General features: G+C 37.1%; 210 protein-coding genes, 7 tRNA genes and 3 rRNA genes (1 of these 220 running past the window's edge). 119 read left to right on the forward strand and 101 right to left on the reverse strand.

Annotated features, from left to right (window positions below):
• From KO02_RS00230 to KO02_RS00285, 13 genes are all read left to right on the forward strand, one after another.
• A protein-coding gene (locus tag KO02_RS00230; protein WP_038694813.1) for a hypothetical protein crosses the window boundary here: on the forward strand, window positions 1-19 show its final stretch. The gene continues 875 nt to the left of window position 1, outside the view; the window shows 19 of its 894 coding nt (coding positions 876-894); its start codon lies beyond the left edge, outside the window; the stop codon is at window positions 17-19.
• Between the two features lie 203 nt (window positions 20-222).
• Window positions 223-516, forward strand: coding sequence for a hypothetical protein (locus KO02_RS00235; protein ID WP_038694815.1), 294 nt, complete (start codon window positions 223-225; stop codon window positions 514-516).
• 105 nt (window positions 517-621) lie between these two features.
• Complete coding sequence (locus KO02_RS00240; RefSeq protein WP_038694817.1) at window positions 622-1,347, forward strand: LytR/AlgR family response regulator transcription factor; 726 nt, start codon at window positions 622-624, stop codon at window positions 1,345-1,347.
• Window positions 1,348-1,456: 109 nt separating this feature from the next.
• A complete protein-coding gene (locus tag KO02_RS00245) occupies window positions 1,457-3,250 on the forward strand; it encodes a sensor histidine kinase (protein ID WP_158500252.1) in 1,794 nt (597 codons plus the stop codon).
• A gap of 240 nt (window positions 3,251-3,490) precedes the next feature.
• Window positions 3,491-4,057: a hypothetical protein gene (locus KO02_RS00250; RefSeq protein ID WP_038694821.1), complete on the forward strand. Its 567-nt coding sequence runs from the start codon at window positions 3,491-3,493 to the stop codon at window positions 4,055-4,057.
• A 7-nt stretch (window positions 4,058-4,064) separates the two neighbouring features.
• Window positions 4,065-4,349, forward strand: a complete 285-nt coding sequence (locus KO02_RS23490) for a hypothetical protein (protein ID WP_144243231.1) — start codon at window positions 4,065-4,067, stop codon at window positions 4,347-4,349.
• Window positions 4,350-4,442: 93 nt separating this feature from the next.
• Window positions 4,443-5,681: a serine hydrolase domain-containing protein gene (locus KO02_RS00255; protein ID WP_038694823.1), complete on the forward strand. Its 1,239-nt coding sequence runs from the start codon at window positions 4,443-4,445 to the stop codon at window positions 5,679-5,681.
• Between the two features lie 168 nt (window positions 5,682-5,849).
• On the forward strand, window positions 5,850-6,611 hold the full coding sequence (locus KO02_RS00260; RefSeq protein WP_038694825.1) for a hypothetical protein: 762 nt from the start codon (window positions 5,850-5,852) through the stop codon (window positions 6,609-6,611).
• 13 nt (window positions 6,612-6,624) lie between these two features.
• Window positions 6,625-7,224, forward strand: coding sequence for a hypothetical protein (locus KO02_RS00265; protein WP_038694827.1), 600 nt, complete (start codon window positions 6,625-6,627; stop codon window positions 7,222-7,224).
• A 10-nt stretch (window positions 7,225-7,234) separates the two neighbouring features.
• Window positions 7,235-7,465, forward strand: coding sequence for a hypothetical protein (locus KO02_RS00270; protein ID WP_144243232.1), 231 nt, complete (start codon window positions 7,235-7,237; stop codon window positions 7,463-7,465).
• On the forward strand, window positions 7,462-8,619 hold the full coding sequence (locus KO02_RS00275; protein WP_038694831.1) for a hypothetical protein: 1,158 nt from the start codon (window positions 7,462-7,464) through the stop codon (window positions 8,617-8,619). The genes KO02_RS00270 and KO02_RS00275 overlap by 4 nt, the downstream gene beginning before the upstream one ends.
• Window positions 8,612-9,001, forward strand: a complete 390-nt coding sequence (locus KO02_RS00280; protein WP_144243233.1) for a carboxypeptidase-like regulatory domain-containing protein — start codon at window positions 8,612-8,614, stop codon at window positions 8,999-9,001. The genes KO02_RS00275 and KO02_RS00280 overlap by 8 nt, the downstream gene beginning before the upstream one ends.
• 70 nt (window positions 9,002-9,071) lie before the next feature.
• Window positions 9,072-9,572 (forward strand): hypothetical protein, encoded by a 501-nt coding sequence (locus tag KO02_RS00285; protein WP_144243234.1) that lies wholly within the window; start codon window positions 9,072-9,074, stop codon window positions 9,570-9,572.
• A gap of 271 nt (window positions 9,573-9,843) precedes the next feature.
• Here KO02_RS00285 and KO02_RS00290 read toward each other — a convergent pair whose 3' ends face one another.
• A complete protein-coding gene (locus KO02_RS00290; protein WP_038694773.1) occupies window positions 9,844-11,019 on the reverse strand; it encodes an IS4 family transposase in 1,176 nt (391 codons plus the stop codon).
• Window positions 11,020-11,114: 95 nt separating this feature from the next.
• On the opposite strand from KO02_RS00290, the gene KO02_RS00295 reads away from it, so the two are divergent.
• Entirely contained in the window at window positions 11,115-11,408 is a 294-nt protein-coding gene (locus KO02_RS00295; protein WP_038694837.1) for a hypothetical protein, read from the forward strand.
• Between the two features lie 72 nt (window positions 11,409-11,480).
• On the opposite strand, the gene mobB is transcribed toward KO02_RS00295, so the two are convergent.
• Together mobB and mobA are read right to left on the reverse strand one after the other, a co-directional pair.
• Complete coding sequence (gene mobB, locus KO02_RS00300; protein WP_038694839.1) at window positions 11,481-12,764, reverse strand: conjugal transfer protein MobB; 1,284 nt, start codon at window positions 12,762-12,764, stop codon at window positions 11,481-11,483.
• On the reverse strand, window positions 12,761-13,207 hold the full coding sequence (mobA, locus tag KO02_RS00305; RefSeq protein WP_038694841.1) for a conjugal transfer protein MobA: 447 nt from the start codon (window positions 13,205-13,207) through the stop codon (window positions 12,761-12,763). Before mobA ends, mobB begins: the two co-directional genes overlap by 4 nt.
• Window positions 13,208-13,910: 703 nt before the next feature.
• Here mobA and KO02_RS00315 point away from each other — a divergent pair.
• The 17 genes from KO02_RS00315 (at window position 13,911) to KO02_RS00395 (ending at window position 26,216) form a co-directional block, all read left to right on the forward strand.
• Window positions 13,911-14,678 (forward strand): ParA family protein, encoded by a 768-nt coding sequence (locus tag KO02_RS00315; protein WP_038694845.1) that lies wholly within the window; start codon window positions 13,911-13,913, stop codon window positions 14,676-14,678.
• Between the two features lie 4 nt (window positions 14,679-14,682).
• The gene (locus KO02_RS00320) at window positions 14,683-15,108 is read left to right on the forward strand and encodes a DUF3408 domain-containing protein (protein ID WP_038694847.1); all 426 of its coding nucleotides are present in this window, start codon (window positions 14,683-14,685) and stop codon (window positions 15,106-15,108) included.
• Between the two features lie 13 nt (window positions 15,109-15,121).
• Window positions 15,122-15,394 carry a DUF3408 domain-containing protein gene (locus KO02_RS00325; protein ID WP_038694849.1) on the forward strand — a complete coding sequence of 91 codons (273 nt, stop codon included), beginning with the start codon at window positions 15,122-15,124 and terminating at the stop codon, window positions 15,392-15,394.
• Between the two features lie 3 nt (window positions 15,395-15,397).
• On the forward strand, window positions 15,398-16,030 hold the full coding sequence (locus KO02_RS00330) for a hypothetical protein (protein ID WP_038694851.1): 633 nt from the start codon (window positions 15,398-15,400) through the stop codon (window positions 16,028-16,030).
• 31 nt (window positions 16,031-16,061) lie between these two features.
• Window positions 16,062-16,592 (forward strand): hypothetical protein, encoded by a 531-nt coding sequence (locus KO02_RS00335; protein WP_051959700.1) that lies wholly within the window; start codon window positions 16,062-16,064, stop codon window positions 16,590-16,592.
• Between the two features lie 184 nt (window positions 16,593-16,776).
• Window positions 16,777-17,082, forward strand: coding sequence for a DUF4134 domain-containing protein (locus KO02_RS00340; protein ID WP_038694853.1), 306 nt, complete (start codon window positions 16,777-16,779; stop codon window positions 17,080-17,082).
• 11 nt (window positions 17,083-17,093) lie between these two features.
• Window positions 17,094-17,426 carry a DUF4133 domain-containing protein gene (locus KO02_RS00345; protein ID WP_038694855.1) on the forward strand — a complete coding sequence of 111 codons (333 nt, stop codon included), beginning with the start codon at window positions 17,094-17,096 and terminating at the stop codon, window positions 17,424-17,426.
• Window positions 17,423-19,927, forward strand: a complete 2,505-nt coding sequence (locus tag KO02_RS00350) for a TraG family conjugative transposon ATPase (protein ID WP_038694857.1) — start codon at window positions 17,423-17,425, stop codon at window positions 19,925-19,927. Before KO02_RS00345 ends, KO02_RS00350 begins: the two co-directional genes overlap by 4 nt.
• Window positions 19,928-19,947: 20 nt before the next feature.
• The gene (locus KO02_RS00355; RefSeq protein WP_038694859.1) at window positions 19,948-20,580 is read left to right on the forward strand and encodes a DUF4141 domain-containing protein; all 633 of its coding nucleotides are present in this window, start codon (window positions 19,948-19,950) and stop codon (window positions 20,578-20,580) included.
• Between the two features lie 2 nt (window positions 20,581-20,582).
• Window positions 20,583-21,578 (forward strand): conjugative transposon protein TraJ, encoded by a 996-nt coding sequence (gene traJ, locus KO02_RS00360; RefSeq protein ID WP_038694861.1) that lies wholly within the window; start codon window positions 20,583-20,585, stop codon window positions 21,576-21,578.
• Between the two features lie 23 nt (window positions 21,579-21,601).
• Window positions 21,602-22,225: a conjugative transposon protein TraK gene (gene traK, locus KO02_RS00365; protein WP_038694863.1), complete on the forward strand. Its 624-nt coding sequence runs from the start codon at window positions 21,602-21,604 to the stop codon at window positions 22,223-22,225.
• An 11-nt stretch (window positions 22,226-22,236) separates the two neighbouring features.
• A complete protein-coding gene (locus KO02_RS00370; RefSeq protein WP_038694865.1) occupies window positions 22,237-22,524 on the forward strand; it encodes a hypothetical protein in 288 nt (95 codons plus the stop codon).
• The gene (gene traM / locus KO02_RS00375; protein WP_038694867.1) at window positions 22,511-23,845 is read left to right on the forward strand and encodes a conjugative transposon protein TraM; all 1,335 of its coding nucleotides are present in this window, start codon (window positions 22,511-22,513) and stop codon (window positions 23,843-23,845) included. Before KO02_RS00370 ends, traM begins: the two co-directional genes overlap by 14 nt.
• Window positions 23,846-23,869: 24 nt before the next feature.
• The gene (traN, locus tag KO02_RS00380; protein WP_038694869.1) at window positions 23,870-24,763 is read left to right on the forward strand and encodes a conjugative transposon protein TraN; all 894 of its coding nucleotides are present in this window, start codon (window positions 23,870-23,872) and stop codon (window positions 24,761-24,763) included.
• 20 nt (window positions 24,764-24,783) lie between these two features.
• The gene (locus KO02_RS00385; RefSeq protein WP_038694871.1) at window positions 24,784-25,344 is read left to right on the forward strand and encodes a conjugal transfer protein TraO; all 561 of its coding nucleotides are present in this window, start codon (window positions 24,784-24,786) and stop codon (window positions 25,342-25,344) included.
• Between the two features lie 11 nt (window positions 25,345-25,355).
• Entirely contained in the window at window positions 25,356-25,805 is a 450-nt protein-coding gene (locus tag KO02_RS00390) for a DUF3872 domain-containing protein (RefSeq protein ID WP_038694878.1), read from the forward strand.
• 120 nt (window positions 25,806-25,925) lie between these two features.
• Window positions 25,926-26,216: a hypothetical protein gene (locus KO02_RS00395; protein ID WP_038694880.1), complete on the forward strand. Its 291-nt coding sequence runs from the start codon at window positions 25,926-25,928 to the stop codon at window positions 26,214-26,216.
• Between the two features lie 417 nt (window positions 26,217-26,633).
• On the opposite strand, the gene KO02_RS00400 is transcribed toward KO02_RS00395, so the two are convergent.
• From KO02_RS00400 to KO02_RS00505, 21 genes are all read right to left on the reverse strand, one after another.
• On the reverse strand, window positions 26,634-27,266 hold the full coding sequence (locus KO02_RS00400; protein WP_038694882.1) for a hypothetical protein: 633 nt from the start codon (window positions 27,264-27,266) through the stop codon (window positions 26,634-26,636).
• Between the two features lie 288 nt (window positions 27,267-27,554).
• Window positions 27,555-28,364, reverse strand: coding sequence for a PRTRC system ThiF family protein (locus tag KO02_RS00410; RefSeq protein ID WP_235212316.1), 810 nt, complete (start codon window positions 28,362-28,364; stop codon window positions 27,555-27,557).
• Window positions 28,361-29,083 (reverse strand): PRTRC system protein B, encoded by a 723-nt coding sequence (locus KO02_RS00415; RefSeq protein ID WP_038694888.1) that lies wholly within the window; start codon window positions 29,081-29,083, stop codon window positions 28,361-28,363. Before KO02_RS00415 ends, KO02_RS00410 begins: the two co-directional genes overlap by 4 nt.
• Window positions 29,080-30,252, reverse strand: coding sequence for a hypothetical protein (locus KO02_RS00420; RefSeq protein ID WP_038694890.1), 1,173 nt, complete (start codon window positions 30,250-30,252; stop codon window positions 29,080-29,082). The genes KO02_RS00415 and KO02_RS00420 overlap by 4 nt, the downstream gene beginning before the upstream one ends.
• Before the next feature lie 17 nt (window positions 30,253-30,269).
• Entirely contained in the window at window positions 30,270-30,488 is a 219-nt protein-coding gene (locus KO02_RS00425; RefSeq protein ID WP_038694892.1) for a PRTRC system protein C, read from the reverse strand.
• 18 nt (window positions 30,489-30,506) lie between these two features.
• Window positions 30,507-31,109: a PRTRC system protein E gene (locus KO02_RS00430; protein ID WP_038694894.1), complete on the reverse strand. Its 603-nt coding sequence runs from the start codon at window positions 31,107-31,109 to the stop codon at window positions 30,507-30,509.
• Between the two features lie 12 nt (window positions 31,110-31,121).
• Window positions 31,122-31,316: a hypothetical protein gene (locus KO02_RS00435; RefSeq protein WP_038694896.1), complete on the reverse strand. Its 195-nt coding sequence runs from the start codon at window positions 31,314-31,316 to the stop codon at window positions 31,122-31,124.
• A 52-nt stretch (window positions 31,317-31,368) separates the two neighbouring features.
• Complete coding sequence (locus KO02_RS00440) at window positions 31,369-32,442, reverse strand: DUF932 domain-containing protein (protein WP_038694898.1); 1,074 nt, start codon at window positions 32,440-32,442, stop codon at window positions 31,369-31,371.
• Between the two features lie 44 nt (window positions 32,443-32,486).
• Window positions 32,487-32,879: a single-stranded DNA-binding protein gene (locus tag KO02_RS00445; RefSeq protein ID WP_038694900.1), complete on the reverse strand. Its 393-nt coding sequence runs from the start codon at window positions 32,877-32,879 to the stop codon at window positions 32,487-32,489.
• A 729-nt stretch (window positions 32,880-33,608) separates the two neighbouring features.
• The gene (locus tag KO02_RS00450; RefSeq protein WP_051959701.1) at window positions 33,609-33,959 is read right to left on the reverse strand and encodes an IS3 family transposase; all 351 of its coding nucleotides are present in this window, start codon (window positions 33,957-33,959) and stop codon (window positions 33,609-33,611) included.
• Window positions 33,960-34,093: 134 nt separating this feature from the next.
• The gene (locus tag KO02_RS00455; protein ID WP_051959702.1) at window positions 34,094-34,306 is read right to left on the reverse strand and encodes a hypothetical protein; all 213 of its coding nucleotides are present in this window, start codon (window positions 34,304-34,306) and stop codon (window positions 34,094-34,096) included.
• A 251-nt stretch (window positions 34,307-34,557) separates the two neighbouring features.
• The gene (locus KO02_RS00460; RefSeq protein ID WP_038694902.1) at window positions 34,558-35,109 is read right to left on the reverse strand and encodes a DUF6705 family protein; all 552 of its coding nucleotides are present in this window, start codon (window positions 35,107-35,109) and stop codon (window positions 34,558-34,560) included.
• A gap of 11 nt (window positions 35,110-35,120) precedes the next feature.
• Complete coding sequence (locus KO02_RS00465; protein WP_144243236.1) at window positions 35,121-36,488, reverse strand: hypothetical protein; 1,368 nt, start codon at window positions 36,486-36,488, stop codon at window positions 35,121-35,123.
• Between the two features lie 367 nt (window positions 36,489-36,855).
• Window positions 36,856-37,131: a helix-turn-helix domain-containing protein gene (locus tag KO02_RS00470; protein ID WP_038694906.1), complete on the reverse strand. Its 276-nt coding sequence runs from the start codon at window positions 37,129-37,131 to the stop codon at window positions 36,856-36,858.
• A 225-nt stretch (window positions 37,132-37,356) separates the two neighbouring features.
• Window positions 37,357-38,592: a site-specific integrase gene (locus tag KO02_RS00475; RefSeq protein WP_038701910.1), complete on the reverse strand. Its 1,236-nt coding sequence runs from the start codon at window positions 38,590-38,592 to the stop codon at window positions 37,357-37,359.
• A 297-nt stretch (window positions 38,593-38,889) separates the two neighbouring features.
• Window positions 38,890-38,963: transfer RNA gene (locus KO02_RS00480), tRNA-Pro, on the reverse strand.
• A gap of 1,348 nt (window positions 38,964-40,311) precedes the next feature.
• Window positions 40,312-40,423 (reverse strand): 5S ribosomal RNA (gene rrf, locus KO02_RS00485).
• A 111-nt stretch (window positions 40,424-40,534) separates the two neighbouring features.
• Window positions 40,535-43,421, reverse strand: a 23S ribosomal RNA gene (locus KO02_RS00490).
• Window positions 43,422-43,646: 225 nt separating this feature from the next.
• Window positions 43,647-43,720 (reverse strand) — tRNA-Ala (locus tag KO02_RS00495).
• 11 nt (window positions 43,721-43,731) lie between these two features.
• Window positions 43,732-43,808 (reverse strand) — tRNA-Ile (locus tag KO02_RS00500).
• A gap of 121 nt (window positions 43,809-43,929) precedes the next feature.
• Window positions 43,930-45,459 (reverse strand): 16S ribosomal RNA (locus tag KO02_RS00505).
• The 16S, 23S and 5S rRNA genes sit together here with 2 tRNA genes alongside, the layout of an rRNA operon.
• A 1,702-nt stretch (window positions 45,460-47,161) precedes the next feature.
• Between KO02_RS00505 and KO02_RS00520 the strand changes: the two genes are divergently transcribed.
• A complete protein-coding gene (locus tag KO02_RS00520; RefSeq protein WP_038694912.1) occupies window positions 47,162-47,773 on the forward strand; it encodes a trimeric intracellular cation channel family protein in 612 nt (203 codons plus the stop codon).
• A gap of 23 nt (window positions 47,774-47,796) precedes the next feature.
• On the opposite strand, the gene def is transcribed toward KO02_RS00520, so the two are convergent.
• The gene (gene def / locus KO02_RS00525) at window positions 47,797-48,378 is read right to left on the reverse strand and encodes a peptide deformylase (RefSeq protein ID WP_038694914.1); all 582 of its coding nucleotides are present in this window, start codon (window positions 48,376-48,378) and stop codon (window positions 47,797-47,799) included.
• 91 nt (window positions 48,379-48,469) lie between these two features.
• Between def and KO02_RS00530 the strand changes: the two genes are divergently transcribed.
• Genes KO02_RS00530 through miaA form a run of 3 tightly spaced genes read left to right on the forward strand, consistent with a single transcriptional unit; the run spans window position 48,470 to window position 51,386 of the window.
• On the forward strand, window positions 48,470-49,258 hold the full coding sequence (locus tag KO02_RS00530; RefSeq protein ID WP_038694916.1) for a hypothetical protein: 789 nt from the start codon (window positions 48,470-48,472) through the stop codon (window positions 49,256-49,258).
• 56 nt (window positions 49,259-49,314) lie between these two features.
• Window positions 49,315-50,487, forward strand: coding sequence for a Gfo/Idh/MocA family protein (locus tag KO02_RS00535; RefSeq protein WP_038694918.1), 1,173 nt, complete (start codon window positions 49,315-49,317; stop codon window positions 50,485-50,487).
• Complete coding sequence (gene miaA / locus KO02_RS00540) at window positions 50,484-51,386, forward strand: tRNA (adenosine(37)-N6)-dimethylallyltransferase MiaA (protein ID WP_081918272.1); 903 nt, start codon at window positions 50,484-50,486, stop codon at window positions 51,384-51,386. The genes KO02_RS00535 and miaA overlap by 4 nt, the downstream gene beginning before the upstream one ends.
• A 66-nt stretch (window positions 51,387-51,452) precedes the next feature.
• Here miaA and KO02_RS00545 read toward each other — a convergent pair whose 3' ends face one another.
• From KO02_RS00545 to KO02_RS00575, 7 genes are all read right to left on the reverse strand, one after another.
• Complete coding sequence (locus KO02_RS00545; RefSeq protein WP_038694920.1) at window positions 51,453-53,006, reverse strand: ribonuclease E/G; 1,554 nt, start codon at window positions 53,004-53,006, stop codon at window positions 51,453-51,455.
• A gap of 318 nt (window positions 53,007-53,324) precedes the next feature.
• Complete coding sequence (locus tag KO02_RS00550; RefSeq protein WP_038694922.1) at window positions 53,325-54,155, reverse strand: tetratricopeptide repeat protein; 831 nt, start codon at window positions 54,153-54,155, stop codon at window positions 53,325-53,327.
• Window positions 54,156-54,173: 18 nt separating this feature from the next.
• Window positions 54,174-54,458 (reverse strand): HU family DNA-binding protein, encoded by a 285-nt coding sequence (locus KO02_RS00555; protein ID WP_021189241.1) that lies wholly within the window; start codon window positions 54,456-54,458, stop codon window positions 54,174-54,176.
• Window positions 54,459-54,721: 263 nt separating this feature from the next.
• A complete protein-coding gene (locus KO02_RS00560; protein ID WP_038694925.1) occupies window positions 54,722-55,780 on the reverse strand; it encodes an aminotransferase class I/II-fold pyridoxal phosphate-dependent enzyme in 1,059 nt (352 codons plus the stop codon).
• A 91-nt stretch (window positions 55,781-55,871) separates the two neighbouring features.
• The gene (locus tag KO02_RS00565; protein WP_038694926.1) at window positions 55,872-56,333 is read right to left on the reverse strand and encodes a hypothetical protein; all 462 of its coding nucleotides are present in this window, start codon (window positions 56,331-56,333) and stop codon (window positions 55,872-55,874) included.
• Between the two features lie 8 nt (window positions 56,334-56,341).
• Window positions 56,342-56,818, reverse strand: coding sequence for a hypothetical protein (locus tag KO02_RS00570; RefSeq protein ID WP_038694927.1), 477 nt, complete (start codon window positions 56,816-56,818; stop codon window positions 56,342-56,344).
• Between the two features lie 225 nt (window positions 56,819-57,043).
• Window positions 57,044-58,642: a DNA/RNA non-specific endonuclease gene (locus tag KO02_RS00575; RefSeq protein WP_051959703.1), complete on the reverse strand. Its 1,599-nt coding sequence runs from the start codon at window positions 58,640-58,642 to the stop codon at window positions 57,044-57,046.
• Between the two features lie 274 nt (window positions 58,643-58,916).
• Between KO02_RS00575 and KO02_RS00580 the strand changes: the two genes are divergently transcribed.
• Window positions 58,917-60,488, forward strand: a complete 1,572-nt coding sequence (locus KO02_RS00580) for a Na+/H+ antiporter (RefSeq protein ID WP_038694928.1) — start codon at window positions 58,917-58,919, stop codon at window positions 60,486-60,488.
• Between the two features lie 2 nt (window positions 60,489-60,490).
• Here KO02_RS00580 and KO02_RS00585 read toward each other — a convergent pair whose 3' ends face one another.
• A complete protein-coding gene (locus KO02_RS00585; RefSeq protein ID WP_038694929.1) occupies window positions 60,491-60,967 on the reverse strand; it encodes a helix-turn-helix transcriptional regulator in 477 nt (158 codons plus the stop codon).
• 2,168 nt (window positions 60,968-63,135) lie between these two features.
• Between KO02_RS00585 and KO02_RS00590 the strand changes: the two genes are divergently transcribed.
• From KO02_RS00590 to KO02_RS00620, 7 genes are all read left to right on the forward strand, one after another.
• A complete protein-coding gene (locus tag KO02_RS00590; RefSeq protein ID WP_038694930.1) occupies window positions 63,136-63,948 on the forward strand; it encodes a sigma factor-like helix-turn-helix DNA-binding protein in 813 nt (270 codons plus the stop codon).
• A gap of 11 nt (window positions 63,949-63,959) precedes the next feature.
• Entirely contained in the window at window positions 63,960-65,054 is a 1,095-nt protein-coding gene (locus KO02_RS00595; protein WP_038694931.1) for a hypothetical protein, read from the forward strand.
• 207 nt (window positions 65,055-65,261) lie between these two features.
• The gene (gene bioB / locus KO02_RS00600) at window positions 65,262-66,263 is read left to right on the forward strand and encodes a biotin synthase BioB (RefSeq protein ID WP_038694932.1); all 1,002 of its coding nucleotides are present in this window, start codon (window positions 65,262-65,264) and stop codon (window positions 66,261-66,263) included.
• 597 nt (window positions 66,264-66,860) lie between these two features.
• On the forward strand, window positions 66,861-67,241 hold the full coding sequence (locus KO02_RS00605) for a hypothetical protein (protein WP_038694934.1): 381 nt from the start codon (window positions 66,861-66,863) through the stop codon (window positions 67,239-67,241).
• A gap of 297 nt (window positions 67,242-67,538) precedes the next feature.
• The gene (locus KO02_RS00610; protein ID WP_038694936.1) at window positions 67,539-68,282 is read left to right on the forward strand and encodes a (Fe-S)-binding protein; all 744 of its coding nucleotides are present in this window, start codon (window positions 67,539-67,541) and stop codon (window positions 68,280-68,282) included.
• Between the two features lie 12 nt (window positions 68,283-68,294).
• Window positions 68,295-69,680 carry a lactate utilization protein B gene (locus KO02_RS00615; RefSeq protein ID WP_038694938.1) on the forward strand — a complete coding sequence of 462 codons (1,386 nt, stop codon included), beginning with the start codon at window positions 68,295-68,297 and terminating at the stop codon, window positions 69,678-69,680.
• Window positions 69,677-70,270, forward strand: a complete 594-nt coding sequence (locus tag KO02_RS00620) for a lactate utilization protein C (RefSeq protein WP_038694940.1) — start codon at window positions 69,677-69,679, stop codon at window positions 70,268-70,270. Before KO02_RS00615 ends, KO02_RS00620 begins: the two co-directional genes overlap by 4 nt.
• A 136-nt stretch (window positions 70,271-70,406) precedes the next feature.
• On the opposite strand, the gene KO02_RS00625 is transcribed toward KO02_RS00620, so the two are convergent.
• Window positions 70,407-73,592 (reverse strand): S41 family peptidase, encoded by a 3,186-nt coding sequence (locus KO02_RS00625; RefSeq protein ID WP_038694942.1) that lies wholly within the window; start codon window positions 73,590-73,592, stop codon window positions 70,407-70,409.
• 200 nt (window positions 73,593-73,792) lie between these two features.
• The gene (locus KO02_RS00630) at window positions 73,793-74,293 is read right to left on the reverse strand and encodes an SRPBCC domain-containing protein (protein ID WP_038694944.1); all 501 of its coding nucleotides are present in this window, start codon (window positions 74,291-74,293) and stop codon (window positions 73,793-73,795) included.
• Between the two features lie 246 nt (window positions 74,294-74,539).
• Between KO02_RS00630 and KO02_RS00635 the strand changes: the two genes are divergently transcribed.
• Window positions 74,540-75,715: an MFS transporter gene (locus KO02_RS00635; protein WP_051959704.1), complete on the forward strand. Its 1,176-nt coding sequence runs from the start codon at window positions 74,540-74,542 to the stop codon at window positions 75,713-75,715.
• 76 nt (window positions 75,716-75,791) lie between these two features.
• Here the strand turns inward: KO02_RS00635 and KO02_RS00640 are convergent.
• A tRNA-Arg gene (locus KO02_RS00640) sits at window positions 75,792-75,863 on the reverse strand.
• A gap of 91 nt (window positions 75,864-75,954) precedes the next feature.
• Window positions 75,955-76,035 (reverse strand) — tRNA-Tyr (locus KO02_RS00645).
• A 240-nt stretch (window positions 76,036-76,275) separates the two neighbouring features.
• Here KO02_RS00645 and KO02_RS00650 point away from each other — a divergent pair.
• The 6 genes from KO02_RS00650 to KO02_RS00675 all read left to right on the forward strand — a co-directional run bounded on the left by KO02_RS00650 (window position 76,276) and on the right by KO02_RS00675 (window position 82,323).
• Entirely contained in the window at window positions 76,276-76,908 is a 633-nt protein-coding gene (locus KO02_RS00650) for a peroxiredoxin (RefSeq protein WP_038694946.1), read from the forward strand.
• A gap of 95 nt (window positions 76,909-77,003) precedes the next feature.
• On the forward strand, window positions 77,004-77,318 hold the full coding sequence (locus KO02_RS00655; RefSeq protein WP_021189265.1) for a thioredoxin family protein: 315 nt from the start codon (window positions 77,004-77,006) through the stop codon (window positions 77,316-77,318).
• Complete coding sequence (locus tag KO02_RS00660; protein ID WP_038694948.1) at window positions 77,299-77,553, forward strand: DUF6952 family protein; 255 nt, start codon at window positions 77,299-77,301, stop codon at window positions 77,551-77,553. Before KO02_RS00655 ends, KO02_RS00660 begins: the two co-directional genes overlap by 20 nt.
• 293 nt (window positions 77,554-77,846) lie before the next feature.
• The gene (locus KO02_RS00665; RefSeq protein WP_038694950.1) at window positions 77,847-80,303 is read left to right on the forward strand and encodes a PIG-L family deacetylase; all 2,457 of its coding nucleotides are present in this window, start codon (window positions 77,847-77,849) and stop codon (window positions 80,301-80,303) included.
• A 13-nt stretch (window positions 80,304-80,316) separates the two neighbouring features.
• Window positions 80,317-80,517, forward strand: a complete 201-nt coding sequence (locus KO02_RS00670; protein WP_038694952.1) for a hypothetical protein — start codon at window positions 80,317-80,319, stop codon at window positions 80,515-80,517.
• Window positions 80,518-80,622: 105 nt separating this feature from the next.
• Window positions 80,623-82,323 (forward strand): sodium:solute symporter, encoded by a 1,701-nt coding sequence (locus KO02_RS00675; protein ID WP_038694954.1) that lies wholly within the window; start codon window positions 80,623-80,625, stop codon window positions 82,321-82,323.
• 1 nt (window position 82,324) lies between these two features.
• Here the strand turns inward: KO02_RS00675 and KO02_RS00680 are convergent, their stop codons facing one another.
• From KO02_RS00680 to KO02_RS00715, 8 genes are all read right to left on the reverse strand, one after another.
• Entirely contained in the window at window positions 82,325-83,200 is an 876-nt protein-coding gene (locus tag KO02_RS00680; protein ID WP_051959705.1) for an N-acetylmuramoyl-L-alanine amidase, read from the reverse strand.
• Window positions 83,200-84,228: a DUF3078 domain-containing protein gene (locus KO02_RS00685; RefSeq protein ID WP_038694956.1), complete on the reverse strand. Its 1,029-nt coding sequence runs from the start codon at window positions 84,226-84,228 to the stop codon at window positions 83,200-83,202. Before KO02_RS00685 ends, KO02_RS00680 begins: the two co-directional genes overlap by 1 nt.
• A gap of 29 nt (window positions 84,229-84,257) precedes the next feature.
• On the reverse strand, window positions 84,258-84,989 hold the full coding sequence (locus KO02_RS00690) for a hypothetical protein (protein WP_038694958.1): 732 nt from the start codon (window positions 84,987-84,989) through the stop codon (window positions 84,258-84,260).
• An 85-nt stretch (window positions 84,990-85,074) separates the two neighbouring features.
• Window positions 85,075-85,902, reverse strand: coding sequence for a glucosaminidase domain-containing protein (locus KO02_RS00695; protein ID WP_038694960.1), 828 nt, complete (start codon window positions 85,900-85,902; stop codon window positions 85,075-85,077).
• Window positions 85,903-85,915: 13 nt separating this feature from the next.
• Window positions 85,916-86,443 (reverse strand): glucosaminidase domain-containing protein, encoded by a 528-nt coding sequence (locus KO02_RS00700; protein WP_051959706.1) that lies wholly within the window; start codon window positions 86,441-86,443, stop codon window positions 85,916-85,918.
• 22 nt (window positions 86,444-86,465) lie between these two features.
• The gene (locus KO02_RS00705) at window positions 86,466-87,101 is read right to left on the reverse strand and encodes an O-methyltransferase (RefSeq protein ID WP_038701921.1); all 636 of its coding nucleotides are present in this window, start codon (window positions 87,099-87,101) and stop codon (window positions 86,466-86,468) included.
• Between the two features lie 233 nt (window positions 87,102-87,334).
• Window positions 87,335-87,964, reverse strand: coding sequence for a GTP cyclohydrolase I FolE (folE, locus tag KO02_RS00710; RefSeq protein WP_038694962.1), 630 nt, complete (start codon window positions 87,962-87,964; stop codon window positions 87,335-87,337).
• A 27-nt stretch (window positions 87,965-87,991) separates the two neighbouring features.
• Window positions 87,992-88,405 (reverse strand): 6-pyruvoyl trahydropterin synthase family protein, encoded by a 414-nt coding sequence (locus tag KO02_RS00715; protein ID WP_038694964.1) that lies wholly within the window; start codon window positions 88,403-88,405, stop codon window positions 87,992-87,994.
• Between the two features lie 106 nt (window positions 88,406-88,511).
• On the opposite strand from KO02_RS00715, the gene mqnB reads away from it, so the two are divergent.
• The 3 genes from mqnB to KO02_RS00730 all read left to right on the forward strand — a co-directional run bounded on the left by mqnB (window position 88,512) and on the right by KO02_RS00730 (window position 91,099).
• Window positions 88,512-89,141, forward strand: a complete 630-nt coding sequence (gene mqnB / locus KO02_RS00720; protein WP_038694965.1) for a futalosine hydrolase — start codon at window positions 88,512-88,514, stop codon at window positions 89,139-89,141.
• A 139-nt stretch (window positions 89,142-89,280) separates the two neighbouring features.
• On the forward strand, window positions 89,281-90,267 hold the full coding sequence (locus KO02_RS00725; RefSeq protein ID WP_038694968.1) for a pyruvate dehydrogenase complex E1 component subunit beta: 987 nt from the start codon (window positions 89,281-89,283) through the stop codon (window positions 90,265-90,267).
• Between the two features lie 88 nt (window positions 90,268-90,355).
• Window positions 90,356-91,099 (forward strand): DUF6263 family protein, encoded by a 744-nt coding sequence (locus KO02_RS00730; RefSeq protein WP_038694970.1) that lies wholly within the window; start codon window positions 90,356-90,358, stop codon window positions 91,097-91,099.
• Between the two features lie 62 nt (window positions 91,100-91,161).
• Here the strand turns inward: KO02_RS00730 and gcvH are convergent, their stop codons facing one another.
• A complete protein-coding gene (gene gcvH / locus KO02_RS00735) occupies window positions 91,162-91,542 on the reverse strand; it encodes a glycine cleavage system protein GcvH (protein ID WP_038694972.1) in 381 nt (126 codons plus the stop codon).
• Window positions 91,543-91,660: 118 nt separating this feature from the next.
• On the opposite strand from gcvH, the gene KO02_RS00740 reads away from it, so the two are divergent.
• Entirely contained in the window at window positions 91,661-92,845 is a 1,185-nt protein-coding gene (locus KO02_RS00740; RefSeq protein ID WP_316929680.1) for an anhydro-N-acetylmuramic acid kinase, read from the forward strand.
• Between the two features lie 7 nt (window positions 92,846-92,852).
• Here the strand turns inward: KO02_RS00740 and KO02_RS00745 are convergent, their stop codons facing one another.
• The 9 genes from KO02_RS00745 to KO02_RS00785 all read right to left on the reverse strand — a co-directional run bounded on the left by KO02_RS00745 (window position 92,853) and on the right by KO02_RS00785 (window position 102,811).
• Window positions 92,853-93,524: a DUF2461 domain-containing protein gene (locus KO02_RS00745; RefSeq protein ID WP_038694975.1), complete on the reverse strand. Its 672-nt coding sequence runs from the start codon at window positions 93,522-93,524 to the stop codon at window positions 92,853-92,855.
• Window positions 93,525-93,534: 10 nt separating this feature from the next.
• Window positions 93,535-94,335, reverse strand: coding sequence for a phosphatidate cytidylyltransferase (locus KO02_RS00750; RefSeq protein ID WP_038694977.1), 801 nt, complete (start codon window positions 94,333-94,335; stop codon window positions 93,535-93,537).
• Window position 94,336: 1 nt separating this feature from the next.
• On the reverse strand, window positions 94,337-94,552 hold the full coding sequence (locus KO02_RS00755) for a DUF2007 domain-containing protein (protein WP_038694979.1): 216 nt from the start codon (window positions 94,550-94,552) through the stop codon (window positions 94,337-94,339).
• Window positions 94,527-95,456 carry a CPBP family intramembrane glutamic endopeptidase gene (locus tag KO02_RS00760; protein WP_158500253.1) on the reverse strand — a complete coding sequence of 310 codons (930 nt, stop codon included), beginning with the start codon at window positions 95,454-95,456 and terminating at the stop codon, window positions 94,527-94,529. The genes KO02_RS00755 and KO02_RS00760 overlap by 26 nt, the downstream gene beginning before the upstream one ends.
• A 296-nt stretch (window positions 95,457-95,752) precedes the next feature.
• Entirely contained in the window at window positions 95,753-99,052 is a 3,300-nt protein-coding gene (locus KO02_RS00765) for a S41 family peptidase (protein ID WP_038694983.1), read from the reverse strand.
• Between the two features lie 154 nt (window positions 99,053-99,206).
• A complete protein-coding gene (locus tag KO02_RS00770; protein WP_038694985.1) occupies window positions 99,207-99,959 on the reverse strand; it encodes a zinc ribbon domain-containing protein in 753 nt (250 codons plus the stop codon).
• Window positions 99,959-101,059, reverse strand: coding sequence for a Nif3-like dinuclear metal center hexameric protein (locus tag KO02_RS00775; RefSeq protein WP_038694987.1), 1,101 nt, complete (start codon window positions 101,057-101,059; stop codon window positions 99,959-99,961). Before KO02_RS00775 ends, KO02_RS00770 begins: the two co-directional genes overlap by 1 nt.
• The gene (locus KO02_RS00780; RefSeq protein WP_051959707.1) at window positions 101,049-101,546 is read right to left on the reverse strand and encodes a hypothetical protein; all 498 of its coding nucleotides are present in this window, start codon (window positions 101,544-101,546) and stop codon (window positions 101,049-101,051) included. Before KO02_RS00780 ends, KO02_RS00775 begins: the two co-directional genes overlap by 11 nt.
• A gap of 557 nt (window positions 101,547-102,103) precedes the next feature.
• A complete protein-coding gene (locus tag KO02_RS00785; RefSeq protein ID WP_038694989.1) occupies window positions 102,104-102,811 on the reverse strand; it encodes an SAM-dependent methyltransferase in 708 nt (235 codons plus the stop codon).
• A gap of 125 nt (window positions 102,812-102,936) precedes the next feature.
• Here KO02_RS00785 and apaG point away from each other — a divergent pair, with 125 nt between their 5' ends.
• The 4 genes from apaG (at window position 102,937) to KO02_RS00805 (ending at window position 109,366) form a co-directional block, all read left to right on the forward strand.
• Window positions 102,937-103,323 (forward strand): Co2+/Mg2+ efflux protein ApaG, encoded by a 387-nt coding sequence (apaG, locus tag KO02_RS00790; protein ID WP_038694991.1) that lies wholly within the window; start codon window positions 102,937-102,939, stop codon window positions 103,321-103,323.
• Window positions 103,324-103,786: 463 nt separating this feature from the next.
• Window positions 103,787-105,649: an ABC-F family ATP-binding cassette domain-containing protein gene (locus tag KO02_RS00795; protein ID WP_038694993.1), complete on the forward strand. Its 1,863-nt coding sequence runs from the start codon at window positions 103,787-103,789 to the stop codon at window positions 105,647-105,649.
• A 96-nt stretch (window positions 105,650-105,745) separates the two neighbouring features.
• On the forward strand, window positions 105,746-107,605 hold the full coding sequence (gene mnmG / locus KO02_RS00800) for a tRNA uridine-5-carboxymethylaminomethyl(34) synthesis enzyme MnmG (protein ID WP_038694995.1): 1,860 nt from the start codon (window positions 105,746-105,748) through the stop codon (window positions 107,603-107,605).
• 168 nt (window positions 107,606-107,773) lie between these two features.
• Window positions 107,774-109,366 (forward strand): Ig-like domain-containing domain, encoded by a 1,593-nt coding sequence (locus tag KO02_RS00805; protein ID WP_235212317.1) that lies wholly within the window; start codon window positions 107,774-107,776, stop codon window positions 109,364-109,366.
• Here the strand turns inward: KO02_RS00805 and KO02_RS00810 are convergent.
• The gene (locus tag KO02_RS00810) at window positions 109,363-109,872 is read right to left on the reverse strand and encodes a gamma carbonic anhydrase family protein (RefSeq protein ID WP_038694999.1); all 510 of its coding nucleotides are present in this window, start codon (window positions 109,870-109,872) and stop codon (window positions 109,363-109,365) included. The two genes, KO02_RS00805 and KO02_RS00810, sit on opposite strands and share 4 nt — an antisense overlap.
• A 6-nt stretch (window positions 109,873-109,878) precedes the next feature.
• Entirely contained in the window at window positions 109,879-111,471 is a 1,593-nt protein-coding gene (gene nadB / locus KO02_RS00815) for an L-aspartate oxidase (protein ID WP_038695001.1), read from the reverse strand.
• Between the two features lie 2,262 nt (window positions 111,472-113,733).
• On the opposite strand from nadB, the gene nadA reads away from it, so the two are divergent.
• Both nadA and thiL read left to right on the forward strand, forming a co-directional pair.
• Window positions 113,734-114,729 carry a quinolinate synthase NadA gene (nadA, locus tag KO02_RS00820; RefSeq protein ID WP_038695003.1) on the forward strand — a complete coding sequence of 332 codons (996 nt, stop codon included), beginning with the start codon at window positions 113,734-113,736 and terminating at the stop codon, window positions 114,727-114,729.
• A gap of 20 nt (window positions 114,730-114,749) precedes the next feature.
• Window positions 114,750-115,796 (forward strand): thiamine-phosphate kinase, encoded by a 1,047-nt coding sequence (gene thiL, locus KO02_RS00825; protein WP_038695005.1) that lies wholly within the window; start codon window positions 114,750-114,752, stop codon window positions 115,794-115,796.
• Window positions 115,797-115,846: 50 nt separating this feature from the next.
• On the opposite strand, the gene KO02_RS00830 is transcribed toward thiL, so the two are convergent.
• The gene (locus tag KO02_RS00830) at window positions 115,847-116,641 is read right to left on the reverse strand and encodes a segregation and condensation protein A (RefSeq protein ID WP_038695007.1); all 795 of its coding nucleotides are present in this window, start codon (window positions 116,639-116,641) and stop codon (window positions 115,847-115,849) included.
• Window positions 116,642-116,807: 166 nt separating this feature from the next.
• On the opposite strand from KO02_RS00830, the gene dxs reads away from it, so the two are divergent.
• Together dxs and dnaA are read left to right on the forward strand one after the other, a co-directional pair.
• Complete coding sequence (dxs, locus tag KO02_RS00835) at window positions 116,808-118,736, forward strand: 1-deoxy-D-xylulose-5-phosphate synthase (RefSeq protein WP_038695009.1); 1,929 nt, start codon at window positions 116,808-116,810, stop codon at window positions 118,734-118,736.
• Window positions 118,737-119,161: 425 nt separating this feature from the next.
• Complete coding sequence (gene dnaA / locus KO02_RS00840; RefSeq protein ID WP_038695013.1) at window positions 119,162-120,586, forward strand: chromosomal replication initiator protein DnaA; 1,425 nt, start codon at window positions 119,162-119,164, stop codon at window positions 120,584-120,586.
• Window positions 120,587-120,679: 93 nt separating this feature from the next.
• Here dnaA and KO02_RS00845 read toward each other — a convergent pair whose 3' ends face one another.
• The 6 genes from KO02_RS00845 to KO02_RS00870 all read right to left on the reverse strand — a co-directional run bounded on the left by KO02_RS00845 (window position 120,680) and on the right by KO02_RS00870 (window position 125,898).
• Window positions 120,680-121,093, reverse strand: a complete 414-nt coding sequence (locus KO02_RS00845) for a hypothetical protein (protein WP_051959708.1) — start codon at window positions 121,091-121,093, stop codon at window positions 120,680-120,682.
• A gap of 207 nt (window positions 121,094-121,300) precedes the next feature.
• On the reverse strand, window positions 121,301-121,684 hold the full coding sequence (locus KO02_RS00850) for a hypothetical protein (RefSeq protein ID WP_038695014.1): 384 nt from the start codon (window positions 121,682-121,684) through the stop codon (window positions 121,301-121,303).
• 94 nt (window positions 121,685-121,778) lie between these two features.
• The gene (gene lpxK / locus KO02_RS00855; RefSeq protein ID WP_038695016.1) at window positions 121,779-122,834 is read right to left on the reverse strand and encodes a tetraacyldisaccharide 4'-kinase; all 1,056 of its coding nucleotides are present in this window, start codon (window positions 122,832-122,834) and stop codon (window positions 121,779-121,781) included.
• Between the two features lies 1 nt (window position 122,835).
• Entirely contained in the window at window positions 122,836-123,300 is a 465-nt protein-coding gene (locus KO02_RS00860) for a gliding motility lipoprotein GldH (RefSeq protein WP_038695018.1), read from the reverse strand.
• 63 nt (window positions 123,301-123,363) lie between these two features.
• The gene (locus KO02_RS00865; RefSeq protein WP_200878594.1) at window positions 123,364-124,749 is read right to left on the reverse strand and encodes a stage 0 sporulation family protein; all 1,386 of its coding nucleotides are present in this window, start codon (window positions 124,747-124,749) and stop codon (window positions 123,364-123,366) included.
• Between the two features lie 6 nt (window positions 124,750-124,755).
• Window positions 124,756-125,898: an ATP-binding protein gene (locus KO02_RS00870; RefSeq protein WP_038695020.1), complete on the reverse strand. Its 1,143-nt coding sequence runs from the start codon at window positions 125,896-125,898 to the stop codon at window positions 124,756-124,758.
• 224 nt (window positions 125,899-126,122) lie between these two features.
• Here KO02_RS00870 and dnaN point away from each other — a divergent pair, with 224 nt between their 5' ends.
• The 7 genes from dnaN to nadD all read left to right on the forward strand — a co-directional run bounded on the left by dnaN (window position 126,123) and on the right by nadD (window position 131,374).
• A complete protein-coding gene (gene dnaN, locus KO02_RS00875) occupies window positions 126,123-127,247 on the forward strand; it encodes a DNA polymerase III subunit beta (RefSeq protein WP_038695021.1) in 1,125 nt (374 codons plus the stop codon).
• 11 nt (window positions 127,248-127,258) lie between these two features.
• Window positions 127,259-127,918 carry a DedA family protein gene (locus tag KO02_RS00880; RefSeq protein WP_038695023.1) on the forward strand — a complete coding sequence of 220 codons (660 nt, stop codon included), beginning with the start codon at window positions 127,259-127,261 and terminating at the stop codon, window positions 127,916-127,918.
• A 109-nt stretch (window positions 127,919-128,027) separates the two neighbouring features.
• Window positions 128,028-128,675, forward strand: a complete 648-nt coding sequence (locus KO02_RS00885) for a DedA family protein (RefSeq protein ID WP_038695025.1) — start codon at window positions 128,028-128,030, stop codon at window positions 128,673-128,675.
• A gap of 45 nt (window positions 128,676-128,720) precedes the next feature.
• Entirely contained in the window at window positions 128,721-129,290 is a 570-nt protein-coding gene (locus tag KO02_RS00890) for a CAP domain-containing protein (protein ID WP_038695027.1), read from the forward strand.
• A gap of 58 nt (window positions 129,291-129,348) precedes the next feature.
• Window positions 129,349-130,224, forward strand: coding sequence for a YicC/YloC family endoribonuclease (locus KO02_RS00895; RefSeq protein ID WP_081918274.1), 876 nt, complete (start codon window positions 129,349-129,351; stop codon window positions 130,222-130,224).
• A gap of 2 nt (window positions 130,225-130,226) precedes the next feature.
• On the forward strand, window positions 130,227-130,796 hold the full coding sequence (gmk, locus tag KO02_RS00900) for a guanylate kinase (protein ID WP_038695031.1): 570 nt from the start codon (window positions 130,227-130,229) through the stop codon (window positions 130,794-130,796).
• Window positions 130,797-130,798: 2 nt separating this feature from the next.
• On the forward strand, window positions 130,799-131,374 hold the full coding sequence (gene nadD, locus KO02_RS00905) for a nicotinate (nicotinamide) nucleotide adenylyltransferase (RefSeq protein ID WP_038695033.1): 576 nt from the start codon (window positions 130,799-130,801) through the stop codon (window positions 131,372-131,374).
• A gap of 93 nt (window positions 131,375-131,467) precedes the next feature.
• Here the strand turns inward: nadD and KO02_RS00910 are convergent, their stop codons facing one another.
• From KO02_RS00910 to KO02_RS00925, 4 genes are all read right to left on the reverse strand, one after another.
• Window positions 131,468-132,238: an SDR family NAD(P)-dependent oxidoreductase gene (locus KO02_RS00910; protein WP_038695035.1), complete on the reverse strand. Its 771-nt coding sequence runs from the start codon at window positions 132,236-132,238 to the stop codon at window positions 131,468-131,470.
• Window positions 132,238-133,362, reverse strand: a complete 1,125-nt coding sequence (locus tag KO02_RS00915) for a DUF4861 family protein (RefSeq protein ID WP_038695037.1) — start codon at window positions 133,360-133,362, stop codon at window positions 132,238-132,240. Before KO02_RS00915 ends, KO02_RS00910 begins: the two co-directional genes overlap by 1 nt.
• Before the next feature lie 6 nt (window positions 133,363-133,368).
• A complete protein-coding gene (gene kduI / locus KO02_RS00920; RefSeq protein WP_038695039.1) occupies window positions 133,369-134,214 on the reverse strand; it encodes a 5-dehydro-4-deoxy-D-glucuronate isomerase in 846 nt (281 codons plus the stop codon).
• A gap of 86 nt (window positions 134,215-134,300) precedes the next feature.
• Window positions 134,301-135,170 carry an AEC family transporter gene (locus KO02_RS00925; protein ID WP_235212318.1) on the reverse strand — a complete coding sequence of 290 codons (870 nt, stop codon included), beginning with the start codon at window positions 135,168-135,170 and terminating at the stop codon, window positions 134,301-134,303.
• A gap of 456 nt (window positions 135,171-135,626) precedes the next feature.
• Here KO02_RS00925 and surE point away from each other — a divergent pair, with 456 nt between their 5' ends.
• From surE to KO02_RS00975, 10 genes are all read left to right on the forward strand, one after another.
• Complete coding sequence (gene surE, locus KO02_RS00930; protein ID WP_038695043.1) at window positions 135,627-136,400, forward strand: 5'/3'-nucleotidase SurE; 774 nt, start codon at window positions 135,627-135,629, stop codon at window positions 136,398-136,400.
• A gap of 1 nt (window position 136,401) precedes the next feature.
• Window positions 136,402-136,662, forward strand: a complete 261-nt coding sequence (locus KO02_RS00935) for a hypothetical protein (RefSeq protein ID WP_038701929.1) — start codon at window positions 136,402-136,404, stop codon at window positions 136,660-136,662.
• The gene (locus KO02_RS00940; protein ID WP_038695045.1) at window positions 136,659-137,531 is read left to right on the forward strand and encodes a menaquinone biosynthesis family protein; all 873 of its coding nucleotides are present in this window, start codon (window positions 136,659-136,661) and stop codon (window positions 137,529-137,531) included. The genes KO02_RS00935 and KO02_RS00940 overlap by 4 nt, the downstream gene beginning before the upstream one ends.
• Window positions 137,532-137,672: 141 nt before the next feature.
• Window positions 137,673-140,969, forward strand: coding sequence for a preprotein translocase subunit SecA (gene secA / locus KO02_RS00945; RefSeq protein ID WP_038695046.1), 3,297 nt, complete (start codon window positions 137,673-137,675; stop codon window positions 140,967-140,969).
• 25 nt (window positions 140,970-140,994) lie between these two features.
• On the forward strand, window positions 140,995-141,453 hold the full coding sequence (locus KO02_RS00950; protein ID WP_038695049.1) for an SPOR domain-containing protein: 459 nt from the start codon (window positions 140,995-140,997) through the stop codon (window positions 141,451-141,453).
• A gap of 10 nt (window positions 141,454-141,463) precedes the next feature.
• The gene (locus KO02_RS00955) at window positions 141,464-142,654 is read left to right on the forward strand and encodes a M20 family metallopeptidase (RefSeq protein ID WP_038695051.1); all 1,191 of its coding nucleotides are present in this window, start codon (window positions 141,464-141,466) and stop codon (window positions 142,652-142,654) included.
• Between the two features lie 4 nt (window positions 142,655-142,658).
• On the forward strand, window positions 142,659-143,228 hold the full coding sequence (locus tag KO02_RS00960) for a hypothetical protein (RefSeq protein ID WP_051959712.1): 570 nt from the start codon (window positions 142,659-142,661) through the stop codon (window positions 143,226-143,228).
• Complete coding sequence (locus tag KO02_RS00965) at window positions 143,225-143,722, forward strand: GNAT family N-acetyltransferase (RefSeq protein WP_038695053.1); 498 nt, start codon at window positions 143,225-143,227, stop codon at window positions 143,720-143,722. The genes KO02_RS00960 and KO02_RS00965 overlap by 4 nt, the downstream gene beginning before the upstream one ends.
• Window positions 143,723-143,889: 167 nt before the next feature.
• Window positions 143,890-144,204, forward strand: coding sequence for a rhodanese-like domain-containing protein (locus KO02_RS00970; RefSeq protein ID WP_038695055.1), 315 nt, complete (start codon window positions 143,890-143,892; stop codon window positions 144,202-144,204).
• A gap of 487 nt (window positions 144,205-144,691) precedes the next feature.
• Entirely contained in the window at window positions 144,692-144,910 is a 219-nt protein-coding gene (locus KO02_RS00975) for a DUF6358 family protein (RefSeq protein ID WP_038695057.1), read from the forward strand.
• 52 nt (window positions 144,911-144,962) lie between these two features.
• On the opposite strand, the gene gcvT is transcribed toward KO02_RS00975, so the two are convergent.
• The 6 genes from gcvT to KO02_RS01005 all read right to left on the reverse strand — a co-directional run bounded on the left by gcvT (window position 144,963) and on the right by KO02_RS01005 (window position 149,275).
• Window positions 144,963-146,042 carry a glycine cleavage system aminomethyltransferase GcvT gene (gcvT, locus tag KO02_RS00980; RefSeq protein WP_200878644.1) on the reverse strand — a complete coding sequence of 360 codons (1,080 nt, stop codon included), beginning with the start codon at window positions 146,040-146,042 and terminating at the stop codon, window positions 144,963-144,965.
• An 85-nt stretch (window positions 146,043-146,127) separates the two neighbouring features.
• Complete coding sequence (locus KO02_RS00985; RefSeq protein WP_038695062.1) at window positions 146,128-146,946, reverse strand: DUF6929 family protein; 819 nt, start codon at window positions 146,944-146,946, stop codon at window positions 146,128-146,130.
• Complete coding sequence (locus KO02_RS00990; protein WP_038695064.1) at window positions 146,943-147,632, reverse strand: pseudouridine synthase; 690 nt, start codon at window positions 147,630-147,632, stop codon at window positions 146,943-146,945. The genes KO02_RS00985 and KO02_RS00990 overlap by 4 nt, the downstream gene beginning before the upstream one ends.
• Before the next feature lie 7 nt (window positions 147,633-147,639).
• On the reverse strand, window positions 147,640-148,008 hold the full coding sequence (locus KO02_RS00995; RefSeq protein WP_038695066.1) for a DUF4359 domain-containing protein: 369 nt from the start codon (window positions 148,006-148,008) through the stop codon (window positions 147,640-147,642).
• Between the two features lie 77 nt (window positions 148,009-148,085).
• Window positions 148,086-148,571, reverse strand: a complete 486-nt coding sequence (locus KO02_RS01000; RefSeq protein ID WP_038695068.1) for a DUF4112 domain-containing protein — start codon at window positions 148,569-148,571, stop codon at window positions 148,086-148,088.
• The gene (locus tag KO02_RS01005; RefSeq protein ID WP_051959713.1) at window positions 148,571-149,275 is read right to left on the reverse strand and encodes an SIMPL domain-containing protein; all 705 of its coding nucleotides are present in this window, start codon (window positions 149,273-149,275) and stop codon (window positions 148,571-148,573) included. The genes KO02_RS01000 and KO02_RS01005 overlap by 1 nt, the downstream gene beginning before the upstream one ends.
• A gap of 160 nt (window positions 149,276-149,435) precedes the next feature.
• On the opposite strand from KO02_RS01005, the gene KO02_RS01010 reads away from it, so the two are divergent.
• The gene (locus tag KO02_RS01010; protein WP_038695072.1) at window positions 149,436-149,627 is read left to right on the forward strand and encodes a cold-shock protein; all 192 of its coding nucleotides are present in this window, start codon (window positions 149,436-149,438) and stop codon (window positions 149,625-149,627) included.
• 198 nt (window positions 149,628-149,825) lie between these two features.
• Here KO02_RS01010 and KO02_RS01015 read toward each other — a convergent pair whose 3' ends face one another.
• The 3 genes from KO02_RS01015 to KO02_RS01025 form a co-directional block, all read right to left on the reverse strand.
• Window positions 149,826-150,251: a DUF805 domain-containing protein gene (locus tag KO02_RS01015; protein WP_081918276.1), complete on the reverse strand. Its 426-nt coding sequence runs from the start codon at window positions 150,249-150,251 to the stop codon at window positions 149,826-149,828.
• A 73-nt stretch (window positions 150,252-150,324) separates the two neighbouring features.
• Window positions 150,325-151,047 (reverse strand): DNA repair protein RecO, encoded by a 723-nt coding sequence (gene recO, locus KO02_RS01020; protein ID WP_038695074.1) that lies wholly within the window; start codon window positions 151,045-151,047, stop codon window positions 150,325-150,327.
• 2 nt (window positions 151,048-151,049) lie between these two features.
• On the reverse strand, window positions 151,050-151,274 hold the full coding sequence (locus tag KO02_RS01025) for a hypothetical protein (RefSeq protein WP_038695077.1): 225 nt from the start codon (window positions 151,272-151,274) through the stop codon (window positions 151,050-151,052).
• A 216-nt stretch (window positions 151,275-151,490) separates the two neighbouring features.
• Between KO02_RS01025 and rpmB the strand changes: the two genes are divergently transcribed.
• The 9 genes from rpmB (at window position 151,491) to KO02_RS01065 (ending at window position 164,091) form a co-directional block, all read left to right on the forward strand.
• Window positions 151,491-151,724 (forward strand): 50S ribosomal protein L28, encoded by a 234-nt coding sequence (rpmB, locus tag KO02_RS01030; protein ID WP_038695079.1) that lies wholly within the window; start codon window positions 151,491-151,493, stop codon window positions 151,722-151,724.
• A gap of 81 nt (window positions 151,725-151,805) precedes the next feature.
• Complete coding sequence (gene rpmG / locus KO02_RS01035; protein ID WP_002998409.1) at window positions 151,806-151,988, forward strand: 50S ribosomal protein L33; 183 nt, start codon at window positions 151,806-151,808, stop codon at window positions 151,986-151,988.
• Between the two features lie 47 nt (window positions 151,989-152,035).
• Entirely contained in the window at window positions 152,036-152,197 is a 162-nt protein-coding gene (locus KO02_RS23135) for a DUF4295 domain-containing protein (protein WP_081918277.1), read from the forward strand.
• Window positions 152,198-152,369: 172 nt separating this feature from the next.
• The gene (gene ftsY / locus KO02_RS01040; protein WP_038695082.1) at window positions 152,370-153,332 is read left to right on the forward strand and encodes a signal recognition particle-docking protein FtsY; all 963 of its coding nucleotides are present in this window, start codon (window positions 152,370-152,372) and stop codon (window positions 153,330-153,332) included.
• A 14-nt stretch (window positions 153,333-153,346) separates the two neighbouring features.
• Window positions 153,347-154,681 (forward strand): 30S ribosomal protein S12 methylthiotransferase RimO, encoded by a 1,335-nt coding sequence (gene rimO, locus KO02_RS01045; RefSeq protein WP_038695084.1) that lies wholly within the window; start codon window positions 153,347-153,349, stop codon window positions 154,679-154,681.
• A gap of 119 nt (window positions 154,682-154,800) precedes the next feature.
• Window positions 154,801-156,390, forward strand: coding sequence for a bacillithiol biosynthesis cysteine-adding enzyme BshC (gene bshC / locus KO02_RS01050; RefSeq protein WP_038695086.1), 1,590 nt, complete (start codon window positions 154,801-154,803; stop codon window positions 156,388-156,390).
• Between the two features lie 110 nt (window positions 156,391-156,500).
• A complete protein-coding gene (locus KO02_RS01055) occupies window positions 156,501-159,683 on the forward strand; it encodes a TonB-dependent receptor (protein ID WP_038695088.1) in 3,183 nt (1,060 codons plus the stop codon).
• Window positions 159,684-160,103: 420 nt separating this feature from the next.
• Window positions 160,104-162,977: an aminomethyl-transferring glycine dehydrogenase gene (gcvP, locus tag KO02_RS01060; RefSeq protein ID WP_038695090.1), complete on the forward strand. Its 2,874-nt coding sequence runs from the start codon at window positions 160,104-160,106 to the stop codon at window positions 162,975-162,977.
• Window positions 162,978-163,260: 283 nt separating this feature from the next.
• Window positions 163,261-164,091, forward strand: coding sequence for an N-acetylmuramoyl-L-alanine amidase (locus KO02_RS01065; protein WP_038695092.1), 831 nt, complete (start codon window positions 163,261-163,263; stop codon window positions 164,089-164,091).
• Window positions 164,092-164,138: 47 nt separating this feature from the next.
• Here the strand turns inward: KO02_RS01065 and KO02_RS01070 are convergent, their stop codons facing one another.
• The 5 genes from KO02_RS01070 to KO02_RS01090 all read right to left on the reverse strand — a co-directional run bounded on the left by KO02_RS01070 (window position 164,139) and on the right by KO02_RS01090 (window position 169,512).
• On the reverse strand, window positions 164,139-165,452 hold the full coding sequence (locus KO02_RS01070; protein ID WP_038695094.1) for a hypothetical protein: 1,314 nt from the start codon (window positions 165,450-165,452) through the stop codon (window positions 164,139-164,141).
• A gap of 138 nt (window positions 165,453-165,590) precedes the next feature.
• Entirely contained in the window at window positions 165,591-166,139 is a 549-nt protein-coding gene (locus KO02_RS01075; RefSeq protein WP_038695096.1) for an NUDIX hydrolase, read from the reverse strand.
• A gap of 8 nt (window positions 166,140-166,147) precedes the next feature.
• Window positions 166,148-167,881 carry a phospho-sugar mutase gene (locus KO02_RS01080; protein ID WP_038695098.1) on the reverse strand — a complete coding sequence of 578 codons (1,734 nt, stop codon included), beginning with the start codon at window positions 167,879-167,881 and terminating at the stop codon, window positions 166,148-166,150.
• A gap of 78 nt (window positions 167,882-167,959) precedes the next feature.
• Window positions 167,960-168,655 carry a hypothetical protein gene (locus KO02_RS01085; RefSeq protein ID WP_144243237.1) on the reverse strand — a complete coding sequence of 232 codons (696 nt, stop codon included), beginning with the start codon at window positions 168,653-168,655 and terminating at the stop codon, window positions 167,960-167,962.
• A 92-nt stretch (window positions 168,656-168,747) separates the two neighbouring features.
• A complete protein-coding gene (locus KO02_RS01090) occupies window positions 168,748-169,512 on the reverse strand; it encodes an enoyl-CoA hydratase/isomerase family protein (protein ID WP_038695102.1) in 765 nt (254 codons plus the stop codon).
• Window positions 169,513-169,866: 354 nt separating this feature from the next.
• Between KO02_RS01090 and purD the strand changes: the two genes are divergently transcribed.
• From purD to KO02_RS01105, 3 genes are all read left to right on the forward strand, one after another.
• Entirely contained in the window at window positions 169,867-171,141 is a 1,275-nt protein-coding gene (gene purD, locus KO02_RS01095) for a phosphoribosylamine--glycine ligase (RefSeq protein WP_038695104.1), read from the forward strand.
• 91 nt (window positions 171,142-171,232) lie between these two features.
• Window positions 171,233-171,304, forward strand: a tRNA-Glu gene (locus KO02_RS01100).
• Window positions 171,305-171,661: 357 nt separating this feature from the next.
• Complete coding sequence (locus KO02_RS01105) at window positions 171,662-172,375, forward strand: pirin family protein (protein ID WP_038695106.1); 714 nt, start codon at window positions 171,662-171,664, stop codon at window positions 172,373-172,375.
• Between the two features lie 80 nt (window positions 172,376-172,455).
• Here KO02_RS01105 and KO02_RS01110 read toward each other — a convergent pair whose 3' ends face one another.
• The 7 genes from KO02_RS01110 to KO02_RS01140 all read right to left on the reverse strand — a co-directional run bounded on the left by KO02_RS01110 (window position 172,456) and on the right by KO02_RS01140 (window position 182,124).
• The gene (locus KO02_RS01110; RefSeq protein ID WP_038695108.1) at window positions 172,456-173,619 is read right to left on the reverse strand and encodes a sialidase family protein; all 1,164 of its coding nucleotides are present in this window, start codon (window positions 173,617-173,619) and stop codon (window positions 172,456-172,458) included.
• Between the two features lie 18 nt (window positions 173,620-173,637).
• On the reverse strand, window positions 173,638-175,491 hold the full coding sequence (locus KO02_RS01115; RefSeq protein WP_200878595.1) for a family 20 glycosylhydrolase: 1,854 nt from the start codon (window positions 175,489-175,491) through the stop codon (window positions 173,638-173,640).
• Between the two features lie 88 nt (window positions 175,492-175,579).
• A complete protein-coding gene (locus KO02_RS01120; protein ID WP_038695112.1) occupies window positions 175,580-176,773 on the reverse strand; it encodes an AGE family epimerase/isomerase in 1,194 nt (397 codons plus the stop codon).
• A 4-nt stretch (window positions 176,774-176,777) separates the two neighbouring features.
• A complete protein-coding gene (locus tag KO02_RS01125) occupies window positions 176,778-178,850 on the reverse strand; it encodes a GDSL-type esterase/lipase family protein (RefSeq protein WP_051959714.1) in 2,073 nt (690 codons plus the stop codon).
• Complete coding sequence (locus tag KO02_RS01130; RefSeq protein WP_235212319.1) at window positions 178,834-180,063, reverse strand: MFS transporter; 1,230 nt, start codon at window positions 180,061-180,063, stop codon at window positions 178,834-178,836. Before KO02_RS01130 ends, KO02_RS01125 begins: the two co-directional genes overlap by 17 nt.
• A gap of 20 nt (window positions 180,064-180,083) precedes the next feature.
• Window positions 180,084-181,196, reverse strand: coding sequence for a kelch repeat-containing protein (locus KO02_RS01135; RefSeq protein WP_081918278.1), 1,113 nt, complete (start codon window positions 181,194-181,196; stop codon window positions 180,084-180,086).
• Between the two features lie 4 nt (window positions 181,197-181,200).
• Entirely contained in the window at window positions 181,201-182,124 is a 924-nt protein-coding gene (locus KO02_RS01140; RefSeq protein ID WP_038695116.1) for a dihydrodipicolinate synthase family protein, read from the reverse strand.
• Between the two features lie 346 nt (window positions 182,125-182,470).
• On the opposite strand from KO02_RS01140, the gene KO02_RS01145 reads away from it, so the two are divergent.
• On the forward strand, window positions 182,471-183,157 hold the full coding sequence (locus KO02_RS01145) for a FadR/GntR family transcriptional regulator (RefSeq protein WP_038695119.1): 687 nt from the start codon (window positions 182,471-182,473) through the stop codon (window positions 183,155-183,157).
• Here KO02_RS01145 and xseB read toward each other — a convergent pair whose 3' ends face one another.
• Both xseB and xseA read right to left on the reverse strand, forming a co-directional pair.
• Window positions 183,158-183,373: an exodeoxyribonuclease VII small subunit gene (gene xseB / locus KO02_RS01150; RefSeq protein ID WP_038695121.1), complete on the reverse strand. Its 216-nt coding sequence runs from the start codon at window positions 183,371-183,373 to the stop codon at window positions 183,158-183,160.
• The gene (gene xseA, locus KO02_RS01155; RefSeq protein ID WP_038695123.1) at window positions 183,363-184,631 is read right to left on the reverse strand and encodes an exodeoxyribonuclease VII large subunit; all 1,269 of its coding nucleotides are present in this window, start codon (window positions 184,629-184,631) and stop codon (window positions 183,363-183,365) included. The genes xseB and xseA overlap by 11 nt, the downstream gene beginning before the upstream one ends.
• A gap of 252 nt (window positions 184,632-184,883) precedes the next feature.
• Here xseA and KO02_RS01160 point away from each other — a divergent pair, with 252 nt between their 5' ends.
• Complete coding sequence (locus KO02_RS01160; protein ID WP_038695125.1) at window positions 184,884-186,635, forward strand: serine hydrolase domain-containing protein; 1,752 nt, start codon at window positions 184,884-184,886, stop codon at window positions 186,633-186,635.
• A 17-nt stretch (window positions 186,636-186,652) separates the two neighbouring features.
• On the forward strand, window positions 186,653-187,810 hold the full coding sequence (locus KO02_RS01165) for a dipeptidase (protein ID WP_235212320.1): 1,158 nt from the start codon (window positions 186,653-186,655) through the stop codon (window positions 187,808-187,810).
• On the opposite strand, the gene KO02_RS24315 is transcribed toward KO02_RS01165, so the two are convergent.
• The 3 genes from KO02_RS24315 to KO02_RS01180 are packed head-to-tail and all read right to left on the reverse strand — an operon-like array spanning window position 187,807 to window position 189,240.
• Window positions 187,807-188,085, reverse strand: a complete 279-nt coding sequence (locus KO02_RS24315) for a DUF1294 domain-containing protein (RefSeq protein ID WP_038695126.1) — start codon at window positions 188,083-188,085, stop codon at window positions 187,807-187,809. The two genes, KO02_RS01165 and KO02_RS24315, sit on opposite strands and share 4 nt — an antisense overlap.
• A 34-nt stretch (window positions 188,086-188,119) precedes the next feature.
• On the reverse strand, window positions 188,120-188,740 hold the full coding sequence (locus KO02_RS01175; RefSeq protein WP_038695127.1) for a hypothetical protein: 621 nt from the start codon (window positions 188,738-188,740) through the stop codon (window positions 188,120-188,122).
• Window positions 188,740-189,240 (reverse strand): RNA polymerase sigma factor, encoded by a 501-nt coding sequence (locus tag KO02_RS01180; RefSeq protein WP_038695128.1) that lies wholly within the window; start codon window positions 189,238-189,240, stop codon window positions 188,740-188,742. Before KO02_RS01180 ends, KO02_RS01175 begins: the two co-directional genes overlap by 1 nt.
• Before the next feature lie 97 nt (window positions 189,241-189,337).
• On the opposite strand from KO02_RS01180, the gene radA reads away from it, so the two are divergent.
• Complete coding sequence (gene radA, locus KO02_RS01185) at window positions 189,338-190,723, forward strand: DNA repair protein RadA (RefSeq protein ID WP_038695129.1); 1,386 nt, start codon at window positions 189,338-189,340, stop codon at window positions 190,721-190,723.
• A 65-nt stretch (window positions 190,724-190,788) separates the two neighbouring features.
• Here the strand turns inward: radA and KO02_RS01190 are convergent, their stop codons facing one another.
• Window positions 190,789-191,469: a peroxiredoxin family protein gene (locus KO02_RS01190; protein WP_038695130.1), complete on the reverse strand. Its 681-nt coding sequence runs from the start codon at window positions 191,467-191,469 to the stop codon at window positions 190,789-190,791.
• Between the two features lie 434 nt (window positions 191,470-191,903).
• Here KO02_RS01190 and nagB point away from each other — a divergent pair, with 434 nt between their 5' ends.
• Entirely contained in the window at window positions 191,904-193,823 is a 1,920-nt protein-coding gene (gene nagB, locus KO02_RS01195) for a glucosamine-6-phosphate deaminase (RefSeq protein ID WP_038695131.1), read from the forward strand.
• Window positions 193,824-194,121: 298 nt separating this feature from the next.
• Here nagB and KO02_RS22675 read toward each other — a convergent pair whose 3' ends face one another.
• Entirely contained in the window at window positions 194,122-195,060 is a 939-nt protein-coding gene (locus KO02_RS22675; RefSeq protein WP_144243238.1) for a helix-turn-helix transcriptional regulator, read from the reverse strand.
• 101 nt (window positions 195,061-195,161) lie between these two features.
• Here KO02_RS22675 and KO02_RS01205 point away from each other — a divergent pair, with 101 nt between their 5' ends.
• The 3 genes from KO02_RS01205 (at window position 195,162) to KO02_RS01215 (ending at window position 200,475) form a co-directional block, all read left to right on the forward strand.
• Window positions 195,162-197,603 (forward strand): TonB-dependent receptor, encoded by a 2,442-nt coding sequence (locus KO02_RS01205; RefSeq protein ID WP_038695132.1) that lies wholly within the window; start codon window positions 195,162-195,164, stop codon window positions 197,601-197,603.
• 14 nt (window positions 197,604-197,617) lie between these two features.
• Entirely contained in the window at window positions 197,618-199,027 is a 1,410-nt protein-coding gene (locus tag KO02_RS01210) for a hypothetical protein (protein WP_038695133.1), read from the forward strand.
• Window positions 199,028-199,113: 86 nt separating this feature from the next.
• Window positions 199,114-200,475: a PepSY-associated TM helix domain-containing protein gene (locus KO02_RS01215; protein ID WP_038695134.1), complete on the forward strand. Its 1,362-nt coding sequence runs from the start codon at window positions 199,114-199,116 to the stop codon at window positions 200,473-200,475.
• Window positions 200,476-200,563: 88 nt separating this feature from the next.
• Here the strand turns inward: KO02_RS01215 and KO02_RS01220 are convergent, their stop codons facing one another.
• A complete protein-coding gene (locus KO02_RS01220; protein ID WP_038695135.1) occupies window positions 200,564-200,914 on the reverse strand; it encodes a phage holin family protein in 351 nt (116 codons plus the stop codon).
• Window positions 200,915-201,119: 205 nt separating this feature from the next.
• Between KO02_RS01220 and KO02_RS01225 the strand changes: the two genes are divergently transcribed.
• The 11 genes from KO02_RS01225 to KO02_RS01275 all read left to right on the forward strand — a co-directional run bounded on the left by KO02_RS01225 (window position 201,120) and on the right by KO02_RS01275 (window position 218,931).
• Window positions 201,120-201,548: a DUF2147 domain-containing protein gene (locus KO02_RS01225; protein ID WP_038695137.1), complete on the forward strand. Its 429-nt coding sequence runs from the start codon at window positions 201,120-201,122 to the stop codon at window positions 201,546-201,548.
• Between the two features lie 140 nt (window positions 201,549-201,688).
• Window positions 201,689-202,936 carry an ABC transporter permease gene (locus KO02_RS01230; RefSeq protein ID WP_038695139.1) on the forward strand — a complete coding sequence of 416 codons (1,248 nt, stop codon included), beginning with the start codon at window positions 201,689-201,691 and terminating at the stop codon, window positions 202,934-202,936.
• 114 nt (window positions 202,937-203,050) lie between these two features.
• Entirely contained in the window at window positions 203,051-204,241 is a 1,191-nt protein-coding gene (gene kbl, locus KO02_RS01235) for a glycine C-acetyltransferase (protein WP_038695140.1), read from the forward strand.
• Between the two features lie 78 nt (window positions 204,242-204,319).
• Window positions 204,320-206,119: a translational GTPase TypA gene (gene typA / locus KO02_RS01240; RefSeq protein WP_038695142.1), complete on the forward strand. Its 1,800-nt coding sequence runs from the start codon at window positions 204,320-204,322 to the stop codon at window positions 206,117-206,119.
• A 290-nt stretch (window positions 206,120-206,409) separates the two neighbouring features.
• Window positions 206,410-208,014 carry a M20/M25/M40 family metallo-hydrolase gene (locus KO02_RS01245; protein ID WP_038695144.1) on the forward strand — a complete coding sequence of 535 codons (1,605 nt, stop codon included), beginning with the start codon at window positions 206,410-206,412 and terminating at the stop codon, window positions 208,012-208,014.
• Between the two features lie 284 nt (window positions 208,015-208,298).
• Window positions 208,299-209,996 (forward strand): GMC oxidoreductase, encoded by a 1,698-nt coding sequence (locus KO02_RS01250; protein WP_038695146.1) that lies wholly within the window; start codon window positions 208,299-208,301, stop codon window positions 209,994-209,996.
• A gap of 126 nt (window positions 209,997-210,122) precedes the next feature.
• The gene (uvrA, locus tag KO02_RS01255) at window positions 210,123-212,924 is read left to right on the forward strand and encodes an excinuclease ABC subunit UvrA (RefSeq protein ID WP_038695148.1); all 2,802 of its coding nucleotides are present in this window, start codon (window positions 210,123-210,125) and stop codon (window positions 212,922-212,924) included.
• Window positions 212,925-212,958: 34 nt separating this feature from the next.
• Window positions 212,959-214,599 (forward strand): alkaline phosphatase PafA, encoded by a 1,641-nt coding sequence (pafA, locus tag KO02_RS01260; protein WP_051959717.1) that lies wholly within the window; start codon window positions 212,959-212,961, stop codon window positions 214,597-214,599.
• A gap of 165 nt (window positions 214,600-214,764) precedes the next feature.
• Window positions 214,765-215,214 carry an RrF2 family transcriptional regulator gene (locus KO02_RS01265; RefSeq protein ID WP_038695150.1) on the forward strand — a complete coding sequence of 150 codons (450 nt, stop codon included), beginning with the start codon at window positions 214,765-214,767 and terminating at the stop codon, window positions 215,212-215,214.
• A 143-nt stretch (window positions 215,215-215,357) separates the two neighbouring features.
• On the forward strand, window positions 215,358-218,138 hold the full coding sequence (locus KO02_RS01270; RefSeq protein WP_038695152.1) for a TonB-dependent receptor: 2,781 nt from the start codon (window positions 215,358-215,360) through the stop codon (window positions 218,136-218,138).
• 1 nt (window position 218,139) lies between these two features.
• Complete coding sequence (locus KO02_RS01275; RefSeq protein WP_051959718.1) at window positions 218,140-218,931, forward strand: GLPGLI family protein; 792 nt, start codon at window positions 218,140-218,142, stop codon at window positions 218,929-218,931.
• Between the two features lie 47 nt (window positions 218,932-218,978).
• Here KO02_RS01275 and metG read toward each other — a convergent pair whose 3' ends face one another.
• Window positions 218,979-221,048 carry a methionine--tRNA ligase gene (gene metG, locus KO02_RS01280; protein WP_038695154.1) on the reverse strand — a complete coding sequence of 690 codons (2,070 nt, stop codon included), beginning with the start codon at window positions 221,046-221,048 and terminating at the stop codon, window positions 218,979-218,981.
• A gap of 99 nt (window positions 221,049-221,147) precedes the next feature.
• On the opposite strand from metG, the gene KO02_RS01285 reads away from it, so the two are divergent.
• Window positions 221,148-222,053: an LD-carboxypeptidase gene (locus KO02_RS01285; RefSeq protein ID WP_038695156.1), complete on the forward strand. Its 906-nt coding sequence runs from the start codon at window positions 221,148-221,150 to the stop codon at window positions 222,051-222,053.
• A gap of 5 nt (window positions 222,054-222,058) precedes the next feature.
• Window positions 222,059-222,466 carry a DoxX family protein gene (locus KO02_RS01290; protein ID WP_038695158.1) on the forward strand — a complete coding sequence of 136 codons (408 nt, stop codon included), beginning with the start codon at window positions 222,059-222,061 and terminating at the stop codon, window positions 222,464-222,466.
• 71 nt (window positions 222,467-222,537) lie between these two features.
• Here KO02_RS01290 and KO02_RS01295 read toward each other — a convergent pair whose 3' ends face one another.
• Window positions 222,538-225,048: a family 20 glycosylhydrolase gene (locus KO02_RS01295; RefSeq protein WP_051959719.1), complete on the reverse strand. Its 2,511-nt coding sequence runs from the start codon at window positions 225,046-225,048 to the stop codon at window positions 222,538-222,540.
• A 126-nt stretch (window positions 225,049-225,174) separates the two neighbouring features.
• On the opposite strand from KO02_RS01295, the gene KO02_RS01300 reads away from it, so the two are divergent.
• A tRNA-Glu gene (locus KO02_RS01300) sits at window positions 225,175-225,246 on the forward strand.
• Window positions 225,247-225,655: 409 nt separating this feature from the next.
• Here the strand turns inward: KO02_RS01300 and KO02_RS01310 are convergent.
• Together KO02_RS01310 and KO02_RS22680 are read right to left on the reverse strand one after the other, a co-directional pair.
• The gene (locus KO02_RS01310; RefSeq protein ID WP_144243239.1) at window positions 225,656-226,630 is read right to left on the reverse strand and encodes an IS3 family transposase; all 975 of its coding nucleotides are present in this window, start codon (window positions 226,628-226,630) and stop codon (window positions 225,656-225,658) included.
• Between the two features lie 2 nt (window positions 226,631-226,632).
• Window positions 226,633-227,172: a hypothetical protein gene (locus tag KO02_RS22680; protein ID WP_051959720.1), complete on the reverse strand. Its 540-nt coding sequence runs from the start codon at window positions 227,170-227,172 to the stop codon at window positions 226,633-226,635.
• A gap of 322 nt (window positions 227,173-227,494) precedes the next feature.
• Here KO02_RS22680 and KO02_RS01320 point away from each other — a divergent pair, with 322 nt between their 5' ends.
• The 5 genes from KO02_RS01320 to KO02_RS01340 all read left to right on the forward strand — a co-directional run bounded on the left by KO02_RS01320 (window position 227,495) and on the right by KO02_RS01340 (window position 230,644).
• The gene (locus tag KO02_RS01320) at window positions 227,495-228,058 is read left to right on the forward strand and encodes a hypothetical protein (protein WP_038695162.1); all 564 of its coding nucleotides are present in this window, start codon (window positions 227,495-227,497) and stop codon (window positions 228,056-228,058) included.
• Window positions 228,059-228,304: 246 nt separating this feature from the next.
• Window positions 228,305-228,883 (forward strand): hypothetical protein, encoded by a 579-nt coding sequence (locus tag KO02_RS01325; protein WP_038695164.1) that lies wholly within the window; start codon window positions 228,305-228,307, stop codon window positions 228,881-228,883.
• Between the two features lie 230 nt (window positions 228,884-229,113).
• Complete coding sequence (locus KO02_RS01330; protein WP_038695166.1) at window positions 229,114-229,332, forward strand: helix-turn-helix domain-containing protein; 219 nt, start codon at window positions 229,114-229,116, stop codon at window positions 229,330-229,332.
• Entirely contained in the window at window positions 229,329-229,658 is a 330-nt protein-coding gene (locus KO02_RS01335; protein WP_038695168.1) for a HipA N-terminal domain-containing protein, read from the forward strand. Before KO02_RS01330 ends, KO02_RS01335 begins: the two co-directional genes overlap by 4 nt.
• Entirely contained in the window at window positions 229,655-230,644 is a 990-nt protein-coding gene (locus tag KO02_RS01340) for a HipA domain-containing protein (protein WP_038695170.1), read from the forward strand. The genes KO02_RS01335 and KO02_RS01340 overlap by 4 nt, the downstream gene beginning before the upstream one ends.
• The last annotated feature ends 42 nt before the right edge of the window (window positions 230,645-230,686 follow it).

A 230,686-nucleotide genomic window follows, 5' to 3' on the forward strand; every position in this document is an offset into this window, starting at 1 on the left:
AACTAACAAAATTCTGTAAATTACGATAGCAAGCAATTAAGTAAAATCCTGATAATTGCTCGTAGATGGGACTCAAAACGAATACAAAAAATGAGATTATTTCCTGATGCTATTAAACCTAGGATTGACTAGCTTTTTCTAAATATAGTGGATAAGCAACGAATAGTAGATTCTCTTTGGGTAATGTTATTATTACATAAAGCAGTATAAAAATGAGGTATTATGATTGATTATATTCTAGAATTAAAGGGCGATAAAACGGTGCACAGATGGCAAGATAAAGATGGGAATTCGTACGGATTACGTATTCTAGGTCGAGGCCAAAATTTATTTTTTCAAGAAAATAAAAACGTGCTCCTGTGTGAGATTGATGCTGAACACGCAGTTATATATGTAAAATCAATAAAAAATTGGGAAGGAAATAAAAAGATGAATGCAGAAGAAAGGATGCGAGTAATCACGCTAATTGAAAAATATTATAAAGAGATCTACAATCCCAGTGTTGAACTTCGCTAGTGAATTGCGTGTTTTTTTATATATTTACAAGAGCCGATCAAGAAATAGATTCCTAAATTTTTATACTGATCGTAACAAAATCAAAAGTTAAACATATTTAGTAAAATGGCTAGGATTTTTATAGTTGAGGATGAAGCGACAATACGTGAGGAGTTAATATTTCTTGTCGGGGCTCGTGCTGAAGATCAAATTGTAGGTGCTTGCGGTTCCATACGAGAAGCCATATTGTTACTCCCTTCGGCTATTCCAGATATTGTACTTATGGACATTGAATTGTCTGATGGACAAAGTTTCGAAATTATTAAAAAACTACCTGCCACACCATTTCAAGTGATTTTTATAACTGCTTATGAGCATTATGCAATACGAGCAATCAAAGCTGGAGCACTGGATTACTTATTGAAACCTGTAAAGCAAACACAAATTTATGAAGCTTTAGATAGAGCCAAGAAGATCCCTAATGTTTTGAACGCCATACAGAAGGAAATTCTATTGGATAAAAAATCGACGATGCTGGTATTGAGAACACTCAGTGAGACGTTTTTCGTTCGGCACTCAGATATTTTATATTGTAAGGGAGATGGTGGATATACCACCTTCTTTCTTGAAGATGGTAGAGAGATAACAACAAGTAATACACTTAAGGAATATGAGATGCTATTACCGGAAGCCTTATTCCTAAGAGTGCACAAATCTTACTTGATCCGGCTAAACCTCATCATTTCTTATCATCATGATGGTTTTGTTATATTAAAAGATGGTACGCGGATTCCAGTTTCCACTCGTAAGAAAGACTTGCTTATGCAGAAAATGACAATTAACCATGTTTGATAAGTACAATCGATATAGAAGGTTACTTTTTTTTAGTTTTATATTAATATCCTTTGTTAACTGCAGACAAAAACCATCAGATGTTAATGGGCAAATCAATATAGATAGCTTGTTCAACCGAGTAAAAATCAGTAAACAGCCGGGAGAAGAAGTATCGCACTTAAAACAACTTACCAAAATCCATCATCTCGATAGTACAATCCTTAGTCAAATTTATTTTTATTTAAGTTATGATTTGCATGCGGATAAGCAAGATTCGGCATCAATCGAAGCAATTAAAAAGTCTCTCGATGTATTACCTTTATCTCAGAAGAATGGGCTTCAGGCTGCTATCAGTTCTTATTGGATAGGGTATTTAGAAGAAAAAAAAGAACATTATTATGCCGCAACCTATTATTACACTCAGGCTGCACATCTCATTGACCAGGGGAACCTACGTCTTCATTTTCCCAAATCTTCTTCTCATATTTTGTTTTTTGCGGCAGAATTAAACAGGCATAATAACAGACCTGAACTAGCAGCGAGGTTTGCACGAAAATCGATTGAATTATTAAACGGAGATACATCTGCAGTTGCAAAAGACTTGTCTGTAGCTGCCAACTTGATTCTATCAATGGGGCACTCAGACAATAATGGTCTAACAAATGATTCTGTACGATTATATTTAAATAGAGCTTTCAGAATAAAAGAACAAACGAAACGGGCTAGTCTCGATTACAATTACAATTTAGCAAAAGCACAGATATTTTATGATAGTAAAAAATGGGATTCTGCACTTTATTACCAATTAGAAGCGCATAAATCAGATACAACCAACGCATTTGGGAATTACAATAACCTACTCGGGCTTTATATCAATATGAATCGCCTATCAGATGCACATAAAGCAGAACAGGAAGTTACTAAAAGACTCCATGAGGCTGATGCGGACGATTATCTTATTTATTTGGAAAATAAAATTGCTTTTGCTATTGCTCGCGGTGATTATAAAACAGCACAATCAGGATTTAAAGAATATATTCGAAAAAGAAAAGACCGGGAGGAGAATGAAAATCGAAAGGCCACGAACGAAATATCTTCTTTGTATAAAATGATTCAAAAGGATCAACAGATCGGAACATTAACTGAAAATATTGATAATGTAACAACTCAATTGAACTTTAATAAGCTTTGGCTCCTTATTATTGTACTTTTTTCACTTTTGTTGTTGATCGTATTATTGTTGTTGATATTGGATCTAAGAAGAAAAAAATTGCTAGCTGAAAACAGACGCGTATCAGATTTGAATAGTAAATTAGAACTGGAACAGCGATTACTGAGAAGTCAAATGGATCCTCATTTTATTTTCAATTGCCTTGCTGGTATCCGTGCTTTAGTTCGTAAAGAACAAATTCAAGACACATTGATTTATCTGGATTTATTCTCGGTCTTAATGCGCGAAAAACTTACTGCAGCCAATGAACGAGATATTGACCTCAAATCTGAAATTGGTTTTTTGGAAAATTACTTACAGTTGCAGCAAATCCGATTGCCCGGTAAATTCGACTACGTATTTGAGTTGGCTGACGATGTCACTGATATGATTGATGAAATCGAGATACCAGCAATGCTTATCCAGCCATTTTTGGAGAATGCAATCTTACATGGATTTAAAAGTGTTACTTACAAAGGTCATATCAGAATCACCATCACAGTTCATAATGAGCTCTTAACAGTGACCATCCTTGACAATGGATGTGGGATAGGTGCCAAAAATATTCAGACTCATACTTCTCGCGCTACTCAGATTGTGCGTGAGAGGATACAGTTTTTACAGACTGCAAGTTATAGCATGGCTAGTTTATCAATTGGTCCTATCGAAAATGCATCAGGAACAATTGTTATATTACAGATCCCAGTGTGACCTGAGAGTTACTATTTTAATATAGTATTTAGTCTGGCTTTCTTAAATATAGCGCTTATTGATTAAAATGGCACACTGCTTTATCGCCTTTGCTATATCAGATTTAATTTCTTTTATTTACTTAAAGCTGATTATGGAGAAAGAAATACTATGGATAAGAAAGTTGGAGTAAATAAATATAATCTGATGCACAAAGTAGTCTTTAGCATAGTAGCGATACTATTAATATCATAAATAATTATGAAACGCTTATTCAGAAAATTAGGGTTCATTATCAGTTTGCTGTTAGGTTTAGTTATACTTTTTGTTGCATTGATTTTTTGTATCTTCCTTTGGGGTAATTACACCATGAAGAAAGAGCTTGTTTATTACCAAAAAGAAGTTTGTGACAGCATTAAAATCATCAAGGAAGAAATTGATTTCCGTGTTGTGAATTTTAAGCCAAACGAAGTAAAGTTTATAGAATTTTATCTGATTCGGTATGGGAAATTACACAAAACATCCTCCAGATTTCTTGAAAAAGAATTACTAGATGATGAGCAGATCATCCTACCTTTTAATTTTCAACGTCTGGACACCATCGTCGTATTAGTTGGAAACCGTTACTATCTGCTCTCAGGGTTCGACTATGAAGCGAGATATCAGCATTACGGGATGACTGGCCCTATAGGCGATTGTGAGTGCCAATTTACAGGCATTAAAAAGATGAATAATAAAATTCCAAACTACCAACCTATTTATCTTTACAAAGAAGATGGAATTACTAACTATATACTGCCCGAGAATGAAAACATAGGTAATAAATAGAGAGGTAGTGGTACATTCTCTACGAAAAGAACTCATCTGCTTCCCCGAATTTTTTTCTTTCTCAAGATTGTCTGAATATGTAAAAATCGTATCCTCTAACGATGGACGAACCAAATTATACAGTTCGGAACTTCCTATTGATGGCAGTCGGCTAGGTAAGAAAATAATCAGCCGCATATTTCTCGCACTACTAAGATTGTGTGCAAAAGAATGGAATTCTTGTAAAAAGAATAGTGTAGAGAAGCTAGCTTCTCCATCGCATCCAGAGGTGATGACCAGGGGACAATCGTGAAATTGAAGATTCCGATATGAAAGCTTAGCTGAGATTGAAAATTTAAATATAACTAAATTAAAAAGCTACTATTTTAAAAAAAAAAAATAAACAATGAAAAATCTATTTTTAATATTTGTACTTCCAACATTACTATTTTCCGGTATAAAACAAACCGGAACCGATGAAACAAGCGAAAAAAATAGTACTGCAATAGCAATAAATGACACACTAACTAAAAACTTAAAAGGAGCTTACAAAAAAGGAGCGATAATTGGATTTTCAGTTTCGATGGTAAATGAAAAGGAATTGATTTACAATAAAGGATTTGGATTTACAGATTTTAAGCAAAATAATGCATACACCTCAAATACAATTCAAAACATCGCATCAATATCCAAAACACTCATAGGTATATCCTTATTTAAAGCACAGGAATTGGGTAAATTAAATATAAATGACCCTATCAATAAATATCTCACTTTCAGGATTGTCAATCCAAATCATCCTGAAGTTCCAATCCTGATCAAACATTTGGCTTATCATACCTCTTCAATTACTGACCTTGATGAAATTTATGCAAAATCATATGTTCTGACAAAAAACGAACACGAGGATAATGAAGGTGTTTACGACTATTTTAACAAAGCCGAAACTAATATTCCATTATCAGACTTCATCCAAAATAGTCTCACTGAAAATGGAAAATGGTATATAAAAAACTCGTTTTCAAATGCAAAACCAGGAGAAAAACGTGAATACTCCAATATAGCAGCTGCTCTTTGTGCTTTAGTAATAGAATCTGCAACTGGACAAGACTATCGTTCGTTTACTAAAGAAAATATCCTAAAACCATTAAAAATGAATTTCTCAGGCTGGTCCTCAAAAGATATTGACATTACAATGCGTTCCAGATTGTTCGCAAACAAGGAAAAGATGATTGCCGATTATTCGCTTATAACCTATGCTGATGGCGGATTTTTAACATCGAGTAGCGATTTAGGATTATTTTTATCAGAATTAATAAAAGGTTATGGTGGAAATGGACTACTATTAAACAAAGAGAGTTATAAGAAACTTTTTGAAAAATATAACCTTTCGGATGACGAAAAAAGTGGAGATTATGGGGTTTTTGTCGAATTTCGTAATGGTTTTTTAAATATTAAAAGTGATATAATAGGCCATAATGGTTCGGACCCGGGCGTATTTACAGCTATGTATTTTAATCCTAAAACCAAAATTGGCAAAATCGTACTAGTTAATACAGATACGGATTTTAGTGATGATGTTTGGCCCGAAATAGAAGAGATTTGGAAATCATTATCAGACTACGAAAATACATTGAATAAATAAAAGCAGGGATTCAATTTAGTATGCTAGTTTTATCCTATCAAGACGCTAATCAATGCATTTAATTAGTGAAGCGTTGTATTCATTAATCGAACATACGTATTGCTTTATTTGTATTCCTTAAACCAAATCTATTTACTTTATTTGTTATATCGTGTAGCATTATAGGAAATGAGAATATATTTATATTTAGTGTTGTTTGCTTTGGTTTGGAGTGCGATCTTCTCTACAGATGTATTGGCGCAGTGGAGGCCGACTAAAATAAGTGAAGCAAAATTGGTAACACAAATAATGAAATTAAATGAAGCAAAATCTGAAACTGAAATCGATTTTGCGGATTCGGTTTTTGTACATTCTCTACGAAAAGAATTGATCTGCTTCCCTGAAACTTTTTCTTTTTCATTTCCAAGATTGTCTGAATATGTGAAGATAGTATCCTCTAGCGATGGACAAATCAAATTTTACAGTTGGCAACTTCCTATTGATGGTAATCGACGCCGAATCCAGGTCATGGCTCAATTCAAAACTATGGAGGACGAGAAAGTTGTTCAACAGCTACAGTATTCAGAGAAAGTAGAACAAAATTCTTCATTCGAGAATGGAATTTATGCTGTCTATCCAATTGAATATGGTAATGCAACGGTTTACCTTACTTTTGGATGGGGAACTTACGGTGAAGGAATGCAACATAATGTAATCAGTTTATATCGCATTGAAAAGGACAGCTTGGTCAAGGCGCTGGAGATGCTGCCTCAAAAGCAGGAGATTATCATCCAATACCCCAGAACTGCAAAGTGTGAGCTGCAATATGATGTAATCTCTAAGGAAATATCCTATAGTTCGTATAGCCAACGCAAAGACATGGGGTATTATTACCCAGATGGAAATAGGATTAGACTTAGATTAATGGAAACGGGTTTTGTTAAACAATAAATATTAGTTAATAATGAATAAGTGGATATACCTTTGCTCTTTTTTCTTAGTTTTTTCAAGTTGTGAACTACTTCGAAATCGCAGTAATAAGACTAAACCAAAAGAAGCATATACATATTATGCTAAGGATTTTGTATTACCCGCAGAAAGTCCGTTAAGAACAGATGGAATCTATTATAGGGTAAGCAAGGAGAAATTTGTTTATAAAAGTAAAAATTACGATAAATACTACAAGCAACGTCCTCATCCTGTGATTGGTGACAATAGACCGAAGAATGATACTACAATCTACTTCAACCGATGGTATTATTATCAGTTTTCACGAAATGGCGATTGGATTAGCTCGGGTGGATATTACAGTAAAGAAGAAATGTTAGCGAAAGCTTCGCCCTTTAATGCCACTGGAGATTACCCTGTTTATAAAATTGAGAAAGCAGATACAAACGTTATGATTTTAGATTTGGAAACGTACAATTGGTATAGAAATGATTTCATCTATCTGAAAGGAAAAGCAGAAGCCGATAGCTTGTGGATATCCGGCCAGGCTAAAATGGATAAAAAGCCTGAATTTGATAGAAGACCTTATGTTTTTCATCCTTTTACAATTAAATAACAGTTCATTCATGAAATGGATTATTATTCTTATAAAAATTGGTATTGCGCTGCTGTCGGTTTATATGATTTACCTTTTGGCCATTACGCTACCTGATTTTATGACTGATCTTAGGGCGGGTCGCGAAGGAGACGAAGCAGGACTGAATAATATGGTAGTTACTTATTTGGTGCCAATATTATTAGTGCTGGGTTTAGGATTGATAGTATTACTGATCTGTTTAAAAAAAAACAATAAATGAAATTTACTCCGGGTAAAATAATTACGTTACTCCTGCTAATGCTTGCTTCTATCTGCATGTATGGACAACAGGGAAATAGTCCAACATTGAAGGGTATTTTAGAGAAACAACTTCGGGAAGGGACCTCCTGGAATCCTGCTTCAACGACTTATGATGAACAAGATTTAACGGTGACACTACCCATAATCAAAACATATTTAATTGAAGAAGGCTTTGAATTTCCAAATCGAGAAGAATTTGCAACCAGAATAAAACAGGTATTTGGGCGTACGATAGATTATGGTTCTGTGAATCAATATGTAAGGGTAGACTTGTTGGATCAATGTAATCGTTCCTTGTCTTTTTCGCTAGATGGCGAGTATGTGAAAGATTTATTCGCCATAAAAAAGGAAGCCTTTATTACACCTTTGGTAGCATTACCAGCACTTATTGACTATCAAAAGGAATATCCCCAATTGGCAAAAATTGAGGATAAGACCGTACATGGAGGTGATAAAGAAATTGAGGTATGGCGAAATTTAAATTTTCCAACATTGTTAGAGCAACGTCAATTTAATGTTGCAAGGATAATTGCCATCAATATGTATTTGTTTCAGGGTAGCAAACGACATAAACAGTGGCTTTTGGAGTATGACAAAGCTTTCGTTAATTCGTTGGTCATTACACATGGGTATACCAAAGATGATGATTTTAATCGGTTTGTATTACAAGGATATTTGGACCATACCCAAGCAAATCATATTGTCGCTCAAGGGAGCGTGGGAGATATTGTGGTCACTAGAAATTGTAAGGGAAAGTTAGAAATCAAAACCGAACTTCTTCGTATGATAGTAAAGATGACATCCAAAGAAGATAGTCGTCTTACCAGTGGCTTATTACAATTTATAATCAAGCAAGGGCATGGAGAAAAACTTACTTTATCTTCGAATGAACGCCGCGAAACCTATGCATACCTTTCCAACGAATACGACAACCTGTATATCCAAAATGAAAAACAAGGCTTAGGAATTGATTTTTATCCGAATACACTGATGGCAATGCTATTGGCACATGATAAAGGAGCTGAGGTTTATTTGAAATCTAAAAATTATTTTGGCTTATCTCATTTGAAGGAAATCGTTACCTATGCAAAAAATGAAACCATCTATGAATAGCTTCAAATTGATCATCCTGATGAGTCTGATGATCGGTTGTTCACCAAGGGTCTATACGGTACGACAATCTATTGTGGGCTATGTTTATGACCAACAACACCGCCCTTTGAAAGATGTGCAGATTAGTTTTGCAGGTAATCATCCTTTTTCACACCTGCCAATGAAAACCAATGAAAATGGACAGTTTATAATTCCCGCCCTTCAATTCAAAAGGTATAAAGATGTTATAGCAGTTCAAAATGGTATTTCCAGAGAAATTATTTTGTTTAAAGAAGGTTTTGTAATCGACACTGTTTCATTAGAAAGCACAGCTTACTACCGCAATGTGCGGATAGCGGATACCATACAACGGGAACTTGTGAAAATTAAAAATATAAATTAACATAATTAGTATGTACAAAAGATTCCTTTTTGAAAAAAACATATATGTGATTATATATATAGTGATCACAATGTTGTTACTGGCAGATTTTTTTGCTATTCAGAAATGGAAAGTAAGCCTTGCCGGCTATTGGAGTGATAGGGTGTTGTTTTGGGTATGGATTTGTTCTACACTAGGTTTTTTGATTTTTTTCTGGAAATCTCTAATTACAAAAATTTACTTCTTTGTTTTATTGCTTGGACTTCTTCTTAGTATTATAGCTATGATGATCCCTTTTTATGCTATTTTATTTTCGAGTACAGGTATAGAAAGAGTATCTTCTTATACCCCTGATGACGGAAAATATCGACTGCAGTTGATAGGAAGTGTCATGGCTCGTCCTCGTCTGCAAATTATAGAAAATCAATGGATTCTTGAGAAAGTTGTTGTAGATACAGATACTGAATTTTTAAAAAATGATCTTAGTATAGCAAATGAAAGAAGTTTTAGGATTGATATTTTAAAAGATACCCTCATACTAAAGGTTCAGAGCCATTCAGAGATAATAGTAAAACGTTTTATACTAAAATAAAGATATTTTAATAAAATATGAATAGGAAAACTAGCAATAGTTTTTCTAATATCAAATGTAAGTTTATGAAAAAACAGAAGATGAGAAAGTTAATAATATTGGGAATGTTATTTTGCTCATTATTTACATACTGTCAAATGAAACAGGAAAAATTGGCTCCCATAAGTCTAAAAAAAGCTTTAATAACACTTCCGTCCTAAATAAATTTTAGGCGCGTGTTTCCCTTGAAACAGTATCTATTTTTAGATAATTTCAATTTTGACCCTATTTTTTAGTCTGAGAATATCTGTAGCTGTCCATTTTTACCCTTAACTGGTGGCCTGATAAAAGGATCATCTATCCATTGCCATATATTTATTTTCACGAATATATTCATCCTGATAAACCCGACCAAGTTAGACAGATTCCAATCGTATTTAGCCTTCTTCTGAAGGTATTTGAGCAGTAATATTCCAATCAACGAAGTCCATATTTGGATCATGACCGCATTTTCAGAAGTACCCACAAAAGATGATATTTTTAAGCGTTGCTTCAGATGCTTGAAGAAAATCTCGATCTGCCATCGCTGTTTATAAATGTTAGCTACTAGTGATGCCTTCCATTGGATATTATTTGTCAGAAAGTGGTACTGGTTGTCTGTGCTGCTGTCCCAAAAGTGAATCAAGCGTAATGGTTTAGAGTTGTATCTATCTGCTGATGGACCAGAAAGCTCAATGATCTCATCTTTAATGATTCCCTTTTCAAGGAGTGCTTCACTCTGGTATGACTTGATAACGTTGTACTTCATGTTAGTTTTACTCCTGGTAACAAAATAACAACCTCTGCTGTCCAAATCCCCGAGCCAGTTGTAATCCACATAACCTCTATCCACCACTACAACGCTTCCTTTGGAAAAACTATAGCTACCCGCACGCTGGCTTTCATGAACTTTCCCGTCTGTAATCTGCATGAAAACAGGAAGACATCCATCATAATCCAGCACAGTGTGCAGTTTTACAGCACCTTTGGTGCTTCTAAATTTAGCCCAGTCAAATACAGATAAACATAAAGGGATGATACTGGCATCCATCAGATAAACCTTGCGCTTTAATTGCGTTAGATCTTTGCGCAAATGGGTATCCTTTTGCCATAGCTTATCTAATAGCGAAAAGTACAGATCTTTAAAGAGTTCATGGGTGCGGTGCTTGTTGATATAGGAAATATTGGACTTGCTGGGTGCTCTACCAACACCTAAATGGTTCAAATTACCAGTCGTACTACGTAAGCCATTACTGATATCACGAACTGAATCTGCAGAAGAAAAATGGCAAAACAACATGCTAGCAAGATGCGTCCAGCTGTTGATCCCTTTACAATGTTTGTCACTCTTGTGCTTAGCAACCAAAACCTTGAATAATTCGCGGTCGATAAGTGATAAAATCTGACTAAAAACGTTTAAATTTACCATGGCGGTGTGTTAAAATTTGACGATTTAAATATAGCAACTTTGCTATAGCAAAACACCGCCACTTTTTTCAACGTTTAGGACGCTACTGATATTTTATGGAAGAATTCGATGAAAATGATTTAGTTAATAAAGATTATGAAAATACAACCACTCAAGGTGATAATCCGAAGTATACAGCAATTCGTGATAGGGAACGTGTAAATAAAAAAGAACGTTACGAAGTTGTCTATTTTTGTAATGCTTTTGTAAAAGGATATCAAGTGCCGAAAACAAAAGCGAGTTTTCAGAAGGTTGAGAAGTTAATTAGACTTTCTCAAGCAAGTAATATAGTAATGCGTGATGAACTGAATAAGTTTGTTGCTCAAAATTGGAATAAAAGTTTAGTATAGATACTTTAAAAACCACAAAGAAACTAACCTAAAATCTTTTTTACTACTATAGTTAGTTTCTTTCTGGTTGAATTATTTGGATTGGCGTTTCCGTTTTTTCTTCATCTTATTAGCAAAATCTTGCTCCTCGTAATCTTCGCCCTGTGCATCGGGCAGTAAACCACCCAATGCTTCAATCAGTCCATCTTCGTGTTTTTCAGTATTTAAGAAATCGAATAATTGATGAGGTTTTTCTACGGGTAAATCCTCTTCATCGTCTGACTGTGATACTTTTTGTTGAGCTTGGTCAGGTTCTTTAAATTCGGGTTTAATATTATTATTCCAATAATCATTAAAGATATTGGCAGAAAGCTCCTTCCCCAAACGGGAACCATTCCAAACCGTTTTCGAATTTTGGTCAATAAAAGTTATTCCGTAAATACGTCCTGAGTCGTTCCGCCGAACCATAACATTAATACCCTGTTCGGCTAATTGCTTTTTAAAAGACTGTTCAACATTTGTAGCTTGCAGAGCTATTACAACAGCAGCTTTGATTATTGGTTTTGAGGTGTGATTTTTTAAGGTTTCTTTCGATTTTTCAAGATGTAATTCCAATGCCGAAATTCCAGTATCTTTTCCAAATAAGGAAGCTTTGAAAGGATGACTTACTTTTTCACCTTTATTGTTCAATGCGAAATATAATAGACCTTGTTGGAGTTTACCTTGTAGTTCGCCTGTCACTTTTTCCGTAGTAATATTGAACAGCGATAGCAAAGCATTGTATTCACCTAAAGTTTGAAATTGATAATATTTAGGTAGATGCCGAATAACCGAGGCGATTTGACTTTTTATATCGCCAGCTTTATAATCCACAGGATGAAAGATTTTGTCATTCTGCTGTCGCTCCTTATCTGTTGCTGGGGTTAAATGGTGTTTCCTTTCGAGTTCACGACACACATTCATAGACCTTCTTTTCTCAAATTTATCTGAAATCTTTTTGCCTTCTTCATCCACACAAACCGATACAATATGAATATGGGTACGATCTATATCAGTATGTTTAAAGACAATAAAAGGCTGTTCGCCGTAACCCATTTCACGCATATATTCCTCCGCCATTTCCCTAAACTTCTCATCACTCACCACATCTTTCGGGTCGGGATTGAGTGAAATATGTAACGTATGCTTTTCGGTATTTCGATTTGCGATGAGATAAGGTTCAAAAGATTGGGTTAATTGTGCTACAGAATACAGTCCACTGGGTGTTTCAATCATCTTATTGGCAAACAAAATCAGTCCGTTTTCATTCTCCACTTTGAGTTGATTGTATGCTAATGCACCGTATAAATTGCTACTTTTACCGATCTTTGCTATCATTTCTCAGGTTGTTTTTTCAAGTATTTTGCTTCAAATTCCTCCGTGATCTGAATGATTTTTTGACATAATACCGCCATTTCAACCGTTTGTTTTTCTAATTTGTAGAGATAAGCCGCTGCCTTTTTCTCCGAAAAATTCTTGTACAATAGCTTTACGACCTGGTTATAATTCACGCCAACGGAACGAAATTGACTGTGAAACGAAGTCAATCGCATATAGAAATCAACCGTTCCTTTGTCTATTTGTATCGTCTTTACCGTCTTTTCAAAGATACAGGATGTGATAAAATGTGCTTTTATCAGCATAGCTGATTGGTCAAATAAGGTAAGAAACTGTGCGTGTTCTTCCTCGTTAAAGGAAATTGAATATCGAATTTTCGCTGGATTCATCTTAGGAGGTCTTCCTCCTGATTTTTTTAACTGTCTTTTATTTTTCTCAATCATAATAATCCATTTTTAATCAAGCTTCAGCGAGCTCATCTTTAAATAATCCATACAAAAAAACATCGACTTCGGAGCATGTTTTCCAGCCCCTGCAAGGGCAAGTAGTTTTGAGCATCGGAAATCTTTTTGAGATGCTCAAAACACAACTTGCCGTGTTCTGGTGAACACAAAAATCCGCCCTTCGGGACGGATTAAATGTAGCAGGGAAAAACGGCTTGATGCCGTTCTGCTTCGTGTCCATTTTGTCAAGATGCTTTTGCATAAATCGGTTAATAAAAATCATTTTACAAAGTAAAGCTCTACCCGTAAGAGTATTACAATGAGATACCTAGACAAACTCTGCCTTTTAGTGCCAAACACTGCCACATTGCTAGAACCGTTTGTTTATCTCTTTTTATTTGTACCAACAAAAGGATGTAAGTGTGTAGATAGCTATAGAGGTAACAACATAGGCACTTAACTACCGAGGTGAGTAAATAAAGAAATAGCTATATCGGAAAGTATCTATTCAGATACCTGAACAAGTAGTTCTGTACACACAAATGCAGGTACATAATTAAATAGGTCTGCTTAGACAAAGCTACTTATCTACATACCGATATAGGTTTGTATTCAAGTGCATAGACAATCTAGTACCTAGCTATCTAACTACTGAAATAAGCACATAGGTGATTGAGTATATAACAATTAAAATAAATGAAAGATGAATGCAAAACACAAGACAGTATTTATCGCCTTTTCTTCCCAAAAAGGCGGTGTTGGTAAAAGTACATTTACAACGCTTGTTGCAAGTACGATGCACTATCGTTTAGGCTACAATGTAGCTGTATTCGATGCAGATTTTCCACAGTACAGCCTCATGAAAATGAAAACAAGAGATTTGGCAATGGTAATGGAAAATGAGCTTTTGAAAAAGCTGGCATACAAACAATTTACCACGATCAATAAAAAAGCCTATCCAATTATGCAACACAAAGCGGATAGCGTATTGGAAGCTGCTCACGAATTTTTAAACACGTCTTCCGTTCCTATTGATTTGGTATTTTTTGACTTGCCCGGAACAGTGAACACGCCTGGGATCCTAAAAGCCTTGGCAGGAATGCACCACATTTTTTCGCCCATTACAGCAGACCGTTTAGTAATGGAAAGTACGCTCATCTTCACTCAGCTTTTGCAGGATGTGATTATGAAAAAAGGGGAAACATCCATAGAAACCATTAACCTGTTTTGGAACCAAGTGGATGGAAGGGAAAGTACACCATTATATAGTGTCTATAACCAACTCATTGAACAATTAGGGTTAAGCCTGATGCAAAGTCAAATCAAGAACAGCACTCGTTTTCGCAAAGAAAGCGAAGTGGACAGCAAAGCCATTTTCCGTTCTACCATAATGCCTCCAGATGAACGTTTGATGAAAGCTTGTCATTTGGATCTCTTTATGAACGAATTTCTAAAAATCATTCAATTATAGTCTTATGGAAAAAGGAAATAAGAAAAAAATCACTCCTGATATTAACGAGGATCTGATGATGAACCTTATGGTTGATGGCGTTAAGAAAGAAGGGTTACAGCTTCCGCAGGAACCAACGCCCGAAACTCTGGAAAAGGAAGAAGATCCCTTACCTGAAAAACCTGTGGTTAGAGAAAAGAGCCGGACAAAGAGAACCACCGAAGCTGAATACGAAAGTACATTTTTCAAAAAGTCAGATACTAATGCCCGTGATGGGAAAACGGTTTACATCAGACCGGAATTTCATGAAAAGCTAACACGTATTATTCAGGTGATTGGCCAAGATAAGATTAGTATTTATGCTTATCTGGATAATTTGTTGGATTACCATTTTCAGGAATTTGGCGAACAGATTACCAAGAGTTATAATGACAAGTACAAACCCATTTAAATAATAAAAAGTTATGAGTAAAAAACAAAAAAAACTGAAACAGGTAGAAGAAAAGAAACAGTATTCCTATATGTTTCTGGTCAATCGGTTTCCTTCAGGTCGAAACGGTAAGGTCGTTTATATACGTCCCGAATACCACGAAAGGTTAATCCGCATTGTGCAATTAACAAGAGAAGAAAAGACGACACTCTATTCTTATATCGACAACATCCTTGAACATCATTTTAGGGAGTTTGGGGATGATATTACTGATTATTTCAACGAACGTTTTAAACCCATTTTATAAGTTATGGAAATAGTAATTGTGATTTGCCTGCTGATAATCATTGTCCTGCTCGTTCAGGACAAGATTATCAGCAAAAAGAGAGAAAAAAAGCCGACAGAGAAAAAAAGTAATCTGAACCTGCCCGATATTATGGGACAGCCCAGGCCTGTAAGAAGCCTTTTGGTGCCAAACACTGCCAACGAACGTCAAATACAGGAACCAGAGGTAAATCCCGATAATTTAGACATAGAATACGACGAAAATGAAAACGTAGGTATTCAAATTCCGCAGGAAGAACTGGATGAAGTTTTCAGAAATATGCCTGATTTTGAAGATGAGGAAGAAGAATGGAACAGGTACGGAATATCCAGTGGCGATAACGGTTTTGCCCAAGGGGTTACCTTTGAAGAACTAAGCTCCGTGGGGATGCTGCTCCAAAAAGAAAAATTGGAACCATCCCAAAAGGAAACAGCGATAGCTATTGTTCAGAAAATACAAGGAACCGAATTATTCAGCCTACTGGAAAATTCTATGGAAGGTGCTTCCCGAAAAATAGCCGAGCTATTAGACAGCACATTCTCATCTGAAACAGAAACCAGTTCTTCCACTTTGCGGAATAATGATTTGGAAGATTTTGATATTGGGGAGTTTGTGTAAGCTCCCCTTTGTCTTTTAAAATTAAAGAACTATGGAAAATGAAATTTATCAAGAAGCCTTTGATTTGCGTGTAAACAAAGGTATGTTGCCAACCATAGATATTGCAGGTCATACATTCTATGTGGATATTCGTATAGATATGCTCCGACCAAAAGATGATTTCCTTTCTAATGGTATTGTGTTTTCGGATATAGAAAACTACTATGATGAAAATAAAAAAACCTATACCATTCCATACAATCCGAAGACACACCAATTTCAGGAACCTGACTATCGGAGTATAAAAGAACTTCCCAAAGATATAATCGCTGTGAAATTTCCATCTGAAAAATTGCTTGACAGGATTGGCTGGAACAGAAAACACGGATTTGAACTTACACACGCATTGGCAAAGAATGGTTTAAAATTACAGTTTACTGCAAAGTATATTCCGTGGGAAAAAACCTTTCTTGTTGATTTGATTAAAAGCAACATTAAAATAGAAGAAAAGCTAAAAAAAGTTACCGAACAACAACAACCAAGCCAACCAAATAAAAGCAAGCTTAAAGGTCGAAAAATGTAAATCGAAACGCCAAACAGTAAAAAAGTTTGGCGTTTTTTTATGCTTAAATTTTAATTACAGCGCCATTCCCAGCCAAACAATTCCTTTGACTGCCACTTTGTTATAACGCCTTTCTTTCTGAAACACCTTTGTCACGAAGCCCGCAAGAAGCGGGAAGACAATAACAATTTAATGTGTTTCAATTATGAAAAGACAAAGAAAAAAAGTTTTGCTGATGGCAATGATCTTGCTGTCAGGAATTGGTGCATTCGCACAAGGAAATGGTACTGCTGGCATCACCGAAGCGACCCAAATGGTAACCTCTTATTTCGATCCCGCAACCAAATTAATTTACGCTATTGGAGCCGTAGTCGGACTCATTGGAGGTGTTAAGGTGTATAACAAATTTAGTTCGGGCGATCCCGATACAAGTAAAACTGCAGCGAGCTGGTTTGGTGCGTGTATCTTCCTAATCGTAGCTGCTACCATTCTACGTTCCTTCTTCCTGTAAACCTTTGTCTTATGAATAGTTATAATATTAACAAAGGCATCGGAAGAACGGTAGAATTTAAAGGATTGAAAGCACAATACCTGTTCATTTTTGCAGGTGGATTACTGGGCACATTCATTTTCGTGATGATATTGTATATGGCAGGCGTAAACTCTTACGTCTGCCTGCTACTCGGAGCAGGCGGGGCTTCGCTGATTGTATGGCAGACCTTTTCACTGAATAGAAAATACGGCGAACACGGACTAATGAAAGTGGGCGCAAGAAAAAGACACCCCCGTTACATCATCTGTCGCAAGCCCATACACCGCTATTTAAAATTCACTCCTAAATCGAATGCCGTATGAGAAATGTATCAAAGACGACCACATTGGAAAACAAATTTCCTTTACTGGCAGTAGAAAACAATTGCATTCTTTCCAAAGATGCAGATATTACCGCCTGTTTTGAAGTGCGTTTGCCCGAACTGTTCACGGTAGCTTCTGCGGAATATGAAGCCATCCATTCCGCTTGGCACAAAGCGATCAAGACGTTACCAGATTTTACGGTTGTTCATAAACAGGACTGGTATATCAAGGAAAATTATGCTCCAGATTTGGCAAAGGAAGACCAAAGTTTTTTGGCTAAATCCTACCAACGTCATTTCAACGAGCGACCCTTTCTGAACCATTACTGCTATCTATTCCTGACCAAAACGACCAAAGATCGGATGCGGATGCAAAGCAACTTTAGTTCGCTTTGCAAAGGTGCGCTTATCCCGAAAGAAATAAGGGACAAAGAAGCCATCCACCGATTTATGGAAGTCGTAACACAGTTTGAGCGTATCGTCAACGATAGCGGTTTTGTAAACCTAAAACGCCTTACCGAAGATGATATCATTGGTACGGATGAAAAACAGGGATTGTTGGAACAATATCTTACGCTTTCGAGGGAAACCGGAACACCGATGCAGGATATCGCACTCGGAGCTGAAGAAGTCCGTATCGGAAACAAAAGGTTGAGCCTGCATACCTTGTCCGATACAGATGACTTGCCTACAGCAGTCTCGGCAGATACCCGTTTTGAAAAACTATCGACCGACCGAAGCGATTGCCGTTTGTCTTTCGCTGCACCTGTGGGATTATTGTTAAGCTGTAATCACATTTACAATCAATATTTGTTTTTGGATAACAGCGAAGCTAATCTCCAAAAGTTTGAGAAGACTGCAAGGAATATGCACTCTTTGGCTCGGTACAGTCGTGCCAATCAAATCAATAAAGAGTGGATCGAAAAATACCTGAACGAAGCACATTCGTTCGGACTTTCTTCTATCAGAGCTCATTTTAATATCATGGCGTGGTCGGAAGATCCAGCAGAACTCAAACAATTGAAAAACGATTGCGGTAGCGCCTTGGCATTGATGGAATGCAAACCCCGTCATAACACGACTGATGTCGCTACACTGTATTGGGCAGGAATGCCTGGTAATGCCGGTGATTTCCCGAGTGAAGAAAGCTTTTATACGTTTATAGAACCTGCTTTATGTTTGTTTACTGAGGAAACCAATTACCACAATTCGCCCTCACCATTTGGGATCAAGATGGCGGATCGTTTGACTGGAAAACCCATCCATTTGGATATTTCGGATTTACCGATGAAACGTGGGATTATCACCAATCGGAACAAATTTATTTTGGGTCCCTCGGGTTCGGGAAAATCCTTTTTTACCAACCACATGGTACGTCAATATTACGAGCAAGGCGCTCACGTTTTGCTTGTTGATACAGGTAATTCTTATCAAGGATTATGTGAACTCATTAAAGGAAAAACCAAAGGAGAAGACGGTGTGTATTTCACTTATACCGAAGACAACCCAATTGCCTTTAATCCATTTTATACCGATGATGGCGTGTTCGACATCGAGAAAAGAGAAAGTATCAAAACTTTGGTATTGACCCTTTGGAAACGTGACGATGAACCACCAACTCGTTCAGAAGAAGTGGCGTTGTCCAATGCCGTAAGTGGTTATATCGACCGTATTAAACAGTACAGTGAATTCCCTTCTTTCAATGGTTTTTATGACTATGTAAAAGGAGATTACCGCAAGGTATTGGAAGAAAAACAAGTTCGTGAAAAAGACTTTGATATCGCCAATTTCCTCAACGTACTCGAACCTTATTACAAAGGTGGTGAATATGATTACCTACTGAATTCCGACAAACAACTGGATCTACTTTCTAAACGCTTCATTGTCTTTGAGATTGATGCGATAAAAGACCACAAAATTCTATTTCCCATCGTGACCATCATTATTATGGAGGTCTTCATCAACAAGATGAGAAGACTAAAGGGTATTCGTAAACTCATCCTGATTGAAGAAGCTTGGAAAGCCATTGCCAAAGAAGGAATGGCGGAATACATAAAGTACCTTTTTAAAACCGTTCGAAAGTTTTTCGGTGAAGCCATTGTGGTAACACAGGAAGTGGATGACATCATCCAATCGCCCATTGTGAAAGAAAGTATCATCAATAATTCCGATTGTAAAATCCTGCTTGACCAACGTAAGTACATGAACAAGTTCGATGATATACAGGCAATGTTGGGGCTAACCGACAAAGAGAAAGCACAGGTACTTTCCATCAATATGAACAATGATCCTTCACGGCTTTACAAAGAAGTTTGGATAGGCTTAGGTGGTACACACTCGGCAGTCTATGCTACCGAAGTTAGTATGGAGGAATATCTCGCATACACCACCGAAGAAACCGAAAAAATGGAAGTGATGCAATTAGCTTCCGAATTGGACGGCAATGTAGAACTCGCCATTAAGCATATCGCGATCGAGCGACGTGATAAATCAAATCAGTAACAATTTCAAATTTTAAAACAATGAAAAAAATCATGTATCTGGTGTGTACGGCACTTATGCTTGCCGTAGCACCATCAGCGAAAGCGCAATTTGTAGTCACCGATCCAGCAAATCTGGCATCGGGTATTCTTAACAGTGCCAATGAAATCATACAGACTTCATCCACCGTATCCAATGTCGTTAAAAACTTCAAAGAAGTGGAAAAGATGTACAATCAGGGTAAAGAATATTACGACAAACTACAGGCGGTAAACAATCTGGTAAAAGATGCTCGTAAGGTACAACAGACCGTACTCCTAGTGGGCAACGTGTCCGAAATGTACGTTCAGAATTTCGGTAAAATGATGAACGACCCGAACTTTTCTCCGCAGGAGTTGGCAGCTATCGCCAACGGCTATTCCGCATTGCTGAATGAAAGTACCGAGCTATTGAAAGAGCTCAAACAAATCGTATCGTCATCAAGCCTGTCGCTAAATGACAAAGAGCGTATGGATATTATTGATAAAGTGTATAAAGAAGTAAAAGAATATCACAGTCTGGTACGCTACTACACCAATAAAAATATCTCCGTAAGTTTTTTAAGAGCGAAAAAACAGAACAATACCAAAAGAGTATTGGAGCTGTACGGAACTTCAAATCAAAAATACTGGTAGTTATGGAATTCAATAATCTTCACGAAGTCCTACGTTCCTTGTATGATGAGATGATGCCATTATCCGCCGATATGGCGGCAGTAGCCAAAGGCGTAGCCGGCTTGGGAGCTTTGTTCTATGTTGCCATAAAAGTATGGCAGGCACTTAGCCGAGCAGAACCAATCGACATGTATCCGTTGTTACGCCCGTTTGCTTTGGGACTTTGCATTATGTTTTTTCCAACGATGGTTCTGGGAACCATTAATGCCGTGCTAAGCCCGGTCGTTACGGGAACCCATGCCATTCTTGAAAATCAGGTGCTTGACCTTAATGATTTACAGACTAAAAAAGACCTATTGGAACGGGAAGCGATGTTGCGAAATCCAGAAACCGCTTACCTCGTAAGCGATGAGGAGTTCGATAAAAAACTCGAAGAATTGGGTTGGTCGCCTTCCGATTTGGCTACGATGTCGGGAATGTACATCGAACGTGGTATGCACAGTATGGAACAAAGCGTAAAGGATTGGTTTCGTAACCTGCTCGAAGTGCTGTTTCAGGCGGCAGCATTGGTCATTGACACCATACGGACGTTTTTTCTGATCGTCCTGTCCATTCTCGGACCCATAGCATTTGCTATTTCCGTGTGGGATGGTTTTCAAAGTACGCTCACCCAGTGGCTCACCCGATATGTGAGTGTTTATCTCTGGCTTCCAGTAGCTGACTTGTTCAGCTCCATGCTTGCCAAAATACAATCACTTATTATCGAAAAAGATATCGCAATGCTTGCCGACCCGACGTACATACCTGACACGAGCAATACGGTATATATCATCTTTATGATCATTGGTATCGTAGGATACTTTACCATTCCAACGGTAACAGGTTGGGTTATCCAAGCTGGAGGCGCAGGAAACTATACCCGTAATGTAAACCAAGCGACGATGAAAGCCGGAAATATTGCTGGAGCTGGAGTGGGTTCAGCAACAGGAAATATCGGTGGTAAGTTAATGGGCAAATAAAAACAATTTAATCATTCAAGAAAATGGAATTTAAAACCTTAAGAAATATTGAAAACAGTTTTCGCCAAATCAGGCTGTACGCCATTGTATTTGCCGTACTCTGCATAAGTATTGTAGGATATGCCGTGTGGCAATCCTACCGCTTTGCGGAGCTGCAACGTCAAAAAGTATATGTCTTAGACAATGGCAAATCATTGATGTTGGCTTTAGCACAAGATGCAAGTATCAACCGCCCTGTGGAAGCAAGGGAACACGTCAAACGATTTCACGAATTGTTTTACACTTTGGCGCCTGATAAGAATGCCATCGAAAGTAACATGAGCCGAGCTTTTAATCTTGCCGACAAAAGTGCCTTTGATTATTACAAAGACTTGTCGGAGAAAGGTTATTACAGCCGTATTATATCGGGAAATGTGCAACAGAGTATTGAAGTGGATAGTGTGGTGTGCAATTTTGATACCTATCCGTACTCGGTGCGTACCTATGCCAAACAATTCATTATCCGTTCGAGCAATGTAACTAAACGCAATCTGATTACTTCCTGCTATCTGGTCAATTCTGTCCGTTCGGACAACAATCCACAAGGCTTTAATATCGAAAAATTTGCGGTGGTAGAAAACAAAGATATAGAAGTCATTGAACGCTAAAAATAAGAGATATGAAAAAAATCAGGAAAAATATGGGCCGGTATTTTGACAAGCTGGACGACCGTTGGCGGGCATTACCGCTACGAAAACAGCACCTATACATCTTATATTTCTTTGTGGGGTATTTATTGCTTACCGCAGGTGTCATTTTCAAAGTCTGGTACGATACGGCAAAGTCCGGTAACGATATGGTCATTGAGCATATTGAAAATCCTATCCTTAAAAAAAATGAAAGCCCTGCAAAATGGCAGGACACGATATCAACAATTCTAAAAAATAAGTTTTATGAAAGAAAATGAGAACAAAAAATCGGTTGTTCGGGTAACGGAAGGAAACCCAACAGCAACCGCTGATGTACCGCAAGTTGGTACACAGAACAAAATGGATAAGCTTAAAAAACCGCTCATCTTTGGTTTGATGAGTGTGGTTTTCGTGGGGTGTATGTACCTCATATTTAAGCCGTCTTCTGATAAAAAGGAAATTGAAAACATTGGATTGAACGATGCTGTCCCCCAAGCAACTGGAGCAGGAATGCCTACCGATAAAGGGAAGGCTTACGAAATGGAAATGTTGGAACGTAAAAAACAGGAAAAACGCAACACGTTAGCAACCCTTTCAGACTACTGGAACACAGACAGCTCACCCGATAATGAAGACGAAATATCCGAAGACGACGAAAGTTACGGTTCTGGTGGTGGCAAAAATTCGGGTAAACCAGGCAATCCTGCATTAAGTAGTTACCGTAATATGCAAAGTACCTTAGGTTCATTTTATCAGAATGAAAATTCCGAAACAATGGAGCTCCGCAAACAGTTGGACGAGATGAAAGAAAAGCTGGCTGAAAAAGATGTGCCAGCTGTTGCAACCGTAGATGACCAGCTTGCCCTAATGGAGAAATCCTATCAAATGGCAGCAAAGTATCTGCCAACGGGAGCAAATTCGACAGAAGCCACACCTACTAAAAGTACTGCTCCAGCAACAAGGGCTTCAACACAAAAGGAACAATTTGTATCCTTTACCTCATCAAGAAAGAACACCGTTTCTGCTTTGTATCGTGAGCCTACCGACAGCGCTTTTCTAGCCAATTGGAACGAAACCAGAAACCGTGGCTTTTATACTGCAGGTCTGTCGGAGCAAGCCGTACAACCAAAAAACAGTATCAAAGCCTGTGTACACGAAACACAAACCGTGATTGGCGAAACAGGAGTACGTTTGCGCTTGTTGGAATCTGCCCAAACACCTAATCATACGATTCCGAAGGGAACGATTGTTACTGCTAACACCAAGTTTCAGGGAGGTCGGTTAGAACTGAAAATTACTTCTATAGAATTGGAAGGCAACATCATTCCAGTAGAAATCACCATTTACGATTTGGATGGACAGCAAGGTTTGTATGTGCCGTATTCACCAGAAATGAATGCCCTTACCGAGATGGCTGGCAATATGAGCCAAACTTCGGGAACAAGCGTAATGCTTACGCAATCGGCAGGACAGCAGGCAGCGGCAGACCTTAGTCGTGGTGTGGTACAGGGAATTTCCGGTTATTTCGCCAAGAAAGTAAAAACACCAAAAGTTACCCTAAAAGCAGGGCATCAAGTATTTCTTGTTACTAAAAAATAATGTTGAATATAAATTAATTAAACAATGAAAAATCAATTAAAAACTTTTTGGGCAATGGTCCTGATGATCGGCTTTGCCGTACAAACTTATGCACAGGATAGTATCAAAACTCCGCTTGCATTGGGAAAGATAGAACCTTATAAAATGGAAGTTACCTACGACAAAACTTCTCATCTGATTTTCCCGACTGGCATCAGATACGTTGATTTGGGAAGTGAATATTTAATTGCAGGAAAGGCAGAAGATGCCGAAAACGTGTTGCGTGTAAAAGCTTCGGTAAGGGATTTTGAAACCGAAACCAATTTTTCGGTGATTACCAATGATGGTCGTTTTTACAGTTTCAATGTGTATTACAGTTCCTATCCCGATGTGTTGAGCTATGACCTTTTGACGATGCAAAAAGCAGTGGACAAAGCCAATGGAAATGATGTGCTTTTTGAAGAATTGGGTAACAACTCGCCATCTTTGGCAAGTTTACTTTTGGAAACAATTTACAAGAACGATAAACGCATTGTAAAACATATCGGAGCTAAGAGTTTCGGCATTCAGTTTATCTTGAAAGGCATTTACATACACAACGGTAAATACTATTTTCATACAGAACTCGGGAACCGTACCAATGTGCCTTTTCAGATTGATTTTATCAATTTCAAAGTAGTGGACAAAAAGATAGCCAAACGTACCGTGGTGCAGGAACGTCTGATGATACCGCTAAGAACTTATAAGCCATTGGACGGTATTAACGGAAAATCGACCGAACAAAACGTATTTCTTTTAGACCAGTTTACCATTGCCGATGACAAGATACTACTGATTGAAATCTTCGAGAAAAACGGTGGCAGACATCAAACACTTCAGATAGAAAATTCGGATTTAATAAAAGCTCGTTTGATTGACGATATGCACCTAAAATTTTAATAATCCTTTAAAGTAATTATATGAAAAAGTATATCTATACCGTGATGCTCGTTTTAATGGGCATCACCGCAAGCCAGGCGCAGCGAATGTTGCCCAAACAGAAAGGATTGGAAATTAATACAGGCGTATTATCCAATGATAAAATCGGTAATGATTATTACCTCAATATTGGAATGACCGTGAACGGTAAAAATGGCAATTACCAGCTTTGGGCATTGGAATATACGCACCAATACCACGATTATAAAGACCTCCGTATACCGCAGGAAACTTATACTGCCGAGGGTGGTTATAGCTTCTTCCTGTTGGGCGATACCCGTAAGAACATTGCGCTGAATGCCGGAATAACAGCTGTAGTCGGTTATGAAAACATCAACCGTAGCGAAGCGATGTTATATGACGGAGCGAAAATATTGAGTGAAGACAATTTCATCTATGGAGCTGGCGGACGATTGACTTTTGAAACGTACTTATCTGATCGATTTGTATTCGTCTTGCAAGGGCGTACCAAAGTATTTTGGGGGACGGATCTGCAACAGTTCCGACCGTCAGCAGGTGTAGGATTAAGGTTTAACTTTTAAAACGTAAAATAATGATAGCAATATTCAATAAATCCAGAATAGGATTAAGTTCAATATATGTACTCTTGGCAATCCTCTCAGCTTCAGTTACGTTAGTGTCTTGTAGCAAAGACGATGAACTGGAAATACAGAACGATTTTCCTTTTGAGGTAAATATGATGCCCGTTCCGAAAGAAATAACCAATGGGCAGACCGTAGAAATTAGGTTAACCATACAGCGAACGGGTAATTATAATAACACGCAATACTATCTTCGTTACTTTCAGTTTAACGGACAAGGTACACTTCGCTATTACGATGAAACTCCGTACCTGCCGAACGATTTGTACCCCTTGCCAGTGGAACAATTCAGGTTGTATTACACTTCAAATTCCACCGTATCACAATCTTTTGAGGTTTGGATTTCGGATAGTTTTGGAAACGAAAAGCAACTAAGCTTTGACTTTAACAGTAGTAATTAGAACATTATAAGATAAAAACAAAACCGACCTGTACGCAATTTTACAGGTCGGTTTTTGCTTTTCAACTCTCAGTGTATGAATGATTTTGTTTAAATTTACTTGAATCATAATTTTACAGGTATGGATACAGTTACTTCTCAATTGGTATTAGGGATTATTCCTCTTGTTGTTGGAATAGGGCTTGTCTATTGGATAAACCGCAGGAAATTTTACAGACGTAATGCTGTAGGTGCTGAAGGTTTTTCAAGCTTTGAGTCATCCGTATTTATACGTTTTATAGAGCGTATGGGCAAGTGGATTGCCTACGCTTTGATTATTATCGGTATTCTTTTCATTTGGTCGTATTCACAAATGAAGAAAAATAAGGAAAAACAACAGCAGAAAGTAAAAATAGAAAAAAGCATTTTATAACAATAACTGAAGATAGACGTTTGTAGTCAAATTTAATTACGGTTACTTGTTTCTTAGATATCCTAGAGAGTATTACTATACCATTACCGCTAACGGCATTTTTCATAGTAGCTCAATATTAGCAATATTTGTCGGATTGCCGCGTAATTGAATTTATTACGTTTTCAAAGGCTTTCCCAAAATATAATTCATCCCCATTTAGTTCAATTTAATCCAAATATGGTGTTTAAACTACGTTTGGTAATTTACGAAACTCAAAATTTTTGTTGTAGATTGGCTTATCCAATAATACCAACTATATATAACCAGTTTTTATTCAGATTGTATTTTCGTATCGGAACGACTTTAGTATCCCTGTTTTTGAAAATAGAAAACATTAAAAGTATTTGAGTGTGGGAGGCCTTATCCTCTTATGAGTTACTCCGCTAAATCCATCTCTATTTTACCTATAATAGTTTGATTAGTGTCTTCGAACAATGTACAAGTGAATCCAAACGATTCATAAAAAGGCACTAATCGATTGAAACCACCTTTATCCATATATGATAAATCTCCATATACTCGTTTAAATTTACTTCTCTTCGCTTTGTTAAAGGTAAAATTTAATAAGGTTTTCCCATATCCGAATCCAGGTCTATAAGAGGAAAAATCTACTATCTTTAAATCATTACCAAAAGTGTGTAAAGCGACTTGACAATCATAATATGGATGATTACTATTTTCACCAAAAATCTTTATATAATCAAACACATTGTTTCTATCATAAGTTATTACAACAATTTCGCCTTTTTCCGTAAGTGATATTTCACAAGTTTTGTCTTTATTTTGTGTAATGATATATTTGATTCTATCAAGCCTACGATTGAATTCTATCACATCCTCTTTAAGTTGTTCATTCTCTCCATGCAACCTACTCTTTAATTGGCGAGTTTGCTCTAATAATTCTTTGTCATATTTGATTTCATTTCTCAAAATAAATCTTGCCAAAGGTTTCAAAATAAAATAAGACAAAACGTAATATGGAAGCAAGAGAATATAAAGAACTATCATAGTAATTAGAAATTTATGTTCTGTAAATTTAATAATATTACTCAACCAAGCGACGTTCTTTTGCTTCTTTTCTTTGGTCGCAGATCTGGAAAGAAAAGAAGTCGGTCCAGAACTAAATATTGGGATACTGAATATCCCACGAAAAAATCTCGCAATCTGTTTGATAAAATGTAAGGGAAGGAAGTGTGGAGCGGATATTTTATCAAAATTGGTTGCACCTTGGTTAATCGCAAAAATGCGTTTCCGACTGAAGGAAGGAATTGCATTTTTGCCACCCGATTTTTCGGGTCAGGCGACTTTTATCGGGTGGGTAGTAAAATCTTTCAAATTGTGAAAAAAGCCTCTGTATGGGGTCATTCCCTTGCGGAATAAGCTCCATAATAACGAACATCCCATTTGAGTTAATGAGGAATTAATAAACAAATCTTGTTTTTCCAATGCTTCGGCAAGTGAGCAACTTGGTGTGTTGTCCTGTTGTTCGGATTGCTTCAACAAATCGCCAAATTCATCCGTAATCATTGGCAGGCTTGCCACGGTTTCGTACTTTTCAGAATTAGGTTGTTTTATATCTCCGATAGTGGATAATAGTACTTGTCCTGTATGTTGGCTGTTGCCAAAGTCCAACCAATATTTGGGTTCGTCCCGATGGTGTCTGCGGTTGCTTAATTCCTTTAGTATTTCAGCAACACCGAATCTCGCTTTTACGTTATCTACACAAGTAATGTAAATAGTTGCCTGTGCATATTCGGGTAATCTTGCTAAACTGTCTTTTTCAAATTTTAGGGTTTCCGCTTTCCAATTCGTCCCCGAAAAGCGGTTCACACGGTTTATGAGTGCAACGGACTTGTACAATCCTGTTTCACATTCTGCAAAACGCTGTCTGCCCAAATTAGCATTGGTTACAATATCATCGTCCCAAAGACGAATTTGCAAACCTGCGTGTCCTAATTCAATTAAACTATGGTTCATTTCCATTAAAGCAGTCAATACTTTTGAACCTGTGCCACCTGCACCAATAAGATTTACAGCAATCGGATTGGTGGGACTCATAAGATAATTATCCGTAAAATGTATTTTTGTTTTCTCGGTGTTCATCATAATAGATTTTTAAATATTTTGTTATTCTTTTTTAATACTTCTTTGGGAAATGGTTTGCCTGTTTGGATTAGGTCTCTCCAAAGGGTTACACAATTTCCATTAATTGGGCTGTTACTTCCCAATAAATGGCTGAAATAACTATTGAAAAAATAGTCTTCCCAAGCCTTGGTAAATTCCTCTACCGAAACAGAGTTTTTAATATTGATATTGACCGAACCCATACATACTTTGCCATCTTCATAGATATTAAAAAAAGGTGCATAATACAGTTTTGTGCTTTCGGTTGGTCTTCTATCGCTTGTTAGTGCAAATACCGAAAGACTGTTTTTGTTGGCATACCAAATCATAGGCGGTACATACACCATTCCGTTGGGGATGTCCAAACCGTTCACAAAATACAGTTGTCGCCTTTGTGCTTTGGTGTACCATAATACCGAACCTTTTTCAATCGGATTGATATGCAAAATGTTAGTCGGTAAAATCCCATTGGATTTTAAAAAAGCGTTGTCCTTGTCTTTTTCCATCTGTAAAGACTTTGCCAATACTTTTGCTTCCTTTACTGTTAAAGGGTGTGCATTAATCGGATTACCGTTCTTATCCATATCAAAATGCTCCACATACACATCGGTATTCCCTCCTTTGGTTTCGTAGAAAACTAAAGCGGATTTCGGGTGGTACAATGTTCCGAAACTTGCGGTTATGTCGTTCGTATAATTCATTTTCTTGTGGTTTCGTAGTTATACAATAGGTTACAGATATCGTTCAAAAGGGCAAACAATCTGTTCTCAAAATCGAGGTTGGTTGTTATTATTTTGTTTCCGTCAAAGCGTTTGCAAATGGTCGGTTCTTGCATTGCTCCGTATTCGTTAAACTCGTTGTTGATACTGTCTGCAATGCTCTCGTATAACCATCCTTTAGTGTGTGCTATAAAAGAAATGTATTTTTCCATACCAATGACTTCGTTTTCTTCGTCCTCACTTTCGGGGTTTTCATTTATTGGTGCGTTTCGGAAAATGCTTGCGGTTGGATATTCTGTATATAAAGCAAAAGCATTACAAGCCATCTGCCAACAATCCTGATCAAATGTATCACGGCTTTTGAAAGCGTTTAAACGCTGTTCGAATAGCTGTAAATTCATACGGTTAAAAAGTTTTTGTTCTATGCTGTCGCCAATCAATTCCGCTTTTATAAACTCCCGTTTGTACACTTCGGTTTCTTCCGTTTCATCGTCCTGTTCCACCCAATCTTTGTGCATTTCGTACATCCAATACAAATAGCTTTCTTCCTGTCTGAAAAAGGGTATATCCGCAATGTGGTACAGATAAGAGCAAACAGAAATGAGCAATTGCGCATTCCTTTTCCGTTTGGGGTCGTATAACATTTGATAAAGCGGTTCAATCGGAATATAATAAAGCGTTGTGTCTGTGTTGTATTTTTCCTCGCTAATAAAGTAGGTTTTCTTACTATCCTGTACCAAACGTATTTCTTCCCAATTCTGAACACGTTGCTTTAGTTTTTCTTTCATATCCCATACTGCCAATGCCATACTGTAGGGATATTCAAATTGATTGGTCTGCATTGGTTCTATTTTGTAATGCTCGGCAAGTTGTGAAAGGGAGGTATAAAAATCCCTTTCCATCTTTACTGTTTTCTTACAAGCCTGTACCGTTTTAGTTTCTTTCAGTTTAGGCAGGAAAGAAGTCTTTAGAAAACCATTGGCAACATTCCCGTTGGTACTGATTTCCGTTTGTCTTTCTGAATTTCGTTTGCGTCCTTTGGTTTTTGCATCCAATGGGCGAACTCGTTCAACTTTTGGAACAACTGCTTTTGTTGTTTTTGTTCGGGTGGTCTGATTGTTCCCGATATGATATGTTTGTGCATAATTCATCGTTTTAAAAATTTGGTTTAACCTTTAGTACCCATTACGCTCTCAAATTTGTATTCTACTGCATCATCTTTGATTTGTGGTGCAGATATTTTGGCGGTGGTCAGTATCGGATATGTATTGGCATAAAAATTCAATACGCTTTCCACGCTCCAACGTGGTTCGGGGTCGGTCAATCGGATTTCCTGTCCTTTATCTTTGAGTATAAATACTCGTTCTAACTGCGTTGCTAATAACATAATTTCTAATTTTTTAGATTAATATTCTTGTTCTTTTTCTGCTTCATCTATCGGATAATCGGACAAAGTTTCCTCTTGTAATGGCTCGGTTTTTTCTTCCTCTGTTCCAAAAAGGCTCGGTGTTGCAAACTTGTCGGACAATGCTGTTTTGCGTTTGCGTATCTCGTCAGCTTTTTCGGGAAACTCCGTTATCTCGGGTACTTTCATCCACGCTTCACGGAATTTGCCCTCTTTTTCGAGTTCGTCCGCCTTTGCCATTCCGTCTTTGAATTTCTTGTCTTTAGCTTCTTGTTCTTTCTTCTGCTTGTCGGCTTTTTCTTTTTCCATTGCCGATTGCTTTTTGGCTTCTTCCAATTGCTTCATAAAAGCTTCCATATTGACCATTAAACCCGAAGCGGTCTGAATGGGTGCAGTTATCTGTTGAAAAAATCCCTCGTCCAATTCTTCCGCTGTTCCCCTTAAATTAAGTGGGGGTATCAGTTGCTTTGCGTTATCTCCACATTGCTCATTCTGTATCATTAGCGAAACAATAAGATTGTTTTCTACTCCTTTGGCTATGGTAAGTTGAAGATTACCTGCAAAATTCAACTGCGTTATCTGATTGAAAAAATTCGTGTTCATCGTTCTAAAATTTTAATGGTTGTTTACTTGTGCTTTTATTGCTGTTAGCTTCTCGTACATATCCGTCCAATATGCGTTCTGTCGTTTATCAAAATCGGTATAACTTTTGTCTTCGTGTCTGTATTTGGTGTAACGCTTGGTTATGCGGATTGCTTCCTTTAGGTCGGTTACTTCGATTGGATAACCGTTTAAATCTGTTACTTTCATAATATATTAACATATAAGGCTACCACGTTTTAAGGCAGTAGCCTATGATTATTTAATTAAGGCTTAGGATTTCCGCACCATCCGTTGCAAAAGAGGTACACAAGTCAAATGCTTTCTGTGATTTAAGTTGAGCAGTACCACCCAATACAATACTCTGCAACTTGGCTTCATTATCCTTGTAACTTCTTACATTCTGATAGTAGCCTGTAACGGCATTGTATGCACCAAACAAAGTGCCTTTTGTCGTGTCCATTTGCTGTGTATCGCTTATCATTGCATAAGCAAAAGCATCTTCAACGGTGTTTTTAAACACGGTAGAAATTTCATCTTCCGCACCTTTTTTGAGTAAATCCAATGTTTCTTTATTCGGGCAAAGTGCCAATTGAATTAACTTTTTGACCTCTTGGTCTGTTACTTTTACCTTTGCCCACTCATTGAAAATCCCCTCTAATTGATTGCTCAATGTGTCGGCAAGTCCCATAATCTTGTGAGCGTTCTCAATACGTTGTTTTGCTCCCGAAGTATGTTTGATACGGACTACATTAGTCATACTCCGCAATGAAGCGTTCAACGTATTTTGACAAACGATACGGATAGGTGTAAATGCGGCTGTGATACTTCCGCTACCATCGTGCGAAGTGGTCAAGAAAATGTACTTTTCTGTTACATCATCGCCCTTACCTACACGGATATAGTCGGGTAATTTGGCTGTGATAAATATGCGTTCTCCGTTGCCTAATGCTCCAGCGGTTTCATACAGAATACCCTCGCCACCGCCTACAATAGCATCAAAGAAATTGAAAGCTTCACGGTTTTGTACAATGTGGTAATCTTTGCCTACCACACCCAATACTGCATTGTTATCGGTGCGTATGTTGGCGAAATAGTTAGGAACTTCCAATTCGGAATCTCCAATTTCGATGCCGTTTGCTGTTTCGATAATGCCCGAACCTTTGGTAAATAGTGGAGATTTTACGACTTCGTAATCTAACCCTGCATGTCTGATAGCTTCTTCGCTTGTTGGGTATTGCTCCACAATTTGCCCCAAACCGTGCCACGCTTTTTGTTGAACGCTAAAGAATGAATAACGCCCTGTTCTCTCGTTGAAATTGATATTATGTGCCATAATGCTTAAAATTTATAGTTTAAAAAATGATTAAATACTCGTTGTTAAAATGGGAGGTCGTCGGCTGTTTCCTGTGCTGTAACCTTGTTACTTTTGGCTTGTGTAGGAGCTTGTACGGTTTCTGCTCGCTTACTACTTCCGTGCAGTTTGATTTGCGAGGTATGAAAATTCAATCCTGCTCTTAATTCTCCGTCATTACCTGCCCACGCTCTTGTGCTTACTCTTCCCGATAGTTCTACCAAAGTACCTTTTGTCAGTAGCTTGGCTACGTTTGGGGTTATCCAATAAGAGCAGTCGAAATAGGTTGTTTGCTCGATGCGTTCGCCCTGTTTGTTACGGTAGCTGTCATTGGTCGCTACTGAAAAATTCACTACTTGTTTGTCCTGTGACGTTGTGCGTACTTCTGCATTTCTTGTTAGTCTTCCTGTGATGTTCATGATTTCTACTTTTTACGTTATTAAATTTGTTCTGATTTTGATTTTTTAAAATTTATTCGGTAATGAGAGGTGGTGCTGAAGTTTCGTTTCTCTTTTTTACCATTTCCAATGTTTATATTTTCCATTTCTGACATTTTTTTTATTCGTCTAAAGAGCCGGAGTATGCTTTGTTTCGTTTCACGAGCATAAAAGGTTCGGGTTTAGCAGCAACAAGGTTTTGACAAAAAAATACGACCCGAATGGGTGGAGATTATTTTGCAAACCCAAAGGGCATGACCTTTTTGCTGTGTTAAGAACACGGAAATACCTTTGCTCTTGAAATGGGACAAATCAGCATACTGGCTCTTGAATAAAAAAAAATGAATTGGAAGTAATGAAAATGACTTTGTGTAAATGGTCTATATGATTAAAAAACTTGCATTTATGCAACAGAACAGACATATCTATAGATAATTGTCAGCAGAAAAGAGATCTCGAATTAAATTTAGTTCGATGAACAACTGCAGCGAGAATAATGAACAGCAAAGCTCGGCCAGTTTTTTACGGAGATCTTTAAAGATCAAATTCCTGACTTGAAGCAGAAAAAAGTCCGCCAGGAATATAATATAGCCTATAACACTATGCTACTGGTATTTAATCAATAAATGGGTTGTTTTCTTCGCTGAATCACACATAAACATCACTTAAACACCTTGTATCTGGAGTTGCAACAATAAAGTGAACATTCAGTTAAGCTGCAATCTTTCGTTTTATTAATTTTTTTCCAAATTCTTCTGGGGACATGTCTCCCAGCGCTGAATGTAATCTTTTGCGGTTATACCAAGTCTCTATATATTCAAAAACGATAAGTGCGGCCTGCTCTTTATCAGTAAATATATAATGGTATACACACTCGATTTTCAATGTTTTAAAAAAGCTTTCTGCAACACTATTATCCCAGCAATTTCCTTTCCTGCTCATACTTCTAATTATCATCGGGTTTCTATCCAATAGACATTTGAATTCATCGCATGCGTATTGTACTCCGCGATCAGAATGAAAGATTAGTTCTTGTATGATCGGACGATTTCTTTGTGCCATCTTAAAAGCAGGGATTACGGATGCAGGATTATAACTACTGCAGACCACATGAAGCGTTGAATGGCAAAACGCCAATGGAGTATAAAGCCCTGCCGGCAGCGTGTTCCAATTAATCCAACTTGAAAAAAGTTGGATTAATTGGAACAGATATTATAAATTTGAATTCTCGTCAGCAGACCGGTTCGAAATCCGGGAGGGGTACACTCTGCTTCTAATGCAGAGTCTAAAAAGCTTTTTAGTAAAGGAGCGAAGGCACCATCTTTACCATACAGTGATTTGCCCGAACGCAATTGCTCTAGGGCTTTTTGCTTCATTTGCTCGTAATCGAGCTGCTCATCTTTTCTCATTTTATAAACTGTGTCTCTAAGTTAATAATTAACCAGTTGACACAGTTTATTTTACACCCTCTTTTCCGTACTGATCTAATATTTGCTTTCATAAAGAGTTTTAAAGAATAACCCAAGTCATTTTTAACTACTTACACAGTTTTTCGGACAGTGCCTATTTATAATTCTTGAAGTAAAAAAAAAGGCCAGTTTTTTATAAAACTGACCTTAACTAATTGTGGTAATTGGCAATCATATTTATAGCTTAACTATTATTTCTTCGTTAAATTAATATCCGTAGGTATTGAAAATGATCGATCTAACATTTTACCTCCTCTACCATCGTCTCCATTGATTACAATAGTTTCTGGATTCTCTAATTTCCATCGAAGGTTACCATTATTTAGCAATTCAATGTTTAATATTCCATATTTATCTTTCGTAATATCATAAAACCTACCAAAACTCGCCTTATCAGGCTTTTCAGAGCTTACATTTCCAGTACTATACTTTGTTGTATCACAACTAATCTCTATTCCATTCTTCTCATAACAGTAATAAACATGCAACATATCCAAATATACATCTGGTCCCTTTAAAAAAGCTTTCCCATATTCGATTTTGATTTCAAAAAAATCGACTCCATTTTTATAAACCCACGTCCCTATAAAAGACTTTGATCGTTCTTTAGTTTCTTTACTTTTATAATAAGCTCCTTTTTCTAATTTACCGATGTCTTTACCTTTTTTATACTCAATTACCTTTTGAGCATATATAAAATTACCACTTAGAACTACTAATATAATAACGAGTATATTTTTCATTTTTTTGTATTTTAATTACAATTACTTAATTGAATATTACCATTAACCTCCTTAATGTTTGTCCAAGTACTAAAATCACTACTTCCTTTCATTAATTTTAATCCTGAATTTTCTAATGCTTTTAACAAAGCTAACTCTCGAGCTTCTATTTCTGATTTTTGAAATGTTATTTTATTTATATCATAATAATTATTATAATAATTCTCTAAGTCTTTAATACCTAAAGTAGAGTTAAGGTTTGTACTACCAAAAGTATTAAAAGCTGTTGTATTTTCAATCATTAATACATACGAAGTTCCATGACTGGAGACAACTCCTGCAGTAAATGTCGATAAGTTCTGGATATTACCACCTTGATACAATTGGTAAATAGCTTGCATATCCGCAATTGAAAATGTAGAAAAACCAATTCCAACATGAGTGTGCAAATACCCACTAATAGGGTTCGGTGGTGTAAAGTCTATAAAATGAGTATTCGAATCTCCTTGTATTGCTGTGTAGGTGGTCGAAGTTCCATTAGCAGTCATTAAAAAGCCTTTTTCGTAATCTACATTTAGGCTTGCTTTTAATTCATTGAGTTTTCCTTTGAATTCGGGATCGTTAGCTTTCTTTTTCATTTCTTTACACGGATTGGTTGCTGCTTCCTCAGGATTGTTATTCCCAGCTCCGCCACTGCCACCACCATAATGCCAGCTTCCAGAATTAGAAGGGTTTGCACCACTTCCAGTTTGTGGTCCATAACCTAACCATACATCTATAATACCTCCATGTCCACCAGGAGGAGATGAACTCCCATCCACCTTTACAGGGTCTAATATGCCCCCATCAATTGGATCATCAGGTATAAACCCAATAACACCTTTATTGTTTTGTTCTCTTGATTTATAAACTAAGTAATGCGTGATACTACCATCTTTTACATTATAACCACTAGAAAAATTCCCTTGTAAATCTGTAATAAGAATTACCCCTGTAAAGTTTTCATCGGAACTGTTCTGATCGCGTTTCATACTAAAAACTCGTGCAATAATTCGATCTTCCAATTTAAATAATACTACTCTACTATAATATTTTGGATATGCAATAACGGCAGGAATTACGGTTATCTTCTGATCGCTATTAATCAATGGTTCATAAGTAATTTGGCCTTGAAATAATGTTACAAAATCTGTAGATAGTGGAACTGTTTCATCTTTGCCTTTTTCACCTGTTTTGAAAAGTTCATTATTATAAAGATAAGCTTTGGCTTCCTCTAGAGTTACTGTAGCAATACCTTTAGAATTTGGTTTATTGAGTTCTTCCAATCCGTTGTCGTAGTGGCTACAACTATAAATAATACACAGAAACATCAATAAGTAGTAGTAAATTTTTATTCTCATAATAATATTTAATTATTCATATCATTATGCATAAGTATAACAAAAAAATAAAAAAACAAAGACATTACAGCTCAAATACTATTTGTAATCAAGCATTTACGGTTTTACCGTAATTTCTATTAGGCTCAGGGGATATTTGGGCAGCTGGGTAAAATTTCCTGCTAAGGGTAATAACAATTTGTATATTTGCTATAGAGCTAATGGAACCATGTTGAAATACAAAGCAGTAAGAACCATTACCAAATCGTTACCTAACCTCTTTGATAATCTCCATAAAAGCTTAGTATTTAAGCGATACGGTTTTTCTCTGAAAACTTTACAAAAAAAAAGCAGGATAGTTAAATCCTGCTTAGTTCAATTCATTTTTCTAACTTCCGTCAACTCCGTTCAGCAATTTACGAAGATCTTCGTAACGATAGTACATCAATCCACCAATTTTAGTATAGGCTAGTGTACCATTTAACCGGAGGTTTTGAAGTGTACCTGCCGAAATTCCTAATAATTTACGTACCTCATAGCTTTTCAACCATTCCTTTGGTTCTTGTGCCGATTTTCTCATATAAGGTGAATGTCTTTTGATTTCTTCAAAAAGTTCTTTTTTAAAACTTTCAAGGTCCTCTCGGGTGATAAGTTCTACTTTCATTTGCATTTCATTTTTAAAATAATTTTATGAAGGACAGAATAGTCTTCAGCTATCAATTCTGCCACTATGAATACAAATGAACTGAAAGTAACTAAAGGCTTTAATAAACTGGTATCCAAAGGCACCATTTGGCTAGAAAAGGCATATCTTACCTGATGCATCCTTTATAATATATTCTATTAAGGAAAGTGATCTTAGTAAGATAGCCCAATCCATTGCATAGGACTATCCCTTTACAGCCATTCGCTCCCTTAGATTCTGCATATCCTCGCTAAGCTTGTGTTCTACAACTTTTGCATAGATCTGTGTAGTACGTATTGAAGTATGTCCAAGCATCTTGCTGACAGATTCGATCGGAACACCGTTACTCAAAGTTACAGTGGTAGCAAATGTGTGTCTCGCAAGGTGAAACGTAAAGTTCTTATTGATTCCACAGATTTCAGCAATTTCCTTTAAGTAACCGTTCATTCGCTGGTTGGAAACAACTGGAAAAAGGGTACCCTTTGCTAAAGCTATGGGGTGGTCTTTATATTTCTTAATCAATTGTACCGCTTCCGGTAAAAGGGGAACCCTAACCGTTGTGTTCGTTTTCTGTCGGTTGGTCATTAACCAGTCCCGACCGTCGATTCCTTTAACGATGTTCTCTTGGGTTAGGTTGAATATATCAATGTAAGCAAGCCCCGTGTGACAACTAAAGAGGAACATATCAAGTACAGATTGCAATCGTTCTATTTTAAAGTTTTTCTTGCTTAGTACCTTTAATTCCTCTTTTGTAAGATGACCTCGTTCTACTTTGTCGAAGTGTAGTTTATATTTGGAAAAGGGATCCTTCTCCAGTAAGTCCATCATAACAGCCATATTTACGATTTTCCGCAAACGCTCCATATGTTTCATCACTCCATTATTATTAAGAGCTTTATGATGATCAACAGATTCATAATTAATAAGGAAGTTTTCAAAATCCAAAATGAATCTATAGTTGAGTTCATCCAGTGATATATCGCTTTTGTTATATTGATGTTTAACAAACTTTTTGAGATAGTTTTCTGTCGTGTAATAGTTCTTCATGGTACCTGGTGCAAGTTTTCCAATAGCTACTTGCTTATGATACTCAATCATCTTTAACAAGGTCATCGCTTCTTCTATATCCTCACCAAGGTATTTAGCTTTAACGGCATCCACCGAAACTGGTTTGTTTTGCTGTATCAATTCTTGATAGCAATCAAAAATCAATGAACGCACCTGTTCCATGTGACTGTTCAATTTTACGATTTCTTGCCGTTTACCTTTTGCTCTTCCTTTTGCTTCGTCCCAATTGTTAATCGATACTTTGCTTTTTAAGGAAATTTCAGTTCTGCGACCGTTTACTGTAATCCTTGCATAAACAGTGGCCATCTCATCTTTCTTGTTCTTGGGTAAACGTAACACGAATTGAATCCCAAAGGTGTTTTTACTCTTCATATCCATTTATTTTATGTTCAACTCATACTCTTTGGAGCAGTTCTCTCATTCCAACCGTTGGATGGAATGCAGTAAAGAAGTCAAACAATCATAAATAGCATCAAAATAAATGTTATAAATATATGATTTACAGTTATTTATAAGCTATTCGGTGAGTAAATATAAAACTTAAAAAGACTCACCGTTTAACTCACATTTAGATTGATATTGATTGGGGTTTCTTGATATGATATAAAACAAAAAACCCGCAAATTCATAGAATTTGCGGGTTTTCGACCTTACTTAGTGTAAGTGTTGTCGGGGTGGCAGGATTCGAACCTACGACCTCCTGCTCCCAAAGCAGGCGCGATACCGGGCTACGCTACACCCCGAAAAGGTATCTCCTTTTGTTTATTGTGTTGCAAATATACAACGATATTTAGTAATGTCAAATTTAATTTCACCCCTTTTAAATAAAGCGCTGGTTATCTGACAAATAAATTTTATTTAATAAAATTTATAATCCGTTTTATTGCAAAAACAGTCCTTATTCTCGATTAATTATGATATCATACAAGTATTTAATAACATCTAAATCCAACTTAAATCTGAATTATAGGTATAATTCAACAGTATAATACCCGCCAATACAAATGCATTGTTAGAAAAATGCACATAATATAATGCCGAAATTATGAATAAAATACCATAACAACTCAAAAATGACGGTACAATTGAAATCACTATCCATCAGAAAACATTAAGCAAGCGGAAAAGAAGGAAGATCCGACTCAGTCATTCTTTCATCTTAAATATAAAATGAGGCATTCCTATCTCAAAAGAATACGCTTACTGCAGTAAAAGCAAAAGATAATATGCGGGTAAGAAATATACGCGAGGCTATGCCTTATTAGGTATAACCTCTCGTATAAAATCGATTAAACAAACAAGAAACGCGCATACATTTAAATTTTTAAGTAGCCAAATAGTCTACGTTAATCGATATGGATGCAAAACTTAGCCAAAACAGCAGATATCATTCCGAACAGAGATCTCCATGAGATAAACTGCTCTCATAGAGACGCATGCTCCTAGGCTTTAGGAGCATGTAGATGCATTTTAATATATCGCATTTGGTCTATCCTTGAAAAATTATTCAGAAATTTTTATAACAACACCATAACACATAATCGTTAACACTATGGAAATCAGCAATACTCTAAATTTTATTCAGGCACGTATCGACTGACTTAGCATTTAATAGATAAAATTTCCTTTGTCACTCACATTCATTCGACAACTAAAGTCAACCGTTATAAACTACTTCCGACAATCATCACTCAAGCATAGTTTGGCTAACGCACATTGTGTGTATGATTATCCTTGAAATTTTTTTGATACTAATTTTGAACATATAATCTCCTGAAGTTACACTCATTTTATCCGGATCTATGTAAAACATCTCCCATTTCATGCACCGTAATCATATTTTGAGAATCTAAAATCGACCTTAGTAATATATAAAAGACAGAGATATCGGATAATGTGTCCAAGAGAACGTGACCCTGGGATGGTCACCGATAACTGCCAGGAAATGGTACCGACCTAATTTCCAGTCCATTGCAGTGTTTTGAGGCAAGGCCATCGGTTGCTGGGTGATGTCCGGTCCGGCCGTGCTCTCCCCCAGAAAATACGGAACACAAAAAAGCCCTTGCTATCCTGCAAGGGCTTCTGTATAAAAAAAGGCACCGACCTACTCTCCCACCTGTTACGGCAATACCATCGGCTCTGGCGGGCTTGACTTCTCTGTTCGGAATGGGAAGAGGTAGACACCGCCGATATAGGCGCCTAAAATAAGGTTATCAGAATATAGCAACACTATCCATTATGGATAAAGTGACCATCTGATCTATAGACAATTGAAAGAAAAACTAAAAGAGGAAGACAACAGTGTCTGCGTTGCTTGAGAAAGCTTCGGGTGATTAGTATTGCTCAGCTATGGTATCTCTACCTTTACACCTGCAACCTATCGACGTAGTAGTCTTCTACGGCCCTATAAGGAAGTCTCATCTCGTGGCTAGTTTCGCACTTAGATGCTTTCAGCGCTTATCTATTCCCGACGTAGCTACCCAGCCGTACACCTGGCGGCATAACTGGTTTACCAGCGGTCAGTCCATCCCGGTCCTCTCGTACTAAGGACAGATCCACTCAAACTTCCAACGCCCACAACAGATAGGGACCGAACTGTCTCGCGACGTTCTGAACCCAGCTCGCGTGCCACTTTAATGGGCGAACAGCCCAACCCTTGGGACCTTCTCCAGCCCCAGGATGTGACGAGCCGACATCGAGGTGCCAAACCTCCCCGTCGATATGAGCTCTTGGGGGAGATCAGCCTGTTATCCCCAGCGTACCTTTTATCCTTTGAGCGATGGCCCTTCCATACAGAACCACCGGATCACTATGTCCGTCTTTCGACCCTGTTCGACTTGTTGGTCTCACAGTCAAGCAAGCTTATGCCATTGCACTCCTCGTACGGTTACCAAGCGTACTGAGCTTACCTTTGAAAGCCTCCGTTACCTTTTTGGAGGCGACCACCCCAGTCAAACTACCCACCAAACAATGTCCTCGATATAACCGAGTTAGAAACCGGATACAGAAAGGGCGGTATTTCAAGGTTGATTCCATGACTCCTAGCGAAGCCACTTCAACATCTCCCGCCTATCCTACACATCCTGTACCCAATTCCAATGTTAAGCTATAGTGAAGGTGCATGGGGTCTTTCCGTCCCGTTGCGGGTAATCGGCGTCTTCACCGATACCACAATTTCACCGAGCTCATGGCTGAGACAGCGCCCAGATCGTTACACCATTCGTGCAGGTCGGAACTTACCCGACAAGGAATTTCGCTACCTTAGGACCGTTATAGTTACGGCCGCCGTTTACTGGGGCTTCGATTCAATGCTTCTCTTACGATGACATCCCCTCTTAACCTTCCAGCACCGGGCAGGTGTCAGGCCTTATACTTCATCTTTCGATTTTGCAAAGCCATATGTTTTTGTTAAACAGTCGCCTGGGCCTTTTCACTGCGGCTTCTCCATTGCTGGAGGAAGCGCCCCTTCTCCCGAAGTTACAGGGCCATTTTGCCGAGTTCCTTAGCCATGATTCACTCGAGCACCTTAGGATTCTCTCCTCGACTACCTGTGTCGGTTTACGGTACGGGTTTTTATAACCTGAAGCTTAGCGGGTTTTCTTGGAAGTCTGTTTACCTGCTCTATCAACGCCGCCGAAGCTTTGCTGTACTATTGGGTTTCAGCAGGGTCGGCGGATTTGCCTACCGTCCCTATACCTACGCCTTTCAACGAACTATTCCGTCAGTTCGCGGCAGTGTCACTACTCCGTCACCACATCGCAGTTATAAAAAGTACTGGAATATTGACCAGTTGTCCATCGGCTTGCTCCCTTCGGATGCGCCTTAGGCCCCGACTAACCCTGATCCGATTAGCGTTGATCAGGAAACCTTAGTCTTTCGGTGGGCGGGTTTCTCACCCGCCTTATCGTTACTTATGCCTACATTTGCTTTTCTATGCACTCCACGACCCATTACCAGATCGCTTCACCGTAAATAGAATGCTCCCCTACCAGATGTATCTAATGATACAAATCCATAGCTTCGGTAATACACTTGATGCCCGTTTATTATCCACGCCCGGCCGCTCGACTAGTGAGCTGTTACGCACTCTTTAAATGAATGGCTGCTTCCAAGCCAACATCCTAGCTGTCTAGGCAACCGGACCTCGTTAGTTCAACTTAGCGTATATTTAGGGACCTTAGCTGATGGTCTGGGTTCTTTCCCTCTCGGCCTTGGACCTTAGCACCCAAAGCCTCACTGCCGGCCATATCTTATAGCATTCGGAGTTCGTCTGGATTTGGTAGGATTTGACTCCCCCGCACCCAATCGGTAGCTCTACCTCTATAAGACTCTATGCCGACGCTGTTCCTAAAAACATTTCGGGGAGTACGAGCTATTTCCCAGTTTGATTAGCCTTTCACCCCTACCCTCAGGTCATCCGAAAACTTTTCAACGTTTATCGGTTCGGTCCTCCATTACATGTTACTGCAACTTCAACCTGCCCAAGGGTAGATCACAAGGTTTCGCGTCTACCTCATCTGACTATGCGCCCTATTAAGACTCGCTTTCGCTTCGGCTGCGTGGCTGAACCACTTAACCTTGCCAGACAAGAGTAACTCGTAGGCTCATTATGCAAAAGGCACGCCGTCACTGCACCTGGCAGCTCCGACCGCTTGTAAGCACACGGTTTCAGGTTCTTTTCACTCCTCTGTTCGAGGTTCTTTTCACCTTTCCCTCACGGTACTAGTTCACTATCGGTCTCTCAGGAGTATTTAGCCTTATCAGATGGTGCTGACAGATTCCCACAGGGCGTCTCCGACCCCGCGGTACTCAGGGTACTGCTAGGCTAGCATTCTATACGTGTACCGGGCTATCACCGTTTATAGCTGGGCTTCCCATCCCATTCCACTTCTGTTTGCTAATGCCACTTCGCAGCCCTACAACCCCACTGATGCCGTAACATCAATGGTTTGGGCTCTTTCCCGTTCGCTCGCCACTACTTGGGAAATCATTATTATTTTCTTCTCCTACGCCTACTTAGATGTTTCAGTTCAGCGCGTTCGCGTATTATACAACATACCTTCAGTATGCTAGGTTGCCCCATTCGGAAATCTTCGGATCGAACTCACATTTGCTGATCCCCGAAGCTTATCGCAGCTTATCACGTCCTTCATCGCCTCTGAGAGCCTAGGCATCCCCCGTGTGCCCTTATTTACTTTCTTCACCTCATAGCCCTTTTGCTACTATGGGTTGCTTTTTGATATATATAACCATGATGCTACGCATTAATCCGTTCGGCCTTGACCGAGGGTCTTCATAATACATCGAACACATCACAGTATTGTCTCTACTGTTGTCTTCTCTTGTAATTTTTTTCTTTCAATATGTCAAAGAACTCTTTGTCGCCCTTATAATGAACACAATATCTTGGTGTTCGGGCAGACCTGTGGAGAATATCGGAGTCGAACCGATGACCCCCTGCGTGCAAGGCAGGTGCTCTAGCCAGCTGAGCTAATTCCCCGTATCGTTTTATGGTAGTCCCGAGCAGATTTGAACTGCTGACCCCTACATTATCAGTGTAGTGCTCTAACCAACTGAGCTACGGGACTAGCTTATCATTCTCTCTCTGGACCATCCTACAGGGATGGGCACATTTCTTCAAATGTTTCTTTTTGTTTCTTAATATAAATCATGTGTATACGTAACGAGCTTCAATCTTGAATGCTCTAGAAAGGAGGTATTCCAGCCGCACCTTCCGGTACGGCTACCTTGTTACGACTTAGCCCCAATTATCGGTTTTACCCTAACACGCTCCTTGCGGTTACATGCTTTAGGTACCCCCAACTTTCATGGCTTGACGGGCGGTGTGTACAAGGCCCGGGAACGTATTCACCGCGTCATTGCTGATACGCGATTACTAGCGAATCCAACTTCATGAGGTCGAGTTGCAGACCTCAATCCGAACTGTGAATGGCTTTTAGAGATTAGCATCATATTGCTATGTAGCTGCCCGCTGTACCATCCATTGTAGCACGTGTGTAGCCCCGGACGTAAGGGCCATGATGACTTGACGTCGTCCCCACCTTCCTCACTGTTTGCACAGGCAGTCTGTTTAGAGTCCCCGACATAACTCGCTGGCAACTAAACATAGGGGTTGCGCTCGTTGCGGGACTTAACCCAACACCTCACGGCACGAGCTGACGACAGCCATGCAGCACCTAGTTTCGTGTCCCGAAGGACTGATCCGTCTCTGGATCATTCACTAACTTTCAAGCCCGGGTAAGGTTCCTCGCGTATCATCGAATTAAACCACATGCTCCTCCGCTTGTGCGGGCCCCCGTCAATTCCTTTGAGTTTCAATCTTGCGACCGTACTCCCCAGGTGGATAACTTAACGCTTTCGCTTGGACGCTTACTGTGTATCGCAAACATCGAGTTATCATCGTTTAGGGCGTGGACTACCAGGGTATCTAATCCTGTTTGATCCCCACGCTTTCGTGCATCAGCGTCAATGCTAACTTAGTGAGCTGCCTTCGCAATCGGAGTTCTAAGACATATCTATGCATTTCACCGCTACTTGTCTTATTCCGCCCACTTCAAATAGATTCAAGTCCTACAGTATCAAAGGCACTGCGACAGTTAAGCTGCCGTCTTTCACCACTGACTTATAGGACCGCCTACGCACCCTTTAAACCCAATAAATCCGGATAACGCTTGGATCCTCCGTATTACCGCGGCTGCTGGCACGGAGTTAGCCGATCCTTATTCTTCAGGTACATTCAGCTACTTACACGTAAGTAGGTTTATTCCCTGACAAAAGCAGTTTACAACCCATAGGGCAGTCATCCTGCACGCGGCATGGCTGGTTCAGAGTTGCCTCCATTGACCAATATTCCTTACTGCTGCCTCCCGTAGGAGTCTGGTCCGTGTCTCAGTACCAGTGTGGGGGATTCTCCTCTCAGAGCCCCTAGACATCGTAGCCTTGGTGAGCCGTTACCTCTCCAACTAGCTAATGTCACGCGAGCCCATCCATATCCTATGAATATTTGATCATCGAGTGATGCCACTCAATGATGTTATGCGGTGTTAATCTCTCTTTCGAGAGGCTATCCCCCAGATATGGGTAGGTTGCTCACGCGTTACGCACCCGTGCGCCACTCTCATCGGTTCGTAGCAAGCTACTCCCCGAATCCCGTCCGACTTGCATGTATTAGGCCTGCCGCTAGCGTTCATCCTGAGCCAGGATCAAACTCTCCATTGTAAAATGAAGTGTAAGATCAAGACTATTTATAATAAATAGAATTGTCTTGTATTTTATTTCTGATTCTAAAATTGAACAGGTTGATTTTTTTTAACTTTCGTCGTTTCTCAACACTACTCGTTACGTTACATGATTATATTTTTAAAGAACTTTTTCCGCTTCCGCATCTCGCTTCGGCTATATGATGTCGGCATTGCGCCGTTATCGATCTTGTTTTTGATTCCCTTCGTTTCCGTTGGGACTGCAAAGGTAGAGATCTTTTTGGTATATCCAAAATAAATGTGAAAATTTATTTTTGGAGACCTTTTCGATTTCTGCGTCTAAATAACATAGACCCTCTTTTTTTCATTGTCAGCTCTTTCGAACCGACCGTTCCTCCCTTGCGGAGTGGTGCAAAGATAGACCATTTTTATATTCACTTCCAAACGTTTTCTTGCTTATTTATTGAGGAAGAGGTTAACTTGCTGTATCATTGGATGATTTATTTTTTGAAGGAACCGCATAGAGGCCCATTATCAGGGAATATGATGTCTTTAAGGCCGATTCTGCATGTCGGATACGATGAATCAATACTTTACTATTATTCGGTAGGCTCTTTTTTTCAATACTGGCCAAATCTTTGATTGTATCGAATCCACGGGCTATCCATTCTACGAACACATACTGAATGTACTGGGGTATATCGTAAATGTTTTACTCCCTTTATATATACGGGTACTTATATATAGGTGCACTTATATACTTGCTATTAATAACCTACTATAGGCGTTATCAATAATTGGCTCTTTTTGGCTCTAGATTAAAACCATTAGATTAAAAGGTTCGACAATTGGGTGTAAAACGAAATGACACCCACCGATTCAACAGTTGAAAACACTTTTTGCTGCTTATCCATTATGAATGGCAGCCTCGCCCATTAGATTACAGAACATGATCCATCGTCCGGCTATTGTAAATGGAACCCACTGGTGCTCCTATGTGATGGGGATTTCACGAGGATGCATACTAATAACGACAAAGAATAAACAGATAAGGGACCAACAGAGTTTCGGAAAGAAAATGGACGCTAGTAATGACAAAGCAATTAAATAGGAAGAATAGGCTCTAAGTAAATATCGGGTAGATCAATGGATTGGTACATCTTGATATAATCTTCGCTATTAACCCGATTATTGGAGAGCTTTAATAGAGTAATTCTAGAGGTTTACCTCTAGGAACCCTCTATAAACCCTCTATTAAAGCTCTAGTGTTCCTGTATTAATTACCTATATGTATATAAGATGCTACCTGCTTACTAAGCTCCCTTAGACAGTAACAATAAACGTAATACGGATCAGCTTGAAATATACAGGTCCATAAGCAAGAAAATGAATACCTTGCTATGGACAATGCAACGTCTTCATGCCAACTTAGGCACTTATCCGCTCTTTCAGCATGATGAGTCTACCTTTCATATGCTCCAACTGAGATAAAACGGCTTTCTTACCTTCAGGTTCAACAACCATAAAGTCAATCCATACAATATAAATTATAAGATCCAAATTTACCATAAGATATACCGCAGTACCTTAATATGGCGATAGACAGTATTGTCGCGATATAAAGAGTTTAGTTATAATGGGTGTCTAAATGCGCATAGTTAAATCTTTTACAAAAAATGATATCTTTGCATGCATACTGCAAAATCAATCAATAGGCATAAATGACGGCAACCAATTATATATACTTCAGTGATTTATTAGGAACCATGCTTTTTGCTATTTCAGGAGCAATGGCGGCCAACCGTCGTAAAATTGACATATTTGGGGCAACATTCACCGGATTTGTAACCGCAATAGGTGGGGGATCATTACGTGACTTCTGTTTAAATTTACGTCCTATATGGGTGGATGATGGCAACTACTTAATCGCTATCTTAATAGGTGTGTTTCTCGCTGCTATCCTCAACGATCAGTTAGACAAGTTCTCTAGGACACTGACTCTCTTTGACGCCATGGGAATTGCCTTTTTCACGATAGTTGGACTACAAAAGTCACTTATGTACGAAAGTTCCATTATAGCGGCAGTCATTTTAGGCATGTTTTCAGCTGTAATGGGAGGGGTTATACGTGACACGCTAATGAATGAGACTCCCTTGATCTTCAGAAAAGAAATATATGCAACAGCCTGCTTGTCCGGAGCTATTCTATTTGTCTGTTTAGCCTATTTTGGTGTCGACGAAGGCATAAATGCATTTATCAGCGCACTCTTAGTATTCATGGTAAGAATCTTAGCCGTGAAATATAGATTTTCACTGCCCATAATAGGTGGATAAAATAGAAAAAGCGTTAATTGTAATTAGCGCTTTTTCTTTAGAAATGGAAATTTCATTTTATACCCAACACGAACCATACCCTTAGAAATGGTATCCAATTTGTTTTTCAACATGGTTTTCTTCAAAGAAGATAACTTATCAGTAAATAACTTACCTTCGATATGATCGTACTCATGTTGCACGACGCGAGCTGCTAACCCCGTCAAATCAATCTCATGTTCTTCGAAGTTTTCATCCAAATAATTAATTTTAATATTGGGATGTCTCATTACGTCTTCATTAATATCCGGAATACTTAAACATCCTTCACTAAAAGCCCACTTATCTCCTGATTCTTCAACCATAATGGGATTAATAAATACTTTTTTGAAATTTTTCAAAACTTCTTTTTCATCTTCAGAATCTTCAGCAAACGGAGTCGCATCGATTACAAAAAGACGAATGGGTAAACCAACTTGCGGTGCTGCAATTCCAACACCATTTGCCGCATACATCGTCTCAAACATATCAGCAATCAATTGCTTCAAGTTTGGATAATCCTTATCTATTTCATCTGCTACCTTACGCAATACTGGATCGCCGTAAGCCACAATTGGAAGTTTCATACTTTTTATTTTTAGAAGGACAAAGGTAAGCATTAAAATTCATTCGAAAACCAGACATTGTATGTAATAAATCATATTTTTGTTGATTGCTATGACGGACTCTTACAATCAAATACAACAGCGCTTTTTTGATCAATTAGTGCAGGCTCTCCATCCAGAGGTTCTTATTGTCGAAAAAAAACCTTTTTTCACAATTATAACAAGTGCTATTTTACCGTTTAAAATTCATCTTTACGGACACAATATCCAGGAAAGAATAAAAAGCGGAATGCAAAAGACCGTCCATATCGATGAAGACGTCTTAATGAGCAAATATGATATTATCTTAAAAAGAATACTTGCAATAGCCCTTCATCAAAAGAAAGCATACGCAAGAAATACGGTTGTTGCTCGTGTAGATAAGAAAAACACCATACTTTTTTTAGAGGAAAATCATTTACAAGGGGCGATGCCTGGAAAATACCGATATGGTTTATTTTTAGATGGGGAGCTCATTTCACTTGCAGTATTTAGCGGAGGGAGGAAAATGCCCGAACTAAACATCGAAAACTACCGGTCATTTGAATTGATTCGATTTTGCAACAAACTAGGTTATAATGTAGTAGGGGGGATAAGTAAATTGTTAAAGGCTTTTGTTTCAGATTTTCAACCCAATGACATCATGACCTATACGGACAAAGACTGGAGCCAAGAGTCCACGCTAGAAAAAATAGGTTTTGTCAAGAAATCAGAAATTCCACCACTCAAATTTTGGGTCAATGGAACGACAAGAACACTCATAAAAGATGAGATACAATATGCAGCACTACAAAAAGAATTTCCAAATGGTTATTTAAAGGAAAATTTAGGTAGTCTAAAACTGATTCAATCTATAAAATAAAATCATTTTTTGTATCTTGTCATTAATCTAAATCATAAAATATTAAATATATCATCATGAAGAGAAAACTACGAATGGGTATGGTCGGAGGTGGCAACGATGCTTTCATTGGAGCCGTACACCGTATCGCAGCAAATATGGATGGCAAAATCGAACTCGTATGTGGTTCATTTAGTATCAATCCTGAAATTAACAAACAGTCAGCTGAAGATTTATTCATTCCTGAAAATCGCTGTTATGCCAACTATGAAGAGATGATTTTAAAGGAAAGTCAACTTCCTGAAGATGAGCGCATGGATTTTCTAACGATTGTTACACCCAATTTCATGCATTATCCTCCCGCGAAGATGGCGTTAGAAAATGGATTTAATGTTGTCATTGAAAAACCAATGACCTTAACATTAGAGGAAGCTAAATCATTGGAAGAAATAGTTAAAAGTACAAATAAAACACTATGCCTAACGCACACATACTCGGGTTATCCCATGGTAAAACAGGCAAAAGCAATGGTGAAGGCTGGTCATTTCGGAAAAATCCGCAAAATTGTTGTGGAATACCCTCAGGGATGGTTGAGTAAATTAACAGAGCGCGAAGGAAACGCAGGTGCAGCATGGCGTGCCGACCCAACTAAATCTGGTAAGTCATTAGCAATGGGTGATATTGGTGTTCATGCGGCTCACCTTGCCGAGTATATCTCTGGTCTTAAAATCACTGAAGTAAATGCAGACTTAACCTCATTTGTAGAAGGAAGATACCTAGACGACGATGGTTCTGTTTTATTACGCTTTGAAGAAGGTGCAAAAGGAATGCTTTGGGCTTCACAAATAGCTGCAGGTGAAGAAAATGCATTGCGAATCCGAATCTATGGTGAGCATGGTGGATTCGAATGGGCTAACGAAGACCCTAACAATCTAATTGTCAAAATGTTGGGAGAACCACGTCAAACATTACGTACTGGAAATGCATACAGTGATCCAAATCAATTAAGTTCATTCGCTACGCATAATACACGTATTCCTGCGGGACATCCTGAAGGATTACTAGAATCATTCGGTAATATATACCGCAATTTTGCACAAACAGTATCTGCAAAATTGGAAGGTAGAACACCAACAGCAGAAATGCAAGATTTCCCTCAGGTACACGAAGGGGTAAGGGGCATGGCTTTTATAGAAAATGTTGTAAATAACAATAATGGTTCTGAAAAATGGACTAAATTTGTTGTGTGATAAATAAACAACAACTATTCCTTTCTCCTTTGGCATTGTCAGAACTGCCAAAGGAGAAAGTTATTGTTATTCTAGGGCCAACTGCCTCTGGGAAAACAGCATTAGCAGTCAAAATAGCAAAAGAAATAAAAGCCGAGATCATTAGTGCTGACTCCCGTCAGGTATATCGAGATATGAACATCGGCACAGGCAAAGATCTATGCGAATACGGCGATGTTCCATACCATCTTATCAATATTTGCGAACCAGGTGAAAAATATCATTTAGGTCAGTTCATAGCAGACTTTCAACAGATCTATCAATCCCTATTGCTTCAGAAAAAACGAATCATATTGTGTGGTGGCACTGGCCTATACATTCAAAGCGTTATTCAAGGGAATAAATACGCTCAGATTCCAAGTCTACCTGGTTTTAAAGAGGGGCTTTACGGTTTCGAAATGGACCAACTCCTAAACCGTCTATCCCAATATGATAAGCCTCATGATTTTTTTATTGATCTATCGACAAAGAAAAGAATCATCCGTGGGATAGAAATCTTAGAATGGCTCAAAACAAATACCATCCCATTGAGCACCAACGAAAATCTTGACTCCATTGTAATCGGTTTAAATCCAGAGGTATCACTAAGAAGACAAAAAATATCAAATCGATTGGACCAACGATTACAGGACGGTCTTATACAAGAAGTACAAACACTTATCAAAAAAGGGATAAGCCATGCTGAACTTCAATACTATGGTTTAGAATATAAATATGTTTCCAAATATCTTTTAGGTGAATTGACATATGATGATTTTCACAAAAAACTAGAAACTGAAATACATCGCTATGCAAAAAGACAGATGACCTATTTTCGTAAAATGGAAAAAGACGGAATAAAGATTAATTGGATTGACTAGAGTCGACACTCTTATAAACAGAAAAAGGGTTGACCGTATGGATCAACCCTTTTTAATTTCTTTCGATTATAACTTAATTTCCTCGTCTTTAGTATTAAAGAAATGAAATTCAGTTAAATAATATGAAGTAACTGGAACAACCTTGATCCATTTTTGAAACTTCAAAAACCATTTTATTCTTTTAGAAATAAAGCCTGACTTAATGAAAGCGGCAATATAAGGATGCACACATAGTGATATTCCTTTTTCATTTTGTTCTTGAAGAATAAAACTTAAATTATTTTCTATATCATCCATTAGGACAATACTCGACCGGATTTCACCAGTACCATCACAAGCGGGACATTTCTCATTTGTAACGATATTCATTTCTGGCCTAACACGTTGACGCGTTATCTGCACTAATCCAAATTTACTTGGCGGCAATATTGTGTGTCTCGCGCGATCCGTCGCCATACATTCTTTCAAAAAGTTGTATAGCTCTTTTCGATGGGTTGGTTTATGCATATCGATAAAATCGACCACAACTATACCTCCCATATCTCTTAAGCGCAATTGACGCGCAATTTCTTTTGCTGCTTCCATATTAACCAGGAGTGCATTATCCTCTTGGTTCTCTTTATTAGCAGAACGATTACCACTATTTACATCGACAACGTGAAGTGCCTCAGTGTGCTCGATTACGAGATAGGCACCACCTTGCAATGTAACAGTTTTTCCAAAAGCAGCTTTGATTTGTTTCTCAACCCCAAAGTGGTCAAAAATTGGTTCTTTATGTTTATAAAGTTTTACAATTTTTTCTAAATCAGGAGAGATGTCTTGGACATAGGATTTTGTCTCTTCATATATAACCGGGTCATTTACATGAATATGTGTAAATTCATCGGTTAATAAATCACGTAGAATGGTAGAAGCTCTATCCATTTCACCTAATACTTTTTGAGGAGGTTCCGCTGTCCGCAGTCGCTTGGTAAATAGTTCCCACTTAGAGATTAGATCCAATAAATCTTTTTGCAGTTCGTCTACGCCCTTTCCTTCCGAAACCGTACGAATAATCACTCCAAAATTAGGAGGTTTTATCCCTTCGACAATCTTCTTAAGGCGAGTACGTTCATTACTTCCTTTGATTCGTTTGGATATGGAAACCGCACTTGAAAAAGGTACCAGTACGACAAATCTACCTGCAATAGATAGATCGGAGCTCAAACGAGGTCCTTTTGTTGATATTGGTTCTTTTGCGATTTGAACTGGTAAAAGCATGTTTTTGCTTAAGATATCAGATATCTTACCGGCCTTATCGATGTCTTTTTCAAGTTTTAAACTATTGAGCAGTTTCTCTTGATAACTGCCATTCTTTACTATTCGAGTAAGTTTAAGCAAAGATTGAACCTGAGGACCTAAGTCCAAATAGTGGAGAAAAGCATCTTTTTCGTATCCAACGTCTACGAATGCTGCATTTAATCCCGGCATTATTTTTTTTATCCGTCCAAGATAGATATCTCCAACTGAAAAATTATTGTTAACCGTTTCCCTATTTAGTTCAACAAGCTGCTTATCTTGTAGCAAAGCAATAGTAACTCCTTTTTCAGGAGTAGAATCGATAATTAATTCCTTTACCAACAGCTACATATTTACGATACAAATTAACATACGCTGCTAATCCTAATGTATCTGATTAAACACTTAAAGAACGTTTTTTATAAAAAAAAACAATCTACACGCAATAAATTACGTGTAGATTATCAAACTTCAATACAATTATTGTGTCATTTTCATACAGCAATAATCTACTGGAGCCTTATACAAGAAAGACTATTTTTTCTTGTGTCTATTTTTTCTTAAACGTTTTTTACGTTTGTGAGTAGCCATTTTGTGTCTTTTTCTTTTTTTTCCGCTTGGCATAGCTAATTTTTTTTAAATGATTATAAACTAAATTAATTACTTACTCAATTCTTCGATCTTGCGATCGATAAATTGTGAAAGGGAAGGGTCAGCAGCCAATTGCTTACTTTGTTTGAAAGCAGCAACCGCGTCACTTTTCATCCCGATATTTTCATAGCCTGTGGCTAAATAAAAGTAAGATTCCGCATCTGGTTTCAATTCAATAACTGTTTTGAAACGTTCAATCGCTTTATCAAACTGGCGAGATTGTAACGAAAACAATCCCAAAGTTTTGTTTGCTTCTACATTTTTTGGATCTGCTTGAACCACTTCACGAAGTAAAGCAATCCCTGCCATTGGGTTATTTGTACCCGATACCATTGCAGCTCCTAATCCTGTTTTCGCTTCTAAACTAGCAGCATTTAATTTCAAAGCTGCTTCGTAAGAACGAATTGCATTTTGAGTTAAAACGTTTGCTAAAGTAGAGTCTTGTAAGTTTGTGTAGGCAGTACGATAAAACTCTCCTGCTTTCAACCAGTACTCATATTTTGGAGAAATTTTAGCCATTTCTTCATAAATGAATCCTTGAGGAATAGGTTTTGCTAAATCATCCCACTTACCCGCCAACTTTTGAAGTAAAGAAATCTTTTCTTCTCCAGATGACTTTGTAATTTGGGTCTCAATATCGGAAATATCTTTGATTAAATTTGCATCTAATCCCTGTTTTGTCATTAACGATACGTTTTCCAAATTAATTTCAGAAGAAGATTGCTCTGTTTCACTCGTTTCTTCCTTGTCGTTCACCAAACCCTTAATAGGTTGTGCCAATAAAACTGCAACTAATGCTACAGCCACGCCTACTACTATAATTTGTTTGGTTTTTGCCATTTTAATCTGTTTTTAAGATTACTTATTGCCGTTTTTTACTTTCTCAACAAATACTTTTGCTGGTTTGAAGCTTGGAACGAAATGTTCAGGAATGATAATCGCTGTGTTTTTAGAAATGTTTCTAGCAGTTTTTTCAGCTCTTTTTTTAACAACAAAGCTACCAAAACCTCTCACGTATACATTTTCTCCACCCACCATTGCGTTTTTAACAACTTTGAAGAACGCCTCTACGGTCTCTTGAACATCTACCTTCTCTAAGCCAGTTTTGTTAGAGATTTCTGCAATAATTTCTGCTTTAGTCATATCAATTTTACTGTAATTATTTATTTCTCAACCTTTAACCAAATATACTTTGGGGTTGCAAAAGTATCTCTTTAAAATGACGTTTGGAAATAATTTTACCATTTTTTTTATTTTAAATTTATTCCAAAGGAGATCATTTACAACCGCTTAGCCGAAATATAGGGCTAAATCCATTTTTCAAAGAAGCACAAAAATACACTTTATTACTGAATATCAAACCTTTAATTTCATTTTTATCATTCCACGTGAAACAAATGATAAGACTATGACTTAACTATTTCGGCACTTATTATACCTGCTATTTTTTTTAAATCGTCATCAACGTGCAGGCTTGTTACGACAATTCTATTCAAAAGTGGGTCGGTTTCCAATGGATAGGGAAAACTTGAAATTAGAAAGCCACTTTGCACCAATTTCTGGTACAATTCTGGTTCTTCAGAACTAAAAACTGGAAAATGATGGATATGATTCAAGCTCTTACCCCCCAAACTTGCGAAAAGTTGAATATTGTTCTGAAGCTTTTCGAACGCGGCTAAATAAATTTCTTGTGAATGAATAAACGCATATAAAGACGCCGGAGAAGCAGGGGAGGCACCCGTGTAAAATGGTGATTTTCGAAATTGCGTGATCCGTTTTGTTGAAGACAAAATTATACCTGCATCCGTTCCCAAACCTTTGGCCAAGGATGCCACGACGACAACCTCAATGGTAGATTGGTCAAATATGGACAAATCAATAGAAACATTATTCTGACGAACCACACCGATCTCATGTGAATCATCGATTAACAAAATCACCTTTTTCCTTGGATCAACCTGCAGTAAGGGGCTAAAATCATAATACGCAGGCCCCATATTATCCAATGCATTGCTCACGATAACGAATGTGTCTTCATCTGAGTGATTGATTTTTTTAACGATGTTTTCCATCCATACATGCATTTCTCCGATTACATTCGGATTGGTGCCATACCACAAAGCAGGATGTGTATGAGGAGCATATAGAAGTTCTCCAAAAGAAAAAAGAGATTTCACCGCTAATTGTGTAGCAAGATAGCCGCTAGACAACATCACCGCATCCTCAAAACCAAATCGCATAGCCGCCACTTCTTCTGCTTGATTAAAAATACCTAGCTGAATATTGTTATTTCGAGAAGTTCCATTATTCAGTCCATATATCGACAATCCCTGTTTATATAAATCGATATAGTCTTCATTGACCAACAGCCCTAGGTAGGCTGTACCACCAAAGAAAAGGTAGTCTTGGCCGCTTTCAGTAATCACCCGACCAGTTGGTTGGTGCAGGTTCGTAAAGTCTTTCATTATTTAAATCTCACCATAAAATTAAACGGTTATTACTATTTGCTATTCAAAACATATTGCTCTTACTGCAACTCAAGAGCAGAGATTTTCATTAAAGGTTGAGTTTATAGTTGAGCGGAATATTAAATCGTAGAGCAGCTGAAAAGCCCTTTAATGGCAGGTAATCTTGTTTATCAGCAATTGAAAAGCCATATCCAAAATCGAGGTCTACCAGTGTCACCAAGGTAACACCCACTTTAGGAGTAAACGTATAGGGGGTAATTTCGGTTCTCACAAATGGCGCTATTACCCATGATTCGGGATAAAATGAGAGTGCCAATTCCGGAATGACGGCAAATTTTTTCTGTGTCCATGTGAAATTTGCGGTAACATCTGTTTTCAAAATATTTTCGCCTAAAATAGCAACTGCAAGATATCCACCTGTTTTTATGCTACTTCCTTTTTGGTATTGATAGCTTACCGTAGGGCCATACAAAATTTCCTGTGCTTTTGTTGGATTAGAGATACTGATAAATGAAATCAAAAACAGTGTATTAACTATAAAACTCTTCATATTAAAAACTAATATAGATGATAGTTTAATGGAATATTGACACCTAAAGAAAGATTAACACCCTTGATCTGCTTAAAATTATTCTTGGTATTGATATCAAATCCATAACCTACGCCAAAATCAATAAGGGAGAAAATACTAAGGCCAACCTTTGGCGTTACGGTATAGGGTGTCAATTCAGCTTTCACAAAAGGAAGTAGAATAAAGTCATTGACGTAATATGTAAATCCGACCTCAGGAATAACTGTTGTCTTTCCTTGCATCCAGGTGAAGTTAGCTCCAGCATCGATTTTCATATACTGCGATTCATTCGGTGCAAATAAGCCCCAAGCAGAAGCTTTCAGGAAACTGCCGCTTTGATATTGGTATCCTATCGATGGACCAAATATCCAATTATTATGTGCGGGTAAAGGATTGTTTTGCGCTACTAAATTCAGGCAAGACAACAACCCTATAAAAATGAAAGTAAATCCTTTTATATTCATCTAGCTAAAATACGAACTATAACCATTAATCATTATCTCCAAAACAATTAATGTCTAAAAACGTTTGGTTGAGCATGTAAAAAAGAACGGGGTTACTGACCTAATATGTCAATAACCCCATTCCACACTTGCTTAAAAAACTCTTCACAAGATGAATCAATATCGGAGAATCATTCGAATGAACATGGGTAAGCTCCATATCACGAGCAGTACCCTTGTGGTTTATTATTTCCAGATTTTAGCATCGATACTTTCTTTCTGTGTAGCTTTCAAGTCAGGGAAGAAGGTAAAACCAGTAATTTGCTCCAATTCATTTACTGTCATTTGATAGGCTTCAAATTTGGTTGAACTCGGCACTTCATTATCCATCTTATAAGCAATGGTATAATAGTTACTTCCTTTCTTCATTGCTAATGCCTTAAAGTAATATTTAGGTTTCGCTATATCGGCCTTATTATTATCCAGTATGTAATCAATTGCTGGATTGGTCGACGTAGTGGGCATAGCTCCAGTAACCACATACATAGTATCGCATTGTGCTGTCCAAGTTCTCACCTTGGTCTCCAAGTTTGCCCATATTCCTTGATTTAACCGAGAGACCTGTGCCGTAATATTAGAAAAGTAAAACGTGGTTTTATTTTGAGCCGTACTGAAATTACGATCTGCGCTCGGCAATTGATGCCCTCTATCATAACCCGCTGAAGAACCAAAGCCTTTAAATAAACTCGGTTGAAAAGCTGAGGAAATTTCGGGATCATATTGCCAGCTATCGGTACGCTTCGCATTTCCCAAATAACTTTTATGCATCGGATATGCTACCCAATAGGCCATTTTTTTAGTTTTATCATAGAGCATCGCATAATTACGACGTTTTTGATCATCAGGCAAAAAATGTTGGATGAAAACCTCGCCCTTATTCAATGATTCCATTTTTGGAATCTCCAGAAAGGGCTGCGACAACACAACACCATCACCGGCTGAACCATTATCGATATGAGCTTCGTAAAAGTAACGTTTACCTTTTCCTAAGACAGGTACTTTAGGTAACTTCCACGTGAAACGATCACCATGTTGTGTCAAAAACTGGATTTTTTTATCACTCAGCTTTTCACCAGGCAATAAGGTAAAGCCTATCGTCACCGTACCATCATTATTATCCGTTACATTTCCTTTGATTGCTTTTTTACTTGTACTGTTTACTGTCAATTTACCATTCGCCAAATCAAATCCACCTTGTGTATGCACATTTGGCATCATCACCTCCAACTCATCGTACTGTGACTTTTCTCCATTTGTAAACATCAATTTAATGTAAACTTGACTCAATTGACGCTCAAACCTTAACGAAATATTCGTCTCTCCCATAACCACAGCCTTCGCGTTGTTGGCATACATCAGGTCCAATGCAGCAGGATTGGATTGATCGGTCACATCAACAGCATATTGGTCATCTGTGATAGTGCCATGGGGATAATAAGCTATAAAATCCACCGCTTGTGCAGGTAGATAGGTATTGGCCTTACTTTTAAAGCGATCTCCATAGAAGGTGAACACCTGATTATATACTTGGTTGACTATGGTATTCGACTGAAGCTTCTTTCCAGACTCGAACATAAACACGCCAATTTTATCAGCTTCTTCCCAAGTCGTACCTGAGGCTCGGTCATCAACATGCGCAACAATGGTAGCGGTAAATTGCACAGCGGCCTCATCCGTGATAAATGGATTTTTTCGACAGGCGTTAAAAGCAAAAAATAAAAATAATAAAACGTAGATAACAGCAGATAAGCGATTAAAGAAAACGCGAATAATTTTTTTGAGCATAGTTATTTAAGATAGTGTCGTGTGTTAAAATGTGGGGTAAAATTAGTTAAGAAATATCGGTTTAAAGCTGTTTTTTTAAGGTTACACAGCCGCTTATACATCAAACACTTACGTCTTCGGTTTACAAAAAACAGCAAGATAGCACCCTAGATTAAGACCTATACAGCAGCAGCCCAAGCTGAATTATCGACTACGAAGAAAATTTTCATCACTTAAAACACCAGCAAACCAAAATCAATACCTATTGTTTAATAAAAATCATCGTAACAACAATATGATAGAAAATTTACCCTTTTATCTCAGTTTAGTTATTGCCATTGTCTTATTGATTATGTTGGCAAACAAGATCAAGGTTGCCTATCCGGTTGTCCTTGTTATCGCTGGTTTATTGATGAGTTTCATCCCCGAATTACCCGTCCTGCATATAGACCCTGAAATCATTTTCTATATCTTCCTGCCACCCTTACTTTACGAGGCCGCTTGGTCTATTTCATGGAAGGAGTTATGGCGATGGAGACGCATCATTAGTAGTTTCGCTTTTGTCGTAGTCTTTCTAACTGCGTTATCTGTGGCTTTTTTTGCCAATTATTTTATTCCTGGATTTTCTCTTGCTTTAGGATTTTTATTAGGTGGAATTGTTTCACCTCCTGATGCCGTAAGTGCAAATGCCATCTTAAAATTTGTGAAAGTACCCAAGAGCATGTCTTCCATATTAGAAGGAGAGAGCTTGTTAAATGATGCTTCCTCTCTTATTATTGTTCAATTTGCCTTACTAGCTGTAGGTACGGGTCAGTTTATCTGGTACGATGCTGCTACAAGCTTCGGCTGGATGCTCATAGGCGGTGTTGGTATTGGCTTATTGGTAGGTTACATCTTTATGAAAGCTCATAAATACCTTCCAACAGATACGAATATGGATATTATCCTAACGCTGGTAGCACCGTTCATGATGTATATCGCTGCAGAGGAGGTCCACAGCTCTGGCGTATTGGCAGTTGTCAGCGGTGGACTACTGCTCTCTAACAAGCGTCATTCATTTTTAAGCAGCTCCTCCCGATTACGGGGCATCAATGTTTGGCAGAGCCTCGTATTTTTACTCAATGGTCTTGTCTTTCTATTGATAGGTCTAGACTTACCCGAGATTACATCAGGTCTTGAAGGCGTCAGTATTTCGGTCGCTATTGGTTATGGTTTACTGGTGACAGCTGTACTTATCCTAGTCCGCATTTTAGCAGCCTATGGCGCCATTCTTGTTACTCTTGTCATGCGAAACTTTATTCAAGTTGCGCAATATGAAAATCCAGGTTATAAAACCCCACTTATCATGGGCTGGTCGGGCATGCGTGGCGTGGTGTCTTTGGCTGCAGCTTTACTGATACCTGTTTCTATTAATGGACATCCTTTTCCGCAGCGCAATTTGATTCTTTTTATCACCTTTATCGTCATATTAACGACACTACTTTTACAGGGACTGACCTTGCCTTACTTAATCAAAAAGATGAAAATCAAGAGTTTTATAACTTATCTACCAGACGAAGAGGCCAACCAGCATATTCGAACAGGATTGGCAAAACACACGATACAACACCTCAATGAGCATTATAGCACCCAATTCCAACAGAATAAAGTCCTACAACAAATTGCCGTAAAATGGGATGAAAATATGGCCTCAGATGCAGACTTAGAAATCCCTCATGATATCAAATTTATTTATCTGGAATTGCTCAACGAACAACGACAATGGTTACTTGCAAAAAACAAGGAAGATCAAAATTTTGATGAAGATATCATTCGAAAGCATCTCTATAAAATTGATTTGGAGGAAGAGAAATTACGCTTTTTCTAGACTTATTTACTTTTCTTCTTATACCGTTTATAATTACCGACTTTTTCGTACTCCAATACGTCCTCTTGGCAGTATCCTGTGAGGTAAACAGAGAACTTATTACTATCGTTTTGATCTGATTTTAGTTCCGTAATTACATCCGAAACCCGTCTTGGCGTATCAAAAAAAGTAGAGTTATTCACCAGTTTATCTAACCTTTGTGTGACTTCGATTCGATGTTTCGAGTCCGGATTAAGCGCATTCAGAGGCGTAAGGTCGATATCGTATTCAAATAATGTTCTCGGTTGCAAATTCAGCGCACGGCATATTAACAAAAAGTTATGCAAAGTCGTACCTTTTCCCTTTTCAATACGCGCAATGGTATTAATAGTAAGTCCAGTCATATACGCTACATCCTTTTGGGAATACAAGAGGCTTTCCCTACTCAAACGCAACTCTAGGCCTAATTTTACTATAATCTTTTCATTTATTCTTGACACGAAACAAATAAAATAATTATTTGCGCAAAATAATCACAAATAAAAGTGTAAATATATTTGCATGAATGATTTCCAACTATTATATTTGTATGACCAAGGCTAATCATTCTGGTCCTTCAGGGATCAAACCAGAATTAAGCAATCAGTCTATAGCTCCATGATTGGAGCTATAGCTACTGAAACAACCAACTTGGACAAGAATACGCATAGATTAAAAAATTATGATAAATAACAATTAGTTTGATAACCATTTTATCCTACGGCTAAATTAACCAATTATAATCCGCCGGAGTATTCCGTCAGAGCCGAGGATTCACGAGAATTAAAATTACTGGACTGTATTGCTAAGCATTATTTGAGATCATTTATGTAGGTCCATTAGCATAACATCCTCAATAATTTGCTCTTTGACATATTGGTATTGATAAAAATCGAGGCTTCTTGTGAAGCCGTAAGGTGAGGGGCATACCACTCACTAAATACTTTAAATTTTCTCGTCATCCATTTTTACTTCGCTTTAGTATTTGCATACGCATACATTAGCGGACCTAAATTGGAACATTTATTCATAAAAAGATCATCTGTAATACCGTGTTATATGTATGTCAAAAGTATATCGGCAAACACATAATTAGGGTCTACTCATATTGGTCTTGTTTAAGACGCCTAATTTTAAAGCGATACACAATTATGTTTATGTTTATTCTTAGCCATAAACAGCCATCATCTTTAACTGAAATTGAACGCGTACAAATTGTAGTTCAATAGATCAAAAAACTAGGACACGCATTTAACACGAGCTTATTCGAAAGACCCTTCACTATTTTCGCTTCCATCTAAAATGGAAATAATCCACCCATGTCTAGCAATCTCCCGCCACATGGGACAATGAGGCTTCTTGTGGAGCCGTAGGATGAGCGCAACTGCTGCTCATTAAATACCTTCTGTATGGTGTGGCATATAATAGGCCATTATTTGTCACCTTTATATATGAAATAGTATATACAACAAAGGACTTCGTACATATTACATTGACCTAGTAATTTTCGCTGCTTATAATTATTCTAGCTTCGTTTTTATATACGGCAATGCTAAGTAATAATGAAAATTGCTAAATGAGGAGCAAATGAAGGGTAATATACAACTAGGTTCTTACTGGATAATAAACCTTTTTACAGTAGCGACTATCACATTAAAGGAGTAACATATTAGCACATAATATCAAACAGGGAGGCTTCTTGTAGAGCCGCAGGGTGAGGGCACTAGCCACTCATTAAATACTTTTCAAGGCCATCTTTATATGGCACACGATGTTCATAATTGCAGCAAGTCATCCATAGAACTTAACTTGACTAATTGGTTCTGCATGAGACGTATCCTTTTTCGAAAGTGTTACGCAAAAGTTGGCTCCTACATCGCGAACTTCTCATGGTGTTGATGAGCAAGGTAGATAGGAGGGGCAACAGCACACGCCCCTTCCTGCTACCGCAATACTTATCTGCGACTGAACAAAAAGGAATTTACACCTTTGAAAAGTCAATAAACGAGATTTATAACTTATGAGCTTATTGGCCAAGTATAATCAATAAGCTGGGTTAACGAGATATGCTCATGTCTCTCCAGTTACAGTATATACAATCATGCACTATTTATTATTAAAAGGTTAGCTAGTTAGCGGGTTAGATTTTTCCACTCTTATTAAATATATAAATAAATAACGAGGCTTCTTGTAAAGCCGTAGGGTGAGGGCATTTGCCACTCGCTAAATACCTGCCAAGACTTAAAATATTATCGTAAGTTTTATAACAAAGCTACATGTTGAAAGGGATATACAATGATCAAGTACAAGCTATCTCCAAAAGAATAGGTACTAAGCAAATGCTACAAAGTACACTTAAAAGAACATGCTTATTTCCTAAAGCTTGGATGGCATATACAACATTGAATTTTGAGTTAAAAAATTGACTGCATCATGCATAACCACAACATTAAAAGGACTCTATATCAAAAATATCCTGAAAACATCAAAAAATAAATGCTAAATACGCTCAATACCAATACGTTTATTCATAAAGCAGATCACACTTAGGCAGCTTAAGCTCTCTGTAACACCTGATGCCGAAACTGTTCTAAGTGTTATTGATTTTCAACGCTATATAAATCGAAATATGAACAACATTTACGTAAAGAAAAGTATTAAAAATCAAGTGATATTACTCAATCAGGGAATAGAAAAAGGTTTGTCTTTTTTCTATACGCGCTATTTCTCGTATTTCTACCTACGCGCTACACGCGCTACCCAAGATCCATGCGCCTCGAAATCAATCACTCAGGAAGCTTTTCTTCGACTATGGCTATTCCGCGAAAATGTTTATTCAGATAATGATATCTTTCTTTTTCTAAAAACGCAAGTCAAGTCAGCTATTCACATTTTCTTTAGCAAAAGTAGAAATCGCTTTCACCGCAGTCTCCTTCAACTGGATGCCGTAGATAATTACCAAGAGTTTCTTGCTGGCTATGAACTGGAAGAGGAAGAAGAGGAGAATTTGATCTACCTCGACCAGCTGGAAGATGAAAAAAAGGAAAAGTTGGACAAACTCAACAAATTGATTCCTTTTTTAAACATCGAGCAGCAACTATTTATTAAACTCTGCCTACAATATAGCTTCAACTATGAACGTATCGCTTATTATCTTGGTGGTATATCGGATTATGAGGTGAGTCTACAAGTAGAAAAAACTATTAATACCTTAAGGGCGATCTTTAAAAATGCCGATAAGATGGACAGGATAACGCGATCTCGTAAAGTTGTACTGGAAGGAAAACTGAGTCCTGAACAATCCGAAATATTCCACATGCGCTATGAGCTGCAACTGTCATTCGATCAGATAGCACAAGAATTAAAGTTAAACTCTACGACTGTAAGAAAACTTTTTATCGAAGCGCATAGCAGGATAAAACCGTCTAAACAAATCGCTTAAAACAATGCATTATGGCTAATGATACGACTATACTAACGCGTAAGATCCAAATTTTCATCGATTGTGATGATAAGGAAAAAAGGATAGCGTATTTTAAAAAGCTGTTCGAATGGCAAGACATTGTTTTTCGAGGGGCAAATCTGGTATTGACCCATCAGTATGTACAGGAAAACCTAAAAGATCTTATCTACCTCCAAACAGAAGTTAAAGTAAAACTAGCGGACAATGATACCGACAAAGAGGGCATCTTGAACACCTCTCGTATGAATACGACTTATCGCTTGCTCTCCAGCTATTTCAAAGGCCTGATTCCAACCGATATCCTATCCAAAGTCAATACAGCATTGATTAAAAACTTTCAATCTGACCGTCTGGAATATTGGAAAGGCACAAGGTCTCTTCGCAATTATAAGAAAGATATGCCTATTCCATTCTCTTCAAAAGCTGTTAAATTAAGTAATGACGAGCATGGACGCGATTTTAAACTTGATTTATTTAAAATTCCTTTTCGCACCTATCTTGGCAAAGACCGTTCTGATAAGCGTGTACTGCTACAGCGTGCATTAGTAGGTCAAATCAAGGTATGTGCCAGTTCCGTCAAAATTGTGAAAGGGAAGATATTTTTACTCTTAGCATTAGAAATCCCTACAAAAGAACATATGCTTCAGGAGCATATTATTGCCGAGGCCTCACTATCCGTGGAGCACCCTATTTCTGTAATGATCGAAAAAGACAATTATCAGATCGGTACCAAAGAAGAATTTCTATACCGTCGTATAGCGATACAAGCAGCACGGCACCGCCTCCAAAAGGCATCTTCCTATAACAAAGGGGGAAAGGGAAGGAAGAGAAAACTCAAAAGCTTAGATCATTACAATCAAAAGGAGAAAAATTATGTTGACAGTAGGCTTCACCTCTACAGCCGTAAACTTATTGATATCTGCATCAAATCTCAAGCAGGCACGCTCCTATTAGTCAATCAATCCAACAAAGAAGAAATGGCAAAAGAGGACGAGTTCTTACTTCGGAACTGGAGCTATTATGGTCTCATCGAAAAGATTAAATATAAAGCCAAAATGGCAGGAATCAATGTTATTATCGAATAATTACGCTACTGATTATCAATAGAGTGGAAATGTATTTAGACTTTAGGGTAGTGTGAGAATATATTCGCAGTACGCAGCCGGACTATATACAATATTAAAACTGGCTCATGATGAGTTTATATGCGGACAATACCTTTGTGTCCATACCATGATATCCACTAGGGTATCTGGTAGACGCATTTGATTATGACACTCTAATAGTAAAACATGAAGACAGCAATTCGAAACAATTGGACGAAGGAAGAAATTCAACACATATATGATAGTCCCCTCTTAGAACTTGTATTTCAAGCCGCTACCATCCATCGTGAATATCATGATCCTAACGCGGTTCAAGTATGCACGTTGTTATCAGTCAAAACTGGGGGCTGCCCCGAAGATTGTTCCTACTGTGGGCAAGCTGCACGCTACCATACCGATATCACTGTTCAAGCGCTATTACCGACCGAAACTGTTATGGCTCATGCTCAAAAAGCAAAAGATAACGGTTCTACACGATTTTGCATGGCGGCAGCCTGGAGAGAAGTACGTGATAACCGCGATTTTGACCGCCTCATAGATATGGTAAAGGGTGTGAATGACTTAGGTCTGGAAGTGTGCTGTACACTAGGTATGCTGAGCGAACAACAAGCTATTAGGCTCCAAGAGGCTGGCTTATATGCTTACAACCACAATCTAGATACTTCAGAACAGTATTATGATGAGATTATTTCTACCCGTACGTTTGATAACCGCATCAACACCATCAATCATGTGCGAAAAGCTGGAATTACCGTTTGTTCTGGCGGTATTATTGGATTAGGAGAGTCCCATAAGGACCGTATATCGATGCTTTTGACCTTAGCTACGATGTCGAAGCATCCCGAATCTGTTCCTGTAAACGCGCTCGCACGTGTAAAAGGAACGCCACTTGAAAATAATCCAAAAGTCGAGATCTGGGATATGGTCAGAATGATTGCAACAGCCCGTATTGTGATGCCTAAAGCCATGGTGAGACTAAGCGCAGGTCGTATAGAAATGAACGAAACAGAACAGGCATGGTGCTTTATGGCCGGAGCCAATTCCATCTTTACGGGTGAACAGGAGACACTATTGGTCACCCCCAATCCAAGTGTATCCGAGGACATGAAGATGTTCCAGACGCTAGGCTTGAAGCCTATGATAAAAGAAGTGAAGGAGAAATCATGCACAAGCCTTAAAACAGGATAATAACGTTAATTGACCCCCTATACACAGCTAAAAGGGGTGGCGGTATACTAATGAGACCGTTGGGAAATATTATTTATCTCGTTCCTCCTTACTGTATAAGCGATGTAGATCTAGATTATATATACGAGGTAATTACGGTCGCTTTACACCTATAATAAGGGTGTATTTAATAAATAAGAGGGTGTTTATTCTCCTTCTTATTTATTAAATACCATCTCAAAATAATGCTTTTAAAGCAGCGCTAGACGCATCCCAAGCGAAATATTTGCCTTTAGAAACTATAAACAATAGCACATATCTTCTTCCTAATAGCGCTACTCCATTATCATCTGACGATAAAAGAGCAGAACGTTTCAATTAACTTGAAGGCTGTTTAAGGGATGTTTCCATCGATATTTGAAGCTTCAAAAATATGTAAATCTGATAATTTTGACATAAAAAACAGTCAAAAACCTAAATTGGAACTCACAAGTTAAAATAAGTAATAATATTTCATACTATTATAAACTTAAAAATGTATGTTTGCACACATACAAAAGAGCGATAGTATGAGTTTGTCATCTATCACGTAATTATAGTAAAAACAATCCAAACAAGATGTCTATTACATACAACGAACGTTTCTTTCTCCTGTTTGAGGATTTAAAGAAAAAAGGCGAATTAAAAACATATGTAGAACTCGGTAAATTAATCAACGAATCGAAAGCTGGAATCAATGATTTAAAAACTGAGCGAAAAAAAGTGAGTATCCAACACATTCATGATATGAAAATATCATACAATTCCATCAATACGGACTATCTAATAGGCGCTAGTAATCAGTTGTATTTGTCGGCAAACGAAATTCCTCAATTAACCACGACGACAATTTCAGATAACTCGGGACAGCAAGAAACGATACTCGCGCTCAAAGAAACCATCGAGGCAAAAAACGAAACCATCGCCGTGCTAAAAGCGCTCTTAGCTCACAAGAAATAAAGTGCTAAAAATATTAGCTAAAAAAAGAGCTGTTTTTCAAAGAATAAAAAAACAGCTCTTTTGAACTTTTTTTAATCTGCACCGATACCCTCCATCAACTTCGACTGTTAAATTTTCTTACCCCTGAAGTCAGCTTTTATTTGGACGATTAGATTCAAAGATCATATGTCATCTTTCAAATACCTATTCTTCAAAATCCCAACAGTTTTCGTAATTTTATTTATCAGGACATGATAGTTAAGAACGGTATTTTCAAAATTTGTTCGTAAACTTAGGGCATCAATCTAAATCAATAATATGCGTGTAGGATTATTTATCCCTTGTTATATCGACGCCATTTATCCGGAAGTGGGTGTCGCTACACTAGAACTTCTGGAACGCTTAGGAGTGGAGGTCGTCGTACCCTTAAATCAGACGTGCTGCGGACAGCCCATGGGTAACGAGGGTGACCAAAAAAATGCTGCTTCTTCGGAACAACTTTTCTGTGACAACTTTGAAAGCTTTGATTACATCGTAGGACCAGCAGGAAGCTGTGTCAAGCATGTGCGCATGCACTTTGATGCCATTCCACAAACTGACAAAGTACAGCATGTGCGGAAAAGCACCTATGAACTGGTCGAGTTTCTAACCGATGTTTTAAAGGTGAAATCATTCCCTTGGGCTACATACAACCACACAGTGGCCATCCATAATAGTTGTAGTGCTATCCGTGGTCTACATATACAATCCCGCTCAGAATGGCAAGAACCTTATTTCAATAAAACGGAACAGTTGCTGAGCATGGTAGAAGGGGTGACCATCAAACAGATTAGCCGTCCAGATGAATGCTGTGGCTTTGGTGGCACATTCTGCGTCACAGATGAGGCCGTAAGTGTCAAGATGGGACAAGACAAGGTTGCGGATTATATGAATCATCAAGTAGAATGCATCGTTTCGCCCGATATGTCTTGTCTCATGCACCAAGAAGGCATCGCTAAACGCGGAAAAGCTCCTCTGCAATTTGTACATATAGCGCAGGTATTGAATAATGGTCCCTTTTAAAAGAACGTTAAAATGAGTAAAGTTAGAGTTGACCAAAATGCGGCTGATTTCATCTACATGGATGATATACACCAGCCGACACATGATAAAAACCTTTGGAACGCACGTATGAAACGTGACCTGGCGGCTTCGGGCATTCCAGAATGGGAACACATGCGCGATCTAGCCTCACAGATAAAAGAGCATACGCTCACGCATCTAGATCAATATGTAGCCCAATTTGTAACGGAAGCGACAAAACGTGGCGTAATCGTTCATTTTGCAAAAGATGATGTAGAACACAACCAGATTGTATATGATATCCTAAAAAGCCATAATGCGACCAAAATAGTTAAGAGCAAATCGATGCTGCAGGAAGAGTGTGAAATGGGGGCATTCCTTGAAGCGCGGGGCATCGAATTAATCGAAACAGATCTTGGAGAGCGCATTCAACAGCTATCGGGGGAGATGCCTAGCCACATCGTGATGCCTGCCATCCATAAAACAACGGCAGATGTCGCTGAACTTTTTGCACGAACAATAGGTACTGATCCGAATGAAGACGATCCTCTTCAATTGACGGAAGCCATGCGGAATAATGCCCGTCCCAAATTCTTAGAAGCGCATGCTGGTCTTACTGGAGCTAATTTTGCGATTGCGGAAACAGGGGCTTTTGTCGTGTGCACCAACGAAGGAAATGCAGATCTAACGGCAAGCATACCACCACTTCATATCGCCAGTATCGGAATAGAAAAAATACTTCCGAAATCAAGAGATTTAGGATTATTTATCCGCCTGCTATCTCGTAGTGCACTGGGGACTCCTGCGACTCGATATACCTCGCACTTTATGGGCCCTAGAGAACCGGGTACTGAAATGCATATTGTACTGACAGATAATGGCAGAAGTCGACGCTTGGGAATGGAGGATTTTTGGAAATCTTTGAAATGTATTCGCTGTGGCGCTTGTATGAATACCTGTCCTGTATACCGCCGCAGTGGTGGTTTAGCATATGGAGCCACTTACTCAGGTCCGATCGGAATCATTATCGACCCAACCTTTGATGAAACAAAATTCAGCGAACTACCTTTCCATTCGTCGTTGTGTGGTTCTTGTTCGGAAGTCTGTCCTGTACGCATTAATATTGCAGAGCAAATAGGATTATGGAGACAACGGATGGTAAAAATCAATGAATCTTCAAAAGCACTTCACTATGCCTTTGGCGCAGTAGAAAAAGTATTTGCTAATCCAAAATTATTCAGATTGGCAGAAAAAGCAGCTTATTACGGTATGAAGCTCACTCCGAACTGGGTATTATATAATAAAAAACTAAATGCCTGGGGAATACATCGCGAATTGCCAGAAATCAAAAAAGAAACTTTCCGTGATTGGTACATTAAAAATAGATTGAAAAAATGAGTTCATTAGACGAATTATTAGCGGCTATCCGTCAAAATCTTCCTGATCAAAAGGTGGATTACCCAGAGTTGCCGACTTTTGAAAAGCAAGGTACAAATCTGAAAGAACAATTTATCGTAAATCTTGGGCTTGCGGGAGGGGATACCTATGATGTCTCCAGCATTGCTGAGGCACAGCAAATCATGCGCGATACCCTTCCAAATGCAGCGGTTACTTGTTCTGCTACACTAGAATGGGAGGGGAACAAAAAACTCACGGCTATCGCACACCCTCGAGATTTAGACGATGTAGACCTTGGTATCATCAGAGCGGAATTTGGCGTGGCGGAAATGGGTATGGTCTGGTTGACTGAAAATTCGCTGCAGGTGAACTCCCTTGGATTTTTATCACAACATTTGGCTATTTTACTAGATCCTGATTTAATTACAGAAAATATGCACACAGCATACCGAGAGATTGATTTTAAAGCTTCGACCTACGGTTGTTTTGTGATGGGCCCTTCGGCCACAGCAGATATCGGAGCTTATTTGGTGCGTGGTGCACAGGGGGCTCGAAGTCTAACCGTATTCTTCTTGAAACCAAGCGAGTAATGGTCTAAGAATTCAATTGTCTTGTTATATGCATTTGCATAAGAGGATACACACAATAAAAGGGAACATCGTATACCCTTCTAATAAAAATAGCAGACCCCACTGGGGTCTGCTATTTTTATTAGAAGGGGTCTTGTTATTTCAAATCCTTTAATATTTCCTGTACAGCTCTTTCCAACTGTGGGTCTTTATCTTCAGTTCTATCCTGTATGGTATTTTTAACAAGGATATCAGGAGCTACACCTGTATATTCCAAATCTTTACCATCTAATGTATAACAACCCCATGCAGGTAAACGATAGCTCGAACCATCTACCAATCCTTTTGCTGAAGTGAAAATAATCCATCGGTAGGTTTCGTTTCCGATGATTTTCCCTAGTTTCAACTCTTTGAATCCTGCTGCGGTCATCTCTGCGTCACTTAAAGACTGTTCATTGATCAAGAGAACTATCGGCTTTGCTGCAGGCGCAAAATTACTTTGTGGTGCCATCTGACCTCCGCGATACTGCCATTTCAAATAAGGGCGCTGCGAAAGAAAGCGCAACACCTCATCATGAACATTGCCTCCTGTATTATAACGAAGATCTAATATTATTCCATCTTTATTATTTTCCTGCTCGGCCATATCAATCAAAAAACGTTGTAACTCTGATCCAGACATATTTTTCATATGCGAATAAGCAATACGGTTCTTACTCCATTCATCTACTTTCCCACGATTGCTTTTCATCCATTCATCATAAATGAGATCCTTAAATGCTGTACTTGACAAAGGACGAATATTGACCTGCATCTCCTTACCCGACCGCTTTACTGTTAATTGTATTTCTTCAGCTAGGGATGGCCATGTAAAATAAGTATCACGATCTACTTTTGGATCTATTTTTTGACCATTGATAGCGATGATTTCATCACCTTCTTTCAGATTGATTTCCTTACGTGATGCTGGACTATTAGCAACTACACGAGCTATGTGAAAAGGATTGTCCTGCTGAAATAACACTCCGATTTCATTGGTCACATATCCAAATGGTTTGCGCTCTTCAACTCCCATTGAAGTAAAACCTAAGTGAGAAGAATTCAATTCGCCCAACATATCATTCAATAAAATCCTTAAATCGTTGCGGTCATTGACTCCTGTAAGATAGGGTTCATACTTTTTTTTCATCGCAGCCCAGTCGATGCCATGAAATGTACTATCATAGTAATTCTCCTCTAAACCAGCCCAAGTTTCATAAAACATTTGCTTAAACTCGTTCTCCAAATCACGGTTAAATCTGAAATTGAAGCTTACGCCGTCCAATTTATTTTGTTCGAGATTGTATTTTTGAATCGTACCCTTATTCAGTATAAAATATTTCCCGTTAGCCTCCGTAAACTGAGCGATTCCTCCATCGATTACTTTCTCCGTTTTGGTACCCTCAAAAGGTTCGTAAATGGTTCGGTATAATCCGTACTTTCCTTCATGATTAGACGAGAAGAACATATAGTTCTTTTCTCCTTTTTGGATCGTTATAGGGTCCGACTGTGTTCCAAAAGCTGGACTTACTTGCTCAATTCGGTCACGTAAGCCCTTTATATCTATTGTAATCAATAGTTTCTTTTTATCCTGCTCTACTGTTGAGTCTTTTACCTTTTCTTCACTTCTACCCTTATCGCGGTTTTTATCATCAAGCTTTTTTTCCGATACAGAATCTTTCTTAACAGGTTGGCTAAAAAGTTCGTCGAATTTATTGCTTCGATAAGGTTCGTCAAAATTCTCCAATGCCATTCTGAAAATACTCGAATTCTGCATTCCTGTAGGGAAAGCTGGTTTCGTACGGTTACTTGCGAAATAGATATATTTTCCATCTGGAGACCAAGAAGGGGAGGTTTCGCTCACTCCGGTATTGGTCAAGTTTATGGTTTGATCTGTGCTCAAATTATGAACAAAAATATCTTGTTCGAAATTGCGAATGGCCGTAAATAGGATATACCTTCCGTCTGGAGAAAAGGATGGAGTAGCATTTTGAAAGCCCCAAAGCTCATCTTTTACAACTGTCTTACTTTTTAGACTCGCCAAATCCAATACCCGCACCTCATCTCGACCACTTAAATAAACCGCTTTTGACAAATCTGGGCTAAATGCAATCTCCCTGTTATTGCGGAGATCCTCTGTCAGTTGCTTCACTTCACCAACACCATCCGCCCTCCGACTGTACCAATTGAGATAGCCCTGATAAGTTTGACTATAGAGTAACGTTTTGCTATCCTTCAGCCATTTCACCTCCATAACACGCTGACCTTGACTAGGCATTTGGCGAACAAACTTCCCTTCGCTGTCGGAAACAAAGAGCTCCCCTCTGGAAACAAAGGCCATCTTTTTACCATCTGCAGCAACGTCAAAATAACTAATGCTGTTATTGACATTAAATTCTTTACTCTTACTCAGTACCTGATTTCTACTTAAGGCGATGGTTGGTTGCGTCACCTTTTTGGATGCAACATCATAAAGGAAAATTTGGTATCCTTTTTCAAAAGCTATTGTTTTACCATCTGCAGCTACATATGGTCTTTTGATCGACTCTGAGAATTTTGTCAAGGCCACCGGCTTGTCATTTCGAATCTGATACAGGTTATATTCTGAGTTCTCTTGATCAGAAACAAAATAAATAGTTCCATTTTGATCAACAGTAGGCCAAAAATCTTTTCCGTTATAATCTGTGTATTGCTTAAATGCTTTAGTTTTGGGATTGTATGATTTGATATCTGGATTGAATGCTCCTTTATACCGCTTTCGATTGGCTGAACTATAGCCTTCCCAACTATCGTTGAATAACAACTCGCCGGATGGTGTCTCTACAACTTGACTGATGTAATTAAAAAAATGTGGGAATAAGCGTTTAGCGGTACCACCAGTTGCACTTACTTGGTAACTGCTCATCCGATTGTAGCGAGTAGAGGTAAAGTAAACGGATTTACTATCCCAACTCCAGCTATCAATCTCATCAGATCCTTCATGATGGGTCAATTGTCTAATGTCACCGCCTGCTAATGGCATAATATAAATATCCATATTGCCATTTTGATTCGCTGAAAAAGCCAGCTGTTTACCGTCTGGTGATATCCGTGGATTTATCTCATTCCCCTCCATCCCCGTTAATCTTACGGCAACTCCGCCCTCAACTGCTACTTTCCAAAGGTCACCTTCAAAACTAAATACAAGAACTTTCCCATCTGGACTTAGTGTGGGATGTGATAGAAATGTGGGTTGTTGCTGCCCATAAGCAAACGTACCGCCACTAAAGGCCAGACAGGCACCCATTAATAATTTTTTAATCATACTTTTCAGGAGGCTAATTGATTTTTGCCCTATAACAAAGTTAATCACGAACCTCCTAAAAAACGATATTATTTGCTAGGTATTTGCAATATTACAAAAGCAGAATATCTCTTTTACAAAAGACTAAACCACCGTTATATATTCACAAAAACTCGAAGCAACCCGTATATTTATTACATTATTACTTATGTGCTAATGGATTATGTCTTTTGTCCACGAAGCCACTCTTCTAGATTGTCTAACGCCATAGCGTACCCTTCTTGAAAACCCATATCAATCAGCTGCTTCATGTCTTCTTCTTTACTAGAAGTCAACACATTTACTAAATTCGTACCTTCTTTCTCTTCCAATCTGATTTCCCAATGCGTAGATGGGAAATCATTATTAACCCTTCCAGATTCATCACAAAACGCATCCGTTATAGCAAAACCTACTTGTGGTTTTATATCATGAAAAGTGATTAAACCCCAACTGCGTTCTCCTGCAGGGCCGCACATACAGTAGAGTCGCTGGCCTTCATTAGCAAACAGCATCTTTCGGGTTTCTGATTTCCATGGTTTTGGCGCCCACCACTTATCCAAAATAGCCGCCTCCGTCCACGCCTTCCATACCAATGGTAGAGGAGCGTTAAAATGACGGGTTATTTCAACTGATTTTTTATCCTTAGAAAAGGTAAAAGTAGCTTTATTCGAAGTATCCATAATAGATTGAATTAACTATGCATGTAAGGAAAAAATATCCTATTCCCATTTTATTGAACGGGAAAATCGATAGTTTGTTATAGTAAATAGTTGTTTTTTCGTAAAACTGTTTTATAAATTAACTGTTCTGTATCAATCAGTAACTATCAAAAGCTAATCAAAACACTAAATAAAATACCGTGTACAAACCAATCGCTGAAAAATTAAATTCTTCCATGTAACTTTGCTCACTCATAACCATCAACAATGGACGCAGCCTTAATAAACTCTGAAGAAGAGCTATATAAAAATCGCAATCGCATCCGGATTGCAGTATCACTATTTTACTTTTGCCAAGGTCTAGCATTTGCCTCTTGGGCAAGTCGTATCCCAATTATCAAGGAACGCTTAGCGCTCACTGAAGGTCAATTGGGAACGATTCTACTGATGTTGCCTGTAGGACAATTGGTGACCATGGCCCTATCGGGAAAATTGGTAACCACCTATGGTAGCGCTAAGGTTTTACGTATTGTAGCCATCATCTATGCGATGATCTTATGCTTGGTTGGATTTGCTCGTAATGCTTGGGAACTCGGAGCAGTGCTGTTTTTCTTTGGCGTTATAGGAAACATGTGCAATATAGCGGTCAATACACAAGGTGTAGCTGCTGAAAAAATTTTTAGAAAGTCGATTATGTCTTCCTTCCACGGGGCTTGGAGCATTGCTGGTTTTACGGGAGCACTTATTGGCTTGCTTACTATGAATATAGCGGTAGATACCATTCCTCATTTTATGATTATCTTCGTACTCATCTTAGCCAATACCCTTATAAACCAGCGTTATTTAATACCTGGTATTGCAACACAGGCTAAAAAAACTTCATTTTTCTCGAAACCAGAAAGCAGCTTGGTACAATTGGGCATCATTGGATTCTTTAGTATGGCTACAGAAGGAGCCATGTTTGATTGGAGTGGTGTATACTTTAAGGAAATTGTTCATGCTCCGGAGCATCTAATTATCGTAGGTTACGCCTCATTTATGGTGATGATGGCATTAGGTAGATTTATTGGCGATGCGGTCATCGTTAGGCTCGGTCGTAAACGTACATTACAAATTAGTGGAATATTGATGTTTTTAGGAATGATGACTTCCGTTATATTTCCATATTTCTATGTCTGTACGCTTGCCTTTATGATGGTAGGTATAGGTGTAGCCTGCAATGTTCCAACGGTATATAGTATGGCCGGACAAAACAAAGTAATTCCCTCAGGAGTGGCCTTAGCGATGGTGTCGAGCATCAGCTTCCTCGGGTTCTTAATGGGGCCACCGTTAATCGGCTATATTGCAGAACTGACTAGTTTACGTTATTCTTACGGCGTATTTGCTTTCTTTGGCATTATGTTGTTTATTATGGCATCGAAACTGAAAGTATTTAGACAATAAATGGCGAAAATTATTTATCAGAAAAACGAAATCAGCTCTTGAAATGTACAATTTCAAGAGCTGATTATTCATTAAGTAGCCCCGAGCAGAATCGAACTGCTATCTAATGTTTAGGAAACATCTATTCTATCCGTTGAACTACGGGGCCAAAAGGTTATGCAAATATTTTAAATATATCGCGCAATCCCAAACTTATTTCAAATAAAATATTGATAAAAAAAAGGAGAGAAAAAATACTGTGGGGGGAGAAGGATTCGAACCTTCGAAACCGAAGTAACGGATTTACAGTCCGTCCCATTTGACCGCTCTGGAACCCCCCCAGTATAATTTTGTGAAATATAAGGGCTTAAAATTTATTGAATCTCAATTCCCTTATGGAACGCTACAAAGCGTATCAATTTGTCTGATATATCCAAAATAATTTTTTCAAAAAAAATATCGATAAAAGTTATTGTTGCAGCAATGTAAAAATAGATTTTAACGATACCTCATTGATAAAATCGATTCGTTTTTACCCAATTTTCAGGTATCTTTGTATCAACAAAAAAGAAAGATATATTATGAGTTTTACAGGTAAAAGTTTTCCAAGCATCACCGTAGATGCGATCGATTATTTAGGTGATAATTTGCAAATAAACATTTTCGAAAAAGCAGTTCAAGAAGGTAAAAAAGTATTATTGTTTTGGTATCCAAAAGATTTCACTTTTGTTTGTCCAACAGAATTACACGCTTTTCAAGAGGCTTTACCAGAATTCGAAAAACGTAACACAATCGTTATTGGTGCATCATGTGACACGAACGAAGTTCACTTCGCTTGGTTAAATACTGCAAAAGATAACGGTGGTATCGAAGGTGTAACTTACCCAATTTTAGCGGATACTACACGTAACTTATCTTCTGTATTAGGTATTTTAGACATTAAAGAAGTAGAGCATCCAGAGTACGGTACTTTAGTTGAAGGTTCTGCAGTTGCTTACAGAGCTACATACTTAATCGACGAAACAGGTCGCGTATTCCACGAATCTGTAAACGATATGCCATTAGGTCGTAATGTAAAAGAATACTTACGTTTAATCGACGCTTATGCACACGTTCAGAATTTCGGTGAAGTATGTCCTGCTAACTGGGAAGAAGGAAAAGAAGCAATGAATGCGACTCGTGACGGTGTAGCTAGCTATTTAGCTGGTAACTAAAACAATACTTAAAGACTTGCACAAGTCTTTAACAAAGGGGATAGTCCTTATCCCCTTTGTTTATTCATCTTTCTCAATACATAAACATAATAATCATGGTACAAGAATTAGAAAACGATAATTTACAAGAAATTGTAAACAGCAATGATATAGTAATGGTTCAATATGCGGCTACTTGGTGTGGTAACTGTAAAATTATGAAACCAAAATTCAAAAAATTGGCAACAGAAAATGAAAATGTAACTTTCGTAATCGCTGATGCCGAGAAATTTCCAGAGTCTAGAAAATTAGCAAACGTAAATAACTTACCTACTTTTGCGGCTTTCAAAAATGGTAAATTAGTAAATCAAGTACAAACAAATAAATTTGACGCCTTAATCGACTTATTCAATGAAGCTTCCAGTAATTAAACATATCACAGAATTTATCGAGCAAAACGATGTTGACTATGTATTAGAAACTATTGAGACATTAGAATCTTTAGTTGAAGCGCCTTTAAAAGATGAAGAACTTGATGTAATAGGTGAGTTAATCTCTAATCTTTATGGTGCAGTTGAGGTCGATAAATTGGTCAAAGAAGGAAATAGCAAGAAAGACGCAATGAACATGTTTATGAAGCGTGTGCTAGGTTCAATCGATAAATAATTTTTATTTTAGCATTTAGTCTATCTAAGTTTCTGCAATAAGGCCCTCATTTTTAGTGTGAAAATGTTTATAAGCCTATTTTTGTGGAAAACTTGTTTTAAATTAATGCTAAACTGCAATAAAGATTATACTATCTTTAGCGGTAATAAAGGTTACCACTTAAAGAATTTGCTATCCCCAAAAACAAACTAAAAGGATAGATTTTAAGAAAATATTTTAATTGTTAGAAACGGAAATTCTCCCCACGGAATTTCCGTTTTTTATTTAATCACAGAATTAATTACCTTTAATCTATGCTAAAATCAATTCTATTTACCAACGTACTAATATGCTGGGTATTTCTTCATCATGCCCATGCTCAAAAAGCAACAACAAGTTGGAATAGTGCGCTAATCAAATCCAAGTTAGAAAAATTAGAAGTCTTAGGTTCGGTCTTGTATTTTGCGGCCCATCCAGATGATGAAAACACCAAATTAATCGCATGGCTAGCCCAAGAAAAACACCTCAGGACGGGTTATCTATCGCTCACTAGGGGCGATGGTGGACAAAACTTAATTGGTACAGAGCAGGGAATTGAACTTGGCCTCATCCGAACACAAGAGCTTCTAGCTGCACGAAAAATCGATCTGGGCGAGCAATTTTTTACCTCAGCATTTGATTTTGGGTTTTCTAAGACTTCTGAAGAAACATTTAATTTTTGGGATAAAGAGCAGGTTTTGAGAGAAGCTGTTTGGATCATTAGAAAATTCCGTCCCGATGTAATCATTACGCGATTTCCGCCAGATTCAAGAGGTGGACATGGCCATCATCAAGCTTCGGCTATCCTAGCCAAGGAAGCATTTCTTGCAGCGGCAGACCCAACAAGATTTCCAGAACAACTCAAGCTTGTAAAACCTTGGCAAGCGACTCGGTTGCTATGGAACACCTATAATTTCAGTAGCCTGAATACTATAAACGATAGTCAGATGCAAATTGAAATTGGGCAATATAACCCCTTGATTGGCAAATCTTACGGCGAAATATCAGCAGAAAGTCGCTCCTCGCACAAAAGTCAAGGATTCGGAAGTGCTGCTCAAGTTGGAAAAGCGCAAGAATATTTTGAATTTGTAGCCGGTAAACCTGCTAAAAAAGATATTTTCGAAGATATAGACCAAACTTGGTCAAGAATAACGGATGGGAGAACTATCAGTCAAAAAATAAAAGAGATTAATGCGGATTATCGGGTCGACTCTCCCGATAAATCAATTCCTAAGCTGTTCGAAGTTTTGGAATTGGTCGATAAAATTGACAATCCATATTGGAAAGAACAAAAAACAAATGAGATCAAAGACTTAATACTCGCTTGTGCTGGTATTAGAATCGAAAGTATAGCAGATTCTCCGCATTACTCCAATGGCGACGCTATAAAAGTAACAAATGAGATTATTATCAGGACAGATGCTACTCCAATACAACTTACTGCAATAAATGGACAGAACATTAGCCAGTCTTTGGAAAGTAATACCTTGATGAGTTTTCAAAGTACCTTTCCAGCGGTGTCTACCACGCAGCCCTATTGGTTAAATGCGCCTAGTAGCATCGGTCGTTTCCACTTCTCTGATTTTAACAAAACTGGAGAACCTGAAAATCCAGATTATCCATCGGTAACATTTGGTTTAATTATACATGGAAGGGCCTTTAGCTATACCAAACCGATACAATATAAATATACCGATCCTGTTAGGGGTGAAATCTATAATCCGATTGCCATTTCTCCCGCAATAACCGCATCGTTAGATCAATATGTAGTGCTAAGCCAAAACAATAAAGCACAACAAATAACGCTAACTTTTACAAATCAAAGCAATACAAAAGATAGAACGGAAACTGTCAAGCCAATTATCAATGGGAATTGGCAAATTTCACCAGGTGATCTAGAATTAAAATTTACTGAAAGCACAGCACAAATAAGTAAGGAAATCACCATACAAGCGCTGTCAAAAGAGACCCGATTAGACACTCTATCATTTATTTTTGGTAGCACTAATGAAAAGGTCAAAATCAACCGTGAGATTCATTATGAGCATATTCCAACCATTACCTGGTTTCCAGATTTAACAATAAAAGTAAGCAACCTACAATTGGATGTACCGATTAAAAAAATTGGTTACTTAGTAGGAGCTGGAGACCTTATCCCTGAATCGCTAAAGGCAATAGGGATATCGGTAGACTTATTGACCGAAGCGCAAATCCTGCATCAAAATCTATCACAATATGACGCAATCATTGTAGGAATAAGAGCTTTCAATGTATTGAAAGCTATGCAAAAGATAAGCCCCAAGATTCTTGAATATGTTAAAAATGGAGGTACGGTCTTGGAGCAGTACAATGTGAACAATAAATTGCTGTCGAATCAATTTGGTCCCTATCCGTTCAGAATCGGGAATAGTAGGGTGACGGATGAATTGGCAGAAGTACATTTTGACGAACAAAACCCTGTTTTCAATTACCCTAATAAGATTGTGAAAGCAGATTTTGATCACTGGGTACAGGAAAGAGGTTTATATTTTGCCGAAGATATCGATAGCCATTACCAAACACCGATAAAGTTACAAGACAAAGATGAACCGCTACACAAGGGATCGCTCTTGATTACTAACTATGGAAGTGGTAGATTTGTCTATACATCATTGTCATTTTTCAGACAATTGCCTGCTGGAGTTCCCGGAGCTTACAGATTATTTGTAAATTTGTTATCAAAATCAAAATAAAACATACAATACAATGGAAAATCAAGTTGAAAACAACACATGTGCACCAAGTCCAAAAGGATTAATCGTATTAATCGGTGTCATATTTGGAGCTTTAATTTCATTCACTGCAAACGAAACTTTTTTAAGTATTATAGGTGGGGCTGTAGTTGGTTTAGTTATTGCCATTCTCTTCAATAACTTCTTTTATGCTCAAAGACCAAGTGACAGATAGGAGCAATACGTTTATATCGACCAAATGGAAACGCTATTATAGCCTAGTTGCTTGTAGTCTTTTTCTGGTCATACTATTACTCTATCTATTCACGAAATATTTTTCATGAGTACGATTGATTGGATAGTTCTCATTCTGACACTTTTGACCATCGTGCTGTATGGCATGTACAAGAGTCGAGGAATCAAAAATATTGATGGGTATCTTCTTGGCAACCAATCTTTGCCCTGGTACCACGTTGGACTTTCGGTGATGGCCACTCAGGCGAGCGCCATCACCTTTCTTTCTGCTCCTGGGCTTGCATATAGTTCGGGAATGAGCTTTGTCCAATTTTACTTCGGTCTACCATTGGCCATGATTGTGCTTTGTATCACTTTCGTACCTATCTTTCATAAACTTCGCGTATTTACGGCTTACGAATTCTTAGAAAAACGCTTTGATATTCGAACCCGAGGGTTGACTGCTTTGCTATTTCTGATTCAGCGTGGTATTTCAACAGGTATCAGTATTTTTGCTCCTGCACTTATTATCGCAAGCATTTTGCACGTTAATTTATCATTAACAACAATATTGATTGGAAGTATTGTCGTGATGTATACGACATATGGTGGAACAAAAGCGGTTTCCCATACACAAATGCTTCAAATGAGCATCATATTTGGAGCGCTATTGGTGGCTGGTATACTTGTCGTAAAACTATTGCCAAGCGATATTGGTCTATTTAAAGCGCTTCATATTGCCGGAAAATCGGGTAAGACCAATGCCATAGATTTTACATTTGATCTGAATAATCAATATACTGTGTGGACAGGGATCATTGGTGGTTTTTTCTTACAACTTTCGTATTTCGGAACAGATCAAAGCCAGGTAGGTCGTTACTTAACAGGCTCATCGATAAAAGAAAGTAGAATTGGCTTATTAATGAATGGTCTGCTGAAAATACCCATGCAGTTCTGCATCTTGCTTATCGGAGTGCTTGTTTTTGTCTATTATCAATACCATACGCCTCCCATATTCTTTAACCAAGTAGAGATAGATAAGTTAAAGCAAAGTGAATACAGCAGCTCATATCGTGCTCTAGAAGAAAAACAAGTTGCAATAAGTAATGAAAAAAGGGTTACTATCGATCGTTTGACAACAGCTATTGACCGGGATGACCAGTCTGCAATAGATGAAGCAAGAACAGCACTCCAACAGTCAAATGAAAACTTTGATGATATTCGCACTGAGGTAGTCGATTTAATCAAGAAAAACAATCCTACTGCAGAGACCAACGATAATAACTATATATTCCTATCCTTTGTCACCAACACCTTCCCCAAGGGCTTAATTGGCTTGCTTATCGCAGTCATCTTTCTTGCCTCCATGGGTTCAACAGCCAGTGCAATCAATTCATTGGCGTCCACCAGTACTGTTGACATTTACAAAAGATTTATCAATAAACAATCTACAGAACATCAGGATCTCTTTTGGTCCCGTATGTTTACTTTGTTTTGGGGAGTATTCTCCATTGCTGTGGCGCTATATGCCAGCAAGCTCGGCAATCTTCTCGAAGCGGTCAATATATTGGGCTCTTTATTTTATGGTACTATACTCGGTATTTTTATTGTTGCTTTTTACATGAAAAGGGTAGGAGGAAGAGCCGTATTTTATGCGGCAATTCTATCTGAAGTCATCGTTTTTACCATTTGGAAGATGGATGTTATTGCCTTTTTATGGTTGAATGTGATTGGATGTCTCTCGGTGATGCTCTTGGCATACGTAGCCGCAACAATGGACCGTAAAAAAAGCTACCCAATCGGATAGCTTAATACTTTTGATATAAATTGTATAGGACACTTTTGTCGTATACGCTGAGTTCGGGACTTACATCATTGACGATAAACTTCCTTTTAAAAGCTACAATTGCAGCCTTCAAATTCCTCGTATCGTATCCAATAATTTTTAGAGCATCTATCGGATTGAAATTGTCTGGAGCGGATACCAGTTCACTCGGATTGTACCACAACCCAAAACCCCTATCTGCCAATCTTTTCCAAGGAAAATAAACGCTTGGATCATTTTTTCTGGCCGGAGCAATATCAGCATGGCCAATGAAATTAGAAGAGGGAATGCCATAATTTGATTTCAAAGTATCTAAAACTTGTATCAATGCTTCAATTTGGGCATCGGGAAAAGTTTCTTTCCCATTATTATCTAATTCGATTCCGATAGAAATCGAATTCATATCAGTGATACTACCCCATTTAGAAAGACCCGCATGCCATCCTCTCACATAATCATTCAGCATCTGAACAATTATACCATCGCGACTAATAACATAATGAGCGCTTACTTTTGTATGCTCAACCTGAAATGTTCTTATTGTTTGATTAAGACTATTTTGGGCCGTATGATGAATAATGACATAGTTGGGTTTACGAATATCATAATGAATGGCTGTTTCTTGTCGCACATCATTATGAAGACCAGCCTTTTCCAATGTCCATACTTTGTGTTCACCTAAACTCAGTTTAGGAATCGTATCATGTACGACTACCGTCTTGATAACCGTATCTAATTTAACGGATACAATTGGAGCCACAAGTACCTTCTTGGCCATACTTGACTTGCTCTTGCAACCGATAACGGCTACAGCAAAACAAAATATGGTCAGAAAGGCAATTTTATTTTTAAAAAGCATTATCGAGGGAGGTTAAAAACTAATCCCAACGCTAATGTTTCACTTAATTGAACTCTTGAGATAATATCCGAATCGTATATCAAAACTCCATTCAAGTTCACATTAATAGCTCTTGATACCTTAGCCGTAACCGTTACATCCAGACGATGAGATGGATCATTCAATTTCTTATAATTTGCAAATAAATTATAACGTGCTTTTACGTTCAATTTATCCGTGAAATTTTTATCCATATTTCCAGTTATCTGAAAAGCGAGGTCATTTTTGAACATCTTTCCTCCTTCAACTCCAAAGCGTTCTTGATCATTTTCAATTGGATCACGATCAGGGTATCTTTGACTGTATTGTTCAACAGTTAAGGGTTTGATACGATTATCTAAAATAAGAGTCTGTCTGGCCGTCCCCGTACCAAAACGAATAGAATAAGAATTACTTGGCTTATACTCAAAACCCAGCGATTCGGTTATATAAGCTGGCGCCATAAAAGCGTTCTCTATATAATCGATCGTATCTTTTCCATCCTTTGTCGTATACTTAAATCCATCATCAAATTGCGATTCAAATGTTAAAGAGGTATACAGGGCCCATTTAGGAGACAATTTATAAGACAGCTTATTGTCCCAAAAGATACGGTCATTATTTTTCTTCGCAATTTGACTTTTATTTTTAATCTTACCATATCTCAAATCCACTTCAGTAACAAAGTTGAAATTATCTCTGGTATAATCCGATTTATGATTTGCAATTAATCCAACTGCGGTAGAACCAACTCCTCCTCCTTTCCAGTCATCATTGAAAGCAGCTTGATTAATATTGATCCCAAATCTTGTCCAATGTTTCCAATAATCTACTTGCAATTCTAATTTAGGAACTATTGGTCTAATATTTTTTAAGGAGATATTTTCTTGTTTATTCTCCGAAATAACTGAATCAGGCTTTACTCTAAGGTCTTTCAAATTAACCTGAGCATGGACCGTGCCACACGATAAGCCAAGAATTAATAAGGCAAATAAGGATTGTAACTTCATAACAAGCGACGCTTTTTCTTTTCTTAAATTTAAGGTACTAAAATAGGATTTATTGTTGGTAATGGATCAATAAAATATCGCGCAGGATTTTTTCGATATTTTTCATAGCTGTCTTTGATGTAATTTGTCAGTTCATACTGACTGCTACTGATGATAAAAAAGTAGCTCGGTTTAAATATTCTCCTAAATTTATGGAGCTCATCACCTGTTAATCCTGTCGTACGACTGACCAATGTTTCCGAAAACTTATAATCAATGACATTGTCTTTATAATCGCTCTCGATCACTTTCTTTAATCTTTTCGCATTTTTAGCCTCTTTACTAAAAAGACTATAGATAGAATTGATACTCAATCCTGCTCCATTCTGTCCTACAGAAAATAAATCGCCAGGATCAGAAAGTCTAAAGGCTTTTTCATAATCATATTTCGCTCTTTTTAATACCTCATCAGGATCTTTTTTTGCAACCACAGAAACCTCATCTATATAAATAGATTCGCGTTTCAGATGAAATAATATGACTAAAGATTTGTCAATGAGAACCGTATCTGCAAAATATTCCTTGGCTGTAGCGATTAATATATCGCCCTTTTCAGCAGAAATAGAGAACTCCCCTTTAATATTATTAAAGACTTCTTCCTTGGTCCTCGGATTTCTAATTGTTACTTTGGAAATTCTTTGTTTTGTATTGATATCGGAAACAATACCTTCTATTTTCTTTTGTGCCAAGACCGTAGATCCTAAGGCAATCAAAAAAAACATTAATACAATATTTATCAGAGTCTTCACTCTCGTAAAACTACGTTTTAGCTTGCCAAAAGAGAAATATTTAACATCTTTTGATTATTTACTTCGAAATCACCAAAAGTTGCCCTACCGATAAATTGGTATCAATCAAGCCATTTAACTCTTTTATTTGATCCACCGAAATTCCATAAATCTTACTTAATGAGTATAATGTATCTTTCCCTTGTACTTCATGTATACGCATGGCAACGGGGCTCTTGATCTGTTCTGTTTGAGCTACGGGTACTTCAATCGTATTGTGAATGATTTCTTTCTCTACGATAACTTCCCTTTTCTCTTTCTCCACCCGTGTTTCTATTCGGTCAAATTGATAAAGCTCATACCGCTCTATCATATCGATCAACAAATCTGGATATCTAGGATTGGTGGCATATCCTGCCGCCTTAAGTCCTTTTGCCCAACCTTTGTAATCATTCTTATTGAGTAAAAATAGATCAGAATAACGTTTACGCAATAAAAATTCGGAGTGATCGCGAAAAGATTGCTCAGGACTTTCGTAAACACGAAAGCAATCATTGATATGATCATCAGGTCGTGTAATTGACTTTCCTTTCCAAACACCACCACACTTGATCCCAAAATGATTGTTAGCCTTAGTCGCCAAATAACTATTACCATTGCCCGATTCCAATAATGCTTGAGCAAGTTTGATACTGGCAGGAATACCATACCTGTTCATTTCAGAAATCGCAATTTCTTTATATTTCTCAACATAGGCATTTCCTGAAACAGCTGGTCTTAACTTACCCGGTTTATTTTTTGTCGTATTGCCACGATGTGTACTACCTTTATATACAGCGCTTTTTTTCGAGGAACACGAACTAAAAAAAACAGTAAAAGCAAGTAAGATAAAAGCAAGTTTCTTCATTTTCTATGTGGAATTACTTTAAAGCGGAGAGTCTCTTATTTTTGTTGGAAGAGTTATCGTCAAAACTATCTAAATTATACAATTCGATTGTTCTGATCACCTTTGAAGACCAATCTTTAGTTCTTGAGTATCCTGCCTTTGCTAAAGCGCCTACCCAAGCTTTGTAGTTCTGTCCCCGATTTTCCTCAAATAAGGAAGATGTGGTTTTCTTTCGTTTTACCAATGATATAAAGTCATTATAAGAATCAAGAACTGATTTATAACCTTTATATGCTGAACGAATCACTTTGCTATTATTTTTCCCTTTAATACCGAAGTGATTGTTTAAATTTTTCGCTATCTTACTATTACCATGTGCACTTTCATGCATAGCAATCGCTAAAATAACGGACGCTGGAACACCATGTTCCTGCATCATTTCTTGTGCTATGGGGCTGTATTTATCAATATAAAATTGATTGCTCTGAGCTAAAGTAGCTGTATAACTACCTAAGATCAAAATTAATACAGCAACATAGTTTTTTAATGTTTTAAAATTCATAAAGAATCATTTAGTCCACTAATCACTTTTTGCGTAATACAAAAAGTCCATCTCGAATTGGTAACAAAACCTTTTCGATGCGCTGGTCCTGAGCTAATTGTTCATTCAAATCTATGATTTGCTTTGTTTGATTGTCTGGATTTTCATCTAATACTTTGCCTTTCCACAAGACATTATCGATTAAAATCAGCCCTCCAGACGGGACTCTATCTAAGATTAATTCGTAATAGTAATGATTCCGCTTCTTATCTGCATCTATAAACACGAGGTCAAAGCTTCCTTGAATAGTTGGAATTACTTCTGCCGCATCTCCTATGTGATAGGTAATTTGTGAAGCATATTCAGACTGATCAAAGTACCCCTGCACACGTTCTTCCTGTTCGGCATTGATATCTATTGTATGTAGAACACCATTTTCCGACAAGCCTTCAGCTAAACAAAGCGTAGCATATCCAGTAAACGTACCGATTTCCAAAATAGTCTTTGGGCTGATCAATTTACTTAACATTGCAAGCACTCTACCTTGGTAATGTCCAGATAACATATGGGGCATCGTTTCCTTCAAATAAGTCTCCCTGTTTACGCTTTTAAGCAACGAATTTTCATCGTCACAAGTGTGCTCTAAGTAGGATTCTAACTGCTCATTACAAATGTCCATAACAACAAAATTACTGAACATGATTTATAAACCGAAAAAATAAAACATAACTATTTAAAAATCAGCCAACTAATATTTATGTATGTATTATGACAAAAATCAAAACTAGCTTTATGAACCAGAAAAACACTTTCATAAGATTGACTGTTTTTACAAAAGTTTAATTTTAAAAGAAAAAAAAGCCCAATCTTTTTTGAAAGATTGGGCTTTAAATTTTATCATTTATTATTGAATTACATCAAATTTGCTGTAATTAACTTTAAGAATTCTGAACGTGTTACATCATTTTGAAAAGCTCCCGTAAAAGCAGACGTTGTAGTCACCGAATTTTGTTTCTGGATACCGCGCATTGCCATACACATATGCTTACATTCAATAACTACAGCCACCCCCTTAGCACCTAGGGTTTCCTGTATACAATCGCGAATTTCATTTGTTAAACGTTCTTGAACCTGTAGTCTTCTTGCAAAAATATCCACTACACGTGGAATTTTACTCAAACCCACAATATGTCCATTAGGAATGTATGCAATATGTGCTTTTCCAAAGAAAGGTAACATGTGGTGTTCGCACATTGAATAGACCTCGATATCCTTTACTACAACCATTTGGCTATAGTCCTCTTCAAACATGGCACCTTGCAATATTTTAGCCGGATCAATATTATTACCGTGCGTTAAAAATTGTAATGCTTTTGCCACACGTTCTGGCGTTTTCAACAACCCTTCACGATTTGGATCTTCACCCAGAGATTCTAAAATATCTGTATAATGTGCTGCAATACGATCGACTTTTTCTTGATTGTATTGATCGATTTTAACGTAGCCGTCTAACTCTTCTTCTTCAAATGAGTGATTACTCATAGTTATTAAATAAATTAGTGTATAAGATTAGTCGCCAAAATATTCGACGTAATTATTTTCTGTTTCGTGAAGACGAATACAGTGCAATTGCACTTGTTCTTCCTCAAATAATGGTTTCAAAACTTCAAAGATTGCTATGGCAATGTTCTCCGTTGAAGCCATCTTATCTTTCATAAAATCGACATCAAGATTTATATTTTTATGATCAACTTTATTTACGATATGTTCCAATATAATGGTTTTCATCAATTTTAAATCAATCAAGAAACCTGTTGTTGGATTTACGTCACCTTTGACCGTTACAAACAAATCGTAATTATGACCGTGCCAGTTAACATTCGAACAGTTGCCGAAAACATTTTCGTTTTTTTCAATACTCCAATCTTCCCGGTAAAGCTTATGTGCAGCGCAAAAGCGCTCACGACGAGTGATATATACCATAATACCACAAAGATACGTCTTTGTAAGCAAAATATCACTTTCAGAAAAGTGATTACAATCACATTTGCGTAAATTATTGATTAATATTGTGCAAAGGTTCTTCCGTATGAAAACACTTATAGTAGCAGCAACACAGTTTGAAATTCAACCCTTTATTGACCGAATAGATCAATATCCCGACACCGAATATTTGATTACTGGTGTTGGAATGGTTCATACTGCTTATGCGTTAGGTAAACACCTCGCTAGAAATAAATATGATCTGATTATCAACATTGGTATAGGAGGATGTTTCAACCGCTCACTGTCTATTGGAGACGTCGTTTCAATTGATCGAGATGTATTTTCCGAATTAGGAGCGGAAGATGATGACCAATTTATCTCCATCAATGAACTTGGCTTTGGCCAGTCCATTTATTTTGCTCAACAAAATAAAAATACCATTGAATTAGTGAAAACATTACCGTCAGGCCTGGGAATCACAGTCAATAAAGTACATGGGAATGAATCTGAGATTAAAAAATTGCGGACTCAAATCCCAGAAGCGCTCATAGAATCTATGGAGGGAGCAGCGGTATTTTTAGTGGCCATGGAGACTCCGTGCCAAAGCATACAGATACGTGGTATATCCAATTATGTAGAGAAACGTAATCGTGCCACGTGGAACATCCCTTTAGCAATAAAAAATAGTAATAGGACCCTTTTTCAAATTCTAACTGAAATCTATCCGGATTAGAATTGATTGAAATTGCATATTTCGCCATCCTTTTATTAAAAAATGACATAAAAGAGGATATTAAGAAGGGAATGACCCTCAAAATATCAATAATAAATAGTAGATTTGTAATCTAAAATTTGACACTATTTTACAACTGATGAGAGAGATACAATTCAGAGAAGCACTTCGTGAAGCAATGAACGAAGAAATGCGTAAAGACGAAACAATATTTTTATTAGGAGAAGAAGTTGCAGAATACAATGGTGCTTATAAAGTAAGCCAAGGTATGCTGGATGAATTCGGAGCTAAACGCGTAATAGATACACCTATTGCAGAATTAGGTTTTGCTGGTATCGCAGTTGGTGCTGCGATGAACGGTTTGAAACCAATCGTTGAATTCATGACATTCAACTTCTCTTTAGTTGCTATTGACCAAATTATCAATGCTGCTGCTAAGATCCGTTCTATGAGTGGAGGTCAATTCTCCATTCCGATAGTATTCCGCGGTCCAACTGGTAATGCAGGACAATTGGGAGCTCAACACTCTCAAAACTTTGAAAACTGGTATGCAAATACTCCAGGTTTAAAGGTTGTTATTCCTTCCAATCCTTATGATGCAAAAGGTTTATTAAAATCTGCTATCATCGACCCGGATCCAGTTATTTTTATGGAATCGGAAGTTATGTATGGTGATAAAGGTCATGTGCCAGAAGAAGAATATTACTTACCTATTGGTAAAGCGAATATTGTAAAAGAAGGTACTGATGTTACAATCGTATCTTTTGGTAAAATGGTTCCACGTGTTGTATTACCAGCTGTTGAAGAACTAGCAAAAGAAGGTATCAGTGTGGAAGTAATTGACTTACGTTCGGTTCGTCCCATTGATTACCCAACGATTATCGAGTCTGTTAAGAAAACAAATCGTTTAGTTATTGTGGAAGAGGCATGGCCATTGGCATCTATTTCTTCTGAAATAACCTATTCCGTACAACGTAATGCATTTGATTATTTAGATGCACCTATCGTTCGTATTACAGCAGCAGACGTACCTCTTCCTTACGCAGCTACATTAATCGAAGCAGCACTTCCAAATGTAGCAAAGGTGGTAAAAGCGGTAAAAGAAGTTTCTTACATCAAAAAATAAAAGCATTTTATTGCTTAATTCTACGAAGTCCTTTGGTAATACCAAAGGACTTTTTTAATTTAGGCTATATTATACTAACTAATTCAACATGATCAAAACCTTATCACTCGCATTTTTGTCTTTTTTTATAATTTCAACCCTAATTGCTCAAGACAAAGTGCTATTAAGACTGAAACCAGACCTCGATAATCCCATTGCGCAGAAATTACATATGACAGTCGATATCAATGCGGGTGCACAAAGCACTATGGTCGATGCTATCATGCTATCACAGACCACTAATACCGCTTCTACGGATAGCACATTGACCTATTCGACCATGTATACACAAATGATTATGGAAATGGATGCTGGTATGATGACGATTAATTATGATTCCGAAAATCCAGATGCTAATGAGTTTTCTAAACAGATACATGAAAAGGTTAAAAACATGTTGAATAAACCTATCGTAGCCATTATGGCTTTAGATGGTAAAGTAAAAGATGTCGAAAATATACCTGAAGGTAATGAGCTATTCGATCCCAATATGCTTAAAGAGGCATCTTTTGAATATCCGAACCGTGAGTTAAAAATCGGGGAACAATGGAAGGCAATAAATAATAATAAAACTTTGGGTCCAATAGAACAAACCTATACCCTTAAAAGTATTTCAGCAGATGGAATTTCCATTTCATCTGAGGGAAACATAAGTGCAGATGGCGAGTCTATTGGGTCGATTATAGGTAGTTACATTTTAAATCCAAAAACACATTATATAAAAGCCGCTACCATCGAAACAAAAGTTAAAAAAGATGATATTGATGTTAACAGTAAATTAGAAATACAATAAAACCAAGAAGAGCCGTCAAATAACGGCTCTTTCCTGGTTTTATTGAACGTAAATGTTAAAAATTACGCGTTGATTTCTTCTTTATATTGATCAGCAGATAATAAAGCGTCGATATCAGCTACATCATTCAATTTGATACGAATAATCCAACCTTCGCCATAAGGATCAGAATTCACTAACTCTGGAGAAGCATCAATTGCTTCATTAACAGCTAATACAGTTGCTGTAACTGGAATGAATAAATCAGAAACAGTTTTTACAGCTTCGATTGTTCCAAAAATTTCGTTTGCAGCCACCTCTTCACCAATCGTGTTGATGTCTACAAATACGATATCCCCTAACTCACGTTGCGCGAAATCAGTAATACCAATAACGGCCTCATCACCTTCAACACGAATCCATTCGTGATCTTTAGTGTATTTTAATTCTGCTGGAAAATTCATTTTTACTTTTTTTTTAATCGTATATTTAATTACGCCATGAAGTTACAAAATATATTTATATCATAAAAATCTTGTGTATTCTATCATAATTTGTCACTACTTTTAAAGGATGAACTTCATGATTGAAAAGCTTTACGAAATTGCAAAAAAAGATACTCGTTATGTCATCGGACTCATGTCAGGAACATCTTTGGATGGACTTGATATTGCCCTTTGCAAAATAAGAAACAGCGGTAAATCTACTGAGATAAGCTTAGCACATTTTATAACAAAAGATTACGACGACGAGTTTAGAAGGCATGTAAGAGGCATCTTTGCGAAAAGGTCGATCGACCAACAATTGTTATGCGGTCTTCATGCTTACATTGGCAATGTCCATGCTACACTCATCAATCAGGCTCTTCTTGATTGGGGAATACCCAATGAAGCTATTGATTGCATAGCTAGCCATGGACAAACGGTCTTCCATGCCCCACAAAGCCTGACAAAAGACATTTACCTTCCCAATAGCACGCTCCAAATAGGGGATGCGGATCATATTGCCGTAAAAACTGGCATCATAACTATTGCTGATTTTAGACAAAAGCATATTGCTGCAGGTGGGGAGGGAGCGCCTTTAGCGGCCTATGGTGATTATTTACTTTTCTCACACCCTTCAGAAAATCGTTTTTTATTAAATATAGGCGGAATCGCCAATTATACTTTTATCCCCAGCCAAAACAGTGCTTTGCAAGCATTTGCCACGGACATTGGTCCTGGAAACACCATCATGAATCAATTTGCAAAAGAAGTATTTGATATCGAAATGGATCAAGATGCCTTGATTGCAAAGAAAGGAACGGTAAATGAGCAGCTTTTAAAACAGCTCCTTCAAGAACCTTTTCTAAAAGACAAATTTCCTAAGACTACAGGACCCGAATTATTTAATTTGGCTTATCTGCAAAAATGTATAGCGGAATCAAAGTGCGATCATATCAGTAATGAAGATATTATGGCAACATTAAATCAATTTACAGCAACAAGCATCGTTGAAGCAATAAGTGTACAAGCACAAGGTTTGACCAATGTACACATCTATATCAGTGGAGGAGGCCTTCACAACCCCTTGTTAATAGCTAAAATTAAAACCGGTCTCCCACAATATACGGTATCATCTTTTGAACATCTAGGCATAGACCCTGATGCTAAAGAAGCTGTCTTATTCGCCCTTTTAGCAAACGAAACGTTGGTAGGTAATAAAGAAAACGTTACCCAAATAAAAGACTCACCAGCAGTCTGTATGGGGAAAATCAGTCTTCCATAAATAACCGCTAATCATTATCAATCGCTTCGTGTAAATATTGCTTTAAAGGGAGCATTGCTTTATAAGAAGCGATTATATTACCTAAAGCATCTTTACCGGTCAATACAGTATCTGCTATATTTTTATGTGTTACAAAGCTTTTTAACTTCAAGAATTCTATCTCCGGATGTGTGGCATCGTAACCTGCTGGAGGTCGTTTAAGTTTATCTTCAGTCTCTAAAGATAGGTCATGCTGTTGTTTCAGATCTTCAACTATTGAATTAAAGCTGTCGCCATTATAATCGATTTCCTGACGAATAGCATCCAAATGCTTTTTGGCTGGTCGCCAGTAACCACATGCTATAAATGATTTACCTGGGGATATATGAATATAATATTCAGGACCGTCCAATTTTCTTCCATCAATAGAAATCCCTGCTCCAAACCAATTCTTATAAGGTGTTTTATCTTTTGAAAAACGGGTATCACGGTAGATACGAAATAAACATTTATTTGCTTGAATATCTGTTGTAATATGTGGATCAAACTGAGACAATTCAGTAATCAAGTCACCTACAAACTGACGTACATCAGCCAATGCAGTTTCATATCGATCTTTTTCTTCAGCAAACCATTCGCGTGTATTGTTATTTTGCAAATCCTCTAAAAAGGTGAAGGTATTTTGGTTTAAATGTCCCATATATTTATTCTTAATTTACTAACAATAAAAGTAAATAAACTAAAGGTGCGGCGATCAACAAACCATCAAATCTGTCCAAAAACCCACCGTGTCCTGGTAAGATATGACCCGAATCTTTCACATTTAAGCTACGTTTCAGCATAGATTCCACCAAGTCACCTAATGTACCAAACACAGCAATGATCACGGCTACAAGTATCCATTGCCACTGTGGTATAGTGCCAAAATACTGAGCAAGGAATACTGATACCAGTACCGCTAAAATAATGCCCCCCAAAAAGCCTTCCCAAGTTTTCTTCGGAGAAATGCGTTCAAATAATTTATGTTTTCCTAAAGACCTTCCTGCCAAATATGCACCGGTATCACTCGTCCATAATAGAATCATGAATCCTAAGGGGATAAAATGATTAAATTCTGCATCAATAAAACCTAATCGTGTAAAACAATAAAACGGAAATCCGACATAAAGAATACCTAAAAGAGTAAAACCAATATCGTTAAAGGGAAATCCTCTTTTTTGAAAAAGAGCCTGTATATAAATTCCTAAGAGAAACGGAATAGTTAACAAAATAAATTTTGCCTCCAACAAACCCAAACTAAATAGGGCAGTAGTGATAAATAAAACAAAAGTGGTCAATATGCCTAAAAACTGATTGGGTTTTCTTTCATCAGAACTCACAATACCATAAAACTCATATAGGCACCAAGCGGTTAATACAGTAAAAAAACCTAAGAACACACTTGCACCCAATAGCATGGCACCCACCATGATAATAATGAAGAAAAATCCAGTAATAGCTCTAGTTTTCATGCTAATTTTCTTTTTCTGTCGTTGAATCAATAAGACTTATTGCCTGCTCTTCATCTTCCTGATTGACATAAAGCTCGATCTTACCAAAAACAAGATAAGATGAATCTTGCTTATTCAACACAATAGCAGGTATACCGCTTTCTTCTAACATTTGTTTGACGATTTCAGCTTCTATTGCATTTGCATAGATTTTAATCTTCTTCCAGCCTTGTTCCATGTACTATTTTTTTAGTTGAATGATAATATAATATTACAAAAATAGCAGTAAATATTAAGCTTGCAAGATAAACCCAATTTGGTTCTTGTTCAAAAACATTCATTTCCTCAAAACCCATTCCTTTTCTTGTGTAGTAGAATGCAATAACCGTGGCACTTGCATTATTGATAAAATGCCCGAAAATCGGTAAATAGATGTTTTTACTCCACACATAAAGATAGCCAAAGAAAGCGCCAAGCAACATTCTCGGGAAGAATCCAAAGAATTGCATATGAAAGGCACTAAATAATATGGCTACTACCCAGATGACGACATGCTTATTGGCAATCCAGCGTCCAAATATATTTTGAAGACAACCTCTAAAAACCATCTCTTCCCCAATAGCAGGCACAACTGCTAATATAAAGAGATTGATAAAAAGCCCCGACCACGTAGACTCCTCTACAATCTTTTTTGTCATAACAGCAGCACTATCCTCGCTCGCTCTCATCCATTGTTGCACCCCTTGAAGACTTTCTGGCAATTGCATCGACTCATTCCAATATGAAATAACAGACATCATCGGGATAAAGCACAGCATCGCAGCAAAGACAAAAAGATACTGTCGCAAGGAAACCTGTTTAAGTCTTTCAAAATATAGGTTAGCTCCCAATTCTGTACGATATAAAAGCCAAGCAGGTAAAATAAAAGTAGCAATACTACTGCTGAGCAGCAGCATCTTAAGAGCACCCGAGCTATCTTGTAAAAAAGAAAAACTGAAAGAATTATCAGGATGCAAAATTTTCATATACAGCCCGACCAACCCCATAAATAATAATTGAATGCTCGTGCCTAAAACAATCATATATAACAATAATTTAATTAATGATTTTCCGGGGCTAATCTTGGTTGTTAATTCTTCCATGTAATACATTCCTTTTTTTGATAAACTTAAATAAATTAGATTAGATTTCCGATATCATTGCAGCGATATAACTGCTTATTCTTGGTTTTTATATGTTGTAAACATCTTTACAAGACCCTAGAAGGATGCTAATACTTAATATGCATAAAAATGAGGTATTAGCTATTTAAAATTGAGCGATTTCTCTCCCGTTTTGTAAATAGTATAAATCAACTTGAAAGCGTGCAATAGCTACATATAAAAATGGCCCGTTTCATACCATATGAAACGGGCCATTTTTATATTAAATTATCAGATTAATTGACACGAACAGGATCCGCGGGCTTTTTCAAATCTTTGTATGGATAAGTTTTCATTTCTTCCAACAAGATTTGAACGGTTTTCTCCAACTGAGGATCGCGACCTTCAATTAAATCTTTTGGTGTTTGCTCGATAAAAATATCTGGCGCAACTCCCTCATTCTCGATAATATAATTCCCTTTCAAATCATAAACTCCGAAATTTGGTGATGTAATCTTTCCACCATCTAACAATGGAGGATAGCCACTGATCCCAACCAAAATGCCCATGGTGGTACGACCTACCAATTTACCCAATCCTTTATGGCGGAACATATAAGGCATCATGTCACCACCAGAACCCGCATTTTCATTGATGATCATCGCTTTTGGACCATATATACCATTACCTGGTGTATTGAACCCTTTTCCATCACGAATTCCCCATCCTGCTATTAAATCGCGGGACAACAGATCAATCACATAGTCGGCAACCCAACCACCACCATTATTACGTTCATCAATCAAAACGGCTTTTTTATCCATTTGAGAGAAGTAATAGCGATTAAATGCAGTATATCCTTCAGCACCTGTATTGGGCATATAGATATAGGCAATCTGACCTTTACTCAAGTCTTCTACACGTTTTCTATTTCGCTCCATCCATTCTGTACTCCTCAAGCTCATCTCATCAGAAAATGATATCGGTTTCACAACATATTCTTTAGCACCAACTAAACTAGGTTTCGTATTGACTTTTATACTCACTTGTTTACCTACTGTATTATCAAATAAACTGTAAAAGTCCACATCCGCCGTTACTGCGCTACCATTAACTGCAACTAGATACATCCCTGTTTTAATGTTTAATCCAGGTTCTGATAATGGAGCCTTGAAGGATGGATTCCAGTCCAATCGCGTAAAGATTTTATCAATTTTATAGAATCCTTTATCAACCGAATAATCTGCTCCCAATACCCCTACACTCACTGAAGGTCCACTTGGCTGGTCACCAGGATAGATATAATTATGACCTACAACCATCTCACCCATCATCTCATTCAGTAGATAACCTAAATCAGAACGATGACTGACATACGGTAGAAACTTTTGGTACTTTTCTTTAATGGCATTCCAATCTGCACCATGCATATTTTCAACATAGAAATAATCTTTCTGCATTGCCCATACCTCATCAAAGATCTGCTTCCACTCAGCAACAGGGTCAACCAATTGTTTGATATTATCTAACTTCAACGCTCCTGTAGTTGGGCTTGCAACCTTCTGACCGGCATTGACAATATTGATACCAGCACTGGTTTGAATGATCATCTTCTTACCATCTTCACTGATCGCATAAGAACGGATACCTGCAACAAGATCCTTTTCTTTCAAATCTGTAAAATCAAAAGCATTTAAGGTCCCATTTTTCACATAGGTCAATTGATTTGCTACTCCTCCATTGATGCCGTAGATCCCTTCACCAATTGGAAGTGCAATAATGCGATTGTTGATATTATCAAAATCTATGGCCGTAGGTTGAACAGCCAATTTAGCAGCTTCCTTCTTTGGCTCTTCTTTCTTATTCTCTTTCCCCTTTTTATCAGCTTTTGTTGTTTCTTTCGATTTTTCTATTTCATCTTTATCTTCCTTTACAGTTTCTTCATCGCTTTCATTCTTGAAAATAGAGGCCGTTTTACTGGATAAAATAAATGCATATGCCGAGTAGTTTGCACGTCTCTCTGTCGCTGACATATGAAGTCCAGAATTTGTCAAACCGACATTAGTACTTGCCGTAAAAAACAAATATTTACCATCCCTACTAAAAGAAGTTGCTCGTATAGCACTCATACCATCAGTAATCTGTGTGCTTTTTTTACTGTCGATATGATATAAAAACATAGCAGGAACCGCATTTGGGAGTGTCTTTATATAAGAAATCCATTTCGAATCAGGTGACCAGCTAGGCTGAAAATGATTATATACACGCCCCGTTTGCGCACTTTCAATATCTGCATCTACCTTGACAATTTTTCTCGTATCAATATCAATGTAAAATAGATTTAAATGTGAATCGTTATAGAACAGTTTTTTCGAATCTGGAGACCATGTCGGTTCAAAATAAAAATTAGATTCGCCTAATGTATAAGTTAAAGGCTCATCTTTTCCAAATTGATCACGCAATTGGAGTACATATTTTCCTTTCTCACTCGAAATATAAGATATCCATTTACCATTGGGAGACCAACTCGGAAAGCGTTCATGGACTCCAGGTGAATTTGAAATGTTACGCGCATCACCTTTTTCTTTTGGCACTGAGAAGATCTCACCTCTCGCTTCAATCAACGCACGTTGCCCCGTAGGTGAAATTGTGAGACTACGTATATCAGCACGCATGTTTTCATAATGCGGTCTTTTATACAATGCATCTCCACTCACATCGATTTTCAAAGCTGATGCTGATTTAGCATTGATATTATAGATATGGATTTTCCCTTCTTGTTCAAATGTCAATTCCGAGCCATTACCAGCTAAGGTCCTAACATCATAATCAGTGAAATTTGTTAATTTCTCCACTTTTTTTGTTTTTACATCATAAGAGTAGATATTGACAATTTTATCACGATCAGAGAGGAAGTAAACTTTAGAATCTAGCCAAACCGGCTTTACGTCATTAGAGCGCTCTCCTGGGATTGTTTCAATTTGGTTGGTCTTAGTGTCGAAAATCCATATGGAAGGCATCCCGCCGCCTCTATAGCGCTTGAAAGCTACGCGATCGCGCTCTGTAGGGTCTGTATTTTTAATATAAGCCCAGTAACGCCCATCTTTGGAAGGACTTCCTTGGTAGGCCTCGGGCATTGGTAAAGATTTATCAAGTGTAAGCCCTGTTACCGAGGACACGTATAGACGCGGACTCAATGCATAATTAAATTCACGCGTGGTTGTATAATACACCTCATTATTATTTAACCAGCCTCTCAACACATCCGACGAAGGATGAAATGTAATTCTTTTCGGTTCACCTCCACTAATAGGCATGACATACACATCAGTATTACCGTCATAATTGCCAGTAAAAGCTATATTTTTACCGTCTGGGGAGATTACAGGATTTTGTTCAACTCCTGGATTTGTTGTTAATCTTCTTGGATTGGCTCCAGATTTATCCGAAATCCAGATATCTCCACCATAAACAAAAGCAACATTTTCAGCACTAATACTGGGACTTCTCAATAGCAAAGTTTCTTGTGCTTCCACCGAGAAAGCACCTGATAATGCCACTACTAATCCTAAAAATTTAAGTTTAGTCTTTAACATATATTTAAATTATATATAATAGGGTATTTTATTGAGTTGCAAAAATAATCAATAATTTAGCATTCAGCTGCTATAAGCTATTTATATCAAATAAGTTGCAATAAAAAAGCCCCAATTTTTCAATTGGGGCTATAAATATCAATATGTATGGTCCTTAAAAACCGTAATCTTGTTCAATTTCTAAAACAACACCTTCATCCACTAATACACGTCCACAGTGTTCACAGATAATTATTTTCTTACGCTGACGGATTTCAGATTGTAATTGTGCAGGAATCTTATTGTGACATCCAGAACAGCTATCGCGGTCGATTGAAACAACTGCTAAACCATTTTTGAATGAATTACGTAAGCGGTAATATACTTTATTTAAACGCTCATCAATGTCACCTTCAGCTTTTGCAGCCTTAGTTAACAAATCATCTTCGTCTTTTTGAGTTTCAGAAGTAATTGTTTCCAATTCTTTCTTTTTACCTTCTAACTCACTTTTATTATAATCTAAATTAGATACTGTCGTATCGTAGTTTTCTGTTTTGTTACGAATTTCGAATTCAAATTCTTTAATTCTTTTTTCACAAACTTGGATTTCTAATCCTTGAATTTCAATTTCTTTCGATATAGCATCATATTCACGATTGTTCTTTACTTCGTTCAATTGGCTTTCATATTTCTTGATTGCCGCTTGAGCGTCTTTAATCATGTTCTTACGCTTAACGATAGAATCTTCTAACTCATCTAAGTCTGTTCTGATCTTTTCGATACGTGTTTCTAAACCCGCAATTTCATCTTCAAGATCTGCAACCTCGATAGGTAATTCTCCTCTAATTTGGCGAATTTTATCTACTTTAGTATGTATGGCCTGTAATAACCATAATGCTTTCAATTTTTGTTCTACGGTTTGTTCCATCAACAATAGTGTTTTATAGGATTTGTATCTACTTCTGTTATTAGGACTGCAAAGTTAGGAAATTTTTCTGTAATTATATCGAACAATAATTCTTGCGTAAATTGTTCGCTTTCATAATGTCCAATATCTGCAATCACAATTTCATTCTCAGCATCAAAAAACTCATGATATTTATAATCTGCAGTGACAAAAAAATCAGCTCCAGAGCGTTTGGCAGCATTTAATAAAAAGCCCCCTGAACCACCACATACAGCGACTCTGGATACAGGCTTTCCTTGTAAAGCCGTGTGCTTAATAACGTGAAGATTCAAATTATTTTTCAAATAAGCTAAAAAGTCTAATTCGGACATCGGATTTTCTAAATTTCCAATGACTCCAGCGCCCACTTCCTGATCTTTATTTTCCAATCTAATAGCATCATATGCCACTTCCTCATAAGGATGGGAAGCATACATAGCAATCAGTACTTTACGTTCTATTGCCTTCGTATAGATGACTTCAATCCGAGTTTCTTCTACTCTTTCCTGTACTCCAATTTCTCCAATAGTTGGCTCTGCACCTCGATTAGGTCTAAAGGTACCATAACCTGCGGTATTGAAGCTGCATTGATCATACTTAGCCCCAACTCGACCAGCACCAGCTTCGAAAAGTGCTTCTCTCACCGATTCTACGTGGCTCCTTGGAACATATACCACGAGCTTATATAAAAGATTAGATTTTGGTTCTAAAATTGCTTGATTTTGCAAGGCCAATAGAGTAGCTATCTTAGAGTTTACCCCCCCAGTTACGTTATCCAAATTTGTATGGATAGCATATAAAGCAATGTTATTTTGAATTGCTTTGATCACTGTTCTTTCTACATAATTGTTTCCATTGAATCTTTTTAATCCTTTAAAAACAATAGGGTGGTGGGAGACAATCAAATTACAACCTTTGGCAATTGCATCAGCTACTACAGCTTCCGTACAATCCAAAGAAATCAATATTTTTGAAACCTCCTGATCTGGATTACCAACAATCAAACCCGAATTGTCATAGGATTCTTGTAGATCCAATGGCGCTATCTGTTCCAAATAAGATGTAATTTCTTTAATCTTCATGTGTCTTTTCTAATTCTTCTTGTGATCTGAAAGTATTGTGTTGCTCTAATATACGTTTATAATTATTTATTTCAATCCAATAGTTGATCATAGTGATGAAATGAAAGATAAGAGCTAGAGCAGCAATAGGATAAAGAGGTATATTCGTAGCTAAATATACCCAACTATAGAGAGAACCCTTTTTATAGCTAGGTGCCTCTTCAGTCGCAATCTTACGGTCATAAAATTCATTAATCAAAGAATCTCTCAAATGCTTTGCCACTTCAAAATTCCAGTAAATATTAAAAAATGGAATAGCTATTCCAAATACTTGATTGGGTTTTATACATTGATTTTCTATCGCAATCAGTTTTAAAGTCTTTCTGATCGTATTGGCAAAAAATAACCAGATAATAATACGGACAGTCCATACCGCAATCACTGTATAAATAAACTCAGGCTTAGAAATTTCTTTCAATAGCTGTTCTTGTAATTCTGCTTGATCCATTTATGCTAATTCTCTTTATGAAGTAAATATACCAATTCTTTTAATTTCTTTAACTGTGAATAACGAGGTCCTGACTTTTCTATGATTTTTTGCGTCCTTTTTCTTTTGCTATTACATAATAGTAATATCGAGCCTGATTTTACCGTCATCTCGGTAAATCTACGCATACTTTTTTTTCGATAAATCCACTATAATTGCATCTTCGGGACCGCCGTAGAGTAGGGTGCAGCTTCCCCTTGCATAACCACAAAACCACTGACCTGATTAACAGCAAATTGAACACTAAATGTTAAAACAAAAGTAGATATAAATAGAATAAAAACCTGATAATCAGCGCTATGACAAATAGACTAAAAAATATTCTCTTTAAGAATTATAGAATGAGCAAAATATCACGAAAAAAGAAATATATTTTGGAAGCTCTTTTTGTATTAATAACATGTAATTGATCACTCACTTACTTTCTAAAATAGTCTTTAAATCTATTAAAAGATGATTAACCATATTAATCATGAGCAATTTTCAAATAGGGTAGGGGAGAACTTCCATGTAGGCTGCTAAAACATTAAAAAGATTGCTGGTCTTTTATGAAAATCATCGGTTCTCTTTTTCCATTGATCAATAGTCATCGTTTTAATAAATTCATTCTCATCCGTGATATCACATGCAACACATAGGTTGGTTTGCCCTTTACACGTTTTCAAAAGTTCTGCCAAAAGCTGATTATTACGGAAAGGAGTTTCAATAAAAATCTGAGTCTGTTTCTCTTTCGTAGCCTGAAGCTCTAATTCCTTTATTCTTTTAGAACGATCAACTTTATCAATTGGCAAATAACCTTGAAAAGCAAATTTTTGTCCGCTAAATCCAGAGGCCATTAGTGCCAATAAAATAGAACTCGGACCTACCAAAGGGACTACTTTAATTCCAACACGATGAGCTTCCGCCACAATATCTGCTCCTGGATCAGCAACACCAGGACAGCCTGCCTCAGACATCAGTCCGACATTCTTACCGGCTAATAGCCCCTTAAAAAAATCCTTTATATTTCCTTTATCTCTAGCATGTTTACCGTAATCATAAATGGTCAAGTCATTTTGCGGAATCTTTAAACCTGCTTGTTTCAAAAACTTGCGAGCAGTTTTTTCATTTTCAACAATGTACTCGTCCAAACTATTGATCGTATCTACTAAATAAGAAGTAAATGATTTTGAAGATGCCTCCTCACTTAGTGGTACTGGAATCAAAAATAATGTGCCTTTTTCCATATATACAAACCTACTAAAATGTCATCCATATTGGCGATATTTTTCAATTTAATGTAAAACCTTTTCATTTTTTCAGTATTTTATCTCATTATTAGTAACTTAGTTGCACAGCAGAAAATACGATTATGACGACTCAAATAACAGAAGGAATAAAAATTTCAGTAGCATGCATTTTTCAACCTGAATATTCGAATCCCGAAAGAGAGCATTTTATGTTTGCTTATCAAATAAGTATTGAGAACTTAAGTGATTCCAGTATTCAGCTTATCAGCAGATATTGGAACATCTTCGATTCGGTTGGTGATCATAATGAAATTTACGGAGATGGCGTGGTTGGCGAACAACCCATAATAGCGCCCGGACAAATACATCAGTATACATCTGGTTGTAATTTAAAAAGTGAAATAGGGTATATGGAGGGATATTACAACATGGTCAAATTGATTGATGAAACAACTTTCCAAGTCGATATACCAAGATTCAATTTAATAGCCAACTACGTATTAAATTAAATCAATATCACCTGCATTTCATCTTATCACTTCTTCTCCAAAGATTACATACAAAAAGGTGGAAATTGCTTACTTTTGCAACATATATCATTCAGTATAGATTATGATTTAATTAATCAAGCTGATTCATGCAAAGATTCATCGTGCCTATTTTTAAATAAGCATAAGATAATCGAATTGTTATGCATGCAGTTGTTAAAGAACAACGTTTAAAAACTCTTAATAAAATGACTATAGTCATTTATTCTTTATAAAATAATAATGTTAGCCGATGCGCTAACTATTGCATATAATTTATTTCATACTCAGTATTCGATACTGCAGTATACACATATAAATACTCAATACGCTCAATGCGTAATGAAAACACATAAAAACACACAATAACCTGATTACCAGTGTTATATAAGGTTTTCTATGTGCATATGCAATTTATTTATTAAATGAAAATTAGGAAATTAACGTGAGTATATTAGCAACTGAACAAGTAAGTCATTCATTTCATGACAGATGGCTTTTTAAAGATTTACATTTTGGACTTCTTAAAGGGGATAGAGTAGCCTTAGTAGGTATTAACGGAACAGGTAAATCAACCCTTCTCTCCATATTAGGTGGCAAATTAGAGCCTACCTCCGGCAAAGTTGTTAAAGAGAAAGGTATAAAAATAGGCTTTCTGAATCAAGACCCCAAGTACGATGGCTTGACTTCTATCAACGATTTTATTTATTCTACAGACAACGAAGAGCAACGACTTATTAGAGATTACGAAGAGGTATTAGCTATGCCTGAAATTGATCAGGACAAACTAGCGGAACTTACTGATAAAATAACGAACCTGAATGCTTGGGAATATGAGTACAATATTAAGACTATTCTAAACCGTCTCAATATTGTCGATTTTCAACAAGACATCAAAAGCTTATCAGGAGGACAGCGAAAACGATTAGCTCTGGCCAAACTTTTAATTGATGAACCGGATGTATATATTTTAGATGAGCCTACCAACCATTTGGATATTGAGACCATTGAGTGGTTAGAAAAATTACTAACCACAGGAAATAAGACCGTTTTATTAGTAACCCACGATCGCTATTTTCTAGATAATATCTGTACAGAAATTAGAGAATTGGATAGGGGGAAACTGTTTAGTTACAAAGGAAATTATTCCTACTTTTTAGAGAAAAAGTCTGAACGTGAAGCCATCGATTCTGTGATGGTAGAAAGAAGTCAAAACCTTTTACGTCGCGAACTTGAATGGATGAGGAGACAACCCCAAGCACGTGGTACAAAATCCAAATCTAGAATAGATGCGTATTATGAGCTTGAAGAAAAATCGAAAGGTCAAAAAGCAAATGACTCTGTTCAACTAAGCGTCAAAATTAGTAGACAAGGATCAAAAATATTAGAGCTTGAGCATGTCTCTAAAAACTATGGAGACAAAGTAATCATAAGTGATTTTTCCTATGTGTTCAAAAAAGGAGATCGTATTGGTTTAGCTGGTAAAAACGGAACCGGTAAGTCTACATTTTTAAATTTAATAACACAGAATGAGGAAGCCACTAGCGGAAGTATTGCGGTAGGAGAAACGACTGTTTATGGTTATTACAAACAGGGCGGTTTAGAAGTCAACGAAGGAGACCGAGTACTTGACGTTGTTAAAAATGTAGCAGAGTATATCCAAATGGCAAATGGTGATGTCATCACGGCCTCTCAGTTATTGACTCACTTTTTATTTCCGCCAGAGAAGCAATTTGGCTTCGTTAATAAATTGAGTGGGGGCGAACGCAAGCGTTTACAATTGATGCGTATCCTAATGTTGAACCCAAACTTCCTTATTCTAGATGAGCCTTCTAATGATCTCGATATTGACACCTTGAATGTACTCGAGGATTTCTTGATGAACTATGGTGGGGTTCTTATATTGGTTTCTCACGATAGGTATTTATTGGATAAACTAACCGAGCAATTATTCATATTTGAAGGAGAGGGTAAAATTGACATCTATAATGGTAATTATGCAGATTACAAAATCGAACAAGATATTTTAATCAAAGAGCAGAAATTAAAGAAAGATCAACCAGTCCAAAAAATAGAAACTGTAATAAAAGAAGAGAAGAAAAAGCTATCCTATAAAGAGCAACTGGAGTACGATAAACTGGAAAAAGAAATACAGCATCTTGAAGAACTATTGGTAGAGAAGAACAACACGCTTCACCAGACCGTAGATCATGTACAGCTTTCTAGTATTGCACAAGAGATAGAAGATATACAAAGTAATATTGATAAAAAGTCTGAAAGGTGGTTAAGCCTTGCGGAATTAATGTAATAACCTCCCACACGTTTCACGTGAAACGTGTGGGAGTATAATAAAACAAGAATAATCATTTTCCACGTTTCACGTGGAACTTCGAAATAAATTAAGATGTTTAAAAAATATAACGTTATCGTAGTTGGTGCTGGCCATGCAGGATGCGAGGCAGCAGCAGCAGCAGCAAATCTTGGTTCATCGGTATTGCTCATCACGATGAACATGGGCGTAATTGCTCAAATGAGCTGTAACCCCGCAATTGGTGGTGTAGCAAAAGGTCAAATAGTAAGAGAAATAGATGCTATGGGTGGGTACACAGGTATCATTGCCGATAAATCTACTATCCAATTCCGCATGTTGAACTTATCCAAGGGCCCCGCAATGTGGAGCCCAAGAACACAAAATGACCGGATGCGATTTGCAGAAGAATGGCGATTACAACTTGAAGCAATCCCAACATTGGATATGTGGCAAGATACAGTGAAAGAAGTCATCGTGAAAAATGGCAGAGCTTGTGGTGTGATTACTTCTTTGGGAATAGAAATTGAAGCGGATGCAGTTGTATTAACCAACGGAACATTTCTTAATGGAGTTATACATATTGGAGAAAAAAGATTCGGAGGTGGTAGAACAGGAGAGAGAGCAGCAACTGGTTTAACCGAACAATTGGTTTCATTAGGATTCGAGTCTGGTAGAATGAAGACTGGTACACCCCCAAGAATTGATGGAAGAAGTCTGAACTATGGACTGATGGAAGAACAGTGGGGCGACGAAAAAAGAGGTAAATTTTCATATTCAGATGTACCATTACCAACAGAACAACGCTGTTGTTGGATAACCTATACCAACGAAAAGGTGCACGAAATGCTAAGAACTGGCTTCGAAAAATCACCTATGTTTACGGGTAGAATTAAAGGTTTAGGACCTCGCTATTGTCCTTCAATTGAAGATAAAATCAATAGATTTGCAGAGCGTGAAAGACATCAAATTTTTGTTGAGCCAGAAGGATGGCATACAGCTGAAATTTATGTTAACGGTTTTTCTACATCATTACCAGAAGATGTTCAACAGAAAGCATTGCGTTTAATACCAGGTTTCGAAAATGCAAAAATGTACAGACCAGGCTATGCCATAGAATATGATTTCTTTCCACCAATGCAACTTGATTTAACATTGGAAACCCTTATCGTAAAACACCTATTTTTCGCAGGTCAGATTAACGGTACAACGGGATATGAAGAAGCCGCAGCACAAGGATTCGTTGCAGGTATCAATGCGCATCAACGCATCAATAATGACAAAGAGCTAATTCTTAAAAGATCGGAATCTTATATTGGTGTACTAATTGACGACCTTGTAACTAAAGGAACTGATGAGCCATACCGTATGTTTACGTCTCGAGCAGAACATCGCTTACTATTGAGACAAGATAATGCAGATATCAGGTTGACTCCAATTGCTCATAAATTAGGATTAGTAGGAGATGACCGATACAATAAAGTTCAGGATAAAATAAAAAATGCCGACCATATTATTCAGTATTTAAAACAAAATTCGACAACAGTAGATAAGATGAACCCCATCTTAGAACAAGCCGGATCGAGCTTAATATCTCAAAAAACAAAATTGTCAAATCTATTGGGAAGACCGCAAATTGGTATTTATGATTTAGCAAAAGGCGATGAAGACTTTGGTTCATACCTAAATCAGTATGATAGAGAAACCATAGAGCAGGCTGAAATAAAAGTCAAATATGAAAGCTATTTTGAAAAGGAAATGGAAATAGTTAATAGAATGAAAAAAATGGAGGATAGAGAAATTAATCCAGAATTTGATTATTCTTCTCTTGTATCACTATCTATAGAAGCCCGACAAAAATTAACGCAAGTCAAACCACGAACTTTAGGACAAGCATCCCGAATTTCAGGTGTGTCCCCGTCAGATATAAGTGTTTTAATGGTACACATGTCGTAACATTTTGATTTTCAATAAGTTACAGTGAATAACACAACAGTGTAAAATAAAGCGATATAAAGTAATATTATTTCATTTATGACTCTACATTCAAAAAAAAATAAAACAAGCTTAAAAAGCTCAAAAAGCACTCTAATTTCAAGAGTAGGCCTTCTAAGCTTGTTTTCCTTGCTGATTTTACTTACAGTACAATGTGCAAGCATAAAACAACCCACAGGTGGACCAAAAGATTCGATAGCACCTGTGGTGTTAAACGAATTTCCAGCGAATTTTTCTAAAAACTTCAAAGAGAAAAAAATTGAGATTACTCTAGATGAATATGTCAAATTGAATAACCAGCAGAAGGAATTTAGTATTTCTCCTGATATGGATAAACCACCTCAATTTAAAATCAAAAAGAAAATACTAGAAATTACTTTACCTGATTCGCTAGAACAAAATACAACCTATACGATTAATTTTGGTAAAGGGCTTGTCGATTATAATGCCAGTAATCCTATCGTAAATTATAGCTACGTATTTGCGACAGGTGATCAAATAGATTCTTTATCTATTTCAGGAAATGTGACCAACGCATTAACAAAAGAAATAGAAAAAGAAGTACGTGTACTCCTTATTCCTACCAGTCAAGATTCCATATTTGGAAAAAAGAAAGCTAATATTTTTGCGCAAACTGATACTTTAGGTAATTATAAAATCAGCAATTTACGAGAAAATACGTATCGGATATATGCCTTAAAGGAAACTAATAACGACCGAATATATAATAATCCTGATGAACTGATTGGCTTTCTAAAAGATTCAATTGTATTGGATAAAGACTTAACCCAAGTCAATCTACAAATATCAAAAGGCACTCCCATTAAATTTAGAGTCCTAGATAAAAAAATAGAGAATACAGGACGCATTCAGCTAACGTTTAATAGAGGTGTTAAAGATCCAGGATTAACATTAATAAATGATGATGAAAATGATAAAAGCAAAATTGTACAATATTCACAGGCTCAAGATTCAGCATTTATATACATGAATAATCTGGACAGAGACTCCATAAAGTTCATTTTAACAGAACAAAAATCAGTACTCGATACGATACTTATTAGAAAATCAAACTTAAAATTAGACAGAGCTATTATCCCCATTTTAGTACCCTCAAATGGTAAAGTAGATCGCGTGAAACACCTTACGCTATCATCATTGACACCTATCAAATCGGTCGATAAAAGTAAAATAAAATTTATAGAAGATAGTATTGCCAAAACAAATTTTCAACTACAATTAGATACTACCGTATCCAATTTATACCATATCCGGTATAACTGGAGAAAACAAAAAAACTATGAAATCATACTCGAAGAAGGGGCAATGAAGGGTTATTTTGGTGAGGAAAATAAAGAGAAAAAAATAAGCTTGAGCTACGATGATAGTGACAATTATGGTGATATTACTTTTACATTTACCGGCATTGATACTACCAAACAATATATAGTGGAGCTCATCGATGAGAAAAAAGAAAAAGTATATAGAAAAGATGTTCTAGATAATGCTCTTGGTAAAGTAGCCTATAAAGAATTCCCAGGGGGTAAATATACGCTAAGAATTATCCTTGATGACAACAAGAATGGTATTTGGGACCCTGGAGAAGTTTATCAATTAACACAACCAGAATCCCTTATTTATCTAAATAAAATATTTACCATTCGTGCCAACTGGGAACAAAATGAGTCATTCAATCTACAAGAACTGAATAATCTAAATTAATCAAACCAAGAGCTATAAAGCACATAATTATGCGGTAACTGTTGTAACATATTTCTTTGTTCATCAGTTATCGCTTTTATCTTTTTTGCAGGTACACCTGCATATAAATATCCCGTCTCACACACAAAATTTTCCAATACAACTGCACCTGCAGCTATAATCACATTACTTTCTATAATAGCATTGTCCATAACAATAGCTCCCATACCGATAAGTACATAGTCATGTATAATACAACCATGCACCATCGCTTGATGACCAATATTCACATAGTTACCAATCGTTGTACCCGATTTCATATAGGTACAATGGATAACAACACCATCTTGGATATTGGTATAGTTGCCTATACGAATAAAATTAACATCGCCTCTTATAACAGCATTGAACCAAACAGAACAATGTTCACCTAATTCTACATCACCCACTATGGTACAATTAGGTGCTATAAAGCAATTTTCACTATACTTGGGGCTAATACCCTTTACTGGTAATATACAGGCCATATCGTTCTAAAATAAAGTATCTTTTAATGTATCAGCATGTTGCGGATAATCTGTCGTGAAATGTAAACCCCTACTTTCCTTTCTTAATAAAGCAGATTTAGTAACAATAAAAGCTACCTGGATTACATTTCTCAATTCACACAATTTAACGGATAATTTAGTATGTCTATAAAAATCTTCTGTTTCTCCATATAGTAAATGCAATCGATTGAGTGCACGTTCTAACCTGAAATCAGAACGAACGATACCAACATAATCACTCATTACTTTCTGACATTCGCGAAGGTTGTGCGTAACCAAAATATCTTCATTAGAGAGTTTAGCTTTTGAATCATCCCATTCCGGAACCCCTACTGCATAAACAGCATTTGACAAAGTTTTAGCCGCATCCAAATAAATTCGATGCGCATAAACCAAAGCCTCCAAGAGCGAATTTGAAGCCAATCGGTTCGCACCATGCAAACCTGTTGACGAACATTCACCACACGCATATAAATTTTTGATACTACTTCTACCATAATCATCCACATAAATACCTCCACATAAATAGTGAGCAGCTGGGGTAACTGGAATAAAATCTTTGCTCATATCCAATCCAATCGATAAACATTTTTCATAAATATTTGGAAAATGCTTTATAATATCTTCCTTTTTACGATGCGTTATATCCAAATACACATAGTCAATACCTGATTTTTTCATCTCTGAATCAATCGCCCTGGCAACGATATCACGAGGTGCCAACGAGGCTCTTTCATCATATTCAAGCATGAAATCTTCACCATTGACACGTCGCAAAATACCCCCAAATCCACGTACTGCTTCCGAAACCAAAAAGGCCGGTGAATCGCTAGGATTATATAATGATGTAGGATGGAATTGCATAAATTCCATATTTCGCACCTTCCCTTTTGCACGATAAACCATCGCGATTCCATCACCTGTTGCTATGGTTGGATTGGTCGTACTTGCATAAATATGACCAGCACCACCCGAAGCCATAACCGTAATCTTGCTTAAAATCTTATCGACCACATGTGTATCGGTATTAAAAGCATAGATACCAAAACACTTAATATCTTCCCTTTGCTTGTCTACAAACTCGCCCAAATGATGCTGTGTTATTAAATCTATAGCAAAATAATGCGTCAACATCTCAATATTTGGATGTTCATGTACTTTTTCAAGCAGCGATCTTTCTATTTCATATCCCGTAATATCTTTATAATGTAATATTCTATTTGCCGAATGCCCCCCCTCTTTCGCTAAATCATAAACTCCAGAATCTGACTTATCAAAAGAAGTTCCATAAGAAATAAGCTCTTCAATACGCTCCGGAGCTTCCCTAACTACGTTTTCCACAATTTCAACATCACACAATCCATCACCAGCTATCTGAGTATCAGTTATATGCTGTTCAAAACTATCAGATTTATCCACAACTGCAGCCACCCCTCCTTGCGCATATTTTGTATTTGATTCATCTTCATTTGACTTTGTGACAATCAATACTTTACCGTGATCAGCTGCTTTTAAAGCAAAACTTAACCCCGCTATTCCAGATCCAATGACAAGGAAATCTACCTTTCTTTCTGACATAACATAAAATTAGCATGTGACAAGCACATTTTGACTTTTCAAATTAACAAAAAATGTGGAAAACGTGTAGATAAAAGGTTAAATAAAAATGATAACTTTTTTTTTTTTGTTCAAAACCTCTTTTTACTATCAAATTCCTAAAAGTTACCACCATAAAACTGACGGTTTATCAACATAAATTAACATCTAAACAACACACATTTTTCTATTGAAAATTAAATCGAGTAAAAACCACAGTATTAAAAATCAGGGCTTTAAAATGAATTTTATGTTAGTAAATTGTTAATAACTTTATAAAATCTTCAAATCAAAATAAAAAACAACACTTTTATCCCCATTTTCCACACACTAATAAACAATAAGACTTCTTTATATAAAAAAGATTATTAATTATTATAAAAAGAGAATGTGGAATACGTTTGATTTTCTTTGTTTAGTTTTGTCAAGTTGAATTTGAGGCTTTGAGAATTTGATTGTTGGTTAGGATTTGAAACCAATATCAAATATTCAATTGTCAGGGGCTTCATTTGATATTTTTTTTATTTAAACCCTTTTAGAATGCAATAAAATTTATTTTTTTCCTTTTTACACCGAATAATCAAGTGTTAAACAGCTTATTATGCTATTTAAGGCCATAAAATTCTCAATTTTCAAATTTTTTAATTTGTAAATTGAAAAATTAAGACTTTGACTGAGAAATAATTTCTGCCTAATTTCTGATTTTGATGAATTTTATTCAATCAAACTATCTGTAAATCGGTTATTTTTTTTGAAAATTTAATTTTGAATTTGAAGTCAATCTCATTGCCTCTAAAATGCGAATTAAAGCTTTGAGAATTGATTATTTTAGGAAATGAATCTTATTCTTTTTTAAATGGATTCTTAGAGGCTTTCTTTACTGAAATTTATTTTGTTCACAGAAACAGCAGTTTTAAAAGCTTTTTAGCTTATGAATTTTTATTGTGAGAATTGAAAAAATATAGATTTTCAATTTCAAATTTTTTATTTGTGGCCTTGTGAATGCAGTATTTACTATTTTTTTTAAAATATTAAATACATTCAATTCATACTTGATATAAATCCAATTTTGTGGCTCTGACAATTCAATATATTTTTTAATTTTATTTATTTGATGAATATTAAATTCTTAATGACTTTGAAGTTGAAACAAGTTTTTGTCTCTAACTTTTATTCAAAATTTTTTATATTTTTCTTGTTTTAAATCCATTTTGTATGCCTGCCAATTCTGTATTTATTTTTTAAAATATGAAATATAATTTATCACATTCTCAGCGGGTATAATTTCAATTTTTAGGTCTTTACAATTCGTTATTCAAATTTTTAGCATATTATTTTCTAAATATTGAATTGCTTAAGCTCTTGTTTTTTTCTGTATGAATTTTTGAAAGCATTGATTTTTTATTTTTTGTTATCCATTGGTTCATAAATTTCCATTTTGATGATCGTTATCAAAATTTCATAAACGGAGAATCATATTTCTAATAAATTTTAAAATTCTTCTATTAGCCCTAATTAGATCAGTTTTTTTTGAAATTTCTATTTTCGCTTCCGTTTATGCGATTTATAAGCGCTTTATATCAAAATTTAACTCCCTTACATTTAAATATTTGAAAATTTTGTGGATAACTTTTCGCACAAGATATTTGTATAGCCTCAAAATAGTTTAGCTTTGTCTTATTGATTTGAGCTAATTAATTTATAAAATTTAGATTTATGGCTTATTATCACTCACTCTTTGATATCCTCGCTACTTTCTTTTTCTTTGGAACTGTTAGCATCAATCATTAATACTTCAATATTTGAAAATCGGAGAATTCAATTTTCAAATATTCAATTCTAAGAGCCTTTATTTAGCAATTTGAGCCCTTTACAATTCGATATTTATAATTCTGTGGATAACTATGTTAAATATTTAAATCTCAAACCATTTTTTAAGATGGTTTATTGGCTTAAAACACGGTTTAAATTCACCTTTTAAGAAATGTTGATAAGTCTGTTAATTAGCTTTATTACTGAATGTTACAGGATGAATTTAACTTGATTTTACCCACTTATTAACATAGAGTAAAATTAGGACACAATGAAATGTTGATAAGTATGTTAATTAACTGAATAGTAGCATTATAATTTGATATATCAATGTGTTATATTCGTATTTATAAACATCATTTTTGATTAGAAGGGTTTATTGAAGAACTATTATTAATTTTGTAATGTAAATCAAATTAAGAAGAAGAATTAATGGATTTAGTAAATTACGATATTGAAGCGAAGGGTTATATTGATATTCCTATAGACCCGAGCTTGGATTTGATTGAAGAGATCAAACGTCTTAAAGAAGAAAAAAACGCCGTTATTTTAGCACATTACTATCAAGAAGCCGAAATACAGGATATCGCTGATTATATCGGTGATAGTTTAGGCTTATCACAGGAAGCGGCTAAAACGGATGCAGATGTAATTGTTTTTGCAGGAGTACATTTTATGGCAGAAACAGCCAAGATACTTTCTCCCTCAAAAAAGGTATTGCTACCTGATGCTAAAGCAGGGTGCTCACTTTCGGATTCATGTCCGCCGCATTTGTTTGCCAAATTTAAAGAACAGTATCCCGATCATTTGGTTATTACATATGTAAATTGTACTGCGGAGTTGAAAGCACTTTCAGATATTGTATGTACTTCAAGTAATGCGGTAGAGATCGTTGAGAGTCTCCCAAAAGACCAAAAGATTATTTTTGGTCCAGACCGCAATCTAGGGGCATACGTGATGAAGAAGACAGGAAGAGACCTTGTGCTTTGGAATGGAGCATGTATGGTACACGAAATTTTCTCTCAGGATAAGATTGATCAATTAAAAGTAACCTATCCGGATGCAAAATTTATTGCTCATCCAGAATGTGAAGATCATATTTTGGCAGGTGCGGATTATGTTGGCTCTACTTCAGGAATGTTGAAGTATACGATGAACGATGAGGCTACAACTTATATCGTGGCTACAGAGTCTGGAATCATTCATCAGATGCAAAAGGCTAGTCCAGGTAAAACGTTCATTCCTGCACCTCCAAACAACGCTTGTGCGTGCAATGATTGTCCACATATGAAATTGAATACGCTGGAGAAGCTATATAATTGTTTGAAATACGAAAGTCCGGAAATCATACTTGATGAGGCGGTCATAGCAAGAGCACAAAAACCTATTGAGCGTATGCTTCAGTTATCTGCACAATTAGGATTATAATAGTAAAATTAAAGACAGGTATGTTAGAATTTGATAATACAGAAAGAACAAATTTAGGAGAATTGGGTGAGTTTGGTTTAATTTCTTATTTAACTAAGGCTGTCGAAATAAATGAACCAAGTACCATCAAAGGTATTGGCGACGATGCCGCTGTTTTAGATTTTGCTAACAAAAAAACGTTGATATCAACGGATCTTTTATTAGAAGGTATCCATTTTGATCTGCGCTATGTACCCTTGAAGCATTTAGGCTATAAAGCGGTTCAGGTAAATCTGAGCGATATCTATGCGATGAACGGAAAAGCGTCTCAGATAACTTTTTCAATTGGTTTATCATCTAAATTTCCTTTAGAAGCCGTTGAAGAAATCTATCAAGGGGCATTGATTGCTTGTAAGAAATATAATGTAGACTTGGTAGGGGGAGATACATCTGCATCTGTCCAAGGTTTAGTTATTTCTGTGACGAGTATTGGTTTTGTTGATGAAGATAAGATTGCCTATCGTTCAGGCGCCCAAGAAGGCGATTTACTATGTGTTTCAGGCGATTTGGGAGCTGCATACATTGGTTTACAGCTATTGGAGCGCGAGAAGAATATCTTCTTGGAAAACCCCAATATTCAACCAGACCTAGAAGGCAAGGATTATATTGTAGAACGTCAGCTGAAACCTGAAGCAAGAAGGGATATTGTAGAGTTATTAGCAGAAATTGGAATAAAACCGAATGCTATGATTGATGTGTCGGATGGTTTAGCATCCGAGATCATCCATATTTGTGAGGCATCCAATAAGGGATGTAAGTTGTATGAAGATAAAATTCCTTTAGATTCGATGACATATGAAACAGCTCGTGAGTTTGGAATTGACCCTACAGTATGTGCTTTAAATGGTGGAGAAGATTATGAATTGCTATTTACAGTCCCACAATCTGATTACGATAAGATAAAAGGATCGATGGATATCACGGTCATTGGTCATATTACAGAAGCTAGTGAAGGTTGCCATATGATTTCAAAATCTGGAAAAGTATATCCAATAACTGCCCAAGGGTGGAATGCATTTAAGGATTAAGCATATAAAGCTGATAAAAAAGGGGATAATTATTATTATCCCCTTTTTCTTTATAGTGCAAATTCTTCTTCTTCTATATCGACCAGGTCGTACTCATCTTCATTTCTTTTTCTAATGTTAAAATCATTATATCCAAGACCAATTTCTATCTGTAATAATTTTTGCTGCAGCATCTCAAGAATAGCTAAGAAATTGTAAACAAATTGTACTTTGTTTTCAGAATTTTTCAAGATATATTGAAAATCCAATTGGTTGTTAATTGCAATTAGATCTGCTATTGCTTTTTTCTGTTGTTCTATCGTATAGGGATGTTTTATCACCGTATGTTTCACCTCTTGTGGCCTATTTGCGTACTGAAAGATCATACGTTCATAAACCATCATAAGCTTGTAAAGATCAAAGCTATTTAATTCTTCCCCATTATTTGATTCAGGTCTTGCAAGTTGGATATCATAATTAATATTGCCTCGTTTATAAAGTTTTAAACGCTCTGACTCCAATAATTTTAAATCCTCACATGTATCTTTAAATTGTTTATATAAAATCAATTTTTGGACAAAGTCTTCTTGAGGATCAATTTCATTATCATCATCATCCAATTCGAGACGAGGAAGGAGCATCTTTGCTTTGATCCGCATTAAAGTGGATGCGACAAAGATAAATTCACTTGCCATTTCCATATCCAGTGCCTGCAGCTGATTGACATAGGATAAAAAATCATCTGTTATTTTTGAAATCGGAATTTCATGAATATTCAATTCATCTCTTTCAATAAAAAATAAGAGGAGGTCAAATGGACCTTCAAATTGCGGTAACTTTATTTCGTATCCTTCTTCTACTTGCATATCAAAAGCAAAATTACATAATTATATAAACATTTTTATTTCAAACTATTAAAACTAAATGCTTCTATAGCTGTTCACTTTCTAATACAAAAAGTTTGATATATACCCTAGTTGTGATAAATAAGTTGTTATTTTGTATCAATATTTTAAAGTAATTAGCAATACTATGCAGTTTGATGCTGGAGAATTATTAAGTAAAATCAATGATCCCTCTGATCTGAAAAAACTCAAGGAAGACCAATTAGAACAAGTTAGTCAAGAGCTACGTCAATATATAATTGATTTAGTTTCTGTTAATGGGGGTCACTTTGCAGCTAGTTTGGGAGTCGTTGAATTGACAGTGGCATTACATTATGTCATGAATACGCCCTACGACCAATTGATATGGGATGTGGGTCATCAGGCATATGGTCACAAAATCTTGACCGGACGTCGTGATTCTTTTCATACGAATAGAATTGTCAATGGGATATCTGGTTTCCCAAAACGAGGCGAGTCAGAATATGATGCATTTGGCGTAGGTCATTCATCCACCTCTATATCGGCAGCTTTAGGTATGGCCGTTGCATCCCAGATTAAGGGAGAAAAGGATCGTCAGCATATCGCTATCATTGGCGATGGTGCGATGACTGGTGGTATGGCTTTTGAGGCGCTGAACCATGCAGGTATCGAGAAGTCAAATCTGTTGGTTATCTTAAATGATAATTGCATGTCCATAGATCCAAACGTAGGAGCCCTAAAGGAATACTTAACAAGTATCACCACCTCCAAGCGATATAATCGTTTTAGAGACGATATTGCAGCTGTTCTATCTAAGATATCAGAAATGGGACCCAATGCCTTAGGGGCCGTTAAAAAGATTGAGAAAAGCATTAAGGGAACCTTACTTAAAAACGCAAATTTATTTGAATCTTTAAATTTCAGATACTTTGGACCTGTTGATGGTCATGATGTTAAAAAGTTAGCAAAAACGCTAGAAGATTTACGTCATATTCCAGGACCGAAATTATTGCACTGCGTAACCGTTAAGGGTAAAGGTTATGCATTAGCAGAGAAGGATCAAACCAAATGGCATGCACCGGGTCTGTTTGATAAGATAACGGGTGAAATAAAAAAATCCGTAGTTGTGAAACCAACTGCACCTAAATATCAAGATGTATTTGGAAATACCTTAGTTGAATTGGCAGAGAAAAATGATAAGATAGTAGGGATTACACCAGCTATGCCTTCAGGTTCTTCTATGAATATCATGATGAAAGCTTTTCCTAGTCGATCTTTTGATGTTGGGATAGCAGAACAACATGCTGTTACTTTTAGTGCGGGATTGGCAACACAAGGGCTTATGCCGTTTTGCAATATTTATTCATCTTTCATGCAAAGAGCATTTGATCAAGTTATTCATGATGTTGCATTACAAAATTTGAATGTTGTGTTTTGCTTAGATCGTGCAGGTGTGGTTGGATCAGATGGTCCGACACATCATGGTGCTTATGATATTGCTTTTATGCGATGTATACCGAATATGACTGTTTCAGCTCCAATGAATGAAGAGGAGTTAAGAAACTTGATGTATACTGCACAACTAAAGGATAAGGGTCCATTTGTGATCCGATATCCTAGAGGTAATGGCGTAATGGTCGATTGGAAGAGAACTTTTAAAGAAATTGAAATAGGTAAGGGTAGGTTGGTCCAGGATGGTGAGTCAGTAGCCATATTGACTTTCGGAGCCATCGGTAATGAGGCTAGTAAGGCAATATTACAATTGGCAGAAGAAGGCATACATCCTGCACATTATGACCTGCGATTTGCAAAACCTTTGGATGAGGAGCTTTTACATAAGGTCTTCCAAAAATTTGAACATATTATTACAGTTGAAGATGGTTGTATACAAGGAGGTGTAGGTTCTGCTGTTTTAGAATTTATGGCCGATCATCATTATAGCAGTACCGTAGTCAGATTGGGTATTCCAGATACGATTATAGACCATGCTGAACAAGCAGATCAATGGAGTATTGCGCATTATGATGCGAAAGCAATTGCTATGGAATGTCGTAAATTAGTTAAGGGTATTAAAACCGATTCTTTGGTTAGTTAGTCTTCAGGCCACGAAACAAAAAAAGAGGAATTATAGCAATATAATTCCTCTTTTTTTGTTTAACTTAGATAAAATCTACGTAATAACAATTTATATTTCCTGCATATTGTCATAGTTTCTTTATGAAGAATCTAGTTGGTTCATTAGATATTCCAATGCAAATATTACGTTTAAAATAGCGAAAAAACTACAAAATGTATAAGAAAGTAACAAAAAATTTGGAATGTTAATAAAAAAAAACAGCGTCAGATTTAGATCTTAAAAAATGATGTTTTTTTAAGCTAACTCATTGGTATATAATGATTTTAAATAAATTTTAAATTTTAGTTTTTTACCTGATTTTTTTTTGTCATCTTCGTCTTACGAGAAAGTTATCAACATAATATTGGTCGCTTATTGGAAATCAACTTATTAAGAATTTTAGAATGGAAAAAACGAGTACAAGTGTTTGGAATAATTGTCTTGCGATCATCAAAGACAATATACCTGCGCAAAGTTTTAAAACCTGGTTTGAGCCTGTGAAAGCAGTACGTTTGGAGGGTGACGTTTTGACTATTCAAGTACCTAGTTTATTTTTTTACGAATGGTTGGAAGAACACTATGTGGGTATCCTTCGTAAGACCGTAAAAAAGTTTTTAGGTGAGCAAGGTAGGTTGGAATACAATATCGTAGTAGAGAAGTCATCGGCTTCTATTCCTTACACAACGAATATTCCTTCTAATGGTAATGGAGCGGAAGGTAAGAAGCAATCTATACCTGTTCCAGTATCTTTAAATAAGGATATTAAAAATCCATTTGTTATTCCTGGATTGAAAAAATTACAGGTTGATCCGCAATTGAACCAAAACTATACATTCGATAATTTTATTGAAGGAGAATGTAACCGTCTTGCACGTTCTGCGGGCTTTGCTGTTGCAAACAAACCTGGTGGTACGTCATTCAACCCATTGATGATTTATGGGGCTGTAGGATTAGGCAAAACACACTTAGCGCAAGCTATTGGTAATGAGATCAAAAGAAATTTACCGGATAAGTTGGTGATTTATGTTTCCTGTGAGAAATTTTGTCAACAATTTGTAGATTCATTAAAGAACAATACCATTAATGATTTTGTGAATTTTTATCAAGCAATGGATGTTATCATTATGGATGATGTGCATAATTTTGCTGGTAAAGAAAAAACACAAGATATATTTTTCCATATCTTCAATCATTTGCACCAATCTGGTAAACAAGTTATCTTAACTTCCGATAAAGCTCCTAAAGACTTAGCAGGATTAGAAGAACGTTTATTAAGTCGTTTCAAATGGGGTCTTTCAGCTGATATTCAAATTCCCGATCTTGAAACTAGAATGGCAATCTTGAAAAAGAAAATGTATTCTGATGGCATTGAATTACCTGAAAATGTAGTTGAGTACGTTGCCAATCAAATTGATAACAGTGTTCGTGAATTAGAAGGAGCTATGGTATCTTTATTAGCGCAATCGACATTGAATAAAAAAGAGATTGATTTGAATTTAGCTAAATCAATGCTTAAGAATTTCGTTAAGAACACACATAAAGAAATATCAATGGAATTCATTCAAAAGCTTGTATGTGAGTATTTTGAAGTTCCTGTTGAAATGGTTAAATCAAAAGTTCGTAAAAGAGAAATTGTACAGGCAAGACAAATCTCCATGTATTTAGCCAAAAATCATACAAAATCTTCTTTAAAAACGATCGGTTCATTCTTTGGAGGAAGAGATCACTCTACAGTAATCTACGCTTGTCAGACAGTGGAAGATTTAATAGAAACAGATAAGAAATTTAAAACTTATGTAAATGACATTATGAAAAAGCTAAAAGCTTAATATCATTTTTTAAGTCTATACAATAAAAAAGGGATTCTAATATTAGAATCCCTTTTTTTATCCAAATGGATAATCTTATGAACAAGTTCTTTATTATTGTGTGTTATTTGATTCCTCTGTATTTTCTTTCTGCTCTTCTTGCACGGGTTTAGGAGCTACCTCTGGCACTACCTTAGCCGGTCTTTCTGTTACTACCTTTTTGAATAATTCTTTCTGGTCTTCTGTTAATAAAGCATTTACTTTAACATCTGCTTCAGCTTGCAATTTATTATATTGCTCCACCAATACTTCTTTAGTTGTGGTTGTATTTTCAAGTAATGCAGCTTCAGCTTTTGCTTGATCTAAAGTGATGGTGTAAGCTGCTGTTTTTTGCTCATCTGTTAAACTTAATTTTTGAGTTAGTTCTGTTGTTACTTGCGTAGCCTGCTCTTCTGGAGTAACCTGTTGTGCAAATGTTAAACTTAATGCTAAGAAAAATCCGATTCCTGTTAAAAATAATTTTTTCATGATTGCTATTTTTAGTTTAAATATTCAATTACTAAATTCTACAACTAAAACTCATGAGTTGACCCATTTATTGTATCAAACCTGTTACTTTAACAAATATTTAACAAATTATAACATTTAAAACATTGATAATTAGTATTATAAATAAAAAAGGTCCAACGGAAATATGTTGAACCTTTTTAGTTGTTTTTATTACTATCTAATCAATTATTTCTTTTGTCTTTGTTGTCTGCGCTGTTGCATTTCTTCTTGCATACGATCGTAAGACTTACTTTGTTCCGGATTTAAGAATGACTTGATCTTAGCATCAGTAGATTGTCGGACAGTTTTAATATTTTCAAATGCTGCTTTCCGATCGGTAGTATTTTTGAATATCTCCTGTTGCTTTTTGGAGAGGTCCAATGCATATACATAAATTGAATCTTTTTGATTTTGTGACAGTTTTAGTTCTTTATCGAGTCTTTCAATCCTGTTTTTCGTCTGGTCTTCAGGAGATTGTTGCTGTCCGCCATTTCTTTGTTTTTCTTGAGCCATAACGGTGACACCCAATAGCATTAAAGTTGCTATTAAACCTGATTTTAAATTTTTCATAGCTTTTATATTAGTTTAACTATTATTTGGTTACCAAACAGTAACTAGTATAAAGACAAGCAATGCTTTGTTAAAGTTTAAACAAAATTAAAATTTAAGATTCATTAACACTTCTCTCACAGATGGATAGCAATTGTTGTTGTACGCTTTTGCTAATCGATTTGTCTTCGAAAGCAATTTCAATAGGAATATAAGCAACTGGTATATTATTTAGGATATTTAAAAATTCGGGGGTACGAATTCGTTGTGCATCCTTTTCTGTTGTAATGATTATTTTAGATCGATTCTTTATTTGTTCAAATCTTTGTCTAATGGTCAATATATCATTTCTAGTAAAAGCATGGTGATCTGAAAAAGCAAGATGCTCCATGTCATTTATAAGAGGTTTGAGGTACTTGATCAATGGTTTTGGATTAGCGATACCAGTAAGCAGTAAAACGGTTGTATTTGGCGTTATTTTAGCCTCCAGCTCATTGATGGAAATGAGGTTGCCATAAACTATGCTCGTAAAGTAAACATTTGTTACAGCGCTTTTTTGGATTAATTTATTTTTAATGAGCTCTTTTTCACTATCCGATGCATCGGAAGGTGTTTTAGTCACCACGAGCATATTTGCTCGTTTTGATTCTGCAGGAAGATCTCTAAAATTGCCCATTGGCAGTACAAACATGGGGTGCAGACAAGAACTGTATTCAAATAACAGTATGGAGAAAGTTGGTTTCAACCTGCGATGTTGAAAAGCATCATCGAGTACAATGACATCGTGGCTATTCATTAAAGTTTCTACACCATTACATCGGTCTTCACAGACAGAGACTGTGATATTAGGAAATTTGTTTTTGAATTGTAGTGGTTCGTCACCTACTTCGTCAGCTGTAGATGCAATATTGACATATTTAAACCCTTTAGTCTTACGTCCATATCCACGACTCAATGTAGCAACTCTATATTTATCTTTAAGGACTTGAATGATAAACTCAGTCATGGGACTTTTACCCGTACCTCCAACGGCAAGATTACCCACCACGATAGTTGGGATCGTATAATTCTTGGACTTTATAATTTGTAAATCAAATAGTCTATTTCTAATCCAAATAACTATTCCATAAACTATTGAGAAAGGAAATAAGAGTAATCGCAGCTGCTTCATTTTACTTGCTGGTAATATTCAGTCCGATATCTGTAACCTCCAAGAGTGGATTATCTCGCATATTTTGTTCGAAAGTGAAATGATATAGACCTGTGTCAGGAAAGCTATAATCTTTATGGATAAGACTTCGCTTTGTATACAAAGAACCTGCAGTATTACCGGTCCACTTTCCATATGAATCGGCTAATTTAAGCTCTTTTTTGTAGGTGTAAAGCTTCGTGTTAGCACCTTTTTGATGCACTAAAATAAATAGGTTTGAGTAGGGGTAATGCGAGGTATGACGAACGTTTAACCATACATCATATTTTTTAGAAATATCTGAAATGTGAACATCAAAGGTTGGTTTATTAGCATGGGCCCACGCATTTTTATAAATATTTACATTTTCATCCATGATTGTATTTGAATCACATGAAACAAATAGTGATATCGTCATACAGCCTATTAGGAATGTACTTTTTTTCATTCTTATTTAAGTATATAATATTGGCGAGAATGTTCATCCTCGCCAATAATCGAAATCAACTTACTATTCTGCTGAAGGAGCAGTATTATTACCTTTATTTCTATTGTTTCTATTCTTATTAAACCTTCTTTTTGGCTTACTCACCGCGCCCTCTTTATTTTGACTTGGAGGAGTGTTTTTATCGGTATTCACCGTTTTAGGCCCTTTTTCTTGTTTTTGTTGCGGTTTCTCGACTTTAGCTGGTTGCGCTTTAGCAACTTGCTCAGGAGCCACCTTTGCACGAACGTTGGGTTTTGATTTACTTTTACTACTTCTTTTTCTTTTATTTTTTTCGTCCAGACGTGTTAAGCTATCTTGGCCGACCACATTTTCGTAATCGTAATTAACAATTTTTTCTTCTTTGATTTCATCCTCTACTGTTGAAATCAACTCGTCAACTTTAATACCCTGTTTATTTTTTTCGATAAGTTCTTTCACTTGATCCACAGGTAACGGTATCCAATTTTCAGCTCCAGGGTAAGAGAACCACATCATTTTTTTGAAAATGTCTGTTTTCTGCAAATATGCATTACCCTTAGTTGTCTCGATACGATCGATATTATTTGGTATGTCTTTTAAAGCATCCATATAACTATCCAGTTCGTAGTTCAAGCAACATTTCAATTTACCACATTGACCCGCTAATTTTAGGGTATTGAGGGATAGGTTCTGATATCTTGCTGCAGACGTAGAGACAGTTTTAAAATCTGTCAGCCAGGTAGAGCAGCATAATTCACGACCACAAGAGCCAATACCGCCTAGGCGACTTGCTTCTTGCCTCATTCCTATCTGTCGCATCTCAATGCGGATACGGAAAGATTCCGCCATTCTTTTGATCAATTCACGGAAATCCACACGACCTTCAGCCGTATAGTAGAACGTCGCCTTAGTCTTATCACCTTGATAGTCTACATCCGATATTTTCATAGAAAGACCTAATTCTAAAGCTAGATTTCTAGCCTTATGCATGGTCTCCCATTCCAAATCTTTGGCGATATTGAATTTTTCAACATCAGCCTCTGTAGGTTTGCGATAGATTTTCTTGGTGACACTTTCTAAACTTACATTGTTTTTCTTCAATTGTAAGCGAACCAATTCTCCCGTAAGAGAAACATGTCCAATATCATATCCGCCTGTAGTAGGTTCTACAGCAACCATTTCACCAATTTCTAAATATAAATTGTCAGAATTGATAAAGAAATCCTTTCGAGATCCTTTAAATCGAACTTCTACAATGTCAAAAGGTTTATAGTTGGATGGCATATCCATATCAGATAGCCAGTCATATACATCTAATTTATTACATCCGCTAGTCATGCAAGAACCATTATTTTGGCAACCTGCTGGAGTACCGCCCACTGTCGTCGTACTTCCACAACCTCCGCCGGATGAGCAACTGCCACATCCCATAGTTTTCTATATATATTGAGTTCCTTTCGGAAACGTTTGGTATTTAAACATTAATACTAATTGCAAAGATAAATCTAAAAATAATATTTTAGGATTTGCATTTCTTTCAACACTATAATGTGTTGACTCAAACAAATTGATTGTTTCTTCAATTTGTTCGAGGGTATAATGAACAGCAAACTTGTTTACAAAATCAAGTTCTTGAGCAGGAAGGAACACTAAGCTGGATAGGTCTTGTTTTATTAAAACGATTTGACGCATGATATTAATGGCATACATTAAAAATGTCTTCTGGTTTTCTCGACCTAGCTTTGCAATTTCGTCTTCACAGATGCTGATAATATTTAGACCCGAATCTTGAACAATAAGGCGCAACCACTTAACCAGTAAAATAAAATGGTTATTGGTGTTGAGATTAATCATATTGATTGCCTCTTGTAGGTTGCCATCTGCTATAAAAGCAATTTCCCTAGCTTCTTGTTCTTCGAGTTGTTTGTTTTCTATTAAATATGACGTAATCGCTTGATGGCTTAACTTATTGATTTTTATAAGTTGCGTTCTAGAAATAATCGTGTTCAATATTTTATCTTGATTTTCAGCAACCAAAAGAAACAATGTTTTTTCTGGAGGTTCTTCGATCAATTTTAAGAGTGCATTACCTTCTTTTTCCAAATATTCAGGTAACCACATAATCAATACCTTGTAATCAGCCTCAAAAGATTTTAAACTTAATTTTTTGATTATTTCATGTGCTTCAGCAATATTGATATTGACTTGTTTATTTTCTGCATCCAATTGTTGGCGCCAGTTTTCTAAACTCAAGTATGGATTGTCCAAAAAAGCTTTACGCCAATTTTCCATAAATGTAGCCGCATTATCCTCCTTATGTTTTGCAATAAATGGATAAGAAAAATGTAGATCAGGGTGAATCAGTTTAGCATATTTGCGACAAGAAGGGCAAATGGCGCAACTATCACTTTCCAGCTTATTTTCGCAGTTTATAAATTGTGCGTAAGCCAAAGCTAAAGCCAATGAGCCAGATCCTTCAGGTCCCAAAAACAACTGAGCATGGCTAACACAGTTTTCACGAACTGTGCTAATCAAATGAGCTTTAACTAAATCATGTCCAATTATTTCCTTAAATTGCATATACTACTCCTAGTCTATACAAATGTAATAAATTATAGACAGCATTTATTTATAAACAAAATATAAATGCCTGAAATTTGCTTTTTTTTATTGAATTTCAATTGTTTAGTAGCGTGAATAACGATTCAATAGCGAATGCTATTTTTCCACTATTTGCATATCTAGCGTTTAAAAATGTAGATTCTTTTGCGTAATATTGCAGATATAATTCATAATTTTAGGAAATGAGATTTATAGTATCCACATCGATTTTATTAAAACAACTTCAAGCTATTAATGGCGCTTCAAGTAGTAGTACAGTTCTACCTATTTTAGAGAACTTTCTTTTTGAAATAAAAGACAATACGTTGACAATTTCTGCTACAGATCTGCAGACTAGTATGGTCACGTCATTGCAAATTGAGGCTAAAGAAGAAGGAAAAGTAGCGATGCCTTCTAAAATTCTAATCGAAACATTAAAGACATTGCCAGATCAACCTGTTGCTTTTTTCGTCGATAACAATACATTGGCGATAGAAATTAGTGCAGGAGATGGAAAATATAAATTGAGTGGTGAAAATCCTGAGGATTTCCCTAAGATTCCTGTAATCGACAATGCGCACACGGTTAATATGCCTGCTCCAATATTAGCAGAAGCGATTAGTAAGACGATTTTTGCGGTTAGTAATGATGAATTGAGACCAGCGATGTCAGGTGTATTGGTACAGTTGGGCGATAAATCGGTTACTTTTGTATCAACAGATGCACATAAATTAGTGCGATATAGACGTTCTGATATTGGAGTAGAAAAACCTGCTTCATTAATCCTACCTAAAAAAGCATTGTCTTTATTAAAGTCGTCTCTACCTTCTGAAGATATTAATGTTTCTATTGAATATAATTCAACAAATGCATTTTTCAGTTTTGGTAATATCAATCTAATTTGTCGTTTGATTGATGAACGTTACCCTGACTACGAAGCTGTAATTCCTCAAGTGAATCCGAATAAGCTAACTGTTGATCGCCTATTATTCTTAAATACACTGCGTCGCGTAGTTATTTTTGCTAATAAAACAACGCACCAAGTACGTTTAAAGATTTCGGGTAGTGAATTGAATATCTCAGCCGAAGACTTGGATTTTTCTAATGAAGCGCATGAGCGTTTAGGTTGTCAATTTGAAGGTGAAGATATGGAAATTGGCTTCAACGCTAAATTTTTAGTGGAGATGTTGAATAATCTAGCTAGTGAAGAAGTCGTGATAGAGATGAGTACGGCTAACCGTGCAGGCTTATTGATTCCGGCTGTAGCTGATGAGAATGAAGATATATTAATGCTGGTTATGCCGGTTATGTTAAATAACATTGGTTAATTCGAGCAGATTTGGACGTTATAGCGCATATTATAGATTTTGTTCTTCATATTGATAAGCACTTACTAGAAATTGTAAATGATTATAAAACGTGGACCTATCTCATCTTATTCCTGATTATTTTTGTTGAGACTGGTATTGTTGTGATGCCATTCTTACCAGGAGATTCTTTACTTTTTGCAGCAGGTATGTTAGCAGCACAACCTAATGAACTCAATGTCTGGTTGATGATTGTTATTTTATTGGTGGCAGCGATATCTGGAGATTCACTTAATTATTCCATCGGTAAACGCTTTGGCATGCAGATAACCAAGTTTAAGCTTTTTGGTAAGCAGGTTATTAAGGACGAACAGATTCAGAAGACACATTCGTTCTATGAAAAATATGGAAGTAAAACTATTGTAATTGCTCGATTTGTACCCATCGTTAGAACTTTAGCTCCATTTGTTGGAGGAATCGGTAAAATGAATTATGGTACTTTCATTACCTATAATGTCATAGGCGCACTTCTTTGGGTAATTGGGATTACACTGGCAGGTTATTTCTTAGGGAATATACCCATTATAAGAGATAATTTTTCAAAAGTCGTACTGTTAATCATTTTAGTATCGGTGTTACCGATAGTGTACGAAGTGATAAAAGAAAAAATTAAAAGAAAAAAGGAAGCTTAAGAGCTTCCTTTTTTTATGGCTATCATCTTTTTATCGTTAAAACGATGCAGTTATAATATCTAAATCAACTGAATTCAATTGATTTAGATATTATTCAAGTTCATTTCAAATGGAAATCATCACAACACTGATTGACTTTATTTTACATATCGATAAGCATTTGCTTCAAATCGTTCATGAATATGCAGGATGGACTTACCTTGTTTTATTTTTAATTGTGTTTTCAGAAACGGGGTTGGTTATTGCACCATTTTTACCTGGAGATTCTGTTTTGTTTGCATTGGGAGCCATTATTGCCAGACCAGAGAGCGGCTTGTCCTTGGTTTTATTTTGGCTTGTACTAGTTTCGGCAGCGGTGCTGGGTGATTTTGTAAACTATGAAGTGGGTAAATACTTTGGACATAAAGTCTTTAAGCCCGATGCTAAAATTTTTAGATCTGCTTATTTAGAGCGAACCCAAGCATTTTACCTAAAGCATGGTACAAGGACTATTGTTTACGCTCGTTTTGTCCCTATTGTTCGCACATTTGCACCATTTGTCGCAGGGATATCCCATATGGCCTATCGAAAATTTGGTACTTATAATATCTTGGGAGGTTTTTTATGGGTAACCTTATTTCTATTAACAGGATATTACTTTGGACAAATTTCATTTATCAGCAATAATTTCTCCCTAGTAGTACTATTCGTGATTTTGATCAGTATAGCACCTGTTTTGGTACAGGCGATAATCAGTAAAAAATCAAAATCGGTCTAAACCTATTATCTTTTTTAAAGTCTATTTTGACTTAAACAAATTTACATGAAGTATCAGCTCGTTATTTTTCTCAGTTTATTATTTTCATTTTCATCAGCACAAGTGCGATTAGAAAAAAAGCAGGCTAAGGCTGCTTTTGAACATTTAAATGATATTCGTAAAAAACCCGAAAAATTTAAAAAGAAACTTGGACTATTCAATTTGAATAAGGTGACCAGAAAACACTTGAACTGGAATAATCAATTAGCAAAAGTTGCGGAAGCCCGAGCAAAGGATATGGCAAAGCGCAATTATTTTGACCACGTAAATCCAGATGGCAAAGGACCAAATTATTACATTCAAAAATCCGGATATAAGTTAAATCCAAATTGGTTGAAAAATAAAAAAGCAAATAATTTCGAATCTATTGCTTGGAATTGGCCAACGGCCAAAGCTGGTATAGAAGGACTGATAATAGGGAAGGAAGCACCTGGTTATTATCATAGAAAGCATTTATTGGGGATGGATGAGTGGAATTCTTCTTTATATGATATCGGAATTGGTTTTGTTACAGTAGGGAAGAAGGGCAAGCAAGAAAGTTATTTATGCGTTATTATTGCCAAGCATGATTCGTAAAATAAGCAATTTATAGTCTTGATACTATGCATTATTGGAATGTTTCTTACCTTTGCATATGATAAAATCAATGACAGGATACGGCACTGCTGTAAAAGACAATGGAAAAGTTAAGTACAGCGTTGAGATTAAATCCTTGAATTCTAAATTTCTTGAACTGAATTTGCGTTTACCTAAAGCAGTTTCAGATAAGGAATTAACTTTGCGTACAGAGTGTAGCAAGCTTATCGAGCGCGGTAAGGTCAATCTGTATGTCAACGTTGAATATACTGATCAAACGGCAAAAGCATCTACTATAAATGCCGATTTGTTAAAAAAATACTATACCCAATTACAGCAAATTGCATTTGAGTTAGGAGATAAGCAAGTTTCCCTATTTCAGATGGCTCTTAATATGCCAGAAGTAATCGCTAATAATGATGGTGAGGTTGACGAAGAAGAATCTAAACTGTTATTGGAAGCTTTTTATGCTGCGGTAGAACAATTTAATATTTTCAGAGCTGATGAAGGAGCTGTTCTTTCACAAGATTTAACGAGTAGAGTAGAATTGATTTTAAGCTATTTAACTGAAGTTGAGGCTGTTGAAATGGACCGTATTCCTTTGATACGCGAACGTATCAATCATTATTTAGAGGAGTCTGTGGGCAAGGAAAACGTCGATAAGAATCGCTTTGAACAAGAATTGATTTATTATATTGATAAATTGGATATTACAGAAGAGAAGGTACGCTTGCGCTCGCATTGTAGTTATTTTCAAAAAGCATTAACAGCATCTGATTCTAATGGTAAGAAATTAGGGTTTATATCCCAAGAAATGGGAAGAGAGATCAATACTTTGGGCTCTAAAGCCAATCACGCTGGAATTCAACAGATCGTGGTAAAAATGAAAGAAGAATTAGAAAAAATTAAAGAGCAATTGCTCAATGTATTATAAGGATGGCAGGTAAGTTAATTATATTCTCAGCGCCATCGGGTGCCGGTAAAACAACAATCGTAAAAAATTTATTAGGTAAGCATAGTGACAAACTGGAATTTTCCATTTCGGCTAGCACACGTGAGCCTCGTGGAGAAGAGGTAGACGGTAAAGATTACTACTTTATCTCTAAGGAAAGTTTTCTTCATAAAATTGCAAAACAAGAATTCATCGAATTTGAAGAGGTATACGCAGGTACATTTTATGGCACTTTGCGTTCGGAAGTAGAGCGTATATGGGCAAAAGGTAAACATGTTATTTTTGATATCGATGTTATAGGTGGTCTTCGTTTACGTTCAAAATTTCCAGATGAGGCCTTATCTATCTTTGTACAGCCACCTTCCTTAGAAGTTTTAAAAGACCGTCTTCGTGGTAGAGGAACCGATTCTGAAGAAAAATTGCAGGAACGATTTGCAAAAGCAGAAACAGAACTATCCTATGCAGATAAATTTGATGTGATCTTAAAAAATTATGATTTGGATGTTGCTGTTGTAGAGGCGGAAAAATTAGTAATGGATTTTCTTAATAAATAGTAATGGCTAGAGTAGGTTTGTTCTTTGGGTCTTTTAATCCTGTTCATGTGGGGCATCTGATTATTGCCAACTATATGGCCAATTATACAGCGTTGGATGAAGTCTGGTTCGTGGTTTCTCCACAAAATCCATTTAAGAAGAAGGAAAGCCTGGGGAATATGTATGACCGGTTAGAAATGGTCAATTTAGCCATAGAAGATACTGAAAACCTAAAGGCTAGTGCTATTGAATTCGGATTACCACAGCCATCATATACCATAGATACCTTGACACATTTGGCTGAGAAGTATCCGCTACATGAATTTGTTTTGATTATGGGTGAAGATATTTTAGAAACTTTTACGAAGTGGAAAAATTATGAGGTCATCTTACGAGATTATCATGTATACGTATATCCAAGACCAAATTACAATGGTGGAGCTCTGAAAGAAAATCCTGCTATTACCATGACCGAAACACCGATGATGGAACTGTCATCAACTTTTCTGAGGAAGGCTGTTAAAGAGGGTAAAAATATAAAATTTTATACACCAGATAAAGTCGTTGATTTTATTGAAAAGAAAGGGCTATACTCGTAAACCATAACGGTTAACAGGCTCCTATTGTACACAGATTAAGGCTTAATGAAGAGACCTATTTTATAAAATAGGTCTCTTTCTGTTTTTAGATAGTTAGCGTCCCATCCAGCCTCCATCTACGGTCAGTATAGTGCCATGTACATAGTTAGAAGCCTGCGAGCTCAGGAATAAAGCAGGACCTTTGAAATCCTGTGGTTCACCCCATCTAGCAGCTGGAATCCGAGCTAATATAGAGGACGATCTTTCAGGATCCTCGCGTAGTGCCTCTGTATTGTCTGTGGCGATATAACCTGGTGCGATTGCATTTACATTGACTCCCTTTGAAGCCCACTCATTTGCAAAAGCTTTTGTTAAAGAAGCGATTGCCCCTTTAGAAGCGGCATATCCGGGTACATTTATTCCTCCTTGGAAAGAGAGTAACGATGCTGTGAAAACTACTTTTCCTGTTCCACGTGAAATCATATCTTTGCCTATTTCTCTTGTCAATATAAATTGTGCATTTTGATTGATTTCGATGATTTCATCCCAATATTCATCCGGATGTTCGGCTGCTGGTTTACGTAAAATATTACCCGCATTGTTCAGGAGTATATCGATTATTGGATGATCCGCTTTAACGTGATTGATAAAGGTATAAAGGGCCTCTCTGTTCGAAAAATCACATTGGTAGGCATGAAATTTTCGACCTAAGGATTCGATGGATTTTTGAATGGCCGAATTTTCTAATTCCAGAGTTGCCGAAACGCCAATAATATCAGCCCCAGCTTCTGCTAAAGCCTCTGCCATGGCTTTACCGATACCCCTTTTGCAACCCGTTACTAAAGCGATTTTTCCTGTTAAATCAAATGATTGTAGTATTGACATTATTTTTTATAACTAATGGTTAGTGGTTTTTGTACCTGTTCAGACGCTTGTTCTAAATATTTTTTCCAGGCGTCCATGCTTTGTATCTTTCCTGCTTTATTAAATGCCGCTCCCATATAATAAGTCAATGTTTGATTGTTTTTTGCCGTTATATTCCATAAAAATTGAGTAGGAGTATCAATAAATGTATTCCTGCTATTGGGGAATATTAAAGCAGTTCCGGTAATATTACCTTTCATTTCAGGCTCCCAATACGCGAAAAAATTCGCCTTTTTATCGCTGAAAGTATTGGGGTCGGTTTCTTTACGTTTGGCAATTCCGATGACAATCGGTGTTAAAGCTGCTGTTGCATTATAAATATTTAAGCTAACTTTACTAAGCTGGCTTTCTGCATCAATGGATATTTCTTTTTCAATGGTTATACCATGACCTTTTATTTCCTGAGGTTCATAAATTAATTTAAAGGTAGAGCGTAGCGGTCCATTATCTAAAACTTTATATTGACGGTAATGCTTCGTGTATTGTACATGATTGTCAAAATACAAGGCGATATCGCCAACACCTAGTGTTTGCCCTACTGAATAGTAATCTAGTCCTTTACCATGGTCATGATGGTAGTCATCTGTTTTATACCATTCGTCAATCACTAACTCGTCTGTACGCTTTGACCAATAATCAAACCCTTGCGCATCCTCCGAAGTACCTTCCAAAGCCTTACCATAGGCACGGAAAGCCACAACATTATTTTCCCAAGCAAAATCATCTTTGCGTTCGGGAACATAGCGTGCGAAAGTTTTATTTTTCACTTGCATCTGGTTAGCGGCAGAGACAGCTAGTTTTAACGTTCCTTTAGGGGCTATTTGTACAGCAATCAAGATATTCTGCGGACTGGTTTCACCATGCATTTCCAATTGGTAAACAAGTGGTTTTTTAGAATCTTGGTCTACTATTGAAAAATTGTTATCCCTTAAGCCAAAATGATTTTTAAATTTTTCAAACGGAATGCTCACCACTTCTTTTCTTTCAAAGGAAGAGGGGCTGTTAATCTGTACAGTATTGCTATTCTGGGCAGATAAACTCGATGTGACACCCAGTAAAATAGCTGTAGATAGGAATGATTTCATGTTAATTTATTTTAGATCTGTTATTGCAGATTTGTCCATATCGTCATAATCTAGATTTTCACCAGCCATTCCCCAGATAAAGGTATAATTACTTGTTCCTGCTCCAGCGTGAATAGACCAAGGAGGAGAAATCACGGCTTGTTCATTTTTCATCCAGATATGTCGTGTTTCATCTACCGGTCCCATAAAATGAGAGACGGCTTGCCCTTCAGGCACTTCAAAATAAAAGTAAACTTCCATACGTCGGTCATGAGTATGCGCTGGCATCGTATTCCAAACAGAACCGGGTTTAAGCTCGGTCATTCCCATTTGCAATTGACAAGTATCTACAATCTTATTGAGAAGCATTTGGTTGATCGTTCTGTGGTTGGCCGTTTCAAGAGATCCTAATTCAATTTTGTTTGCAGACTCTTTTGTTACCTTCTTAGTAGGAAAGCTTTGGTGGGCAGGAGTGGAGTTTAAATAGAATTTTGCAGGGTTCGCAGCATTTTTGCTACTAAAATAGACGTTCTCAACTCCTTTTCCGATATATAATGCTTCTTTATAGTCTAAATCATAAGTAGTTCCGTCTACTTCCACCTGACCTGATGCACCTACGTTGATAATCCCTAACTCTCTTCGGCTTAGGAAGTAGGGCTCTTTTAATAAGGCTGGAATAGTTTCCAATTTTATTTTTCCTGAAACGGGCATTGCTCCGCCGGCCATATAACGGTCATAGTGTGTATAGGTAAAATTAACTTGATCAGCTTCAAAAATATTTTCAATCAAAAAATTATCTCTTAAAGACTTTGTGTCAAGTGTTTTACATTCATTTGGGCTAATTGCATAGCGGGATTCATAATTCGTTTTCATATCTAAGCGTATTTAAGAAATATGCTAAAAATAAGATATTAATAAATCCTAAGCCACAATAATCTTCGCAATCGATATCGAAAAAACTAAATGAATAGTGCGATGATATAAGACCATACAGCTGTTGTAAATAGGCTGAGTATAATTCCTATTCCTATAATGAGGTTGATCAACTTGGTGTTTAATCTGAACTGCTGTACGACCATACTTGCTGTAATTAGTGTTGGCATAGCTGCCTCCATGATACTTACACGGGCTATATCCCCTTTTACCCCAAGTGCCAAAGCTGCAATTAGAACCAAAGCAGGAGCCAACATCAATTTATAGAGTAGGGTCATTGAAATTTGGGTGATCTCGCGCTTCATACCTTTAAATTGTAGCTGCAAACCAACGGAAAATAATGCTAATGGAGCAACTGTCGACGCAATTTTATCAAAAAAAGGTTCGGTCATACTCATATCGATATATTTCCCCAAAACTAGTGCGAGTATACAGGCAATAAAAGGAGGGAATGTCACCAATCTTTTTATTAGAGCAGTGACTTTAATGCCTTCAGTATTGCTTCGGTCTCCTTTAATGGCACAAATAATACCCACGGTAGCCAGAAGCATGAAGTTTACCTGATCGCAAATGATTGCAATGCTCAGGTTTTGCTCGCCATAATACGCAATGATTAAGGGGAAACCAATAAATGAAGTGTTACTATATGCTGAAGATAATTCTAATGTACTTCTTGATCGTTGGCTATAGCCTTTATAACGACAATATAATTCCATGAAGATCCAACTTCCTGCAACAACAAGTATAGGCGATAATACTGGGAAGAAAAGCTGCGCGCTCCAGCTAATTTGTGGGATGTATTTGAAAGATACTGCAGGCAGAGCGATGTATAATACCCAAATATTAATACTTTTTGAAGCATTTTCAGGAATTAATTTGAAATGCTTAAATAGCATTCCAGCGCAAATACAGAATATAATAAGGATAAAATTGACCATTTTGAATTGGAAAACGATATGAACTGGCGAAGATAATCAAAAGTGAAATCTACTTTTTATATTATTTTATTTTAATCAAACCATAGCATGTGCTTGCTTTATTTTCATCTCCGAAACAACTTCATATTTGGCAGCTACCAATTCCCTATATAATAGAGAATTTATAGGGGTATAACAGGGGGTTAGTAGGGGGTTAATAGGGGTATACCCCTATTAACCCCCTACTAACCCTAAATAAAGCTAGGCTTAAACCCAATTTAATGAATAATCTAATAACTATTTGTTCTTAAGTTTAAGTATATGTAATGGAATCGTTGACTTAAAAAAACAAGCTTGACTTCTTTTTTTTGTATAAATAGAAAAGCATTGGCTTAAAAACTAACGCTTTTCTATTTTTCTTACTAAATTAGCATCATGACAAAGAAAAAACCAACCATATTGGTCGTAAATGATGATGGCATTACTGCACCAGGTATCAAAGTTTTGATTGAAGAAATGCAAAAGATTGGACATGTTGTCGTAGTTGCGCCAGATAGTCCACAATCGGGCATGGGGCACGCTATTACCATAGGACGACCTTTGCGCTTGGATCGTATTGATTTGTATGAAGGTGTTGAGATGTATAAATGTTCTGGAACTCCAGTAGACTGCGTTAAATTGGCCGTTAATAAAATATTTAAAGGCCGTAAGCCAGATGTATGTGTTTCCGGAATTAATCATGGATTGAACCATTCCATCAATGTGTTATATTCAGGAACTATGTCTGCTGCGGTAGAAGGTGCCATTGAGGGGATTCCCTCGATTGGCTTTTCTTTAGACAACTTTGCCTATAATGCAGATTTTTCACATTGTAGACCTTATCTAATTTCTATTACACAGCAAGTACTGGCTAATGGACTACCTAAAGGTTCATTGTTGAATGTAAATTTCCCTAATGATGCCGATATCAAGGGGATAAAAATATGTCGCCAAGCTGGTGGTCATTATGTTGAGGAATTTGATGAGCGTATCGATCCGCATAATCGTGATTATTATTGGATGACCGGAAAATTCGAATTGGAAGATCGTGGTGAGGACACAGATTCATTTGCTTTAAGTAATGGTTATGTTGCTATTGTACCCACTCAATTTGATATGACAGCTCATCATGTTATTCCAGAATTAAATTCTTGGGGATTTGATGTTTAAGATGAAGAACAATTTAGGTCTCGGTATTTTGATGGGAGCAATAGCGCCTCTTATCGCTTATTTACTTGCTACTTACACAGCACTTACTGATAAATTGGCCCCCGAAAAGCCAATGCTGGTGTATGTTATTGCAGTATTCATAAATTTTGTAGCACTACGTTTTCTATTTAAGCGAGAGCAAGATGCCTTGGCGAAGGGAATATTGGTAGCAACTTTTGCGGCTTCTATTCTGTATATATTAACACAAAGATTATCCATATGAAATTGACATTGGGTTTTTCACCTTGTCCGAACGATACTTTTATTTTTGATGCACTTATCCATCATAAGATAGATACAGAAGGGCTGGACTTCGATATTGTCTATGAAGACGTCGAAACTTTAAATCTTAAGGCCTTCAGAGGCGATTTGGATGTTACAAAGCTAAGCTACCATGCTTTTGCATATGCTGTTGAAGATTACGAACTGCTGGACGCTGGTAGTGCACTTGGTTTCGGAGTCGGGCCAATGTTGATCACAAAGGATGCGAATTTGGCAACAATGCTTCAGGAAAAATTAAGTTCTGGAGATTCATTAACAACGGAGTTAGAGCAATTGCGAGTCGGTTACCCAGGTAAGTATACAACCGCTCATTTTTTATTGGGCTTAGCATTTCCAGAATTGAAGAATAAGCAGGAACTTGTTTTTTCTGAAATAGAAAGTTCTTTACTAGCTGGGGATATCGATTTAGGATTGATTATTCATGAAAATCGTTTCACCTATCAAGAAAAAGGATTATTCAAGGTGGTTGATTTAGGTGATTACTGGGAAAAAACGACAAATTGTCCTATTCCTTTGGGGGGGATTGTCGTGAAAAGAAGCCTACCAACCGAAATTAAAGTAAAATTGAATCGTATATTACGAGCGAGTGTTGAATATGCTTTTGCAAATCCTACATCAGGACTGGAGTTTATCAAGTCTCATGCGCAAGAAATGAGCACTGAAGTGATGTATAAACACATTGAACTTTATGTCAATAAATATTCTGTAGAACTTGGGAAAGAGGGGCGTTCTGCTATTGAAATGATGTTTAATAAGGCTCAGGATATGGGCTTTATCCCTAAAACGGATAAGAATTTGTTTTTGTCATAAAAAATAGTAAAAAAAATATATATAGTGTGTTAGATATGATATCTAATAACTAAATTTGCCCGATTAGTGTCAATTTGTCTGCAATTTTAGTTTGGAGTCATTATTGAATGAAAGTCATAAATTGAGATAGAAAAGAATATTATGTTAAAATTTTTAAGTAAATTATTTGGAAGTAAATCCGAGCGAGATATTAAGGGTGTTCAGCCAATTGTAGAAAAAATAAAATCGGAATACGAGCAGCTAGCATCACTAAGTGATGATGAATTGCGTGGTAAAACGGCTGATTTCAAAAATAGAATAAAAGGATATTTAGCAGATATTGATCAGGAAATTTCTTCTCTTAAGGCCGAAGCTGATGCTGATGACATCGATATGTCACAAAAAACAGCCATCTATGAAAACGCAGATAAATTATCTAAAGAACGTGATAAAAAATTAGAAGAGGTTTTAAAGGATATTTTACCAGAGGCTTTCGCTGTGGTAAAAGAAACTGCAAGACGTCTGACAGAAAATAAACAATTGGTCGTTACAGCGAATGACTTTGACAGAGAGATTGCCGCTCAAAAACAAAATGTTGTGATTGAAGGCGATCAAGCTACATGGAAAAATGTTTGGTTGGCAGCAGGCTCTGAAGTGGTTTGGAACATGGTGCATTATGATGTACAATTGATTGGTGGTATTGTATTGCACCAAGGTAAAATTGCACAGATGGCAACGGGTGAGGGTAAAACTTTAGTGGGTACACTTCCAACATACTTAAACGCGTTAGCTGGAAATGGTGTTCATATCGTTACGGTGAATGATTATCTAGCTCGTCGTGACTCGGAGTGGAATGCACCATTATTTGAATTTCACGGTATGAGTGTCGATTGTATCGATAAGCATCAGCCAAATTCGCCACAACGTCGTAAAGCATATGCTTCTGACATTGTTTATGGTACCAATAATGAGTTTGGATTTGATTATTTACGTGATAACATGACACAAACACCTGAGGCATTGGTGCAAGGAAAGTTGCATTTTGCTATGGTGGATGAGGTCGATTCAGTTTTAATTGATGATGCACGTACACCTTTGATTATTTCAGGACCAATACCTCGTGGTGACCAACATGAATTTTACCAATTAAAACCTCGTATCGAGCGTTTGGTGAATGCACAAAAGGCATATATCAATACCGTATTAAATGAAGCTAAAAAAGCTGTAAAGGCAGGCGATATCGACCCAGAGAAAGGTGGATTAGCTTTATTTAGAGCTTACCGCGGTTTACCAAAAAACAAAGCATTAATTAAATATTTAAGTGAAAATAATCACCGTCAGATTTTGCAAAAAGTTGAAAATTACTATATGCAAGAGCAGAATAAAAATATGCCTAAAGCTGATGAGGAATTATACTTTGTAATTGATGAGAAAAATAATCAAGTAGAATTAACGGAGAAAGGAATCGAATTGATCACTGCATCTGGTGAAGATACTTCGTTTTTCATTTTACCTGATGTGGGTTCTGAAATCGCTGATATTGAAAAAGCTGATATCCCTTTAGAAGAGAAAGCAACACGTAAGGAAGAATTATTGCGTGACTATTCGATTAAAGCGGAACGTATCCACTCTATTAATCAGTTATTGAAGGCATATACGTTATTTGAAAATGACGTTGAATATATTGTTGACGAAGGAAAAGTAAAAATTGTAGATGAGCAGACGGGTCGTATCATGGATGGTCGTCGTTACTCAGATGGTTTGCATCAAGCAATTGAGGCAAAAGAGAATGTGAAAGTAGAAGATGCGACACAAACTTATGCGACCATTACGTTACAAAATTACTTCCGTATGTATCACAAACTTGCGGGTATGACGGGAACAGCATCTACTGAGGCAGGCGAGCTTTGGGAAATTTATAAATTGGATGTTGTCGAGATTCCGACAAATCGCGTTGCTTTACGTGATGACCGTCAGGATTTCATTTATCGTACCGCCCGTGAAAAATACAATGCTGTAGCAGAAGAGATTCAGAAATTGACAGAAGCAGGTAGACCAGTATTAGTGGGTACTACATCGGTAGAGATTTCGGAATTGTTAAGTCGTATGCTACAATTACGTAAAGTGAAGCATAATGTATTAAACGCGAAGTTACACCAAAAAGAAGCGGATATCGTTGCAGAAGCGGGTCAACCGGGACAAGTAACCATCGCTACAAATATGGCGGGTCGTGGAACGGATATTAAATTAAGCGATGAAGTGAAGGCTGCTGGTGGTTTAGCGATCATTGGTACAGAGCGTCACGAATCTCGTCGTGTTGACCGTCAGTTACGTGGTCGTGCAGGCCGTCAAGGAGATCCAGGATCGTCTCAATTCTTCGTATCTTTGGAAGATAATCTAATGCGTTTATTTGCATCAGAGCGAATCTCTAACATCATGGTGAAAATGGGTGTTGAAGAAGGCGAAGTGATGCAACATAGCATGTTGACAAAATCTATTGAAAGAGCGCAACGTAAGGTAGAAGAAAACAACTTTGGTATTCGTAAGCGTCTATTGGAATATGATGACGTGATGAACTCACAACGTACTGTTATCTATACGAAACGTAAAAATGCCTTGTTCGGAGAGCGTTTAGATGTTGATTTGAATAACATGATTTTTGATGTTGTTGAAGAGATTGTCGCAGATGCTAAAGAAGGGGGTTCTTATGAAGATCTTCAGATTGAAGTAATCCGCATATTTGCTGTTAATCCAGAAATTTCGGAAGAAGAATTTACAAATACAAAGATAGAAGCGTTAACAGATCGTTTATTCGAACAGATCATAAATGCTTATCATCATAAAGTGAATACTGTTGCTGCTCATACTATTCCTGTATTACAGAATGTATTTGCAGAGCGCGGTTCAGTTGTAGAAAATGTTGTTATTCCTTTCTCTGATGGCCTTCGTGGCATCCAAGTTGCTACAAATTTAAAGAAGGCAATCGAAACAGAAGGAAGAGAAGTTTTCAAATCATTTGAAAAAGGTATTGTCTTAGCTTTAATTGATGAAGCTTGGAAAGAACATTTACGCGAAATGGATGATTTGAAGCAATCTGTACAAAATGCAGTTTACGAACAAAAGGATCCGATCATCATTTATAAGATGGAAGCATTCAATCTGTTCAAGTCTATGTTAGCGGAAATGAACAAGGATATTGTTAGCTTTATTTTCAAAGGAGAAATTCCAGGACAAAATATGCAAAGTATTCCTGAGCGTTCTGTGCAGGCACCTCAAGTTCAGGTGAAAGCAACAAAAGCAGAGTTGGAATCTCCTATAGGAGTAAGTGCTGAAGATATAGACACACGTGATCTAGGACCTAGTCAACCTGTTCGCAATGAACATGAAATTGGTCGTAATGACGATTGTCCATGTGGTTCTGGTAAAAAATATAAAAACTGTCATGGCGCAAATAGCTAGGCCGTATTTAAATAAATAAATTACAATGTTTAAGATAGGATTGATAGTTGTTTTTGCTTTAGTGAGTTTTACTTTTTCAAAAGTAAACGCGCAAGAGAATGAAAATGTAGTTATTATGAAAGATTCATTAATAACAATTTTGCAACATTATCGAGCAAATATGGGTATCAATCCTGTCGAGAACAAACCTGTAGCAGTATCTAGCAAACCTCCAGTACGAAGCGCGGCTACGCGTACGACAGTGAGGGGCTTTAGGGTTCAAATTTTTGCAGGTAGTGATCGTAATGCTGCTTTCTCAGAGCAGTCACGATTCAGAAGCATGTATAAAGACATTGATACCTATGTCAATTATGATGAGCCCAATTATCGGGTCAAAGTAGGCGATTTTAGGAGCCGATCTGAAGCAAATAATTTCATGAATTTGCTGCGTCAACAATTTAAAAACGTATTCGTATTCTCGGAAAACGTTTTTGTTTACCAATAATCTTATTAAAATGGCAAGTATTAAAGAAAAAGTTAATGCCTTAGCCCAACAGTTTTTTCAAGAGACGGTTCAAATGAGGAGACATCTTCATCAGCACCCCGAACTTTCTTTTGAGGAGTATCATACTTCGGCATACGTCAAATCCGTGTTGAATGATATGGGTATTTCCTATCAGGAGATGGCTGATACAGGCATTGTGGCTTATATTAAAGGAGATCTCACCTCTGATGAGGTAATCGCTTTACGGGCCGATATGGATGCATTACCTATTCAAGAGGTAGCCGGTAGAAGCTATGGTTCTCAAAATGCGGGAGTCATGCATGCCTGTGGTCATGATGTACATACTTCATCATTGTTGGGCGTCGCCAAGATTTTACATGCATTGAAAGCGGAGTATGGAGGAGTTGTCAAATTGATTTTCCAACCGGGAGAAGAACGTCTTCCAGGTGGTGCTTCTATCATGATTAAAGAAGGTGTGTTGCAGAATCCTGCTCCTTCAGCAATCATTGGCCAACACGTCATGCCTTTTATCGAGGCAGGAAAGGTGGGCTTTAGAGCTGGTAAATATATGGCATCCTGTGATGAGCTGTTTATGACAGTGAAAGGAAAGGGAGGGCATGGTGCTCATCCACACCAGAATATTGATCCAATCGTGATTACCGCACATATTATTACGGCTCTTCAACAAATTACAAGCCGATTTGCAGATCCTAGGATACCTACAGTTCTTTCTTTTGGTAAGATCAGTGCAAATGGTGCCACAAATGTCATTCCTGACGAAGTTTATCTGGAGGGTACCTTCCGTACCTTTGACGAAGAATGGCGTGCTGAGGCGCATGAAAAGATGATTAAAATGGCAACCGGTATGGCGGAGAGTATGGGAGCAACATGTGATTTTGATGTCCGTAAGGGGTACCCATTTTTAATCAACAACCCGGAGTTGACGATGGCGGCCCGTGGTTTTGCAGAAGAATACTTGGGAAAGGAGCACGTATTGGATCTGGAGCTATGGCCTGCGGCGGAAGATTTTTCCTACTATTCACAAGAGATTGATGCATGTTTCTATCGTTTGGGTACAGGCAATAAATCCAAAGGTATTCAATCTGCGGTGCATACAGCAACTTTTGATGTTGATGAAGATGCCCTATTGGTAAGTATTGGCTTGATGGCTTATATGACTTTAAGACGTTTAGGATATTAAGATTATGTCATCACATCATATTGTTAGGGAACGGCAAGAGCCCGCCCTATTGATAACAGATATCTATAGTATTGACATCGATCTGGTCGGTCAGATCTTAGAATGGTCTCCAACCATCATTACAGATATTGATTCCTATGAAGCGGTTACTTCACAGAACTATAAAGTGGACGTTATTTTTACAAATAAGTTAATTGACCTACCACAGGAACATGTGAAGAGTGTTTTTTTTGAAACGAATTATGTAGAGGCGGCGTTGCGCTACCTGGTACAAGAAGGCTATAGCGCGGTTAATATTTTAGGTGGAGGTTTTGATAAAACCGTTTTGGAGCAGTTCGCGAAAAAAATAGATATTGTCTGGTTACGTGATGATAAAAGGACGATTTTTGTTCAGTCCGGTTTTCAAAAATGGATGCCAGCGGGAGATGAGCTCATTATAGAATCTACCTTAAACGAGTTAGAATTGGAGGGAGTGGCGTTGATTTCGGAGAATAAATACAAGACCATAAAAGATGGATTTTTCAAAATAAAATTCTCGAATTCTAAATTTTGTTTACTGACAGAAAAAATATGAATACCTTAAATATCACATATGCTGAAATAAGCGAAGCAGAACTGATCAGTGAAATTGGGAAGAAAAGCTATTGGGAAACTTATCCATCAATTTTAACAGCCGAGCAAATTGACTTTATGCTGAATAAGAATTACACGATGGAGGCCATTAAAACTTTGATGGGGAGTGGGCAAGATTTTTATGTACTATATGAGGATTCAGTTGCAATGGGTTTTGTCGCTGTTCAGGTGAAAGAGCAGACAATCTTGCGGATAGAAAAACTTTATCTTCTGTCGGCGGCCAAGGGCAAAGGATACGGAAAAAGATTGTTAGATTTTGCCGCTCAATTGGGCAAGTCAAGAGATCTGCTGAAATTGGAACTCAATGTGAACCGTAGCAATCCCGCTTATCATTTTTATTTAAAACAAGGTTTTTTAGTGACAGAAACCGTTGATATTCCTTATTACGATTATGTTCTGGATGACTATGTCATGCAGAAAGCGCTACAGCATTAGTCCTTTCTGATTGCCATTAGTCCTGTGTTTTCGGTATAAAAGGATTAATAGCCTACATAAGTACCTTTATAATAAAATAGTAACAAATAAATTTGCATTTATATCTGCGCAATTATATTGCGAATCAAAGCAAATTTATCTAAGTTTGAGATAAATAGTAATACATCATGAAAGAAGTAACAGTAGAAGAACTTAAATCAAAAATTGATAATAACGAAGATTTTCAATTAATTGATGTACGTGAGACATTTGAGTATGAGGTTTCTAATCTAGGAGGATTGAATATTCCGCTATCTGGAATCTTAATTGAAGTCGAAAAGATTGCTAAAGATAAACCCGTTATTGTTCAATGTCGTTCAGGAAAACGTTCGGCACAGGCAGTAATGATGCTGGAGCAACAAGGCTTTGACAATTTGGCCAACCTAAAAGGTGGTATCGTAGCATGGAAAGAGGAAATCGATCCTGAGATAGACGTCTATTAAGCTTAAATAAATCATGAGCTTTCGGCTCGTATTAGGAGAAATAGCTACTCATGACAGCTTCTCTGCATGAAATGGGAATTTATATTTTAATGAAACCATCATGTGCTTAAGTAAAAATGCAGACCGATATGAACGGAGCCCAATCGTATCGGGTGAGTTTTTGAACACGATTAAAAAAATCAATTTATTCTAATGAAAAACTTAGAGTATCAGACTAAACAAGCTTTTTTGTTTAGTCTTGCTTTTTATTGCATTTCACTCGGATCCAAACTGTTTCACTTCGACATTTTTCCAATCCTATTTAGTATTTCTTTGCTGTTGTCCCTTATTTGGGTCGTATTAACATTGCGGGAAATCATATTTTCGGGTCGAATTTCAAACACGGAGCGGATGTTAATGGCATTATTTATTATATTTTTCAATATAATTGCAGGCATATTTTATTTCTTCCTGTTAAGGAAGAAAGTAATTGGTAAAAATTAATATTATGACAAAAAATTTTATTCTAAATATTCTACTTAATTTATTGATTGTAGGAGCGATCTATTATGGTTTTAAAGCTTACGAAGCTGGAAACGTCTTAGTAAGTGGTCTTTCGATTGCCTTATTGGTTGTCTTTATCTTCTTAAAGCGTGCCTTGATGAAGAAGGTTAAAAATGACTTACAAATTGAGGGGGAGCGTAGGAAACAAGAAAAGATGAAGTAATAGAAATGGGCAACTGATTCAGTTGCCCATTTTTTATTACTTAAAATGTTTATTACTTTACAAATGGTGGTTTAACCACTTTTGCTTTTATACTTTGGTTACGGATACTGATATAGATTTCAGATCCTTCTTTTGTGAAAGCATTATCAACATATCCTAGACCGATTGATTTCTTCAATGTTGGTGATTGTGTTCCCGAGGTTACACGACCAATTTTGTTTCCATCTGCATCTAAGATCTCATAATCATGACGTGCAATACCACGATCGATCATTTCGAATCCAACTAGTTTTTTCTTGATACCAGCTTCTTTTTCAGCTTTTAGATTAGCAGAGTTAACAAATTCTTTTGTGAATTTTGTTACCCATCCTAATCCTCCTTCTAGCGGAGAGGTTGTATCGTCGATGTCATTACCATATAAACAGAAACCCATTTCTAGACGTAGTGTGTCGCGAGCACCTAAACCAATCGGTTTAATGCCGTAAGCAGCACCAGCTTCAAAAATAGCATCCCAAACTTTTTGCGCATCTTCGTTTGCAACGTAGATCTCAAAACCACCAGCACCTGTATATCCTGTTGCAGATACCAATACATTCTCTACACCAGCAAATGTGCCTTTAGTAAAGGAATAATATTCCATAGACGCAAGTTCGATGTCGGTTAAAGATTGCAATGCATCAGCTGCTTTAGGACCTTGTACTGCAAACAATGAAGTTTCATCAGAGATATTTTTCATATCAACTCCAAAGCTGTTGTATTTAGAAATCCAATTCCAGTCCTTCTCAATATTAGAAGCATTCACAACTAAAAAATACGTGTTTTCGTCGATGCGGTATGTTAAAAAATCATCTACTATACCACCGTTTTCATTTGGAAGGTAAGCATATTGAATTTTACCGTCATACAACTTGGTCGCATCATTCGAAGAAACTGCCTGAATAAGGTCTAATGCTTTCTCTCCTTTAAGAATGAATTCGCCCATGTGACTAACGTCAAACACACCTACAGCTGTACGAACAGTCTCGTGTTCATCATTGATACCCGAATATTGAACAGGCATGTTGAAACCTGCAAAAGGAACCATTTTCGCTCCTAAAGCGATATGTGTATCCGTAAGGGCAGTATTTTTGATCATAATACGATAAGTTTTATTTATTTACAAAATTACAAAAATAAACAGCGACTTTAGTCTAAAGATTAGCATTTGTGCAATCGATTTACTGATCTATTGTTAAGGAGTAAATTATTGCTTCCATTTTATCATCATCTGGATCTTCGCAAAGTAAAAAAGTAATTTTTTTGTCCGAGCGCTCTTTCAGCGTAATCCCTTCAAATTTGTGTTTTCCAGGTATCAGGGTTGTCTCCAGCTGCATAGGTGTGTTTTTATTAAATTTTCCTAAAATGGTTCCCGCAATTTCACCATCCAAATAGGTGGAGTTTGAAGCTTCGGCTGCCGCGATAAAATAAACGGTATCTGCAATTAAAATAGCATCCGTAAATGCTGTTTGAACCTCATTGATGAGGGGTAGCTGTATTGGGATAAAACTACTTTCCTCAGGGTTTACCTTGTTGATTTTGAAAATACCGTTTTGACTTTTTTGTCCATTACCGCGGTTGAAAAACCAAATTTCATCGGCGGTATGAATGACTCCTTCAATATTGAAATTATCTTGGTCAACATCAAATTTCTGTTGTAAATGATGATAGATGCTTGAAAAATCCTCAGCGTTGGCCTCCTTTTCATAAGTTATGCGGGTATTTCGGTTAGGAGTTGAGCCTGACCCATAGATGTAGTATTTGCCTTGGTCATAAGCTATGGATTCAAAATCTGGTTTTTTAGCCTTAGCGATAATTTCTAAATCAATCGCATTTTCATCAAGTCGAATTTTAGATAAAGCGCGTTCATTTAGTGAAAAATCATAGAGGTAGTAGCTGTTATCGGCTATGAGATAAAGATGATTATTTTGATAGACTAATCCGGATGCGGCACTTATTCCAGAAATAGTGAGAAAAAAGTCTAATATTAAGTTCTTCATATCTGATGTGCTAGATTTAAGATGGTCAATACACGATTAAACTCAGGTTGTAGTTTAGCTTTAATGGTGATGACTTCTTTGGTTTTTGGATGCGTAAAAGTTATTTCCGAGGCATGAAGCATCATAGTATCCATCTCAAAATGATCTTTCCAAAATTTATTCTGTTTATTACATCCATGCGGACGATCGCCAATGATGGGATAGAATATATGTGCAAAGTGTTTTCTTAATTGATGCATTCTTCCGGTTGTGGGATTTGCTTCTACTAAACTATAGCGCGATGTCGGAAATTTACCAGAAGCTATCGGAAGTTCTGCTTGGGCAATTGTTTTGAAATCGGTCTGCGCTTCCTGTATGGTTCCATTATCTTTTTTCAAAGGATAGTCGATATGCATTTCATCGGGGGCATGACCACGTAATACGGCAATATACCTTTTATCTACAAGTTGGTTTTGAAACAATTGCTGTAACTCCCGATCCATCTCTTTATTTAGCGAAAATAAGAGGATACCGGCTGTTTTCCTATCCAATCGATGTGCAGGGTATACGGTTTGACTAATTTGATCTCTTAAGAGCTGAAGGGCAAATTCGGAAGCGTCGCGTGCAATGGAGGAGCGGTGTACAAGCAGACCATGTGGTTTATTGATCGCGATGATGTCTTCGTCTTGATATAAAATTTCTAACATACTAGATTTACATATTTTTTATAATAGCAATTATTTCATCAGCTTTTTCGTCAATCTTGGGACTGATCCATACTTTTCCAAAAGCACCAAGACCTATGGTATTATTTTGACCCTGCCATTTAATTTTTGTTAACGAGAAGAGGTAATAGTTTTCTACGACCACACCCTTTTCCACAAATTGTTGTACAACTTGATTCCCAAATAATCGCATTCCAATATCAAGAAATCCTTGTTTCTTATGATCTATTTGATTTTTAATTAAATGCTCAGCCTTTTCTTTTACAACTCGTTCGTGTTGCTCTTGAGTAGGGTTAGTCCAAATTGCTGCCACAGTAATGAGTATGATGACTAAAGCAAAAATTCTTTTTTTATTCATGTCTAAGAAATTGTAGATACAAAAATAGCGTTTATACCTTCATATAGACGCTATTTTTGTTATTATAATGTACTGTATTAAAAAAATAAGTGCCAAAACCACTCTCCAGATATCCATAAAAGGTAGATGGTACCCACAACAAATAATAGGATGATGGAAAGGATTCCCAATAGCAGCCAAATGGCAGACCCTTGATGTTTGTTTTCATAGTAATGCTCTTTCATCAACTTGATATTTTTCGCATTTGCCTTGTTGAAAAAATCAAAGACATTACCAAGAAGTGGAATAGCTCCTAAGATGGCATCCATCGAGATATTGATCAGCATTTTGACAACCAATTTAGAGCTTGCTCCATTTCTCCACATGACCATGACGAGAACGAATGAAGTTCCAAAGCTGGCAATTGTTCCTGCAAAAGGAATAAAATTAAGAATAGGGTCTAGGCCAAAGCGGAATCCAGCTATCTGGAACTTATTGTCCATTAACCATGATAGTCGCTCGACCCAACCGAAGTCATGATCCCTTTTCTTGTGTTTGTCAGCTAAGGATAGATCTCTCTTCATTATAATAATTCAAATGATGCATTTACTTCACTTGTAATCTTAATCGGTTTAATGTCTAGGTCTAAATCATCGGATACATCAGCTGCTTCCATGTTACTTGATTTGAATGAAGCCATGACGCGTGGTGTATTAAAATAGATCATTTGTGGATTCTCAGACAATAGGATTGCTTTGCCAACTTTTTGACCAGCCGCCTCTGCTAATATTGTAGCATTGTCAAGCGCATCTTTAACCGCTTTAACTTTTAACGTTTTTTCCAGTTCTTTCTTTTTTGAATAATCAAGTTCGCTGATTGCTGTATTTTGGATTCCTGCCGCATCTACACCGTCAAATAAATCATTCAATTTATTCAATTGCGTTACTTTGATACGGTACTGTCTGGAAAGTAAAATGTCAGTTTCTTTTTTCTTTTTTGTAGCATAATTGGTGCTATAGATATTTTGAATTGTAAAATCTTTCTTCTCAACACCTACAGTTGTTGCTGCTTGAAATAATTGTTTTTCAAGATTTTCGATTGTTACCTTTTTCTTGGTATTTCCGTCTTGATAAAATTCTTTCAACGTAACATTGATATATATGATGTCTGGAGTTACCTCTTCCTCAGCTCTTCCGATCGTACTTACCATATCTTTATTCGTCATTTGTTGTGCTTGCAAAGTGTGTACAGTTGCTAATAGCATTATTCCTAGCAATAATTTTTTCATAATCTTTCTATTTAATACTTTGTTTTCAAAAATCGAACCATTGTTTATTTGTATTGATGTAGACCTATTTTGAATGAAGAAGTTTAATGGAAAAAAATTAAAAAAGTTTAAGGTTTTTAATAATTTTTAAATATCTTTAAGAAATTTAATACAATAAACAATGCAAGAAGGTGTAGTAAAATTCTTTAATGAAACCAAAGGTTTCGGTTTCATCATTCCAAATTCAGGCGAGAGCGAAATCTTCGTTCACGTTTCTGGTTTAGTAGACAAAATTCGTGAAAATGACAACGTTTCTTACGAAGTTGAACAAGGTCGTAAAGGTCTTAATGCGGTAAATGTAAAAGTTATCTAATCAGATTTTAAGATATATTTATTGTAGAAAAGCCCGATTTCTTATGAAATCGGGCTTTTTTATATTTTATTAACTGTGCTTTTATACCATTGCCTATCTATATGAAAGAAAAAGCGTTGGATTGTGGAATTGGAAAAATCCGCAACAATTAATAGTGGACTTCACGTAATGCACTGACTTCTATTCGGCAACATTTAGTTACGAATTATGTGGAGGAATCGGGTCATTATTCCCTCTTTCGAAAGGATTGTTATGTGTGAATGGGGTACTGTCATGTTCGATGGCTTTTGGATCTTCGCCGTAGTCGTTACTAAATTTGTCACCTTCTAAGAAAAAAAGATATAACAAATAGAAATTGACGAATGGTATGATACATAATAACATCAGCCATCCTGTTTTATTAATATCATGAAGGCGTCTGACTGAAACGGCTAAACTCGGGATTAATAGGGCGAGGCTTACAATATAGGAGATGTAGTTAAATGATGAAAACATGAGGCCCAAAATAGCCAGAACACTACTGATGATAAAGTAGATTAATGTAAACATCCAATATTCTTTTCTGCGTGCACGACCATTGAAATTTGCGTAGTTGTCGCGGACTACTTTTAGAAACCATTCCATAGCAATAAATTTAAGTTAGTAATTGTGTTATAATCTTATCTAAAATAGAAAAAATATTTTCTATTAAATTGATTTAATGGAATATTTCTTCTAAAATATACAACGATTTTACTTCTTTGAAATTCGTGAGATGAAGCCGGTAGTAGTCAATTATTTTTTCCAAGAGTATTTGACGGTCTTTTGTGCTCATTTTGATATCCTCCGAGTTATTGAACTCTGTTGCCATTAATTTTCTAAATAGTGAGGTATGCGGCTCCTGCAAGACATATGGATGCTCTGGAAGTTGGTTGGAGAATGTCGCGGCCTCTAGATTGAAATAGGGATAATTTTTTGCAGCCTCTACAGGGTAAAAACCTAAAAACCGACTCAAATTAATTAAAAAAACCAAATGGAAGTTGGCTAAATTTTTTTCAGATTCATCGAGCCATTGAATGGCGTGAAACAAATATTCAAAGAGATGTGGATCACCCGCTTGTTCGCGTAATATTTTATAGAGTACTTCATTGAGGAATATCGCCAATGAGCTTTTGACGATATCGTATGGTATTGTTTTTAGAGGAGGTACTTGATGTGCTTCGGATATGCGCTGTAGCCCATTGTTATCTTTAAAGGTTACAACCATATCCAGGGGATGCAACGCTTGAAGAAAGCCGGATCTAATTTTCGCTTTTGGTTTGCGCGCTCCATTGACGAGGTAGGATTGCAAGCCGAAATGTTCCGTGTAAATTTGTGCAACGACACTACTTTCGGAATAATTAGTCGATTTAAGTACAATACCTCTTGTTTTATGAAGCATATTTAATTTTCTTTTTTATTCTTTCGGATTTCCAACAATGCATTTCTGTCAATTTTACGAATCAGGCGATAAATGATACGCAAGAATCCAATTCCAAATGAAAGTACCCCTAAGATCATCATCGGTTTATACCAGTTGTTTTGCAATTGCATCAGGTAATATCCTATCAAAATGAGAATAATAGCAAGAATAATTTCTAATAGTCCTCTGCGTAAATATTTATTCATGATGTTTACAAATGTGAATTGTTGAAAACTATTTTCGTTGTTTTAGCAAATATAATATAATTAAATACATTATTTTTGCCATTACTAGGACCTAGATTTTTATTTTTTTAAAAATAAATCCTTAAAATTGTTGCATTTAACAAAATAAATATAGATATTTGCACACTCTTTGCGAAAAGATATATTTAAATTAAGACAACAAAATAACATAATATCATGTCAAGAATTTGTGATTTAACAGGCAAAACAGCAATGAATGGATATAATGTATCTAATTCTAACGCTAAAACAAAACGTAAATTTTACCCAAATTTACAAACTAAACGTTTCTTCATTCCAGAAGAAGATCGTTGGATTACATTAAAAGTTTCGACTTCGGCGATTAAAACGATCAACAAAATCGGTATCACTTCTGCTATCGGTAAGTTCATTAAAAAAGGATCAATCTAATTGATTTTTCGCCTGTTGCATAAAATATCATTCATGAATTTCAATCCTAATACTTTTTAGGATTCAAAATAAAGTAAAACAATGGCTAAAAAAGGAAATAGAGTACAAGTTATCTTAGAATGTACTGAACACAAAGAAAGTGGTCTTCCGGGAATGTCTCGTTACATCACGACTAAGAACAAAAAGAATACAACTGAGCGTTTAGAATTGAAAAAATTCAACCCAGTATTGAGAAAAGTTACTGTTCACAAAGAAATTAAGTAATTCACATCTTAGTTGCCTCATAAGCGCTAAGTTAAAATATTAATACCATGGCAAAAAAATCTGTTGCATCGTTACAAAAAGGTGGCGGTAAAGAATTTACAAAGGTTATTATTACTACTAGATCAACTAAAACTGGAGCTTATACTTTCAAAGAAGCTATGGTTCACAATGATAAAGTAAAAGATACTTTAGCACAGGCTGCTAAATAACTTGTAATTTTCCTTTTTTAAAGTTTTTCTTTAAAAAGAATTCAAAAAATAGCCGTTTTGGTATACACCGAAAGGGCTTTTTTTGTTGGTTTCAAATCTCTATCTTTGGCATTCAGTATTGCTACTGATTTGGAAGTAAATATTAACGTATTCACAAGTGAAACATATTTAAATGGGATTATTCGATTTTTTCAAGAAAAAACAAGAAACTCCTGAAGCTCAAGAGGCTCTGGATAAAAGTTTGGAGAAGACCAAGGAAGGTTTCTTTTCTAAAATTACAAAAGCAGTTGTTGGTAAATCAACAATCGATGATGATGTTTTAGATAATTTGGAAGAAATATTGGTGACCTCCGATGTTGGCGTGACCACCACTTTAAAGATTGTAGAGCGTATCCAATCACGTGTTGCACGTGATAAATATATATCGACTTCAGAGCTGAATACGTTATTGAAAGAAGAGATTCAAGAGTTACTCGCAGAAAATAATAGTTCTGACTTTGAAAATTTTGAATACGGCAATCACAAGCCATATGTGATTATGGTAGTAGGGGTCAATGGTGTTGGTAAAACAACGACAATTGGCAAGCTTGCTCACCAATTGAAAACTGCAGGTAATAAAGTTGTTTTGGGTGCTGCGGATACCTTTCGCGCTGCTGCAGTAGAACAAATCAAACTTTGGGGTGAACGTGTTGGTGTTCGTGTGGTAGCGCAAGCGATGGGCTCTGACCCGGCTTCTGTTGCTTACGATGCAATCCAATCTGCCGTGTCCAATGGCGATGATGTCTGTATCATTGATACTGCAGGTCGTCTTCATAATAAGGTCGGCTTGATGAATGAATTGGGGAAAATAAAAAATGTAATGCAAAAGGTAATTCCTGGTGCACCACATGAGATTCTATTGGTTTTAGATGCTTCTACGGGTCAGAATGCAATAGAACAATGTACGCAATTTACGCAAGCAACTGATGTCAATGCGTTAGCACTAACGAAGTTGGATGGTACGGCAAAAGGTGGCGTAGTTATCGGCATATCAGATCAATTTAAAATACCTGTAAAATATATTGGTGTCGGTGAGAAAATCGGCGATTTACAGTTATTCAACAAAAAAGAGTTTGTGGATTCGCTGTTCAAGTAATTCACATCCAATGTATGAAAACAAAATATAGCAAGGCTGTAGAGCCAAAATCAAAACCTCGTGTCAATGTGGTTACATTAGGCTGTTCTAAGAACATTCACGATAGTGAAGTTTTGATGGGACAATTAAAAGGTAACCAAATCGAAGTCGTACATGAGGCGACTAATATTCAAGAAAACGATATCGTTGTCATTAATACCTGTGGTTTTATTGATAATGCCAAACAGGAATCTATTGATACAATCTTGCAATTCTCCGAATTGAAAGAAGAAGGAAAGATAAATAAGGTCATTGTTACCGGCTGTCTTTCGGAACGATATAAACCGGAGTTGGAGTCTGAAATATCGAATGTTGACGCTTATTTCGGGACAAATGATTTGCCAGATTTATTAAAATCTATTGGAGCAGATTACCGTCATGAATTGTTAGGTGAACGTATGTTGACGACACCTTCGCACTATTCTTATTTTAAGATAGCTGAAGGTTGTAACCGCCCTTGTTCATTTTGCGCTATTCCGTTAATGCGTGGTAAGCACGTTTCAAAATCAATCGATGATTTGGTTAAAGAAGCAAAGTTTTTAGCTTCTAATGGAACGAAAGAATTAATTCTGATTGCCCAAGACTTGACCTATTATGGTTTGGATATTTACGGGAAACGTAATCTTTCTGATTTGATGCGCCATTTGTCTGATGTAGAGGGTATCGATTGGATCCGTTTGCAATATGCTTATCCTTCGGGTTTCCCGATGGATATTTTGGATGCGATGAACGAGCGTTCGAATATCTGTAATTACCTAGATATGCCATTACAACATATTTCAGATCGTATGTTGACTTCTATGCGCCGTGGTACAAGCAAACAGAAACAGATTGACTTAGTTAATAAAATCCGCGATAAAGTTCCAAATATCGCATTGCGTACGACATTGATCTGTGGATATCCTGATGAGACCGAACAAGATTTTCAAGAGATGTTGGAATGGGTTGAGGAGACACGTTTTGACCGCCTGGGTTGTTTTACTTATTCGCATGAAGAAAAAACTCACGCCCATTCATTGGAGGATAATGTCCCTGAGGAAACAAAGCAAGAGCGCGTAGAAGCGATCATGGAAGTGCAGCAAGGTATTTCTTTTGAGATTAATCAGGATAAAATAGGCAATACTTACAAAGTGTTGATCGACCGCGTTGATGGTGATTACTTTATCGGACGAACTGAATATGACTCACCAGAGGTAGACAATGAAGTTGTATTGGATGCAAAAACAAACTATGCTCGTATTGGTGATTTTGTAGATGTAAAAGTCGACCGTGCAGAAGACTTTGATTTATATGGATCAATTGTCAAATAATAGATAACAATCGTTGCTTTTATTCGTAAACACTACATTTGTGCGCAGAGAAAATAAAATTGCTTATTTTGTATAGCAATTATGTATATTAATCTGTTTTAGTGCAAATGTAATCACGAATGAAAGCAACTTATATAGACTATAGCGAGACCAACAGCTTTTCTAAGACCCTTATTGCCTATTTGAATCAAGATCAAACTTTGGCTCCTTTTATTGGGAATTGGCCGACATTAGCTGGTTTTGAAAAGCAGATCAAGGAAAAAAAACCCTTTCTTTCGCGTACACTTTTAGTTGATCGATTAAAGGTGCAATATGGCGATTTTTTAAATTCTTCCCCTCAGGTTTCGACCAATATTGATAAACTACTGCTCGAAGATGCCTATACGGTTACGACTGGGCATCAACTTAATATTTTTACAGGACCTCTTTATTTTATATTTAAGATCATTACAGCTATTCGTTTAGCAGATGATCTGAAGGCAAAGTTTCCGGACAAGGAATTTATTCCTGTTTATTGGATGGCAACGGAGGATCATGATTTTGTAGAAATTAATCATACCAAACTTTCTGGTAAGAAAATCGTTTGGGATACACCAACTGTGTCTGCTACCGGGCGAATGGATACCGATTCCATTGTTCAGGCTGTAAAGCAATATACGGGTGTTTTAGGACTTTCTGAGCATTCGTGTAAACTTGCCAGCATTGTTGAGGACGCTTATCTCAAGCATCCTAAATTAGCTGATGCAACGCGATATTTGGTGAACGAATTGTTTAAAAAATTTGGATTAGTAATTATCGATGCAGATGATAAGGCTCTAAAAACGGTTTTCAAACCTATTATTGCGGAAGATATTTTAACAGAAAAGAGTTTTCAAGCCATTGGTAGTACATCAAAGGCATTGGAAGATGCGGGTTTTGCGACACAGGTGCATGCGCGTGAAATCAATTTCTTCTATTTGACTGATACCTATCGCGAACGGATTGTGTTAAATGCAGATGGTCGCTATGAAGTTTTGCATCAGGATATATATTTCACAAAAGCGGAATTGGAGAAAGAAATCGATGCTTATCCAGAGCGGTTTAGTCCTAATGTTGTGATGCGCCCGTTGTATCAAGAGCTGATCTTACCAAACTTGGCCTATATTGGTGGTGGTGCGGAGATGGTTTATTGGATGCAATTAAAAGCGAACTTCGATCAATATAATATTGATTTTCCAATCTTAATCCCTCGTAATTCGGCGATGATCACAGAAGATAATGTTGTTTCTAAGATATTTAGACAGGATCTTACTTTTAAAAGTATATTTCGAGATAGTGAGATTCTAAAAAAAGAATTCGTACGCAGGCAGACTAAGCATCGTTTAAATTTGAACGATGAATGGATGGAGTTGAATGCTATATTTGGAAAAATAAAGCTTCGCACACATAAGATCGATCCAAGCCTAGCTCCAAGTACTGAAGCGATAAAAGCACGACTTAAAAAAGCAATCAATAATTTAGAGAAAAAATTAATGCGCGCTGAAAAGCGAAATCATAAAGATGCTTTATCCAATATTGACCATATTAAAGAACGTCTCTTCCCGGGGGGTGGGCTACAAGAAAGGTCTGAAAACTTTGGACTGCTCTATGTGAAATATGGCGATTCTTTATTCGACGAGTTATACAAGCATTTTAATCCCTTGGATTTTAAATTCACGATATTATATTAAAAGTCAGCTAATTGCTGGCTTTTTTCATTTATAATTTGATAACATAGAGTTCAGTTCTAGTTAATAGGTTGTGGTTAGTTTTGTTTACTAACAATGTAACAAAATACTAGATGAAAGAATTTTTACTAACCACATGTTTAACAGTAATCGGAACCGGTTTATATGCGCAGACAACTCAAGCTGGCTTTGCAGGGAAAATTACAGATGAAAATTCCAGAGGAGTGCAGGGAGCTTCTGTAGAGGTTCGCAATGAATCGACAGGCTTTACAACGAAAACATCTACGAATGTAAATGGAGACTATAATTTTAAAGAATTGCCTTTGGGTGGTCCTTATACACTTAAGGTTAGCTATATCGGATATGGCGAGCAGATAAGACGCGGATTTAATCTGAACCAAGGAGATCTTATTCGCCAGAATATTTCTATTCAAAATGCTTCAAATGTTTTAGAAACTGTAGAACTTAAAGGAACAAGCACATTAAAAAATCAAATTGAGAATCTGGGTGCGGCGACCTCCGTAACGGCAAAGGACATTGCGAAATTACCTGTTAATGGGCGGAATTTTACTTCATTGATGGATCTATCGCCTCTGAGTAAAGGAGATAATATTGGTGGCCAATTGGGTTCTTCCACAAACTTTACCATTGATGGGATGAATGCAAAAAATCCAACTTCAGCAGGGTCCACAACAAGTAGGAGTGGCGCTCCATTCTCGATTTCAATTGAAGCAGTTCGAGAATTTAAGGTGGTCACAAATCAATACGATGTTACCTATGGTAGGGCAGGAGGAGGTACTGTAAGTGCCGTTACTAAACAAGGGACGAATAAAACACAGGGAAGTGCTTGGGTCTATTCTCGAGCAGATTGGTTATCTAGTCCGAATACTATAGATGGAAAGAAGCGGACGAATGATTTTTCTACTTATCAGTATGGTTTTACATTAGGTGGACCAATCATTAAAGATAAGTTACATTATTTTGTCGCTTGGGATCATCAGCAGGATACAAGACCCTTGATCATCGCAGATATAACCTCCACTTTGGATGAGGAGCGTTTTAGAATCACCCAAGACAATTTAAATGCGTTCGTGGATATCGGTAGAGAAAAATATGGGTTGAGTAACGACCGTCAGTTTGGGTCTTTTGATAAGAAAAGAGGTTCTGATGCTGTTTTTGGGCGTATTGATTGGCAAATCAATTCGAGTAATTTATTAACCATCCGCAATAACTTTACCAGTGACCTCAATAAATTAGGGTTACAAGATAATAAGCCTATTACATTATACGAATCTTATGGAAATGATAAGAATATTGATAATAGTTTTTTGGCGACTTTGCGGACGTCTGTTTCCGCTAATGTAACCAATGAACTCAAGTTACAGCACCTTTATACTTACCAAAATAGTAGCCCTGGTGATCTATTGCCAAGTCAAAACATCCCTCGTGCTATTGTCGAGAATATTGTCTCTAAAGTAGGTAGCAATGATTTAAAAACTACAGCCCAATTAGGAGGACATCGTTTTGCTCAAGAATCTTTTAAAAACAACGTGTTCCAGTTGGTCAATAATCTTTATTATAGTACAGATAAGATTAATTATACATTTGGAGTTGATTTGATGTATACGCATGCGAGTTCTATTTATGGTAGTGAGGTAAATGGTCGTTTTCATTTTGGAGCAAGCGATAGTAGGACCGCATTGCAAAATTTTCAAGATCGGAATGCCTATAATTACTACAGAGAAGTACCATTGGTAACCGATCCGACCGTTGTAGGTAAGATATTCAACGCGGGGGCCTATGGTCAATTGCAGTCTAAAATTGCGACTGGTTTGGACTTGGTAGCTGGCTTACGGTTTGACTATGGACACTATCCGACTTCTCCTTTGAATGAAGAGCTGTTGAAAGAGGTTGGTGTACGAACGGATCATAAGTTAAAGTCATTGGTGATACAACCGCGCTTCCAGATGACATGGGATGTTAATGAGGAGCATAAAGATTTTTTCCGCATTGGGGGTGGGATATTTGCCTCAGATATCAATAACTATATGACAATTAACAACCTGACATTTGATGGGAAGCATTTTGCAACAGTCGATGTTCGGGGTGGGGATGTACCAACACCAGATTTTGTCCAATACCGTAAAGATCCTTCATCAGCTCCAACTTTGGAGCAATTTCAAGTTCCTACGATTAATACTTATGGGCCTGATGCTAAAATACCGGTAGTCTATAAGGCAAATGCCTCATATTCTCATTTCTTCACAGAAAAATTGAAAGCTGGTATTTCAGCATACATGAACCTCGGACGGAATAATTACATGTATGTGGATAGAAACATGGTAAAGGATCCATTTTTTAGATTGGTGAATGAAGATAATCGTGGCGTCTATGTTCCAGCATCTGCTATTGTGAACGGTGAATCGGATTGGAAACAAGGACGTATCTCCAATAAGTTTGGTCGTGTATTAGAGTTGAACTCAGAGGGTAAAGTCAACCAATTTGCTGTTGTGCTAGACGCGAGTTACCAATATTATAAAGATGGTTCTCTATCTGTTAGTTATACTTGGAATGATGCAAAAGATAATACCTCATATAATGGAAATGTAGCGAATACCGCAACACTATCTTTAGCGGTAAAGGATGATCCTAGGGATTTGAGTAAAATGTCCTATTCAAATAATCAATTCCGCAATAAAGTCGTTATTTATGGAACTTTGCCAACATTTTATGGCGTAAGTGTAGGGGTCCGTTATTCAGGTATAGGTGGCTCACGTTATAGTTTGCTTGCCGGGGGTAACATCAATGGTGATTTTGTGGCGGGTGATAATGATTTGGCTTTTATTTTTGACCCGAACAGTGCAAAAACTCCAACTAATCTGGTTAATGGCCTACATGCTTTATTGGATAATCCAAATGCAAGTCAGAGCTTAAAAGATTACATCGAGAAATATGAGGGCATGATTGCTGAACGTAATGGTGGCGTCAATGGCTTTTATGGATTGATTGATTTGCGTATCGCAAAGAAGTTTAATCTCTATAAATCTCATGCTTTGGAAGTGTCTGCTGATTTGTTTAATGTGGCCAACTTATTTAAGAAATCTTGGGGTGTGAACGAATCTTTGGGCAACCAGGCATTGTACTCGTTGGGTGTCAAGGCTGCAGATGGTAATCCAGCATTACCTGCTTTTGATTCCAATAAGCAACAGTTTAACTACAATTTGAACAATACTGGGGTTGTTATTCCTTCTGGTAATCCGTATCAATTTCAGTTGGGTTTACGGTATTCTTTCTAATATGAGCACATAATAGGCAATTCTTATTTTTAAGGATTGCCTGCTTTCTGGCATTGATATTTGTTGTTTTAGATTTAATCTGGCTTATTGATAGGTGTTTATAGATTTGGAGTTTATTTTTCACCTGTTATAACATAACCTTTAAGGATGCCGCTTGTCGTGGAGCTATTATTCAGGATTGGATTGTTCTGTTTTTAGCATTTCCTGCAAATAAAAAATGTTGAAAAATTTGACTTTAGATCAGATTGCAAACGATTGTTTTATAATCGCATTATAATATTTGGTTTTACCAGAGAATCTGCTTTTTTTAGGACTTGAAAAAATGTATCTTTGCACATCCAAAAAGCAGCTATTTTGCTATTATTTTTAAGAGAACCAAAAAAATAAAAATCTAGCAGAAGGCATTAATTTTTTGCACACATGAGTAACATACATTTTCAAGAGAAATTTGAAGATCGCCACAACGGACCTAGTGCTGTTGAAACGAAAGAAATGTTGGATTTTTTGGGCGTTGATTCGCTAGACCAACTTATCGAGCAAACTGTTCCTGCACAAATTCGTGCTAAACAAGCTTTACAATTGCCTGCTGCTTTAAGCGAAACCGCTTATTTGAAAAGGGTAAAACAAATCGCAGAAAAAAATAAAGTTTTCAAGTCTTATATCGGACAAGGATATTTTGATGTGATATTGCCAGGTGTTATTCAAAGAAATGTCTTTGAAAATCCAGGATGGTATACACAATATACTCCTTACCAAGCAGAGATTGCGCAAGGTCGCTTACAAGCATTATTAAATTTCCAAACTGTTGTTTGTGATTTAACAGGCTTAGAAATTGCAAATGCATCTTTGTTGGACGAGGCTACTGCTGCTGCAGAGGCGATGTTTATGTTGTATTCTGCTCGTAAAAATAAAGCGGCTAATGTATTTTTAGTTTCTGAAAATGCCTATCCCCAAACAATCGATGTTATCCGTACTCGTGCGTTATCATTTGGCATTGAACTGAGAATAACTGCAATTGCTGAAGAGCAATTGACAGATGATGTTTTCGCAGCATTTGTTCAATACCCTGCAGCAGATGGTTCCATCATCGATTATAGCGCTTTTACAACGGCTGCTCACGCTAAACATATTACGGTATGTGCGGCTGCAGACTTGATGAGCTTAGCGGTCTTGACTCCTCCAGGAGAATGGGGTGCTGATGTCGTGGTTGGTACTTCGCAACGTTTTGGTGTACCAATGGGATTTGGTGGACCTCACGCAGCTTTCTTTGCAACAAAGGACACTTACAAGCGTAATATTCCAGGACGTATTATTGGTGTCACAACAGATTCTAATGGCAATTACGCATTGCGTATGGCATTACAAACACGTGAACAACATATCCGTCGTGATAAAGCTTCTTCTAACATTTGTACTGCACAAGCTTTATTAGCGATTATGGCATCTTTTTATGCTGTATACCATGGTCCACAAGGACTTAAAAATATTGCAGGTCGTATTCATGATTTGACTCAATTGTTAGATCAAGCAGTACAACAATTAGGGTATAAGCAATTAAATAAAAACTACTTTGATACTGTTCGTTTCGAATTAGAAGGAGAAGCAGCTGGTTTGAAATCAGAAGCTTTAAACAACGAGTTGAACTTCCATTATGTAGGTTCGGTTGTGAGTATCTCTATCGACGAGACGACAACATATGAAGATATCTTAACGATTGTTAAAGTATTTGCTAAAGTAAAAGCTAAAAATATTGCTGATGTTGATTTCGAATCAATTGAAGCTGCATTGACATCGGCTCTTCCAGCTGAATTGGTTCGTACTTCTGCTTACTTAACACATCCTATCTTTAACAGCTACCATTCTGAGAGTGAGATGTTACGTTACATCAAATCATTAGAAGCGAAAGATTTATCTTTATGTCATTCTATGATTCCTTTAGGGTCATGTACAATGAAATTGAATGCGACTGCTGAGATGACTCCAGTTACTTGGTCTAATTTTGGTGGCTTACATCCATTTGCTCCTACGGATCAAACTTCAGGTTATATGCAATTGATCGGTGAGTTGAATGATTGGTTGTCAGAAATCACGGGTTTTGCAAAAATGAGTTTCCAACCAAACTCTGGCGCTCAAGGTGAGTATGCTGGTTTAATGGTGATTCGTGCTTATCACGAAAGTCGCGGCGAGCATAACCGTAATATCTGTTTAATCCCTGCTTCTGCGCATGGTACTAACCCTGCTTCAGCATCTATGGCTGGATTGAAAGTAGTGGTTGTTAAATGTGACGAGCGTGGTAATATCGATGTAGCAGACTTGAGAGCGAAAGCAGAAGAGCATGCTGCAAACTTAAATTCATTTATGGTGACTTATCCATCTACACACGGTGTATTTGAAGAGCCTATTATTGAAATTTGTGAGATTATCCATGCAAATGGTGGACAAGTATATATGGATGGTGCCAATATGAATGCACAAGTTGGTTTGACTAGTCCTGGTCGTATCGGTGCTGACGTATGTCACTTGAACTTGCATAAAACATTCTGTATCCCTCACGGTGGTGGTGGCCCAGGTATGGGTCCAATCGGCGTAGCAGCACACTTAGTACCTTTCTTACCTAACCACGAAGTGGTAGAAGTTTCTGGCGAAGAAGGTATCACTGCGGTATCTGCAGCTCCATTTGGTTCTGCTTCTATCTTAATTATCTCTCATGCTTATATCGCTATGATGGGTGGTGACGGATTGACAACAGCTACTAAAACAGCTATTTTAAACGCGAACTATATCAAGTCTCGTTTAGAAAACCATTATCCAGTTTTATATTCAGGTATTAATGGTCGTTGTGCACATGAGATGATTTTAGATTGTCGCTCCTATAAAAATGTAGGTGTTGAAGTTGCTGATATTGCAAAAAGATTGATGGATTATGGTTTCCATGCGCCAACAGTTTCTTTCCCAGTTGCAGGTACATTAATGGTTGAACCAACGGAGTCTGAGTCTAAAGCTGAAATCGATCGCTTCTGCGACGCTTTAATTGCTATTCGTGCGGAAGTTGCTGCGGTGGAAGCGGGTGAAGTTGATCGTGTAGAGAACGTATTGAAACATGCTCCTCATACAGCTGCAATTGTTACAGCTGATGAGTGGAATAGACCATATTCTCGTCAAAATGCGGCATATCCTTTATCTTATTTGAAAGATCGTAAATTTTGGCCTTCTGTAGGTCGTGTAAACGATTCTCAAGGGGATAGAACGTTAATTTGTTCATGTCCTTCTATTGAAGAATACGCTGAAGCATAGTCAAAGCATATAAATAAAAAAAAGCCTTCATTTCATCATGAAGGCTTTTTTTGTTTAATGGCCGTTTTAGGGATCAACTTGATGCCGTTCTCTTGCTGCTATCAAACTCATCTGTAAGCGTGCATATTTTAAATTTAGAAGTATCTTTGGGTCAATAATTTGAAAGAAATGAATAACTTAGACAAGCTTCATTTTCTTTAAAACTGCTGAATGGAACTTGAATGCCTTAAAAATAAATGATAAACAAGTCGAGCCTGCGGGCTCATGTCGTAATTATTTAATAATGAAAATAAAATCAACATTAACTTTTCTCCTTATAGCTGGTTTATTTGCGTCCTGTTCGACAGGTAAGTATGCCGCTACAGAAAAAATCTATAAGAAAAAGGCAAAGGAATTTTCAAAAGAATATGGTGCTAACCCTGTTGTGAATCAAGCAATCATGAAATTACCGGCATCTATTGAAAAAGAATGGATAGCATCGACTAATTTTGGTATGCGTAAACCGAACTATGTTGTTATCCACCATACTGCACAAGATTCTTTAGGACAAACGATACGTACCTTTCATTCGGAGAAGGCCGGCGTTAGCGCACACTACGTAGTTGGGCGTACAGGTAAGGTGGTGCAAATGGTCAATGACTATTATCGTGCTCATCATGCTGGACTGGGTAAGTGGGGCAATGATATGGATCTTAACTCATCTTCTATCGGTATCGAGCTGGATAATAACGGCACAACGGATCCGTGGACGGATGTACAGATCAATGCGCTTATGGAATTGCTGTCGTACCTGAAGGTGAAATACAATATTCCGCAGGCAAATTTCATTGGTCATATGGATCTGGCTCCAACTCGTAAAAATGACCCTTCTCGTTTTCCTTGGAAGAATTTAGCAGATAGGGGCTTTGGGTATTGGTACGACGAGTATTTGGAGACGCCTCCATTGGATTTTAATCCAAAGTTAGCCTTAAGGATCATTGGCTATGATGTTAAGAATTTAGATGCTGCTATAAAGGCTTTTAAACAGCACTATATTCAAAATAATGTTAACGTAGCTTTATTAAATGATCAAGATCTGAAGATATTGTACTCGATATATAAAAAGGTATTATAAAAAAATGGGCTCCAATTTGGAACCCATTTTTTTATATCTCATATGCGCTAGACCGTCTTAACATATTTAATGTCGTAATTTTCGATGTCTATGATATAGCCGTTTTTGATCAAGAAATCAAATAAGGGTTTAGCCTCTTCTGAAACTGACATATTCTTTGTGGTAATGATCTTGTTTTCTTTCTTCAACAAATAGGGATATGCATACAGTTTGATGTTCTTATTGAACATGCCCGAAATGTAAGAAAGAAGTTCGTTGGTGTAGTGCTCCTTATTGTAATTGTCCGAGTTGAAGATATTTCGTAGGTTGGACACATTGGTGGCAATACCGATATTTTTGGGTTTAAAGTTATTGATAAACTCGGCTAGGTGATTGTTTCTCCTAAAGTTGCTGACAATAATGTTGTTGCCTGTGGAACAAAGTTCCTCTGCACGATGTGCAAACTCTTCGAGATCTTTGTCTGTGATGATATGATCTTCCTCTAAGACATTTCCCATTAAAACTTCGATCAATACAACGGTATTTTCTGTAGTTGCTCCGGTGTTCTTTTTAAATTGTTCAACGGCAAGGTTGAATAAGTCAAAGTTAGGAAGTGATTTTTGTCTATATTTTGTTCTTAAAAGAATGATATTCTTTTTATACAGGTAGTCTTTTATCTGTGCAGCTTTACCATTTGGTTTAAAGATTGCTGCTTTAGCAAAACCCGTTGCGATTAGGTATAGATTAATGAGTCGTTCATTGACGCTTTCAAATAAAGGACCGCTTGCTTTTACTAAATCAATTTCAACAGAACCCACCGATAGATTGTCGACCAATGATTCGATCATGGTCTGTATATTGTCGGTGTAATAGTAAGCTGCAAATAGTAAGTTGACTCCGATAATACCCAATACTTTTTGCTGTAATTGGTTGTCACTATCGAGTAGTCTAACATGTATAATGATGTCATTGGTAGGGCCGTCTACTTCGTGTTGAAATCTTAAACCAATCCAACCATGAGGTTCATTGGTTTTAGTAAAGTTTAATGTAGTGACGGTGTCTGCAAAGGCAAAGAATTTTTTATTACAATATTTTTCACCATGTAAGCGTTTGGTCAATAAGTCGAATTCATGTTTCAACATTTTCGTTAAACGGGTACGACTTACATACCGACCATCTTCTTCTTCTCCGTAGATGGCATCGCTAAAAGTCATATCATAAGCCGACATTGTTTTGGCAATTGTTCCGGATGCTGCTCCTGCATTGAAAAAATTACGGGCAACTTCTTGACCAGCTCCAATTTCGGCAAAGGTGCCATAAATCTCTGCATTTAGATTGATTCTTAGCGCTTTTCTTTTGGTTTCAAATATTTCTCTTACCATGCTGCAAAGGTACGAAAAATGCTAGTTTGCTGAAAACGAAAGGCTGATAAGAGAATAATTAGTCGATTGATAATAAAAGGGTTATTTTGATATCAAAATAACCCTTTTTTAAGCTTTATTTGTAAAATTTGACCTCAATTATGCATCAAATATTTTCAATTTGTGAAAGGCATAAAATAGCGCTGAACTCTGTAATGCTTGACCAAATTTGTTTTGAAGCAGCAATTCCTTTGCTTCTTCTAAAGAGACCAGAAACACATCGATATCTTCACTTTCATCCAAATCCTGTTCTTGTACTTTTACTCCTCCTTGCATGAGGTAGGTATGGGTGATATTTTTACTTGTGGCCGGATTGGCATATAGTTCTGCAATTTTTTCAATCTTGGAAAATTGATAACCTGTTTCTTCCAGCATTTCTCGCTCTGCAGCATATTGTGGTTCTTCTCCTGGTTCCATTGTACCCGCTGGGATCTCAAGGATGATTTCACCTGCTGCATGACGATACTGCTTGATTATGATTAGCTTATTGTCTGTTGTAATACCAACCATATTGACCCAATTCGGGTATTCTAGCACATAGTAATGGTCGTTAATCTTGCCATTGGGCAGTTCGCATGTATCTCTTCTCAATGTCGCCCAAGGGGCTTTACAGATGTATTCTGATGCGAGTAGTTTCCACTTTTTCATATCGCCAATTAAATAATATCGGCCATCATTCGGTCCACTTTTGCTGTTAGTTCTTTTTGGAGTTCGTCATATGCAGCTTTATCTGTTAAAGGTGCTTTGACAGAACAATAAAATTTAATTTTAGGTTCTGTACCTGATGGTCTTGCTGAGATTACATCGCCATCGGCCGTGATGAATTGTAAAACATCAGACTGAGGTAGATCGATTACTTTTTTGTCTCCTGAAGCGATATTAATGGCAATTGAACGTTCATAGTCACGGACTTCAATAACTGGGATGCCTCCTAAAGATTTTGGAAGGTCGTTGCGTAGTTTATCCATCATTTCTATGATTTCTTCAGCACCCGCTTTACCCTTTTTAGTAAGTGAAACCAATTTCTCTTGGTAACAACCAAATTCTTGATAAATATCGAGTAAGACATCGAAGAGCGACTTGCCTTTTGATTTATAGTAGGCTGTCATCTCGGCCAAGAAAGCACATGCATTTGGAGCGTCCTTGTCGCGTACAAGACTTCCGACTAAATAACCATAGCTTTCCTCTCCGCCGACAAGATATGTCGCCGAATCGCCTAGTTTGGTCATTAACTCGCCAATGTATTTGAAGCCTGTTAATGTTTCATGATAGGGAACGTTAAAATGCCTTGCAATATCGGCTTGGAGGTTTGTTGTTACAATTGTTTTGACTACATAAGGATTATTATTGAGCTGGTTCAGCTCTTTTTTAGCGCTCAATACATAATAAACGAGTAGGCTGCCAATCTGGTTTCCATTGAGTAATTGGAAGTTTCCTTTATCATTTTTCACAGCTATTCCAACGCGATCAGCATCCGGATCTGTCGCCAGTACAAGGTCTGCATCCAGCTCTTCACCTTTCTTTTTTGCCAGTGCCATGGCATCTTCTTCTTCAGGATTTGGATAGATAACCGTCGGGAAATTTCCATCGGGAGTTGCTTGCTCTTCAACAACTGAGATATTTTCAAATCCCCAAGCTTTTAACATTTTTGGAACAATCGTAATTCCTGTACCATGGATGGGAGAGAATACGATTTTAAGATCTTTTTCAGCTTGAACTGCTTCTGGGTGGAGGCTTAATTTTTTATTTTCTTCAATATAGATGTCATCAATCTCTTCACCTAAAGGGATTATGTTCTCAGGGATGGGTTGAAATAAGATTTCTGAAACATTTTGAATGGCATTTACTTCAGCAATTACATTGGCATCATGTGGGGCAGTTAGTTGGCAACCATCATTCCAATAGGCTTTGTATCCGTTATATTCTTTTGGATTGTGAGACGCAGTCAGCATGACACCGCTTTGGCAACCGAAGTGACGGATTGCAAAAGACAATAGAGGGGTGGGACGAAGCTCATTAAATAAATATACTTGTATCCCATTAGCTGCGAATACATCAGCAACAAGTTGACCGAAAGCCTTCGAATTATTGCGGCTATCAAAGGCAACAGCAGCTTTGATGGTTTGGTTTGGGAATTGTTTTTTTAAATAGTTCGCTAATCCTTGTGTTGCTTTTCCGATGGTATATTTATTCATTCTATTGGAGCCGATACCCATTATTCCGCGTAAGCCACCCGTTCCAAATTCTAAATCTTTATAAAATGAATCTGTTAATTCTGTGATTTCGTTGTTGTCAATTAGCTTTTGCAACGCCGTTCTCGTTACTTCATCATATTCTGTGCTAAGCCATTGATTGACTTTTGCTTGTATTTCTTGATCCAGATTATTCATTGTTGTTGTGAATTAAAACCGTCAAATTAAATATTTTTTAGGAATGTATTGCTTTATTTTTAAATAAAATATGCCTTGTTAAGCATCGCATCCACCATAGGCGCGATCGAGTACCGTAAAGATCCATTTTCCGTTTCTGCTTGTGATGTGAAATATAAGCGGAGCATTTTTGTCCGTCAATATCACGCGATAGCTTTTCGCTTCTAATGCTTTTAACTTTTGAATCTCAGCAGCTGATATTTTCGAATCAAGAATTTCATTCATAAATTTTGCTGTATGGGATAATTCTGTTGGATGTTGCTTGTTATTACAGAACAATCCTTTTTTACTCCATGCCTCTTTTCCACAATCGTAAGTTGGTAATGGCCCGAAAGTAACTTTTCCGGAAAAGCTTGATGATGTGTAGGGATAGTAATCAGGAATAGGCCGATTGAAATCAAAAGATGTCGCATGGACATAGATGGCTTGTACGCCAGGTCTGTATAGGGTATAAAAACCAACTGTCTTATCGATATAATCGTTTAACATTTTGGAGTTCTGTGTTTTAAATGCCTGAGTGATTTTTGCTATCGCTAAGTCTAATGATTCTTCCTGAGTGGTTTCATCAATGGGAATGTCTATTGAATCGACTATTGTCGAAAGGCTATCAGGAGCGATCGCATCGATAGAGTCGCGTTGACTTTCCTTTTTATCTGCAGTTCTGTTGCAACTGCTTAGAAAAATAATCGATAATAGCGTGAAAGCCAATATTTTATTAAACATATTTGTCATCATTATTAAACGGATTTAATTCATTTAAGTTGCTTGCAAAATTATAATAACCGATGTCTTTATCAAAAGCATTATCCATTTATCTTGTTTCTATTTTATTTATTTCTTGTTAAATTATCAATGATTGTTTTTAAGATGCTTCGTGTAGATGGTTTCCACCATTGTACTAAAATCTTTTCAATCGTTTCTTCTTGGTTTAAGCTTAGATTTTGAAGCAGTTCCTTTCTGAAGTTTAATTTAGAGGCTTGCCAAGTATCTTTGTTATACTGTGTAACTGTTTTTATTTTACGCAGTGCAGCAGTTTGAATGGTATTTGCCGATACTACTTCATCGACTAAACCTACTTTAAGGGCTTCTTGTGGACTTAGTAATCTCCCTTCCAATAACAAGCGATAAGCATTTGCTTTGCCAATCCAAAAGCTGTAGAGGTGAAAAATACTTTCTGGGACAATCAATCCTACTGGGATTTCATTCAATCCGATCATAAAGTTTCCTTCAGCCATAATGCGGTAATCGCAACAGATTGCCAGGACACAGCCTCCTGCGGGGCTATGACCTGAAATAGCCGCTACTAACGGTTTTGGAAATGATGCGAGGTCATTTGTTGTTTTTAAAAATAATTGCCAAAACTCTTTAATTTCAACTTCATTATACGCATATAAAGTTATGAGATCCAAGCCTGCGCTAAAAAAACCTTCTTTTCCATGTAAGATGACGCCCTCAATGGATGGGTCCAGTTTTAGATCGTGTATACATGAGTTTAACTCTTCCAATAGAACGGTATCCATGGCATTGGATTTCCCTCGGTCTAAGAATATATTCGCAATGCGGTCTTCTGTTTTAACAAGGATATGTTTCATAATTATCGCGATTTATTATTGAAGTGAATTTTATATATCTGATTTGCTGTTACAAGTACTTTGATCTCCATATCTTAATTTAAGCCTAATTCCCTTTTTATGAAAGGAGAATATGCGTTTTCGATTAGCGGTTCTTTACCTTGGTATGATGCGAAATAAAAGACTTTTTGAGGTCTGATAGTTTTGAATCGATATAGCGCTAATAGCTTATCGTAATAAACTAATTATAATCAATTTATATTTAATATTTGCGAAAAATTACGAAAATAATTTAAGAAATCATTGTTTTTAAAGGATAAGGTATCAATTTTAAATTTTCTCTAAATATTAGCCTAAAACAAATATCTTTGTGCTATGAATATCCTAATTATTGGTTCTGGCGGTCGTGAATCAGCCTTCGCCTACAAACTTTCGCAAAGTAAGCGTCTTCAAAATTTGTTTATTGCTCCTGGAAATGCTGGTACAGGTGCGTATGGTCAAAACGTTCCATTAAAAGTAACAGACTTTGATGGCATTGCAAGTTTTGCTTTGGAAAACGACATTAATATGGTTTTAGTGGGTCCAGAGGAGCCATTAGTAAAAGGTATTCATGATTATTTCTTAAATCGTGCCGACTTGAAACATATACCTGTTATAGGTCCACAGCAAGCGGCGGCACAATTGGAAGGCTCGAAAGATTATTCAAAACAATTTATGGAGCGTCATGGTATCCCTACTGCGGCATCTCGTTCTTTTGATAAAACGAATTTAGAAGAAGGGCTGACGTATTTGGAAACACAAAACCTACCAATTGTGTTGAAGGCAGACGGTTTAGCAGCTGGTAAGGGAGTTTTAATCTGTGAAACATTGGAAGATGCAAAAACAGAACTGAAAGCCATGATTACGGATTCTAAATTTGGCGCAGCAAGCGATGTAGTCGTTGTCGAAGAGTTTTTGAAGGGTATTGAACTTTCTGTATTTGTATTGACGGACGGTAACTCTTATAAGGTATTGCCTTCTGCTAAAGACTATAAACGAATTGGAGAAGGAGATACGGGCTTAAATACCGGTGGTATGGGTTCCATTTCCCCAGTTCCTTTTGCGGATGAAGTATTTTTAAATAAAGTTGAAGAACGTATTATTAAACCTACTGTTGAAGGTTTAAAGAAAGATAATACGCCCTACAAAGGATTTATTTTTATCGGATTGATGAATGTAGATGGAGAGCCTTTGGTGATTGAATACAATGTAAGAATGGGAGATCCCGAAACAGAATCTGTCTTGCCTCGTATCGAGTCGGATTTGATCGATTTATTAGAGGGTGTTGCTCAGGGTAATTTGGAAACTCGGTCTTATACTGTTAGTCCCAAAACTGCAGTGACTGTGATGTTGGTAGCTGGTGGATATCCTGGAAACTACGAGTCGGGTAAAGTAATTTCAAATATTGAGAATGTAAAGGAATCAATTGTTTTTCATGCAGGGACAACTGAGAAGGATGGTCAAGTGTTGACTTCGGGAGGTCGTGTGATTGCGGTAACCACGTTGCAGGACACGTTGTTTGATGCGTTGCAACAAGCAACTGCTGATGCAGGAAGAATCTATTTTGACGGTAAATACTTCCGAAGAGATATTGGTTTTGATTTGATTTAATATTTTTTTTAAATCTTTTTTGGAAGATTGATATAAAAGGCTATATTTGCATCTCCAAACAGGGAAGTTCCCTACAGGAGATGCAAAAAATGGCCCGTTCGTCTAGGGGTTAGGACGTTAGATTTTCATTCTAGAAACAGGGGTTCGATTCCCCTACGGGCTACGAAAGCGACTTAAGAAATTAAGTCGCTTTTTTTATTGACCTAATTTTTAATCTAACTATATCCCCATCTAAAAGGTGTGAACTAAGCAAATAATCTCATTAATCTGAATAAGAAGAAATTGATATCGTGCGACCTTTTTCTGAATTGAATTTGAAAGCCTTAATGTAATCATTAAATGATTTGATGGATGACTTGGGTACCATTAACAGTATAATTTAGGATGTTTATGTGAATTAAGTCTAAAAAAGAGTATTTCACAATGCTTATTGTCAATATGTCAGGTTTTCAGAAGCCTTTGTCTGTTGATTTTGAGCTTGGTACGTTATTTGAGTGTTGGAACATATAAATATAGGAAAATGCAAAAGATAATACATAAAGCTGAAAATCGTGGACATGTTGACTTTGGATGGTTGAAAAGTGCCCACTCGTTTAGTTTCGGAAACTACTTCGATCAAGATAAACTTAATTTTGGTGCATTACGTGTTCTGAATGATGATTTTGTTGAAGCTGGAAATGGTTTTGGAAGTCATCCACATGATAACATGGAAATCGTCAGTATTCCTTTGTCTGGTGTTTTATCACATCAGGACAGTATGGGGACAAGTCGTGATATCCAAACCGGTGATGTGCAGATTATGTCGGCAGGAACAGGTATTACGCATTCTGAGTTTAATGGTAGCAAAGAGCACCCCGTGAAATTCTTACAAATTTGGGTAATTCCACGTGAAAGACAATTGGTACCAAGTTATGATCAAAAGACTTATTTGGATATCGATCGAAAAAATAAGTTTGCAACAATCGTTTCTCCAGATCAGGCAGATAGTCAAGCGGTATTGATTCACCAAGATGCGTACTTTAATCTAGCGGATTTAGATGCTCATGCTGTTGTTGATTATGCGCTACATGGAGAACATAAAGGTGTTTACGTATTTGTGTTAGAAGGAAGTATTCAAGTCGCTGGAGAGCTTCTAAACAGGCGGGATGCTATCGGTATTTGGGATGTTGATACTATTGAAATGCAGGCAACAGCAGATGCTCAGATTTTGTTGATAGAGGTACCGATGTTTTAATTTAATAAACGATTTTAACAAAAAAAGGGTTTGTATCTCATCGATACAAACCCTTTTTTATTCTTCAATGAGGTACGTTACTATTTGAAGGAAACGGCATCGAAAACAATCGTTTCATAATTGCCTTTTTCATATAGTACGCCGATTTTCTTGTTGTTGATAAGAACGATATCTGAATAGGCAGAGTAAGAATCAGCATCCTTGTAGCCAGTAGGGGCTTTTGCTACTACATGGTTAAAGTACCAAGTTTTGCCTTGGTCTTTACTGATGCGTAAGGTTAAGTTATCGCGGTCTTTTTCAGAAGCTGCATTACAAACTGCTAAGATATAATTTTTACCTTTTTTCCACGATAAGGTAGCACCTTGATTAACAGGGTCAGGTAAGTTTTTGTCATAGAAAGTTGTGTCCCAAGTCGCTCCACCATCATTTGAGTAGGAAACGATGCGGTTGCGTACGTTGCCCTGTTGGTTTCGGGTATTCATATACAATCCTGTTTCAGAGATTTGAGCAGCCATGGTTTCATTCCCACCTTCGAAGGGAATTGTATTTCCAATTTTGAATGTCTTTCCATGATCATCAGAATAGTAGCTATGTGCATAGTAATCTTTTCCTGCTGATTTTGGAGCTCCTTCAGAGTGGTTGGCAGGGATATAGATGCGACCTTTATATTTTCCAGAGTCGAATTGTAAAGCGTGACCTGGCGTATTTGCGTAGGCTCTCCAATCTTCTTTAGATGTGTAATTCGCGTTGAATGAAGGTTGGTTTGGATGATGTACAACTGTCGTAATATTCGTTGGTTCTGTCCATGTTTTACCAGCATCTGTTGAAGTGATATACCAACATTCGCGAATGCCATTCCCTTTTCTAACTTCACCTTCGTGGTTATTTCCAGTGTTGTAGAACAAGAAAATTCTTCCTTTTGGATATTGGGGATCTAAAAGATCAACTACTGGAGCAGGATTGCCTGCTTGGAATTTATCTTGATCAACGGCAATCTGTAACGGGCCCCATGTTTTGCCATTGTCAGCGCTGATTTTATAGACGATATCAACATTGCCATAATCTCCAGCATGGTCTACACGACCTTCTGAGAATGCAATGAGATTGTTACTTTTATCTTTGACAATTGCGGGAATACGATAACTCTTGTAACCGTCTTCGCCCGACTTAAAAACAATTGTTTCTTGCGCAAAAATCACAGCTGAAGAAAACAGGATTGATAGTGTTAAAAATAGTTTTTGCATAGTTTTATGTGTTATTTATTAGTTGCTTGGTATAAGGGTAAACATCCATTTCACAGGATTTTGCCAGTCTTCTCCTTTAAAGTCGCTGACAGGTAATTTGATGAGGACTTCGTTCCAACCCTTTTTTAAAGAAATCTGCGTTGGTTTTCTGAAGGTATAACCTTCGTCTATCAAAGGGACTTCTAAATCACCTTTGATACCCGCTTGTTGCCAGAGAGGGGGTTGTATAGGCTGATGATTGACCCATACTTTACTTTCAAGATTATCCCATGTACCTTTTTTCGGTGTATTGCTTGCATACGAACGGGAAAGGTTGTTGAATCCTATCCAAAAGGATTTATTTTCATTCTTGTCGCTCCATATTTTCGTGCGTGCATACCAGGTTGTATTTGGGAGAGGCCCTTCAATAGCACCAGGTATAATATCTGCCCACCAGTGCCTTAAAATAATTGTTCCCCCTTCTACTGTTTTAGTAACCTCTATACCATCGGCATAGGGTTGTTGCTCAATCGGAAATGAACGGGTTAAATTACCTTCATTTTGAAAAGGACCGATGAGTTCCCATTTTAAGCCGGTTTGCTTTACATAAGGAAATGGCTTGTTTGAAAAATACATGTTTTTATGGTTCAATAACCTATTCTCAAAATTTTTGAATTCTTGGTAAGCAATTGTATTTTCATCAACGATATTGCAAGTCCATCCTGCAAGACCTCCTCCTCGCCAGACGCGCTCGGCAAAAGTAACGAGGGCAGGATATACTGCATTTTGATAAAACATATCCAGAGGTTTGGACACCGCGCGATCTGGCCAAGCACATAACGTTGCCCCGATTAGATTTTTGTGTTCCTTATCTTGCTCCCCAATTTTACGATGAAACAGTGTAGTTACTGTTTCCAATGGATCCATATGGTTAATGTAGAGATGTTTCGAATCTATATAAATCAAATCTCCTTGTTCCGGAATACGTTTAGGACCACCCATCCAAAGTTGTCTGATCGTTTGTGGCATGAGGTTGCTGCCAGGCTCCCATCCAATCGTTTTATAGCCCAATTCTTCCACGTATTCTGTGATTTCAGGCATAAAATTTTTATTGGTTATTTTTACCTCGTCTCCTCCGATATGTAAATAGGGAAGGTCTTGATAGGTCTGGGAGAACTCTTTTAATAATTCTTTGATGTAGACAATCCCCGAGTCAGACTGCATATCTACGCCAAAATATCTTTTGAACGCTTGGCTATGTCCGGGCATATCGATTTCAGGTAAAAGTAAGATATGTCTGGCTTTGCAATAGGCAATAAGCTCTTTGAACTCTTGCTCGGAATAATGCTCGCCGCCACCTCGTGTTATATTTGAAGCGGCAGTTAGATTTGGGTATTTTTTGCTTGCTAACCGCCATGCAACGTCTTCAGTGAAATGAAAATGCAAGACATTCATTTTGTATTGCGCCATGATATCAACCTGCTCTTTCAGTAAATGCAGCGGTTGATAGTTACGACCAACGTCGACTAGGAAAGACCGCCAAGGGAATGCAGGCTGATCATTTATTTCGCAATGTGCAAGCGATTTATTTTGAACAGAAAATTGCCTTAACGTCTGTAAGCCATAAAATATGCCGGTAGGTGAGTGTGCTATTATGCGAATACCTCCATTGTCTATTTTTATAATATAGTCCTCTCGTTGCTTCTGATCACTTTCATCATCTATCAATTGAAGATCTAATGTTGGAAGTTGCTTGTTGTTTACAGCACTTTCTGCGACTTTCCATTCAGCTATGATAGCGGAAGCGAGCAGATATTCCCCCGTTAAAGACGAATCTGTTTTTTTTAGAATAATTCCATTGCTCAGATTGAGTGCTCCATCCCTTAATTCCATTTTTATGGGTAACGGAATTAGATTTTCTTGTGCATATGTAGGCGATAGACAAGATATGCTAAGAACAAGGAGACTTAAGAGTATGCGATTAAATTTCATTATTCTGCTTCCTAAAATCGTTTAAAATCGTCCAGCAATACCACTCTTGACGCGGTAGGTGGAATGGGCCCTTGAATAGATTACCTTTGGCAGTTTGTGCGACAGTACCATCACGGTGTAGATAGCCAAACCACTCACCATGTTCCTTATCGTGGAACTTTTCATATGCATATTGGTGTACTTTTTTGTGCATCTCAGCATACTTTTCGTTTCCAGTCATTAAATAAGCCAGAAGTGTGGCAATGATGGTTTCATTTTGTGGCCACCAGAATTTCATATCCTGCCAATATTCTTGAACAGGCTTATTGTATAGATCTCTAAAATATAGTATACCACCAAACTCTTTATCCCAACCTCTTTCCCACATGTAATCTAACATTTTGCAACCTAATGCAATGAGTTCGGGGTCATGATTACGATATTTTGCTTCATGAAGAATAAACCAAGCACCTTCTATCGCATGTCCAGGGTTTAAGGTTCTTCCGTCTATATGATCAATGATTTCACCTGTTGGTGAAACCTGTTCCATGACGACTTGTAGGTCATGTTTGACAAAGTTAACTTCAATTTCCTTGATCCAATTCAAAATCGCTTCGTCACAACGCGGGTCTCCGATTGTTTCGCGTAATTGTTGTGCTGTATTGATCATGATCATGGGGGCGCCAATACCTTTTGAAGGTCTTGTACCGGTAAACTTTGGAGCGAGCTTTAGCTCTCCGGATGTATACTGGATACATTTCCCAAAAATAGCTCGAGATAGGTCTGCCGCTTCTTGATCTCCAGAGGCTTTTGCATATGCTGCAAATGCAATAACTGCAAATGTTTCCGAAAAATAGTACCTTCTTTTTCTAATCGGTTGACCATCTTTGGTGACATGGAAGAACATCTGGCCGTCAGTATCAAAACAATGCTTACGGATAAAATCGTAACCAAGTTTTGCACCATCTAACCATTCTTGTTTCGGTTCCACGGTGTTATAAAGTGTTGCCAATAACCATGTCGCACGACCTTGAATCCAAACGGCTTTGTCGTCATCAATTAAGCTTCCGTCCTGATCACGCATCAGTAAGTAGCCTCCATCTTCAAGGTCGAATGATTTTGGGAACCAGAATGGAACCGTATCTTCTACTAACTGTGTTTTATAAAATTTTTCGAGTTCTTCGAGTTGTGTTAACGTATACATAGTTTTAGTCAATTTTAAAACTGCAGGTTGAAGCTGGAATACCAGATTCGTTTTCCAGATTTGCAGTACTATAGGGTGAATAGGCGTATCGTATTTCTTTTATTTTTTTATCCCGAGGCAATTGGATGATTACGCGATTCTTTTGAATCGACATACTTTCTGGTTGCAGGTCAAATCCCTTTTCATCGACCAAGATAAACCCCTGTAAGGGCTGATGATCTTTTGTTTGGAGTGTTTTACAATTTTGAAAATAGACCGTTACCACTTCATTTTTTTTCTGATAGTGGTCAAATGCTGGGTAGTCGGCGTTTATTTTGGATTTATATTCATGTGCTAGTACCAATTTTGCTAAACGCTTTCCGATAATGATTTTATTTTTTGGGTGTACATCTGTTGGGTCTCCAACATCGGAAGATACCGCCATAAAGGTGTTTTCAATTTGCTGATCCATCTGACGCTGGCTATCTCTAAATCGAGGCCACGAAGGACGGTTGATGCTCGAGAGCTGCACGTAATAAAATGGAAGATCCTGATTAAAATTGTGGCGCCATGATTTTATTAACGTCTTAAATAATCTTTCGTGGAGTTCAATATTATGTGCATTGCTTTCTCCCTGATACCATAAGACAGCTGTGAATTGTGTTTTTAACCAATGCTTGATACCGGCTTCAAAATTGTAAGCGGGTTCATAGGGGTGTCTTTGATTTTTGACTAATGAAAGCGAAAGGTTTTGATCGGATCGCGTTCGGCAAAAATCTTGTATGAAATCAGACTTTCTCCAATTATGGATATAGGTGGCCAGTAAATTGTCGTTTTCCAAGGTTGTGCGATCTATCCAGGATTCGGTATTCGAACCCGGTACATCCAATTCTATGATGCCAATCGGGATGTTTGTCTTTTTTGCTAATTCATACGCAAAGGTATAAGCTATCGCTGAAAAATTCACCTTATCTTCTTTGGTTGAGGTACTCCAATTGCCCGTAAAAAAATCTAATTTGTTTATTTTATCCAGTGTCGCTAAATCCCAAGATACAGGATTGGTTTGGACAAGATTGTTGTTTTTGAATAATCGTACTTGAGGTGAGTTTATTTGTATCAAGCTATCTGCCCCAGTTGCATATTTGAGTTCAAATGCCATATTCGATTGTCCCGATGCGAGATAGACATCACCAAACAGTACATCATTCAAGTTTATTTGCTGATTATCAGTTTGTATCTGAATTTCAAATGGCCCTCCAGCAGGCATGGCGGGTAAAAGAATCGACCAGTTTCCATTTTCATCTGCCTGACTTTGATAGGTTTTTTGATTGAACTTTAACTTGACATGTATATTGGAGCTTGCCTTTCCGAAAATAGGGTTTTCCCGATTTCGTTGTAAGACCATATGATCTCCAAAATTAAGTGCTACCGCAAGTGGTTGATTGACTCCCTGTATGGCTTGACTAACTTGATTTGCTATGATGGCAGCACCTTCCGAACTGGGGTGCACATTATCTTCGAATAAATCTATTCGGCTCTTCAGCGGCCCATTGATATCGATTAACTGTACTTGATTATGTTGCGCGATTGTTGGAATCAATAGGCTAATAGCTTGATACCAATCGCGAGTGCCCGATAAGAAGCGGGTATGGCCGCTAAAGATGGGCGTAAGGTTGCAGATATAGATGGCAACTTTTGGATTTACCTTCCTTAAGTTACTGATTAGGGTACTATAGTCTTTTTCAAATTCGTCACCATAATTAGGCCAGTTTCGGGGGTCAGTATCGTTTACCCCTAGTGCTATAATAGCGACGTCTGGTTGAAATGCGAGCGCTTGTTTATATTCTGAAGTTTCAATATAGGGTTTATGTCCTTTACTGAGTAATGTAGCGCCACTAAAACCGAAATTTTGAACATCAAAATCTATCCCTAGCAATTCTTGAAGTTGTTCGGGATAAGTTTTTTCACCATTTTTTAATCCTAACCCTTTTGTAATGGAGTCGCCAATACAAGCGACTTTTTTCTGGGCGGATACCATCATGGTGCTCCATAGCAGTATGGGCAATATGAGTACTAGTTTCTTAATCAAGCGAAGCATTTGATTTGGGTTTTAATACAACAAGTTGAATGACTACTACGACAAGGACAATGACAGCTAGAAGTGCAAAGTCCTTACCTAATTTTCCTTCATCAGCAGAAGCGCCTAACACTTTAGTGATGAATGCTCCTGCCATAACGCCCAGCATGTTCATGATACCATATGCTGTTGCGCGGAATTTACTAGGTACAAACTGACATAAAATAGGCATATTATTGGCGTCGAACATACCAAAGCCAAAACCAAACATTAATCCTGCACCGACAACATGTATGACATGGTGGCCATAGCCGATTAAGAACATAGCAGGAATGGTCAATAATAATCCTATAGCTGAAGTATAGATACGACCTTTAACATTTTTTTGAATCCATCGGTCAGATAATAAACCCCCAAATATAACGCCTAGAAAAGACGAGACGGCAATGGTAACGGTGGAAAGTGGACCAGCCTGTGCCATCGAGATATTTAGGTTGTCTGAGAATAGGGTAGGTAGCCAGTTTTTGGTCGCCCAACCGGGTAAACTCGGAATTGCAAAATAAAAGAGAATGACCCAAAAAGAGATATTGCTCAGCAACATGCCTATGGCTTTAAAACTATTTACTGGTTTTTCAGATTGCTCTGATTTTTCAGTTCTTACTGGTGCTTCGGAAAGAAAAAACAGCAGCACAAAGGCATATAATATGCCCACTAAACCAAAAACTTTAAAGGTGCTATGCCATGAGTATGAACTTGCCAATGTTGCTCCAAAACCGCCTAGAGCTTGCCCCGTGTAGAGTCCCGTCATATGTATCCCTATTGCTAACGAACGGGATTTATCGCTGTGAAAGTCAGAAATGAGAGACAGTCCGGCAGGTATATAAATGGCTTCGGAAACACCCATGATTCCCCTTAATATCATGAGTTCTGGATAAGTGGTGGCATAGCCCATCAATGAGGTAACTAAAGACCAGATAAAAAGAGAGCCAACGATGAGCCATTTACGATTGAGCCTATCTGCTAAAATGCCAGAAACGGGGCTCATTAATCCGTAAATCCATAAGAATATAGCCATAAGTTGTCCAAAGACGGTTGCAGACTGCAATTCGACAATATCTACTTGCATAGTCGGGCGCATAGTAGACAGAATTTGTCTATCCATGTAATTTAATAATGCGACGACCCAAAGTAGACCGACAACGATCCAAGGGTAGTATTTGTGATTTTTTATCATGATTAGGTTTATCTATTCGTTTAGTTTATTGTTCCCGTCAATATTCCAGCAGATCTGACACCTGCTCTAATTTCCCCCGAAGGAATATAAACGTGTTGGTCATGGTAAACAGCCGTTGTTGTGACAGGAGCACCTACAGCTAAGTTGCTAACCACCTTCCATGTATTGGATTTTTCATTATATTGTAACACCTCTTTTGTAAACCCAGGATGTTTTGATTGTATCGTTGCTTTTTCTTCGATCAGGTTTTCTTTATGTATTGGATTCGCTTCATTGGCGATTTTTAGGATTAGGTGCTCTACTTTGTGGAATGTTGTACCATTATCACCACCGACTAAAAATAAACGGCCCTTATTATCTTTGAAACCTGTTCCTGCGGAAAGGGCTTCAGGTAAATCGGCTATCTGAACAATTTCTTTTGTCTTGAGGTCTATTTTGTAACAAGATTTGTATAATGTACTGATGGCATTCGTTTCTCGGGTACGACCTCCGAATAGGTATAGGTAATTTTCTTTAACCACCGCAACGGTATGCGTTATAGGATAAGGAAGAGTTAGGTATTCTTTCCACTCTTGGTCATATTGATATATTTTATCGGAAACAAGGGTGGTATTTTCACCACCAACTAAATATAGTTTATCCTCGCTAGCCACCAAACTCGCATTACTGAGTGGGATAGGTAGGTCAGACAGTTTTTGGACGTCAAAGTTATGTTGTTCACCGTTCCATTTATAAATATGGAATTGTGATGAAGCACCCGATTCATTTTCTCCCCCTGCAGTATATATTCCTTCTTTCGTACTACAGTTTGCAGCATATGCAGTTGAAGTGTCAAAAGATAGCGTGTCTGCTAGCTTTAGGGACTGATCTTTGATCTGATAAATGTAGGCTGAACGTTGATATTTTTTTATTCCTCCTTCCCAAGGCATCTTTTCTGGAAAATTGGCACCGCCAGCAATCAATAGATGATTCTGATGAATTCCTACAAGTGGACCAGCAACCCCAAGTTGGGTTTGACCATTAACCGTTTTTGGCAAAGAATCTGTATTGGACCACATGATTTCTGCGTTCTTGTTAGCTGTGTTGCATTGCATAAATATAAAAGTGCTTAGTAAAAGAGGAATAATTTTCATACCATTAAATTGTAGATTGGAAATCTGGAAAATGTAAGGTTGCTACATCAGCTTTAAAGTTTTCATAATCTTGTGCAGACATATTGCGTACCGGAAGTCTGAATGTTCCGCAGTCGAGTCCAATTAATTTCATATAAGATTTGCCCACTGAGATACCGCCATATTTCCCCAACAATGTAATCATATCGATAGATTTTTGTTGTAAAGCATTGGCAGTTTCAAAATCACCACTTTCATATGCCTTGATCAGGTCAAGGTATAGGGGGGCTGCATAATTGTAGGTACTTCCAACAGCTCCTTTAGCTCCTAAGACAAGTGCAGATAGCATATTTTCATCTCTACCCCATAACATATCGTATTTGCGATCAGCAAAATTTAAGCAAGAAAGATAGTCCATGAAATCTTCATGCGTATATTTTATCCCTGCGAAATTGCTGATTTTTCCATCAATTGCTTTTAATAAATCAATCATTTGAAAGTTGCCACCTGTTAATACAGGGATATGGTAGTAGTAGAATGCCGTATTAGGTGCTGCTGCGGCTATCTCTGTACAGCATTTAGCTAATTGGTCAACATTGGCAGGCTTGAAATAGAAGGGTGAGGTAAACGAAATCCCGAATAAACCAATTTCTTCGGCCTTTTGTGCCAATATACAGCATTCCTTGATATTCGTTCCTCCGACAAGTGTTATCACTTTAAAATCTTTGTCCATTGCAGTGATATCTGCCCAAGTTTGCATAATAGCCACTTTTTCGTCAAAAGTTAAGGATACACCCTCACCCGTGGAGCCGCAAATAAATGCTCCAGAAACCTTATTTTTTTTCAATAAGGCGTAATATGCCGGAATTGCAGCAATGTTGATATCGCCATTTGTTAGCATGGGCGTAAATGGTGCGGCAACGAGGCCTTGTAACTTGTAATTGCTCATTCGTGTAATAATTATAGTTTCTTAACGATTTGGTGTTTAGTGTAATAATTTTGCCAGTCTTCCCTTTCCAGATTAATTCGAATATGTAGCCTATTGCCGTTCATTTAGTATAGCACTCAATTGTTCGCGTTAATTGGAATAAACATTTATAATTGTAATGATCAAAACCTAGTCTGTACCTATTTTTTCAAGGCAAAAGAGGCACGTTTATCAGTTAAAAGCATTATGTCATACATTTAGAGTTTAAAATTATTCTTTTATCTGTATTATAGCAAGTAAATGATGAAAAAAAATGTAACATTTGTACAGACCTTAATCAATAACCATCATTATAACAGAAAATTCTATGCTAGAAAATGTAGATACCTCAAGTTTAGTAGATAAAGTAGAGAATCATATTATTAATTTAATTCGCACCCGTAACCTTCAGATAGGAGAGTCTTTGCCTAAAGAAGCAGAATTATCGGAAAGTATTGGTGTATCAAGAACTGTGATTCGGGAGGCACTTTTGCGCTTACGCATGATAGGTCTAATTGAATCTGGAAAAAATAAAGGTGCAGTTTTGACCAATCCAAATCTGCTATCTCCATTAAAAAAGGTTTTCCATCCTGCCATGTTAAATGAAGATACATTAAAAGATATTTTTGAAATGCGTCTTGCATTAGAGGTGGGAATGGCTGAATTGATATTCGACCGTACTACAGATTTAGACATCAAAGAGTTGGAAGAAATAGTGCTCCGTGAGTCTTATGATATGGAGACAACATTATTCCAGATTGAAGAAGAGGTTGCATTTCATGGGAAACTATATAAAATTTCGGGTAATAAAATGCTCATGGATTTTCAAGAGTTGTTATTGCCTATCTTTCAATATGTACATGATAGTGGTCTTTTGAATAAAAATAGGTCACCAAAAGAATTCGTTTCACACCAGCAATTAGTGGCATTATTGAAGGGCGGTGATGTGATGGCCTTTAAAGATGGAATAAGAAAACATCTCGATAACCACTATTATCATTTGCTGAGACACTAGCTATTCTTCCTCATTCTCAATTGGAGTCAAGTTTTTTAGTAAAAGATTGACCTCCTCTTCTGTCGAAGTGAGCTGTGCCCTACAAATTTGAATCAATGCGGATGCTCTTTTTATTTTTTTAGAAAGAGCATCAATATTTGTATTACCTGTTTCAATGTCCTTTACGATTTGTTCCAATTCTGCAAATGCGTCGGTATACGTATAATTACTCTCCATTATTATTTATTTTTTGTGTTATACTGATGACTTCTCCATCCCAAACTTGTGTAGTTATTACATCTTGCTCCTTGAGCTGGTCGATTGACACGAGCAACTCACCATTTATTTTGGTAATCGAATAACCCTTTTTAAGGAGGCGAATAGGATCGGCCAATTGGATAATCTTTTCCAGATGGTCCATTGTGGTATATTTTTGCCTAAAGATGTAAGCTAGATTTGTTTTCATATCCTTTTCAAAAGCAGATAAATCGACTTTAGCTTGTTGAATGGATTGCTGTGCAGACCATTTAATCGCTGAGGCGAAAGCTTTTAATCTTTCATTTTCAGTTTTGAAAATTACGTTTGTATTTTCTAATATCCTACTGGTCAACTGATCCAATGGAATGGCAAAATTATGAAATTTTTGAATTAAAAAATCAGCGAGCTCACTTGGGGTAATTGCATTTTTATAAGCAACCATTTCGCTGACAGTAAGATTTGTGGAATGCCCTATACCTGTTAAAACAGGAAGTGGGAAAATAGCGATTGCTTTTGCTAATAAGTAGTTGTTGTAACTTGATAAGCCAACTTCGCCACCACCGCCTCGAATAATTGCAATAGCATCGTAAGAATCAGAACGTTCTGCAATGATTGATAATTGCTTAATAATAGATGGGACGGATTTATCTCCCTGCAGCAGCGCAGGATATAGTGTTTGTTCAATCTTATATCCCCAAGGGTTTTGATTGATAATTTTGTAGAAATCAGATAAACCTTTACTTGTTTCAACTGAAATAATAGCTAGTCGTTTTGGCAATGTTGGAAATGGCAGATTGCGGTTAGTATCAAAAACACCTTCTTCTTTAAGTTTATTGATACTCAATATTTTTTCTTTTTCAAGCTCTCCTAATGTAAATGTGGGATCAATATCAACAATTCGTAGACTTAATCCATACATTGGGTCGTAAGAAATACTTGCTTGAAATAACATGGTGATGCCTTCGCGTAAGGGTTCTTGCGCTATTTTTAGAAAGAGATTGTTGATCCTATTATAATCTGCCTTCCAAAGGATAGAACGTATCTCTGCAACGATTTTTCCATTCGTTTTTTCTACTAGTTCTGGATAGCAGTGGCCGGAATGCGAATAATGATTTAATTTATTCATTTCCGCTTTAATCCAGTACAAGCTCTTATAACGCTCAGCAATAGTTTTTTGAATGCTGCGTGTTACTTCCAGCAATGAAAAAATAGTTCTGTTTTCTAATAGCTCCGGCATATCTCAAACTTAGATAAATTTGTTTTATTTACAATTTTAATTGTGTCATATATAAAACAAATTTATTCGTTCGTGTCTTTCTATTTGGGGCTCATGATGCTAAGCACTTGTCGAGTCTTCCTCTTCCATCAAGAAATGATTTTTAGAGGAAAATAGGATTATTAATTGTGAGAAATTTTAATGTTGCGTTTTTGTGCATGATTGTAAATCTTTTATTTGTACATTTACATATAAACCTTTTTAGATTACAAGATGATAAGTAGCATAAGACTTCTATTTATTGCACTTTTTGCAATAGGTTATCTCCATCCAAATCGCTTACATGCCCAATATAAATCTACTATTATTAACGAAACCGTGCTTCTTAATAATGTCGATGCCTTACTTCCTTTAGGCAAGTTAGATCAGTCTAAGATTACTGTTTGTACAGTGGATTCTAGTTTTTTTAGTGCGTTTAATAATCAATTATCACGTTATGCTGATGTTAGTTATGCTGATTTTAATCATTTTGATGAACAGATTAAATACAGCAACGTTGTTATTGTGGCAATCAAATCTGAAGCGCTCACAACCACTATTATAGCCCAATTGCAACAAGCAAAAGCTAATAACAAAAATATCATTTTAGCAATTTTTGGAAAAGGGGAGGCTTTGTCCTTGCTCAATAACTTTACTACCCCTATTTTGTGGAATCAAGATAGTTCGGTTAAAACGCAGAAAAATGCAGCAATGTCGATTTTTGGAGGTGTTTCTACAGTCAATAAGCTTAATCGAACATATGCTACCCATATGACTCAGGGTATGGGGGAGGCGACCGGTCAAATTCGACTTCAATATGTCGACGATTATGATGCCATGCACCTTGCTAAATTATCGAAGAAAATAGACGCAATTGCTGAAGAAGCCATAGCTGAAGAGGCAACACCAGGTGCAGTTGTCATGGTCATTAAGAATGGTCAAGTAATCTTTGAAAAAGGATATGGCTACCATACTTATTCAAAAAAAGAACCAACGACCATTGATAACATTTTTGATTTGGCCTCTATCAGTAAAATAGTTGGTACTACACCTGTTATTATGCGGTTGACAGAGCAAGGGGTCGTTGATTTAAATAAGCCAATCGGCGATTACCTTTGGCAGGCTAAATCAACGAATAAAAAGGATATCCCATTAAAAAGTGTCATGCTTCATGAAGCTGGGTTTACGCCCTATATCCCATTTTATAAAAATTTGAAATCGGGAGATTTACAACGTTTTTATTCTCCTTCTCATGATGTCAAGGTAGCCGATAGTGCTTACCTGGTTCATGATTATTATCAAAAGGTGATGTGGCCAGAGATGCTTAATTCGGAGGTGAAGCCTATTGGGAATTATGTGTATAGTGATATTAGCATGTATGTGATGAAGGAAGTGGCAGAACATCAGACTGCAATACCAATTCAAGATTATGTGCAAAATAACTTTTATCGACCATTGGGGATGAAGACTGCTGGTTATAATCCAAGGGCACGCTTTGCGAAAGAGGTGATTATACCCACAGAACTGGATACTTCCTTTAGAAAGGTGTTACTACAGGGGTATGTACATGACCAAGGTGCGGCGATGGCTGGTGGTGTAGCTGGCCATGCCGGATTATTTGCAACAGCTAATGACTTGGCAATCTATGGACAACTGTTACTGAATAAAGGTGAATATGGGGGAGAGCGGTATTTTAAGGCTGAAACTGTCGAACAATTTACCTCGAAACAATCACTATCAAGCCGACGGGGATTGGGTTTTGACCGTTGGGATGCAAACTTAAAAAATGAATATCCATCAAAATTATCTAACCCTTCGGTATATGGACATACGGGATATACAGGTACTTGTATTTGGATCGATCCACAAAATCAATTGATTTATATCTTTCTGTCAAACCGTGTACACCCTCAAGTTTCTACGAAATTATTGAATCTTAATATCCGGAGCCGCATACAAGATGCTATATACGAGGTAATTGAATAAGAAAAAAAATGACATTTATGAAAATTTTTATTTTACAAGTCGCAATGGTCACCTCTAGTATAGGGATGGTTCAAGCACAAGATTATCAGGAGATTCATAAATCGTTGACTGTTGTGGATGGACATAATGATGTGATTATTACTTCCATTCTGAAAGGTAAAGATATTAGCGATCGTTTGGAAACTAACCATACTGATATTCCTCGTTTGATTGAGGGTGGGGTGGATGTTCAAGTGTTTGCTGTTTGGTCTGATGACAATAAATGGAAAACAGAAGCATTTAAACATGCAAATGATCAGATTGATGCTTTAGAAAAAGTACTGGCTAAAAATCCAGATAAAATCAAATTAGCAAAAAGCAGTGCAGAAATCGATCAAATCACGATGCAAGGTAAAATAGCGGCTGTGATTGGTATCGAAGGAGGCAATATGATTGAAAGTAGTATTGCTAATCTTGAAACGTTATATAATCGTGGAGCTCGTTATTTGACTTTAACATGGAATTATGATCTCCCCTGGGCCACATGTGCCGCAGAAGAATCTAAAACAAAATCTACAGAAGGAAAAGGTTTGACAGATTTAGGAAAAGATATTATTCGGAAAATGAATGCACTGGGTATGATGGTTGATCTTTCTCATGGTGGCGAAAAAACATTTTATGATGTGATAGCGACTTCAACAAAACCAATTTTAGTTTCGCATAGTAATGCTTATCGATTAACACCGCATTATCGAAATTTGAAAGATGACCAATTAGCAGCCTTGAAGAAAAATGGTGGAGTTGTTGGAGTAAACTTTTATTCTGGTTTTTTAGATAAGAACTACGAAAAAAGAATTAAGCAATTGTATAAAAAACAGTTTGGCAAGGAAGGTGATTTTACCCTTTCGGCTTCTGGTCAATATCATAAATTATCTGATGAATTTAGACATCAAGCAGATGCTCCATTAAGTGAATTATTGAAGCATATCGATTATTTAGTGAAAAAAGTAGGTATCGACCATGTTGCTGTCGGTTCAGACTATGATGGTATAGAATCTACTCCTCAAGGATTAGAGGATGTCAGTAAATTGCCATTATTGACAAAATCTTTATTAAAAAGAGGTTATTCTCAAGATGATGTTGCGAAGATTATGGGATTGAACTTCTTAAGGATATTAAAAGAAAATGAAAATTAGATACATTTATTTTGCTTTACATAGAGGTATAATAAACCAATTTGTATTATAATAATGATATAAAAGGGGAGCAAAAAGCTTCTCTTTTTTGTTTTATGCCTAAAGAATTGCATGGCTATAAATCCACCTAAAGTACCACCAAAAGCACATAAGGTAAGTAACGATTTCTCCGATATTCTATTGACTTTTTTTCTAGCTTTCCGTTTGTCGATATAGAAAATTATTAGGGTGAATAGATTGATGAATAAAAAAGAAATTACGATTATTTGCTTCATGTTTCACAAAGGTAATTAAAAGCTATAGTCTCTTTTAAATTTTTTCTTCTTCCAATTTTGATAGCTCTTCGTAATTTTTATTGAGTTTCTTGAGCAATCGACGATAAACGATTTTATAATAGAATTTGAAAATGGAGATAAATATTAAGGTTATTAAAGTAAATAAAACAGCAAATACAATCGTCATAAAGAAATTGTAGCCCCATTGATTGTTGAGATCTAATCTATCTATTAATAGCTGAATAAAGGACATGAAAAATTCAAAAATCAAAAAGTAAATATTAAATTTTATATAATTTTCAACATGTTTTCTAGATAATAAAATGCTGTTTAACAATATTTTAGTACTGTTCGTATTTGAGATACTCGCATAGGATTTAAAGAAGTGATAGATAAAATAGCCTATTCCAATGTAAAAAATCAACTGCGAAGCATAATCTAGAAACTGAAGAAAGAATAACACTTCTTTATCTGAGGTTGGGACGATAAAAGACAATATAATACCTAAGCTCAACTCAATTAGACTAATGATAAAAATCCATTTCACGATAGAAGAAGAACTTTTATGAAGCATCGTCTTGATTTCAGGCTGATCGATCCTAATGAAGTTTTGATTTTTTTGCCACTGTTTTTTTAATTGATCTAACTCGTCCATTATAAAGCTCCTCTCTTTTTTAATATTTCTTTCAATTTTGTCTTTGTTCTATTCATTTTAACACGAGCATTCACCTCACTTATTCCTAAAGTTTCAGCGATTTCTGTGTAATCCTTATCTTCCAGATAAAGGTATATGAGTGCTTTTTCAATATCATTCAAATGCTGGATAGCTTCATATAAATATTGAAGTTGATCATCTTTATCCGGGTCGTATTCTTCATATGATATCTTTTCTAATTTTTGATCCCACGCAATAACTGGTAAAGTCCTTTTTTTGTTCCTAAATAGTGATATCGCAGTATTTAGCCCAATTCGATATGCCCAGGTACTAAACTTTGCTTCTCCTCTGAATTTTGGATAAGAATGCCAGAGCTGTATGGTTATTTCTTGGAAAAGATCTTGATGGGCAGCCTCTTGATCGGTATAAATTTTACAGATCTTATGGATAATATTTTGATTCTTTTCTAAAAGTATGACAAACTCTTGTTCTAAATTCATAACTGATAAGTCGAAAACTCCTCATTCTTGTTACAAAATATTATAAGAATTTTTAATAACCTAAATTTAGACGTATAAAAAGTGGTAAATTCGTACAATGGCAAAGACAAAATCAGCATATTTCTGTCAAAGTTGTGGGTTTGAATCTGCAAAATGGTTGGGACAGTGTCCTTCCTGTAAACAATGGAATTCTCTCGTAGAAGAAATTGTAGAGAAAGCAAGTTCGAAAGTTCCAGAATGGCGAAGTACCTCCTTAACCTCATCTCCTAAGCGAGCAAATAAAGCCGCAGTTATCCATGAGATTGTGTATCAAGATGAATCACGTATTTTAACTCCCGATCAGGAATTTAACCGTGTATTAGGTGGGGGGATAGTCCCAGGATCTTTAGTACTGATAGGTGGTGAACCGGGCATTGGTAAATCTACCTTAATGTTACAATTAGCCTTATCGATTCCACAGGTAAAGACTTTATATATTTCTGGAGAAGAAAGTGAGCAGCAGATCAAGATGAGAGCCGAGCGTCTATCACAATCTTCCAATGCGAACTGTTATATATTGACCGAAACTTCAACACAAAATATATTCAAGCAGATTGAAATCGTACAACCCGATGTCATCGTTATCGATTCCATTCAAACGCTACATTCTTCTCAAATAGAATCAGCACCAGGTTCGGTATCGCAGGTAAGAGAGTGTACAGCAGAATTGTTGCGGTTTGCAAAAGAAACGAGTACACCAGTTTTGATTGTAGGGCATATTACAAAAGACGGCTCTATTGCTGGGCCCAAGGTGTTAGAACATATGGTAGATACGGTCCTGCAGTTTGAGGGTGATCGACACCATGTATACCGTATATTGAGAGCAGTGAAAAACCGTTTTGGTTCAGCATCAGAATTGGGTATATATGAGATGCAAGGTACTGGTCTGAGAGAAGTATCCAATCCTTCTGAAATCATGATCTCGCAACGAGATGCACCTGTAAGTGGGGTATCGATTGCAGCCATGTTAGAAGGTGCTCGTCCAATGATGATCGAGGTACAGGCATTGGTTAGTAATTCTGCTTTTGGAAATCCACAGCGTACGTCCACAGGTTTCGATACCAAAAGATTAAGTATGCTACTTGCAGTACTGGAGAAACGATTTGGTTTTCGTCTGAGTGCACAGGATGTTTTCCTAAATATTGCAGGAGGATTGCGCGTTGAAGATCCAGCAATAGATTTGGCTGTCATTGTTGCTATCATATCTTCACAACAAGATATTGCTGTGAAAACGAGTATGACTTTTGCTGGTGAAGTAGGTTTATCTGGAGAGATTCGAGCAGTGAACCGGATAGAGCAACGTATTGCGGAAGCTGAAAAATTGGGTTTTGAGGGTATTTTTATTTCAAAATTTAATACAAAAGGCTTAGATGCTAAAAAATATAATATTGCAATCCGTCCTATTGCGACGCTTGAAGACGTATTTAGGGCTTTATTTGGATAAAAATAGATGCATATAGTTCATAAAAAAGGAGCCTATCATTGCTCCTTTTTTATTGTTCCTACATATTACTTAAGTACTTCTTTCAATTTATTATTTAAATCTTCCCCATGTAGATTTCGAGCAATGATTTTACCTGTCGGGTCAATCAGTATATTCTGAGGGATAGATTTTACACCGTATAAAGTCCCTACATCATTCTGCCAGCGTTTTAAATCCGAAATATGTCGCCAGTGAAGTTTATCCATATGAATGGCATTAATCCATGATTTACGGTCTTTGTCGAAAGAGATTCCTAAAATCTCGAAGTTCTTATCTTTAAAAAGAGCGTAGGTTTTAACAAGGTTCGGACTTTCTACACGACAATCTGGGCACCATGAAGCCCAAAAATCAAGTAAGAGATATTTTCCTTTAAAATCTGAAAGGTTCACCAGATTACCTGAAGTATCCGGTTGTGAAAATAGAGGAGCTTGTTTTCCAATTGTGACAGCAGATAATGCTTCAAGGTAGGTTTCAAATTCCTTTCCTTCTTCAGAATTTTTCACCTTTTTTCCTAAAGTCTGATATAAACGATGTAATTCAGCATATTCTGGTGTATAACCACCTACTCTCCTCAAGTCGATCAAGGAAGAAATGGAATCGGGATTAGCTTTGACACGAGCTATATAGTCTTCTTTTGTCAAGCTTTTGGTTTGAGCAATAGCGAGTAAAGGGAGACATAAAATAAGGTATACAATTATCTTTTTCATTCTTTAGTGTATGTTTTAACAAAACTATTTAAAATCTACCGAATTAGTCGAGTACTATTGTGTTTTTTTTATTTTTTTACATTTCTTTAAGATAAAAGCGCTGGAATATAGGATTATCCTATATGGTTGAGCGGGAGTTCTTGACCTGTACGACGTATCCTTTTATTTAGCTATAACGTGGCACTAATTTTATCCCAAAAGAAGAAGAAAAAAGAATGATTTTTTCATGCATACAGCTATAAAGTAAAGTTGGAATCCAATCACAAGAAGTTGATTTCCTTAATAATATGCTGCATTTTTTTTCAACAAATGATATAACAAACGTGTGCATTGGTATATTTGTTATAAAACATTTAAAAACTTGCAATAAATGGTGGATAAGCTACAATATTTTATAAATTTGTAGTTCACCCTATCAATATTATACTCTAATAATGGCTAGATTAAATTTATTGGAAGAAACACGCTTTGAAAAAGTTCCTGTAAGTGTGTATCCTGACCCAAGCACAGCTTCCAAAGTTGTAGCGGATCGTATTGCGAATATTATTCGTGCAAAGCAAGAAAACGGCGAAAAAGCAGTTTTAGGACTTGCTACTGGTGCGACACCTATTAAAGTTTACGCTGAATTGATTCGTTTACATAAAGAAGAAGGCTTAAGTTTTAAAAATGTCGTTACATTTAACTTGGATGAATATTATCCAATGCAACCAGACGCTGCACAAAGTTATGTGACTTTCATGAATAAAAATTTGTTTGATCATGTTGATATTGAAAGAACAAATGTTAATATTCCTGATGGCACATTGGCGGTAGACATGATCAATGCAGCATGTGAAGCATATGAGCAAAAGATAACTGATTTAGGTGGTTTAGATATTCAGCTCTTAGGAATTGGTCGTACAGGTCATATTGGTTTTAATGAGCCCGGTTCAGCACCTAACTCGGGAACACGTATCGTGACGTTGGATGATTTAACTCGTCGTGATGCATCTCGTGATTTTGGTGGTAAAGAAAATGTACCTCGCAAAGCAATCACAATGGGTGTAGGTACAATCTTCAAAGCTAAAGATATTATTTTGATGGCTTGGAGTAGTAATAAGGCCGAAATCATAAAGAAAGCTGTTGAAGGAGAGATCTCATCAGAGATTCCTGCAACTTATTTGCAGTTATCTGATCATGTTGAGTTTATATTGGATACAGAGTCTGCATCATTATTGACAAGATTTGATTTACCATGGTTAGCTGAGGATGTTGACTGGACGCCACTTTTGATTAAAAAAGCGGTTGTATGGTTGTCTTTAGAGGTTAAAAAACCGATTCTTAAATTAACAGAAGAAGATTATAATAGTCATGGTATGGCAAAGTTGGTGACTCAAAGTGGTCCCGCTTATAATATCAATATTCGGATTTTCAATGAACTGCAACATACTATTACGGGTTGGCCAGGAGGTAAACCTAATGTTGACGATTCACAAAGACCTGAACGCGCTAACCCAGCAAAGAAAACATCGATTGTTTTCTCTCCACATCCAGATGATGATGTTATCTCTATGGGGGGTACTTTTATTCGTCTAGCGGATCAAGGGCATGATGTTCACGTTGCTTATCAAACTTGTGGTAACACAGCAGTTTGGGATGACGATGTGGTTCGTTATTTGGAATTTGCAGAAGATTTTGCCAAAGAAATGGGTATTGATTCTTCAAAAATTTCAACATTATATCAAGAAAGCCGTGAAATTTTCGATTCTAAAAAGCCAAATCAAATCGATACGGATATCGTGCGTAAGATTAAAGCTTTGATTCGTAAGGGAGAAGCTATTGCTGGAGCTCGTTTCGTAGGATTGCCAGATACTAACATCCATTTCCAAGATTTGCCTTTCTATGATAGACAAAAATTTGCAAAGGATGTTTCTTTTGAAGATGATATTCAACAAACGATGGAGTTATTACGTCAGGTAAAACCACATCAAGTGTTTGCTGCAGGTGATTTTGCAGATCCACACGGTACGCATAAAGTATGTTTTAATATTCTATTCGAAGCATTGAAACGTTTAAAAGCAACTGATGAGTGGACAAAAGATTGTTGGTTATGGTTATACCGTGGTGCTTGGCATGAATACCCTATTCACGAAATTGAAATGGCAGTTCCATTGTCTCCACAAGAAGTCTACCGTAAACGTCTTGCGATCTTCAAACATCAGTCACAAAAAGATCTTCCTGTTTTCCCTGGAGATGATCCACGTGAATTCTGGGTACGTGCTGAAGACCGTACAAGTGAAACAGCAGAATTGTACGATCAGTTGGGATTAGCAAATTACGAAGCGATAGAAGCATTCGTAAGATGGGAATTCTAAATATGATGAAATAACTAAAGAATAGGCTCTCCATTTAGGAGGGCCTTTTTTATACCCTCTTAAGACGATATTTTCACCCGAACTTAAGTCGATTGGTGGTGATTTGTCTAGACTTCAGATAAGGCTAAGTACGATTGGCGTCCATATACTTACGAATGCTAGCCAGTACTAAAAGGTGATCTTATCGTGGAATCATCCAGCTTAAATGGCGCATCGCTTACGTATTGTTGCTCACTTGTATCTAAGCGACCTTATAGATTAGCCAATAAGTAAGAGTCGATGACTGGTCCATGATACCTTAAATGATACAAAGAAATTCTAAATAATAGGGAGATAAGTAGGCTATCCAATTGAATCGCATAGAATTAGGTAGAAATCCGAAATACTTCTTAAAAGCAGTCGTAAAATGAGTCGCATGTTTGTAGCCTATTTTATTCGCAATTGCAGCAATCTTAAGCTCACTTGTGATTAACAACTCTTTGGCGTGCTGCATCTTGTTTTTCAAAATATAATTATGGATTGTAGTTCCATAGAGTTGTTTGAAGTGCTTTTTTAGATATTGCTCATTGGTGCCAATAATTCTTGCCAATTCTGGAATCGTATATGAATTGGAGACATCACTATCTATCAATTGTCTGGCATCTTCAGCCTTCTTCATTTCTACCTTTTTCAGGTTGAAAATATTTTCTGCTTGATGAGTAGAAATATGGGTAAGTTGCTTGAAAAATATTTCTAGGACTTTAGATTTTTGTTGAATATTTCTTAGATAATCAGGCATACTATTATGCAATAGCTCCAATGTTAATGGATAAATTGAGTCGTCTTGTATGGAATGGCGCTTATAGGCTTCAATTAGTTTTAGGAACTTTCGATCTTCAATACACAATCTATCGATAAAGCTACTGCTGTATATAATAACGATGCATCTGCTATCAATCTGTGGAGAATGAACAATTAGACTACGGTCTTTCGAAACGTGAATCACTATACTTTCCCGTTCTTGAATTGCAAGTGCATTGGAGTTTGATGTCGAATATAGGCATGTTTGCCGAACAGCTATAAGGCTAACATATACTTCTTCATTAAATTTCTTTTCAAATCCAGAAAAGGCATTCAATTCTCCAAACTGTATATGGTCTGATATTTTAATTAGCTTGTAATTATGGTCTAATGCTAAATTAATCATCTCGATTAAAGTGTCTATTGATTTTTCGGATGGCGTTATTAGATTTTCCAATAACGTCTTTTTCGTATTTAGAAGAGTTCTATATTTGCGGCACAGTATTTATTTAGACTCGTTCTAAACGGATGCTCGAAGTTAAGAATTAATCTCAATTAATGAAAAGATTTTACACAACCTTTGTATTTTTTATAATAGCGTGGTCTGCTTTTGCCCAAACGGGGACTATTAAAGGAATTGTTCATTTGCTTGATGGAACACCTGTTTCACATGTAACACTAGTAATCGAAAACACCAATCTGGTTGGGATATCTTCTGACAAAGGAGCTTATGAATTAAAGAACGTGCCTTATGGACAGCAAACAATATTGGTTTCTTCTGTTGAGATTCAGAATAAGAAACTCAAAATTAATGTGAATAAAAAAGTACATGAATTACATATTCATATCGATACCAAAGGAGATATTTCTTTAGATGAGGTGCGTATAGAAAAAAAATCAGTAAAAAAAGAGATAGAGACGAGTGGATTTGCAGTAGCTGTTATTGAGACAAAAGAAGCCTCTTTAAGAAATCTTACAACCAATGAGTTATTGGACAGAGCTGTCGGCGTGCGCGTTCGCCAAAATGGAGGAGAAGGATCGCCGATTGAATATAACTTAAACGGTATGTCTGGTAGCACAATAGGATTGTTTTTGGATGGTATTGAGATATCTACTTATGGTTCTTCGTTTAACCTGAATAATATCCCACCTGCCATGATTGAACGAATTGAGGTCTATAAAGGTGTATTGCCAGCGCATTTGACAGGTAATTATATTGGCGGCGCTATCGATGTCATCATGAAGAAGGATGCTTCAGCCAATAATATCACTGCAGCGGTTTCTTATGGCTCATTTAACACCTATAGAGCAGATTTTGGAGGTTTATATAGAAATCAGAAAAGCGGCTTTACAGCGAGATTGTCAGGTTTTTACACCCATTCAGATAATAATTATGAGATGTGGGGTAAGTTTTCCAAATACACTAAACCAGGAGGGCGCATAATTCGTAATTACCGAGTCGAGCGTGCTAATGATAAGTTTGAGTCATTAGGTGGCCGTTTTGAGTTTGGTTTTACAGATGTAAAATGGGCAGATCAATTTTTTATAGGCTATAATGTATCCGATTCACACAAAGAAGTCCCGCACGGTATCACGATGACAAAGCCCTATTTTGGACGCTTTAATGATTATCAAGCCCATGTATTTAGCTTGAACTACAACAAAAAGAATTTATTTATTGATGGACTTTCTCTTAACGTGAATGCCGTTCACAGTAAACGAAACACGTATTTACAAGATACGGTAAGTTTAAAATATAACTGGGATGGTAGTTTGTTGGTGAAAAATTCGGAAGGCCCTCCAGAATATTACGGGTATGAACCTGGAAAGGGACAACAGGGCGATGCTGTTATTACAGATATCGATAGAACTATTTCTAATGTTCGGTCTAATTTAGCTTACACCGTTTTTTCAGGTCAACGAATTTCATTGAACCATAAGTTTGAAAAAACAGGAAGGGAAGATAAAGATTTGTTAAATCCAGCACGAAATCGTTGGATTACAAATAGCAATACAACCACCAATATCTGGGGTTTGAATTATGAATCCGAGCTCTTAGATGGCAAATTAAAAACCAACCTGTTTGGTAAGTATGCATTTTATCAGACGGAACAACGTAAACCAACAGCTGAGACTGATGGCGTGATGATTTATGAACAACAAAAAGTAAAAAGAAACAATAAGGGATTTGGTGCGACAGTATCGTATCAAGCTGTAGAAAAAGGATTCCTTATTGTCTCGGCAGAGAAGTCTTTCATTATGCCCACAGATCGACATATGTATGGCGAACCGGAAAATAATTTGTTAGCCAACCCGGATATTTTACCCGAACGTGCCATTAATTATAATCTAGGAGCTCGATATGGTGCAATGGAAATGGGTAAGCATAGACTTTCTTTGTATGGAAATATATTTTGGAGGAATGGATACGATAAGATTATTCAGCAAACACGTATAGATGAGGTTATTGATGGAAGAGAAGAGCAAGTAGAAGATATACAGGTAACACAATTTGTTAATCTATCTAAAACGCAGTCTATCGGCTATGAAGCAGAGGTTAACTATGTGTTTGATGATAAGATCAATGCGATGGTGAATTTTTCAAAATTCAACTCCTTGTTTAAAGTGAAGTCCGATGAAATGGGAAATCCACATAGTCTTTATGACAAACAAATTCCCAATGAACCCTTTTTCACCGTAAATGGAAATGTGCAGTATCGCCTAAATAATATCATCCAAAAAAAATCTGTTGTCAATTTATATTACAATGTCGGTTATGTAGCACCATTTAGTACCATTTGGATCGAATCGGAATGGTTTACTACACCAACACAATTTGCACATGATCTAGGAACAAGTTATCGTTTTCCGAGCGGGAAATTGGTAGCTAGTTTAGATTGTAAGAATATTTTGAACGCTGAACTATACGATAATTTTGGTGTACAAAAACCAGGAAGAGCATTTTATATTAAATTAAACTATACGATTAATAAATTTTAAATACGATCATTCACATGAAAACGAAATTCTTTAAGACAGCAGTGCTCGGTACTGCAATCGCTATTGGTGCATTGACTTCTTGTAAAAAAAGTGAAGGCGTTGATGCTGAACAGCAAGAGTCTGGTGCAGATTTAGGAGAGCGTAAATATATTACATTAACGGGTGCATTTCCTGATGCTGAAGGGACTGCGGGTAATGGCGGTACAATGGCTTTTGCAATCACACCAGAGCAAGCATTAGACGCTCAATTTGAAGTCAATGTATTTGCTCAAGGTTATGGATTAAGATCTCAGCGTACAGCACGTGTTCAAGGCTCTGTCAATGGGAATTACTTGTACAATATTCAGTACACGGGTAATGATGGCGGTATCTTTAATAAATATAAAGTAGAGGGTGGTAAAAGCTTTGTGGATACACGCGAAGAAGTCAACACTGAACCTATTTTAGGTACAGCACCGCGTTGGGTTGTTGCGGCAGAAGGTATTGGTGTCGGTGTCTATGCATCAGCTAAGGTTTCGGGCACAGATGAAGGAGCAGGGGCAGACTTTGTAAATGTAAGCAGTACCGCGAAAATAGCCGTATTGAATTTAAATGATCCTCAAATTACGCGTCAAACAGAATTTGTGATCCCATTTAGTGCAGAACAAACGAAAGCTGGTTATCAAATTGGACGTATCGATGTGCCCATTTTGAATGCTGCAAAAACGAAGTTGTTTATTGGTTGTAATTTAACCAGAACAGATGTAACAAAAAAATCTACTGTAAATAACGATGGAAATCAAGTTTGGAGCTCTACAAAAAGTGAATTAGGAACAGCAACTTTAGTCGTAGATTATCCTTCCTTAAACAATCCGAAGTTAATCTATTCTGCAAACAGTAATGCGAATAATCATTCGTACCGTACAATGACTCAATATTTAGGGTCCGATGGCAATATTTATCAAGCAACAGCCACTTCAGGTTCTCAAATTTTAAGAATCAACGGTTCAACAGGAGCATATGATCAAGCTTATAACTTTGATTTAAAAGCGGCTTTAGGAACAAGTAATAATGTTGCCATTCGCGCATGGAGATATGTGAAAGATAATCTCGGTTTAGTATTGTATACGGAGACAGGCGTAGATGGTGGTTATTTAGCCCTTGTTGATTTAACGGCTAATACAGCAGTAAAATTGGCGACTGAAAATCAATCTAATATAGGGTTTTCCGGTAGATCGGCAGATAAAGCTACAGGGGTTACGGCTATAACAGGTACTTTCGGTCAATTCCAAAATGTTGGTATTATTGGAGATCTTGCTTATGTCCCTTTGACGCCAAATGGTCTTGATGGTAATTTATATGTGATTAATATAAAAACCAGACAGGTAACTAAAGGAGCTAAATTGAAAAACCAATCAGGTAGTTTCTATTTAGGAGCTTACTAAGATAAATTGTAATTTTGTTATGAATTAGGAAGGGTATTTTACCTTTCCTAATTTTTTATTTTAACCCATAATCGAATCAGTGAGCTATGAAAGCTGCAAAAAATCAAACATCCAATTGGCAGAAAATCAGAAAATTATTTAATGATCTACATTTGTGGTTTGGACTTATTAGCGGTATTGTCGTGTTTGTCGTTTGTATAACAGGAACTATCTATGTTTATAATACCGAAATCCGTGAGGCTGCAGCACCAAAATATTATCACGTAAATTCAGAAGATAAGGGAAGAATAGCTCCAGACTCTTTATTGCATATTGCGCAGCAAGGCATCCAAGGGAAAATTGTTGGTATGAAAATACCTGTTGATCAGGAACGTACTGTGGCATTCCTTTACAGTAAATCTAAAAAAGAGGGGGAAGGGAAGTCCGATAAAGAACGTGCTGAGAAAAAAGAAACAGCTACTGCTATCGGAAAGAAAACAGATCGTGGTGCAATAGCCGTTGAAGGAGGAAATAAATCATCAGAACCTAAAAAAGAAGAGCCAAAAAAACAGGGTGGGCGTAAGCCTAGAGCTAATCAAATGATGGTAAACCCTTATACAGCAGAAATCATTGGAGATGCTAACGATATTAAGAACGGTACGAATGACTTTATGCAGGTCATGTTTGGACTGCACCGTTGGTTACTGCTAAATGAAATCGAGGAACCGATTTTTGAAGGCATTGAAAATAGAAAATTGGGAAGTTGGATAACAGGTACAGCAACCTTATTATTTTTATTTGGAGTCATCAGTGGCATGATCATTTGGTTTCCTAATAAATTAAGAGGATGGAAAAACGGACTATCCGTAAAATGGTCTGGAAACTGGAAGCGAATCAATCATGATATCCATAATACACTTGGTTTTTATAGTTGTATTATCTTGTTTTTGATGAGTGTAACCGGACCATTTTGGTCTTTTGATTGGTATCGTACAGGTTGGCAAAAAACTTGGGGGACTTATGAGAACCCTACAAGTATAAAAGAAGAAAAAGCTAAGTTGATTTCTATCTACCCGATAACAGGGGGAAAGACCATGACGATTGACGAGACGCTAGTTGCAATCAATAAAGTGCTTCCTTATGATGGCGATGTTACGATCAACTTTCCTAAAGATAGTTCAGAAACAATCTCGGTGTTGAAGAATAGAGTAGGTTTTTTTGCTCCATCTGCAGGAGATAAGCTCACATTGGATCAGTATTCAGGACAAATCTTGGAAAAGGAAATATTTCGAGAGAAAACATTTTCACAGAGAGCCTCTGCGTCCATAAAAGCATTGCATATTGGGGATATCTATGGACCATTTTCAAAGCTCCTCTATTTTATTTCCTGTTTAATAGCCACTTCACTGCCAATAACAGGTGTGCTTATCTGGATCAATAAGATGAAAAAGAAGCCTAGTAGAAAGTAATCCGATTACACACTGCTAGAATAAAAACAAACAATAAAGGCTCCCAATCTATAATTGGGAGCCTTTATTGTTGATGTAAAATCTATATTTAATCGGTCTTCCCTGGAAATAATCTCCCGATAATCATCTCCAATACCGCTACTACAATAGCAAACAGTGCTGCTGTCCAAAAACCTGAAACATCAAATTTAGAACCGAGTAAGGAGTCTGTTAGTAAGATCATTAACACGGTTATGATAAATGAAACCAAACCGAGTGTTAACCAATTTAGGGGAAAGGTGAATAGTCTTAAAATTGAACCAACTGTTGCATTAACAAATCCAATAACAAGACCTGTTATAATCGCCCAAAAAAAGCTGGCAACATGTACTCCTGGAGATATGTAAGCGGCTACCGCGATAACTATACCTGTAATAAGTAGGCTAATAATGAATTTCATAATATGTATAATTTTAGTTAACTCTTGATTTTTTTATATCAAATGCGATGCCAAAATATCGATAAGTGTTGGTCATAAATATTGATTTTTAGTACCTTAAACTTTTAGCACTTTGGAGTGTTTACTATAATGAAGTGAACATATGTTATGCATGCATAACATATTTTTCGTAAATTCACATAGAACAATTATAAAATAAGATGGTATGAAAAAGATGATTATGACATTAGTAATGCTATTGACCACAATAGCTATTTTTGCCCAGACAGAACCCATTCTCGGGAAGTGGCAAAACTCAAGTGGCGAGGGAAGGATCGAGATCTTTAAAAAGGGAGATCACTATTTTGGAAAATTATATTGGCTAAAAGAACCCAATAATGATCAAGGTCAACCTAAAAAAGATATTAAGAATCCAGATAAAAATTTGCAAAGCCGAAACGTATTGGGTTTAGAGATATTAACCAACTTTACAAAAGACGGTAGCACATTTGGCGGAGGTAAGATTTATGACCCTAAGACAGGGAAAACATATAGCTGTAAGATGACTTTACAGGGAACTGATAAGCTGGATATTAGAGGGTATGTCGGTGTCAGTTTATTCGGTAGAACCGATGTGTGGACAAGAGTTAAATAATACTTTATTCTATAAAAATTGAAAAAGTGCTGTTGCGTTAAACAGCACTTTTGTTGTTTATTGGGCCTTTATTTTTAAAAATATTGTATAATTAATTTAATAGCAGTAATTTCAGCACTAAAATTAACGATAATAATGCTATGGCTGTTAAGATGTCCTATTCGGAGAATATAAAACTTGCACTACAATCTATTGTAGGCAATAAGTTGCGGACATTTCTGACAGCACTGATTATCGCAATTGGTATTACAGCGTTGATTGGGGTATTAACTTCTATCGATGCTATTAAATCTTCACTGACAGACTCTTTTTCTTCAATGGGTTCCAATTCATTCAATATTCGAAATCGTGGATTGAATGTACGGATAGGTAACAGTGGAGAGCAGTCAAAAGTCTTTTCGTCCATTACTTATCGTGATGCTTCAAGTTTCAAAGAATTATTCAAATTCGATGCCGTTACCTCCATCAATGTCAATGTATCCTGGGCAGCAACTGCGAAATATAAATCCGAAAAGACCAACCCTAATATTGGGGTGATTGGAGCTGATGAGTCTTATCTGAAGACCTCGGGTTATAATTTGGCCTTAGGACGTAATTTCACAAATCGAGAGGTCTATAATGGTAATTCGGTTGTTATTATTGGCGATGAAATATATCAAAAAATATTCAAGGGCACCATCAATCCAATAGGTGAATTTATGACCATTGGGGGTGTTCGTTACCAAGTGATTGGTGTATTGAAAAACAAAGGTTCTAGTGCTGGAATGGGGGCAGATAAAGCCTGTATCATTCCATTGATTAAGGCTAGGAGTGTTATGGCTGGACAGGAGCCGTCCTATACCATTACGGTGTCGGCAAATGACCCAATCCGTCTAGAAGCCGCGGTAGGAGAGGCTACCATTGTCTTTCGGAATATCCGTGGATTGACAGCCAAACAAACGTCTGACTTTGAGATTACAAAATCTGATGCGGTAGCACAGATATTACTACAGAATATGGTAGTCATCACTATGGGAGCTATTGTGATTGCTTTGATTACATTGATTGGTGCATCCATTGGTCTCATGAATATCATGTTAGTTTCTGTGACCGAACGAACGCGGGAGATTGGTATACGAAAAGCAATCGGGGCTACTCCTTCTGTTATCCGTAAGCAATTTCTGATCGAAGCCGTTGTGATTTGTCTTATAGGCGGAGCGGCCGGAATATTATTGGGTATTGTTATCGGTAATTTGTTAGCCCTGCAATTGGGCGCTTCGTTTATTGTTCCATGGAACTGGATTTTCTTAGGTTTTACCGTTTGTATTGTCGTCGGCATGGTTTCAGGCTATTATCCTGCATCTAAGGCATCAAAACTGGATCCGGTAGAAGCTTTGCGTTATGAATAAAAAATTGTGCAAACGGTTTCACACGCGCTTTGCGCATTAATAACACAAACTTCATCCGGAATTGAGGTAAATCCTCTTATAAAATCTTATTATTGTAGAAAATTTTGAAATATTATGTATAAAACTCTTCAACCTGCATTGCAGAAAGAATTAGCAGCTATCAAAGAAGCTGGTTTGTATAAAGAAGAACGCGTAATTACTACGCCTCAAGGTGCTGATATTAAAGTGAGCACTGGTGAAGAAGTCGTCAATTTTTGTGCAAATAACTATTTAGGATTATCATCGCATCCGAAAGTGACTGAAGCAGCAAAAAGAGCAATAGATTCACATGGATACGGTATGTCTTCGGTGCGTTTTATTTGTGGAACGCAGGATATTCACAAAGAGTTGGAAGCAAAAATTTCTAAATTTTTAGGAACAGAAGACACGATTTTATACGCAGCTGCATTTGATGCAAATGGAGGTGTATTCGAACCTTTATTTAGCGCAGAAGATGCAATCATTTCTGATGAATTGAACCATGCTTCTATTATTGATGGTGTTCGTTTGTGTAAAGCACAACGTTTCCGTTATAAAAATGCGGATATGGCCGATTTAGAAGCACAGTTACAAGCGGCTTCTGGAGCTCGTCACCGTATTATTGTTACAGATGGTGCCTTCTCTATGGACGGTTCAGTAGCACCTTTAGATCAGATCTGTGATTTAGCAGATAAATATGAAGCCTTAGTAATGATCGATGAGTCACATTGTACAGGATTTGTTGGAAAAACAGGTCGTGGAACACACGAATTGTACAATGTTATCGATCGCGTAGATATCATTACAGGTACTTTGGGTAAAGCATTGGGTGGTGCATCTGGAGGTTTTACTTCAGGTCGTAAAGAAATCATCGACATGTTGCGTCAACGTTCACGTCCATACTTGTTCTCGAACACGTTGGCACCAGCTATCGCAGGAGCGTCTGTAGCGGTCTTGGACATGTTGAGTGAGACAACAGACTTACGTGATAAATTAGAGTCAAATACAGCTTATTTCCGCGATAAAATGACTGCAGCAGGTTTTGATATTAAACCCGGATTCCATCCGATTGTGCCTGTTATGTTGTATGATGCGAAATTAGCGCAAGAATTTGCCACAAGAATGTTGGCAGAAGGAATCTATGTTATTGGGTTCTATTACCCTGTGGTTCCACAAGGGAAAGCACGTATTCGTGTACAAATTTCAGCAGGTCATGAGGTGTCTCATTTGGATAAAGCAATAGCTTCATTCACGAAAGTTGGAAAAGATTTAGGTGTAATCAAATAAAATACACATAGTTATATGAATTTATGGTGCAAATTACTTATCTTTGCACCCTGAATTTAAAACAAATTTACTTGCTGGATGCAAAATATTAGAAATATAGCGATTATCGCTCACGTCGATCACGGTAAAACTACTTTGGTAGACAAAATCTTACACTTCACAAATCTTTTTAGAGATAATGATGGTACAGGTGATTTAATTCTAGATAACAACGATTTAGAACGTGAACGCGGTATTACGATCGTTGCTAAAAACGTTTCTGTTCAATATAAAGATGTAAAGATCAACGTTATTGACACCCCTGGTCACGCCGATTTCGGTGGTGAAGTTGAACGTGTTTTGAAAATGGCTGATGGTGTTGTGCTATTGGTGGATGCTTTTGAAGGTCCAATGCCTCAAACACGTTTTGTTACACAAAAAGCGTTAGCTTTAGGTTTAAAACCTTTAGTTGTTGTGAATAAAGTGGACAAAGAAAACTGTCGTCCTGACGAGGTTTATGAAAATGTATTTGATTTATTCTTTAGCTTAGATGCTACTGAGGAACAATTAGCATTCCCTGTATTATACGGTTCAAGTAAACAAGGTTGGATGTCAACTGATTGGAAAGAGCCTAAAGAGGATTTATCTGAATTGTTAGATGCTATCATCGCACATTTCCCACCTTCACCATTTTATGAAGGTACATTACAAATGCAAATCACATCTTTAGATTACTCTACATTCGTAGGTCGTATTGCTATCGGTCGTGTTGCACGTGGAACAATTAAAGAAGGCCAACCTATTTCATTAATGAAACGTGATGGTAAAATCGTTAAATCTCGTGTAAAAGAGTTACATACATTTGAAGGATTAGGTCGTCGTCGTGTTGAAGAAGTTGCTTGTGGTGATATCTGTGCTGTAGTTGGTATCGATGGTTTTGACATCGGTGATACTATCGCTGATTTCGAAAACCCAGAGCAATTAGAGGTCATCCACATTGATGAGCCTACGATGAACATGTTGTTCACGATTAATAACTCTCCTTTCTTTGGTAAAGAAGGTAAATTGGTTACTTCTCGTCACATCCATGATCGTTTACAAAAAGAGTTAGAGAAAAACTTAGCATTACGTGTACTTCCTACAGAATCTCCTGATGCATGGTTAGTATATGGTCGTGGTATTCTCCATTTATCAGTATTGATCGAAACAATGCGTCGTGAAGGTTACGAATTGCAAGTTGGTCAACCTCAGGTTATCTTGAAAGAAATTGATGGTAAGAAATGTGAGCCAATTGAAGTATTGGTAGTTGATGTTCCTGCTGAAGTTTCTGGTAAAGTAATCGAATTGGTAACACAACGTAAAGGTGAGTTATTGATTATGGAGACAAAAGGTGAAATGCAACACTTAGAGTTCGAAATTCCTTCTCGTGGTATCATCGGCTTACGTAACAACGTACTGACTGCTACTGCTGGTGAGGCTGTTATGGCGCACCGTTTGAAAGGTTACGAACCTTGGAAAGGTACAATCCCTGGACGTCAACATGGTGTATTGATTTCATTGGATAAAGGTACTACAACAGCTTATTCTATCGATAAATTACAAGATCGTGGAAAATTCTTCGTTGATCCAGGAGCAGATATCTATGAAGGACAAATCTTAGGAGAGCATATCCGTGATAATGATTTAACAATCAATATCGTTAAAGCGAAACAATTGACTAACATGCGTGCTTCTGGTACAGATGATAATGCACGTATTGCACCAGCAATCAAATTCTCTTTAGAGGAATCAATGGAGTATATCCAAGGTGACGAATATATCGAGGTTACTCCTCAATCTATCCGTTTACGTAAAATCTACTTAACAGAAGGTGAACGTAAAGTGAATAAAAAATTCTAATCTTATCATTAGAATCAAAATAATAGAAAAGCCTTCGAGAAATCGGAGGCTTTTTTTGTGCAAACCTATTTTTACTACAACTTTTATCTATCAGATGTATTCATGAAAAGGTTATTTGCCTGTCGGGATCATGATGAAGCCATTCTTTAAATTCGCCAAGATTTTATCCATCATTTCGTTTTAGATATCGTTATTCTTTTTGTAATAAAAATGAATGCAAAATAGCTAATGTCAATATAAATTTCGATTTTTATGGGGCCTTATTAAAAAACGCTAAACATCATGTTTTTATGAAAAGAACTAATCTTACGTATATTTTATCAAAAAAAGTCTTAGGATATGCTTTGTTTTTAAGCTTTCTAGCGATAGACAATGGATTTGCACAAAACCGATCTCAACAAGCGCCGCAGGTATTAGAACCTATTGTGCAAAAAATCGTAGTAGAAGCCAATCATAATTCTCAATTAGAATCACTTGCATTTGAGTTGCTCGATGTTGTTGGTCCACGTTTAGTGGGGACTCCAGGTATGACTCGGGCAAATGAATGGGCATTAGCAAAGTTTGAAAGTTGGGGAATTGCGGCCAAGAATGAGAAATTTGGTGAATGGAGAGGATGGGAACGCGGTATTTCGCATATCGATATGATCACGCCTCGTGTTAAGTCATTGGTCGGCACACAACTGGCTTGGAGTCCAAGTACAAAAGGAAAAAGTATACAAGGAGAGGTTATAGCACTACCAGATGTAAAGGATTCCTTATCTTTTTACAAATGGCTACCAGATGTTAAAGGCAAATTCGTCATGATTTCCATGCCACAACCTACAGGGCGACCAGATCATAATTGGGAAGAGTTTGGGACAAAGCAGTCTATTGAAAAAATGAATAGATCTCGGGACTCTTTGGCGCTTTTATGGAACAATCGCATTAAAGCATCGGGCATGTCAGCGAACTCTATTCCTTCCATTTTGGAAGATGCAGGAGCTGCAGGTATTTTGACCAGTAACTGGTCAAATGAATTTGGTGCAAATAAAATCTTTGGAGCACGATCATATAAGGCACCATCGCTCGATATATCTTTAGAGGATTATGGTATGTTATATCGTCTCGCAGATAAAGGTATCAAACCTATGATCCGTGTAGAGACCTCTTCAAAAGACTTAGGCAATGTGCCTTCGTTCAATACCATTGCAGAGATTAAAGGAAGTGAATTTCCCAATGAGTATATTATTCTCTCGGCGCATCTAGATTCGTGGGAGGGTGGTTCTGGCGCCACAGATAATGGCACAGGGACTATCGCAATGATGGAAGTAGCACGTATTTTAAAACAGGTATTACCAAATCCGAAACGAACTATTTTGATTGGTCTTTGGGGAAGTGAAGAGCAGGGTTTAAATGGTTCTCGCTCTTTTGTATTGGATAATCCAGATATTGTTGAAAACACACAAGCTGTTTTCAATCTGGATAATGGAACAGGACGTGTAGAGAGAATTAATGGTTCGGGCTTTGTACATGCTTACGATTATATATCACGTTGGATGTCTGCCGTACCGGTTGCGGTGACAAAAGATATCAAAACTGAATTCCCAGGATCTCCAAGTGGCGGTGGGTCAGACCATTCTTCTTTTGTCGCAGCGGGTGTACCAGCCTTTATGTTAAGCTCTTTATCTTGGGGTTACTTTACGAATACATGGCATACGAACTTAGATACTTATGATAAGTTGGTATTCGATGATTTGAAATACAATGTCATCCTTACCGCTGTGATGGCGTATAAAGCCTCTGAAGAGCCTGCTTTAGTTAATAGGGAACAACGTGTGCTACCTGCAGATCGAGATGGCAAACCGGGTGTTTGGCCTCCCATTAGGCAACCAAGGAGAAGTGGTGTTGGTTATTAAGTAGAACGAACGAATAAGACCTTCATGAAAATCTTTAAAATAATGTATCTAAATCATTATTTTAAAGATTTTTTAGTTACAGATTAATGTTTACGATTCTAATAAGTCTGCTTGTATCCTTAGAAAATCTATTTGTTTACAATTTCTTGTTTCCATATAAAATTTTTAAATTTATAAAGCGAAGTCGTGTCTGCATGAAGTTTTGAGGAAATAGTATGTAATCTATTTTGGATCTAGTCAATAGATTAATTACCTTTAGAAACAACCACAACCTAATTTTATAGATGAAAAACGATAATAATTATGATGCTATTGTAATCGGTTCTGGAATTTCCGGAGGATGGGCCGCAAAGGAATTCTGTGAAAAAGGATTAAAAACATTGGTATTAGAAAGGGGTAGAGATGTTAAGCATATTAAAGATTACCCCACAGCATACCAAGATCCCTGGCAGCTTGGAAATAATAATCAACTGACTTTAAAGGAACAAAAAGAAAATCCAATTGCCTCAAAATGTTACGCGAATAAGGAAGATGCCAAACATTTTTTTACACCGGATGATGTACAGCCTTATATCCAAGAGCAACCCTTTGATTGGATTAGAGGTTATCAGGTGGGAGGTAAATCTTTGACCTGGGCTAAACAAACACAACGTTGGTCGCCATATGATTTTGAGGGTCCCGCAAGGGATGGATTTGCTGTAGATTGGCCGATCCGCTATGCTGATATAGCACCTTGGTATAGTTATGTAGAAAAATTTGTTGGCATTTCAGGTAATTTAGATGGTATTGAGGCGATGCCCGATGGAGAGTTTTTGCCACCCTGGGAAATGAATCAAGTAGAATTAGAAATTCAACGTAGAATTCACAATAGCTATCCTGACCGCAAAGTGATTGCAGGGAGATGTGCACACCTCACTAAACCAAAACAGATACATATTGATCAAGGAAGAGGAGCATGTCAAGCTCGAAACCTCTGTCAACGAGGCTGTCCTTTTGGAGGTTACTTTAGTTCCAATGCTTCCACTTTACCATGGGCACAGAAGACCGGTAACCTAACGCTGAGACCCCATGCAGTCGTCGATTCGATAATTTATGATGATCAATTAGGAAAAGCTATTGGTGTACGTGTCATAGATGCCGAGACCAATAAAAGTATGGAATTCTATGCTAAAGTAATTTTTGTAAATGCATCTGCAATTGCTACAAATCAAATTTTATTAAATTCTATTTCCGACAGATTCCCGCAAGGAATAGGTAACGATAGCGGTGTTTTGGGTAAGTATATTGCCTTTCACAATTACTTAGGTTCCATCAGTGCGAGTTATGAAGGTTTTGAAGATAGCTATTATTATGGAAGGAGACCTACACAGCCTATTATCCCTAATTTTAGAAATGTAGCAAAACAGGAAATGGATTTTTTACGTGGATATGCATCTTTTTTTGGAGCATCCCGAGGTCGTTCATCAGCCTCTCAATTAGCCATGCAGGTAGGAGGTGATTATAAAGATCAATTGAGTACTTTAGGAGATTGGCATGTAGGCATGATGATGCAGGGCGAGACCATTCCTCAAGAAAAAAATCACATTCGTTTAAGCACAGATAGAAAGGATAGATATGGAGTTCCATTGGTCATTACAGCAATTGCGTATGATGAAAATGATTTTAAATCACGGGATGATTTCTTTCAGCAGGGAGCGGAGATGTTAGAAGCCGGTGGAGCAAAAAATATTTCAATACATAATAGTGGTCAAAATCCAGGGCTCGATATTCATGAAATGGGAGGAGCGAGGATGGGGCTAGATCCTAAAACGTCAATTTTGAACAAATGGAATCAAATGCATCATTGTACTAATGTTTTTGTGACAGATGGTGCATCTATGGTGTCTACTGGAACTCAAAATCCTTCATTGACATACATGGCACTAACCGCCAGAGCAGTTACATATGCAGTTGAACAGATGAAAAAAGGAAATATAAAATAATTCTTTATTAAGCTTATGTAAAATATCAAAGCTTTTATTGAAGGAGATTATCAATAAGGATTTTAAATCCTTATTTTTGTTTTTATCTGTATGTCAGATGAAAACAAATTAGATTGGAATTTATAAATGGCGAAGACACAGGATAATAGTCCGAAAAATTATATTCAAATAAAAGGGGCAAGGGTCAATAACTTAAAGAATATTGATGTCGATATCCCGAAAAACAAACTGGTTGTTATCACAGGTATGTCAGGCTCAGGAAAATCTTCTTTAGCCTTTGATACATTATATGCAGAGGGGCAGCGTCGTTATGTCGAAAGTCTGTCGTCCTATGCCCGTCAGTTTATGGGAAGGATGAATAAACCAGAGGTGGATTATATCAAAGGAATTGCGCCAGCAATTGCCATTGAGCAGCGGGTCATCACCAGCAATCCACGTTCTACGGTAGGTACATCCACAGAGATTTATGATTACCTAAAATTACTATATGCACGTATCGGCAAAACTTTTTCTCCTGTATCTGGGCAACTTGTGACGAAAGATACTGTTTCCAGTATTGTCGATTTTGCCACTTCTTTAGAAGAGGGAACTTCCATTACTATTTATGCCCCGCTTATTCCTACGAACGATCGTAAATTGAAAGAAGAGCTTTCGCTATTATTGCAAAAAGGCTTTGTTCGTATAAAATATAAAGGCGAACTGCAGAAAATAGAAAGTATTATCGATAATAAAAAGATCGATAATAAGGCCATCAAAGAAGGAGAGATTGAAATTGTTACGGATCGTTTGCGCATCGAATCGGATGACGACACCTTAAATCGTCTTTCGGACTCCATTCAGACAGCTTTATTTGAAGGAAAAGGCAATTGTTCCATTACTGTGGGCGAAGAAGTCCATCATTTCTCTGATCGCTTTGAACTCGATGGTATTTTATTTGAAGAGCCAACTGCCAATTTTTTCAGTTTTAATAATCCCTATGGCGCCTGTCGTCGATGTGAGGGATATGGAAAAGTTGTCGGCATAGACCCTGATTTGGTTATTCCTGATAAAAGCCGTTCGGTGTATGACGGCGCTATTGCGCCATGGCGTGGTGAAAAGATGGGGGAATGGTTGCAGGCTTTAATTAAAGTCTCCTTAAAATTTGATTTCCCTATACATCGCGCTTATTCGGATCTAACCGCCGCACAAAAGAAGGTGCTTTGGACTGGGAATAAGTATTTTTCAGGTTTGGATAAATTCTTTAAGGAACTAGAAGAGCAGACCTATAAGATCCAGTATCGGGTTATGTTATCACGGTATCGTGGCAAGACCGATTGTCCAGATTGTCATGGTTCACGTCTTCGCCAAGATGCGACATACGTTAAGGTTGGGGATAGATCCATTACAGATATTGTTTTGATGCCATTAGACCAAGCATTAGCCTTTTTTCAAGGCTTGGTATTGGTGGGAAATGATCTCTTGATAGCGAAGCGATTATTATCAGAAATTGAAAGTAGATTACAGTTTCTTTGCGATGTAGGACTGAGCTATTTAACCTTAAATAGACTTTCAAACTCGCTTTCCGGAGGAGAGTCACAACGTATCAATCTGGCCACTTCTTTAGGAAGTTCTTTGGTCGGTTCTATCTATGTTTTGGATGAACCCAGTATCGGTTTGCACCCTAGAGATACACAAAGGTTGATCAGTGTGTTAAAATCATTACGTGATATTGGGAACACCGTAATTGTGGTGGAGCATGAACAAGAAATGATGGAGGCCGCAGATTATTTGATCGATATTGGTCCTGAAGCAGGAATTAATGGCGGGGAATTGGTTTTTGCAGGTCATTACGAAGATATTATTAAGGATGATAAAAGTTTGACAGGACGCTATTTAAGCGGGAAAGATAGTATCGATATTCCTAAGCAACGTCGTCAGTGGAATAATGCCATTACCATCAAGGGCGCGCATGAGAATAACCTTCAGGGAATTGATGTGACGTTTCCGTTGAACAATTTCACAGTGGTTACCGGTGTTTCAGGCTCTGGTAAAACATCCTTGGTGAAACGAATTCTGTATCCCGCTTTGCAGAAAGCCATCGGAAATTATTCGGGAGAACAAACCGGTGTGTATGACGGTATCGAAGGAGATATTGATCATGTGGAGCAAATAGAAATGGTCGATCAGAATCCTATTGGCCGTTCCTCACGATCCAATCCTGTTACTTATGTGAAGGCATGGGATGAAGTGAGAGCATTGTATTCGAACTTACCGGCAGCAAAAGCCGCGGGTCTCAAACCGGCAGCCTTTTCATTCAACGTGGAAGGCGGGCGTTGCGATGTATGTCAAGGTGAAGGTGAAGTGAAGATCGAGATGCAGTTTATGGCAGATATCGTCTTGCCTTGTGAAGTCTGCGATGGAAAACGGTTTAAGCAACATGTGTTGGATGTGCAATATAAACATAAATCTGTTTCTGATATTTTAGGATTGAGTGTCGATGAGGCCATTGTTTTCTTTGCGGATCAACCTAAGATATTAGCTAAGTTACAACCTTTACAAGATGTTGGACTTGGTTATGTCAAGTTGGGACAATCATCGAGTACCCTGTCTGGAGGAGAAGCACAACGGATAAAATTGGCTTCATTTTTAATCAAAGGAAATAATAGTAAGAAAACACTATTCATTTTTGATGAGCCTACGACAGGCCTTCATTTTCATGATATCAAAAAGCTTTTGAAATCTTTTGAGGCACTGATTAACTTGGGGAATAGCATTTTGGTCATCGAGCATAATATGGATATGATCAAGTCCGCAGACTGGGTTATTGATATCGGGCCCGAGGGTGGAGACAAAGGGGGTAAATTAGTTTTCGCGGGTCTGCCCGAAGATTTGGTAAACTGTAAAGATTCTTATACAGGACAATATTTACAAACGCATTTAAAAAATTAGTTTTTACATTTATAGACTAGATTATACAAAAGGCATGATTAAAAAAATGTTAGTAATGATGTGCTTTGGGTTGAGTACCTTAACAACCTTCGCACAGTCTCCAGAACGTCCTAAATTAGTCGTCGGTCTTATGGTTGACCAAATGCGTTGGGACTATTTGTATCGATTTGCTGAAAGGTACGGTAATGGAGGTTTCAAAAGATTGTTGAGTGATGGATTTTCTTGTGAAAATACTTTGATCAACTATATTCCAACCTATACAGCAATTGGACATAGTTCGGTCTATACAGGCTCAGTCCCTGCTATACATGGTATTTCAGGAAATGATTGGATTATGGAGCAAACCGGTAAAGCGATGTACTGTACACAGGATGACAATGTAGAAGGTGTTGGTACAACAGAGCCTGAGGGTAAGCAATCGCCACGAAATCTGTTGGCTTCAACGATTACAGATCAACTGAAGTTGGCAACCAATTTTCAATCAAAGGTTATCGGTATTGCCATTAAAGATCGTGGTGGTATTCTTCCAGCAGGTCATTTCGCTGATGCTGCATATTGGTTTGAGGCTAAATCAGGCAATTGGATTACGAGCAATTTTTATATGGATAAGTTACCGAAGTGGGTAGATGATTTTAATAAGAAAAAGCTTGCTGAAAAATATTTAAAACAAGATTGGAAACCATCATATCCTTTGGCAACCTATACTTCAAGTATTGCAGATGACAATATATATGAGGGGAAATATGCCGGAGAAACAAGTCCAACATTGCCAAGAGCGACATCCAAACTGATGGAGACTGAAGGTTATGAGTTAATCAAAACTACACCTATGGGCAATACCTTGACATTGGATTTGGCTAAAGCAGCTATTGAAAATGAAAAACTAGGAAATAACCCGACGAAAAGTACAGACTTTTTGTGTGTCAGTTTATCTGCTACGGACTATGTAGGACATCGCTATTCTCTGTCTTCTGTAGAAATCGAAGATATCTATTTGAAACTGGATCATGAATTGGCTGATCTTTTTAACTATTTGGACAAGACCGTTGGAGCGGGCAATTATACGTTCTTTTTAACAGCAGATCATGCCGCATCTTATAACTCGCGTTATTTTATGGATATGAAGGGCAACGGTGGTTATTTTCCAAGTAGACAGATTATAACAGCTTTAAACGAAAATTTGAAAGCGAAATATGGTCAAGAAAAACTGGTTAAAAGCTTAATGAACTACCAGGTGCATTTGGATAATGAAAAGATTGAGACCTTAAAGTTAGATGAAGAAGCGATTAAAACGGATATCATCAAGTATCTGAAGAAACAGGATGGCGTTGCATTTGTATTTGATATGTCAAAAGGGGATGTCTTACAGGCGCCACTTGCGATACGAGAAAAAGCAATAAACGGATATCATATGAAACGTAGTGGTATTATTCAAATCGTTGTTGAACCACAATGGTATGATGGTACACCACGTTCGACAGGAACGACACATGGAACCTGGTCGAGCTTTGATTCCCATATACCGCTGGTATTTATGGGCTGGGGCATCAAACCTGGCGTTTCTAATAAAGCTGTTAACGTAACCGATATTGCTCCTACACTTGCTGCCTTGTTGCATGTCATGGAACCAAATGGTAGCATTGGCACACCAATCGTAGAGGTGCTTGGGCAGTAATACTGCTTTTAATGCTATATGGCAGGTAGGGGATGTTTGATTTCCGCTATGAAAAATTAGTGTATGAAGTGGATAGGAAGATAAGTTTGTTTTATATACAATGTAATTAAAATTGTAAATAGCACAAATTTATCTAAGTTTGTAGATAAAATTTGATTAAATAATATGCTTTCTAAAAAGACAAAATATGCAATTAAGGCCTTAATGGTTTTAGGTAGGAACTACGGTAAGGACCCCATGCAGATCGTGAAAATTGCCGAGGAAGAAAATATTCCTAAGAAATTTTTAGAACAGATATTGTTAGAAATGCGTAATGCTGGAATTTTGTATAGCAAAAAAGGTGCTGGAGGTGGCTATAGTTTGAATAAAGCACCTGAAGATGTCTATTTATCTCAGGTAATGCGATTGATTGATGGCCCTATAGCCTTATTACCTTGTGTAAGTCTTAATTTTTATCGCTCTTGTGATGAATGTACAACAGAGCATGCATGTGGTATACGCGATACATTTGTCGAGGTTCGTAACGCTATGTTACAAATATTGAACGATACAAGTGTAGCAAGTTTAATTAATAAGGAAAAACAATTAAACTTAGATACATCAGAAGATAGTTAGTTAACATTAATAGGTATAAAAAGGGTCGCGTTAATCAATTAACGCGACCCTTTTTATTTTTAACGAAAATTTAACAAAAAGAATACGATTTTATCGTATCAAAACTATATCTTTAGTTTTTAAACTACTATAAACCTGATTTAATGGCCAAATTCTATTGGAGCATACTGATACTATGCTCATTTATTCTGACCAATTCAGCACATGCACAAACCAAGGTAGCGGGAGAGATAGTTGATTCGAAGGATGGGGGAAAACTAGGTAAAGCAGCTGTTGTATTATTAAATGCTAAAGATTCTGTTCTTGTTAAGTTCGTCCGGACAAAAGAAAATGGAACTTTTAACTTTCCACAAATTGATACTGGAACCTATAAATTCATCGTATCCTTTCCGCAATATGCAGACTATGTCAAAGATGTTGAGGTAGGAAAAGAACCGATTAATTTGGGTGCAATCAAATTATCAAAAGCCGCTTTATTGCTGGAGGAAGCCCAAGTAGTCGGAGGAATACCGGTTATTATTAAAGGAGATACCATTGAATACAATGCCGCGAGCTTTAAAGTGGAGAAGGATGCCAAGGTTGAAGATCTATTGAAAGTCCTTCCTGGTATGACGATAGATGCCAATGGAAAAATCACTGCCAATGGAAAAGAAGTAAAGAAAGTCTTATTGGATGGTGAGGAATTCTTTGGTGACGACCCGACTCTAATCACTAAAAATATCCGGTCGGATATGGTCAGTAAGGTCCAAGTTTACGAGAAGAAATCAGATTTAACCGACCGTACAGGTGTGGATGATGGAGAACGTACACAGACCATTGATATCAAGCTAAAAGCCGATAGTAAAAAAGGAATGTTTGGTCAAGCCACTGCAGGCGGTGGGACTGATAAGTATTATGGGGGTAAATTGATGGCCAATAGATTTAATGGTAGTCAAAAAATTGCTGTTTATGGTATTGCTGCAAATGATGGAATGGTTGGTCTGGGCTTTGAAGATGGACAGAAATATGGTGTGGGTTCGAGCAATGTTGAGGTTATGGATGGCGGTGGCATCATGATTTCAAGTGGAGATGGTTCTGAAGGCGGCTATGATGGTAATTATTATGGTGGCGGTGTACCCAAAGCACTTAACTTTGGAGCGAGTTACTCGGATAAATCAGCCAATGATAAACATAAGATCAATGTCAGTTATAAACGCAATCAGCTTAATGTAGCCAATACTAGTACTTATTTCGCTCAGAATAACTTACCTGAGCAGGCACGGATTGATAATTCAATAACCAGTTCGGATAATGAAAGTCGGACAAATGCTGCAAACCTGAGGTATGATTCTAAATTGGATTCATTGACAGATTTGACTGTTAAGATGGGGTATAATAAATTACAACGGGATAATTATTCAGAGACCTTCGGCGGTCAGCAGACCCTAGAAGGTTTGAATATTACGGAGACGAATTCCAAAAACAATGCGATAAGCGATCAAGAACGATATAACTTAGACGTTTTGCTCACCCGTCGGTTTAAAAAGGAGAGAAGATCCTTGACTTTAGCGGTCAATACGAATACGGATAAAAATGATGGAAATGCAAATTATTTTTCAAGTACCTATTTCTTTAAAAACGATCTTACAGATACCATTGATCAGTATAAGAAAGATAAGAATAGCAATACGAACATTGGAGCTTCGATGACCTTTACAGAGCCGATTTCTAAAAGGCTGACCGCTACGCTCGGTTATTCATTCTTAAATAATAAAGGAGAAACATTGAATCAATCTTTCGATAAAGATTCGGTGACAGGTGAATATACGGTACTCGATCAAACGATACTGAATGATATTGATTTTTCGAGTATGAAAAATGGATTGAACACGTCGCTGAATTATAAGGACAATAAGTTGACAGTCAATCTAAGTAATCAACTGGATTTTGAACACGTGAAACGTGAGTATAATAATCTCGGAACCGTGCTACAACGCGATCAAACATCAATACGTCCTAGTTTATCCGCTAATTATAAGATTACAAAAAGTAAAAGTATCAATTTCCGATATTATGGGAGAACATTGCAACCTTCATTGACTCAAATAGAGCCCTTAAAGCAAAACTCACAACAATTAGTCACCTATCTTGATAATTTTGATCTAAAAGCTGGTTTTAGTAATAATTACAGTTTTAATTTCAATTCCTATAAACAGCTGAAAGATCAAAGTGTCTATGCATATATTAGTGCAACACAGGGAGTCAATAATGTATCCAGTAGAGTGAGGTATTATGAAGATGGTAGGCAAGATATTCAATATGTCAATATTGACAAGACTAACTGGCGAATATATGGGCAATCTGGATATCGATTTGTTCTGCAAAAAAAGTGGGGACTTAATCTGAATTTGGGAGCCAATGTGGAATATAGTAGTCAATATAGTTATCTATCTTTAGGGAAAGAGGAACCCCGATTAAATCAGAATGAAACTTGGAGTTTGGCCCCTAGTATCGGATTGAGCCGTTATAAAGCGAATAAATTAGATTTTTATTTAAATATCACCCCTGGGGTTGAAAATCTGAGTTCTTCCTTACAACCTGAATTAAGTAGGTCAACTTTTACCATGAATTCGTATGGTAATTTAACGTATTATTTACCAAAAGATTTTAAAATAGGCCTTAACGTTAATCAAAGCTATCAAAGCTCGACTCAAACGCTAGAATCTATTAATATCGTTAACATGAACGGTTATATTTCTAAAAAATTCTTTAAAGATAAATCATTAGAGGCACAGCTCTATGTCAACGATATTTTAAATAAAAATAGCGGCATTAATCGTTACCAAAATGGCACATCATTTATCCAATCCAGTAATGAGGTATTGCACCGTTATGGGATGTTGAAGGTGATTTATAATTTTACAACCATGAAAGGAGGAAAATAAGATGAGAAAATATTTTGTAGCATTATTTTTATTATTGGGATTAATGACGAGTGTATCTGCCCAGTATGCTTTTTTTCCAAGCAGTGGAACAGTTACGTACGAGCGAAAATTTCATTTACAAAACTATTTGAAGCGAAATTTTCTAAATAAACCAGATCTGGATGGCTGGGACAAGATCAGTGTCGAGCAGGCAGTGAAAGCTGGACCAGTTGAGATGGTTACCCATCATAGTTTGAAGTTCTTTGATGATGAAACACTTTTTGAGACTCTTGAGGAAGATTACCCCGCGAACTATCGTAATGTCTCTTGGTACAGCCCTTTTATTAACGACTCGAAAACGTTTATCAATGTTAAAGATAATAGCTTCTTGAAGTTGCTTCCTTTTGGAGATGAAGAACTATTAATGAAAGATTCGCTACCCAATGTGAAGTGGAAGTATACCGATGAGTATCGCAACATTGCGGGATACGATTGCCGTCGGGCAAATGGAATTATACAAGATTCCATTTATGTGGTAGCTTTTTTTGCGGGACAGATTCCAGTTCCGGTAGGCCCAGAGCTTATCCACGGCTTGCCCGGCTTGATATTAGGGGTATCCATTCCCAGTATGAACGTCAATATATTTGCGACTAATGTGGAGTTGAGCAATACACCGGTTTCTAGTGTGCTGACAAAGAAAAAGAAGGTCGTAGCAGAGCCTAAAGAAGCCGTTATTGCAAAATTGAAGACCTCCGTCTACGATTGGCTAAGCGAGAAGGAATTTAATAAAAAGCTGAATGCTATTTTATTTTAAACAAAAAAGGGAACGCAACGTTCCCTTTTTTATTTATGTTAGTATTGTTATCTAATGGTACTACCAGGCTTGATTGCCGTTGTTGGATTGACAAAATCCAAACGACCATCAGCATCTTCCGCCATTAGGATCATCCCTTGAGAGGTGATTCCTTTGATATCACGAGGTTCTAAATTCACCAATATAGATACTTGCTTACCGATGATTTCCTCAGGCGAGAAAAATTCAGCAATTCCTGACACAACAGTACGTTGATCAATCCCTGTATCGATTTTGATTTTTAATAATTTTTTCGTCTTGGCAACTTTTTCCGCTTCGAGGATAGTTCCCACACGAATGTCAAGTTTCGTAAAGTCTTCAAAAGCAATATTTGCTTTCTCAGGTTCCGTTTTCACGTTTGCAGCTGCATTCGCAATTTTTGCTTCCGCCAACTTGTTCAATTGAAACTCAACCTGCTCATCCGTTATTTTTTCAAATAATAACTGTACCTCACTCAATTGATGTCCATCAGCAATTAAGTCAGACTTTCCAGCATCTGTCCAGTCTTTACGCGGGAAATCCAGCATTTCGAAAAGTTTAGTAGCCGTTTTCGGAAGGAATGGTTGTGCCAATACAGCTAAGTTTGCAACAATTTGCGTAGCCACATTCAACACTGTTTTTACACGTTCTTCATCCGTTTTGATGACTTTCCATGGTTCTTCATCTGCTAAATATTTATTTCCTAGGCGAGCAACGTTCATAAAATGAGCCATCGCTTCACGGAAACGGTATTGTTGCAACGAACCAGCGATTGCCTCCGGCAATTTTGCCATTTCGCTGAAGACATGTTGGTCCACCTCATTTAAAGGTGATCCGGATAAAACTTGACCATTGAAATATTTATGAGAAAGCACCATGACGCGATTGACAAAGTTCCCTAAAATGGCAACCAATTCATTGTTCACACGTGCTTGAAAATCTTTCCATGTAAATTCGCTATCTGAAGTCTCCGGAAGTATTGATGTCAATACATAGCGCAATTCATCCTGTTTACCTGGAAATTCTTCTAAATATTCATGTAACCATACAGCATGGTTACGTGAGGTCGATAATTTATCACCTTCAAGATTCAAAAATTCATTGGCAGGTACATTATCGGGTAAAATGTATTCACCATGCGCATGTAAGATGGCAGGAAAGATGATACAATGGAATACGATATTATCTTTTCCAATAAAATGTATCAAACAGGAGTCATCCTCTGGATTTGTTTGTTTTTTCCAATAATCTTCCCAGTTTTTACCCTGATCTATCGCCCATTGTTTAGTAGCCGAAATGTAACCGATAGGAGCATCTAACCAAACATAGAGTTTTTTACCAGCAGCTTCTTTAAGCGGAACATCTACTCCCCAGTCCAAATCACGCGTCATGGAGCGCGGTTGTAAACCTGATTTTAACCAAGATTGGCACTGACCAAAAACATTGGATTTTAAAACGTCTTTTTTACCTTCTATCAACCATTTTTCCAACCAAGGTTGATACTTATCCAGAGGAAGGTACCAATGTTTTGTTTTTCTTAATATCGGTGTTTTACCACTTAATGTAGAGATCGGATTGATTAGATCTGTAGGACTTAATGATGTACCACATTTTTCACATTGATCGCCATAGGCGCCTTCAGCCTTACAGTTCGGGCAAGTACCAACGATGTAACGGTCAGCTAAGAATTGATTAAAATCTTCATCATAATATTGTTCTGAAAATTTTTCAACAAACTCTCCTTTATCGTATAAATTCGTGAAGAACTCTTGGGATAATTCATGGTGGATAGGTTCGGAAGTGCGATGATAGATATCGAACGCAATACCAAACTCTTCAAAGCTTTCTTTGATTTGCGTATTGTATTTATCAATGATCTGCTGTGGCGTAATACCTTCTTTTTTAGCTCGAATGGTAATCGCAGCACCATGTTCATCAGAACCACAAACATAAACAACGTCTTTATTGTTTAGACGTAGATAACGAACGAAAATGTCGCCTGGGATATATGCGCCGGCCAAATGACCAATATGCAAAGGACCATTAGCATAAGGCAATGCAGATGTAATGGTGTAACGTTTTTTGGATAAATTACTCAATGCTATACAGTAAATTAATTGTTAGCGAAATAAAAAAACAAATTAAATGTTTGTTTCTTTCACAAAGATAATTCAATTTGCGGTATTAAAATAAAGATTATGACGAAAATACCTGAATTTCTTAAAGCAGGCGATAAAGTCGCAATTGTCTGTCCAGCAAGTTTTATCCGTGGGAATATAGATGTAGCGGTTAAAATATTAGAGTCATGGGGTCTAGAGGTTCTTTTAGGGAAGACCGTGACTGCTGCTTATCATCAATTTGCAGGGGATGACCGCGAACGTGCTGAAGATTTGCAATGGGCTTTGGATGACGAGTCTATTAAAGCTGTTTTCGCAGCTCGCGGTGGATATGGTTGCGTACGTATCATTGATCAACTTGATTTTTCTCTTTTTGAAAAACAACCCAAGTGGCTTGTTGGCTTTAGTGATATCACGGTTTTACATAGTCATATCCAACGTCAATATGGTATCCCCACGATACATGGACAGATGCCCAAATCATTTGAAGCTGGGACTGAAGCATCATTAGATACCCTAAAAGCAGCATTATTTGGACATATTGTAGATCATCAATATACCCAAGAAGCGGCTCCAAGTCGGATAGGTGAGGGCGAAGGCGTGCTTATAGGCGGAAATTTGGCCATACTTTTGTCCGTATTGGCCTCAGAATCGGATGTCAATTACGATGGTAAAATTTTATTTATTGAAGACGTAGGAGAGTCTTTCTATAGTGTAGACCGCATGTTATGGGCATTAAAACGTGCCGGTAAATTTAGAAAATTGAAGGGCTTAATCGTCGGTGGTTTTACGGCCATGAAAGATGGAGACCCTTCCTTTGGCCAAACGGTAGCAGAGATGGTGATGGATAAAGTATCCGATGATCATTTTCCTGTTGCATTTGATTATCCTGCAGGACATATTGACGATAATCATGCCTTGATTCTAGGGAAGAAAGTAAAATTGAAAATAACACAACATAAGGTTTCATTAACATATATCGATTAAATATTATGGCAATATTTCAAACATTAGGAAAATACAAGGATCTAGGTTTATTGATGATACGTATAGGTTTGGGAGCGATGATGATTGTGCATGGTTTCCCGAAGATAATGGGTGGGATGCCGATGTGGGAAAAACTAGGTGCGTCCATGGGAGTTTTAGGCGTTCATTTTTTACCCGTTTTTTGGGGGTTGATGGCAGCTGTTACAGAAAGTATAGGCGGGTTATTTCTATTGATAGGCCTTTGGACCAGACCATCTTTATTACTCTTAGCCTTTACGATGTTCATTGCTGCCTTAGTTCATTTTGGAAAAGGGGATGGGCTTAATGGGGCTTCCCATGCTATCGAATTGTGCTTTGTGTTTTTTGGTCTGTTATTTATTGGACCAGGGAAATACTCAGTCGATAAAAAATAAACCGATAAGGCTTACAGCAAAAAAGCGGGATTCCAAATTATGGAATCCCGCTTTTTTGTTGATCAACTATTTTAGAAGGTAGAAATAATCCCTAGGTCACCGTTTGGTGTGATGACTCTAAATTTGTATGTCGATTTGTTATGAAAAGGAATGGCCTCTTTGAATTCCTTGGATTTTAAAGAGGGTTCAGTGTTATCTTCTGTATAATAGATCTTAAATCCAGGGTAATCGGCATTTGCAACCAATTTTCCATCGACTAGTTTGACGCCAACAGCTGGTACGCGATAATGGTATCCCTGATTTAACTTGTCTAGTTTTTTTAATTCATCATTACCCAGTTTTTGCATAAATCCGGCATAGCTCTTCTGGTAAGCTTGTGCATCAAAGTTATCGCCCTTTTCCCAGCTTTGTTCAGCTGCCCATCCACGATCGGCAACAGCCAATAAGCGTGGGAAAATCATTTCTTCTAACCGGGTGTCATTATTTATTTTTTCGGACCAAAGACCAGCTTTCACCCCTAAGAAATTGGCTTTTCCCTTTGCAGTCAAGTGCACTTTATTTTTTGCAAAATCTTGTGGTAAGTCATTTCCAGCATTATCTTTAAAAATATTGAGGAAATAATTTTCCGGAGCGAAAGAGTATGTTTTGTTGATATCAACCAATCCTACCCAGCTGTGTCCTGGCTCGGCAAAATTATGGTCCCAAGTCATGTCCAGATAATTATTATAAGCAGATGTAAAGACAACTTTATAGCCCGCATTTGCTAAGCGGTAAGCTAAATCTTCTTGTCCACCACCAATGAGGTTATTCCAGACATTTAAGTTTATTTTATGATCCGCTAGTGCAGGGTTGACATCCATTCCTTTTCCGAAATTCTTCATTCCCATTTCTTCCCAACCCGACATGGTCAATCCTTTGGACTGGCAGATTTCATTAATCTTATTGATATAATATGGCCACACATCGTATACAGAGGTGATGTTGTTCTCTTTCATGAATGCCGCGATCCTTGGCGATTTCTCCCATGCGCCAGCTGGTGTTTCATCGCCACCTAAATCGATCATTGTCAGCGGTACACCCGCTTGTTCATGCATGCTTTTAATCTCGTCAATGACTTTACTGAGAAAATGGTAAACAGAAGGTAGAGCTGGATTCAAGACATTGTCATTCCAGTTTTGAGCAGAATTGTAAACCGATTGGTCAGCTGGGTCATGCAATAAATATTCTTCAGCAGCTTTTAGGTTTCCAGCCTTCTTCAGCTTGTTATAGCGAGCTTCCATTGATTTTATCGCAGCACGAGCATGTCCCGGCGTTTCAATTTCTGGTATCACTTCAATATGTCTCGCTGCAGCATAACGTAAAATAGCAATGTAATCTTGTGCAGTTAGGTATTGCTTGTCTTTTGCTACCGCACCAGAACCATAGGCTGGTTGTATCGCTTTTCCGTCTTTAAAGTTAGCCGAACGGACACTTCCTATTTCTGTCAATTCTGGTAATCCTGGAATCTCTAAGCGCCAGCCCTCGTCATCGATAAAATGGAAGTGAAATTTATTCAATTTATATTGTGCCATGGCATCGAGGATGCGTAAAACCTCCTCTTTACTATGGAAGTTGCGTGCTACATCCAGCATTAATCCTCTGTAGGGAAAACGTGGTTGGTCTTTTACCTGAGCAAATGGAAAGTTTAAAGTTTTGTTTGTGCTGCTCCAGTCTGTTGCAGGAAGTAGCGATTTTAACGATTGTAAACCATAAAAAGCGCCTGTTGCGGTACTGGCTTTAATTTCGATTCCTTTGTTATCGATCGTCAATGCGTAGCCTTCGTTTGCGAAACCTGCTGATTTCACGATCTTTAACTGCGATTCTTTGCTTTGACTGTTTTGTGCTTGTATACCTGTTTGTTCTTTTAAGAATTGGATGAATAAAGCAACCTCCTTGTTAAAGTCTGCATCTGAATTGATCGAAACAGTATTAACCAACTTAAAGGACTTAGCCCTATCCACCATGGCTTGTGCCGGTAATGGTAAAATATCTTGTTGTGTTCCTTTAGAAAGTAGTTCATTGCTCGTAAACTTCTGCGCTAAGTATGTTTTCCGTTCGTCCTCAGTAAAGGTATTCCTTTGTGCTTGATAGTTTTTGATGTCAGCATAAGTACCCTTGTCGTCATAACTTACATATAGCCCAATAGGCCCATCGGTGTAATTAATCAAACCGCCTACCGTGGTGAAGCTGATTTCTATCGTATCCTTAGGTTGTAAGATCATGTTATTTTTCGCAAACTCGATCTGGAATAAATCGCCATTACGATGGGATAACTTAAAACGTGAATCGACAGATTGAGCATCTATTCCACGGATGAAATTAAACCACAAAGACCAATCCTTGAGAGCAAGCGCTTGGCTATTGGTGTTTTTGATGATTAATTTAGAAGAAGGATTCTTTTTCAAGTTTTTTCCGGTCGGTACTTCCCATGTCACCTCAATTTTATTTTCAATATTTGTTGGCGACTGCGCAAAGAGATTTGCAGCCAAAAGCCCCATTGTTGCCGATAGCAAAAAGTGCTTTTTATAAGATTGATTATTCATAAATTTAATAGCGCTCTAGTTTCTTGTGTATCTAAAGATACAATTTTTAGATAAATAAATAATTTTATCATTTATATTTTGATATATTCAATATACTTTCTATATTTGCACACCGAAACACAAAAAGGCCCGTTCGTCTAGGGGTTAGGACGTTAGATTTTCATTCTAGAAACAGGGGTTCGATTCCCCTACGGGCTACAAAAAAGCGACTCCAAAAGAGTCGCTTTTTTTATGCAATCTATTCTGTCATATTTCATTTTTTATTTACAATATACGATGTGTGCATATGGCCCATTAAGTAACCTTAAGCAGGCAATCAGCATATCCCTCGAAAAGAACAGTTTCAAGAACAGTAGGGGGGTAAAAGGGGAACAAGTGGATACCAAACCCGCCATTAAATTAGGGTTACGATAGTGGTAAGCCGGAGTTAGCAGGGAGTTAATAGGGCTATACCCCTACTAACCCCCTATTAACCCCCTATAAAACCCCTGTTATTCCCTTATTAAATCAGAGCTTGGTATGAGTGACCCGTCCTAAAATAGCTATACAGTTTATTTAATAAATCCTGGTTTTAACTATACAACTTTCGACATTAATCCGAAATAAGCTATACAGCATATTCGTCAAATGTAATAATTTCACTCGAAGAATGTAAATCTTCTTCATTTGTCAATTCCATAAGTTCTTTTTCGGTAACGTCGTAATTTTTAGAATATGCTTTCCATCTTTTCCTCAATGCCACATTCTGGCGATGAGCTTCAGATGGTGTGAGATAATCACAGCTGCTATGAGGTCTAATATTATTATATGAATCAATGCTCTTATCAATATATAAGCACATCTCGGGAAATGATAGTTTTTTGGTATAAAATTCAAATTCATTTTTTAGTATCCCATTAACACGTTCTGCCAATGCATTTTCGTAAGGACTTCCATTTTCAGTCATACTAACAGCTATTTTATTGGATCTTAACTGTTCTACATATAATGTACTACAATACTGAGTTCCTCGGTCAGAATGATGGATAAGAGGTAAATCTATCCATTCTCTATTGTTCACTGCCATTTCAAGGGCTCTCACACAACCTATCGTAGTCATATCCTCACGAAAGCAATAGCCCATGATTTTTCGAGAATAAGCATCAGTAACAAGACTAAGGTATCCCCATTTATCTATAAGCCTAATATAGGTAATATCACTAACCCACAACTCTTCTGGCCGACTAATTACTAACTCTTTTATGATATTGGGATATTTGCGTAGATGATGACGAGAGTTCGTTGTCTTCACGTTACGCCGTCGCGTGCGAACTAAGAGACCATGCGAACCGATCAAATCGAATAAATAATCTCGGCCAACTTCTATATTATGAGAAGCTAAAATAGGTGACAACATGAAATGAAGCTTGCGTACACCTACTCGTGGTAAATATTCACGTATCTTCAAAACCTCCTGTAAAATAATATCATCTACAAAATTAGACGCACGTGAGCGCCAAAGGTGATCATAATAAGCATGACGACTCTTGCCAAACAGTTTGCATAAATTACCTATCCCTATTTTTGGAAATAAGTTCTGCAGGACTAAGACTGCTTGGCACCAGACTTTTTTCGGATATTAATATTTAACTGTTCTTCGGCAACATCGATCAAAGTGTTTAAGGCAGTAATTTTTAATTGAGCGGCAGATAAAGCAGCTTTTAATGCTTCTAGTTCACTATCATTTACCTTACACAAATCTTCATCTTCCACGACATCAGCTTTTAAAATGCTAATATCGACATTTTCTTTCTTAAGTAATCTAACCCATTTTGCAATGGTATCATGACCGTGGATATTGTAAATCTCGTTAGCTTCTGAAATGCTTAGCGTACCTTGCATAATCTGAAGAGCGATAGAACGACGCTGGAGAGGTGATAATTTAGTATATTTTGGAGTGCACACATCCTGAACAGTATACTTTATCATCCATTTACTCAATGCTTGGCCACCAACGCTTAATTTTTCGCAAACTTGTCGTTTGGAATAACCTTTCTTTAATAATGATAACGATTTTTTTATGACTGATTTGTCATAATAAGGAGTAGATTTGAGTTCGGGTTTCTTTGCTTTTATTTTGTTCATACACTATAATTAGTGTATAACTATTCTAGGACTAGACAGAGCTTAGTACCTCTTTAATTATAATCTAGTTCGCTATTGGTCAATCCTAGATCATCAATAAAAACCTAACAAAACCAACTCAAGACGCTTAAAAACAACTATTTAAAGGGGTTAATAGAAAGATATTTGACATCCTTTCATACAGCAGATTATTGCGTATATTTGAGAGACGCGAGGAACCTGAGTGAAAATTTACAATTGTATCTTATTTAAAAAAGTTGGAGAAACTTGTGTTTAGAACAGTTTTATTGCGTTTGCTACAAAAACAAGAATAATTTAAATTATGAAAAAGGTTCTCTTAACATTGGTCATGTTAACATCTCCATTTGTTATTTTTCATTCGAAGGCTCAAACACAAAAAATCAATAAAATTGATTTTTTCGATACTGTCGTAAACAATCATCATCAAATCTTTCCATTCTCAGGTATTCCTTCAGCTATCGAAATGGTGCTAAAGTATTGTAAGGTAGTGAATTTTGATTTTGACAACTTGCAAAATGAATGGCAAAACAAAACGGATGGTTCGTTCGCTGACTTTGACAAGAAAGAATTATACGGAATTACTTTCTCGCAAAAATTTGTTGTGCCTCGTGATGCAAGTTTTCCGATAGACAGTCTTTTTCAAACCATAGAAAATGAATTGAAGTCTGGTAAAAAAGTAATTATCGCACTGCAAATGGAAGCGGGCTGGCCTATTTTTGTCGTCTATAAACAAACTCCAGATGGCGAATTTGTTTCATACAGCAAACATGGAAGCCATACCTTAATCATTAGAAATACAAAAGAAATTGTGAAAAAGTCTAACGGTACAGAAATCATGACTTACAGCATTTCTCCTCGTTTGTAGTGAGAGGTAAGAATGCCCTATGGTACAGACTTGTAGCCTGTTTATTATTCCTCCTAACAAAAAAATAAAAATAGATATATTTAAAAAAAGATGGAATATAAAGGCATTCTTTGTAAAAAACTGTTGCCAAATATATATATTAGTACAAACATTAAAATGAGCATGTTATGGGGAGTACAATATGTTTATTCACCAAGATTTCGACCGTTTAACACAGCTTTGGTAAAAACAATAATGATTTAAATTATGAAAAAGATTCTCTTAACATTGGTCATGTTCATATCCACATCTGTTATTTTTCATTCGAAGGCTCAAACACAAAAAATCGATAATTGTGATTTTTTTGATACTGTCGTAAATAACCACAATCAACTCTTTCAATTGTCTTGCATTCCATCAGCTGTCGAAATGGTACTAAAGTATTATGAAGTCGTAGATTTTGATTTTTACGACTTACAAAATGAATGGAAAAACAAAACTGATGGCTCTTTCCGTAATTTTGACAATAAAGAATTATACGGCATTACTTTTTCCCAAAAATTTGTTTTGCCTCGGGATGCAAACTTTCCGATAGACAGTCTTTTTCAAACTATAGAAAATGAATTGAAGTCTGGTAAAAAAGTGATTATCTCCCTTCCGGAGGACACAGGATGGCATATGTTTGTTATCTGCAACCAAACTCCGGATGGCGAATTTGTTTCATATAGCAAACTTGGAAGCCATACATTGATACTTAGAAATACAAAAGAAATTGTGAAAAAGTCTAACGGTACGGAAATCATGACTTACAGCACTCCCGCTCGTTTGTCGCGAGGAGGAAAATGACGCTACCTGATAATAAGACTGCTTACTCATCTGTTTTTAGTGCCTTAAAATGCACTATTCGATTAGAAAATAGAGTTGTTATATCATTTTGTCATTAAAAGTGTATTAAAATGCACTTTTAATGATATTTATAGTTTCAGTATCATTTTTCACCTTAAAAGAGCACTATACGGCTCTTTTGGTTGTTTTTGTTTTTTTTCCTGTATCTTTAAATAAAAAAGAGCCTTAAGATGCACTTAGATAAACTTATACAACTTGTAAAGTCCCGTAGAGAATCGCTTCAGGTAACACAGGAAATGTTAGCGGATCTATCAGGCGTAGGCTTGAGAACATTGAAACAATTCGAGAGTGGAAAAGGAAACCCAACATTGAGCACTTTACAAAAACTTGCAGATGCTTTGGGAATGGAGGTTGCACTTAAAGTCAAAGAGTTAAAGACTGATTTATGAGAGCCGCAAAAATATTATTTAAAAACATGGATGCCGGTATTTTGACCCAGCATGATGATGGTACATTTACCTTCCAATATCATGTTTCATGGGTAGACGATATTACCAAGCCACCGATCAGCCTTGGCCTCCCCAAAAAATATGCACCTTACGAATCCGAGTTTCTTTTTCCATTTTTTTATAACATGTTACCAGAGGGCTCGAATAAGCAAATCATTTGTCAGCTTAACCAGATTGATACCGACGATTATTTCGGGCTATTGTTGATTACGGCAAAAAATGATGCAATAGGTGCTGTCCGAGTACAAAAGATTAATGATATATGAACTTACCGCTTATCACACATTGTCCAGGAACTTTATCTCCAGACTACAGTACGTACAGCCGTAAGTGTCTTACCAAGGTATTTGACGGAAAAAAGGTCGATCATGTACTTCCTTTTGGTTCACCTGCCTCTGCTGACCCCAATCTTGAAGAAGAATTTGATCAGAATAGGCAAGTTATGTCAATTTCAGGAGTTCAGGAGAAATTTTCACTCTTATTGGATAAGAACAAGCTTAGGCTTATTCAAGAAGGGGAACAGGGTAGTTATATTCTGAAGCCTATTCCGAATGCCGGTACACGTAAAGACCAGATGCCCGCAAACGAGCATCTGACTATGCAGATGGCTAGACAGGTCTATGGTATTGATACGGCAGACAATGCACTGATCTTCTTCAATGACGGTCAGCCGGCATATCTGACGAAACGGTTTGATCTAAACAAGGATGGTAGCAAGCTTGCCCAAGATGATTTCGCATCATTGGCAGGACGAACCCCCCAGACCCACGGTTCGGATTATAAATATCAGGGAAACTACCTGCAGATTTTCGAATTGATGCAACGGTTTGTGCCGGCTTATGCGATTGAAGCGACCAAATTATTGAAGCTTCTAATGTTCAATTATTTGTTCTCTAACGGTGATGCACATTTTAAGAATTTCTCATTACTGGAGACTACTTTGGGGGACTATCGGTTAAGTCCGGCCTATGATCTAGTCAACAGCCGTATCCACATTAAGGATAGTGATTTTGCTTTACATGACGGGTTATTGCCCAAAAATATTGCCCAGGGAAAAATACAGCATCAATTTGCCCTTCTCTCCGAAAAGGCGGGTATTCCGAAAAAGGCATTCGACAAAATGGTAGAAGTCATGATATCGAAGAAAGATTTGGTGGAAGAATTGACATTTGCTTCGTTTTTAGATGATACTACCAAGCGAAACTATTGGCAATCTTATCAGGGCAGATTAAAACAGCTTCTAAAAGCATGATGCTTGTTGTTTTGAACGATTTCATATTTAGCGTTTATTGCC

Source organism: Sphingobacterium sp. ML3W (genome assembly GCF_000747525.1).
Lineage (GTDB): Bacteria > Bacteroidota > Bacteroidia > Sphingobacteriales > Sphingobacteriaceae > Sphingobacterium.

Bases quoted from the DNA above. Each gene is read 5' to 3' on its own strand.
- gcvH (WP_038694972.1), bottom strand. From the start codon at position 91,542: ATGAATTTTCCAGCAGAATTAAAATACACTAAAGATCACGAATGGATT.
- KO02_RS00390 (WP_038694878.1), top strand. From the start codon at position 25,356: ATGATAGCAATATTCAATAAATCCAGAATAGGATTAAGTTCAATATAT.
- KO02_RS01270 (WP_038695152.1), top strand. From the start codon at position 215,358: ATGGCCAAATTCTATTGGAGCATACTGATACTATGCTCATTTATTCTG.
- KO02_RS00940 (WP_038695045.1), top strand. From the start codon at position 136,659: ATGAAATTGACATTGGGTTTTTCACCTTGTCCGAACGATACTTTTATT.
- recO (WP_038695074.1), bottom strand. From the start codon at position 151,047: ATGCTTCATAAAACAAGAGGTATTGTACTTAAATCGACTAATTATTCC.
- KO02_RS01010 (WP_038695072.1), top strand. From the start codon at position 149,436: ATGCAAGAAGGTGTAGTAAAATTCTTTAATGAAACCAAAGGTTTCGGT.
- KO02_RS00775 (WP_038694987.1), bottom strand. From the start codon at position 101,059: ATGAAGATTAAAGAAATTACATCTTATTTGGAACAGATAGCGCCATTG.
- kduI (WP_038695039.1), bottom strand. From the start codon at position 134,214: ATGAAAACGAATTATGAATCCCGCTATGCAATTAGCCCAAATGAATGT.
- KO02_RS00730 (WP_038694970.1), top strand. From the start codon at position 90,356: ATGATCAAAACCTTATCACTCGCATTTTTGTCTTTTTTTATAATTTCA.
- KO02_RS00595 (WP_038694931.1), top strand. From the start codon at position 63,960: ATGGCTAATGATACGACTATACTAACGCGTAAGATCCAAATTTTCATC.
- apaG (WP_038694991.1), top strand. From the start codon at position 102,937: ATGACGACTCAAATAACAGAAGGAATAAAAATTTCAGTAGCATGCATT.
- KO02_RS00605 (WP_038694934.1), top strand. From the start codon at position 66,861: ATGTCTATTACATACAACGAACGTTTCTTTCTCCTGTTTGAGGATTTA.
- KO02_RS00400 (WP_038694882.1), bottom strand. From the start codon at position 27,266: ATGATAGTTCTTTATATTCTCTTGCTTCCATATTACGTTTTGTCTTAT.
- KO02_RS00270 (WP_144243232.1), top strand. From the start codon at position 7,235: ATGAAATGGATTATTATTCTTATAAAAATTGGTATTGCGCTGCTGTCG.
- KO02_RS00370 (WP_038694865.1), top strand. From the start codon at position 22,237: ATGAAAAAAATCAGGAAAAATATGGGCCGGTATTTTGACAAGCTGGAC.
- KO02_RS01330 (WP_038695166.1), top strand. From the start codon at position 229,114: ATGCACTTAGATAAACTTATACAACTTGTAAAGTCCCGTAGAGAATCG.
- KO02_RS00460 (WP_038694902.1), bottom strand. From the start codon at position 35,109: ATGAAAAATATACTCGTTATTATATTAGTAGTTCTAAGTGGTAATTTT.
- KO02_RS01295 (WP_051959719.1), bottom strand. From the start codon at position 225,048: ATGAATAATCAATCTTATAAAAAGCACTTTTTGCTATCGGCAACAATG.
- uvrA (WP_038695148.1), top strand. From the start codon at position 210,123: ATGGCGAAGACACAGGATAATAGTCCGAAAAATTATATTCAAATAAAA.
- KO02_RS01055 (WP_038695088.1), top strand. From the start codon at position 156,501: ATGAAAGAATTTTTACTAACCACATGTTTAACAGTAATCGGAACCGGT.
- KO02_RS00770 (WP_038694985.1), bottom strand. From the start codon at position 99,959: ATGGAACAAACCGTAGAACAAAAATTGAAAGCATTATGGTTATTACAG.
- KO02_RS00690 (WP_038694958.1), bottom strand. From the start codon at position 84,989: ATGTTTTTTTTGATTGCCTTAGGATCTACGGTCTTGGCACAAAAGAAA.
- KO02_RS01225 (WP_038695137.1), top strand. From the start codon at position 201,120: ATGAAAAAGATGATTATGACATTAGTAATGCTATTGACCACAATAGCT.
- kbl (WP_038695140.1), top strand. From the start codon at position 203,051: ATGTATAAAACTCTTCAACCTGCATTGCAGAAAGAATTAGCAGCTATC.
- KO02_RS00445 (WP_038694900.1), bottom strand. From the start codon at position 32,879: ATGAACATCACAGGAAGACTAACAAGAAATGCAGAAGTACGCACAACG.
- KO02_RS00415 (WP_038694888.1), bottom strand. From the start codon at position 29,083: ATGAATTATACGAACGACATAACCGCAAGTTTCGGAACATTGTACCAC.
- KO02_RS00995 (WP_038695066.1), bottom strand. From the start codon at position 148,008: ATGAATAAAAAAAGAATTTTTGCTTTAGTCATCATACTCATTACTGTG.
- KO02_RS01005 (WP_051959713.1), bottom strand. From the start codon at position 149,275: ATGAAAAAATTATTGCTAGGAATAATGCTATTAGCAACTGTACACACT.
- KO02_RS00670 (WP_038694952.1), top strand. From the start codon at position 80,317: ATGGAAAATCAAGTTGAAAACAACACATGTGCACCAAGTCCAAAAGGA.
- KO02_RS00950 (WP_038695049.1), top strand. From the start codon at position 140,995: ATGTTTAAGATAGGATTGATAGTTGTTTTTGCTTTAGTGAGTTTTACT.
- KO02_RS01210 (WP_038695133.1), top strand. From the start codon at position 197,618: ATGAAAACGAAATTCTTTAAGACAGCAGTGCTCGGTACTGCAATCGCT.
- KO02_RS00610 (WP_038694936.1), top strand. From the start codon at position 67,539: ATGCGTGTAGGATTATTTATCCCTTGTTATATCGACGCCATTTATCCG.
- traN (WP_038694869.1), top strand. From the start codon at position 23,870: ATGAAAAATCAATTAAAAACTTTTTGGGCAATGGTCCTGATGATCGGC.
- dnaA (WP_038695013.1), top strand. From the start codon at position 119,162: ATGGAAAAAACGAGTACAAGTGTTTGGAATAATTGTCTTGCGATCATC.
- KO02_RS01120 (WP_038695112.1), bottom strand. From the start codon at position 176,773: ATGTATACGTTAACACAACTCGAAGAACTCGAAAAATTTTATAAAACA.
- KO02_RS01070 (WP_038695094.1), bottom strand. From the start codon at position 165,452: ATGGTAAGAGAAATATTTGAAACCAAAAGAAAAGCGCTAAGAATCAAT.
- KO02_RS00240 (WP_038694817.1), top strand. From the start codon at position 622: ATGGCTAGGATTTTTATAGTTGAGGATGAAGCGACAATACGTGAGGAG.
- xseA (WP_038695123.1), bottom strand. From the start codon at position 184,631: ATGCCGGAGCTATTAGAAAACAGAACTATTTTTTCATTGCTGGAAGTA.
- KO02_RS00470 (WP_038694906.1), bottom strand. From the start codon at position 37,131: ATGAAAGTAGAACTTATCACCCGAGAGGACCTTGAAAGTTTTAAAAAA.
- KO02_RS00990 (WP_038695064.1), bottom strand. From the start codon at position 147,632: ATGTTAGAAATTTTATATCAAGACGAAGACATCATCGCGATCAATAAA.
- KO02_RS00260 (WP_038694825.1), top strand. From the start codon at position 5,850: ATGAGAATATATTTATATTTAGTGTTGTTTGCTTTGGTTTGGAGTGCG.
- bshC (WP_038695086.1), top strand. From the start codon at position 154,801: ATGAAAGCAACTTATATAGACTATAGCGAGACCAACAGCTTTTCTAAG.
- KO02_RS01340 (WP_038695170.1), top strand. From the start codon at position 229,655: ATGAACTTACCGCTTATCACACATTGTCCAGGAACTTTATCTCCAGAC.
- KO02_RS01110 (WP_038695108.1), bottom strand. From the start codon at position 173,619: ATGCAAAAACTATTTTTAACACTATCAATCCTGTTTTCTTCAGCTGTG.
- KO02_RS00635 (WP_051959704.1), top strand. From the start codon at position 74,540: ATGGACGCAGCCTTAATAAACTCTGAAGAAGAGCTATATAAAAATCGC.
- mqnB (WP_038694965.1), top strand. From the start codon at position 88,512: ATGAAAACACTTATAGTAGCAGCAACACAGTTTGAAATTCAACCCTTT.
- lpxK (WP_038695016.1), bottom strand. From the start codon at position 122,834: ATGAAGCAGCTGCGATTACTCTTATTTCCTTTCTCAATAGTTTATGGA.
- KO02_RS00700 (WP_051959706.1), bottom strand. From the start codon at position 86,443: ATGAATTTTAAAACATTAAAAAACTATGTTGCTGTATTAATTTTGATC.
- nadD (WP_038695033.1), top strand. From the start codon at position 130,799: ATGGCTAGAGTAGGTTTGTTCTTTGGGTCTTTTAATCCTGTTCATGTG.
- KO02_RS01115 (WP_200878595.1), bottom strand. From the start codon at position 175,491: ATGGAATTAAGGGATGGAGCACTCAATCTGAGCAATGGAATTATTCTA.
- KO02_RS01065 (WP_038695092.1), top strand. From the start codon at position 163,261: ATGAAAATAAAATCAACATTAACTTTTCTCCTTATAGCTGGTTTATTT.
- KO02_RS00650 (WP_038694946.1), top strand. From the start codon at position 76,276: ATGAGTTTTACAGGTAAAAGTTTTCCAAGCATCACCGTAGATGCGATC.
- KO02_RS00625 (WP_038694942.1), bottom strand. From the start codon at position 73,592: ATGATTAAAAAATTATTAATGGGTGCCTGTCTGGCCTTTAGTGGCGGT.
- rpmG (WP_002998409.1), top strand. From the start codon at position 151,806: ATGGCTAAAAAAGGAAATAGAGTACAAGTTATCTTAGAATGTACTGAA.
- KO02_RS00315 (WP_038694845.1), top strand. From the start codon at position 13,911: ATGAATGCAAAACACAAGACAGTATTTATCGCCTTTTCTTCCCAAAAA.
- KO02_RS00410 (WP_235212316.1), bottom strand. From the start codon at position 28,364: ATGATGAACACCGAGAAAACAAAAATACATTTTACGGATAATTATCTT.
- folE (WP_038694962.1), bottom strand. From the start codon at position 87,964: ATGAGTAATCACTCATTTGAAGAAGAAGAGTTAGACGGCTACGTTAAA.
- KO02_RS01090 (WP_038695102.1), bottom strand. From the start codon at position 169,512: ATGAAACATATCCTTGTTAAAACAGAAGACCGCATTGCGAATATATTC.
- KO02_RS00675 (WP_038694954.1), top strand. From the start codon at position 80,623: ATGAGTACGATTGATTGGATAGTTCTCATTCTGACACTTTTGACCATC.
- KO02_RS00285 (WP_144243234.1), top strand. From the start codon at position 9,072: ATGTTGTTACTGGCAGATTTTTTTGCTATTCAGAAATGGAAAGTAAGC.
- KO02_RS00265 (WP_038694827.1), top strand. From the start codon at position 6,625: ATGAATAAGTGGATATACCTTTGCTCTTTTTTCTTAGTTTTTTCAAGT.
- KO02_RS00655 (WP_021189265.1), top strand. From the start codon at position 77,004: ATGGTACAAGAATTAGAAAACGATAATTTACAAGAAATTGTAAACAGC.
- KO02_RS00630 (WP_038694944.1), bottom strand. From the start codon at position 74,293: ATGGATACTTCGAATAAAGCTACTTTTACCTTTTCTAAGGATAAAAAA.
- KO02_RS00475 (WP_038701910.1), bottom strand. From the start codon at position 38,592: ATGAAGAGTAAAAACACCTTTGGGATTCAATTCGTGTTACGTTTACCC.
- KO02_RS00745 (WP_038694975.1), bottom strand. From the start codon at position 93,524: ATGGGACATTTAAACCAAAATACCTTCACCTTTTTAGAGGATTTGCAA.
- mnmG (WP_038694995.1), top strand. From the start codon at position 105,746: ATGTTTAAAAAATATAACGTTATCGTAGTTGGTGCTGGCCATGCAGGA.
- KO02_RS00455 (WP_051959702.1), bottom strand. From the start codon at position 34,306: ATGAGAAAAGATGAGCAGCTCGATTACGAGCAAATGAAGCAAAAAGCC.
- KO02_RS00335 (WP_051959700.1), top strand. From the start codon at position 16,062: ATGGAAAATGAAATTTATCAAGAAGCCTTTGATTTGCGTGTAAACAAA.
- KO02_RS00850 (WP_038695014.1), bottom strand. From the start codon at position 121,684: ATGAAAAATTTAAAATCAGGTTTAATAGCAACTTTAATGCTATTGGGT.
- KO02_RS00660 (WP_038694948.1), top strand. From the start codon at position 77,299: ATGAAGCTTCCAGTAATTAAACATATCACAGAATTTATCGAGCAAAAC.
- KO02_RS00575 (WP_051959703.1), bottom strand. From the start codon at position 58,642: ATGCTCAAAAAAATTATTCGCGTTTTCTTTAATCGCTTATCTGCTGTT.
- KO02_RS00685 (WP_038694956.1), bottom strand. From the start codon at position 84,228: ATGAAGTTACAATCCTTATTTGCCTTATTAATTCTTGGCTTATCGTGT.
- KO02_RS00355 (WP_038694859.1), top strand. From the start codon at position 19,948: ATGAAAAAAATCATGTATCTGGTGTGTACGGCACTTATGCTTGCCGTA.
- KO02_RS00420 (WP_038694890.1), bottom strand. From the start codon at position 30,252: ATGAATTATGCACAAACATATCATATCGGGAACAATCAGACCACCCGA.
- KO02_RS00910 (WP_038695035.1), bottom strand. From the start codon at position 132,238: ATGTCAATACTACAATCATTTGATTTAACAGGAAAAATCGCTTTAGTA.
- KO02_RS01135 (WP_081918278.1), bottom strand. From the start codon at position 181,196: ATGAAAATTATTCCTCTTTTACTAAGCACTTTTATATTTATGCAATGC.
- KO02_RS00785 (WP_038694989.1), bottom strand. From the start codon at position 102,811: ATGGAAAAAGGCACATTATTTTTGATTCCAGTACCACTAAGTGAGGAG.
- KO02_RS00725 (WP_038694968.1), top strand. From the start codon at position 89,281: ATGAGAGAGATACAATTCAGAGAAGCACTTCGTGAAGCAATGAACGAA.
- KO02_RS00750 (WP_038694977.1), bottom strand. From the start codon at position 94,335: ATGAAAACTAGAGCTATTACTGGATTTTTCTTCATTATTATCATGGTG.
- KO02_RS00565 (WP_038694926.1), bottom strand. From the start codon at position 56,333: ATGAAGAGTTTTATAGTTAATACACTGTTTTTGATTTCATTTATCAGT.
- pafA (WP_051959717.1), top strand. From the start codon at position 212,959: ATGATTAAAAAAATGTTAGTAATGATGTGCTTTGGGTTGAGTACCTTA.
- KO02_RS00350 (WP_038694857.1), top strand. From the start codon at position 17,423: ATGAGAAATGTATCAAAGACGACCACATTGGAAAACAAATTTCCTTTA.
- KO02_RS00520 (WP_038694912.1), top strand. From the start codon at position 47,162: ATGACGGCAACCAATTATATATACTTCAGTGATTTATTAGGAACCATG.
- KO02_RS01325 (WP_038695164.1), top strand. From the start codon at position 228,305: ATGAAAAAGATTCTCTTAACATTGGTCATGTTCATATCCACATCTGTT.
- nadB (WP_038695001.1), bottom strand. From the start codon at position 111,471: ATGTCAGAAAGAAAGGTAGATTTCCTTGTCATTGGATCTGGAATAGCG.
- KO02_RS00425 (WP_038694892.1), bottom strand. From the start codon at position 30,488: ATGTTATTAGCAACGCAGTTAGAACGAGTATTTATACTCAAAGATAAA.
- KO02_RS01140 (WP_038695116.1), bottom strand. From the start codon at position 182,124: ATGAGCAATTACAAGTTACAAGGCCTCGTTGCCGCACCATTTACGCCC.
- KO02_RS00320 (WP_038694847.1), top strand. From the start codon at position 14,683: ATGGAAAAAGGAAATAAGAAAAAAATCACTCCTGATATTAACGAGGAT.
- KO02_RS00555 (WP_021189241.1), bottom strand. From the start codon at position 54,458: ATGACTAAAGCAGAAATTATTGCAGAAATCTCTAACAAAACTGGCTTA.
- KO02_RS00570 (WP_038694927.1), bottom strand. From the start codon at position 56,818: ATGAATATAAAAGGATTTACTTTCATTTTTATAGGGTTGTTGTCTTGC.
- KO02_RS01025 (WP_038695077.1), bottom strand. From the start codon at position 151,274: ATGAATAAATATTTACGCAGAGGACTATTAGAAATTATTCTTGCTATT.
- mobA (WP_038694841.1), bottom strand. From the start codon at position 13,207: ATGATTGAGAAAAATAAAAGACAGTTAAAAAAATCAGGAGGAAGACCT.
- dxs (WP_038695009.1), top strand. From the start codon at position 116,808: ATGCAGTTTGATGCTGGAGAATTATTAAGTAAAATCAATGATCCCTCT.
- rpmB (WP_038695079.1), top strand. From the start codon at position 151,491: ATGTCAAGAATTTGTGATTTAACAGGCAAAACAGCAATGAATGGATAT.
- KO02_RS01130 (WP_235212319.1), bottom strand. From the start codon at position 180,063: ATGATAAAAAATCACAAATACTACCCTTGGATCGTTGTCGGTCTACTT.
- KO02_RS00560 (WP_038694925.1), bottom strand. From the start codon at position 55,780: ATGAAAGACTTTACGAACCTGCACCAACCAACTGGTCGGGTGATTACT.
- KO02_RS00275 (WP_038694831.1), top strand. From the start codon at position 7,462: ATGAAATTTACTCCGGGTAAAATAATTACGTTACTCCTGCTAATGCTT.
- KO02_RS23135 (WP_081918277.1), top strand. From the start codon at position 152,036: ATGGCAAAAAAATCTGTTGCATCGTTACAAAAAGGTGGCGGTAAAGAA.
- KO02_RS01245 (WP_038695144.1), top strand. From the start codon at position 206,410: ATGAAAAGAACTAATCTTACGTATATTTTATCAAAAAAAGTCTTAGGA.
- KO02_RS00925 (WP_235212318.1), bottom strand. From the start codon at position 135,170: ATGCTATTTAAGCATTTCAAATTAATTCCTGAAAATGCTTCAAAAAGT.
- KO02_RS22680 (WP_051959720.1), bottom strand. From the start codon at position 227,172: ATGAACAAAATAAAAGCAAAGAAACCCGAACTCAAATCTACTCCTTAT.
- traM (WP_038694867.1), top strand. From the start codon at position 22,511: ATGAAAGAAAATGAGAACAAAAAATCGGTTGTTCGGGTAACGGAAGGA.
- KO02_RS00970 (WP_038695055.1), top strand. From the start codon at position 143,890: ATGAAAGAAGTAACAGTAGAAGAACTTAAATCAAAAATTGATAATAAC.
- KO02_RS01335 (WP_038695168.1), top strand. From the start codon at position 229,329: ATGAGAGCCGCAAAAATATTATTTAAAAACATGGATGCCGGTATTTTG.
- gmk (WP_038695031.1), top strand. From the start codon at position 130,227: ATGGCAGGTAAGTTAATTATATTCTCAGCGCCATCGGGTGCCGGTAAA.
- KO02_RS01125 (WP_051959714.1), bottom strand. From the start codon at position 178,850: ATGCTTCGCTTGATTAAGAAACTAGTACTCATATTGCCCATACTGCTA.
- KO02_RS00450 (WP_051959701.1), bottom strand. From the start codon at position 33,959: ATGGCACAAAGAAATCGTCCGATCATACAAGAACTAATCTTTCATTCT.
- KO02_RS01215 (WP_038695134.1), top strand. From the start codon at position 199,114: ATGAAAGCTGCAAAAAATCAAACATCCAATTGGCAGAAAATCAGAAAA.
- KO02_RS00465 (WP_144243236.1), bottom strand. From the start codon at position 36,488: ATGAGAATAAAAATTTACTACTACTTATTGATGTTTCTGTGTATTATT.
- KO02_RS01080 (WP_038695098.1), bottom strand. From the start codon at position 167,881: ATGAATAATCTGGATCAAGAAATACAAGCAAAAGTCAATCAATGGCTT.
- KO02_RS00395 (WP_038694880.1), top strand. From the start codon at position 25,926: ATGGATACAGTTACTTCTCAATTGGTATTAGGGATTATTCCTCTTGTT.
- KO02_RS00580 (WP_038694928.1), top strand. From the start codon at position 58,917: ATGATAGAAAATTTACCCTTTTATCTCAGTTTAGTTATTGCCATTGTC.
- KO02_RS00280 (WP_144243233.1), top strand. From the start codon at position 8,612: ATGAATAGCTTCAAATTGATCATCCTGATGAGTCTGATGATCGGTTGT.
- def (WP_038694914.1), bottom strand. From the start codon at position 48,378: ATGAAACTTCCAATTGTGGCTTACGGCGATCCAGTATTGCGTAAGGTA.
- purD (WP_038695104.1), top strand. From the start codon at position 169,867: ATGAATATCCTAATTATTGGTTCTGGCGGTCGTGAATCAGCCTTCGCC.
- KO02_RS00250 (WP_038694821.1), top strand. From the start codon at position 3,491: ATGAAACGCTTATTCAGAAAATTAGGGTTCATTATCAGTTTGCTGTTA.
- KO02_RS00345 (WP_038694855.1), top strand. From the start codon at position 17,094: ATGAATAGTTATAATATTAACAAAGGCATCGGAAGAACGGTAGAATTT.
- KO02_RS00955 (WP_038695051.1), top strand. From the start codon at position 141,464: ATGGCAAGTATTAAAGAAAAAGTTAATGCCTTAGCCCAACAGTTTTTT.
- surE (WP_038695043.1), top strand. From the start codon at position 135,627: ATGACAAAGAAAAAACCAACCATATTGGTCGTAAATGATGATGGCATT.
- KO02_RS00665 (WP_038694950.1), top strand. From the start codon at position 77,847: ATGCTAAAATCAATTCTATTTACCAACGTACTAATATGCTGGGTATTT.
- KO02_RS01105 (WP_038695106.1), top strand. From the start codon at position 171,662: ATGCAAAAGATAATACATAAAGCTGAAAATCGTGGACATGTTGACTTT.
- KO02_RS00535 (WP_038694918.1), top strand. From the start codon at position 49,315: ATGAAGAGAAAACTACGAATGGGTATGGTCGGAGGTGGCAACGATGCT.
- KO02_RS00755 (WP_038694979.1), bottom strand. From the start codon at position 94,552: ATGGAACAAGGCTGGAAGAAGATTAAAATCTATGCAAATGCAATAGAA.
- KO02_RS00590 (WP_038694930.1), top strand. From the start codon at position 63,136: ATGAACAACATTTACGTAAAGAAAAGTATTAAAAATCAAGTGATATTA.
- KO02_RS00330 (WP_038694851.1), top strand. From the start codon at position 15,398: ATGGAAATAGTAATTGTGATTTGCCTGCTGATAATCATTGTCCTGCTC.
- KO02_RS00860 (WP_038695018.1), bottom strand. From the start codon at position 123,300: ATGAAAAAAAGTACATTCCTAATAGGCTGTATGACGATATCACTATTT.
- KO02_RS00430 (WP_038694894.1), bottom strand. From the start codon at position 31,109: ATGAACACGAATTTTTTCAATCAGATAACGCAGTTGAATTTTGCAGGT.
- KO02_RS00235 (WP_038694815.1), top strand. From the start codon at position 223: ATGATTGATTATATTCTAGAATTAAAGGGCGATAAAACGGTGCACAGA.
- KO02_RS01145 (WP_038695119.1), top strand. From the start codon at position 182,471: ATGCTAGAAAATGTAGATACCTCAAGTTTAGTAGATAAAGTAGAGAAT.
- KO02_RS00965 (WP_038695053.1), top strand. From the start codon at position 143,225: ATGAATACCTTAAATATCACATATGCTGAAATAAGCGAAGCAGAACTG.
- KO02_RS01290 (WP_038695158.1), top strand. From the start codon at position 222,059: ATGGCAATATTTCAAACATTAGGAAAATACAAGGATCTAGGTTTATTG.
- bioB (WP_038694932.1), top strand. From the start codon at position 65,262: ATGAAGACAGCAATTCGAAACAATTGGACGAAGGAAGAAATTCAACAC.
- KO02_RS00885 (WP_038695025.1), top strand. From the start codon at position 128,028: ATGGAAATCATCACAACACTGATTGACTTTATTTTACATATCGATAAG.
- KO02_RS00290 (WP_038694773.1), bottom strand. From the start codon at position 11,019: ATGGTAAATTTAAACGTTTTTAGTCAGATTTTATCACTTATCGACCGC.
- KO02_RS00325 (WP_038694849.1), top strand. From the start codon at position 15,122: ATGAGTAAAAAACAAAAAAAACTGAAACAGGTAGAAGAAAAGAAACAG.
- dnaN (WP_038695021.1), top strand. From the start codon at position 126,123: ATGAGATTTATAGTATCCACATCGATTTTATTAAAACAACTTCAAGCT.
- KO02_RS01175 (WP_038695127.1), bottom strand. From the start codon at position 188,740: ATGGACGAGTTAGATCAATTAAAAAAACAGTGGCAAAAAAATCAAAAC.
- KO02_RS00865 (WP_200878594.1), bottom strand. From the start codon at position 124,749: ATGGGATGTGGCAGTTGCTCATCCGGCGGAGGTTGTGGAAGTACGACG.
- KO02_RS00915 (WP_038695037.1), bottom strand. From the start codon at position 133,362: ATGAAATCATTCCTATCTACAGCTATTTTACTGGGTGTCACATCGAGT.
- KO02_RS01220 (WP_038695135.1), bottom strand. From the start codon at position 200,914: ATGAAATTCATTATTAGCCTACTTATTACAGGTATAGTTATCGCGGTA.
- KO02_RS00765 (WP_038694983.1), bottom strand. From the start codon at position 99,052: ATGTTAAAGACTAAACTTAAATTTTTAGGATTAGTAGTGGCATTATCA.
- mobB (WP_038694839.1), bottom strand. From the start codon at position 12,764: ATGATAGCAAAGATCGGTAAAAGTAGCAATTTATACGGTGCATTAGCA.
- KO02_RS00975 (WP_038695057.1), top strand. From the start codon at position 144,692: ATGACAAAAAATTTTATTCTAAATATTCTACTTAATTTATTGATTGTA.
- nagB (WP_038695131.1), top strand. From the start codon at position 191,904: ATGGCTAGATTAAATTTATTGGAAGAAACACGCTTTGAAAAAGTTCCT.
- KO02_RS00680 (WP_051959705.1), bottom strand. From the start codon at position 83,200: ATGCTTTTTAAAAATAAAATTGCCTTTCTGACCATATTTTGTTTTGCT.
- traJ (WP_038694861.1), top strand. From the start codon at position 20,583: ATGGAATTCAATAATCTTCACGAAGTCCTACGTTCCTTGTATGATGAG.
- KO02_RS00705 (WP_038701921.1), bottom strand. From the start codon at position 87,101: ATGGACATTTGTAATGAGCAGTTAGAATCCTACTTAGAGCACACTTGT.
- KO02_RS01250 (WP_038695146.1), top strand. From the start codon at position 208,299: ATGAAAAACGATAATAATTATGATGCTATTGTAATCGGTTCTGGAATT.
- KO02_RS01180 (WP_038695128.1), bottom strand. From the start codon at position 189,240: ATGAATTTAGAACAAGAGTTTGTCATACTTTTAGAAAAGAATCAAAAT.
- KO02_RS00530 (WP_038694916.1), top strand. From the start codon at position 48,470: ATGACGGACTCTTACAATCAAATACAACAGCGCTTTTTTGATCAATTA.
- KO02_RS00550 (WP_038694922.1), bottom strand. From the start codon at position 54,155: ATGGCAAAAACCAAACAAATTATAGTAGTAGGCGTGGCTGTAGCATTA.
- KO02_RS24315 (WP_038695126.1), bottom strand. From the start codon at position 188,085: ATGAAGCAAATAATCGTAATTTCTTTTTTATTCATCAATCTATTCACC.
- xseB (WP_038695121.1), bottom strand. From the start codon at position 183,373: ATGGAGAGTAATTATACGTATACCGACGCATTTGCAGAATTGGAACAA.
- KO02_RS00935 (WP_038701929.1), top strand. From the start codon at position 136,402: ATGAAGAACAATTTAGGTCTCGGTATTTTGATGGGAGCAATAGCGCCT.
- radA (WP_038695129.1), top strand. From the start codon at position 189,338: ATGGCAAAGACAAAATCAGCATATTTCTGTCAAAGTTGTGGGTTTGAA.
- KO02_RS00255 (WP_038694823.1), top strand. From the start codon at position 4,443: ATGAAAAATCTATTTTTAATATTTGTACTTCCAACATTACTATTTTCC.
- KO02_RS00435 (WP_038694896.1), bottom strand. From the start codon at position 31,316: ATGAAAGTAACAGATTTAAACGGTTATCCAATCGAAGTAACCGACCTA.
- KO02_RS00830 (WP_038695007.1), bottom strand. From the start codon at position 116,641: ATGCAAGTAGAAGAAGGATACGAAATAAAGTTACCGCAATTTGAAGGT.
- KO02_RS00440 (WP_038694898.1), bottom strand. From the start codon at position 32,442: ATGGCACATAATATCAATTTCAACGAGAGAACAGGGCGTTATTCATTC.
- KO02_RS01165 (WP_235212320.1), top strand. From the start codon at position 186,653: ATGAAAATTTTTATTTTACAAGTCGCAATGGTCACCTCTAGTATAGGG.
- traK (WP_038694863.1), top strand. From the start codon at position 21,602: ATGGAATTTAAAACCTTAAGAAATATTGAAAACAGTTTTCGCCAAATC.
- KO02_RS01205 (WP_038695132.1), top strand. From the start codon at position 195,162: ATGAAAAGATTTTACACAACCTTTGTATTTTTTATAATAGCGTGGTCT.
- KO02_RS00845 (WP_051959708.1), bottom strand. From the start codon at position 121,093: ATGAAAAAATTATTTTTAACAGGAATCGGATTTTTCTTAGCATTAAGT.
- KO02_RS01000 (WP_038695068.1), bottom strand. From the start codon at position 148,571: ATGAAGAGAGATCTATCCTTAGCTGACAAACACAAGAAAAGGGATCAT.
- thiL (WP_038695005.1), top strand. From the start codon at position 114,750: ATGTTAGAATTTGATAATACAGAAAGAACAAATTTAGGAGAATTGGGT.
- KO02_RS00715 (WP_038694964.1), bottom strand. From the start codon at position 88,405: ATGGTATATATCACTCGTCGTGAGCGCTTTTGCGCTGCACATAAGCTT.
- KO02_RS01075 (WP_038695096.1), bottom strand. From the start codon at position 166,139: ATGAAAAAGTGGAAACTACTCGCATCAGAATACATCTGTAAAGCCCCT.
- KO02_RS00960 (WP_051959712.1), top strand. From the start codon at position 142,659: ATGTCATCACATCATATTGTTAGGGAACGGCAAGAGCCCGCCCTATTG.
- nadA (WP_038695003.1), top strand. From the start codon at position 113,734: ATGGATTTAGTAAATTACGATATTGAAGCGAAGGGTTATATTGATATT.
- gcvP (WP_038695090.1), top strand. From the start codon at position 160,104: ATGAGTAACATACATTTTCAAGAGAAATTTGAAGATCGCCACAACGGA.
- KO02_RS01085 (WP_144243237.1), bottom strand. From the start codon at position 168,655: ATGATGACAAATATGTTTAATAAAATATTGGCTTTCACGCTATTATCG.
- KO02_RS00295 (WP_038694837.1), top strand. From the start codon at position 11,115: ATGGAAGAATTCGATGAAAATGATTTAGTTAATAAAGATTATGAAAAT.
- KO02_RS00740 (WP_316929680.1), top strand. From the start codon at position 91,661: ATGATTGAAAAGCTTTACGAAATTGCAAAAAAAGATACTCGTTATGTC.
- KO02_RS00895 (WP_081918274.1), top strand. From the start codon at position 129,349: ATGATAAAATCAATGACAGGATACGGCACTGCTGTAAAAGACAATGGA.
- KO02_RS00385 (WP_038694871.1), top strand. From the start codon at position 24,784: ATGAAAAAGTATATCTATACCGTGATGCTCGTTTTAATGGGCATCACC.
- KO02_RS01160 (WP_038695125.1), top strand. From the start codon at position 184,884: ATGATAAGTAGCATAAGACTTCTATTTATTGCACTTTTTGCAATAGGT.
- rimO (WP_038695084.1), top strand. From the start codon at position 153,347: ATGAAAACAAAATATAGCAAGGCTGTAGAGCCAAAATCAAAACCTCGT.
- KO02_RS00780 (WP_051959707.1), bottom strand. From the start codon at position 101,546: ATGGATCAAGCAGAATTACAAGAACAGCTATTGAAAGAAATTTCTAAG.
- typA (WP_038695142.1), top strand. From the start codon at position 204,320: ATGCAAAATATTAGAAATATAGCGATTATCGCTCACGTCGATCACGGT.
- KO02_RS01275 (WP_051959718.1), top strand. From the start codon at position 218,140: ATGAGAAAATATTTTGTAGCATTATTTTTATTATTGGGATTAATGACG.
- KO02_RS01285 (WP_038695156.1), top strand. From the start codon at position 221,148: ATGACGAAAATACCTGAATTTCTTAAAGCAGGCGATAAAGTCGCAATT.
- KO02_RS01190 (WP_038695130.1), bottom strand. From the start codon at position 191,469: ATGAAAAAGATAATTGTATACCTTATTTTATGTCTCCCTTTACTCGCT.
- KO02_RS00620 (WP_038694940.1), top strand. From the start codon at position 69,677: ATGAGTTCATTAGACGAATTATTAGCGGCTATCCGTCAAAATCTTCCT.
- KO02_RS00810 (WP_038694999.1), bottom strand. From the start codon at position 109,872: ATGGCCTGTATATTACCAGTAAAGGGTATTAGCCCCAAGTATAGTGAA.
- KO02_RS00870 (WP_038695020.1), bottom strand. From the start codon at position 125,898: ATGCAATTTAAGGAAATAATTGGACATGATTTAGTTAAAGCTCATTTG.
- KO02_RS00615 (WP_038694938.1), top strand. From the start codon at position 68,295: ATGAGTAAAGTTAGAGTTGACCAAAATGCGGCTGATTTCATCTACATG.
- KO02_RS00695 (WP_038694960.1), bottom strand. From the start codon at position 85,902: ATGAAGAAACTTGCTTTTATCTTACTTGCTTTTACTGTTTTTTTTAGT.
- KO02_RS01265 (WP_038695150.1), top strand. From the start codon at position 214,765: ATGCTTTCTAAAAAGACAAAATATGCAATTAAGGCCTTAATGGTTTTA.
- KO02_RS00890 (WP_038695027.1), top strand. From the start codon at position 128,721: ATGAAGTATCAGCTCGTTATTTTTCTCAGTTTATTATTTTCATTTTCA.
- secA (WP_038695046.1), top strand. From the start codon at position 137,673: ATGTTAAAATTTTTAAGTAAATTATTTGGAAGTAAATCCGAGCGAGAT.
- KO02_RS01230 (WP_038695139.1), top strand. From the start codon at position 201,689: ATGGCTGTTAAGATGTCCTATTCGGAGAATATAAAACTTGCACTACAA.
- KO02_RS01320 (WP_038695162.1), top strand. From the start codon at position 227,495: ATGAAAAAGGTTCTCTTAACATTGGTCATGTTAACATCTCCATTTGTT.
- KO02_RS00340 (WP_038694853.1), top strand. From the start codon at position 16,777: ATGAAAAGACAAAGAAAAAAAGTTTTGCTGATGGCAATGATCTTGCTG.
- KO02_RS00985 (WP_038695062.1), bottom strand. From the start codon at position 146,946: ATGAAGAACTTAATATTAGACTTTTTTCTCACTATTTCTGGAATAAGT.
- KO02_RS01015 (WP_081918276.1), bottom strand. From the start codon at position 150,251: ATGGAATGGTTTCTAAAAGTAGTCCGCGACAACTACGCAAATTTCAAT.
- ftsY (WP_038695082.1), top strand. From the start codon at position 152,370: ATGGGATTATTCGATTTTTTCAAGAAAAAACAAGAAACTCCTGAAGCT.
- KO02_RS00760 (WP_158500253.1), bottom strand. From the start codon at position 95,456: ATGGAAGAATTAACAACCAAGATTAGCCCCGGAAAATCATTAATTAAA.